This window comes from Cronobacter sp. 153480017-3, assembly GCF_053627815.1.
The window spans coordinates 115,343-343,752 of record NZ_JBSEYN010000003.1 but is presented as its reverse complement, the minus strand read 5'-3'; the positions used below and the strand labels follow the sequence as shown (position 1 = coordinate 343,752).

The 228,410-nt window shown below is 57.8% G+C and carries 209 protein-coding genes, 4 tRNA genes, 1 other RNA gene and 1 riboswitch (2 of these 215 running past the window's edge); of the genes, 129 read left to right on the top strand and 85 right to left on the bottom strand.

What is annotated here, in order from left to right:
* The 4 genes in view from citE to citG are tightly spaced (at most 10 nt apart) and all read left to right on the top strand, a layout consistent with a single transcriptional unit that may run on beyond the window.
* Positions 1-462: the 3' portion of a citrate (pro-3S)-lyase subunit beta gene (gene citE / locus ACUW6V_RS09465; RefSeq protein WP_014728057.1), read on the top strand. Its footprint begins 414 nt before the window's first position; only the last 462 of its 876 coding nucleotides appear in the window; the start codon falls outside the window, past its left edge; it ends in the stop codon at positions 460-462.
* A 10-nt stretch (positions 463-472) separates the two neighbouring features.
* Positions 473-1,990, top strand: coding sequence for a citrate lyase subunit alpha (citF, locus tag ACUW6V_RS09460; protein ID WP_454038281.1), 1,518 nt, complete (start codon positions 473-475; stop codon positions 1,988-1,990).
* A gap of 3 nt (positions 1,991-1,993) precedes the next feature.
* Positions 1,994-2,533: a citrate lyase holo-[acyl-carrier protein] synthase gene (gene citX, locus ACUW6V_RS09455; RefSeq protein WP_085045595.1), complete on the top strand. Its 540-nt coding sequence runs from the start codon at positions 1,994-1,996 to the stop codon at positions 2,531-2,533.
* Complete coding sequence (gene citG, locus ACUW6V_RS09450; protein WP_454038280.1) at positions 2,511-3,353, top strand: triphosphoribosyl-dephospho-CoA synthase CitG; 843 nt, start codon at positions 2,511-2,513, stop codon at positions 3,351-3,353. The genes citX and citG overlap by 23 nt, the downstream gene beginning before the upstream one ends.
* A 328-nt stretch (positions 3,354-3,681) precedes the next feature.
* Here the strand turns inward: citG and mltC are convergent, their stop codons facing one another.
* The 3 genes from mltC to mutY are packed head-to-tail and all read right to left on the bottom strand — an operon-like array spanning position 3,682 to position 6,172.
* Positions 3,682-4,764, bottom strand: coding sequence for a membrane-bound lytic murein transglycosylase MltC (gene mltC / locus ACUW6V_RS09445; protein ID WP_041460371.1), 1,083 nt, complete (start codon positions 4,762-4,764; stop codon positions 3,682-3,684).
* Positions 4,765-4,808: 44 nt separating this feature from the next.
* Positions 4,809-5,084 carry an oxidative damage protection protein gene (locus tag ACUW6V_RS09440; RefSeq protein ID WP_004388230.1) on the bottom strand — a complete coding sequence of 92 codons (276 nt, stop codon included), beginning with the start codon at positions 5,082-5,084 and terminating at the stop codon, positions 4,809-4,811.
* A 2-nt stretch (positions 5,085-5,086) separates the two neighbouring features.
* Positions 5,087-6,172: an A/G-specific adenine glycosylase gene (mutY, locus tag ACUW6V_RS09435; RefSeq protein WP_012123787.1), complete on the bottom strand. Its 1,086-nt coding sequence runs from the start codon at positions 6,170-6,172 to the stop codon at positions 5,087-5,089.
* A gap of 152 nt (positions 6,173-6,324) precedes the next feature.
* Between mutY and trmB the strand changes: the two genes are divergently transcribed.
* The 6 genes from trmB to ACUW6V_RS09405 all read left to right on the top strand — a co-directional run bounded on the left by trmB (position 6,325) and on the right by ACUW6V_RS09405 (position 9,234).
* Positions 6,325-7,044, top strand: a complete 720-nt coding sequence (trmB, locus tag ACUW6V_RS09430) for a tRNA (guanosine(46)-N7)-methyltransferase TrmB (RefSeq protein ID WP_012123788.1) — start codon at positions 6,325-6,327, stop codon at positions 7,042-7,044.
* Positions 7,044-7,370, top strand: a complete 327-nt coding sequence (locus ACUW6V_RS09425) for a YggL family protein (protein WP_004388233.1) — start codon at positions 7,044-7,046, stop codon at positions 7,368-7,370. Before trmB ends, ACUW6V_RS09425 begins: the two co-directional genes overlap by 1 nt.
* 50 nt (positions 7,371-7,420) lie before the next feature.
* Positions 7,421-8,137 (top strand): YggN family protein, encoded by a 717-nt coding sequence (locus ACUW6V_RS09420; RefSeq protein ID WP_007870927.1) that lies wholly within the window; start codon positions 7,421-7,423, stop codon positions 8,135-8,137.
* A gap of 152 nt (positions 8,138-8,289) precedes the next feature.
* Positions 8,290-8,640, top strand: coding sequence for a hypothetical protein (locus ACUW6V_RS09415; RefSeq protein ID WP_454038279.1), 351 nt, complete (start codon positions 8,290-8,292; stop codon positions 8,638-8,640).
* Positions 8,641-8,759: 119 nt separating this feature from the next.
* The gene (locus ACUW6V_RS09410) at positions 8,760-9,002 is read left to right on the top strand and encodes a DUF4160 domain-containing protein (protein ID WP_015386343.1); all 243 of its coding nucleotides are present in this window, start codon (positions 8,760-8,762) and stop codon (positions 9,000-9,002) included.
* The gene (locus ACUW6V_RS09405) at positions 8,986-9,234 is read left to right on the top strand and encodes a DUF2442 domain-containing protein (RefSeq protein ID WP_007778197.1); all 249 of its coding nucleotides are present in this window, start codon (positions 8,986-8,988) and stop codon (positions 9,232-9,234) included. Before ACUW6V_RS09410 ends, ACUW6V_RS09405 begins: the two co-directional genes overlap by 17 nt.
* 19 nt (positions 9,235-9,253) lie before the next feature.
* On the opposite strand, the gene yjiA is transcribed toward ACUW6V_RS09405, so the two are convergent.
* The 3 genes from yjiA to ACUW6V_RS09390 form a co-directional block, all read right to left on the bottom strand.
* Positions 9,254-10,219, bottom strand: a complete 966-nt coding sequence (yjiA, locus tag ACUW6V_RS09400) for a GTPase (protein ID WP_454038278.1) — start codon at positions 10,217-10,219, stop codon at positions 9,254-9,256.
* An 18-nt stretch (positions 10,220-10,237) separates the two neighbouring features.
* The gene (locus ACUW6V_RS09395; RefSeq protein ID WP_007764106.1) at positions 10,238-10,441 is read right to left on the bottom strand and encodes a YbdD/YjiX family protein; all 204 of its coding nucleotides are present in this window, start codon (positions 10,439-10,441) and stop codon (positions 10,238-10,240) included.
* A gap of 362 nt (positions 10,442-10,803) precedes the next feature.
* Positions 10,804-12,957 (bottom strand): carbon starvation CstA family protein, encoded by a 2,154-nt coding sequence (locus tag ACUW6V_RS09390; protein ID WP_105578143.1) that lies wholly within the window; start codon positions 12,955-12,957, stop codon positions 10,804-10,806.
* 948 nt (positions 12,958-13,905) lie between these two features.
* Between ACUW6V_RS09390 and ACUW6V_RS09385 the strand changes: the two genes are divergently transcribed.
* On the top strand, positions 13,906-15,846 hold the full coding sequence (locus ACUW6V_RS09385) for a methyl-accepting chemotaxis protein (protein ID WP_454038277.1): 1,941 nt from the start codon (positions 13,906-13,908) through the stop codon (positions 15,844-15,846).
* 175 nt (positions 15,847-16,021) lie between these two features.
* On the top strand, positions 16,022-16,564 hold the full coding sequence (locus ACUW6V_RS09380) for a sterol desaturase family protein (protein WP_041460374.1): 543 nt from the start codon (positions 16,022-16,024) through the stop codon (positions 16,562-16,564).
* Here ACUW6V_RS09380 and crtB read toward each other — a convergent pair.
* The 7 genes from crtB to ACUW6V_RS09345 form a co-directional block, all read right to left on the bottom strand.
* The gene (gene crtB / locus ACUW6V_RS09375) at positions 16,452-17,423 is read right to left on the bottom strand and encodes a 15-cis-phytoene synthase CrtB (RefSeq protein WP_454038276.1); all 972 of its coding nucleotides are present in this window, start codon (positions 17,421-17,423) and stop codon (positions 16,452-16,454) included. The two genes, ACUW6V_RS09380 and crtB, sit on opposite strands and share 113 nt — an antisense overlap.
* Positions 17,420-18,898 (bottom strand): phytoene desaturase, encoded by a 1,479-nt coding sequence (locus ACUW6V_RS09370; RefSeq protein WP_007870891.1) that lies wholly within the window; start codon positions 18,896-18,898, stop codon positions 17,420-17,422. The genes crtB and ACUW6V_RS09370 overlap by 4 nt, the downstream gene beginning before the upstream one ends.
* Positions 18,891-20,066: a lycopene beta-cyclase CrtY gene (gene crtY / locus ACUW6V_RS09365; protein ID WP_454038275.1), complete on the bottom strand. Its 1,176-nt coding sequence runs from the start codon at positions 20,064-20,066 to the stop codon at positions 18,891-18,893. Before crtY ends, ACUW6V_RS09370 begins: the two co-directional genes overlap by 8 nt.
* Complete coding sequence (locus ACUW6V_RS09360; RefSeq protein ID WP_087600118.1) at positions 20,063-21,337, bottom strand: glycosyltransferase; 1,275 nt, start codon at positions 21,335-21,337, stop codon at positions 20,063-20,065. The genes crtY and ACUW6V_RS09360 overlap by 4 nt, the downstream gene beginning before the upstream one ends.
* Positions 21,334-22,377 (bottom strand): type 2 isopentenyl-diphosphate Delta-isomerase, encoded by a 1,044-nt coding sequence (fni, locus tag ACUW6V_RS09355; RefSeq protein WP_454038274.1) that lies wholly within the window; start codon positions 22,375-22,377, stop codon positions 21,334-21,336. The genes ACUW6V_RS09360 and fni overlap by 4 nt, the downstream gene beginning before the upstream one ends.
* 42 nt (positions 22,378-22,419) lie before the next feature.
* The gene (locus ACUW6V_RS09350; protein WP_004388238.1) at positions 22,420-23,325 is read right to left on the bottom strand and encodes a polyprenyl synthetase family protein; all 906 of its coding nucleotides are present in this window, start codon (positions 23,323-23,325) and stop codon (positions 22,420-22,422) included.
* A gap of 261 nt (positions 23,326-23,586) precedes the next feature.
* Positions 23,587-24,135, bottom strand: a complete 549-nt coding sequence (locus ACUW6V_RS09345) for a YtfJ family protein (RefSeq protein WP_014728075.1) — start codon at positions 24,133-24,135, stop codon at positions 23,587-23,589.
* Positions 24,136-24,292: 157 nt separating this feature from the next.
* Between ACUW6V_RS09345 and ACUW6V_RS09340 the strand changes: the two genes are divergently transcribed.
* Positions 24,293-24,664 carry an STY0301 family protein gene (locus ACUW6V_RS09340; protein ID WP_454038273.1) on the top strand — a complete coding sequence of 124 codons (372 nt, stop codon included), beginning with the start codon at positions 24,293-24,295 and terminating at the stop codon, positions 24,662-24,664.
* A gap of 187 nt (positions 24,665-24,851) precedes the next feature.
* Here the strand turns inward: ACUW6V_RS09340 and ACUW6V_RS09335 are convergent.
* Positions 24,852-24,927: transfer RNA gene (locus ACUW6V_RS09335), tRNA-Ile, on the bottom strand.
* A gap of 125 nt (positions 24,928-25,052) precedes the next feature.
* Between ACUW6V_RS09335 and mug the strand changes: the two genes are divergently transcribed.
* Complete coding sequence (gene mug / locus ACUW6V_RS09330) at positions 25,053-25,559, top strand: G/U mismatch-specific DNA glycosylase (protein ID WP_105573899.1); 507 nt, start codon at positions 25,053-25,055, stop codon at positions 25,557-25,559.
* 52 nt (positions 25,560-25,611) lie between these two features.
* Here mug and ACUW6V_RS09325 read toward each other — a convergent pair whose 3' ends face one another.
* From ACUW6V_RS09325 to rpsU, 4 genes are all read right to left on the bottom strand, one after another.
* Positions 25,612-26,034 carry a hypothetical protein gene (locus ACUW6V_RS09325; protein WP_069681668.1) on the bottom strand — a complete coding sequence of 141 codons (423 nt, stop codon included), beginning with the start codon at positions 26,032-26,034 and terminating at the stop codon, positions 25,612-25,614.
* A 242-nt stretch (positions 26,035-26,276) separates the two neighbouring features.
* A complete protein-coding gene (gene rpoD, locus ACUW6V_RS09320) occupies positions 26,277-28,121 on the bottom strand; it encodes an RNA polymerase sigma factor RpoD (protein WP_004385591.1) in 1,845 nt (614 codons plus the stop codon).
* Positions 28,122-28,360: 239 nt separating this feature from the next.
* Complete coding sequence (gene dnaG / locus ACUW6V_RS09315; protein ID WP_004385592.1) at positions 28,361-30,106, bottom strand: DNA primase; 1,746 nt, start codon at positions 30,104-30,106, stop codon at positions 28,361-28,363.
* A gap of 112 nt (positions 30,107-30,218) precedes the next feature.
* On the bottom strand, positions 30,219-30,434 hold the full coding sequence (gene rpsU, locus ACUW6V_RS09310; protein ID WP_001144069.1) for a 30S ribosomal protein S21: 216 nt from the start codon (positions 30,432-30,434) through the stop codon (positions 30,219-30,221).
* Between the two features lie 248 nt (positions 30,435-30,682).
* On the opposite strand from rpsU, the gene tsaD reads away from it, so the two are divergent.
* Complete coding sequence (gene tsaD, locus ACUW6V_RS09305; RefSeq protein ID WP_007778149.1) at positions 30,683-31,696, top strand: tRNA (adenosine(37)-N6)-threonylcarbamoyltransferase complex transferase subunit TsaD; 1,014 nt, start codon at positions 30,683-30,685, stop codon at positions 31,694-31,696.
* Positions 31,697-31,732: 36 nt separating this feature from the next.
* Here the strand turns inward: tsaD and plsY are convergent, their stop codons facing one another.
* The gene (plsY, locus tag ACUW6V_RS09300; RefSeq protein WP_004385594.1) at positions 31,733-32,350 is read right to left on the bottom strand and encodes a glycerol-3-phosphate 1-O-acyltransferase PlsY; all 618 of its coding nucleotides are present in this window, start codon (positions 32,348-32,350) and stop codon (positions 31,733-31,735) included.
* Between the two features lie 107 nt (positions 32,351-32,457).
* Between plsY and folB the strand changes: the two genes are divergently transcribed.
* Positions 32,458-32,817, top strand: coding sequence for a bifunctional dihydroneopterin aldolase/7,8-dihydroneopterin epimerase (gene folB, locus ACUW6V_RS09295; protein WP_007707315.1), 360 nt, complete (start codon positions 32,458-32,460; stop codon positions 32,815-32,817).
* A 127-nt stretch (positions 32,818-32,944) separates the two neighbouring features.
* Complete coding sequence (bacA, locus tag ACUW6V_RS09290; protein WP_004385596.1) at positions 32,945-33,763, top strand: undecaprenyl-diphosphate phosphatase; 819 nt, start codon at positions 32,945-32,947, stop codon at positions 33,761-33,763.
* 5 nt (positions 33,764-33,768) lie between these two features.
* Here the strand turns inward: bacA and ACUW6V_RS09285 are convergent, their stop codons facing one another.
* Complete coding sequence (locus tag ACUW6V_RS09285; protein WP_014728077.1) at positions 33,769-35,016, bottom strand: multifunctional CCA addition/repair protein; 1,248 nt, start codon at positions 35,014-35,016, stop codon at positions 33,769-33,771.
* A 95-nt stretch (positions 35,017-35,111) separates the two neighbouring features.
* The gene (locus tag ACUW6V_RS09280) at positions 35,112-35,726 is read right to left on the bottom strand and encodes a TIGR04211 family SH3 domain-containing protein (protein WP_004385598.1); all 615 of its coding nucleotides are present in this window, start codon (positions 35,724-35,726) and stop codon (positions 35,112-35,114) included.
* A 250-nt stretch (positions 35,727-35,976) separates the two neighbouring features.
* On the opposite strand from ACUW6V_RS09280, the gene ACUW6V_RS09275 reads away from it, so the two are divergent.
* The 3 genes from ACUW6V_RS09275 (at position 35,977) to hldE (ending at position 41,630) form a co-directional block, all read left to right on the top strand.
* Positions 35,977-37,278, top strand: coding sequence for a CYTH domain-containing protein (locus ACUW6V_RS09275; RefSeq protein WP_063265308.1), 1,302 nt, complete (start codon positions 35,977-35,979; stop codon positions 37,276-37,278).
* Between the two features lie 19 nt (positions 37,279-37,297).
* Complete coding sequence (gene glnE, locus ACUW6V_RS09270) at positions 37,298-40,135, top strand: bifunctional [glutamate--ammonia ligase]-adenylyl-L-tyrosine phosphorylase/[glutamate--ammonia-ligase] adenylyltransferase (RefSeq protein WP_454038272.1); 2,838 nt, start codon at positions 37,298-37,300, stop codon at positions 40,133-40,135.
* 67 nt (positions 40,136-40,202) lie between these two features.
* Positions 40,203-41,630 (top strand): bifunctional D-glycero-beta-D-manno-heptose-7-phosphate kinase/D-glycero-beta-D-manno-heptose 1-phosphate adenylyltransferase HldE, encoded by a 1,428-nt coding sequence (gene hldE, locus ACUW6V_RS09265; protein WP_004385601.1) that lies wholly within the window; start codon positions 40,203-40,205, stop codon positions 41,628-41,630.
* Between the two features lie 50 nt (positions 41,631-41,680).
* Here hldE and ubiK read toward each other — a convergent pair whose 3' ends face one another.
* Positions 41,681-42,046 carry a ubiquinone biosynthesis accessory factor UbiK gene (ubiK, locus tag ACUW6V_RS09260; protein ID WP_063265310.1) on the bottom strand — a complete coding sequence of 122 codons (366 nt, stop codon included), beginning with the start codon at positions 42,044-42,046 and terminating at the stop codon, positions 41,681-41,683.
* Positions 42,047-42,169: 123 nt separating this feature from the next.
* Positions 42,170-42,353: riboswitch (FMN riboswitch) on the top strand.
* Positions 42,354-42,460: 107 nt separating this feature from the next.
* Between ubiK and ribB the strand changes: the two genes are divergently transcribed.
* Positions 42,461-43,114: a 3,4-dihydroxy-2-butanone-4-phosphate synthase gene (gene ribB, locus ACUW6V_RS09255; protein ID WP_012123813.1), complete on the top strand. Its 654-nt coding sequence runs from the start codon at positions 42,461-42,463 to the stop codon at positions 43,112-43,114.
* 64 nt (positions 43,115-43,178) lie between these two features.
* On the opposite strand, the gene zupT is transcribed toward ribB, so the two are convergent.
* Complete coding sequence (gene zupT / locus ACUW6V_RS09250; protein WP_007895215.1) at positions 43,179-43,955, bottom strand: zinc transporter ZupT; 777 nt, start codon at positions 43,953-43,955, stop codon at positions 43,179-43,181.
* 191 nt (positions 43,956-44,146) lie between these two features.
* Between zupT and ygiD the strand changes: the two genes are divergently transcribed.
* Positions 44,147-44,938 (top strand): 4,5-DOPA-extradiol-dioxygenase, encoded by a 792-nt coding sequence (gene ygiD / locus ACUW6V_RS09245; protein WP_454038271.1) that lies wholly within the window; start codon positions 44,147-44,149, stop codon positions 44,936-44,938.
* A 27-nt stretch (positions 44,939-44,965) separates the two neighbouring features.
* Here ygiD and ACUW6V_RS09240 read toward each other — a convergent pair whose 3' ends face one another.
* From ACUW6V_RS09240 to tolC, 3 genes are all read right to left on the bottom strand, one after another.
* Complete coding sequence (locus ACUW6V_RS09240) at positions 44,966-46,126, bottom strand: glutathionylspermidine synthase family protein (RefSeq protein ID WP_454038270.1); 1,161 nt, start codon at positions 46,124-46,126, stop codon at positions 44,966-44,968.
* A gap of 3 nt (positions 46,127-46,129) precedes the next feature.
* Positions 46,130-46,783, bottom strand: a complete 654-nt coding sequence (locus ACUW6V_RS09235) for a DUF1190 family protein (protein ID WP_454038269.1) — start codon at positions 46,781-46,783, stop codon at positions 46,130-46,132.
* Between the two features lie 150 nt (positions 46,784-46,933).
* Complete coding sequence (gene tolC / locus ACUW6V_RS09230) at positions 46,934-48,421, bottom strand: outer membrane channel protein TolC (RefSeq protein ID WP_007895224.1); 1,488 nt, start codon at positions 48,419-48,421, stop codon at positions 46,934-46,936.
* Positions 48,422-48,634: 213 nt separating this feature from the next.
* On the opposite strand from tolC, the gene nudF reads away from it, so the two are divergent.
* The 6 genes from nudF (at position 48,635) to katG (ending at position 55,558) form a co-directional block, all read left to right on the top strand.
* Complete coding sequence (nudF, locus tag ACUW6V_RS09225; protein WP_004385611.1) at positions 48,635-49,267, top strand: ADP-ribose diphosphatase; 633 nt, start codon at positions 48,635-48,637, stop codon at positions 49,265-49,267.
* A gap of 2 nt (positions 49,268-49,269) precedes the next feature.
* The gene (locus ACUW6V_RS09220; RefSeq protein ID WP_004385612.1) at positions 49,270-49,692 is read left to right on the top strand and encodes a DUF1249 family protein; all 423 of its coding nucleotides are present in this window, start codon (positions 49,270-49,272) and stop codon (positions 49,690-49,692) included.
* Positions 49,693-49,716: 24 nt separating this feature from the next.
* Positions 49,717-50,544 carry a 3',5'-cyclic-AMP phosphodiesterase gene (gene cpdA, locus ACUW6V_RS09215; protein WP_004385613.1) on the top strand — a complete coding sequence of 276 codons (828 nt, stop codon included), beginning with the start codon at positions 49,717-49,719 and terminating at the stop codon, positions 50,542-50,544.
* Entirely contained in the window at positions 50,544-51,119 is a 576-nt protein-coding gene (yqiA, locus tag ACUW6V_RS09210) for an esterase YqiA (RefSeq protein WP_004385614.1), read from the top strand. Before cpdA ends, yqiA begins: the two co-directional genes overlap by 1 nt.
* A 42-nt stretch (positions 51,120-51,161) precedes the next feature.
* Positions 51,162-53,054 carry a DNA topoisomerase IV subunit B gene (gene parE, locus ACUW6V_RS09205; RefSeq protein ID WP_004385615.1) on the top strand — a complete coding sequence of 631 codons (1,893 nt, stop codon included), beginning with the start codon at positions 51,162-51,164 and terminating at the stop codon, positions 53,052-53,054.
* Between the two features lie 323 nt (positions 53,055-53,377).
* The gene (gene katG, locus ACUW6V_RS09200; protein ID WP_454038268.1) at positions 53,378-55,558 is read left to right on the top strand and encodes a catalase/peroxidase HPI; all 2,181 of its coding nucleotides are present in this window, start codon (positions 53,378-53,380) and stop codon (positions 55,556-55,558) included.
* 63 nt (positions 55,559-55,621) lie between these two features.
* Here katG and ACUW6V_RS09195 read toward each other — a convergent pair whose 3' ends face one another.
* Positions 55,622-55,936 (bottom strand): putative quinol monooxygenase, encoded by a 315-nt coding sequence (locus tag ACUW6V_RS09195; protein ID WP_004385617.1) that lies wholly within the window; start codon positions 55,934-55,936, stop codon positions 55,622-55,624.
* Between the two features lie 31 nt (positions 55,937-55,967).
* Complete coding sequence (locus tag ACUW6V_RS09190; RefSeq protein ID WP_004385618.1) at positions 55,968-56,549, bottom strand: NAD(P)H-dependent oxidoreductase; 582 nt, start codon at positions 56,547-56,549, stop codon at positions 55,968-55,970.
* 199 nt (positions 56,550-56,748) lie between these two features.
* Here ACUW6V_RS09190 and parC point away from each other — a divergent pair, with 199 nt between their 5' ends.
* The 3 genes from parC to ftsP all read left to right on the top strand — a co-directional run bounded on the left by parC (position 56,749) and on the right by ftsP (position 61,456).
* Positions 56,749-59,019 (top strand): DNA topoisomerase IV subunit A, encoded by a 2,271-nt coding sequence (parC, locus tag ACUW6V_RS09185; RefSeq protein WP_004385619.1) that lies wholly within the window; start codon positions 56,749-56,751, stop codon positions 59,017-59,019.
* 239 nt (positions 59,020-59,258) lie between these two features.
* Positions 59,259-59,996, top strand: a complete 738-nt coding sequence (locus tag ACUW6V_RS09180; protein WP_004385620.1) for a 1-acylglycerol-3-phosphate O-acyltransferase — start codon at positions 59,259-59,261, stop codon at positions 59,994-59,996.
* A 47-nt stretch (positions 59,997-60,043) separates the two neighbouring features.
* Positions 60,044-61,456 (top strand): cell division protein FtsP, encoded by a 1,413-nt coding sequence (gene ftsP, locus ACUW6V_RS09175; RefSeq protein WP_454038267.1) that lies wholly within the window; start codon positions 60,044-60,046, stop codon positions 61,454-61,456.
* 332 nt (positions 61,457-61,788) lie between these two features.
* Here ftsP and hemW read toward each other — a convergent pair whose 3' ends face one another.
* From hemW to ACUW6V_RS09150, 5 genes are read right to left on the bottom strand one after another with little or no spacing between them, the layout of a single operon-like run.
* Complete coding sequence (gene hemW / locus ACUW6V_RS09170; protein ID WP_032987911.1) at positions 61,789-62,925, bottom strand: radical SAM family heme chaperone HemW; 1,137 nt, start codon at positions 62,923-62,925, stop codon at positions 61,789-61,791.
* Positions 62,918-63,511 carry an XTP/dITP diphosphatase gene (locus tag ACUW6V_RS09165; RefSeq protein ID WP_054624010.1) on the bottom strand — a complete coding sequence of 198 codons (594 nt, stop codon included), beginning with the start codon at positions 63,509-63,511 and terminating at the stop codon, positions 62,918-62,920. The genes hemW and ACUW6V_RS09165 overlap by 8 nt, the downstream gene beginning before the upstream one ends.
* 14 nt (positions 63,512-63,525) lie before the next feature.
* Positions 63,526-63,816 (bottom strand): DUF167 family protein YggU, encoded by a 291-nt coding sequence (yggU, locus tag ACUW6V_RS09160; protein WP_004385624.1) that lies wholly within the window; start codon positions 63,814-63,816, stop codon positions 63,526-63,528.
* Positions 63,813-64,367 carry a YggT family protein gene (locus ACUW6V_RS09155; RefSeq protein WP_004385625.1) on the bottom strand — a complete coding sequence of 185 codons (555 nt, stop codon included), beginning with the start codon at positions 64,365-64,367 and terminating at the stop codon, positions 63,813-63,815. The genes yggU and ACUW6V_RS09155 overlap by 4 nt, the downstream gene beginning before the upstream one ends.
* A 15-nt stretch (positions 64,368-64,382) precedes the next feature.
* A complete protein-coding gene (locus ACUW6V_RS09150; protein ID WP_004385626.1) occupies positions 64,383-65,096 on the bottom strand; it encodes a YggS family pyridoxal phosphate-dependent enzyme in 714 nt (237 codons plus the stop codon).
* 15 nt (positions 65,097-65,111) lie between these two features.
* Between ACUW6V_RS09150 and ACUW6V_RS09145 the strand changes: the two genes are divergently transcribed.
* Positions 65,112-66,128, top strand: coding sequence for a type IV pilus twitching motility protein PilT (locus ACUW6V_RS09145; RefSeq protein ID WP_012123827.1), 1,017 nt, complete (start codon positions 65,112-65,114; stop codon positions 66,126-66,128).
* Here ACUW6V_RS09145 and ACUW6V_RS09140 read toward each other — a convergent pair.
* Positions 66,125-68,383 carry an FAD-dependent oxidoreductase gene (locus tag ACUW6V_RS09140; protein ID WP_454038266.1) on the bottom strand — a complete coding sequence of 753 codons (2,259 nt, stop codon included), beginning with the start codon at positions 68,381-68,383 and terminating at the stop codon, positions 66,125-66,127. The genes ACUW6V_RS09145 and ACUW6V_RS09140 overlap by 4 nt on opposite strands.
* Before the next feature lie 62 nt (positions 68,384-68,445).
* On the opposite strand from ACUW6V_RS09140, the gene ACUW6V_RS09135 reads away from it, so the two are divergent.
* Positions 68,446-69,138: an IclR family transcriptional regulator domain-containing protein gene (locus ACUW6V_RS09135; protein ID WP_454038265.1), complete on the top strand. Its 693-nt coding sequence runs from the start codon at positions 68,446-68,448 to the stop codon at positions 69,136-69,138.
* 159 nt (positions 69,139-69,297) lie between these two features.
* Here ACUW6V_RS09135 and ruvX read toward each other — a convergent pair whose 3' ends face one another.
* From ruvX to metK, 8 genes are all read right to left on the bottom strand, one after another.
* A complete protein-coding gene (ruvX, locus tag ACUW6V_RS09130) occupies positions 69,298-69,714 on the bottom strand; it encodes a Holliday junction resolvase RuvX (RefSeq protein ID WP_007870755.1) in 417 nt (138 codons plus the stop codon).
* On the bottom strand, positions 69,714-70,277 hold the full coding sequence (locus ACUW6V_RS09125; protein WP_004385631.1) for a YqgE/AlgH family protein: 564 nt from the start codon (positions 70,275-70,277) through the stop codon (positions 69,714-69,716). The genes ruvX and ACUW6V_RS09125 overlap by 1 nt, the downstream gene beginning before the upstream one ends.
* A 113-nt stretch (positions 70,278-70,390) precedes the next feature.
* Positions 70,391-71,338, bottom strand: coding sequence for a glutathione synthase (gene gshB, locus ACUW6V_RS09120; protein ID WP_004385632.1), 948 nt, complete (start codon positions 71,336-71,338; stop codon positions 70,391-70,393).
* 12 nt (positions 71,339-71,350) lie between these two features.
* Positions 71,351-72,082 (bottom strand): 16S rRNA (uracil(1498)-N(3))-methyltransferase, encoded by a 732-nt coding sequence (gene rsmE / locus ACUW6V_RS09115; protein WP_004385633.1) that lies wholly within the window; start codon positions 72,080-72,082, stop codon positions 71,351-71,353.
* A 73-nt stretch (positions 72,083-72,155) separates the two neighbouring features.
* Positions 72,156-72,863 (bottom strand): deoxyribonuclease I, encoded by a 708-nt coding sequence (gene endA, locus ACUW6V_RS09110; protein WP_007849015.1) that lies wholly within the window; start codon positions 72,861-72,863, stop codon positions 72,156-72,158.
* 88 nt (positions 72,864-72,951) lie between these two features.
* The gene (locus ACUW6V_RS09105; protein ID WP_004385635.1) at positions 72,952-73,452 is read right to left on the bottom strand and encodes a SprT family zinc-dependent metalloprotease; all 501 of its coding nucleotides are present in this window, start codon (positions 73,450-73,452) and stop codon (positions 72,952-72,954) included.
* Positions 73,453-73,542: 90 nt separating this feature from the next.
* Positions 73,543-74,937 carry a sugar porter family MFS transporter gene (locus ACUW6V_RS09100; protein WP_007796137.1) on the bottom strand — a complete coding sequence of 465 codons (1,395 nt, stop codon included), beginning with the start codon at positions 74,935-74,937 and terminating at the stop codon, positions 73,543-73,545.
* A 413-nt stretch (positions 74,938-75,350) separates the two neighbouring features.
* The gene (metK, locus tag ACUW6V_RS09095; RefSeq protein ID WP_004385637.1) at positions 75,351-76,505 is read right to left on the bottom strand and encodes a methionine adenosyltransferase; all 1,155 of its coding nucleotides are present in this window, start codon (positions 76,503-76,505) and stop codon (positions 75,351-75,353) included.
* A 420-nt stretch (positions 76,506-76,925) separates the two neighbouring features.
* Here metK and ACUW6V_RS09090 point away from each other — a divergent pair, with 420 nt between their 5' ends.
* From ACUW6V_RS09090 to speB, 4 genes are all read left to right on the top strand, one after another.
* Positions 76,926-77,072, top strand: a complete 147-nt coding sequence (locus ACUW6V_RS09090; RefSeq protein ID WP_419715444.1) for a hypothetical protein — start codon at positions 76,926-76,928, stop codon at positions 77,070-77,072.
* 87 nt (positions 77,073-77,159) lie between these two features.
* Positions 77,160-77,306 carry an acid stress response protein YqgB gene (gene yqgB, locus ACUW6V_RS09085; protein ID WP_004385639.1) on the top strand — a complete coding sequence of 49 codons (147 nt, stop codon included), beginning with the start codon at positions 77,160-77,162 and terminating at the stop codon, positions 77,304-77,306.
* Positions 77,299-79,275 (top strand): biosynthetic arginine decarboxylase, encoded by a 1,977-nt coding sequence (gene speA / locus ACUW6V_RS09080; protein ID WP_004385640.1) that lies wholly within the window; start codon positions 77,299-77,301, stop codon positions 79,273-79,275. Before yqgB ends, speA begins: the two co-directional genes overlap by 8 nt.
* Positions 79,276-79,498: 223 nt before the next feature.
* Positions 79,499-80,419, top strand: a complete 921-nt coding sequence (speB, locus tag ACUW6V_RS09075; RefSeq protein ID WP_004385642.1) for an agmatinase — start codon at positions 79,499-79,501, stop codon at positions 80,417-80,419.
* 117 nt (positions 80,420-80,536) lie between these two features.
* On the opposite strand, the gene loiP is transcribed toward speB, so the two are convergent.
* Positions 80,537-81,295, bottom strand: a complete 759-nt coding sequence (gene loiP / locus ACUW6V_RS09070) for a metalloprotease LoiP (protein WP_004385643.1) — start codon at positions 81,293-81,295, stop codon at positions 80,537-80,539.
* A gap of 280 nt (positions 81,296-81,575) precedes the next feature.
* Between loiP and tkt the strand changes: the two genes are divergently transcribed.
* Positions 81,576-83,567: a transketolase gene (gene tkt / locus ACUW6V_RS09065; RefSeq protein WP_004385645.1), complete on the top strand. Its 1,992-nt coding sequence runs from the start codon at positions 81,576-81,578 to the stop codon at positions 83,565-83,567.
* Between the two features lie 56 nt (positions 83,568-83,623).
* On the opposite strand, the gene ACUW6V_RS09060 is transcribed toward tkt, so the two are convergent.
* Positions 83,624-84,760 (bottom strand): ADP-ribosylglycohydrolase family protein, encoded by a 1,137-nt coding sequence (locus tag ACUW6V_RS09060; RefSeq protein ID WP_454038264.1) that lies wholly within the window; start codon positions 84,758-84,760, stop codon positions 83,624-83,626.
* 353 nt (positions 84,761-85,113) lie between these two features.
* On the opposite strand from ACUW6V_RS09060, the gene epd reads away from it, so the two are divergent.
* The 6 genes from epd (at position 85,114) to ACUW6V_RS09030 (ending at position 91,358) form a co-directional block, all read left to right on the top strand.
* Entirely contained in the window at positions 85,114-86,133 is a 1,020-nt protein-coding gene (gene epd, locus ACUW6V_RS09055; RefSeq protein WP_014728100.1) for an erythrose-4-phosphate dehydrogenase, read from the top strand.
* A 76-nt stretch (positions 86,134-86,209) separates the two neighbouring features.
* The gene (pgk, locus tag ACUW6V_RS09050; RefSeq protein WP_004385648.1) at positions 86,210-87,373 is read left to right on the top strand and encodes a phosphoglycerate kinase; all 1,164 of its coding nucleotides are present in this window, start codon (positions 86,210-86,212) and stop codon (positions 87,371-87,373) included.
* Between the two features lie 96 nt (positions 87,374-87,469).
* Positions 87,470-88,546 carry a class II fructose-bisphosphate aldolase gene (fbaA, locus tag ACUW6V_RS09045; RefSeq protein ID WP_004385649.1) on the top strand — a complete coding sequence of 359 codons (1,077 nt, stop codon included), beginning with the start codon at positions 87,470-87,472 and terminating at the stop codon, positions 88,544-88,546.
* A 190-nt stretch (positions 88,547-88,736) separates the two neighbouring features.
* A complete protein-coding gene (locus tag ACUW6V_RS09040; protein ID WP_007870734.1) occupies positions 88,737-89,675 on the top strand; it encodes a small-conductance mechanosensitive channel MscS in 939 nt (312 codons plus the stop codon).
* A gap of 145 nt (positions 89,676-89,820) precedes the next feature.
* Positions 89,821-90,456, top strand: coding sequence for an arginine exporter ArgO (gene argO, locus ACUW6V_RS09035; protein ID WP_454038263.1), 636 nt, complete (start codon positions 89,821-89,823; stop codon positions 90,454-90,456).
* Positions 90,457-90,560: 104 nt separating this feature from the next.
* A complete protein-coding gene (locus tag ACUW6V_RS09030) occupies positions 90,561-91,358 on the top strand; it encodes an oxidative stress defense protein (protein WP_007870732.1) in 798 nt (265 codons plus the stop codon).
* Positions 91,359-91,386: 28 nt separating this feature from the next.
* Here ACUW6V_RS09030 and argP read toward each other — a convergent pair whose 3' ends face one another.
* A complete protein-coding gene (gene argP / locus ACUW6V_RS09025) occupies positions 91,387-92,280 on the bottom strand; it encodes a DNA-binding transcriptional regulator ArgP (protein WP_004385653.1) in 894 nt (297 codons plus the stop codon).
* 167 nt (positions 92,281-92,447) lie between these two features.
* On the opposite strand from argP, the gene rpiA reads away from it, so the two are divergent.
* Both rpiA and serA read left to right on the top strand, forming a co-directional pair.
* Entirely contained in the window at positions 92,448-93,107 is a 660-nt protein-coding gene (gene rpiA / locus ACUW6V_RS09020; RefSeq protein ID WP_004385654.1) for a ribose-5-phosphate isomerase RpiA, read from the top strand.
* 268 nt (positions 93,108-93,375) lie between these two features.
* A complete protein-coding gene (gene serA, locus ACUW6V_RS09015) occupies positions 93,376-94,614 on the top strand; it encodes a phosphoglycerate dehydrogenase (protein ID WP_104658885.1) in 1,239 nt (412 codons plus the stop codon).
* Positions 94,615-94,700: 86 nt separating this feature from the next.
* Here the strand turns inward: serA and ACUW6V_RS09010 are convergent, their stop codons facing one another.
* The 3 genes from ACUW6V_RS09010 to zapA form a co-directional block, all read right to left on the bottom strand.
* On the bottom strand, positions 94,701-95,297 hold the full coding sequence (locus ACUW6V_RS09010) for a 5-formyltetrahydrofolate cyclo-ligase (RefSeq protein ID WP_014728102.1): 597 nt from the start codon (positions 95,295-95,297) through the stop codon (positions 94,701-94,703).
* A gap of 15 nt (positions 95,298-95,312) precedes the next feature.
* A non-coding RNA gene (gene ssrS / locus ACUW6V_RS09005) (6S RNA) lies at positions 95,313-95,496 on the bottom strand.
* A 42-nt stretch (positions 95,497-95,538) separates the two neighbouring features.
* Positions 95,539-95,868, bottom strand: a complete 330-nt coding sequence (gene zapA, locus ACUW6V_RS09000; protein WP_004385658.1) for a cell division protein ZapA — start codon at positions 95,866-95,868, stop codon at positions 95,539-95,541.
* Positions 95,869-96,029: 161 nt separating this feature from the next.
* Between zapA and ACUW6V_RS08995 the strand changes: the two genes are divergently transcribed.
* From ACUW6V_RS08995 to ACUW6V_RS08960, 8 genes are all read left to right on the top strand, one after another.
* A complete protein-coding gene (locus ACUW6V_RS08995; protein WP_146204044.1) occupies positions 96,030-96,608 on the top strand; it encodes a YecA/YgfB family protein in 579 nt (192 codons plus the stop codon).
* A 23-nt stretch (positions 96,609-96,631) separates the two neighbouring features.
* Positions 96,632-97,948 carry a Xaa-Pro aminopeptidase gene (gene pepP, locus ACUW6V_RS08990; RefSeq protein WP_014728103.1) on the top strand — a complete coding sequence of 439 codons (1,317 nt, stop codon included), beginning with the start codon at positions 96,632-96,634 and terminating at the stop codon, positions 97,946-97,948.
* Positions 97,945-99,123 carry a 2-octaprenyl-6-methoxyphenyl hydroxylase gene (ubiH, locus tag ACUW6V_RS08985; RefSeq protein ID WP_007892622.1) on the top strand — a complete coding sequence of 393 codons (1,179 nt, stop codon included), beginning with the start codon at positions 97,945-97,947 and terminating at the stop codon, positions 99,121-99,123. Before pepP ends, ubiH begins: the two co-directional genes overlap by 4 nt.
* A 10-nt stretch (positions 99,124-99,133) precedes the next feature.
* The gene (gene ubiI, locus ACUW6V_RS08980) at positions 99,134-100,336 is read left to right on the top strand and encodes an FAD-dependent 2-octaprenylphenol hydroxylase (RefSeq protein ID WP_007892620.1); all 1,203 of its coding nucleotides are present in this window, start codon (positions 99,134-99,136) and stop codon (positions 100,334-100,336) included.
* A gap of 422 nt (positions 100,337-100,758) precedes the next feature.
* Positions 100,759-101,856, top strand: coding sequence for a glycine cleavage system aminomethyltransferase GcvT (gcvT, locus tag ACUW6V_RS08975; RefSeq protein ID WP_454038262.1), 1,098 nt, complete (start codon positions 100,759-100,761; stop codon positions 101,854-101,856).
* A 23-nt stretch (positions 101,857-101,879) separates the two neighbouring features.
* The gene (gene gcvH / locus ACUW6V_RS08970; protein WP_004385667.1) at positions 101,880-102,269 is read left to right on the top strand and encodes a glycine cleavage system protein GcvH; all 390 of its coding nucleotides are present in this window, start codon (positions 101,880-101,882) and stop codon (positions 102,267-102,269) included.
* Positions 102,270-102,392: 123 nt separating this feature from the next.
* Entirely contained in the window at positions 102,393-105,266 is a 2,874-nt protein-coding gene (gene gcvP, locus ACUW6V_RS08965; RefSeq protein ID WP_012123849.1) for an aminomethyl-transferring glycine dehydrogenase, read from the top strand.
* Between the two features lie 167 nt (positions 105,267-105,433).
* On the top strand, positions 105,434-106,177 hold the full coding sequence (locus ACUW6V_RS08960; RefSeq protein WP_454038261.1) for an SDR family oxidoreductase: 744 nt from the start codon (positions 105,434-105,436) through the stop codon (positions 106,175-106,177).
* Between the two features lie 287 nt (positions 106,178-106,464).
* On the opposite strand, the gene ACUW6V_RS08955 is transcribed toward ACUW6V_RS08960, so the two are convergent.
* Positions 106,465-107,898 carry a 6-phospho-beta-glucosidase gene (locus tag ACUW6V_RS08955; protein WP_454038260.1) on the bottom strand — a complete coding sequence of 478 codons (1,434 nt, stop codon included), beginning with the start codon at positions 107,896-107,898 and terminating at the stop codon, positions 106,465-106,467.
* A gap of 151 nt (positions 107,899-108,049) precedes the next feature.
* Positions 108,050-108,778 carry a MurR/RpiR family transcriptional regulator gene (locus ACUW6V_RS08950; protein WP_004385670.1) on the bottom strand — a complete coding sequence of 243 codons (729 nt, stop codon included), beginning with the start codon at positions 108,776-108,778 and terminating at the stop codon, positions 108,050-108,052.
* 176 nt (positions 108,779-108,954) lie between these two features.
* On the opposite strand from ACUW6V_RS08950, the gene yqfB reads away from it, so the two are divergent.
* Both yqfB and trhA read left to right on the top strand, forming a co-directional pair.
* Positions 108,955-109,269: a N(4)-acetylcytidine aminohydrolase gene (yqfB, locus tag ACUW6V_RS08945; protein ID WP_105578165.1), complete on the top strand. Its 315-nt coding sequence runs from the start codon at positions 108,955-108,957 to the stop codon at positions 109,267-109,269.
* 142 nt (positions 109,270-109,411) lie between these two features.
* On the top strand, positions 109,412-110,065 hold the full coding sequence (gene trhA / locus ACUW6V_RS08940) for a PAQR family membrane homeostasis protein TrhA (protein WP_007777939.1): 654 nt from the start codon (positions 109,412-109,414) through the stop codon (positions 110,063-110,065).
* A gap of 104 nt (positions 110,066-110,169) precedes the next feature.
* Here trhA and ygfZ read toward each other — a convergent pair whose 3' ends face one another.
* Positions 110,170-111,159 carry a tRNA-modifying protein YgfZ gene (gene ygfZ / locus ACUW6V_RS08935; protein ID WP_454038259.1) on the bottom strand — a complete coding sequence of 330 codons (990 nt, stop codon included), beginning with the start codon at positions 111,157-111,159 and terminating at the stop codon, positions 110,170-110,172.
* 277 nt (positions 111,160-111,436) lie between these two features.
* On the opposite strand from ygfZ, the gene sdhE reads away from it, so the two are divergent.
* Both sdhE and ACUW6V_RS08925 read left to right on the top strand, forming a co-directional pair.
* The gene (sdhE, locus tag ACUW6V_RS08930) at positions 111,437-111,703 is read left to right on the top strand and encodes an FAD assembly factor SdhE (protein WP_007870701.1); all 267 of its coding nucleotides are present in this window, start codon (positions 111,437-111,439) and stop codon (positions 111,701-111,703) included.
* A 34-nt stretch (positions 111,704-111,737) separates the two neighbouring features.
* Positions 111,738-112,100: a protein YgfX gene (locus ACUW6V_RS08925; protein ID WP_454038341.1), complete on the top strand. Its 363-nt coding sequence runs from the start codon at positions 111,738-111,740 to the stop codon at positions 112,098-112,100.
* A 13-nt stretch (positions 112,101-112,113) separates the two neighbouring features.
* Here the strand turns inward: ACUW6V_RS08925 and fldB are convergent, their stop codons facing one another.
* On the bottom strand, positions 112,114-112,635 hold the full coding sequence (gene fldB / locus ACUW6V_RS08920) for a flavodoxin FldB (protein WP_004385676.1): 522 nt from the start codon (positions 112,633-112,635) through the stop codon (positions 112,114-112,116).
* Between the two features lie 101 nt (positions 112,636-112,736).
* On the opposite strand from fldB, the gene xerD reads away from it, so the two are divergent.
* The 11 genes from xerD (at position 112,737) to ACUW6V_RS08865 (ending at position 124,235) form a co-directional block, all read left to right on the top strand.
* Positions 112,737-113,633, top strand: coding sequence for a site-specific tyrosine recombinase XerD (gene xerD / locus ACUW6V_RS08915; protein ID WP_087600150.1), 897 nt, complete (start codon positions 112,737-112,739; stop codon positions 113,631-113,633).
* Positions 113,634-113,655: 22 nt separating this feature from the next.
* On the top strand, positions 113,656-114,375 hold the full coding sequence (gene dsbC, locus ACUW6V_RS08910) for a bifunctional protein-disulfide isomerase/oxidoreductase DsbC (protein WP_004385678.1): 720 nt from the start codon (positions 113,656-113,658) through the stop codon (positions 114,373-114,375).
* 3 nt (positions 114,376-114,378) lie between these two features.
* Positions 114,379-116,112 carry a single-stranded-DNA-specific exonuclease RecJ gene (gene recJ / locus ACUW6V_RS08905; protein ID WP_007870697.1) on the top strand — a complete coding sequence of 578 codons (1,734 nt, stop codon included), beginning with the start codon at positions 114,379-114,381 and terminating at the stop codon, positions 116,110-116,112.
* A 96-nt stretch (positions 116,113-116,208) separates the two neighbouring features.
* Positions 116,209-117,307, top strand: a protein-coding gene (gene prfB / locus ACUW6V_RS08900; RefSeq protein ID WP_097564053.1) for a peptide chain release factor 2 whose coding sequence is annotated in 2 segments (ribosomal slippage) — positions 116,209-116,283 and positions 116,285-117,307 — 1,098 coding nt in all. Because the reading frame shifts where the segments join, the coding sequence is not laid out codon by codon here.
* Between the two features lie 9 nt (positions 117,308-117,316).
* Positions 117,317-118,834 (top strand): lysine--tRNA ligase, encoded by a 1,518-nt coding sequence (gene lysS, locus ACUW6V_RS08895; RefSeq protein WP_007870695.1) that lies wholly within the window; start codon positions 117,317-117,319, stop codon positions 118,832-118,834.
* Between the two features lie 141 nt (positions 118,835-118,975).
* Entirely contained in the window at positions 118,976-119,734 is a 759-nt protein-coding gene (actS, locus tag ACUW6V_RS08890) for an amidase activator ActS (protein WP_105578169.1), read from the top strand.
* Between the two features lie 107 nt (positions 119,735-119,841).
* A tRNA-Gly gene (locus tag ACUW6V_RS08885) sits at positions 119,842-119,915 on the top strand.
* 545 nt (positions 119,916-120,460) lie between these two features.
* Complete coding sequence (locus ACUW6V_RS08880) at positions 120,461-121,081, top strand: LysE family translocator (RefSeq protein ID WP_004385683.1); 621 nt, start codon at positions 120,461-120,463, stop codon at positions 121,079-121,081.
* Between the two features lie 121 nt (positions 121,082-121,202).
* Entirely contained in the window at positions 121,203-121,862 is a 660-nt protein-coding gene (locus tag ACUW6V_RS08875; protein ID WP_454038258.1) for a helix-turn-helix domain-containing protein, read from the top strand.
* A 151-nt stretch (positions 121,863-122,013) separates the two neighbouring features.
* Positions 122,014-123,192, top strand: a complete 1,179-nt coding sequence (locus ACUW6V_RS08870; protein ID WP_142969899.1) for an acetyl-CoA C-acetyltransferase — start codon at positions 122,014-122,016, stop codon at positions 123,190-123,192.
* Between the two features lie 362 nt (positions 123,193-123,554).
* Positions 123,555-124,235: an oligogalacturonate-specific porin KdgM family protein gene (locus ACUW6V_RS08865; RefSeq protein ID WP_014728118.1), complete on the top strand. Its 681-nt coding sequence runs from the start codon at positions 123,555-123,557 to the stop codon at positions 124,233-124,235.
* A gap of 238 nt (positions 124,236-124,473) precedes the next feature.
* On the opposite strand, the gene ACUW6V_RS08860 is transcribed toward ACUW6V_RS08865, so the two are convergent.
* Positions 124,474-125,652, bottom strand: a complete 1,179-nt coding sequence (locus ACUW6V_RS08860; protein WP_014728119.1) for an oligogalacturonate lyase family protein — start codon at positions 125,650-125,652, stop codon at positions 124,474-124,476.
* 610 nt (positions 125,653-126,262) lie between these two features.
* Between ACUW6V_RS08860 and kduD the strand changes: the two genes are divergently transcribed.
* Positions 126,263-127,024: a 2-dehydro-3-deoxy-D-gluconate 5-dehydrogenase KduD gene (kduD, locus tag ACUW6V_RS08855; protein WP_004385688.1), complete on the top strand. Its 762-nt coding sequence runs from the start codon at positions 126,263-126,265 to the stop codon at positions 127,022-127,024.
* A 324-nt stretch (positions 127,025-127,348) separates the two neighbouring features.
* Here kduD and ACUW6V_RS08850 read toward each other — a convergent pair whose 3' ends face one another.
* The 4 genes from ACUW6V_RS08850 to ACUW6V_RS08835 are packed head-to-tail and all read right to left on the bottom strand — an operon-like array spanning position 127,349 to position 131,589.
* Positions 127,349-128,638 (bottom strand): ABC transporter substrate-binding protein, encoded by a 1,290-nt coding sequence (locus tag ACUW6V_RS08850; RefSeq protein ID WP_014728121.1) that lies wholly within the window; start codon positions 128,636-128,638, stop codon positions 127,349-127,351.
* Positions 128,639-128,651: 13 nt separating this feature from the next.
* Positions 128,652-129,779, bottom strand: a complete 1,128-nt coding sequence (locus tag ACUW6V_RS08845) for an ABC transporter ATP-binding protein (protein ID WP_104672160.1) — start codon at positions 129,777-129,779, stop codon at positions 128,652-128,654.
* A gap of 12 nt (positions 129,780-129,791) precedes the next feature.
* The gene (locus ACUW6V_RS08840) at positions 129,792-130,706 is read right to left on the bottom strand and encodes a carbohydrate ABC transporter permease (RefSeq protein ID WP_104672159.1); all 915 of its coding nucleotides are present in this window, start codon (positions 130,704-130,706) and stop codon (positions 129,792-129,794) included.
* Positions 130,699-131,589 (bottom strand): carbohydrate ABC transporter permease, encoded by an 891-nt coding sequence (locus ACUW6V_RS08835; RefSeq protein WP_004385692.1) that lies wholly within the window; start codon positions 131,587-131,589, stop codon positions 130,699-130,701. The genes ACUW6V_RS08840 and ACUW6V_RS08835 overlap by 8 nt, the downstream gene beginning before the upstream one ends.
* A 608-nt stretch (positions 131,590-132,197) precedes the next feature.
* On the opposite strand from ACUW6V_RS08835, the gene wzz(fepE) reads away from it, so the two are divergent.
* The gene (gene wzz(fepE), locus ACUW6V_RS08830) at positions 132,198-133,340 is read left to right on the top strand and encodes an LPS O-antigen length regulator Wzz(fepE) (RefSeq protein ID WP_012123873.1); all 1,143 of its coding nucleotides are present in this window, start codon (positions 132,198-132,200) and stop codon (positions 133,338-133,340) included.
* A 56-nt stretch (positions 133,341-133,396) separates the two neighbouring features.
* Here the strand turns inward: wzz(fepE) and ACUW6V_RS08825 are convergent, their stop codons facing one another.
* Complete coding sequence (locus tag ACUW6V_RS08825; RefSeq protein WP_004385694.1) at positions 133,397-133,720, bottom strand: cupin domain-containing protein; 324 nt, start codon at positions 133,718-133,720, stop codon at positions 133,397-133,399.
* Between the two features lie 152 nt (positions 133,721-133,872).
* Between ACUW6V_RS08825 and ACUW6V_RS08820 the strand changes: the two genes are divergently transcribed.
* The gene (locus tag ACUW6V_RS08820) at positions 133,873-134,574 is read left to right on the top strand and encodes an aspartate/glutamate racemase (protein ID WP_097649993.1); all 702 of its coding nucleotides are present in this window, start codon (positions 133,873-133,875) and stop codon (positions 134,572-134,574) included.
* Here ACUW6V_RS08820 and ACUW6V_RS08815 read toward each other — a convergent pair.
* Entirely contained in the window at positions 134,552-135,490 is a 939-nt protein-coding gene (locus tag ACUW6V_RS08815; RefSeq protein ID WP_454038257.1) for a LysR family transcriptional regulator, read from the bottom strand. The two genes, ACUW6V_RS08820 and ACUW6V_RS08815, sit on opposite strands and share 23 nt — an antisense overlap.
* 303 nt (positions 135,491-135,793) lie before the next feature.
* Between ACUW6V_RS08815 and lysA the strand changes: the two genes are divergently transcribed.
* Positions 135,794-137,056, top strand: coding sequence for a diaminopimelate decarboxylase (gene lysA, locus ACUW6V_RS08810; protein ID WP_097649991.1), 1,263 nt, complete (start codon positions 135,794-135,796; stop codon positions 137,054-137,056).
* Here the strand turns inward: lysA and ACUW6V_RS08805 are convergent.
* On the bottom strand, positions 137,033-138,070 hold the full coding sequence (locus tag ACUW6V_RS08805) for a LacI family DNA-binding transcriptional regulator (protein WP_029463832.1): 1,038 nt from the start codon (positions 138,068-138,070) through the stop codon (positions 137,033-137,035). The two genes, lysA and ACUW6V_RS08805, sit on opposite strands and share 24 nt — an antisense overlap.
* Positions 138,071-138,345: 275 nt before the next feature.
* Here ACUW6V_RS08805 and ACUW6V_RS08800 point away from each other — a divergent pair, with 275 nt between their 5' ends.
* The 5 genes from ACUW6V_RS08800 to ACUW6V_RS08780 all read left to right on the top strand — a co-directional run bounded on the left by ACUW6V_RS08800 (position 138,346) and on the right by ACUW6V_RS08780 (position 142,753).
* Positions 138,346-139,683, top strand: a complete 1,338-nt coding sequence (locus tag ACUW6V_RS08800; protein WP_007700846.1) for a PTS sugar transporter subunit IIC — start codon at positions 138,346-138,348, stop codon at positions 139,681-139,683.
* A gap of 7 nt (positions 139,684-139,690) precedes the next feature.
* On the top strand, positions 139,691-141,118 hold the full coding sequence (locus ACUW6V_RS08795; protein ID WP_454038256.1) for a glycoside hydrolase family 1 protein: 1,428 nt from the start codon (positions 139,691-139,693) through the stop codon (positions 141,116-141,118).
* Positions 141,119-141,127: 9 nt separating this feature from the next.
* Positions 141,128-141,445 (top strand): PTS sugar transporter subunit IIB, encoded by a 318-nt coding sequence (locus tag ACUW6V_RS08790; RefSeq protein ID WP_076726183.1) that lies wholly within the window; start codon positions 141,128-141,130, stop codon positions 141,443-141,445.
* Between the two features lie 61 nt (positions 141,446-141,506).
* Positions 141,507-142,280 carry an FCD domain-containing protein gene (locus tag ACUW6V_RS08785; RefSeq protein WP_004385941.1) on the top strand — a complete coding sequence of 258 codons (774 nt, stop codon included), beginning with the start codon at positions 141,507-141,509 and terminating at the stop codon, positions 142,278-142,280.
* Positions 142,277-142,753, top strand: a complete 477-nt coding sequence (locus ACUW6V_RS08780) for a GNAT family N-acetyltransferase (RefSeq protein ID WP_104672154.1) — start codon at positions 142,277-142,279, stop codon at positions 142,751-142,753. Before ACUW6V_RS08785 ends, ACUW6V_RS08780 begins: the two co-directional genes overlap by 4 nt.
* On the opposite strand, the gene galR is transcribed toward ACUW6V_RS08780, so the two are convergent.
* Positions 142,714-143,730 carry an HTH-type transcriptional regulator GalR gene (galR, locus tag ACUW6V_RS08775; protein ID WP_007870557.1) on the bottom strand — a complete coding sequence of 339 codons (1,017 nt, stop codon included), beginning with the start codon at positions 143,728-143,730 and terminating at the stop codon, positions 142,714-142,716. The two genes, ACUW6V_RS08780 and galR, sit on opposite strands and share 40 nt — an antisense overlap.
* Positions 143,731-144,226: 496 nt before the next feature.
* Between galR and aas the strand changes: the two genes are divergently transcribed.
* The gene (aas, locus tag ACUW6V_RS08770; RefSeq protein ID WP_454038255.1) at positions 144,227-146,386 is read left to right on the top strand and encodes a bifunctional acyl-ACP--phospholipid O-acyltransferase/long-chain-fatty-acid--ACP ligase; all 2,160 of its coding nucleotides are present in this window, start codon (positions 144,227-144,229) and stop codon (positions 146,384-146,386) included.
* Entirely contained in the window at positions 146,379-147,572 is a 1,194-nt protein-coding gene (lplT, locus tag ACUW6V_RS08765; RefSeq protein WP_004385946.1) for a lysophospholipid transporter LplT, read from the top strand. The genes aas and lplT overlap by 8 nt, the downstream gene beginning before the upstream one ends.
* A gap of 56 nt (positions 147,573-147,628) precedes the next feature.
* On the opposite strand, the gene ACUW6V_RS08760 is transcribed toward lplT, so the two are convergent.
* The 4 genes from ACUW6V_RS08760 to mutH all read right to left on the bottom strand — a co-directional run bounded on the left by ACUW6V_RS08760 (position 147,629) and on the right by mutH (position 150,631).
* On the bottom strand, positions 147,629-148,669 hold the full coding sequence (locus tag ACUW6V_RS08760; RefSeq protein ID WP_032971157.1) for an NADP(H)-dependent aldo-keto reductase: 1,041 nt from the start codon (positions 148,667-148,669) through the stop codon (positions 147,629-147,631).
* A 136-nt stretch (positions 148,670-148,805) separates the two neighbouring features.
* Complete coding sequence (locus tag ACUW6V_RS08755; protein WP_004385948.1) at positions 148,806-149,024, bottom strand: YgdI/YgdR family lipoprotein; 219 nt, start codon at positions 149,022-149,024, stop codon at positions 148,806-148,808.
* A 128-nt stretch (positions 149,025-149,152) separates the two neighbouring features.
* Entirely contained in the window at positions 149,153-149,866 is a 714-nt protein-coding gene (locus ACUW6V_RS08750; RefSeq protein WP_007894426.1) for a TerC family protein, read from the bottom strand.
* 78 nt (positions 149,867-149,944) lie between these two features.
* On the bottom strand, positions 149,945-150,631 hold the full coding sequence (gene mutH / locus ACUW6V_RS08745; RefSeq protein WP_454038254.1) for a DNA mismatch repair endonuclease MutH: 687 nt from the start codon (positions 150,629-150,631) through the stop codon (positions 149,945-149,947).
* Between the two features lie 683 nt (positions 150,632-151,314).
* Here mutH and rppH point away from each other — a divergent pair.
* From rppH to recD, 12 genes are all read left to right on the top strand, one after another.
* The gene (rppH, locus tag ACUW6V_RS08740) at positions 151,315-151,848 is read left to right on the top strand and encodes an RNA pyrophosphohydrolase (protein WP_004385951.1); all 534 of its coding nucleotides are present in this window, start codon (positions 151,315-151,317) and stop codon (positions 151,846-151,848) included.
* A gap of 12 nt (positions 151,849-151,860) precedes the next feature.
* A complete protein-coding gene (ptsP, locus tag ACUW6V_RS08735; protein WP_097582912.1) occupies positions 151,861-154,107 on the top strand; it encodes a phosphoenolpyruvate--protein phosphotransferase in 2,247 nt (748 codons plus the stop codon).
* A gap of 164 nt (positions 154,108-154,271) precedes the next feature.
* Positions 154,272-155,147: a prolipoprotein diacylglyceryl transferase gene (gene lgt / locus ACUW6V_RS08730; RefSeq protein ID WP_054625595.1), complete on the top strand. Its 876-nt coding sequence runs from the start codon at positions 154,272-154,274 to the stop codon at positions 155,145-155,147.
* Between the two features lie 6 nt (positions 155,148-155,153).
* Positions 155,154-155,948 carry a thymidylate synthase gene (gene thyA, locus ACUW6V_RS08725; protein WP_104672151.1) on the top strand — a complete coding sequence of 265 codons (795 nt, stop codon included), beginning with the start codon at positions 155,154-155,156 and terminating at the stop codon, positions 155,946-155,948.
* A gap of 180 nt (positions 155,949-156,128) precedes the next feature.
* Positions 156,129-156,602, top strand: coding sequence for a prepilin peptidase-dependent protein (locus tag ACUW6V_RS08720; protein WP_104672150.1), 474 nt, complete (start codon positions 156,129-156,131; stop codon positions 156,600-156,602).
* Positions 156,593-157,156, top strand: coding sequence for a prepilin peptidase-dependent protein (locus tag ACUW6V_RS08715; protein WP_454038253.1), 564 nt, complete (start codon positions 156,593-156,595; stop codon positions 157,154-157,156). The genes ACUW6V_RS08720 and ACUW6V_RS08715 overlap by 10 nt, the downstream gene beginning before the upstream one ends.
* 17 nt (positions 157,157-157,173) lie before the next feature.
* The gene (locus tag ACUW6V_RS08710; RefSeq protein WP_054625598.1) at positions 157,174-157,575 is read left to right on the top strand and encodes a DUF2509 family protein; all 402 of its coding nucleotides are present in this window, start codon (positions 157,174-157,176) and stop codon (positions 157,573-157,575) included.
* Complete coding sequence (locus ACUW6V_RS08705) at positions 157,560-157,892, top strand: prepilin-type N-terminal cleavage/methylation domain-containing protein (RefSeq protein WP_104672147.1); 333 nt, start codon at positions 157,560-157,562, stop codon at positions 157,890-157,892. Before ACUW6V_RS08710 ends, ACUW6V_RS08705 begins: the two co-directional genes overlap by 16 nt.
* Positions 157,893-157,904: 12 nt before the next feature.
* Entirely contained in the window at positions 157,905-161,276 is a 3,372-nt protein-coding gene (gene recC, locus ACUW6V_RS08700; RefSeq protein WP_105504186.1) for an exodeoxyribonuclease V subunit gamma, read from the top strand.
* 105 nt (positions 161,277-161,381) lie between these two features.
* The gene (gene ptrA, locus ACUW6V_RS08695) at positions 161,382-164,270 is read left to right on the top strand and encodes a pitrilysin (RefSeq protein ID WP_454038252.1); all 2,889 of its coding nucleotides are present in this window, start codon (positions 161,382-161,384) and stop codon (positions 164,268-164,270) included.
* On the top strand, positions 164,267-167,809 hold the full coding sequence (gene recB / locus ACUW6V_RS08690; RefSeq protein ID WP_454038251.1) for an exodeoxyribonuclease V subunit beta: 3,543 nt from the start codon (positions 164,267-164,269) through the stop codon (positions 167,807-167,809). The genes ptrA and recB overlap by 4 nt, the downstream gene beginning before the upstream one ends.
* Complete coding sequence (gene recD / locus ACUW6V_RS08685; RefSeq protein ID WP_454038250.1) at positions 167,806-169,641, top strand: exodeoxyribonuclease V subunit alpha; 1,836 nt, start codon at positions 167,806-167,808, stop codon at positions 169,639-169,641. Before recB ends, recD begins: the two co-directional genes overlap by 4 nt.
* A gap of 36 nt (positions 169,642-169,677) precedes the next feature.
* On the opposite strand, the gene argA is transcribed toward recD, so the two are convergent.
* Positions 169,678-171,009, bottom strand: a complete 1,332-nt coding sequence (gene argA, locus ACUW6V_RS08680; RefSeq protein ID WP_007701355.1) for an amino-acid N-acetyltransferase — start codon at positions 171,007-171,009, stop codon at positions 169,678-169,680.
* Positions 171,010-171,236: 227 nt separating this feature from the next.
* Between argA and amiC the strand changes: the two genes are divergently transcribed.
* Positions 171,237-172,490: an N-acetylmuramoyl-L-alanine amidase AmiC gene (amiC, locus tag ACUW6V_RS08675; protein ID WP_012123899.1), complete on the top strand. Its 1,254-nt coding sequence runs from the start codon at positions 171,237-171,239 to the stop codon at positions 172,488-172,490.
* Positions 172,491-172,578: 88 nt separating this feature from the next.
* Here amiC and ACUW6V_RS08670 read toward each other — a convergent pair.
* Positions 172,579-172,655, bottom strand: a tRNA-Met gene (locus tag ACUW6V_RS08670).
* Positions 172,656-172,696: 41 nt separating this feature from the next.
* Positions 172,697-172,773 (bottom strand) — tRNA-Met (locus ACUW6V_RS08665).
* A gap of 203 nt (positions 172,774-172,976) precedes the next feature.
* Between ACUW6V_RS08665 and mltA the strand changes: the two genes are divergently transcribed.
* Complete coding sequence (gene mltA / locus ACUW6V_RS08660; protein ID WP_004385385.1) at positions 172,977-174,074, top strand: murein transglycosylase A; 1,098 nt, start codon at positions 172,977-172,979, stop codon at positions 174,072-174,074.
* 109 nt (positions 174,075-174,183) lie between these two features.
* Positions 174,184-174,993, top strand: coding sequence for a tRNA cyclic N6-threonylcarbamoyladenosine(37) synthase TcdA (gene tcdA / locus ACUW6V_RS08655; protein WP_004385386.1), 810 nt, complete (start codon positions 174,184-174,186; stop codon positions 174,991-174,993).
* Here the strand turns inward: tcdA and csdE are convergent, their stop codons facing one another.
* Both csdE and csdA read right to left on the bottom strand, forming a co-directional pair.
* Positions 174,994-175,437, bottom strand: coding sequence for a cysteine desulfurase sulfur acceptor subunit CsdE (csdE, locus tag ACUW6V_RS08650; RefSeq protein ID WP_012123901.1), 444 nt, complete (start codon positions 175,435-175,437; stop codon positions 174,994-174,996). It lies immediately after the preceding gene.
* Positions 175,438-176,643 carry a cysteine desulfurase CsdA gene (gene csdA, locus ACUW6V_RS08645; RefSeq protein WP_104672141.1) on the bottom strand — a complete coding sequence of 402 codons (1,206 nt, stop codon included), beginning with the start codon at positions 176,641-176,643 and terminating at the stop codon, positions 175,438-175,440.
* Between the two features lie 192 nt (positions 176,644-176,835).
* Here csdA and ACUW6V_RS08640 point away from each other — a divergent pair, with 192 nt between their 5' ends.
* The 4 genes from ACUW6V_RS08640 to rlmM all read left to right on the top strand — a co-directional run bounded on the left by ACUW6V_RS08640 (position 176,836) and on the right by rlmM (position 179,860).
* The gene (locus tag ACUW6V_RS08640; protein ID WP_004385389.1) at positions 176,836-177,063 is read left to right on the top strand and encodes a YgdI/YgdR family lipoprotein; all 228 of its coding nucleotides are present in this window, start codon (positions 176,836-176,838) and stop codon (positions 177,061-177,063) included.
* A gap of 345 nt (positions 177,064-177,408) precedes the next feature.
* Positions 177,409-178,326: a glycine cleavage system transcriptional regulator GcvA gene (gene gcvA, locus ACUW6V_RS08635; protein WP_054625604.1), complete on the top strand. Its 918-nt coding sequence runs from the start codon at positions 177,409-177,411 to the stop codon at positions 178,324-178,326.
* 45 nt (positions 178,327-178,371) lie between these two features.
* Positions 178,372-178,767, top strand: a complete 396-nt coding sequence (locus ACUW6V_RS08630; protein ID WP_007701398.1) for a DUF423 domain-containing protein — start codon at positions 178,372-178,374, stop codon at positions 178,765-178,767.
* Entirely contained in the window at positions 178,760-179,860 is a 1,101-nt protein-coding gene (gene rlmM / locus ACUW6V_RS08625) for a 23S rRNA (cytidine(2498)-2'-O)-methyltransferase RlmM (protein ID WP_054625605.1), read from the top strand. The genes ACUW6V_RS08630 and rlmM overlap by 8 nt, the downstream gene beginning before the upstream one ends.
* Before the next feature lie 137 nt (positions 179,861-179,997).
* Here the strand turns inward: rlmM and xni are convergent, their stop codons facing one another.
* From xni to queF, 5 genes are all read right to left on the bottom strand, one after another.
* Positions 179,998-180,753, bottom strand: coding sequence for a flap endonuclease Xni (gene xni / locus ACUW6V_RS08620; RefSeq protein WP_088276411.1), 756 nt, complete (start codon positions 180,751-180,753; stop codon positions 179,998-180,000).
* A 131-nt stretch (positions 180,754-180,884) separates the two neighbouring features.
* Complete coding sequence (locus tag ACUW6V_RS08615) at positions 180,885-182,252, bottom strand: L-serine ammonia-lyase (protein ID WP_454038249.1); 1,368 nt, start codon at positions 182,250-182,252, stop codon at positions 180,885-180,887.
* A 66-nt stretch (positions 182,253-182,318) separates the two neighbouring features.
* On the bottom strand, positions 182,319-183,605 hold the full coding sequence (locus tag ACUW6V_RS08610; protein ID WP_004388154.1) for an HAAAP family serine/threonine permease: 1,287 nt from the start codon (positions 183,603-183,605) through the stop codon (positions 182,319-182,321).
* A gap of 450 nt (positions 183,606-184,055) precedes the next feature.
* On the bottom strand, positions 184,056-185,420 hold the full coding sequence (ppnN, locus tag ACUW6V_RS08605) for a nucleotide 5'-monophosphate nucleosidase PpnN (protein WP_004388155.1): 1,365 nt from the start codon (positions 185,418-185,420) through the stop codon (positions 184,056-184,058).
* Positions 185,421-185,537: 117 nt separating this feature from the next.
* A complete protein-coding gene (queF, locus tag ACUW6V_RS08600) occupies positions 185,538-186,383 on the bottom strand; it encodes an NADPH-dependent 7-cyano-7-deazaguanine reductase QueF (protein ID WP_454038248.1) in 846 nt (281 codons plus the stop codon).
* Positions 186,384-186,452: 69 nt separating this feature from the next.
* Here queF and syd point away from each other — a divergent pair, with 69 nt between their 5' ends.
* The 4 genes from syd to ACUW6V_RS08580 all read left to right on the top strand — a co-directional run bounded on the left by syd (position 186,453) and on the right by ACUW6V_RS08580 (position 189,216).
* Positions 186,453-186,998: a SecY-interacting protein gene (gene syd / locus ACUW6V_RS08595; RefSeq protein WP_032987855.1), complete on the top strand. Its 546-nt coding sequence runs from the start codon at positions 186,453-186,455 to the stop codon at positions 186,996-186,998.
* 641 nt (positions 186,999-187,639) lie between these two features.
* Positions 187,640-187,969, top strand: coding sequence for a YqcC family protein (locus ACUW6V_RS08590; RefSeq protein ID WP_004388159.1), 330 nt, complete (start codon positions 187,640-187,642; stop codon positions 187,967-187,969).
* The gene (truC, locus tag ACUW6V_RS08585) at positions 187,966-188,763 is read left to right on the top strand and encodes a tRNA pseudouridine(65) synthase TruC (RefSeq protein WP_454038247.1); all 798 of its coding nucleotides are present in this window, start codon (positions 187,966-187,968) and stop codon (positions 188,761-188,763) included. The genes ACUW6V_RS08590 and truC overlap by 4 nt, the downstream gene beginning before the upstream one ends.
* Positions 188,764-188,766: 3 nt before the next feature.
* Positions 188,767-189,216, top strand: a complete 450-nt coding sequence (locus ACUW6V_RS08580) for a flavodoxin (protein WP_454038246.1) — start codon at positions 188,767-188,769, stop codon at positions 189,214-189,216.
* Between the two features lie 34 nt (positions 189,217-189,250).
* On the opposite strand, the gene barA is transcribed toward ACUW6V_RS08580, so the two are convergent.
* Positions 189,251-192,010, bottom strand: coding sequence for a two-component sensor histidine kinase BarA (gene barA, locus ACUW6V_RS08575; RefSeq protein ID WP_007851839.1), 2,760 nt, complete (start codon positions 192,008-192,010; stop codon positions 189,251-189,253).
* A gap of 57 nt (positions 192,011-192,067) precedes the next feature.
* Here barA and rlmD point away from each other — a divergent pair, with 57 nt between their 5' ends.
* From rlmD to eno, 5 genes are all read left to right on the top strand, one after another.
* Positions 192,068-193,366 carry a 23S rRNA (uracil(1939)-C(5))-methyltransferase RlmD gene (gene rlmD / locus ACUW6V_RS08570; protein ID WP_454038245.1) on the top strand — a complete coding sequence of 433 codons (1,299 nt, stop codon included), beginning with the start codon at positions 192,068-192,070 and terminating at the stop codon, positions 193,364-193,366.
* Positions 193,367-193,417: 51 nt separating this feature from the next.
* Positions 193,418-195,652 (top strand): GTP diphosphokinase, encoded by a 2,235-nt coding sequence (gene relA, locus ACUW6V_RS08565; RefSeq protein ID WP_004386865.1) that lies wholly within the window; start codon positions 193,418-193,420, stop codon positions 195,650-195,652.
* A 100-nt stretch (positions 195,653-195,752) separates the two neighbouring features.
* The gene (gene mazG / locus ACUW6V_RS08560) at positions 195,753-196,544 is read left to right on the top strand and encodes a nucleoside triphosphate pyrophosphohydrolase (RefSeq protein WP_454038244.1); all 792 of its coding nucleotides are present in this window, start codon (positions 195,753-195,755) and stop codon (positions 196,542-196,544) included.
* Between the two features lie 225 nt (positions 196,545-196,769).
* Positions 196,770-198,407, top strand: coding sequence for a glutamine hydrolyzing CTP synthase (gene pyrG / locus ACUW6V_RS08555; RefSeq protein ID WP_004386866.1), 1,638 nt, complete (start codon positions 196,770-196,772; stop codon positions 198,405-198,407).
* A gap of 82 nt (positions 198,408-198,489) precedes the next feature.
* Complete coding sequence (gene eno / locus ACUW6V_RS08550) at positions 198,490-199,788, top strand: phosphopyruvate hydratase (protein WP_004386867.1); 1,299 nt, start codon at positions 198,490-198,492, stop codon at positions 199,786-199,788.
* 50 nt (positions 199,789-199,838) lie between these two features.
* On the opposite strand, the gene ACUW6V_RS08545 is transcribed toward eno, so the two are convergent.
* Together ACUW6V_RS08545 and ACUW6V_RS08540 are read right to left on the bottom strand one after the other, a co-directional pair.
* Positions 199,839-200,948, bottom strand: a complete 1,110-nt coding sequence (locus tag ACUW6V_RS08545; protein ID WP_007894504.1) for an SDR family oxidoreductase — start codon at positions 200,946-200,948, stop codon at positions 199,839-199,841.
* Positions 200,949-201,270: 322 nt separating this feature from the next.
* Positions 201,271-202,098 carry a MurR/RpiR family transcriptional regulator gene (locus ACUW6V_RS08540; RefSeq protein ID WP_007870446.1) on the bottom strand — a complete coding sequence of 276 codons (828 nt, stop codon included), beginning with the start codon at positions 202,096-202,098 and terminating at the stop codon, positions 201,271-201,273.
* 170 nt (positions 202,099-202,268) lie between these two features.
* Between ACUW6V_RS08540 and ACUW6V_RS08535 the strand changes: the two genes are divergently transcribed.
* Together ACUW6V_RS08535 and ACUW6V_RS08530 are read left to right on the top strand one after the other, a co-directional pair.
* Positions 202,269-203,822 (top strand): PTS transporter subunit EIIC, encoded by a 1,554-nt coding sequence (locus ACUW6V_RS08535; protein WP_454038243.1) that lies wholly within the window; start codon positions 202,269-202,271, stop codon positions 203,820-203,822.
* An 8-nt stretch (positions 203,823-203,830) separates the two neighbouring features.
* The gene (locus tag ACUW6V_RS08530) at positions 203,831-204,520 is read left to right on the top strand and encodes an N-acetylmannosamine-6-phosphate 2-epimerase (RefSeq protein WP_104672846.1); all 690 of its coding nucleotides are present in this window, start codon (positions 203,831-203,833) and stop codon (positions 204,518-204,520) included.
* Here ACUW6V_RS08530 and ACUW6V_RS08525 read toward each other — a convergent pair.
* The gene (locus ACUW6V_RS08525; RefSeq protein ID WP_454038242.1) at positions 204,506-205,474 is read right to left on the bottom strand and encodes a TPM domain-containing protein; all 969 of its coding nucleotides are present in this window, start codon (positions 205,472-205,474) and stop codon (positions 204,506-204,508) included. The two genes, ACUW6V_RS08530 and ACUW6V_RS08525, sit on opposite strands and share 15 nt — an antisense overlap.
* Positions 205,475-205,672: 198 nt before the next feature.
* Between ACUW6V_RS08525 and queE the strand changes: the two genes are divergently transcribed.
* Positions 205,673-206,344 carry a 7-carboxy-7-deazaguanine synthase QueE gene (queE, locus tag ACUW6V_RS08520; protein ID WP_004386873.1) on the top strand — a complete coding sequence of 224 codons (672 nt, stop codon included), beginning with the start codon at positions 205,673-205,675 and terminating at the stop codon, positions 206,342-206,344.
* A 266-nt stretch (positions 206,345-206,610) separates the two neighbouring features.
* Here the strand turns inward: queE and queD are convergent, their stop codons facing one another.
* Both queD and ACUW6V_RS08510 read right to left on the bottom strand, forming a co-directional pair.
* Complete coding sequence (gene queD / locus ACUW6V_RS08515) at positions 206,611-206,973, bottom strand: 6-carboxytetrahydropterin synthase QueD (protein WP_004387911.1); 363 nt, start codon at positions 206,971-206,973, stop codon at positions 206,611-206,613.
* A gap of 180 nt (positions 206,974-207,153) precedes the next feature.
* Complete coding sequence (locus tag ACUW6V_RS08510) at positions 207,154-207,279, bottom strand: hypothetical protein (protein ID WP_007701306.1); 126 nt, start codon at positions 207,277-207,279, stop codon at positions 207,154-207,156.
* Here ACUW6V_RS08510 and cysJ point away from each other — a divergent pair.
* From cysJ to cysH, 3 genes are all read left to right on the top strand, one after another.
* On the top strand, positions 207,278-209,080 hold the full coding sequence (gene cysJ / locus ACUW6V_RS08505) for an NADPH-dependent assimilatory sulfite reductase flavoprotein subunit (protein ID WP_029039224.1): 1,803 nt from the start codon (positions 207,278-207,280) through the stop codon (positions 209,078-209,080). The genes ACUW6V_RS08510 and cysJ overlap by 2 nt on opposite strands.
* The gene (gene cysI / locus ACUW6V_RS08500; RefSeq protein ID WP_454038241.1) at positions 209,080-210,792 is read left to right on the top strand and encodes an assimilatory sulfite reductase (NADPH) hemoprotein subunit; all 1,713 of its coding nucleotides are present in this window, start codon (positions 209,080-209,082) and stop codon (positions 210,790-210,792) included. The genes cysJ and cysI overlap by 1 nt, the downstream gene beginning before the upstream one ends.
* Before the next feature lie 137 nt (positions 210,793-210,929).
* Positions 210,930-211,664 (top strand): phosphoadenosine phosphosulfate reductase, encoded by a 735-nt coding sequence (gene cysH, locus ACUW6V_RS08495; RefSeq protein WP_004387915.1) that lies wholly within the window; start codon positions 210,930-210,932, stop codon positions 211,662-211,664.
* A 30-nt stretch (positions 211,665-211,694) separates the two neighbouring features.
* Here the strand turns inward: cysH and ACUW6V_RS08490 are convergent, their stop codons facing one another.
* Positions 211,695-212,684, bottom strand: a complete 990-nt coding sequence (locus ACUW6V_RS08490) for an aminopeptidase (protein ID WP_151450808.1) — start codon at positions 212,682-212,684, stop codon at positions 211,695-211,697.
* Between the two features lie 244 nt (positions 212,685-212,928).
* Here ACUW6V_RS08490 and cysG point away from each other — a divergent pair, with 244 nt between their 5' ends.
* From cysG to rpoS, 13 genes are all read left to right on the top strand, one after another.
* Positions 212,929-214,344 carry a siroheme synthase CysG gene (gene cysG, locus ACUW6V_RS08485; RefSeq protein ID WP_105603235.1) on the top strand — a complete coding sequence of 472 codons (1,416 nt, stop codon included), beginning with the start codon at positions 212,929-212,931 and terminating at the stop codon, positions 214,342-214,344.
* 9 nt (positions 214,345-214,353) lie between these two features.
* Positions 214,354-215,262, top strand: coding sequence for a sulfate adenylyltransferase subunit CysD (gene cysD / locus ACUW6V_RS08480; RefSeq protein WP_004387918.1), 909 nt, complete (start codon positions 214,354-214,356; stop codon positions 215,260-215,262).
* Positions 215,263-215,271: 9 nt separating this feature from the next.
* Positions 215,272-216,699 carry a sulfate adenylyltransferase subunit CysN gene (cysN, locus tag ACUW6V_RS08475; protein ID WP_007777742.1) on the top strand — a complete coding sequence of 476 codons (1,428 nt, stop codon included), beginning with the start codon at positions 215,272-215,274 and terminating at the stop codon, positions 216,697-216,699.
* Positions 216,699-217,304, top strand: coding sequence for an adenylyl-sulfate kinase (gene cysC / locus ACUW6V_RS08470; protein ID WP_097641949.1), 606 nt, complete (start codon positions 216,699-216,701; stop codon positions 217,302-217,304). Before cysN ends, cysC begins: the two co-directional genes overlap by 1 nt.
* A gap of 49 nt (positions 217,305-217,353) precedes the next feature.
* Positions 217,354-217,677: a DUF3561 family protein gene (locus ACUW6V_RS08465; RefSeq protein WP_004387921.1), complete on the top strand. Its 324-nt coding sequence runs from the start codon at positions 217,354-217,356 to the stop codon at positions 217,675-217,677.
* Between the two features lie 162 nt (positions 217,678-217,839).
* Complete coding sequence (gene ftsB / locus ACUW6V_RS08460) at positions 217,840-218,151, top strand: cell division protein FtsB (protein ID WP_004387922.1); 312 nt, start codon at positions 217,840-217,842, stop codon at positions 218,149-218,151.
* Positions 218,152-218,170: 19 nt separating this feature from the next.
* Positions 218,171-218,881, top strand: coding sequence for a 2-C-methyl-D-erythritol 4-phosphate cytidylyltransferase (gene ispD / locus ACUW6V_RS08455; RefSeq protein ID WP_007894555.1), 711 nt, complete (start codon positions 218,171-218,173; stop codon positions 218,879-218,881).
* Positions 218,881-219,360: a 2-C-methyl-D-erythritol 2,4-cyclodiphosphate synthase gene (ispF, locus tag ACUW6V_RS08450; RefSeq protein ID WP_007851809.1), complete on the top strand. Its 480-nt coding sequence runs from the start codon at positions 218,881-218,883 to the stop codon at positions 219,358-219,360. Before ispD ends, ispF begins: the two co-directional genes overlap by 1 nt.
* Complete coding sequence (truD, locus tag ACUW6V_RS08445; RefSeq protein WP_454038240.1) at positions 219,357-220,406, top strand: tRNA pseudouridine(13) synthase TruD; 1,050 nt, start codon at positions 219,357-219,359, stop codon at positions 220,404-220,406. Before ispF ends, truD begins: the two co-directional genes overlap by 4 nt.
* 380 nt (positions 220,407-220,786) lie before the next feature.
* Positions 220,787-221,548, top strand: coding sequence for a 5'/3'-nucleotidase SurE (surE, locus tag ACUW6V_RS08440; protein ID WP_007777731.1), 762 nt, complete (start codon positions 220,787-220,789; stop codon positions 221,546-221,548).
* Positions 221,542-222,168 carry a protein-L-isoaspartate(D-aspartate) O-methyltransferase gene (locus tag ACUW6V_RS08435; protein WP_012123933.1) on the top strand — a complete coding sequence of 209 codons (627 nt, stop codon included), beginning with the start codon at positions 221,542-221,544 and terminating at the stop codon, positions 222,166-222,168. The genes surE and ACUW6V_RS08435 overlap by 7 nt, the downstream gene beginning before the upstream one ends.
* A 127-nt stretch (positions 222,169-222,295) precedes the next feature.
* Positions 222,296-223,435: a murein hydrolase activator NlpD gene (nlpD, locus tag ACUW6V_RS08430; RefSeq protein WP_007870409.1), complete on the top strand. Its 1,140-nt coding sequence runs from the start codon at positions 222,296-222,298 to the stop codon at positions 223,433-223,435.
* A 59-nt stretch (positions 223,436-223,494) separates the two neighbouring features.
* Positions 223,495-224,487 carry an RNA polymerase sigma factor RpoS gene (gene rpoS, locus ACUW6V_RS08425; protein WP_007663544.1) on the top strand — a complete coding sequence of 331 codons (993 nt, stop codon included), beginning with the start codon at positions 223,495-223,497 and terminating at the stop codon, positions 224,485-224,487.
* 54 nt (positions 224,488-224,541) lie between these two features.
* Here the strand turns inward: rpoS and ACUW6V_RS08420 are convergent, their stop codons facing one another.
* Together ACUW6V_RS08420 and ACUW6V_RS08415 are read right to left on the bottom strand one after the other, a co-directional pair.
* The gene (locus tag ACUW6V_RS08420; RefSeq protein WP_014728170.1) at positions 224,542-224,916 is read right to left on the bottom strand and encodes a hypothetical protein; all 375 of its coding nucleotides are present in this window, start codon (positions 224,914-224,916) and stop codon (positions 224,542-224,544) included.
* Positions 224,916-226,295, bottom strand: a complete 1,380-nt coding sequence (locus tag ACUW6V_RS08415) for an MFS transporter (RefSeq protein ID WP_087600198.1) — start codon at positions 226,293-226,295, stop codon at positions 224,916-224,918. The genes ACUW6V_RS08420 and ACUW6V_RS08415 overlap by 1 nt, the downstream gene beginning before the upstream one ends.
* A 108-nt stretch (positions 226,296-226,403) precedes the next feature.
* Between ACUW6V_RS08415 and ACUW6V_RS08410 the strand changes: the two genes are divergently transcribed.
* Entirely contained in the window at positions 226,404-227,309 is a 906-nt protein-coding gene (locus ACUW6V_RS08410) for a LysR family transcriptional regulator (RefSeq protein ID WP_105575084.1), read from the top strand.
* Between the two features lie 2 nt (positions 227,310-227,311).
* Here the strand turns inward: ACUW6V_RS08410 and ACUW6V_RS08405 are convergent, their stop codons facing one another.
* Positions 227,312-227,722 carry a MarR family winged helix-turn-helix transcriptional regulator gene (locus ACUW6V_RS08405; RefSeq protein ID WP_004388429.1) on the bottom strand — a complete coding sequence of 137 codons (411 nt, stop codon included), beginning with the start codon at positions 227,720-227,722 and terminating at the stop codon, positions 227,312-227,314.
* Positions 227,723-227,893: 171 nt separating this feature from the next.
* On the opposite strand from ACUW6V_RS08405, the gene ACUW6V_RS08400 reads away from it, so the two are divergent.
* On the top strand, positions 227,894-228,410 hold the 5' portion of the coding sequence (locus ACUW6V_RS08400; protein ID WP_454038239.1) for a non-oxidative hydroxyarylic acid decarboxylases subunit B. The gene runs 101 nt beyond the window's last position; the window shows 517 of its 618 coding nt (coding positions 1-517); the start codon lies at positions 227,894-227,896; its stop codon lies off the right edge, out of view.

Here is a 228,410-nt window from a genome sequence, read left to right as displayed (position 1 = left end):
GTGGCGATCGCCCGCAGTTCGCCGCGGCTTATCGGCATTGCGCTCGCGGCGTTCGATTACGTGATGGATATGCAGACCGAGCGCGGCGACGGCACCGAACTCTTCTACGCCCGCTGCGCGGTGCTGCACGCGGCGCGCGCCGCCGGCATCGACGCATTCGACGTGGTGTGGTCAGACGTCAACGACGAAGCGGGCTTTTTAAAAGAGGTCGACCTGATTCGCAAGATGGGCTTTAACGGCAAGTCGCTGATTAACCCGCGCCAGATAGACCTGCTGCACAACGCCTACGCGCCGACACAAGACGAAGTGGATTACGCCCGCCGCGTGATTGCCGCCGCCGAAGAGGGCGAGCGCAACGGGCTCGGCGTGGTGTCGCTCAACGGCAAGATGATTGACGCGCCGATTATCAACCATGCGCAGGTGGTGCTGGAACGCGCCGCCGCCTCCGGCGTGCGCCGTTAAGGAGATAGTGATGAATCAGACAGAACTTCTGCATGTGCAGTTTCCGCACCTGCGCGACCTGGCACCGTTCGATACCGCCCATACCGCCACGCCGTGGCTTGCGGATGACGAGTGCAAGCACAACCGCAAACTCTGCGCGTCGCTGGAAGAGGCGGTGCGCAAAAGCGGCCTGCGCGACGGCATGACGATTTCCTTTCACCACGCGTTTCGTGAAGGCGACCGGGTGATTAACCAGGTGGTGGCGACACTTGCGCAGATGGGCTTTAAAAACCTGACGCTGGCGTCAAGCTCGCTGATGACCTGCAACGAGCCGCTGATTGAGCATATCCAAAGCGGCGTTATCACGCAGATTTACACCTCCGGCATGCGCGGCAAACTCGCCGAGGCGGTGTCGCATGGGCTGATGGCGGAGCCGGTGCAGATCCACTCCCACGGCGGGCGCGTCAAACTGTTGCAGGATGGCGAGCTGAAGATTGACGTGGCGTTTCTCGGCGTGCCGTGCAGCGATGAATTTGGCAACGCCAACGGCAGCCACGGCAAATCCTGCTGCGGCTCGCTCGGCTACGCGATGGTGGATGCGCAGTTCGCCCGTAAAGTGGTGCTGCTGACCGAAACGCTTGTGCCGTACCCGAACATGCTTGCGAGTTTGTCGCAGGATCGCGTGGATTTTGTGGTGCCGGTGGAGAGCGTGGGCGACCCGGCGAAAATCAGCGTTGGCGCGGCGCGCGTCACCAGCAATCCGCGTGAGCTGATGATCGCCCGCTACGCCGCTGACGTGATTGAACACGCCGGCTATTTCAAAGACGGCTTCTCGATGCAGACCGGCTCCGGCGCGGCGTCCACCGCCTGTACGCGGTTTCTCGGCGAGAAAATGGCGCGCCGCGGCGTGAAGGCGCGCTTCGCGCTCGGCGGTATCACCGGCAGCCTGGTGGATTTGCATGAAAAAGGGCTGATAGACGTCCTGCTCGACACCCAGTGCTTTGACAGCCAGGCGGCGGCGTCGCTCGCCCGCAACCCGAAGCACATCGAAATCTCCACCAACGTTTACGCGAGCCCCGCCAGTAAAGCGGCCTGCTGCGACAAGCTCGACGTGGTGATCCTGAGCGCGCTGGAAATCGACGTCGGGTTTAACGTCAACGTGATAACCGGCTCCGACGGCGTGATGCGCGGCGCGTCCGGCGGGCACTGCGATGTGGCCGCGGCGGCGAATCTCACCATCGTGGTGGCCCCGCTGTTGCGCAGCCGCATTCCGACGGTGGTTAAACGCGTCACCACTCGCCTGACGCCGGGCGAGAGCATTGATGTGCTCGTTACCGACCACGGCATTGCGGTCAACCCGGCGCGGCCCGAGGTGCGCGAGCGGCTGCTCGCGGCGGGGCTGAATGTCGTCGATATTCATGCGCTGTGCGAACGCGCCGTGGCGATCGCCGGCGAGCCGAAACCCATTGAATTCACCGACCGCATCGTCGGCGTGGTGCGCTATCGCGACGGTAGCGTCATCGACGTGGTGCGTCAGGTTAAGGAGTAACGTATGGAAATTGATACGCCCGTGAATCCGGGCGTCACGCTTGATGAGCTACTGGCGGCGAAAGACGCGCGCGCGCGCCGTCAGCAGGCGTGGCTTACCCGCTACGGCCAGCCGGTGATTTCGCTCTCGCTGGTGACGCCCGGCCCGGTGAAAGACAGCGTGCGTTACCGCAACGCGTTCGCGGTGGCTGTGCAGGCCTGCGATCAGCTGCTGTGGCAGCACCGCTGGCCGTGGCTTGCGCGCGAGATCTTTCACGCGCATACCGGCCCGACGGCGCTCTGGAGCGTGGCGCACCCGGCGAGCGAAATCAAAGCGCTGTGCGTGGCGCTTGAGCAGACGCACCCGCTCGGCAGGTTGTGGGATTTCGACATTCATTGCCCGCAGGCGGGCCAGGTGGGGCGCGCGTCGCTTGACCGTCCAGGGCGGCGCTGTTTGCTGTGCGATGAGCCGGCGCACGCCTGCGCGCGTTCGCGCCGTCATCCGCTGGAAGAGGTGGTCGGGCGCGTGGAGAAGATGATCGATGACTGGTTTGCCCGCGACTGACCGGCGCTTTGCGCGCCAGCCCGATGTGCCGTCACTCGCGGTGGCGGCGCTGTACGCCGAACTGAACCTGACGCCCAAGCCGGGGCTGGTGGATCGCGCCAATAGCGGTGCGCACCGGGATATGGATCACGCGTTGTTTGTCGCGAGTATCAGGGCGATTGCGCCGTGGCTGCGGGTGTTTTATCAGCAGGGCGTGCAGGGTGCCGGGCTTGCCGAAAGCGAGATGCTGCGGCGGCTGCGCCCGGCAGGGCTTGCGTGTGAACAGGCGATGTTCAGCGCCACCGGCGGCGTGAATACGCATAAGGGAGGGATTTTCTCGCTTGGCCTGCTGTGCGCCGCCGCGGGGAGGCTGGCGGCGCTGGGGGAACCGTTGACGCCAACCGCGCTCTGCATGACGGTGAGCGCGATGACACGTGGCATCGTAGCGCGCGAGCTGGCGCACGGGCGGCGGGCGGCGACGGCGGGCGAGCGTTTGTATCGCCAGTTTGGTCTGACCGGCGCGCGTGGCGAGGTGGAGAGCGGCTTTGCGACGGTGCGCCGCCATGTTTTGCCGTTCTGGCAGTATGCGCAGGGCGAGAGAGGGTTGCAGCAGGCGCTGTTGCGGCTGATGGCGGTTAATCCGGATACCAATCTGGCGTCACGCGGCGGGCTGGAAGGGTTGCGTTATGTGCAGAAGTACGCGAGTGGCCTGCTGGCGCGCGGCTGGGACGACGAGGTGTTACGCGAGATGGACAGGGCGCTGATTACGCGCAACTTAAGCCCCGGCGGCAGCGCGGATTTGCTGGCGGTGAGCTGGCTGCTGGCGGCGCTGGCTTTGTGATTCGGCGTAAAAAAGGCGGGTGCGCTGCGCTTACCCGCCCTACGATTTAGCCACAAATCATTTGTAGGGTGGGTAAGCGAAGCGCACCCGCCAGATAACAGAGAACCTACCCGTGTAGGGTGGGTAAGCGCAGCGCACCCGCCAGATAACAGATTATCCGCCTTTTGTAGGGCGGGTAAGCGAAGCGCACCCACCGGATAACAGATTATCAGCCTTTTGTAGGGTGGGTAAGCGAAGCGCACCCACCGAATAACAGAGAACCTCCCCGCGTAGGGTGGGTAAGCGAAGCGCACCCACCAAACCAGCGCTACGCACCCACCTCTCACGCTTATTTACGGCGATACATCTTCTGCGCGGTATTGACCTTGTAGAGATAACGCCGCGATTCGGCAGACGGATGACGGTTGGTCAGCGTCTCGTACACATCGCCCGGCGATAACTGGTTGATAATATTCACCGCCTGGTCTTTATCGCTTGAGAACACCCGCAACACGCTGCCCGCGCCGCCGTTATAGGCGGTGATCACGGCGTAACGACGCGAGGTCGGGTTGGTAATGCCGCCCAGATACACATTATTAAGCATCGCCAGATACGCGGTGCCGGTATCAATGTTGCTTTGCGGATCAAACAGATAGCTGCGGCTCGGCGTGCCCCATTTGCCCTGCGAGCGGAAAACGTCCTTACCGGCGCTGTGCTGCACCACCTGCATTAGCCCGAGCGCATCGGCATGGCTCACCGCATACGGGTTAAACGACGACTCGGTCTGCATAATCGCGAGGATCAGCGATTCATCCACGCCATATTTGCGCGACGCCTGACGCACCATGCCTATGTACTTATGGGCACGCTTGTCGAGGTGGTTCGGCACCAGGTTAATGGTCACGCTGTAGATAATCCGCAGGCCGTTGCTGCGGCTCTTCAGGTGCGTTTGCAGCAGGTAGTCGGCGAATTTCGACGCGCGGCCTTCCCAGCGAATCGGCTGCCCGGTGTTGTCCACCACCTGACCATAAAGGAACGGCTCGCGGGAAATCTGAATGTCATTAACATCAGAATAGAGATCGATAGAGCCGGGGTCGTCGCCCATCAGCAGCGTGGTGATAATCGCCCGACGCAGGCGCGCCGCAGGCTCAGTACCGGCTATCGTCTCAACCGTAATGGTACCTTCGTCGAAGTTGATGTGGCTGCGCGTCTGGTACTGATCGGTGTATTTCACGTAGTCCTTCGGACCCGCGATTAAAACTTCGTTAAATCCCCAGATGTTTTCAATGTTATGGGCAAACTGGCCCATCAGAATGTCAAACCCGTTGGTGTCCTTAATCCAGGCCTCGTTATAGGCGTTTTCGGCGTTTTTTTTGCTGGAGCAGGAGATGAGCAACGGCGCAATCAAAGCGAGCGCAAATATTTTTTTCATCATTCCGGGCGTGCTGTTGGGTTAAGTGAAAGGGCCAGAGGCCCTTACTGTTGTTCCGGCGGCGTATAGCCTTCGATGTGCACCTCTTTGCCTTCAAACAGGAAATTCACCATCTCCTCTTCCAGCAGCTTGCGATGCTCAGGGTTCATCATGTTGAGCTTTTTCTCGTTGATAAGCATGGTCTGCTTCTTCTGCCACTGCGCCCAGGCTTCTTTCGAGATTTCGTTATAGATACGCTTACCCAGTTCGCCCGGATAGAGCTGGAAATCCTGGCCTTCGGCGTCACGCTGAAGAAAAGTACAAAAAATGGTTCTGCTCATCGTCAATCCTCATGAATGGCGCGAGCGGGGCGGGACGCCACCGGCTCTGCGCGCACTTGCTGTAACAGGCGCTCTACGGGGGCGGCGAGGCCCACCGCTGGCGGCTGCGCTAAGTTATACCAGAGACCCGACGCTTCATCCATGCAGGCGGCGGTCTGCTGCACGCCAAGCCACATCGGCACGATATCCAGATGGAAATGGCTGAAGGTGTGGCGAAAGGCGGTGAGCTGCGTCAGGCCGTCATCGTTAATGCCGCGCGCTGAAAGCCACTCGCGCAGCGCGGTTTCGCTCTCAAACTGCGGGAAACAGTACAGCCCGCCCCATAAACCCACCGGTGGGCGCTGCTGTAAAAAGAGTGCGCCTTCATGCTGAAGCAGTAGAAAATAGCCGGTTTTCTCCGGCAGGATTTGTTTGGGCTTCTTGCCAGGGTATTTCGCATAGCTCTGGTGGGCGAACGCCTCGCAGCCATTATTAAGCGGGCAAATCTCGCATTTGGGTTTCGAGCGGGTGCAGACCATCGCGCCGAGATCCATCATCGCCTGGTTAAAGCGCGCCACGCCCTCGGCGGGCGTTACCGTCTCGCTTATCTGCCACAGGCGGTTTTCCACTTCTTTTTTCCCCGGCCACCCTTCGACCGCGTAACAGCGCGCCAGCACGCGTTTCACGTTGCCATCAAGAATGGGGAAATGTTTGCCAAGCGATAGCGACAGCACCGCGCCTGCGGTGGAGCGCCCGACGCCCGGCAGCGCGGCCACTTCCTCGAACGTTTCAGGGAATTTTCCGCCGTGCAGCGTCGCCACCTGCTGCGCCGCCTTATGTAAATTGCGGGCGCGGGCGTAGTAGCCAAGACCGGTCCACAGATGCAGCACATCGTCGAGCGGTGCATTTGCCAGCGCCGTCACGTCAGGAAAGCGCGCCATAAACCGCTCAAAATAGGGGATAACGGTCGTTACCTGCGTTTGTTGCAGCATGACTTCCGAGAGCCATACTTTGTAAGGGGTTTTTTCCTGCTGCCAGGGAAGGGTTTTGCGACCATATTTGTCGTACCAGTCGAGCACCTGGCGGGAGAACTGCTGTGCCTGCATCATGAACGCGTGGCTTCCGGCTTGAAGAAATCAGGGGCTGTGATTCCAGCACAGGCCCTGTGGGCTGTAAACAGGAACTTTCCTGTGCTTGCATCGGGCAACTATCTTTGGATAATGCCCGTTTCCCGAACCACTACTCAAACAGACTAATCGCCATGAATAACGACGTCATTTCACCGGAATTTGATGAAAACGGTCGCCCGCTGCGCCGTATTCGCAGCTTCGTCCGCCGCCAGGGGCGCCTGACTAAAGGGCAGCAGCACGCGCTGGACCACTACTGGCCGGTGATGGGCGTTGAATATCGCGCAGAGCCGCTCGATCTCGTCGCGCTGTTTGGCCGCGACGCGCCGGTGACGCTGGAAATCGGCTTCGGCATGGGCTCGTCGCTGGTGGAGATGGCGAAAACCAATCCGCAGCAGAATTTTTTAGGCATTGAAGTGCATTCGCCGGGCGTGGGCGCGTGCCTGAGCGCCGCGCATGAAGAGGGCGTCGAAAACCTGCGCGTGATGTGTCATGACGCGGTGGAAGTGCTGGAGAAAATGATCCCGGACGGCTCGCTGCATATGGTGCAGCTGTTCTTCCCGGACCCGTGGCACAAAGCGCGCCATAACAAGCGCCGTATCGTACAGGTGCCGTTCGCGCAACTGGTGCTTCGCAAATTACAGCCAGGCGGCGTCTTCCATATGGCGACCGACTGGGAACCTTATGCCGAACATATGCTCGAAGTAATGTCTTCGGTGGAAGGATATGAGAACCTGTCCCCGACACAGGATTATGTACCGCGCCCGGCCTCGCGCCCGGTGACCAAATTTGAACAGCGTGGCCATCGTCTTGGTCACGGCGTATGGGACTTAATGTTCGGGAGAGTAAAATAATGGCGAAGAACCGTAGCCGTCGTCTGCGTAAAAAGATGCACATCGACGAATTCCAGGAACTGGGCTTTACGGTAACCTGGCGTTTCCCGCAGGGCGCCACGGATGAGCAGATCAACACCACGGTGGACGAGCTTATCAGCGAGGCTATCGAGCCAAACGGCCTCGCCTTTGGCGGCAGCGGCAACCAGGCCTGGGAAGGGCTGGTGTTCCGCCAGCAGATCGGCAAATGCACCGATGAAGATCGCGAAGTGGTCCGCAAATGGCTGGAAGCGCGCGGCATGACGGATGTCCAGGTGAGCGAACTGGTCGACATCTGGTGGGATTAAGTTAAACAACGGGTCGGTTTTGCCGGCCCGTTAGCATTTCAGGAGCGAGTATGATGCGTAAAGCGCTGCTGGGCGTGTTGCTGGTGACAGCGATGCAGGCCCAGGCGGAATACAAATGCAGCGTCACGCCGCGCGACGACGTGGTGCTCAAGCCCCAGCATGTGCAGGTGGTGGGCGAAAACGGCGATCTGGTGATTGGCCCTGACGGCGCGGTGCAGTTTAACGGCAAGCCGATGACGCTTTCCGCCGCCCAGCGTCAGCAGGCGCTCGATTATCAGAAAGCGTTGCGCGCCACGCTGCCGTGGGTCGATCAGGGCGCGCTGTCGCGCGTGGAGAAAGGCCGCGTCGCGCTGGATAAAATCATCGCCAAAGAGGTGGGTGAAAACAGCAGCATGCGCGGGCGTCTTACCAAACTCGACGCGCAGTTGAAAACTCAGATGAACCGAATCATCGAGCATCGTGACGACGGGCTGACGTTCCACTATAAAGCCATCGATCAGGTGCGCGCCGACGGTCAGCAGCTGGTGAATCAGGCGATGGGCGGCATTCTGCAGGACAGCATTAACGAAATGGGCGCCAAAGCGGTGCTGAAAGGCGGCGGCAACCCGCTGGAAGGCGTACTCGGGAGCCTCGGCGGCCTGCAAACGGCTATCCAGAACGAATGGAAAAACCAGGAAGCGGATTTCCAGCAGTTCGGCCATGAAGTCTGCACCCGTACCATTCAGCTTGAAGAGCAGCGTCAGGCGCTGGTGGGCAGCTTTAAATAACTGTGACGGGAGCATTGTCTCCCGTTCTTTACCGTTTCGCCTTACTCCGCCAGATACATCCCGTTACACAGAATCACAATCGCTTCCTCTTTGTCTTACTTTTTCGCACTACGCTCTACGGATGACTTCACACGACAAACGCGAGGATGCGGATGAAACGGGATATTTCCACAGGGAGCCTTATTTCTCTCTTTTTGCTCGCCATCATCACGCTAAACGTCGCCGTGCTCTGGGTGCAAAATTACCAGGCGGAGAGCGTGCCCGTTAGCGCCTCAGCAGACCGCTGTGTTAACGCTGCGCCGGAATATTGTGAAGACGAAATGCCGCCCGCAGGGCCGCTGCCCGGCGAGCCGCCGTTACAGGTGACTGAAGATATTTTGCCTCCCGTAAGCCCGCGCTTTTCTCCCGCACAACTCGCGCTCTACCGCAGCGACGATATCTATCTCCCGGACGACCTGCCCGATGATGACTTCTGGCTGGGCGAGGAGGCGGATTATCCGTAAAGAAACTCCCGGTCTGGTTTTTCTGGAAGGTGGGCTGTAAAAGCAGAGGGACTATATTGGTTGTGCAGGAGACTGATGGTACTGGTTGTTCAGGAAAACGGCCAGGAGGCACGATTCACATGCCAGTGATACTTCGTATAAAGGATTATCGGTTCTTTTTTTATTCGAATGAAGGCAACCCGCGCGAGCCTGCGCATATTCATGTTCGTCGTGGCGGAGCAGAGGCTAAATTCTGGTTAAACCCCTTCACATCCCTGGCACGAAATCATGGATTCACTCCGCGTGAAGTGGCAGAGTTATTACTTCTTGTCACCCAACATCAGCAACAGCTTACCGGAGCCTGGTATGACTATTTCAGCTAAACGCGTGAGCTTTGACGAGCAAACCTTGTGGGTTGAACTCTCCGACGCGCGGATTATTGGCGCGCCGCTCTCCTGGTTTCCACGGCTGCTCAATGCCAGCGATGAAGAACGCGCGAAATGGGAAATCAGCCCATATGGTATTCACTGGGAAACGCTGGATGAAGATATCTCCGTGGAAGGCTTACTGGCTGGAAGAGGGGATATCACTCGCCAGCCGCCGCGGGTAGGCTAATTTCCTCTGTTCACAAGGCTCAATCCTTCGGCGCAAGCGATGCAAAGGCGGCGCGGATCTCGTCTTCCGGCAGATGCGCGCCGATAAACACCAGCGTGCTGTGCGGCGTTTCGTCGCTCGCCCATTCGCGGTCCCAGTCGGCGCTGTAAAGCCGCTGGACGCCCTGGAACAACAAACGGCGCGGCTCGTCCTGAATATAGAGCATCCCTTTGTAGCGCATCAGGTTATCGGCGAACTCTAACAGCAGTCCTTCCATCACGCGGGAAACCGCATCCAGCGCCACCGGGTAATCAAAATTCACCACAATAGAGGCGATATCGGTCTGCGCGGGGGGCGCGAAGTGAAAGCGTGGTGCAGGCTGTACGATGCGCTCTTCGAGCATAAAGCCCTGGGTGTCGAAAATCAGGCCCAGATCTACCTCGCCATGTACTACTTTATGCACCGGCGCGCGGGCGTTAATGCGGCGCAGACGGGCCAGCAGCGCTTCGTCTTCGCCCACCACATCGGTTTTAGTCAGCAGAATGCGATCGGCGTAGCCGATTTGCGACTGCGCCAGCGCGTAGCGGTCCATCTGCTGACCGGCATGTACGGCGTCCACCAGCGTAATCACGCCATCCAGCAGATAGCGCTCGCACAGGGTGTCGTGCGAGAAAAACGTCTGGATGATAGGGCCGGGGTCTGCCATCCCGGTGCATTCGATGATCACCCGATCGAATGTGGTGACGCCGCCGTCCAGCAGTTCCAGCAAATCGAGCAGCGCCGATTCCAGCTCTTCCGAGCGGGTGCAGCAGATGCAGCCGTTGCTGAGCGTTTTCATTTGCGTGGCGCGGGTGCCGAGGATTTCGCTGTCGATGGGCGTTTCGCCGAATTCGTTTTCAATGACTGCGATTTTATAGCCGTGGTTGGCTTCGAGGATGTGACGCAGCAACGTGGTTTTTCCGGCGCCAAGAAAGCCGGTTAAGAGCGTGACCGCAACGGGTTGCATGTTTACCTCCGGTAAGTGTCAGCAGCAGCGCATGCCGCCTTCGCCGCTTCCGCCGTAACGCGCTTCCTGGCGCTCGCGGAAGAATTCGTCGTAGGTCATATACGGTTTATCCGGGTGATTGGTCTTCATATGCTCAACGTAGTTGTCATAGTCCGGAATACCAATCAGCATTTTTGCCGCCTGACCCAGGTATTTTTTCGCTTGTCCTAAGTTACCAAACATTGTGTTCCCCAGGCAGAAAAAGCCCGACGGTACGAGCCGGGGCTTGCGATTGTGTCGATGCAAGTTGGGTGCGCTCCGCTTACCCACCCTACGGATGAAACCTGCACGTATAACGGTGGGTGCGCTCCGCTTACCCACCCTACGGATGAAACCTGTATGTATGACGGTGGGTGCGCTTCGCTTACCCACCCTACGGATGAAATCTGCACGTGCGATGGTGGGTGCGCTTCGCTTACCCACCCTATGGATGAAATCTGCACGTACGATGGTGGGTGCGCTTCGCTTACCCACCCTGGACAACATATGAATCTGTTAAATGTAGGGCGGGTAAGCTTCGCGCACCCGCCGTTTCCGCCGTCACATTAATGGTGTGACGAGGTTTTCACGCCGCCTTCCGGCACAGGCACATACGGCGTTTCTTTCGCGCAAGGCTGTGCGGAACGACGCGCCTTCATCGCGGTACGCACACCGTAGAAAATAATGCTGTACACCACCACCAGGAACAGAATACTCAGGCCCGCGTTGGTGTAATTATTGATAACGATGTGGTGCATATTGGCTACCTGCTGCTCGGTCAGCTCCGCGCCGCCTGCGGCGATACGCGTTTTGTACTCGTTCGCCATATAGAAGAAGCCTTCCATCTGCGGGTTATCGCTAAAGAGCTTCATCCCGAGCGCCCAGGTGGTGCAGATAAGCAGCCACACCGCCGGCACCACGGTCACCCAGATATAACGGGTGCGCTTCATCTTCACCAGCACCACGGTCGCCAGCACCAGCGCCACGGCAGCCAGCATCTGGTTAGAGATACCGAACAGCGGCCACAGGCTCTTCACACCGCCGAGCGGGTCCACCACGCCCTGATAGAGCAGATAACCCCACAGGCCCACACAGCCCGCCGTCCCGACGACGCCCGCCACCAGCGAATCGGTTTTTTTCAGGAACGGCACAAAGTTGCCCACCAAATCCTGGAACATAAAGCGGCCAGAACGGGTGCCGGCGTCCAGCGCGGTCAGGATAAACAGCGCCTCGAACAGAATGCCGAAGTGATACCAGAAGCCCATATCCGCCGCCGGGATGATTTTGTGGAATACGTGGGCGATACCGACGGCCAGCGTCGGCGCGCCGCCCGCGCGGTTCAGTACAGACGGTTCGCCGATATCTTTGGCGGTCTGCATGATCTGCTCAGGCGTTATCACAAAACCCCAGGCGCTCACGGTCGCCGCCGCGTGGGCAGAAACATCCTTGAGCTGCGCCAGAATCAGCGGCGCGTTGTCGGTGCCCAGCTCATGCAGGTTCGGCATCGTGATGCCAAGCCCGGCGGGCGGGGTGTTCATCGCGAAATAGAGGCCCGGCTCGATGATAGAGGCCGCCACCAGCGCCATTACGGCGACGAAGGATTCCATCAGCATCGCGCCATAGCCGATAAAGCGCGCGTCGGTTTCGTTCGCCAGCAGCTTCGGCGTGGTGCCGGAGGCGATCAACGCATGGAAGCCGGAGACCGCGCCGCAGGCGATAGTAATAAACAGGAACGGGAACAGCGCGCCTTTCCACAGCGGCCCGGTGCCGTCGATATACTGCGTCACGGCAGGCATTTTCAGTTCCGGGTTCAGGATCAGAATGCCTACGGCCAGGCCGACAATCACGCCGATTTTCAAAAACGTCGCCAGGTAGTCGCGCGGTGCCAGAATCAGCCACACCGGCAGCAGGGCGGAGACAAACGCGTAGCCCACCAGCGCGTAAGTGATCGTGGTGTCTTTAAAGGTCAGCGCCGGGCCCCAGTACGGGTCGGCTGCGATCACGCCGCCGAACCAGATAGACGCCACCAGCAGCACCACGCCGATAACCGACACTTCACCCACGCGCCCCGGACGGATAAAGCGCATGTAGATGCCCATAAACAGCGCGATCGGCACCGTCGAGCAGACGGTAAAGACGCCCCACGGGCTCTCCGCCAGCGCTTTCACCACGATAAGTGCCAGCACCGCGAGGATAATGATCATGATTAAGAAGCAGCCGAACAGCGCGATGGTGCCCGGCACCGGGCCCATCTCCTCTTTGATCATCTCGCCAAGCGAGGCACCGTTCCGGCGCGAGGAGATAAACAGCACCATAAAATCCTGCACCGCGCCCGCCAGCACCACGCCTGCGAGCAGCCACAGCGTACCGGGCAGGTAGCCCATCTGTGCGGCCAGCACCGGGCCCACCAGCGGCCCCGCGCCTGCGATGGCGGCGAAATGGTGGCCGAACAGCACGTAGCGGTTGGTGGGCACATAGTTCAGCCCGTCGTTATTAATGACTGCTGGCGTCGCGCGCGTTGGGTCGAGCTGCATCACGCGGCTGGCGATATACAAGCTGTAGTAGCGGTAAGCCACCAGGTAGATGGAGACCGAGGCCACCACAATCCACAAGGCGCTGACGCTCTCGCCGCGGCGTAATGCCACTACGGCAAGACAAAAGGCCCCGATGACGCCAAGAAGCGCCCAGGGCAGATGTTTCATTACTGTTTTTTTGTCCATAGGAGACCTGCTTGTCAGACAGAGATAAAACCGGCTGTGACGTACATCCCTGGCGGCGCAGACGGCGGATAACCAAAAGATTTAAAACGCGCTTAATGATGACAAAACGCGCAGGCGGACTGGGCAGGGCTTCAACGAGCGGTTACATAGCGAGGCGAACGGTCATATAGCGCAGCGAGCGGTTCGCCAGCGCCCTGAGCGGCGCGGGTTCTGTGACGTCAGTCACGGGGGGGCTGAGTGAAAGAAACAGAACTGGCGCTATCAACGCGGGCAGGAAGGCACTGGCGTGACCATGTGTGAGCGCGTTATGTATCAGCAAAAAACGCGCTGGCACACGACCCTATTCTCTTTCCGACCGGCATTCACTTTCCCGCTGGGTAATAATGGTAAAAAGTAAAATAGTTTCTCGTTGGTAATAAGTTACCTTCTGAATTAATAATACATGATATATTTTTACTGTGATCGCGCGGGGAATGTGATACCCGTATCACTTTCAGTCAGGGTGAACTACTGCGTTATTTTATACGCGCCCCGGAGATAACTTTGATTGTTAAGTGGTAATAAACACGAATTAAGCACTGGTTAATGGAGAGGCGAAAGTCTGAAAATTTATTTGAAAATAAAATCTTCTGATAATCATTAACTTAAAAACATGTGAAAAAAGGAGAACAAATCTGCCCCAAAAATTTACGTTAAAAAGAAACGCATAATTGTTTATTTAATGAACGCCAGATTGCGCTTAAGTCTCTACTTTTGCACTTAATTACCTGCGTGATAATATTTTTTTAACATATATCTTGAGTTTTTCTTTCCCAATATATTTCTCTTTAGTGGAAATTATTGAATTTTTTTGAACCTTTTAAAATAACGCGTGCGCTAAAGGATCATTCTTTCACTGACGATAAACAGTTAAACAATTTTTATCATTTTAACGTGATGGTGAATGCAATGGCTTTAGTGACGTCGTTTGGCGAGAAAGTGAATAATCTGAGCGTCGGCAAAAAACTGACGTCGGGTTTTATTATTGTGCTGTGCATTATGTTGCTGATTGCTGGTGCCGGAATTTATGGCTTTCGCCAGGTGGATGAGAATGCCCGTAAGGAAACGCTGACCGTCAGTATCGTGACCGCCCTGAACGAAGCACGTATTAACCGCACGATCTTCCAGTTGACCGGCGAGGAAAAATACGCCGAGCTGAACGCCAGTGCGCTGCGTCAGGTGGGTGAGCAGCTCGCGTCGCTGTCGCAATTTAATATGGATACCGAAGGGCGCGCCCGGTTTGCGGCCATGCAAACCAATCTGCAAACTTATCTCGGCGTGCGCGATAAATATATTCAGACGCTGCGCCAGCGCAATACGCTCGCCGCCGATCTGCATGAACAGTGGCCGTCGCAGTTTATCGAGCAGGCATCGGCGTATAGCGAGCAGGCGGACGCCAGCCCGCAGGCGGCGATGCTGGCGGCCCGTCTTGCCGCGAAAGCGCAGCAGATACGGAGCGCCGTCGACGCGCTGATCACTCATGGCGACCGCGAGACGCTGAACAAACTCAACGAGCTGCTGGGCAGTATCGACACAACCGCCGCGCAGCTGGGAGCCAGTACGCGTGATACGCCGCTGCCGTGGCTCTCCGCATTAACCGATCAGACCCGTATGCTGCACAGCAGCGCCGCGCTGTTTGTGTCGGCTTCAGGCGATCAGCAGACACAATCGACCGCGCTCAGCAACGCCGCGACCGCGCTTAATGAAACGGTGGCCGACTTCCATGAGTTTCGTAAAATGCGCATGGCCAATTCCATCAGCCATGTTGAAACGCTGATGCTTGCCGGTACGCTGACAGGCGTATTGTTTGGGCTGATTGTCGCCGCGTTCATTACGCGCAATATCACCCGCCCGCTGCGTGAAACATTAGCAGTGGCGAACCGCATCGCGCAGGGCGATTTAACCGTTACCGTCTCGTCGCTGCGCCGCGATGAACCGGGCCTGCTGATGCAGGCGGTCGGCACCATGAACGACAGCCTGAAAAGCATCATTACCCGTGTGCGTCACGGCGTCGATAACGTATCGCGCGCGTCGTCTGAAATCGCCGCCGGGAATATCGATCTCTCATCGCGCACCGAAGAGCAGTCCGCCGCCGTGGTGCAGACGGCGGCCAGTATGGAAGAGCTGACCTCCACGGTGAAAGAAACCGCCGGTAACGCCCAGCAGGCGAGCCAGCTGGCCGCGCAGGCTTCCACCAACGCCGATCGCGGCGGGAAAGTGGTGAATGAAGTGGTCGAGACGATGCGTAATATCCAGGCGAGCTCCGGGAAAATCGCCGACATTATCAGTGTCATCAACGGTATTGCCTTCCAGACCAACATCCTGGCGCTGAACGCCGCCGTGGAAGCCGCGCGCGCCGGTGAGCAGGGCCGCGGGTTCGCCGTAGTGGCGGGGGAAGTTCGCACCCTGGCAAGCCGCAGCGCCACCGCCGCCAAAGAGATAGGCGCGCTGATTACGGAAGCGAACCAGCGTGTCGAAAACGGCGCGCAGCTGGTGGCGAGCGCCGGTGAAGCGATGGAAGATATCGTCGGCTCCGTCGCCAAAGTGCGTGAAATTATGGATGAGATCGCCCGCGCCTGTACCGAACAGAGCCGCGGCATCGCGCAGATTGGCCAGGCCATGTCGGAAATGGACACCACGACCCAGCAGAACGCCGCGCTGGTGGAGGAATCCTCCGCGGCCGCCTCGTCGCTCGAAGAGCAGGCGCGCGAGCTGGAGCAGATGGTCGCGATATTTAACGTCGGCACCAGCGCGCCTCGCCGTGCTGAGCCCGCCGCCGTGCCGGTCGCGGCGCCTGCGCCGAAAGCGCTCGCCGTGGCGGGTGCTCAGGGCGAATGGGAACATTTTTAAGCGTCAGCTCAGACACACATTAACCCCGGCCTGCCGGGGTTTTTTTTATTCGCAGGGGCAGGGCGACTCCCCCGACACTGACGCCTGGGTTGCTATACTCTCTGGGTTGCGGCGCGAACCGCGCTTACGTTTCCCGGCAACAGGACGTTCCGTTCAGGCGGGCCCAGGAGAAATTATGATTGTGCTGTATAACGTGGCGATTGTATTGCTGACGGTCGCGGCGATGGAAATCGTGGCGGCGCTGACGCACAAATATGTGATGCACGGCTGGGGATGGGGCTGGCATCTTTCCCACCATTCGCCGCGCAAAGGCTGGTTTGAAGTCAACGATCTCTACGCGGTGGTGTTTGCGGGCGTGGCGATTTTGCTTATTGCGCTTGGGGCAGGCGGACGCTGGCCGCTACAGTGGATTGGCGCGGGGATGACGCTCTACGGCGCGCTCTATTTTATCGTGCATGACGGGCTGGTTCACCAGCGCTGGCCGTTTCGCTATGTGCCGCGCCGGGGTTATCTGAAGCGGCTCTATCTGGCGCACCGGCTGCATCACGCGGTGCGCGGGCGCGAAGGCTGCGTCTCCTTTGGTTTTCTCTACGCGCCGCCGGTGGCTAAGCTGCAGGCGGTGCTGCGTGAGCGTAACGGTCGTCCTGCGCGCGCGGCCGCTGCCAGAGCGCCGAAGGGCGAGGCGACGACGACGCGCCGCGAGAACTCACAGCCATAACTGCGCCTTTCGCCAGCAGGGCCAGTTTCTCGGTCTTGCTGGTGCCCTGACGCGTTTCCCACGCGTTAACGCCCGCGCGCTTCACCTTTACGCCAATTTCCCGGTAGACCCCATGCGCGGTGGCGATAGCCCAGGCGCTGCGTAGCGGCAGACCGGCAAGCCCGGCGCGCGCCGAGGCGTAATACGGCTCCGCTTCATCCACCAGCCGCGCGGCGAGACGCGCCAGCGCCGGGCGGTGCGCGCGGTCTGTTAAGGTGTCAGCGCGAAGCCCTTCCTCCTGAAGCCACGCCTCAGGCAGATAGCAGCGCCCGATGGCGGCGTCTTCAACGATATCCCGCGCAATGTTAGTGAGCTGAAACGCGAGGCCCAGATCGCAGGCGCGATCCAGCACGGCCTCATCGCGCACGCCCATCACGCGCGCCATCATCAGCCCCACCACGCCCGCCACGTGGTAACAGTAGCGCAGCGTGTCATCAAAGGTGTGATAGCGCTCGTCGCGCACGTCCATCGCGAAACCTTCCAGATGATCGAGCGCCAGCGCAGGCGGGATCTGATGTGCCAGCGCTACCTCCTGAAACGCTGCGAAATTTGGCTCGCGCATCGGTTTGCCCGCGTAAGCCTCAAGCGTCAGCGCGCGCAGCAGGGCGATGCGCGCCTGCGGGGTGTCTGTCGGCGCGTCGGCCGTGCGAAAACCAAGCGTCTGGCCGTCAGTCACATCGTCGCAGTGGCGACACCAGGCGTAGAGCATCAGCGCGCTGCGTCGGGTTTTTGCGTCAAACAGTTTCGAGGCGGTGGCAAAGCTTTTCGAGCCCGCCTCGATGGTTTCTGTGGCATGCGTCAGCAGCGGTTTGTCACTCATGCATGCCCCTCCAGCATCAGCCCGGCGGTAGCCTTCGCCGAGCCGATAACCCCCGGAATACCCGCGCCGGGGTGCGTGCCCGCGCCGACTAAATAGAGGTTATCAATGCGGCTGTCGCGGTTATGTGGGCGGAACCAGGCGCTCTGGGTGAGGATAGGCTCCACCGAAAACGCCGAGCCATGATACGCGCCGAGCTGGTCGCGGAAATCGAACGGCGTGAACATACGGTGCGTCACCAGTTGTTCGCGAAGGCCCGGCATATAGTGCTGCTCAAGATATTCAAAAATCCGGTCGCGCAGACGCGGCCCTTCGACATCCCAGTTCAGGTTCGCGGTGCCGAGGTGCGGCACCGGGGCGAGCACGTAATAGCTGCCGCAGCCCGGCGGAGCCAGCGACGGATCGGTGACGCACGGCGCGTGCAGATAGAGCGAGAAGTCGTCCGCGAGCGAGTCGCGTTTAAAAATATCTTCAATCAGCCCTTTGTAGCGCGGCCCGAAGCAGACGGTGTGGTGTGCGAGCTGGCTGTGGTGGTGATTGAGCCCGAAATAGAGCACGAACAGCGAGTTGCTCATCCGCTTGCGGCGCAGTGAGGCCGCCTGCGAGACGCCGCGCGGGTGATGGCCCAGCAAATTGTTGTAGGTGTGCACCACATCGGCATTCGACGCCACGGCGCGCGCGGGAATGCGTCGGCCGTCGGCGAGCGTCACGCCGCTGATTTTGTCGCCCTGAGTATCGAGGCGCGTCACTTTGGCGTTGAGTTCAATCTCGCCGCCCAGATCGGTAAACAGCTTCACCAGCCCCTGCACCAGCGCGCCGGTGCCGCCACGGGCGAACCAGACGCCCCACTGGCGCTCCAGCGCGTGGATAAGCGTATAGATTGATGACGTCGCAAACGGGTTGCCGCCCACCAGCAGGGAATGAAAAGAGAACGCCTGGCGCAGATGATCGTCTTCGATAAATTTCGACACCATGCCATACACACTGCGCCACGCCTGAAGACGCGCGAGCTGCGGGCCTGCGCGCAACATATCGCGAAACGAGAGGAACGGCACCGCGCCAAGCTTCAGATAGCCTTCTTTAAACACCGCCTGCGAATACGCCAGGAACTGGCGATAGCCCTCGACATCGCGCGGGTTGAAGCGGGCGATTTGCGCCTCAAGGCTCGCCTGATCGTTATCGTAATTAAACACCTGGCCGTTCTCCCAGCACAGGCGGTAGAACGGCGTGACGGGCAAAAGATCGACATAATCGGCGATGTTTTTACCGGCCAGCGTGAACAGCTCCTCAATGGCTGAGGGATCGGTAATCACCGTCGGGCCGGCGTCAAAGGTAAACCCTTTATCTTCATAAACATACGCCCGCCCGCCGGGTTTATCGCGCTGTTCAAGCAGTAAGGTGGGAACGCCCGCCGCCTGTAAGCGGATAGCCAGAGCCAGGCCGCCAAAGCCGGACCCGATAACAACAGTTTTAGTCATGATGAAAAGCTCGCAGCCGGGGAGTTTGCTTTAGCACGGCCTGCATGGCTTCGCCCACCGGAACCGGGGGTTTGCCTGTCAGCAGTCGTGCCATATCCATTGGGGTCAGTCGTCCGGCGTAAAACCGGGCGATAAGCCCCGCATTCAGTCCATAAAAGCGCTGCATCACCTGCCAGCGTTGGTCCGGTTTTCCGGCCAGAAACAGCATCCGGTTCAGCAGCCGGAAAAAGCGCTGACGCCGCCACTGGCGCTGCGCGTAATCTGCCGTCAGCGCATACAGCGCTGCTGAAGACGCAGGCGGCTGCGCGGCGATAAGGTCGGCAAGCGTTGCCGCGTGCGGCAGCGAATAGCCGGTCGTCGCGTGAAACAGCCCGGCGCGCAGGCCTGCGCGCGCCACGCCCTGCGCTTCGCGCCAGAATGCCTGCGGCGCGCCGGTAAGCGTAATCGGCAGGTTGCCGCGCTCCTCGCGCTCAAGCGTCGCGAGCTGCCAGCCCTGCAAACGCGCGTAGCTGGCGATATTTTCCCGCGCGCGGTCGTGATCGAGTGTGGCGCTGTCGATGTAGTGCGTATCTTCTATCAGCAACGTGTCGGGCGTGAGCGGCAGCGTGTAGACAAACCGGTAGCCGCCCTGTTGCGCTACCGTGGCGTCCATCAGAACAGGACGCGTCAGGCCGTGGGGCGCGGCGAGCCGCCACTGCTGGCCGAGGAACGCCTGCTGGCCTGCGGTGAGGTGCGGGCTCGCCTGCCAGCCGCGGCCGTCAATCACCGCGCGGGCGTGCAGCGTGCGCCCGTCGGTGAGCGTCACGCTCTGCGGCGTCAGGCTTGCGACCGGCGCGTTGCGCCAGAGGCGTTCACCCACGGTTTCCTGCAAAACCTGGGCGAAACGCTCAGACGTAACGCTGTAGTAGCCGCCATCCAGCGTGCGCGTCAGCGCCGGAAAGCGCACCTCGTAGCCGTCCCAGCGGTGCGCCACCAGCGGTGTGAGCCAGGCGTGCTGTTCGGCCGTGAGATCCGCGCCGTGAAATGACCAGGTGTGATTGCCGCCAGGCGCGTCGCTTGCCTCCAGCAGCAGCACGTTAAGCCCCGGCTGTCGCGCGCGCAGGCGCAGGGCGATCAGCCCGTTCGCCAGACCGCCGCCAGCGAGAATCAGATCCCATTGCGTGTTCATAAGGGAGCCTGCGCGAATACAGGGCGGCGCTCATCCAGCGCCTGTTCAGCGATCTGCGCTGCGCGCACGACGCCACCCGCCTGCGCCAGCGCGCGCTGCATCGCGACGAGACGCGCGCGGCAGCGATCGTCGCCAAGCAGCGTTTTAAGCTTGCGGGCAAAGGTGCGACGCCCGGCGAAGCGCGAGACGCGCTGCCCGATGCCGCAGTGCTCCACCCGCGCCGCCACGCCGGGCTGATCGAACGCCAGCGGCACCACTAACAGCGGCGTGGCGCTGGCGATGGCGTCCATCACAGTGTTAAGCCCGCCGTGGGTAATGACGGCATCCGACTGGCTGAGCGCCAGCGGCTGGTCGGTAAATCCCGTGACCTGTGTGGCCCCGCTGGCTTTCAGCGCGCTGGCCTGCGCGTCATTCAGGCCGCCACAATGCGCGACAAGCAGCTCGACGTCGGCGTCGCGACAGGCGCGGGCGATGGTGCGAAACAGCCCGTAGCGATGCCCCTGTAACGTGCCGAGTGAGGCGAAGACGCGCGGGCGCGTCGCGTCTGGCACCGGTTCCGCCACTGGCGGCTGCGGCGGACGCAGCGGGCCGACCGCATGAAAGCAGGGCGGCAGTGCGTGGCGCGGGAAATCGAGCGCGCTGAGCGTCTGGCTGATTTGCGCCAGCGGCGAGAGACAATCGTGCAGGCCGTGGCGGGCCGACAGCCCGAAGCGCTGCGCGTGATGGGCTATCACCTTGCTCTGGCGGCCCATCAGCCAGTCGTGCACCTGCTGGCTGGTCTGATAAATCTTGCGGGCGCGCGGCGTCTGCGCATAGCGAAACGGCATGACCGGCAGCGGAAGCCCTGCCTCGCGATTGACCGGCAGGGCGCAGGCGACCGAAACAAACGGCAGATCCAGCGCGTCGGCGACGATACCGCCCGCGGGCTCCATCTGATCGACAATCAGGCCGTCCACGCCAAGGCGCGTCAGCGCCTCGGGCAACTCCCGGCACAGCATATCGGTGGTACGCGCCAGATCGTCAATCAGGCTCAGGATGGCCGGGCCACCCGGGTGCGCCGTCAGGCGTAAGGTGCGGGCGAGGCTGCCGGGCGGATGGCTCGCTTCGCCTACCGGATAAAAGCCGATGTTCGCATCGTCCAGCAGCGTGCGGGCCTCGGCCTGCTGGATAAAGGTGATGCGGTGCCCGCGCGCGATAAGCGCCTGCGCGAGCGCCTGCATGGCATGAACGTGACTGTAAAGCGGGGGCGTAATGACGGCGTAATGGCTCATTCCTCATCCCCGACGCGCACCAGCCGGGCCTCACGCAGCGCGCTGATACTGGCGCTGCCGGTGCAAAAACAGGCGACCCGCAACTGTTCAATCACGACCGCGAAATGGTCCAGCACGGCGCTGGTGGAGGTGGTCGCGCTGCCGAGCACCGCCGCGGCCTGCCCGACGAGACTTGCGCCCATCGCCAGGGCTTTGGCGGCGTCGATACCGTCGCGAATGCCGCCAGAGGCGATAAGCGGCATCGACGGGAACGCCTGATGTATCTGGCGCAGCGCCTGTGCGGTGGGTATGCCCCAGTCGGCGAAGGCCATCGCCACGCTACGGGCATGGTCGCTCGCCGCGCGTTCACCTTCCACGGCGGCCCAGCTGGTGCCGCCTGCGCCTGCCACATCCAGCATCGCGACGCCCGCCTCTTTAAGCTGGCGCGCCACCGGCACCGAGAGGCCAGCGCCGACTTCCTTTACCACCACCGGCACGGGAAGGGCGTTCACGACGCGTTCAATTGACGCCAGCACGCCGCGCCAGTCGCGATCGCCGCCGGTCTGCAGCGCCTCCTGCAACGGATTAAGATGAATAATGAGCGCGTCGGCTTCCACCATCTCGACGGCGCGCCGGGCGTAATCGAGCCCCTGAACGCTGCCGATTTGCGCGGCACCGAGATTCGCCAGCAGCGGGATATCCGGCGCGTACCGGCGCAGTTCGCCCGTCAGCCCCCAGTTGTCCTCGCTCTCCAGCGCCACACGCTGTGAGCCGACGCCCATCGCCAGCCCCAGCGTCTGCGCGGCTTCGGCGAGGTGACGGTTGATATCGCTCGCGCGCCGCGCACCGCCGGTCATGGAGCTAATCAGAATCGGCGCTTTCATCACGCGGCCAAACAGGCGGGTGCTGAGATCGATGTCGTCAAGCGCGAGTTCCGGCAGGGCGCAGTGCTCAAAACGCCATTGCTCAAAGCCGGTGCGAATCGTTTGTTTAGCCCGCTCCGGGTGCAGAACGATATCCAGATGATCGTTCTTGCGTTGGCTCAGTTCCTTGTCCTTCATTCATACTCCAGTAACAGTCACTGTCGGCGACACGGCGCGCGTTCAGCCAAACATAGCCAGCTGTTTATCAAACCAGGCGTACATAAAACGGCGGGTGGACGCGCCGCGCGAACAGGCACCGGTGAGATGCTCATCGGCGCGCAGCAGGTGATCGCGCAGGCGCTGATGCACCGCTTCCGGGCCAAGCATCGCCACCAGCGTTGATTTCCCGGCGTCTTTATTAATGTCTTTACCGGTATGGTTCAGGCCATCCGCCAGATCGTCAAGCAGCTGGAACGCCTGGCCGAGATGGCGCGAGAACTCGCGAAGCTTATGGCGCACCGACGCGGAAGCGCCGGCGGCGATGGCGGCGATTTGCAGCGTGGCGTCAAACAGCACGCTGGTTTTGAGATCGTTAGTGGCAAGTATCGCCTCGGCGCTGCGGGCCTGGTTGCCTTCGCTGAGATCGCGAAACTGCCCCTGCACCAGCCCCTGCAACCCGACGGCGCTGGAAAGCTCGCTCACCGCCTGAGTTTTGCAGCTATCGGAGAGCGGGTTTGCCTGCGCCACCACGCCGAATGCCCGGCTCAGCAGCGCCACCGCCGCGAGGATCGCCACGCTTTCGCCATACTGGCGGTGAATGGTGGGCTTGCCGCGGCGCAGCAGGGCGTTATCCATACACGGAATATCGTCGAGCATCAGCGACGCGGCGTGCACCATCTCCACGGCGCAGGCGAGATCCATCAGCGCAGGCTGGCTGGCGTCGCAGCCGAGATCGCGCGCGGCAAGAATGAGCAGCAGCGGGCGCACCCGCTTACCGGGCGTCAGCGCGCCTTCGCGCATCGCGGCGCAGACCAGATCGCGCTCCTGGCCCGGCGGCAGAAGCTCGTCAAGGCGGGTTTGCAGCGCATCGCGCAGCGCCTGCAATTCGATTTCCTGCCCTGAAGATTTCACGGCGTTAGCGTTCATGGTTAAGGCCTCTGATGGTGTCCGTTATCGCTGTGGAGTGGGAGAAAATGAAAGCGCAACTGCGCGCGAGTGCCGCCCTCAGGCGCGCGGCAGTCGTCGCATCAGGCGAAATGTGGGATTTTTGGTGTCTGAACAACTGATTATCTTCACGGTAATCTTTCCGGATACGTTCTTAAAAAGCGTAGCGTAATCCCGGAAAATTTCTTCAGCTAACCTCAGTGTGGCACAAAACTTTACAATTCTGTGAGCTGTTGTACAGGTTTATGCGAGCAGCGAGCGCAGCAGCGTCATCACCTGACGTACTTCATCCGGCGTGAGCGCGCCATCTTTGGCGAAGCGGATGCGGCCCTCTTTATCCACAACCACCACGGCGGAACCGCCCGGCTGAAGCCGCCAGGCGCGCTGCACCGCGCCCTGTCCGTCGAGCACAAAGACCGATGAGGGATACGCTTTTTTGGTGCTTTCCAGACTGCGGCGCACAAAGATGGCGCTGCCGGGAATGGCGTCGTCAGTATTGATTATCGTGGTGGCCTGAAATTTATCTGCCGGCAGCTGCGCCGCCGCGATGGCGTCGCTGATGCCTTTATTCAGATCTTTCGCCGACAGCCTGCCCGCCACATGCAGCACCAGGCCCACCTTGCCGCTAAGCCGCGCGCTGTTCCAGTCACGATAATCAATCTCGCCCTGATTCAGCGTCAGCTCGCCGCGCTCAGCCACGCCAACCGGTGCCACCCGTTCGCCTTCCGTAAAATTGTGCGCGCAGGCGAAAAAGGGCAGCAGAGTGCAGATGAGCAGTAACGAACGCAGCATGGGAAATCCTCAATATGGGGAGTTGGGAAAAGTGTAGTGGAGATTGCCCGGTTGGGTTGAGGGATGACAGATGAGCGTGTTCTGACGTTTTGATCGGGAGAAGAGTGAGGTTATTGATTTTGAGGTATAAAGGAAAATCAAAAACAGGGAGACGAGAATGATGGGATGGATCAAAGCCGCGTTGTGTAGTATCGGCGTGATGTTTTTCTCAGGCGCTGCATGGGCTGAAAAAATCCAGTGCCCGAATACTCTGACAGAGAAAAATCACGTCCACAGGCTGCATCTGGTCGATGTGTTTGAAGGCCCGCCGGAAGAGCTCGCGTCCTTATTACCAGATACGGACGATGAAATGATCTGGACATTAAGCGATTCGCAAAACTATGCGAAAGCGCATAACACCGCTGTTTTTCTGGTGTGCCAGTATCAGGGCACCGCTAAAAAAAACACGCTGACGGTGCCTGCCAGCGCCAAAAAATGTATGGCCTGGTTTGGAAATAATAAAAATGATTTCTATGCCGGGTGTGAGTAGTGGTTTTGGGGAATATTTGAAGATGATGACATCATTTCGGGCGTTGACCGGATACACATCACTAAGCGGCTCCTGCCAGCTCCTTTAATGGGCCATCTCGCCGCCATTTTGTTGCCAGTTGATTAACAGCCAACAAAAAAGCCACCCTTGCGAGGTGGCTTAATTATATGATTTTAATGCTAAAATTTGGTGGCCCCTGTTGGGTTTGAACCAACGACCAAGCGATTATGAGTCGCCTGCTCTAACCACTGAGCTAAGGGGCCGTGGCGCTGGATTATAAAGTAACTGGCGACGCCAATCCAGTCTCGGTGTCGCGGCTGCTGAATTTGTAAGCAGGCGCGGCGTAAGGTTTTATACTTTATAGATCCGAGAGTTAACAGGAGAGGACATGATTAACGATATTCTTGAGCCAGGTCTGCGGGTGGTCTTTTGCGGGATCAATCCGGGAAAGTCGTCGGCGCATACGGGCTTTCACTTTGCGCATCCGGGTAACCGCTTCTGGAAGGTTATTCATCTGGCCGGGTTTACGGATCGCCAGCTGAAGCCTGAAGAAGAGCGCCATTTGCTGGATACGCGCTGTGGCATCACGAAACTCGTAGAACGCCCGACGGTGCAGGCGAACGAAGTGGACGTGAAAGAATTGCATGAAGGCGGGCGCAATCTGATTAAAAAAATCGAATATTTTCAGCCAGATGCGCTCGCGGTGCTGGGCAAAAAAGCCTATGAGCAAGCATTCAGTCAGCGCGGTGTGAAGTGGGGTAAACAGAAGCTAAAAATCGGTAAGACGGAAATTTGGGTGCTGCCTAACCCGAGCGGGCTGAATCGCGCTTCGCTCGATAAGCTGGTGGAAGCCTACCGGGAGCTCGACGACGCGCTGGTGGCGCGCGGCAGATAACAGAACGGCGCAACTCTCGCTGCGCCGTTATGAGCAGAAAAAGGCAGGTGGTTTAGCCGCCAGCCTGTTCAATAATCAGCTTACCGAGCGACGACTGGATGCGGAAGCAGAGCGTCTTGATTTGCGACTGATACATCGTGATGACAATGTCGTTTAGCTCCGGCGTCATCCCGTCTTTCAGCGCCAGATATTTCCCCGTTTTCGCGGAAAGCGCGTCCATTTCAGCGGCGTAGCGGCTGTAGGTTTTCGGGCCGTAGTGCTTGAGCGCGTCGAGCTCTTTACGGCAGGTCGCCATGCTGTTAGCGCTTTCAGAGGCTGCCGAGAAAGGCTGGCTTTCAGGCTGCTGTGGAGCAGGCGGCGTTTGCGCGGCGACCGGAGCGGGCGCTGGCGTAAGAGGCGTTACCTGGCTTTTTGGCGGCTGGCTGGCGCATCCGGCCAGTAAAACGCATGTCATAAATAACAGCGACTTGTTCATCCCGGTTCCTTGCAATGTTATCAACGCGATGTTTCATTTTTATACGCAAAATCTCACAGCAAATTACTCAGAATCTATAATCCTGACAAATTCTTTTTGCTAATTAATCCACGCATATCACGATGATTTATCGTTGCAGGGCCGCCTGTTGAAAGGTAGCCCGTAAAAGTCGCTTCAGTCATTTCTGGTGCCAATAAAAAAGCCCTCCGAAGAGGGCTTTTTAAACGCGTTATCACAGACGATTAATCGTCCAGGAAGCTGCGCAGCACTTCAGAACGGCTTGGGTGACGCAGCTTACGCAGCGCCTTCGCTTCGATCTGACGGATACGTTCGCGGGTTACGTCGAACTGTTTACCCACTTCTTCCAGCGTGTGGTCGGTGTTCATGTCGATACCGAAACGCATACGCAGCACTTTCGCTTCACGCGCGGTGAGACCTGCCAGCACGTCGTGCGTCGCCGCACGCAGGCTTTCGGTGGTCGCGGAGTCCAGCGGCAGCTCGAGGGTGGTATCCTCGATGAAATCCCCCAGATGCGAATCTTCATCGTCGCCGATCGGCGTTTCCATGGAGATAGGCTCTTTGGCGATTTTCAGCACTTTGCGGATTTTGTCTTCCGGCATCAGCATGCGCTCGGCCAGCTCTTCCGGCGTCGGCTCGCGGCCCATCTCCTGCAGCATCTGGCGGGAGATACGATTGAGCTTGTTGATGGTCTCAATCATGTGCACCGGAATACGAATGGTGCGCGCCTGATCCGCGATAGAGCGGGTGATGGCCTGACGGATCCACCAGGTTGCATAGGTAGAGAATTTGTAGCCGCGGCGGTATTCGAACTTATCTACCGCTTTCATGAGACCGATGTTGCCTTCCTGAATCAGATCGAGGAACTGCAGACCGCGGTTGGTGTATTTCTTGGCAATAGAAATAACCAGACGCAGGTTCGCCTCAACCATCTCTTTCTTCGCACGACGCGCTTTCGCTTCGCCGATAGACATACGACGGTTGATGTCTTTCACCTGTTCAATGGTCAGGCCGGTTTCTTCTTCGATCTGCTGCAGTTTTTGCAGGCTGCGGTGCACATCTTCCGCCACGTCGTGGAGCTTTTCAGACCACGGTTTGTTCATGGCGATTGCCGCGTTGAACCAGGTTTCGCTGGTTTCGTTGCCGGTGAAGAGGGTGATGAAGTTCTTCTTCGGCATTTTGCACTGCTCAACGCACATCTTCATGATGATGCGTTCCTGGGTACGCACGCGGTCCATCATGGTGCGCATGCTGTTCACCAGATAGTCAAACTGCTTCGGCACCAGGCGGAACTGTTTGAACACTTCAGAAAGCTTCAGGATCTCTTCCTGAGACGCCGCGTTGCTGCGGCCTTTGGCTTTGATGGTGTCGCGGGTCACTTCGTACTGGGTACGCAGCTCACCGAATTTTTCACGGGCCAGTTCCGGATCGATGCTGTTGTCGTCGTCGCTGCTGTCGTCGTCAGACTCTTCGTCTTCATCTTCGTCATCATCCATCTCTTCCTGAGAGAGTTCTGAGCCGACATGCGTCGCGGTAGGCGCCAGATCTTCTTCGGCGTTCGGATCGACAAAGCCGGTGATCAGATCCGAAAGACGCGCTTCGCCCGCTTCAACGCGATCGTACTGCTCCAGCAGATAGGTGATCGCTTCCGGGTATTCGGCGACAGAGCACTGAACCTGATTGATGCCGTCTTCGATGCGTTTAGCGATGTCGATTTCGCCTTCACGGGTCAACAGCTCAACGGTACCCATTTCACGCATGTACATACGAACCGGGTCAGTGGTGCGCCCGATTTCAGATTCAACGCTTGAGAGCACCTGGGCCGCAGCTTCTTCCGCGTCTTCGTCGGTGCTGTTGGAGTTTTCAGCAAGCAACAGATCGTCGGCGTCCGGCGCTTCTTCCATCACCTGGATGCCCATGTCGTTAATCATTTGGATGATGTCTTCGATCTGATCGGAGTCGACGATATCTTCCGGCAGATGGTCATTGACCTCGGCATAGGTCAGATAGCCCTGCTCCTTACCACGGGTGACAAGAAGCTTAAGCTGTGACTGCGGGTTTTGCTCCATAAGACGGTATCCACACTTATTTCATGAGGTTGGTGTCGGTAGGCGTTGCCGCCAACAATAACGTGTGCCCCGGGGTTCATATCACAACATGTTGCAAGCGACGGCGTTTCAGTAGTGCCTGGACGCTTCGACAGCGATATAAAACCACAGGGCGGTGCGGGCTGTTTTATTATTGCCGCTGCCCGGCAGTGCGGCTCTCGGGTGCACCCGATCGTCAATCGGCAATTAAGCCGCGGAATTTATTTTCTGGCGCGCGCCTCGGTAATGATGCGCACTTCTTCGCGCTCCGCCGCGCTAAGTCCCTGGGTGCGCGAGCGGGCGATCAATTCTGTTAGTCTCAACTCGAGCACGGAATCAAACATATGGTCCAGCGCGTCGGTGAACGTTTTCTCTGCGATATCCTTATCTGCTATATCGTCCCACGTTGAGAGTTTTTCAAGGGTAGCGGCTTCTTTTGTACCGCGATAATGTTCGAGCAACTGCCCGGTGGTCAGACCAGGCTGCGAAAGACAAGTATTGACCAGCTCTGCAAAGAGCTCCAGTCCTGGCAGCTTTGTTTTGTCCAATGCGGCCAGTGAGGGCACCAGGGGCGCCAGCTCAGGATTCTGGACTAATAATCCTATCAGTATACGCATGGTTGTACGCTTTAGCGTCGGCGCAGGCCGCGTTTGCGAATTATCTGCCTGGCGCGTCATCAATCGCTCAAGCTGGCTGTCATCCAGAATACCGAGCTTGTTGCCTAACTCCTGACGCAGATAAATGCGCAGCGTCTCGCCCGGCACCTGGCTGATTAACGGCAGCGCCAGCGTGCTGAGCTGCGCGCGTCCGTCCGGCGTGCTCAAATCCACCTGCGGCAGCAGGCTGTTAAACAGGAACGTCGAGAGCGGCTGTGCCTGCTCCATACGCGCCTCGAATGCTGCTTTGCCTTCCTGACGAACCAGCGTATCCGGGTCTTCGCCATCGGGCAGAAACATAAAGCGTAGCTGACGTCCGTCCGTCATGTAAGGCAGCGCGGTTTCCAGCGCGCGCCACGCGGCGCTTCTGCCTGCTCTGTCGCCGTCGTAACAGCAAATCACGTTATTCGTGACACGAAAAAGCATCTGGATATGCTCTGCCGTGGTCGCGGTGCCGAGCGAGGCGACCGCATAGTTAATGTCATACTGCGACAGCGCCACGACATCCATATAACCTTCGACCACCAGAAGCCGCGGCGGGTTCGGATCGCTTTGCTGAACTTCATAAAGGCCATACAGCTGGCGGCCCTTATGGAAAATATCGGTTTCCGGGGAGTTTAAATATTTCGGCAGCGCATCGCCTAACACGCGGCCGCCAAAGCCTATCACTCGCCCGCGCTTATCGCGGATGGGGAACATCACCCGTTCGCGAAAGCGGTCGTAACTGCGGCCCTGATCGTTGGTCACCAGCATGCCCGCGTCGATAAGCGACTTGCGGTTTTCGCTGTTATTACCAAAACGCTTGAGCACGTTGTCCCAGCCCGGCGGCGCGTAGCCAATCGCGAAACGTTCAATAACCGATTCGCTCAGCCCGCGTTTTGCCAGATACTGGCGCGCTGGTTCGGCGCTTTGCGCCTGTAAGGCCTGACGATAAAAACCGTTCAGCCCGTCCAGCAGCTCATACAGCGTCTGGCGCTGGTGACGCTCTATTTGCGTCGGTCCGCTACCCGCTTCGAACGGCACTTCCAGATTATGCATCGCCGCCAGCTCTTCGACGGTCTCGACGAATTCGAGCTTGTCGTAATTCATCAGGAAGTCGATAGCGTTGCCGTGCGCGCCGCAACCGAAGCAGTGATAAAACTGTTTTTCGCCGTTTACGGTGAAAGAGGGGGTTTTTTCATTATGGAAGGGACAGCACGCGTGGTAGTTCTTGCCCTGCTTCTTGAGCTTTACCCGTGCGTCTATCAGGTCGACGATATCGGTGCGAGCCAGCAGATCATTGATAAAGACACGTGGGATTCGTCCAGCCATAAGCCCCGTTTTTATCAGCCCATAAACGAGAATAAGCCGCGCATTCCTTTCGGAAGCACGGCCTCTACAACTACTACTCTGTCTGTTTCAGGGGAGGATATCCCCTGAGGAATTAGTACAGACGAGTACGGCGTGCGTTTTCGCGAGCCAGTTTCTTCGCGTGACGTTTCACTGCGGAAGCTTTGGCGCGTTTACGTTCGGTAGTCGGTTTTTCATAGAATTCACGACGACGAACTTCCGCCAGAACACCCGCTTTCTCGCAGGAACGTTTGAAGCGACGCAGTGCTACGTCGAACGGCTCGTTTTCACGTACTTTAATTACCGGCATGTGCCTCTCACCTTTGATTAATTCGGTTCTGCTGGCATCAGATAGCCAGCTTATTTCAAAATGGTGCGGAATTTTACTGCAACTGCTGCTGCTTTGTAAAGCACCGCCAGGACCAGAAACGCGGTTTTTGTGCGGTCTATTCCAGGGGCACGTATTATACACTATCTGGCCGCCTGGGTTGAGCAAAGTTTTACATCGGCCACCGTTGGCCCTACACTGCGCGGCAGGCGAGAGAGGTAAGAAAAACCATGCGTGTACTGGGAATTGAGACATCCTGTGATGAAACCGGCATCGCGATTTATGACGATGAAAACGGGTTATTAGCCAACCAATTGTATAGTCAGGTAAAACTGCATGCCGATTACGGCGGCGTCGTGCCTGAACTGGCCTCGCGCGATCACGTGCGTAAAACTGTGCCCCTGATTCAGGCTGCCATAAAAGAAGCGGGCCTGACGGCGAAGGATATCGACGCGGTGGCGTATACCGCAGGGCCAGGACTTGTGGGCGCGCTGTTAGTCGGCGCGACGGTCGGCCGCGCGCTGGCGTTCGCCTGGGATGTGCCTGCGGTGCCGGTGCACCACATGGAAGGCCATCTGCTGGCACCGATGTTAGAAGACAATCCGCCCGAATTTCCTTTCGTGGCGCTACTGGTTTCTGGCGGCCATACGCAGCTTATCAGCGTGACGGGGATCGGCCAGTATGAATTGCTGGGCGAGTCTATTGACGACGCTGCGGGCGAAGCGTTCGATAAAACCGCCAAGCTGCTGGGTCTTGATTACCCGGGCGGCCCGATGCTGTCGAAAATGGCGGCGCAGGGCACAGCGGGGCGTTTTACCTTTCCGCGTCCGATGACCGACCGTCCGGGCCTGGATTTCAGCTTCTCCGGGCTGAAAACGTTCGCCGCGAATACCATCCGCGACAACGGTACCGACGATCAGACCCGCGCCGACATTGCGCGCGCGTTTGAAGATGCGGTGGTGGACACCCTGATGATCAAATGCCGCCGTGCGCTGGATCAGACCGGCTTTAAGCGTCTGGTGATGGCAGGCGGCGTGAGTGCTAACCGCACGCTGCGCGCGCGTCTCGCGGAAATGATGCAAAAACGCGGCGGCGAAGTGTTCTATGCGCGCCCGGAATTCTGTACCGATAACGGCGCGATGATCGCCTATGCGGGCATGGTGCGTCTGAAAGCGAAAGGCGAAGCGGGGCTTGGTGTGACCGTGCGTCCGCGCTGGCCGCTTTCGGAGCTGCCTGCCGCGTAACGCGTCAGCAAAGTCATAAAGAAAAGGAGTGAATCATCACTCCTTTTTTTGTGGCCGCTTTTTGCGAAACCGGCTCCAGATTTTGCTTTCCTGGCCGCGCCACAGGCGCTGAATATTATCGTGATGGCGCAGAAGAATAAGACACGAGAGCATCGCTACCGGGAATGTAAACTGCGGCTTAAACCACCAGACATAAAATGGCGCCACCAGCGCGCTGACGATCGCGCCAAGCGAGGAATATCCGCTCAGTAACACCGTCAGAAGCCAGGTGCCCGCCATCACGCCGGTGAGATCCCAGCCGATAGGCGCAATCGCGCCGAACGCCGTCGCCACGCCTTTACCGCCGCGAAAATGGAAAAAGACCGGCCAGATATGGCCCAGACAGGCGGCAATGGCGATAAGCCCCAGCCAGAATGGCGTTACGCCCAGCGCATACGCGCCCCAGACCGGCAGCATGCCTTTCAGCACATCGAATATCAGTACCGCCAGGGCTGCTCCCTTGCCGCCAATTCGCAGGACGTTGGTCGCTCCGGGGTTGCCGGAACCGCTGTCACGAGGATCGGGAAGACCCGCGATGCGGCAGACCAGAATGGCGCTGGAGATCGAGCCGCAAAGGTACGCGAGGAGGATCATTCCAGGCGCGATTGCACTCATAACGCTGTTCCGTTGTGAAAATGTCGTTGTATTCTCTGCATCTGTGGATAATACGCATATTTTGCCGGAAGTGGTATCCGGCGGGGCTAAAAACAGGCAGGGCCGTGATGGACATAGTATTTATAGAGCAACTTTCGGTAATCACCACTATTGGCGTTTACGACTGGGAACAGACCATCGAGCAGAAACTCGTGTTCGATATCGAAATCGGCTGGGACAACCGGGCGGCGGCGGCGAGTGACGACGTGCGCGACTGTCTGAGCTACGCGGACGTCACGCAGGCGGTGCTGGAACATGTCGGTAATGGTCGTTTCGCGCTGGTGGAACGGGTGGCGGAAGAAGTCGCGGAGATCATTCTGACGCGCTTTAACGCTCCCTGGGTGCGCATCAAATTAAGCAAGCCAGGCGCAGTGGCGCAGGCCGCGAATGTCGGCGTGATGATTGAGCGTAGCAATAATCCGAATTAAAACATTTAAATTCATAATGAGTAAACCAAACGCGGGTATACCGGTCATAATGCAGGAACTTACGCGGCCGTCGCGCTGACTGCCGCGTTTTTTAGCGCTTATTTTTTGGGGTACGAGGGTTTACTGAATGACTGATATGCACTCGCTGCTGGTGGCGGCGATCCTGGGCATTGTTGAAGGGCTCACCGAATTCCTGCCGGTCTCCAGTACCGGTCATATGATAATTGTGGGTCACCTGCTGGGGTTTGAAGGCGACACTGCGAAAACTTTCGAAGTGGTTATCCAGTTGGGTTCCATTCTGGCGGTCGTCGTGATGTTCTGGCGTCGCCTGTTCGGGCTCATTGGCATCCATTTCGGGCATCCGCCGCATGAAGGCGTCGGCAAAGGTCGCCTGTCGCTCATCCACATTTTGCTTGGTATGGTGCCGGCGGTCGTGCTGGGGCTGGTGTTCCACGATTTCATCAAGTCGCTGTTTAACCCGATCAACGTGATGTATGCGCTGGTGGTGGGCGGCGTGCTGCTGATTATCGCCGAAGTGCTGAAGCCGAAAGAGCCAAAAGCGCCGGGGCTGGACGACATGACGTACCGCCAGGCGTTTTTTATTGGCTGCTTCCAGTGTCTGGCGCTGTGGCCGGGCTTCTCGCGTTCCGGGGCGACCATTTCCGGCGGTATGCTGGTGGGCGTGAGCCGCTATGCGGCTTCTGAATTCTCGTTCCTGCTCGCCGTACCGATGATGATGGGGGCCACCGCGCTCGATCTCTATAAAAGCATGGGCTTCCTGACGATGGCGGATCTGCCGATGTTCGCGGTCGGTTTTGTCACCGCCTTCGTCGTGGCGCTGGTGGCGATCAAAACCTTCCTGCACATCATCAAACGTATCTCTTTTATTCCTTTCGCGATTTACCGTTTTATCGTGGCTGCCGCCGTTTTCGCGGTGTTCATGTAAACGTCTTAGCCCTCAGCCGCTGGCTGGGGGCATCGCTCTTCCTTCCAGGCCGCCACCGCGCGAATACGCCGTTTTGTCAGTTCCTCACGAATCGCCGGGCCGGTAAAGCCTGCTTCCACCACCTCTTTTGGCGACACCGCGCGCGCCACCTCCCACGCTTCGCGCAATAGCCGCGCCTGCGGATAATCTTTCGCTTCAAAGCCGGTGCGTCCGCGCACGTCCGCTTCGCTGGTGATGGCAATCTGCTCCACGCGCTGCGGCTTGCGCCAGGCGTCTATCGAATCAAACAGGCCCACAATGGTGCGCGGCTTGAGTATCGGGAAGGTGTGGATCAGGTCATGGAACTCGGCCACCAGTTTCGCGAGATCGCGAATGTCGTTTGGCACGCGCAGCCGCTCGCAAACCTGCGCCACCAGCCGCACGCCCGCCGGGCCGTGGCCGTGATGACGCGGCCAGAGGTGCGGCGGCGTCAGGCCTTTACCGAGATCGTGGCACAGCGCGGCAAAGCGCACGTCTACCGCCGGGCTTAACATCGCGGCCATGGCGAGCGTCATCAGCGTATGGATGCCGGTGTCGATTTCCGGGTGCCATTTGGCGGGCGCCGGAACGCCGAACAGTTTATCGACTTCCGGGAACAGCACTTTCAGCGCGCCGCACTCGCGCAGCATCAGGAAGTAGATTTGCGGGTTGCGAGTAGTGAGCGCGCTTTCGGTCTCTTTCCAGACGCGCTCCGCCGTCAGATGCTCCAGTTCACCGTTCTCCGCCATCTCGCGCATGAGCGAAAGGGTCTCCGGCGCGATGCGAAACCCGAGATGCGCATAACGCGCGGCGAAGCGGGCCACGCGCAGCACGCGCAGCGGATCTTCGTTAAAGGCGGGCGAGACATGGCGCAGCAGGCGCGCTTTTAAATCGTCGCGGCCGTGGTACGGGTCGATAAATTCGCCGGAATCATCCTGAGCGATGGCGTTAATGGTGAGATCGCGGCGCTGTAAATCCTGCTCCAGCGTTACGTCCGGCGCGGCATAGCAGGTAAAGCCAGTGTATCCCTGGCCGGATTTCCGCTCGGTGCGCGCCAGGGCGTACTCTTCGTGGGTTTGCGGATGCAAAAACACCGGGAAATCTTTCCCGACTTGCTGATACCCAAGCGCCAGCATTTCGGCGGGCGTGGCGCCCACGACCACCCAGTCTTTGTCTTTTACCGGCAGCCCTAACAGGGCATCGCGTACCGCACCACCAACCAGATAACTCTTCACGCATTCCACTCCGACATCAATTCAGCCGACAGATAATACGTTAAGTGTAGAGGAGATGGTGAGTGAAAAGGGCAGCGGGCGCTGCCCTGAGAGGATTAGTTCATCCAGCGGTCTTTGCGTTTGCGGCTTGGGATCATGTGCGGGAGCAGCAAACCGAGCAGCAAACCAACACCCAGCACGCCGCCGCCATACATAAACCACTGCATGATGATGGTGCGCTGTTTATCGTCGATCTGGATATTGGCGGCGTTCACTTTCTTCTGCGCCACGATAAGCTCGTTTTTGAGCTTCTGGTTCTCATTTTTCAGGCCGTTGATGATGCCATCGCTCGCCGCGACTTTCTTCTGCATCTCCGCCGTGCGCTGATTCCAGGTGGTGTCGATATTCGTCAGCTTATCGGTCAGGGTTTTGACCTGATTTTCCAGCTCCGGCACGCGGGTACGCAGGCTGGGCTCGCTTTTCAGCTGTTCCAGCGGGATCCACGACGTGCGGCCGCTGGCATCACGAATCTGTCCATATTTGCCGTTACTTTCGAGCAGTGCGACTTCTTCGCCGGCATTGACCGTGCCGACCAGGCGGTAATTGTCACCAGGGCCGCTACGCACCCAGGTGTTGAGTTCATCCGAGACATAGCGTTTTTCTTCGGCAACGGCCTGGAAAGTGACGCTAAGCGCAAGCAGGGAAAAGCAAATCAGACGTAATTTGTGCATCAGTTGGTCGTTATTGTCGTTGAAAGTGGAACGATAGTAGTGGCATCAGTCTGACGATGCAAAGCGTAAACCTGAATGGGAATCTTCCTGGTCAGCCTGTCGCCTGCCACCGCGGCAAATTTCATATTTTGATGGCGTCAAAAAGCCTCAAACATGGCAATTTTTCGCAAAATACTATCTACTGACAGATACCAGGCTATTAAGTTCGCTGGAGTTTTCTTCAGTGTGACCCAACGAGTAAAGCAGAGACATGGCTCAGGAAATCGAACTCAAATTTATCGTCGACCCGGAACAGATTGACGCGCTGCGCGCCACGCTGAACGCCCTTGAGGCTGAACACAGCGCCCCGCGCCAGTTGGTCAACATCTACTACGAAACCGCGGACAACCAGTTGCGCCGTCACGATATGGGGCTGCGTATCCGCGGCGATAATGGCCGTTATGAAATGACCATGAAAGTGGCGGGCCGCACGACCGGCGGGCTGCATCAGCGCCCGGAATATAATGTCGCGCTGGAATCCCCGGCGCTTGCGCTCACGCGCTTCCCGGCGGAAGTCTGGCCGGAAGGGCTGTCGCCCGAGACATTGCAGGCGGCGGTGAAACCGCTGTTCAGCACCGATTTCGCGCGTGAAAAGTGGGTGGTTACTTACGGCGAAAGCCGCATTGAGCTTGCGCTTGATCGTGGCGAAGTGAAAGCCGGCGAGCTGGCGGAACCGATCTGCGAGCTGGAGCTGGAACTGCTGCAGGGCGAGGCGGCCGATGTGCTGAAATTCGCCCGTCAGCTGGTGGCGAAACCGGGCCTGCGCCAGGGCAGCCTCAGCAAAGCGGCGCGCGGCTATCATCTGGCGCAGGGGAACCCTGAACGCCCGCTGCGTCCGCTGACGCTTCTTAAAGTGCCTGCGAAAATCACGGTCGAACAGGGGTTTGAAGCGTCGCTGGAGTGGGCGCTCGATCACTGGCTGTACCACGAAGAGCTATGGCTGCGCGGTAACGATAAAGCGAAGCAGCAGGTGCGTGAGGCCATTGCGCTGGTGCGCCATACGCTGGCGCTGTTCGGCGGCATTGTTCCGCGAAAAGCGAGCACTCGCTTACGCGATCTGCTGACCCAGTGCGAAGCGACGCTTGCGACCGACGCATCGGCCCAGACGGTGGCTTTCAGCGCCATTCAGGCCTCTGCGCGCCTGGCGCTCACCGAATGGCTGATTTTCCGTAGCTGGCAGCCTTTCCTTGATGAAAAGGGCCGTCAGAAAATGGCGGATTCCTGGAAACGCTTTGCCGATATCAACCTCTCGCGTCACGCCGCGGAACTGAAAGCCGCGTTTGGTCAGCCGCTCGGCGACCGCTACGTTGATCAGCTGCCGCGTCTTTCGCGCGAGCTGGACGCGCTGCGCCTGCTGGCGGGCGTCTATGACGACACCGTCGCGCTGTTCTGGCTCGATAACTGGCAGGGGCTGCGTCACGCCATCGAAACCGGCCAGCGTATTGAAATCGAGCATTTCCGCAATGAGGCTATCTCGCAGGCGCCGTTCTGGCGGCACAGCGGGAAAGTGTAAATAACCACAGGAAACCCGCATGACGCCGCTCTCCCTCCCTTTGCAACAACAGTGGCAAGCCGTGGTGGAGCGGCTGCCGTTTGATGCCGCCGCGCTCAGCGATGACGCGCGCGCGGTGCTCACCTTCAGCGATTTTGTCCGCGAGGCGCTCAGCGCGCACCCGCAATGGCTGAGCGAGCTGGAAGCCGCGCCGCCCGCGCCTGACGAATGGCGTCACTATCCCGCCTGGCTTCAGACCGCGCTCGCGGAGGTTAACGACGAGGCGGCGCTGATGCGCGCGCTGCGCCAGTTCCGCCGCCGGATGATGACGCGCATCGCCTGGTCGCAGGCGCTTAAGCAGGCCACCACGCAGGAAACGCTCACGCAGCTCAGCCAGCTTGCGGAAACCCTTATCGTCGCCGCGCGCGACTGGCTCTACGCCGCCTGCTGTCGCGAATGGGGCACGCCGTGCAACGCGCAGGGCGTCCCGCAGCCGCTGATGATCCTTGGCATGGGAAAACTCGGCGGCGGCGAACTCAACTTTTCTTCGGATATCGATCTTATCTTCGCCTGGCCGGAAGGCGGCTCGACCCAGGGCGGACGGCGCGAACTCGACAACGCGCAGTTTTTCACGCGCCTCGGCCAGCGGCTTATCAAAGCGCTCGACCAGCCCACGCAGGACGGTTTTGTCTACCGCGTGGACATGCGCCTGCGGCCGTTTGGCGACAGCGGCCCACTGGTGCTGAGCTTCGCGGCGCTTGAGGATTACTACCAGGAGCAGGGGCGCGACTGGGAGCGTTACGCGATGGTCAAAGCGCGCATCATGGGCGATAACGACGACGCCTGGAGCCAGGAGCTGCGCGCCATGCTGCGGCCGTTTATCTTCCGCCGCTATATCGATTTCAGCGTGATCCAGTCGCTGCGCAACATGAAAGGCATGATTGCCCGTGAAGTGCGCCGCCGGGGGCTGACCGATAACATCAAGCTCGGCGCGGGCGGCATCCGCGAAACCGAGTTTATCGTTCAGGTGTTCCAGCTGATCCGCGGCGGGCGCGAGCCGTCGTTACAGCAGCGCTCGCTGCTGCCGACGCTTGAGGCGATTGAGCAACTGCATCTGCTCTCGCCGGACGACGCCACCTGCCTGCGCGAGGCCTATCTCTTCCTGCGGCGTCTCGAAAACCTGCTGCAAAGCATTAACGATGAACAGACCCAGACGCTGCCTGGCGACGCGCTTAATCGCGCGCGTCTGGCCTGGGCAATGGACGAAGAGAGCTGGGACGCGCTCAGCGCGCGGCTGGAGCGCCATATGACGGGCGTGCGGCGCGTGTTTAACGAGCTTATCGGCGATGAAGAGCCGGGCACGGGCGAAGAGGCGCTGAACGAAGGCTGGCGCGAGCTGTGGCATGACGCGCTTGATGCCGACGACGACACGCCGGTGCTGAGCGAGCTGGGCGCGGAAAGCCGGATGCGGTTCCTCGCAACACTCGCGGATTTTCGTAAAGAGACTGAAAAGCGCACTATCGGCCCGCGCGGTCGTCAGGTGCTTGATAATTTGATGCCGCCTTTGCTGAACGCCGTCTGCGCAAGCCCGGACGACGCGGCGCTGGCGCTCTCCCGCGTCACGCCGCTGCTCACCGGCATTGTCACCCGTACCACGTATCTTGAGCTGCTAAGCGAATATCCTGGCGCGCTGAAGCACTTAATTCGCCTGTGCGCCGCCTCGCCGATGGTCGCAAGCCAGCTGGCGCGCTACCCGCTACTGCTTGATGAACTGCTCGACCCGAATACGCTCTATCAGCCGACGGCGATGGACGCCTATCGCGACGAGCTGCGCCAGTATCTGCTGCGCGTGCCGGATGACGACGAAGAACAACAGCTTGAGGCGCTGCGCCAGTTTAAACAGGCGCAACTGCTGCGCGTGGCGGCGGCGGATATCGCCGGTACGCTGCCGGTGATGAAAGTGAGCGATCACTTAACCTGGCTTGCCGAGGCGATTATTGACGCGGTAGTACTGCAGGCGTGGGGCCATATGGTGGCGCGCTACGGCCAGCCGACGCATCTGCGCGATCGCGACGGGCGCGGTTTCGCGGTGGTGGGCTATGGCAAGCTCGGCGGCTGGGAGCTCGGCTACAGCTCCGATCTCGATTTAGTCTTCCTGCATGACTGCCCGGCGGATGTCATGACCGACGGCGAGCGCGAAATCGATGGCCGCCAGTTCTATCTGCGCCTGGCGCAACGCATTATGCATCTCTTCAGCACCCGCACGTCGTCCGGCATTCTCTATGAAGTGGACGCCAGGCTGCGCCCGTCCGGCGCGGCAGGCATGCTGGTGACCACCGCGGAAGCGTTCGCCGATTACCAGAAAAACGAGGCCTGGACCTGGGAGCATCAGGCGCTGGTGCGCGCGCGTGTTGTGTACGGCGACAGGCCGCTGCAGGCGCAGTTTGACGCGATTCGCCGCGACGTCCTCGCCACCCCGCGCGACGGCGACAAGCTGCAAACCGACGTGCGCGAAATGCGCGAAAAAATGCGCGCGCATCTGGGCAATAAACACCGCGACCGGTTTGATATCAAAGCCGATGAAGGCGGCATTACGGATATCGAATTTATTACGCAGTATCTGGTGCTGCGCTACGCGCCGGAGCAGCCGAAGCTGACGCGCTGGTCCGATAACGTGCGTATTCTGGAGCTGCTGGCGCAGAATGACATTATGCGCGAGGACGAGGCGAAAGCGCTGACGCACGCCTATGTTACGCTGCGCGATGAACTGCACCATCTGGCGCTACAGGAACAGCCAGGTCATGTGGCGCAGACGGCGTTCGGGCCTGAGCGCGAACAGGTGCGCGAGAGCTGGCGGCGCTGGCTGGCCCCGGCGTAACCGTGCGATTGCGCGTAACTGTGCTATCATCGCGCGCAAATTTTGGTGTCTCTCAGGAGAGTCAGGAATGAAAGTAACGCTGCCCGATTTTGAACGCGCAGGCGTCATGGTAGTGGGTGATGTGATGCTGGACCGCTACTGGTATGGCCCGACGAGCCGCATTTCACCAGAAGCGCCGGTGCCGGTCGTCAAAGTGGAAACCATCGAAGAGCGCCCGGGCGGCGCGGCGAACGTGGCGATGAACATCGCGTCTCTGGGCGCCAGCTCGCGCCTGGTCGGCCTGACGGGTATTGACGACGCGGCGCGCGCGCTCAGCCAGTCTCTGGCACAGGTGAACGTGAAATGTGATTTTGTGTCAGTGCCGACGCACCCGACCATCACCAAGCTGCGCGTGCTGTCCCGCAATCAGCAGCTGATCCGCCTGGATTTTGAAGAAGGTTTCGATGGCGTGGATCCCGAGCCGCTGCACGAGCGCATTAACCAGGCTCTGGGGCAGATCGGCGCGCTGGTGCTTTCTGACTACGCCAAAGGCGCGCTCGCAAGCGTTCAGCAGATGATCCAGCTGGCGCGTAAAGCCGGCGTTCCGGTGCTTATCGATCCGAAAGGCACCGATTTTGAGCGCTATCGCGGCGCGACATTGCTGACGCCGAACCTGTCTGAGTTTGAAGCAGTGGCAGGCAAGTGCAAAACCGAGCAGGACATTGTCGAGCGCGGCATGAAAATCATCGCCGATTTCGATCTCAGCGCGCTGCTGGTGACCCGCTCAGAGCAGGGTATGACGCTGCTGCAACCGGGCAAAGCGCCGTTCCACCTGCCGACGCAGGCGCAGGAAGTCTATGACGTGACCGGCGCGGGCGACACCGTGATTGGCGTGCTGGCGGCGACGCTGGCCTCCGGCAATTCGCTGGAAGAAGCCTGCTTCTTCGCCAACGCGGCGGCGGGTGTGGTGGTCGGCAAACTCGGTACGTCAACCGTGTCGCCGGTCGAGCTGGAAAACGCGGTGCGCGGACGCGCGGAGACGGGCTTTGGCGTGATGAGCGAGGCGGCGCTGAAAGAAGCCGTACTGGCGGCGCGCAAGCGCGGCGAGAAAGTGGTGATGACCAACGGCGTGTTCGACATCCTCCACGCAGGCCACGTCTCGTATCTGGCGAATGCCCGCAAGCTTGGCGATCGCCTGATCGTGGCGGTCAACAGCGACGCCTCCACCCGACGCCTGAAAGGCGATACGCGCCCGGTAAACCCGCAGGAGCAGCGTATGATCGTGCTGGCCGCGCTGGAAGCGGTAGACTGGGTGGTGCCGTTTGAAGAAGACACGCCGCAGCGGCTGATTAGTGAAATCCTGCCGGATCTGCTGGTTAAAGGTGGCGACTACAAACCTGAAGATATCGCGGGCAGCAAAGAGGTGTGGGCGAATGGCGGGGACGTCATGGTGCTGAACTTCGAAGATGGCTGCTCGACCACCAATATCATCAAGAAGATCCAGAAGAACAGCTAACGCACGTTGCACGAACGCCCCTTGCCTGGCAGGGGGCGTTGTCGTTTCTGTCAGTCCTGTTTGTCGAGGCTATCGACCGGCGGGATGGCAGGCGGCGGCGTCACGGCGGTCACGGGCGCGCTGGCGCTGCCTGCGGTCGTGGTTGCTGAGGTGTCAGCCGGCGCGGAGGCCGCAGCACCACGCGATTCCAGCGCGGTCAGACGCTGCTCCAGCGCTGTCAGTTTCTCGCGAGTGCGCAGCAGTACCTGCGTCTGCACGTCAAACTCCTCACGACTCACCAGATCCAGGCGAGACAGCTGAGCCTGCAGTACCTGGCGGATTTTCTTCTCAACATCTTCCCCGATCTCACGGATCCCTTTTGGCATCGATTCATGGACCTGACGGGCGATCTGTTCAATTTTCTTCGGGTCAATCATAGCGGTTTCCCTGATCTGGTATGGTCTGAAGAGTAATTGTAATCGCTGATCGGAAGGGTATAAACCGGAAATGTTTGAATCTCATGCATTGCCGACGATTATCAATGGCGTTATAGTTATCCCGCTTATTCTCAGGGCGGGGTGAAATTCCCCACCGGCGGTAAATCAGGCTTGTTCTGCTCCAGCGCGAAAGCGAAGACGCAAGATAAACTGAAAGCCCGCGAGCGCTTCAGGTTGTTTCTGAAGGTCAGCAGATCCGGTGTAATTCCGGGGCCGACGGTTAAAGTCCGGATGGGAGAGGGTAACGATCTGCCTGGGCTTGCGCCCACTCACGTTATTTTGCTTGCCGCTTGCCGGCACTCCTAAGACCGCCCTGATTCTGGTAATCCATATAATTAATGAGGTTTCTTTACCATGAATCAGACGCTTCTTTCTGCTTTTGGCACCGCTTTTGAACGCGTGGAAAACGCGATCGCCGCACTGCGCGAAGGGCGCGGTGTGATGGTGCTTGATGACGAGAACCGTGAAAACGAAGGCGACATGATTTTCGCCGCCGAAACCATGACCGTTGAACAGATGGCGCTGACCATCCGTCACGGCAGCGGCATCGTCTGCCTGTGCCTGACCGAAGAACGCCGTAAACAGCTTGACCTGCCGATGATGGTGGAAAACAACACCAGCGCGTTCGGCACCGGTTTTACCGTCACCATCGAAGCGGCACACGGCGTGACCACTGGCGTTTCCGCCGCCGACCGCATCACGACCATTCGCGCGGCGATTGCCGACGACGCGAAACCGTCCGATCTGCACCGTCCTGGCCACGTTTTCCCGCTGCGCGCGCAGCCGGGCGGCGTACTGACCCGCGGCGGCCACACCGAAGCGACTATCGATTTAGTCTCGCTGGCGGGCTTTAAACCGGCAGGCGTGCTGTGCGAACTGACTAACGACGACGGCACCATGGCGCGCGCGCCGGAGTGCATCGCGTTTGCCCGCGAACACAATATGCCGGTCGTAACCATTGAAGATTTAGTGAGCTATCGCCAGGCGCAGGAGCGCAAAGCGAGCTGACAAAAAGCCCGGCGAGCGCCGGGCCTGAATGCTTCTGAAAGCCCGGTCAGACCGGGCTTTTTTATTAGCCGCTAAGGCCGCTCGTTTGCAGCAGCGTCAGGCTTAATCCCATCACTGACATGCCGCACAGCACGCCGTAGCTCGGGTTGTTATGCGGATCGATCTCTTTGGCAAGCGGCATCAGCTCATCCACCGACAGCGCCACCATGATCCCGGCGACTGCCGCCATAATCGCCGCCATGACCACCGGCGACACCATTGTGCCGAGAATAAGCCACGCCAGCACGCCGCCCAGAATTTCGGCCATCCCGGAGAGCCCCGCCCAGATAACCGCTTTACGGCGCGAGCCGGTGGCCGCGTAAACCGGGCCCGCCACCGCCAGTCCTTCCGGGATGTTGTGTAAGGCGACGGCGAGCGCAATTCCGAAGCCCAGCTCCAGGTTGGTGCTGGCCGTCACATAGGTGGCGATACCTTCCGGGAAGTTATGCAGGCTGATGCCAAGCGTCAGCAAAAGCGCGGTGCGGCGCAGATTGCGTGACGCATGGGCCGGCGGCGAGTCGATAAGATCCTGCGGGTGCGCGTGCGGCAATATACGATCGAGCGCGAAATAGCCGAGCAGGCCGACGATAAACATGCCATACCCCAGCACCGGTGACATGCCGTCTTCGCCGAGCGCGGCGGGCAACATTTCCATTAGCGAAATCAGCAGCATAATGCCTGCGGCAAAGCCCAGCGAGAAGGCCAGCAGCCGGTTGGAGGGCTTCTGCCCCAGCACACCGAGCAGCGCGCCGATAAACGTGGCGCCACCCGCCAGTAAGGTCAGGATCAGAGGCACTGACATCGAACACTCCTTTTTGATAATAATTATCATTAATTTATCGGGCGGAACGGAAAAGTCGAGGCCCGTCCGTGGCTTTTACAGATTACTTACATTCAAATTTTCTGACGGTCTTCATCACGGTTATCTCCGTTCTTTCTGTGTGCGATAAGCGTAAGGTAGCGTTATTGATTTTACCGTTTCAGGATATAAAAATGACTGCTTCCACTCGCATGCCCGCACTGTTTCTGGGCCACGGCAGCCCGATGAACGTGCTGGAAGATAACCGTTATACCCGCGCCTGGCGCACGCTTGGCGAAACGCTGCCGCGTCCGAAAGCCATTGTGATGGTCTCGGCACACTGGTTTACGCGCGGCACCGGCGTCACCGCGATGGAGCAGCCGCAAACCATTCACGATTTCGGCGGTTTCCCGCAGGCGCTGTACGATACACACTACCCTGCGCCCGGCTCGCCCACGCTGGCACAGCGCGTGGTCGATCTCCTGGCGCCGCTGCCAGTCACGCTTGATAAAGAAGCCTGGGGCTTTGACCACGGTGCCTGGGGCGTACTGATAAAAATGTATCCGCAGGCCGATATTCCGCTGGTGCAACTGAGTATAGACAGCACCAAACCCCCGGTCTGGCACTATCAGATGGGCCAGCGCCTTGCGGCATTACGTGACGAAGGCGTTATGCTGGTGGCGAGCGGCAATGTCGTTCATAACCTGCGTACCGCGCGCTGGCATGGCGAAGGCGAACCGTATGCGTGGGCGGAGTCGTTCAATAACTTTGTTAAAGATAATCTGACGTGGCGCGGCGAGGCGGCGGCACACCCGCTGGTCAACTATCTGGCGCACCCCGGCGGCAGCCTGTCGAACCCGACGGCAGAGCACTTCCTGCCGCTGCTGTACACGCTCGGCGCGTGGGACGGCAGCGAAAACATCAGCATCCCGGTCGATGGGCTGGAAATGGCGTCGTTGAGTATGTTATCGGTGCAGGTGGGTTAACCATGGCGCCCTGGGGCGCCATTTCGGTTATTCCACAAACAGGTGCGGATAGAAGCGGGAGAGATCCTGGGTTATCAGCGCTCTGTCTTCACGAATGCCGATCCCGGCTGGCTGATCGTTGATAAGCCAGCTGCCGATAAGCGTGTAGCTGTCACCGAATTTCGGCAGCGGATGGAACTGCTGCACGATGGTGCCTTCTTCGCCATACGGGCCTTCCACCTGCGCGATAGTCTGGCCGTTTTCAACGATCGACACGTTAGCGCCTTCGCGGGAGAAAATGGGCTTCACCACATATTTTTCCATCGGCGGCGGGTTATCTTCGCTGAAGTACGCCGGCAGCAGGTTAGGGTGATTTGGGTAGAGTTCCCACAGCAGCGGCAGCAGCGCTTTGTTGGAGATAATGCTCTTCCACGCCGGCTCCAGCCAGCGCACGCCCGCGTCCTCAAGCTTGGTGGAGAAGGTTTCGCGCAGCATGTACTCCCACGGATAGAGCTTAAACAGGTTACTGATGACCTGATCCTGGAGATCGGTAAACTGCCCCTTTTCGCCAAGGCCGATATCTTCGATAAACAGAAAATCGTTCTCGATCCCGGCTTCGCTGGCGCAATCCTGTAAATACTGCACCGTGCCGCGATCTTCCACCGTATCGCGACAGCAGGCGAGATGCAGACGGTTAAAGCCGTACTGCGCTTTCAGCTCGCCGAAACGCTCGATGATCTTCTCCTGGAGGCTATTGAACTGATCGCTGCCCTGCGGGAGATTCCCGGCGCGCAGCTGATCTTCGAGCCAGATCCACTGAAAGAATGCCGCTTCATATAAAGAGGTCGGCGTATCGGCGTTATTTTCGAGAAGTTTTGGCTCGCCGCGTCCGTCCCAGGCGAGATCGAGACGCGAATAGAGCGACGGCTGGCCGCTGCGCCAGGACTGACGTACAAACTCCCACGTGTGCTTCGGAATGCGGAATTTGGTCATCAGCGCGTCGCTCGCGACCACTTTCTCCACCACCTGTAAGCACATCTGGTGCAGCTCGGCCGTCACCTCTTCGAGCTTTTCGACCTGCGCCAGCGTCAGGCGGTAGTACGCGTCTTCGCACCAGTATGGCTCGCCGTACATGGTGTGAAAGTTAAAACCGTACTCCGTGGCCTTATCGCGCCAGTCCGGGCGCTCGCTGATAGCGATTCTTTCCATGTGTCAGCCGCCCATTGAACGAGAAGAAGAACCCGCCGCGCTGCGCTGCATCGTGGCCTGTTTCGCGACGGAATCACCAAAACCACCGCGGGTGATGGTTGAGGTGGTCGCTGGTTTCGGTGCCATCGCCGATTTCGGTACGGTCATGGTACGGCCCGGCTGCGCGGCGCCGTAATTACGGCCGCTGGCGTCGGTATATTTACCGTAAGCCGGGCTTGCCGGGTTGCGCGAGCTGAACAGCGGTTGTTGGGCGAATCCCATGCCGCCGCCCATCAGACGGCCCATCATGTAACCCGCCATCAGCGGCATCCACATGCTGCCGGTCTGCTGCGTGGCCTGGCTGGTATTGGTGTTATTGACTTGTTTGCACTGATCTTCGCCAAATTCCGCCACGCAGTCTTCACGAGTGGCGTATTTCGGCGCGGTGCGTTCCGCCTCTTTCAGGGCGTTGTTATACGCGGTGGTGCATTCAGCCCTTTTGCCGGGGTTGGCCGCCGAGCAGTCGTCTGCGTTTTGATAAAGCTGGACGGTTTCATCGCTCTTTTCGCAACCCGCCAGCATGAATGCTGCGGTGACCGCGAAGGCCACCGGCGTTAAATGACGCGCGTTCCAGCTTTTGCGAAACATCGCGCGGTTAATCTGTTTTGTCCGTTTCATGCCTGCATCCTGACCCAGTGGTATTGCACAGTTATGGTGCTCAGGATAGTGGATGAGTGGTTGAAATTAAAGCGGGAGGCCGGAGGGGGCGGGGATCTTTACGTTGACTTACGTTCAGGCGGGAGGCCGTTGCGCCTCCCGCCACAGCGATTACTGACGGAACGGGTTGCCGCTGTTGCTGTTGCTGCTACGGGTGGCCGCGGCAGGCTGCATGGCAGGCGCATTGCCGCCGCCGTTCGCCATGTTATTCACGGCGGCATCCTGCTCCGGGTTTTCCGGGGCGACGCTTTCAGGCGCGGTGGAGACCGGTTTGCCCAGCGAGTTATTCAGCGCGACCAGATCCTGCTCGTTGAGCGTACCCAGCGCAGATTTAATATTGAGCTGGTTGATCAGGTAGTTATAACGCGCGCTGGAGAGCTGCTGTTTGGCGTTGTACAGCGTGGTGGTGGCGTCCAGCACATCGACGATGGTACGCGTACCGACCGAGTAACCGGCTTCCATCGCATCCAGTGAGCTTTGCGCGGACACGACCGCCTGCTCATAGGCTTTGATGCTGCTGATGGAGGCGTTAACGTTGTTATAAGACGAACGCACGGTCTGCACGACGTTGCGGTGCGCGCTTTCCAGTTTTTCGCTGGCGCCAACGAAGCTGTACTGCGCTTGTTTAACTTGTGATGTCACCGAGCCGCCGCTGTAGAGCGGCAGGTTGAAGCTCAGGCCGATGGAGTTCTGGCCGATTTTGCTGTCAGCGTAACGGCTTGCCGCCGCGCCGCTGGTTTTGCTGCCGCTGTAGTCGGTGTCCGACACGCTGCTGGACGCCGTTAAGCCGAGCGTCGGCATATGGCCGGTTTCAGCGTAGCGGATCTGCTCACGCGCCAGATCCTGGCTCAGACGCGCCTGCAGCAGCGTCAGGTTACGCTGTTCTGCCTCTTTCAGCAGCGCGTTAACGGCGGCCGGTTTGGTAGTTTTGAAATTATCGACGTTCAGCGACGCGAGCTGCGGGTAGTAGTTGCCCGTCACCTGGCGCAGCTGTTCCAGCGCGTTATCGAGGTTGTTACGCGCGGTCACTTCGTTCGCCAGCACGTTATCGTACTGCGCGCGGGCGTTCTGCACGTCGGTAATCGCCACCAGGCCCACGTTAAAACGCTGGGTGGTTTGATCGAGCTGGCGGTAGATCGCCTGTTTCTGCGCTTCGGTGTAGGAGAGCGCGTCAATCGCGCTCAGCACCTGGAAATAAGCTGTCGCGGTGTTCAGCATCAGCGTCTGCTGATCGGTCTGGTAGGTCACATCCTGAATGCCTGCGGTTTTTTCCTGCAGGGTCAGGGCGCGCCATTTGGACATATCGAAAATGGTCTGGGTTAATTGCAGCGACGCGCTCTTGGCGGTGCTGTCTACGCCGTCGTTATCGCGAAAACCGCTGTTATAGGTGTAATCTGCACCCAGGCCGAGCTGCGGAAGTAAAGGACTGCGGGCTTCGTTAATTTTTTCGAATGCGGCGTCGCGGTCAGCAGCGGAGCTGCGCAGGTCCGGGTTACTTAAACGTGCCTGCTGGTAAACCTGCAACAGGTTTTCTGCCTGGCTCATGGCGCTGAAGCCCGTCAGGCTCAGGCCGATAAGGATGGGGAGCAGTTTCTTCATTTGCATTCCTTGTTGTGAAGCATAAAGAATTTATTAGCGCTGTCAGAAGCCGAAAAATTGATCGCCGATTCTACCAGAGTCAACCCGCCGTGAGGCTTGGCGTAACGTGCCTTCTGCCGCTAAATTTCCACAATCTATCACATGGGCAATGAAACGGCAGGTAAACTGGCTTGAAATGCCCAGATTCGGCACCATCTCGAACCGGAAACCATCATGAGCAAATCAACCCCACGCCCCGTTACTTTCACCAAAAACGATGTAGAAATTATTGCACGGGAAAAGCTATATCGCGGCTTTTTTTCGCTCGATCTTTACCGCTTTCGCCACCGCCTTTTCAATGGCGAAATGAGCGGGGAAGTGCGGCGCGAAATTTTTGAGCGCGGCCATGCCGCAGTCCTGCTACCCTTTGACCCTGTGCGTGATGAGGTGGTACTGATCGAGCAGATTCGTATCGCCGCTTTCGATACCAGCGACACCCCGTGGCTGCTGGAACTGGTCGCCGGTATGATTGAGCCTGGCGAAACGGTGGAAGAGGTCGCGCGCCGCGAGGCGATGGAAGAGGCAGGCCTTTCCGTCGGGCGAGTAAAAAAATTCATGAGCTATCTGGCAAGCCCTGGCGGCACCAGTGAGCGCCTGTCATTAATGGTTGGCGAAGTGGACGCCACGACCGCGCAAGGCATACACGGTCTGGCTGATGAAAACGAAGATATTCGGGTTCATGTGGTAAGCCGGGAACAGGCATACCAGTGGGTAGAAGAGGGGAGAATCGACAACGCAGCCTCCGTCATCGCATTGCAATGGCTGCAATTACATTATCAAGCATTGAGAAACGAGTGGAACACCTGAATATGAAGCGTTATACACCTGATTTTCCAGAAATGATGCGCCTGTGCGAGACTAACTTCGCGCAGCTGCGCCGCCTGTTGCCGCGCAATGACGCGCCGGGCGAAGCCGTAAGTTATCAGGTGGCGGGCGCGCAATACCGTTTAACTATCCTCGAATCAACCCGGTACACCACGCTTGTACAGATAGAGCAAACCGCGCCGAAAGTGAGCTACTGGAGTTTGCCGTCAATGAGCGTAAGGCTTTACCATGACGCCATGGTCGCGGAAGTGTGTTCAAGCCAGCAGATCTTTCGCTTCAAAGCGCGTTATGATTACCCAAATAAAAAGTTGCATCAGCGCGACGAAAAACATCAAATTAACCAGTTTCTTGCCGACTGGCTACGCTACTGTTTAGCGCATGGAGCAATGGCGGTTCCGGTTTGTTAGCGTCGTGAAACCTAAGGACACCATTTGGAAAGCCTGTTAAATCTTCCTGTTGCTGGTGGGGCCAGCGTCAGGATTCTACAAATTACCGATACTCACCTGTTTGCCGGAAAGAACGATACCCTGCTCGGCGTCAACACCTGGGAGAGCTACCAGGCGGTGCTGGCAGAGCTTCACGCCGAACAGCGCGAGTGCGATCTGATTGTCGCGACAGGCGACCTGGCGCAGGATCATACGCCTGAGGCTTATGAACACTTTGCAACAGGTATCGCCTCCTTGCCCGCACCCTGCGTCTGGCTGCCGGGCAACCACGATTTCCAGCCCGCGATGTACAGCACACTCCAGGACGCCGGCATTTCGCCCGCCAAGCGCGTGTTCGCAGGAGATAACTGGCAGGTGCTGCTGCTCGACAGCCAGGTTTTCGGCGTGCCGCACGGCGAGCTGAGCGACTACCAGCTCGAGTGGCTTGAGCGCATGCTTCAGGCGGCGCCGGAGCGCCATACGCTGCTGCTTTTGCACCATCACCCGCTGCCGTCCGGCTGCGGCTGGCTCGATCAACACAGCCTGCGCAACGCGCAGGCGCTTGACGATGTGCTGAACCATTACCCGCAAGTGAAGCATCTGCTTTGCGGGCATATTCATCAGGAGCTGGATCTCGACTGGAACGGCCGCCGCCTGATGGCGACGCCGTCTACCTGCGTTCAGTTCAAACCTCACTGCGCGGGCTTTACGCTTGATACGGTCGCACCCGGCTGGCGCTGGCTGAATCTGCACCCTGACGGCTCGCTCACTACGGAAGTGTGCCGCCTTGAAGGCGCGCAGTTCCGCCCTGATACCGCATCAGAAGGATACTGATGTCTACGCTCCTCTACCTCCACGGTTTTAACAGTTCTCCTCGCTCGGCGAAGGCCACCAGCTTGCAACGCTGGCTGGCGCAGCAGCATCCAGAAATTAATATGGTCGTTCCGCAACTGCCGCCGTATCCGTCTGATGCCGCGGAGCTGCTGGAGTCGTTAGTGCTTGAGCACGGCGGCGAGCCGCTCGGCGTCGTGGGCTCCTCGCTTGGCGGTTATTACGCAACCTGGCTTTCGCAATGTTTTATGCTGCCAGCGGTGGTGGTGAACCCGGCGGTGCGCCCCTTTGAGCTGCTGACCGATTTTCTCGGCGCGAACGAGAACCCCTACACCGGGCAGCAATATGTGCTAGAGTCTCGCCATATTTACGATCTGAAAGTGATGCAAATTGAGCCGCTCGAAGCCCCGGATCTTATCTGGCTGTTACAGCAGACAGGCGACGAGGTGCTGGATTACCGCCAGGCGGTGGCGTACTACGCGCCGTGCCGTCAGACGGTGGAAACCGGCGGCAACCACGCTTTTGCAGGCTTTGAAGATTATTTCACGCAGATTGTCGATTTCCTTAGCCTGCGTTAACGCTAAGGCAACGATCCCGTTTTGTGACCTGACGATAAAATCATGACCCAATCCTATAATGCCGATGCCATTGAGGTGCTCACCGGGCTTGAGCCGGTGCGCCGCCGTCCGGGGATGTATACCGACACCTCCCGTCCCAACCATCTGGGCCAGGAAGTTATTGATAACAGCGTCGATGAAGCGCTGGCGGGGCATGCCAGACGCGTCGACGTGATCCTTCACGCCGACCAGTCGCTGGAAGTTATCGACGACGGGCGCGGCATGCCGGTGGATATTCACCCGGAAGAGGGCGTTCCCGCCGTGGAGCTGATCCTCTGCCGCCTGCACGCGGGCGGTAAATTCTCGAACAAAAACTACCAGTTCTCCGGCGGCCTGCATGGTGTTGGGATCTCGGTCGTTAACGCCCTGTCAAAACGTGTCGAAGTGAACGTGAAACGCGACGGGCAGATCTACAACATCGCCTTTGAAAATGGCGAAAAGGTCAAAGAGCTGAGCGTGGTCGGCACCTGCCCGAAACGCCAGACGGGCACCAGCGTCCACTTCTGGCCGGATGAGAAATTCTTCGACAGCCCGCGTTTTTCCGTCTCCCGCCTGACGCACCTGCTGAAAGCGAAAGCGGTGCTGTGTCCGGGCGTTGAAATCAACTTTAAAGATCAGGTGAACAACACCGAGCAGCGCTGGTGCTATCAGGATGGTCTTAACGATTACCTCTCCGAGGCGGTAAACGGGCTGATTACGCTGCCGGAAAAACCGTTTATCGGTAACTTCTCCGGTGAGACGGAAGCGGTGGACTGGGCGCTGTTATGGCTGCCGGAAGGCGGCGAGCTGCTGACCGAAAGCTACGTCAACCTGATCCCGACCATGCAGGGCGGCACCCATGTCAACGGCCTGCGTCAGGGTCTGCTGGACGCCATGCGTGAGTTTTGCGAATACCGCAATATTCTGCCGCGCGGCGTGAAGCTCTCGGCGGAAGATATCTGGGAGCGTTGCGCTTATGTTCTGTCGGTGAAAATGCAGGACCCGCAATTCGCCGGACAGACCAAAGAGCGTCTCTCCTCGCGCCAGTGCGCGGCGTTTGTCTCCGGCGTGGTGAAAGACGCCTTCAGCCTGTGGCTGAACCAGAACGTTCAGGCGGCGGAACAGCTCGCCGAGCTCGCCATCGCCAGCGCCCAGCGCCGTCTGCGCGCCGCCAAAAAAGTGGTGCGTAAAAAACTGACCAGCGGCCCTGCGCTGCCCGGCAAGCTTGCCGACTGCACCGCGCAGGATCTCAACCGTACGGAGCTCTTCCTGGTGGAAGGGGATTCCGCAGGCGGCTCCGCCAAACAGGCGCGCGATCGCGAATACCAGGCGATCATGCCGCTTAAAGGTAAGATCCTGAACACCTGGGAGGTGTCGTCGGATGAAGTGCTGGCCTCGCAGGAGGTGCATGATATCTCGGTTGCGATCGGCATCGATCCGGATAGCGACGATCTCAGCCAGCTGCGTTACGGCAAGATCTGTATCCTCGCGGATGCGGACTCTGACGGTCTGCACATCGCCACGCTGCTGTGTGCCCTGTTTGTGAAACACTTCCGCGCGCTGGTGAAAGGCGGCCATGTCTACGTCGCCATGCCGCCGCTTTATCGTATCGATCTCGGTAAAGAGGTTTACTACGCGCTGGACGAAGAAGAAAAAGCGGGCGTGCTGGAACAGCTCAAGCGTAAAAAGGGCAAGCCGAACGTCCAGCGCTTTAAAGGCCTCGGCGAGATGAACCCGATGCAGCTGCGCGAAACGACGCTCGACCCGAATACCCGCCGCCTGGTGCAGCTCACCATCAGCGATGACGACGACGCGCGCACGCTGGCGGTGATGGATATGCTGCTCGCCAAAAAACGCTCTGAAGACAGACGTAACTGGCTTCAGGAGAAAGGCGATATGGCGGATATCGAAGTCTGATAACGCCCGTTCTGTAACAACACATCCTTTCAGCGGCGCCTTTGGCGCCGCTGCTGTTTCCCTGATGTAACTCCTTACTTTTATGGCGGATTACGTTTTACCGCTTCGTTTGCGATCCCGATCAAACACGGCAGCTTCCATCCGTCGTACTCAACAGGACATGATTCGCCGGCATCTCTTGTTGACGCTTTTGGCTGAAAAACACTGCACCGATTATCCGTCGCATTAGCAAGGCACAGGCTATCGAATCCGTAGATTAATTCAGGTAGGACTTATCAAAAAGCGGGGCTATCGTAGCCTGAAAATGGAAAACGGAGCGAGACATGAGCACGCCATCTGATCAACACAATACGTTATCTGCCGGGAAATGCCCTTTCCATCAGGGCAACAGCAACCAGACCGCGGGCGGTGGCACGTCCAGCCGCGACTGGTGGCCGAATCAACTGCGCGTAGAGCTGCTGGCCCAGCACTCAAACCGCACCAACCCTTTGGGGGAAGATTTCAACTACCGTAAAGCGTTCAGCGAGCTGGATTACGCGGCGCTGAAAGCCGATCTGAAAGCCCTGTTAACCGATTCCCAACCGTGGTGGCCTGCCGACTGGGGCAGCTACACCGGCCTTTTCATCCGCATGGCGTGGCACAGCGCGGGAACCTATCGCTCCGCTGACGGGCGCGGCGGCGCGGGCCGCGGGCAGCAGCGTTTTGCGCCGCTCAACTCCTGGCCAGACAACGTGAGCCTTGATAAAGCGCGCCGTCTGCTGTGGCCAGTGAAACAGAAATATGGCCAGAAAATCTCCTGGGCCGACCTGTTTATCCTCGCCGGTAACGTGGCGCTGGAAAACTCCGGGTTCCGTACCTTTGGTTTCGGTGCCGGGCGTGAAGACGTCTGGGAGCCGGATATGGACGTGAACTGGGGCGATGAGAAAAACTGGCTTGAGCATCGTCACCCGGAATCGCTGGCGCAGGCGCCGCTCGGCGCGACCGAAATGGGCCTTATCTATGTTAACCCGGAAGGGCCGAACCACAGCGGCGACCCGGCCTCCGCGGCCCCCGCCATCCGTGCGACCTTCGGCAACATGGGCATGAACGATGAAGAGACCGTGGCGCTGATCGCAGGCGGTCATACGCTCGGTAAAACTCACGGTGCGGCAGCAGCGAGCCACGTCGGCGTCGATCCGGAAGCCGCGCCTATTGAAGCGCAGGGGCTCGGCTGGCACAGCAGCTTTGGCAGCGGCGTGGGCGCAGATGCCATCACCTCCGGGCTGGAAGTGACCTGGACCCAGACCCCAACCCAGTGGAGCAACTACTTCTTCGAGAACCTGTTCAAATATGAATGGGTGCAGACCCGCAGCCCGGCAGGGGCTATCCAGTTTGAAGCGGTCGACGCGCCGGAGATCATTCCTGACCCGTTCGATCCGTCGAAAAAACGTAAGCCGACGATGCTGGTGACTGACCTGACGCTGCGTTTCGACCCGGAATTCGAGAAGATCTCGCGTCGTTTCCTTAACGATCCGCAAGCGTTCAACGAAGCCTTCGCCCGCGCCTGGTACAAACTGACGCACCGCGATATGGGGCCGAAAGCGCGCTATATCGGCCCGGAAGTGCCGAAAGAAGATCTGATCTGGCAGGACCCGTTACCGGCGGCGATTTATCAGCCGACGCAGGCGGATATCGACAGCCTGAAAGCGGAGATTGCCAGCGCCGGTTTATCGGTAAGCGAACTGGTCTCCGTCGCCTGGGCGTCGGCTTCGACCTTCCGCGGCGGTGATAAACGCGGCGGCGCTAACGGCGCGCGTCTGGCGCTTGCCCCACAGCGCGACTGGGAAGTAAACGCCTCTGCCGCCCGTGCGCTGGCGACGCTTGAAGCTATCCAGCGTACCGCGAATAAAGCGTCGCTCGCAGATATCATCGTGCTGGCAGGCGTAGTGGGCGTTGAGCAGGCCGCGAAAGCCGCGGGCGTTGAGATTACCGTGCCGTTCGCGCCAGGCCGCGTCGATGCACGCCAGGATCAGACCGATGTGGCGCTGTTTGAATTCCTGAAACCGAAAGCTGACGGCTTCCGTAACTATCGCGGCGTGCGCAGCAGCACCCCGACCGAGTCGCTGCTTATTGATAAAGCGCAGCAGCTGACGCTGACCGCGCCGGAACTGACCGTACTGGTGGGCGGGATGCGTGCCCTTGGCGCAAACTACGACGCCAGCGCGCACGGCGTGTTCACGGACCGCGTGGGCGTGCTCAGCACCGATTTCTTCGTCAATCTGCTGGATATGCGTTACGAGTGGAAAGCGACTGACGCGACCGCTGAAGTGTTTGAAGGGCGCGACCGCGAGAGCGGCGAAGTGAAATACACGGCGACCCGCGCGGATCTGGTATTTGGCTCGAACTCGGTTCTGCGTTCTTTCGCGGAGGTCTATGCGAGCCAGGATGCGCACGAGAAGTTCGTGAAGGATTTCGTGGCGGCCTGGACCAAAGTGATGAACCTGGACCGCTTCGATATCCAATAAGCGTGACGCGATAAACAAAAAAGGCGATGAATATTCATCGCCTTTTTTATTCGCATTTAAGCGTCAGACGCCGCTTTCCAGAATGCGAATGGTGGTATCCAGCACATCGCCTTTCACCGCGTCACGAAAGCCCAGCATATGCGGTGTTTCCAGGTGCGCTTTTAAGTGTTCTGCGCTTGCCCACTGTTCCACCATCACGATGGAATCCGGCGCGCTGGTCTGAAAATCAAGACCGGTGGCGCTGTCCACCATCGGCGCGTAGCCGTGGCAGCCCGCTTCTGCGAGCACAACGGGAATGATCTTCTTGAACTCTTCCAGCACCGCCTGACGGTGGTGCGCGCCAGGGCGGGTACGAATTTCTGCTATCACTGTCAGCATGGTTAACTCCTTTTGTAAAACCGTCAGTCAGTTAAGCAAAAATTTTCGCCAGATGCTCGCGATATTCTGCAATGTAGCGCGGCACGTCCGGCATTTTAATCACGTCGTTGGCGATGAACGTCGGCAGCGCGGTCAGGCCAATAAACTCATTCGCCTTGTGGAACGGCAGGTACACGCCATCCACGCCCACGCCGTGGAAGAACTGATCTTTCTCGGTGAACGCTTCCAGCGGCGCGTTCCAGGTGAGCGACAGCATATATTTTTTGCCCTGCAGCAGGCCGCCTGAGCCATACTTTTTCGAGGCGTCAGAGCGGGTGCGGCCATCGCTGGCGTACAGCGAGCCGTGGCCTTCGGTAAAGACATCGTCGATATACTTTTTCACGGTCCAGGGCGCGCCCATCCACCAGCCCGGCATCTGGTAAATAATGACGTCAGCCCAGAGGTAATTCTGCACCTCTTCTTTGACGTCATACTCGCTGTCTGCGCGGGTGACTTTAACATCATGTCCAACGTCGCGCAGGTAGCTCTCCGCGACCTCAGTCAGGGTGTCGTTAAGCTGGCCACTGGAATGCGCGAACTGTTTCGCGCCGTTAATGATAAGTACATTGCTCATTATTTGTCCTCTAATTATCGCGTTTGTCATTAATTTTACCCCATCGGGCGAGACGGTAATATTGGCAAAACGCGCAAAGACATTTGCGAAATGAGCAATAATGAACCCTGCTGTGACTCGGCGTCGCAGATAAGGTACTATCGCGGCAATATTGCCGTTTCCCCCGTGTACGGCTGGCTTGTCTGAGGAATAACGAGTAATGAGTGATTTGACTCATGATGGTGCAGAGCGCCTGGCGCTGCATGAATTCACTGAAAACGCCTATCTCAACTATTCCATGTACGTCATCATGGACCGCGCGCTGCCGTTTATCGGTGACGGGCTTAAGCCTGTTCAGCGCCGCATCGTCTATGCCATGTCGGAACTGGGGTTGAATGCCAGCGCCAAATTCAAAAAATCCGCCCGTACCGTGGGCGACGTGCTGGGTAAATATCACCCGCACGGCGACAGCGCCTGCTATGAAGCGATGGTGCTGATGGCGCAGCCGTTCTCGTACCGCTACCCGCTGGTGGACGGGCAGGGGAACTGGGGCGCGCCGGACGATCCGAAATCTTTCGCCGCGATGCGTTATACCGAATCGCGCCTGTCTAAATACGCCGAAGTGCTGCTGGGCGAGCTGGGCCAGGGCACCGTGGATTATGTGCCGAACTTCGACGGGACGCTGAACGAGCCGAAAATGCTGCCGGCGCGTCTGCCGAACATTCTGCTGAACGGCACCACGGGCATCGCGGTGGGCATGGCGACGGATATTCCGCCGCACAACCTGCGCGAAGTCGCCAAAGCGGCGGTGAGCCTTATCGACAGCCCGAAAACCACGCTCGATGAGCTGCTGGATATCGTGCAGGGGCCGGATTACCCGACCGAAGCGGAAATCATCACTTCCCGCGCTGAAATCCGCAAAATCTATCAAAGCGGCCGCGGCTCGGTGCGTATGCGCGCGGTGTGGAAGAAAGAAGACGGCGCGGTGGTGATCTCCGCGCTGCCGCATCAGGTCTCCGGTGCCCGCGTGCTGGAGCAGATCGCAAGCCAGATGCGCGCCAAAAAGCTGCCAATGGTCGACGATTTGCGTGATGAATCGGATCATGAAAACCCGACGCGTCTGGTTATCGTGCCGCGCTCCAACCGCGTGGATATGGATCAGGTGATGAACCACCTGTTCGCCACTACCGATCTGGAAAAAAGCTACCGCATCAACCTCAATATGATTGGTCTCGATGGCCGCCCGGCGGTGAAAAACCTGCTGGAGATCCTCACCGAATGGCTGGCGTTCCGCCGCGATACGGTGCGCCGTCGTCTGAACTATCGTCTGGAGAAAGTGCTCAAGCGCCTGCATATCCTTGAAGGTTTGCTGGTGGCGTTTCTCAATATCGACGAAGTGATTGAAATTATCCGCAGCGAAGATGAGCCGAAGCCGGTGCTGATGAGCCGTTTCGGCATCAGCGAGACGCAGGCGGAAGCGATCCTCGAGCTGAAACTGCGCCATCTCGCCAAACTGGAAGAGATGAAGATCCGCGGCGAGCAGAGCGATCTGGAGAAAGAGCGCGATCAGATCCAGGGTATTCTCGCCTCCGAGCGCAAAATGAATACCCTGCTGAAAAAAGAGATCCAGGCGGATGCCGACGCGTACGGCGACGATCGCCGTTCGCCGCTGCATGAGCGCGAAGAAGCGAAAGCGATGAGCGAGCACGACATGCTGCCGTCCGAGCCGGTCACTATCGTGCTTTCCCAGATGGGCTGGGTGCGCAGCGCCAAAGGCCACGACATCGACGCCAAAGCCCTGAGCTACAAAGCGGGCGACGGCTGGCTCTCGTCAGTCAAAGGCAAGAGCAACCAGCCGGTGGTGTTTATCGACTCCACGGGCCGCAGTTACGCGCTGGATCCGGTATCGCTGCCGTCGGCGCGCGGCCAGGGCGAGCCGATTACCGGCAAACTGACGCTGCCGCCGGGCGCGGTGGTGGAACATATGCTGATGACCGGCGAGGAGCAAAAACTCCTGATGGCGTCCGACGCTGGTTACGGTTTTGTCTGCACCTTCAACGACCTGATTGCGCGCAACCGCGCCGGTAAGGCGCTGATTACGCTGCCGGAAAACGCGCATGTGCTGAAGCCGCTGGAAATTGAGCATGACGACGACATGCTGCTCGCCATCACGGCGGCAGGACGTATGCTGATGTTCCCGGTGGCGGATCTGCCGCAGCTTTCCAAAGGCAAGGGCAACAAAATTATCTCCATTCCTTCCGCCGACGCGGCGAAGGGCGACGATAAGCTGGCGTATCTCACCATCCTGCCGCCGCAGAGCACCGTGACGCTGCATGTCGGCAAGCGCAAAATCAAGCTGCGCCCGGAAGAGCTGCAAAAAGTGCATGGCGAACGCGGTCGTCGCGGTACGCTGATGCGCGGCCTACAACGCATCGACAGCGTCGAAGTGGATTCACCGTCGCGCCCGAAAGCCGACGACAGCGAGGCGTAACCCCCCGAAATAGTGGCAAACGCATCGCCGCCACGCTTTCTGTGATTACTGGCAGGAAGCGCGGCGGCCTCGCTTGCGTAATTTTCCCGCCCACGCCATTGTTTGTTAGCGCGTGACGCATAAAAATAAGTGTTTGAGTCTGCTCAACATCATGAGCCGCCAGGGATGCCTGACCGTGAGCGGTGTGTTTTCCGTTAAAGCCGTTATACTGGTCCGCGGCTGCGGCTTCAGAGGTAGTTATGTTATCGATCGTTCGAATAATTATTGTGGTTCTCTACAGCATTGTGGTCTGTATTCTGGGTAGCATCTGGTGTCTGTTCAGCCCGCGCAATCCGCGCCATGTGGCGACCTTCGGCCATATGTTCGGACGCCTTTCCAGGGTGTTCGGTCTGAAGGTGGAACTGCGCAAACCGCAGGGCGCTGAAAACTACGGCAACGCGATTTACATCGCCAACCACCAGAACAACTACGACATGGTGACGGCGTCGAATATCGTTCAGCCGCCGACCGTGACCGTCGGCAAAAAAAGCCTGGTCTGGATCCCTTTCTTCGGCCAGCTCTACTGGCTGACCGGCAACCTGTTAATCGACCGTAACAACCGCAGCAAGGCGCACGGCACCATCGCTGAAGTGGTGAACCAGTTCCGCAAGCGCGATATTTCCATCTGGATGTTCCCGGAAGGCACCCGCAGTCGCGGGCGCGGCCTGATGCCGTTTAAAACCGGCGCGTTTCATGCCGCCATTGCCGCAGGCGTGCCGATTATTCCGGTCTGCGTTTCCAATACCCATGGTAAAATCAAGCTCAACCGTTGGAACAACGGTCTGGTCATCGTCGAAATGTTACCGCCTGTCGACACCCAGGGTTGGGGAAAAGAACAGGTACGGGAACTTGCCGCCCACTGCCGCCAGCTGATGGAAGAGAAAATCGCCCAGCTGGATAACGAAGTGGCCGAGCGCGAAGCCGCTGGCAAGATCTGAAACTGACGGGCAGACCGTCATTCATTACCCGTTTTCATGGAGCAATTATGTCACTCAGTCGGCGTCAGTTTATTCAGGCATCGGGCGCGGCGCTCTGCGCGGGCGCGGTGCCGCTGAGGGCACATGCCGCAGGTCAGCAGCAGGTGCTGCCGGTGCCGCCGCTGCTGGAATCACGCCGCGGCCAGCCTCTGTTTCTGACGCTCTCCCGCGCGCACTGGTCTTTTGTGCCAGGCACCCGCGCGCAGGTCTGGGGCTTCAACGGCCGTTATATGGGGCCGACTATTCGCGTCTGGAGCGGCGACGACGTCAAGCTTATCTACAGCAACCGCCTGCAGGAAAATGTCGCCATGACGGTGAGCGGGCTACAGGTGCCAGGGCCGCTGATGGGCGGCGCGCCGCGCATGATGTCGCCCGGTGCCGACTGGGCACCCGTGCTGCCGGTACGCCAGGCGGCCGCAACGCTCTGGTACCACGCCAATACGCCCAACCGCACTGGTCAGCAGGTCTATAACGGCCTTGCGGGCATGTGGCTGGTGGAAGACGCCGTGAGCAAAGCGCTGCCGGTGCCGAACCACTACGGCGTGGATGATTTCCCGGTCATTATTCAGGACAAACGCCTCGACAACTTTGGCACGCCAGAATACAGCGAGCCAGGCAGCGGCGGTTTTGTCGGCGACACGCTGCTGGTGAACGGCGCGCAAAGCCCGTATGTGGAGGTGTCGCGCGGCTGGGTACGCCTGCGCTTGCTGAACGCTTCTAACGCGCGTCGCTATCAGTTACAGATGAGTGATGGCCGCCCGCTGCACGTGATCGCAGGCGATCAGGGGTTTCTGCCCGCGCCGGTGGCGGTGAAACAGCTGGCGCTGGCAGCCGGCGAGCGCCGTGAAGTACTCATCGATATGACCAACGGCGATGAAGTTTCCATTACCTGCGGTGAGGCGGCGTCGATTATGGACCGCATTCGCGGCATTTTTGAGCCGTCCAGCATTCTTATCTCCACGCTGGTGCTGACGCTGCGGCCCACCGGTCTGCTGCCACTGGTGACGGATACGCTGCCGATGCGCCTGCTGCCAGATGAAATTATCAACGGCGCGCCGGTGCGTAGCCGCGATATCACGCTGAGTGACGATCCGGGTATTAACGGCCAGCTGTGGGATATGAAGCGTACCGACGTGCAGACCCAGCAGGGGGCGTGGGAGCGCTGGACGGTACGTTCCGATATGCCGCAGGCGTTCCATATGGAAGGCGTGAGTTTTCTGATCCGCAGCGTGAATGGCGCAGCGCCGTTCCCGGAAGATCGCGGCTGGAAGGATACGGTGTGGGTGGATGGCCAGGTGGAACTGCTGGTGTATTTCAGCCAGCCGTCGTGGGAGCATTTCCCGTTCCTCTATTCGAGCCAGACGCTGGAGATGGCCGACCGCGGCTCGGTGGGGCAGATGGTCGTAAACCCGGCCCCGTAAGCCGTTCGATAAATATGGAAAAAGCCGCTGAGAAGCGGCTTTTTTTTGTATCAGTTGCATGACGCCCGTTGATGGTAAACGGTGGATGCGCTGCGCTTATCCACCCTACAACGCCCTCTTCCAGCTCGTAGGGCGGGTAAGCGCCGCGCACCCGCCGTTAGCAGCGTGAAACAGGAGAGTAGGGCGGGTAAGCGCCGCGCACCCGCCGTTAGCAGTGCGAAACAGGAGAGGTAGGGCGGGTAAGCGCAGCGCACCCGCCATTAGCGGCGCGAAACAGGAGAGTAGGGCGGGTAAGCGCAGCGCACCCGCCATATGCCGCAGCGCCAGACCCGCTACTCCGCCAGAAACAGCTCCAGCAGCGAGTTAAGAAACAGCTTACCGTGCTCGGTTATCTGCCAGCTCTCCGGCGTCTCCACCAGATAATTCAGCGCAATCGCCTCGTCAATCTGCGTGCGGATCGCGGCTTCGCTAAGCCCTGTATAACGGGCAAACTCGGCGCGCGGCGCGGGCTCCAGCAGGCGAAAGCGGTTCATGAAAAACTCGAACGGCTTATCCTGCGCCTCGACCTCATGCTGCTTATCGAGGTAATTACCGGTCATATAGCCGCGCGGATGGCGGGTTTTCGCGGTACGCAAAATACGCCCGTCGGCGAGCGTCACTTTACCGTGCGCACCGCAACCGATACCCAGATAATCCCCGAAGCGCCAGTAATTCAGGTTGTGCTGGCACTGATAGCCCGGTTTCGCGTAGGCCGAGGTTTCGTACTGCGCATACCCGGCGGCGGTCAGCAACCGATGCCCCTGCTCGAAAATATCCCACAGCGCGTCGTCGTCAGGCAGCACCGGCGGGCGCGAGCCAAACAGCGTATTCGGCTCAATGGTCAACTGATACCACGACAGATGCGGCGGGTTCAGCGCAATCGCCTCTCGCAAATCATCGAGCGCTTCTTCCAGCGACTGATCCGGCAGGCCATGCATCAAATCGAGGTTAAAGCTGCGAAGCCCAAGACCGCTCGCAAGACGCGCGGCGCGCTTCGCCTCTTCCGGCCCGTGAATACGGCCAAGACGCGCGAGTTTCGGCTCGCTGAAGCTCTGCACGCCGATGGAAATGCGGTTTACGCCCGCGCGCTGATACTCCACAAAGCGGTCAGCTTCCACGGTGCCAGGGTTGGCTTCCATCGTGATCTCGGCATCCGGCGCGAGCGTAAGCCGCGCCCGCACGCCGTCCAGCAGCGTCTGCATCGCAGGTCCTGAGAGCAGGCTCGGCGTGCCGCCGCCGATGAAAATCGTCTTCACCTCGCGGCCCTGCGCCCAGGGCGCGTCGTTATCTAGATCGCGTAACAGATGCTGGACATAATCGTCATGCGGCACTTCACCCTTCAGCGCGTGGGAGTTGAAGTCACAGTAAGGGCACTTCTGCACGCACCAGGGGATGTGGATATACAGACTCAAGGGTGGCAAATCAGCCATTACGCATTGCTTCCAGTAATAATTTCAGCGCCTGCCCGCGGTGGGAAACCGCGCTTTTCTCTTCACGCGTCAGTTCGGCGGCGGTTTTGCCAAGAGAAGGAACAAAGAAAATCGGGTCGTAGCCAAAGCCGCCCTGGCCCGCGGGCGCGCGGGTAATCACGCCAGGCCAGGCGCCGTGAAAGACCAGCGGTGTCGGATCGTCGGCATGACGCATATAGACCAGCACGCAGTGGAACTGCGCCTGACGCTGCTCGTCCGGCACGTCTTTTAACGCCTCAAGCAGCTTTTCCAGGTTTTCCTGATCGGTGGCGTCGTTGCCTGCGTAGCGCGCGGAGTAAATCCCCGGCGCGCCGCCCAGCGCATCAACCGCGAGACCTGAATCGTCAGCGATAGCCGCAAAGCCAGTGACCTGAGCCGCGTGACGCGCCTTCAGAATCGCGTTTTCGATAAACGTCAGGCCGGTTTCTTCGGCGGAGTCGACGCCAAGCTCGGTCTGCGCCACGATATCCAGCCCAAACTCCTGCAGCAATGAGGCGAGTTCGCGCACTTTACCGGCGTTGCCGGTCGCGAGGACAACTTTCTGCATAGCGTAATCCTGTATTAATCGGTGACAGCCGCAACTTCCGTTGGGATCTGTTGGGGTTCGATAATTTTGACTTGTTTATGACGGCCCAGTTCGCCTTTTTCAATCACCACCTGGCTTTTAGCCACACGAAACTGTTTCGCGAGATATTTCACCAGATGGGCGTTGGCCTGGCCGTCAACCGGCGGGGCGGTAATGGCGACTTTCAGCTCGTCGCCATGTAAACCGATAATGCTGTCGCGGCTGGCTTTCGGCTGGATATAGAGCCGTAACACCAGCCCGTCGACGGTTTTACTGACGGCACTCACAGCAAATACCACAGCCCCGGGAAGAGATCCATGGCGAGGTAATTCAGCAGATAGAGCACGATAATGACGCCCATGGCGGAAAAATCGATGCCGCCCATGGCCGGGAGAATGCGGCGGATCGGGGCCATCAGCGGTTCAGTCAGCTGAATCAGCACAAACTCAATCGGGCTGCGGCCCTGGCTTACCCAGCTCATCAGCGAGCGGATAATAATCACCCAGAAGACTAACTGGCCTGCGGATTTCAGCAGCGACAGCAGGCCCACCACCAGGTTAAACGGATCGAGCGACAGCGCGCCTGACTGAATCAATAACAGCAGCGGGAATTTCAGCGTTGAGAGAATAAACGCCACCAGCAGCGATGAGGTGTCGATAGGCCCTATCGACGGAATAATACGGCGCAGCGGGCCTATCACCGGCTGGGTAAATTTCACCACCGTCTGGGCGAGCGGGTTATAAAAATCGCAGCGCGACCACTGCATCCAGATGCGCAGCAGCAGCACCATCACATACAGGTCGATCAGCGTTTTGACCAGGAAAGTCAACGTCAGCATGGCGTTCCTCAGAAGTTATTGTTGGGTGGCGCGGGCGTAATCGCGCGCGCCGAAAATCGCGGTACCAATGCGCACCATCGTGCTGCCAGCGGCGATGGCGGCTTCCATATCATCGCTCATGCCGAGCGAAAGCGTGTCTACCGTCGGGTAGCGCGCTTTAAGAGCCGTGAAGGCCGCCGCCATTTCACAGGCGACGGCAAACTGGCGCGCATACTCTTTTTCCGGCGCCGGAATGGCCATCAGCCCGCGCAGCCGCAGACGCGGCAGCGCCGCTATCTGCTCTGCCAGCGCGTCCAGCTCGCTTAAGGCAATGCCGGATTTGCTCTGTTCGTCGCTGATATTAACCTGAATCAGCACGTTAAGCGGCGTCATTTCATCCGGGCGCTGTTCATTCAGGCGAGTGGCGATGCGCAGTCGGTCGACCGTATGGCACCAGTCGAAATGCTCCGCCACCAGACGGCTTTTGTTGGACTGCAACGGACCGATAAAGTGCCAGGTCAGCCCGTCAACGCCCGCGTCGCGGAAGTGAAGGATCTTTTCCACGCCCTCCTGCACATAATTTTCACCAAATTCACGCTGCCCGGCAGCGATCGCTTCTGCTATCGCGCTCGCAGGTTTTGTTTTACTCACTGCAAGCAGCGTAACTTCTTCTGGAGCCCGGCCGCAGCGTTGTGCAGCCGCTGAGATCTTTTGCCGGACCTGCGTTAAGTTGCGTTCTGTCTCACTCATGATCAGGGAAGCTGTATGGAAATGGATGAATTAGTGGCGCTTAGTGTAAAGCATAACGTTTCGGATCTACACCTGTGTAGCGAACTGCCGGCGCGCTGGCGCAGACAGGGGCGGCTGGAGACGCTGCAGGAGCCTGTCCCGAAGCCGGAAAACCTGCTGGCGCGCTGGCTTGACGACGCCCATCAGCGCGAGCTTGCCGAGCGCGGGCAGACCGATTTTGCGGTCAGTCTGGCAGGCGGCGTGCGGCTGCGCGGCAACGCGTTTCGCCAGATGCAGGGCATTTCGCTGGTGCTGCGCCTGCTGCCGCGCGGCTGCCCAAAGCTTGAGGCGCTCGGCGTGCCCGCCGCCGTGCCGGGGTTATTGACGATGCCGGATGGCCTGCTGCTGGTCACAGGCGCTACCGGGAGCGGTAAATCGACGACGCTTGCGGCGATGGTCGGCCATCTGAACGAAACGCTCGACGGCCATATTCTGACGCTTGAAGATCCGGTCGAATTTTGTCATCAGCCGGCGCGCTGTCTTATCCAGCAGCGAGAAATTGGCACGCACTGCCAGAGCTTCAGCGACGGCCTGCGCGGCGCGCTGCGTGAGGATCCCGATGTCATTTTGCTGGGGGAACTCCGCGACAGCGAAACGATCCGGCTCGCGCTTACGGCGGCGGAAACCGGCCATCTGGTGCTGGCGACGCTGCACACCCGCGGCGCGGCGCAGGCCGTCGAGCGGCTGGTGGATGTGTTTCCCGCTGATGAGCAAAACAAAGTGCGCAGCCAGCTGGCGGGCAGCCTGAAGGCAGTGTTAGCGCAAAAGCTGGTGGCAGATGCGCAGGGTGGCAGAACGGCGCTGCATGAGCTGCTTATCAATACGCCCGCCGTGGCAAATCTCATCCGCGAAGGGAAAACGCACCAGTTGCCGGGCCTGATGGAAACCGGCCAGCAGCAGGGGATGCAAACCTTCGCGCAAAGCGTGGCGATGCGCCTGAACGAAGGCAGGCTGGCGCTGCAAAAAGACGCCAGCGCCGGGCACTGGGGCTAACGCACGTGGAGCGCGTAAAGGGCGGGCAGCGCGCCTGCGGTGTTGAGGATTTCAAGGCGTATGACGCTCGCGGTGCGTGGCGCATCGACGCGGTATTCGCAGACGGCGTGATGGTTATCCGTCACGTCCGCCAGCAGCGTCTCATCGGCCCACAGGCGGTAATGCGTGACGCAGTGGGGCGTCACGGCGCAGTCATGGCCCATCTGGACGGTTTCCATCGCATTATCGAAATCGTTATCGAAAATCAGCGTCAGGGTGTCGAACGTTTGCGGCTGCGCCCAGCGCCATTCGACGGTGGGTTGCGGATCGTCCGCGGCGGGTGCCCAGGCGTTGGTTTGCTGTTCGGGCCGCAGGCGGCCGTTAAGCAGGTTTTCGGGCGGATAACAGCGCAGCGGCGCGTCGAGGCGCAGCGCGGGCATAATCTGGTGCGGGCGGCGGCGCGGCAGCCAGAAGTCAAATTCGTCCACGCCGTAATCGCCATCGGCCACCTGGCGCGAGCGTTTGGCGACCCGCGCGTTAAGGCTGTTAAACACCATCATGATGCCAGGCAAGTGCTGCGCGCTGAGCGCCATTTCAATGGCGTCGCACCGCTCGAAAACAATAAAGACGTAACAGTCCTGTTCAGCGGTATGGTGCAGCGCCACCCGGTAGGGTGCGGCATCGTGAACCTCCAGCTCGCACTCGTCCAGCCAGCGCTCCGGCGTATAGTTGCCCGGTTTATGGCTGGTGAGCAACTGAACGCGCAGGCGCTGTGGGGTCTCGGCCCGCAATGTAAAGTGCAGGGTCGGCAGCGACTGCCCGGCACGCAGGGGCAGCAGCAGCGCCGTGCGCGCCGAAAGCGTTGCCCATTCGCCGTTCGGCGTGAGTTCAGTGAGCTGATATTCACTGCTGACGCGAAGCCGCGCGCCGCGCGCCGGGTTGTCCAGCCGCTGGCGGGGAATATAACAGCCGGTCGCCTGCAGGTGCTGTTGCAACGCAGTGATGCGCTCGCGCGCCGCCAGCTGGCGCGGCGTGATGCCCTGCTGATGGCAGAGCGCGGCCGCCCGGCCAACCACTTCGCCCAGCAGCCCACAGGTACACATTACGCGGGCACTGCCGAAAGCCACATGCGAGGCGGAGATAAGCCGCCCGGTCAGAAACAGATTATCCAGCGAGCGGCTGTAGAGGCTGCGCCAGGGAATGGTGTATGTGCCTTTGCTGTGAAACTGGCGGCAGCCGTCATGCGTGCTGTAGACGCCGTCCGCCGGGTGCAAATCGATAGACCAGCCGCCGTAGGCGACAGCGTCGTAATGGTCGCGCTGCTCGATAATATCCTGCTGGCAGAGCAGGTGATCGCCCATAAATCGGCGGCTCTCGCGCTTGCCGGGAATGGTGCCGACCCATTCGATCGTAAGATTTTCCGCATCCGGGAACTGGCCAGAGTTTTTAATGTGATCCCACACACCCCAGACTATTTTCCACAGCTCCCATTTGATCTCTTCGCTCTGATGAACGGTATCCAGACGGCCGCCCCATTCGAGCCACCAGAGATCGCAGCCGTTGAGCGTGGAGGTAAGCCGCTGATAGCGCGGAATATCGGTTATCTCTTTCAGCGCAAACGACGGCGGAACAAAGCGCACCGGGCCGCTGGTCTGTTTGGTGTAAAAGTAAATCGAATGCCCGAGCTTGTGACCGAAGCTATCGCCCGGTGCCATTTTTTCGCCAGGCTCGTCCGCCTCTTCCGCGCCGACGCGAAACTCAGCGCCCGCAAGATAGCCCAGCACGCCATCGCCGGTGGCGTCGCAAAACTGGGCAGCGGTAATGCTATAAAAAGTTTCGTTAATGGCGTTAAAGCCACGGACACGTGTAATCCGCTGGCCATTATTGACGACGTCAAAAAGCGCGGTGTTCAGCAGCAGCGTCAACCCCGGCTGCGAGCGGGCGAGATCCAGCAGCACCAGATCGAACATCACCGGATTACCCTCTTTGTTGCGCCAGAGGTTTTCTTCGAGGATTTCGCCCATAATGCCGCCTTCGCGCGCCCAGCGGTTGTTGTTGCCCATGTGCGAGGTTGCGCCGTTGGCCCACAGCCGCACTTCGCTGGAGGCATTGCCGCCCAGCACCGGCCTGTCCTGGACCAGAATCACCTGCAATCCGTCGCGGGCGGCCGCCAGCGCGGCGCACAAACCAGCAAGGCCGCCGCCTGCCACCAGCAGATCGGCATGGAGTTGTTCTTCAGGAAAGATCCGGTCGGCGCTGCGGGGAAAGACGTTCATAAACTTGTATCCTTCTTAACTGGCATTACACTCATGACATTGTCATGCAACGGGACTTCGCTATGTCTTCACAACCCAACCAGAGCCTGATCGATGGGATCCGCTGCCTGCAATACCTGGTCTCCAGCGATCGGGCCATCGGGTGTCGGGAGCTTGCCCGGCTGATGGGCATCAACACCACACGCGTCAACCGCCTGCTGATGACAATGGCCTCTATTGGCCTCACCATGCAGGATGAGCAGCGCCGTTATCTGCCCGGCCCTGGCATTCACGCCCTGGCGGCACAGTCGATTCGTGGTTCTGCGCTTTTCTCCCATGCCCTGCCACTGCTTGAGCGCTACGCCCCTAAAGATGTGGTGGTGGCGCTGGGCGTGCTCTGGGAAGATCAAATCATCTACATCTATCACTCCACACCCGGCACTCAAATGAGCCAGGCGCTGGCCGGTTTTCGTATGCTGCCAGCCTGGCAGTCGGTCATCGGCATGTCGCTGCTGGCGGCGGATAGCGACGAGGCGCTGGAAGCGCGCTTCACGCCTGAGCAGTGGGAACAGCTCGCGCCTCATGTGACGCAGCAGCGTGAAAAGGGCCTGGTGGTCTGGCGCCACGACGACGGTGAAGTCTCGATGGCGAAACCGCTTGGCATTCATAACGCCGCGGTAGCGCTGGCTGGCATGTGGAACATCAGCAATCCTGAAATCCACACGCGTCTTGAGCAGCTTGATGCGCTTGCCGCGCGGCTGATGAAACCGGTCTGACGTAAACTGGCTATGTTTCTTTTATAGAAACGATCGGCGAGCCGGGCAAAGGCCACACCAGAGAAGTGTGATCCGGGGCGGATTCATGAGTGGAAATAAAGAATTCGGGCGGATAAGAGAAACACGAACGCAGCGCCTGGCAGCACTGCGTAAATTGCGTTAGCCGTGTTGCTCGAAGTAGCTTTCCAGGATGACGACCGCCGAGGCGGAATCCACGCTGCCTTTGTTCAGCGCGCGGAAACCGCCGCGCTCGAAGAGCCCGGCGCGGGCTTCCACGGTGCTTAAGCGTTCATCGTGCAGCGTCACTTTAATGCCGAATCGGCCATGCAGCCGGTTGGCGAATGTGCGCGCGCGCGCCGTCAGCGGCTGTTCGGTGCCGTCCATATTCAGCGGAAGGCCAACAATCACGTCGTCCGGCTGCCACTCTTTCAGGAGCTTTTCGATGAGCGTCCAGTCCGGGTTGCCGTTTTGCGCTTTGATGGCGGTAAGTGGGCGGGCTGTGGCCGTCACGCGCTGCCCAATCGCCACGCCGATACTTTTCGTGCCAAAATCGAAGGCCAGCAGGGTGCCGCTCATTACGCGTGCCCCGCTTCGCCAGGCATAGTATGGATGTCGATGCCGATAAGCTTCGCGGCCTCGCGCCAGCGGTCGGCGATAGGCGTGCGAAAGAGAATGTTCAGATCCGCCGGTGCCGTAAGCCAGGCGTTCTCCAGGATCTCTTCTTCAAGCTGGCCTTTCTCCCAGGAGGAGTAGCCGAGCGCCACCAGTACGTCATCGGGCTGTTCGGCCGTGCCGAGCGTTTCGAGCACGTCGCGCGATGTCGTGATCACGGTGTTATCGGAAATACGGATGCTGGAGGAGAACGCATCCGGCGGCGTGTGCAGAATAAAACCGCGATCTTCGGCCAGCGGGCCGCCAAGAAACACGGGCTTATCGAGGCGAATTGCCGGGTCGCGCGGCTCCGGCGTGATTTTCAGTTTCTGAAGAACACCTTCAACCTGCAGATTTTCCAGAGGTTTGTTAATGATAAGGCCCATCGCGCCTTCATTATTGTATTCGCAGATATACACCACGGAACGGCGGAACAGCGGGTCCTGAAGGGCCGGCATGGCAATGAGGAAATGATGCTGTAAATTCATCGTCAAAAGTTCTGTAGTCCTGGTTGGAAAATCGGCAGATTCAGTATGCGGGGAAAGTCGCGAGCTGTCACCCCCGGTGGGGTAACGGGCGGGAGAGTTCCCGCCCGAAAGGCTTACTTAGCGAGGCGTTTTTCGATAGCGTCCATCAGCATGCCGGTAATGGAAACCGGGTACTGCGCTTCGATTTCACGCACGCAGGTAGGGCTGGTGACGTTAATTTCCGTTAGCTTGTCGCCGATGATATCGAGGCCGACAAAAATCAGACCTTTCGCTTTCAGCGTCGGTCCGACGCGACGGGCGATTTCCCAGTCGCTGTCCGTCAGCGGACGCGGTTCGCCACGACCGCCAGCCGCCAGATTGCCGCGGGTTTCGCCGCCCTGCGGAATGCGTGCGAGGCAGTACGGCACCGGCTCGCCGTCGACAACCAGCACGCGCTTGTCGCCGTCTTTAATCGCCGGCAGGTAGTTCTGCGCCATGCAGTAGCGGCTGCCGAGCACCGTCAGGGTTTCCGCAATAACGGAAAGGTTCGGATCGCCTTCTTTAACGCGGAAAATCGACGCGCCGCCCATGCCGTCCAGCGGTTTTAAAATGATATCGCCATGCTTTTCCCAGAAGGCTTTCAGCTGCGCTTTGTTGCGCGTCACCAGCGTATGCGGAGTGAGGTCGGCAAACCACGCGGTGAAGAGTTTCTCGTTGCAGTCGCGCAGGCTCTGGGGCTTGTTGACGATAAGCGTGCCTTTCTCTTCGGCGCGCTCAAGGATGTAAGTGGCGTAGATAAATTCGGTGTCGAACGGCGGATCTTTTCGCATCAGCACCACGTCGAGATCGGCCAGCGCAATATCCTGCTCGGTGCCGAACTCGTACCATTTGTCATAGTTCTGCTCGACGCTCACCAGACGCGTGCGGGCGCGGCCTTCGCCGTTATCAAGGTACAGATCCGCCATCTCCATATAGTGGAGTTCATAGCCGCGGCGCTGGGCTTCCAGCAGCATAGCGAAGCTGGAATCTTTCTTGATGTTGATGTTTGCGATGGGGTCCATCACGATGCCGAGCTTGATCATTATTTTTCTCCTTTAGCCCAGATCGCCAAAGCGCACCTGCAGTGCGGTGATGGCGGTGAGCGCAGTGGTCTCTGTGCGCAAAACGCGTGGTCCTAACAGGATATCAGTAAACTGGTAACGTGCGGTCATGGCAATTTCGTCAGCGGAAAGGCCGCCTTCCGGGCCAATCAGCAGACGCACGCGCTCAACGGGCTGCGGCAGCGTGTTGATGCTGTGCGCGGCGCGCGGGTGAAGATTGAGCTTAAGGCCGCTGTCCGGCTCGGCGCACCAGGCTTCGAGATCCATCGCCGGGCGGATTTCCGGCACCACGTTGCGACCGCACTGCTCGCAGGCGGCAATCGCGATTTTCTGCCACTGTTGCAGCTTTTTATTGAGGCGCTCTTCATCAAGCTTAACGCCGCAGCGCTCGGAGAAGAGCGGGGTAATGACGCTGACGCCAAGCTCAATCGATTTCTGGATGGTGAATTCCATTTTCTCGCCGCGCGACATCACCTGGCCGAGATGTAAAAAGAGCGGCGATTCGCGGTTCGCCTCTTCACGGCTCACCACATTCACCAGCACGCTTTTTTTGCTCGCCTGCGTGATTTCAGCGGCAAAGACGTGATTGCTGCCGTCGAACAGTTGCAGCGCCTGGCCTGCGCTCATGCGCAGCACGCGGCCAACGTGGTTCGCGGCGTCTTCATCAAGAGCGATTTCACGCCCGACGACCAGCGGCTCGGGGTGATAGATGCGGGGAATTCGCATGGGCATTTTCCGGTAAACGGGCTTGCGGCATCGCGCGGCAAGCCCTGCGTTAACAATTGCCCGGTAGTGTAGGTTAGCGGTTTTGCCCCTGGCAAGCCTGCTGTACGTAGGGGTTATGGTTGCCCTGCACCTTCGCGATGCGTTCGTCGCGGGTACACTCCCACGGCGTCACCGGGTAGAGCTTGTTCCAGGCCTCGAAAAGCTGCGTCTGGGCGCGCGACAGGTTGAGCTGATATTTATCGCGCATATAGAAATAGGTACGCGCGATAGCGCCGCGGGCGCGGGCAGGCGGCTCGGCCTGTTTATTTTTAAAGTCGACTTTCATTTCGCACTGGCCGTACTGGCCTTCACCGCCGCGCCACTGGCTGTAAAGGAAATTGCCGCGATCGCCGTTCACCTCGCCAACGGCGGGTTGCAGGTTATGAAGATCGGTTTCCATTTCGCGATAGACCGGGTCTTTATCGCAGTTTTTCCGTCCGCCATCCTGCCAGCACTGGCGCTGGTGGCCGAACTGCCACGCGGGCACCACGTGCTCCCATTCGATGCGCGAGGCGCGGTTTTCGTTTTTCCGCACCTGATAGCCGCAGGCCTTGAGATCGGGGATCCCTTTTTTGCCCTGCCAGGTAATCGGGCATCCACAGTAGAAATCGCCAGGCGCGTCGGCGTTGATTTTCACGCCAGCGGCTTTGGCCTGGCTGAAACTATGAATACCGGACGCCAGCGCGGCGGGTGCGGCAAAGGCGACGCACAGCGCCGCCGCCAGTGTAATTTTGCGAGACATCTTCCAGCTCCTTGTCCGAAGGTGTTCGCAACGTAACGAAGGCGGGCGCCGGAAGCAATCGGTTATTGCCAGAAATTTCCTGAAGGCGTCAGTTTTCTGCAACCAGCGTATCGCCGCAGCGCACGCAGCGGTACTGGGTTTCGCCGCGCACGACGCGGTTATGACGGCGCACGGTGAGCTGATGCTGCTGGCAGCGACAGCGGTAGGGGAAGGTATTGGCTCGCACCGAATCGAGCTCAAACTGATGCGTACGGCGCGCCGGAACGCCAAGCACGCTTTCCATCATCCATTTCCACTCTTTTCCATGCGGCGGCACGCGGCCAAAATGCTTCCAGACCAGCAGGTGCGCCAGCTCGTGCGGCACCACTTCATCAATAAACGCCTGCTGGTTTTCCATCAGCAGTACCGGATTTAAGCGAATTTCATAGCTTTCGAGCCAGGCGGTGCCCGCCGCTGTGCCGCGCTGCTGATAGACCAGTTTTGGCTCCGGGTAGTTGCGGCCAAGTTTGAGGTTAGCGCGTGCGAGCGCGTCGCGCAGGCTGCGCATTACGGCCTGTTGAATGGCGATGGGAAGACGTGGGGTTTTCATAGCGAGAGGATAGAACTGAGGAGGGGATGGGCGCAAGAGGCGGCAGCCCCTTGCGCATGCCGCCCGCATGAACGGGCGGCAAGGTCAGGCTTAGTCGTTCGAACCGATGTCGCGCAGTTTACGGCCCTGCATCAGGTTACGCTCGATATGCTCCAGCGACACGTGCTTGGTTTCCGGTACCAGCAGTACGGTCAGCACGATGAAGAACAGGTTGAGACCGGCGTAGACCCAGAAGGTCGGCGCGTTGCCCAGCGTGTTGAGCATGGTGAGGAAGGTCGCACCGACAATCATGTTCGCAATCCAGTTGGTCGTGGTGGAGAGCGTGATGCCGAAATCGCGGCCTTTTAGCGGCTGAATTTCAGAGCACAGCACCCAAATCAGCGGACCGGCGCTCATGGCGAAACCGATGATAAACATCAGCAGCATCGCGACGGCGAAGTACTGGCCAGCCGGGCTGTCGATGCCCATATGCAGCATAGTGCCGAGAATGCCCATACCGGCGGCCATGACGATAAAGCCCAGAATCAGCGTCGGCTTACGGCCCCAGCGGTCAACCAGGCCGATGGCGATAAAGGTCGCCAGGACGTTGGTCAGGCCGACAATCACGGTGCCCCACATCTGCTCGGTGGTGTTGGAGTAACCCGCCAGTTCAAAGATTTTCGGCGCGTAATACATGATGACGTTCATGCCGGTGAACTGCTGCATCACCTGCAACAGAATGCCGAGGAAGACCGCGCGGCGGAAGTTGCTGTTGTCTTTAAACAGCGCCCAGCCGCCCTGTTTTACCTTCAGGCTTTCGCGAATCTCTTCCAGCTCGCGTTTGGCTTCAGCGCTGGAGTCACGCAGGCGCAGCAGGACGCGCTCGGCGTCGTGGAAGCGGCGTTTCGCAGCGAACCAGCGCGGGCTGTCCGGCAGGAAGAAAACGCCAATCAGCAGCAGGATGGCCGGGATAGTGATAACACCCAGCATCCAGCGCCAGGCGCCGCTGTAGCTGAACGCGGTGTCAGAGAGATACGCGCCCAGAATCCCGATGGTGATCATCAACTGATACATAGAAATCATACTGCCGCGGATTTTCTCCGGCGCAATTTCAGAGAGGTACAGCGGCGCGGTGTAAGAGGCGATACCGACCGCGAGGCCCAGCAGCACGCGGGAGATAATCAGCACTTCCACATTCGGCGCGAACGCCGAGCAGAGGGAGCCGATAACGAACAGCACGGAGCCAATCATCAGGCTGTATTTACGCCCGAGACGCGAAGAGAGCCAGCCGCTGCCGACCGCGCCGACGGCGGCACCAAACATCATGGAGCTGACCACCCACTCCTGTTGATGTGGCGTGATATTAAAATCTTTGGCGATAAAGGGCAGTGCGCCCGCAATGACGCCGATGTCGAGGCCGAAAAGAAGTCCTGCCAGGGCCGCCAGAAAGCAGACGAAGAACGTCATGGCCTTGTGTGAACGCCCCTGTTTTTTATTGTCAGGCATACTGCCCTCCAGTTGGGTTATTGGTTTTATCGTCGTAAAGGGTAAGTTAGCGTAACGTAAAAATATGTGATATCAGTCACGTGCGTGTAATCGGTTACACTACTGTCAGCTTGTGTAAAGCGCTTATCCCTTTTTTAATCAGTTAATTAGTGTAGCCAGAAACGAAGCGGCGGAGAGGAATTCAGACTAAACCGAAGCGGGATGTAACAGAATGCAGAAAGGGCATTTGCCTATAGACAATTCTGAAAAAACGCCGCTTTTCCTGCTCATGTAATCGGTTTCAGTGAGATCATGTCCGTCGCGATGGCAGAAAGTATAGCTGCTGGCAGAAAAGAAGAAGGGGCAGGGGGCTATCACCACCCAAAAAGCAAAAGGCCAGCACAAGGCTGGCCTTTAAGAGAACCACGCAGGGATTATTTCAGACCGGCAGCGTCGCGCAGCAGCTGCGCTTTGTCGGTTTTTTCCCACGGGAAGTGTTCGCGACCAAAGTGACCGTAAGCGGCGGTCTCTTTGTAGATCGGGTGCAGCAGATCCAGCATCTGGATCAGGCCGTACGGACGCAGGTCGAAGAACTCACGCACCAGCAGGGTGAGCTGCTCGGTCGCAATTTTCTCGGTACCGAACGTTTCAACCATGATGGAGGTCGGCTCCGCGACGCCGATGGCGTAGGAAACCTGAATTTCACAACGGTCAGCCAGGCCTGCGGCCACGATGTTTTTCGCCACGTAACGCGCCGCATACGCTGCGGAACGGTCAACTTTAGACGGGTCCTTACCGGAGAACGCGCCGCCACCGTGACGCGCCATGCCGCCGTAGGTATCAACGATGATCTTACGACCGGTCAGACCGCAGTCGCCCATCGGCCCGCCGATAACGAAACGGCCCGTCGGGTTGATGAAATATTTGGTGGATTCATTCAGCCATTCCGCAGGCAGAACCGGCTTGATGATCTCTTCCATGACCGCGTCGTGCAGAACGTTCTGCTCGATGTCTTCCGCGTGCTGGGTGGAAAGCACAACGGCGTCGATACCCACGATTTTGCCGCCATCATACTGGAACGTGACCTGGCTTTTCGCATCCGGGCGCAGCCACGGCAGCGTGCCGTTTTTACGCACTTCCGCCTGACGCTGTACCAGACGGTGCGCGTAGGTGACCGGTGCCGGCATCAGCACGTCGGTTTCGTTGGTGGCGTAGCCGAACATCAGGCCCTGGTCGCCCGCGCCCTGCTCAAGCGGATCGGTGCGGTCAACGCCCTGGTTTATGTCCGGAGACTGTTTGCCGATAGCGCTCAGTACGGCGCAGGAGTTGGCGTCAAAGCCCATATCGGAATGGACGTAGCCGATTTCGCGTACCGTGTTGCGGGTAATCTCTTCGATATCGACCCACGCGCTGGTGGTGATTTCACCACCCACCAGCACCATGCCGGTTTTTACGTACGTTTCGCAGGCCACGCGTGCTTTCGGATCCTGCTCAAGAATGGCGTCCAGCACTGCATCGGAGATCTGGTCCGCAATTTTATCGGGATGTCCTTCTGAGACAGATTCAGAAGTAAAAAGGTGTTTTGCCATGTTTTGTATCACCCTGGATAAATCAATTAGCTCAGCATACCGTGTGTCGGTGCCATCTAAGAAGAAAATTCTGCGGCCATGCAGGTAAACACACAGGAAGGCTAAGTGTTAATCAGTATAGATGGATTAACATCTGGACGGCTATTCTAGGTTAAATCTTAAGCCGATTTCCAGCAGTTTTTGCGGCATTGAACAATGCCTTTAACGCCGCGCTGGCAAGAATTCCTGACAAGGACGGCAAACGGCGCTTTTTTGTTTTGCTTTTTACCTGTGTTCCCGGTATAAAACGGCGCGCGCGGCTCCTGCAAAAAAGCGCACGGAAACAGTCTCCGTGTCGCCACTTCCAGCCGGGCTGAGAGTGATTTTTAGCTTTGGCTTATCGCCGGTCTACAAGGGCTGGCGTGGAGGTGATACCAGATAATGAACCGCCGTTATTCGCTTAATCTGCCATGCCGTTCTGGCGTGCGCTTTTCCCCCGCAACCTGCATCTCTTTTTTGCAAACCTGCCGATGTTCTACCCATCTCGGCGCTTCTCAGGATTCCCGGGCCGGTCACGGCTTGCGATAACTGAACAAGGGCTCTCCTGACGTCAGGAGTTTTCTCGTGGTTTCGCCGACCCGTCACACGGAGTTCGGTTACGTGTTTTACAATGATATGAATAAGAAACCGGTCGCGCGGCAGGGTGGTCAGCACTATGTGCTGGATAACTCTGCTGTTTATGGGTTGTTATCACAGTGTAACGCTGCGATAGTAGTTAACTGTTTTACACTTTCGACAAAATTTGAGGTTCGCTATGTCTGACGACATCTTTTCATCTTCGCCTTCGTCAGCGGGCGAACAGGGTGTACTACGTTCCATGCAGGAGGTTGCAATGAGCTCCCAGGAAGCCAGCAAGATGCTGCGTACTTACAATATTGCCTGGTGGGGCAATAACTACTACGACGTTAACGAACTGGGCCATATCAGCGTTTGCCCGGATCCTGACGTCCCCGAAGCGCGCGTCGATCTCGCGAAGCTGGTAAAGGAGCGTGAAGCTCAGGGCCAGCGCCTGCCTGCGCTGTTCTGCTTCCCGCAGATCCTGCAACATCGCCTGCGTTCCATTAACGCGGCGTTTAAACGCGCCCGTGAATCCTACGGCTATAACGGCGACTACTTTCTGGTCTACCCGATTAAGGTAAACCAGCATCGTCGCGTGATTGAATCGCTGATCCACTCCGGCGAGCCGCTGGGCCTGGAAGCGGGCTCCAAAGCGGAGCTGATGGCGGTACTGGCGCACGCGGGCATGACCCGCAGCGTTATCGTCTGCAACGGCTATAAAGACCGTGAATACATTCGTCTGGCGCTGATCGGCGAGAAGATGGGCCACAAGGTCTATCTGGTCATCGAGAAGATGTCAGAAATCAAAATCGTGCTGGAAGAAGCCGAACGCCTGAACGTTATCCCGCGTCTTGGCGTGCGTGCGCGTCTCGCCTCGCAGGGCTCCGGCAAATGGCAGTCTTCCGGCGGCGAAAAATCGAAATTCGGCCTGGCGGCGACGCAGGTGCTGCAACTGGTTGAGATGCTGCGCGAGGCCAATCGTCTCGACAGCCTGCAATTGCTGCACTTCCACCTGGGTTCCCAGATGGCGAATATCCGCGATATCGCCACCGGCGTGCGCGAATCCGCCCGCTTTTATGTGGAACTGCACAAGCTTGGCGTGAATATTCAGTGCTTCGACGTGGGCGGCGGCCTGGGCGTGGACTATGAAGGGACGCGCTCGCAGTCGGACTGCTCGGTCAACTATGGCCTGAACGAATACGCGAACAACATTATCTGGGCTATCGGCGACGCGTGTGAAGAAAACGGCCTGCCGCACCCGACGGTCATTACCGAATCCGGCCGTGCGGTAACCGCGCACCACACCGTGCTGGTCTCCAATATCATCGGCGTTGAGCGTAACGAATATACCGAGCCGACCGCGCCGTCTGAAGACGCGCCGCGCCCGCTGCAAAGCATGTGGGAAACCTGGCAGGAGATGCACGAGCCGGGCACGCGCCGTTCGCTGCGCGAGTGGCTGCACGACAGCCAGATGGATCTGCACGATATTCATATCGGCTACTCTTCGGGCTCATATTCGCTCCAGGATCGCGCCTGGGCGGAACAGCTCTATCTGAGCCTGTGCCAGGAAGTGCAGAAACAGCTCGATCCGCAAAACCGCGCGCATCGCCCGATTATCGACGAACTGCAGGAGCGCATGGCGGATAAGATTTACGTCAACTTCTCGCTGTTCCAGTCGATGCCGGATGCCTGGGGTATCGATCAGCTCTTCCCGGTATTGCCGCTGGAAGGTCTGAACCACGCGCCGACGCGCCGTGGCGTGCTGCTCGACATTACCTGCGATTCCGACGGCACCATCGATCACTACGTCGATGGCGACGGCATCGCGACCACCATGCCGCTGCCGGAATACGATCCGGAAAACCCGCCGCCGCTGGGCTTCTTTATGGTGGGGGCGTATCAGGAGATCCTGGGCAACATGCATAACCTCTTCGGCGATACCGAAGCGGTGGATGTGTTTGTGTTCCCGGATGGCAGCGTGGAAGTGGAGCTTTCCGATGAAGGCGACACCGTGGCGGATATGCTGCGTTACGTCCAGCTCGACCCGGATACGCTGCTGACGCACTTCCGCGATCAGGTCAAACAGACTGGTCTTGATGCCGCGCTGCAACAGCAGTTTCTGGAAGAGTTCGAGAGCGGCCTGTACGGCTACACCTATCTCGAAGACGAGTAATCAGGTTTTAGCCTCCTGCCGGTCAGGAGGCTAAAAAACGCGCGGCGAAATTTCCTGTTCTATACTGACGAGCATGAGCCGCGCGCTATTGAACCTGAACGAAAATCTGGCGATAATCCGCGCCAACACGCTGTACACGAATCCATCCCTTCCTCGTCGGGTTTAACGACGCGGAGGGGATTTTTTTTATCCCACGTCTCAACCTTAAAAAGAGGTCAGATTCATGAACACCTTAGGCCATCAGTACGACAACTCCCTGGTTTCCAACGCCTTTGGTTTTTTACGCCTGCCATTGAATTTCATGCCGTATGACAGCGACGCCGAGTGGGTGATCACCGGTATTCCGTTTGATATGGCCACCTCTGGCCGTTCGGGCAGCCGCTTCGGACCTGCCGCTATTCGTCAGGTGTCCACCAACCTCGCGTGGGAAGGCAACCGCTTCCCGTGGAATTTCGATATGCGTAAGCGCCTGAAGGTCGTGGATTGCGGCGATCTGGTCTATGCGTTCGGCGATGCGCGCGAGATGAGCGAGAAACTCCAGGCGCATGCGGAAAAACTGCTGGCGGCCGGTAAGCGTATGCTCTCTTTCGGTGGCGACCACTTCGTGACGCTGCCGCTGTTGCGCGCCCACGCGAAGCACTTCGGCAAAATGGCGCTGGTGCATTTCGACGCGCATACCGACACCTACGCCAACGGCTGTGAATTTGACCACGGCACCATGTTCTACACCGCGCCGAACGAAGGCCTGATCGATCCGACCCGCTCCGTGCAGATTGGCATTCGTACCGAGTTCGACAAAGACAACGGCTTTACCGTGCTGGACGCGCCGCAGGTGAACGACCGCACCGTTGACGATGTGGTGGCACAGGTGAAACAGATTGTCGGCGACATGCCGGTATACCTGACGTTCGACATCGACTGCCTGGATCCGGCGTTCGCACCGGGCACCGGCACGCCGGTGATTGGCGGCCTGACCTCCGATCGCGCGCTGAAACTGCTGCGCGGCATTCAGGATCTGAACATCGTCGGTATGGATATTGTGGAAGTGGCACCGGCATACGACCAGTCTGATATCACCGCACTGGCCGCGGCGACGCTGGCGCTGGAAATGCTCTACATCCAGGCGGCGAAAAAAGGCGAGTAATCTTTGCCTGGCCCGGCAGCGTAACGTAATGCTTGCCGGGCTGACAGTATTCATTCGCAAAAACGCCGGACAAGGCGAAACCTTGTCCGGCGTTTTCTTTTATATAGCTAAAGCCGCTTATTTCAGCCCGTCTGCCTTCATGCGATCGCGAATGTGCTGCGCGCGCGCTTCCGAGGCCGGGTGATCGTCAAACATGGAGCTCTGACGGCCTTTTTCCAGCTTCGCGAGTTTCTCAAAACTGGTGGCAAGCCCTGACGGATTAATACCGCGTTTACGCAGCAGATCGTAAGAGTAGTCATCCGCTTCAGATTCCTGACGCTGCGAGAACTGCGCGTTCACCAGCTGTTCGCCAAGCTCGCCCAGCTGCGACTGCGACAGGCTGCCCACGATGCCGCCCGCAGAAGCCGCCGCACCACGCAATGCGTTGGTGCCAAGCGCCACCTGCATGCCGCGCTTCACGTGGCCCAGCGCGACGTGGCCCATTTCATGGCCAATCACCGCTTCTACTTCGTTATCGTTCATCATGTCCATCAGACCGCTGTAAACGCGGATGCAGCCGTTCGCCATCGCGAAGGCGTTGACGTCTTTTTCCTCGTAAACCTTGTAGTTCACCGGCTGGCCGTTGATGTTATCGCCAAGCGCCGCGGCGATTTTGTTCAGGCGCTGCGTATACTGGCTGTTCGCTGGCGCGATTTTCGCTTTGCTGTCCTGCGATTTACAGGCTTCGTCACTCAGCGCTTTTACCTGCGCGTCGCTTAAGGTATAGGCCTGGAATGCCTCGGCGCCTGAGCTCAGCAGGCCGTTGGAATTCATGTTTTGGCAGCCGCTCAGCAGCGCTGCTGCGGTCATGCTCAGTACTATCGCGCGCATTTTCATCGTTATGCTTCCACGCTCCATTGAGGTTTTCATTATCGTCGCCGCGAAACGGCTTCGCTGGCTTGCGGCTTAGTATAAAGAGGTTTGCGCACCTGCGGCGAGTGGGTTGCGCAAACTGCGAGCGGCTTCCAGAGATTTCTTATCGGACAAAAGGATGCTCCATGTACATGCCCAGCCGCTTGGGTTACATTGTGGGACACTTTTTCGGGCGTAGCCCATAACGCGTAGTAGTCAAGCCGTTAACAAGGCGTGGCCTTCAACTATCCGATCTGGAGTCAAAATGTCCTCTCGTAAAGAGCTTGCCAATGCTATTCGTGCGCTCAGCATGGACGCAGTACAAAAAGCCAAATCCGGCCATCCGGGTGCCCCGATGGGCATGGCTGACATTGCCGAAGTCCTGTGGCGTGATTTCCTGAACCATAACCCGCAGAACCCGTCCTGGGCCGACCGCGACCGCTTCGTGCTGTCCAACGGTCACGGCTCCATGCTGATTTACAGCCTGCTGCACCTCACCGGTTACGATCTGCCGATCGAAGAGCTGAAGAACTTCCGTCAGTTGCATTCCAAAACGCCGGGCCACCCGGAAGTCGGCTATACGCCGGGCGTGGAAACCACCACCGGTCCGCTGGGGCAGGGGATTGCGAACGCGGTCGGTATGGCTATCGCCGAGCGTACGCTGGCGGCGCAGTTCAACCGTCCTGGGCATGACATTGTCGACCACTACACCTACGCCTTCCTGGGCGACGGCTGCATGATGGAAGGCATCTCCCACGAAGTCTGCTCGCTGGCCGGTACGCTGGGCCTCGGCAAACTGGTGGCGTTCTACGATGACAACGGCATCTCCATCGACGGCCACATTGAAGGCTGGTTCACCGACGATACCGCTAAACGCTTTGAAGCCTACGGCTGGCACGTGGTGCGCGGCGTGGACGGCCACGACGCCGATTCCATCAAGCGCGCCATCGAAGAAGCGCGTTCTGTTACCGACAAACCGTCTCTGCTGATGTGCAAAACCGTTATCGGTTTCGGCTCGCCGAACAAAGCAGGCACCCATGATTCCCACGGCGCGCCGCTGGGCGACGCCGAAGTGGCCGCGACCCGCGAACAGCTGGGCTGGAAATATGAGCCGTTTGTGATCCCGCAGGAAATCTACGCGCAGTGGGATGCCAAAGAGATGGGCCAGGCCAAAGAAAGCGCCTGGAACGAAAAATTCGCGGCCTACGCGAAAGCGTTCCCGCAGGAAGCCGCTGAATTTACCCGCCGTATGAAAGGCGAAATGCCGGCTGATTTCGCCGCGAAAGCGCAGGAGTTCATCGCGAACCTGCAGGCGAACCCGGCGAAAATCGCCAGTCGTAAAGCCTCTCAGAACGCTATCGAAGCCTTCGGCAAACTGCTGCCGGAATTCCTGGGCGGCTCTGCCGACCTCGCGCCGAGCAACCTGACCATCTGGTCTGGCTCTAAGGCTATCAATGAAGATGCCGCAGGCAACTACATTCACTACGGCGTGCGCGAATTCGGCATGACCGCCATCGCGAACGGTATCGCGCTGCACGGCGGTTTCCTGCCGTACACCTCGACCTTCCTGATGTTTGTGGAATATGCCCGTAACGCGGTGCGTATGGCTGCGCTGATGAAGCAGCGTCAGGTGATGGTCTACACCCACGACTCCATCGGTCTTGGCGAAGATGGCCCGACCCACCAGCCGGTTGAACAGCTGGCGGCGCTGCGTGTGACCCCGAACATGAGCACATGGCGTCCGTGCGACCAGGTGGAATCTGCGGTAGCGTGGAAATACGCGGTTGAGCGTCACGATGGCCCGACGGCGCTGATCTTCTCCCGTCAGAACCTGGCGCAGCAGGAACGTAGCGAGCAGCAGCTGGCGGATATCGCCCGCGGTGCCTACATCCTGAAAGACTGCGACGGCCAGCCGCAAATCATCTTCATCGCCACCGGCTCTGAAGTTGAACTGGCGGTTGCCGCTGCCGATAAACTGGCTGCAGAAGGCGTGAAAGCGCGCGTGGTTTCCATGCCGTCTACCGATGTTTTCGACAAGCAGGATGCCGCTTACCGCGAAGCCGTGCTGCCGAAAGCGGTCAGCGCGCGCGTGGCTATCGAAGCGGGCATCGCCGACTACTGGTTCAAATACGTTGGCCTGAACGGCGCTATCGTCGGTATGACGACCTTCGGTGAATCCGCACCGGCTGAGCAGCTGTTTGAAGAGTTCGGCTTTACCGTGGATAACGTGGTAAGCAAAGCGAAAGCGCTGCTGTAATCGCGCATAGCGTTATAAAAACGAACGGGAGGCCAGCGCCTCCCGTTTTTTTGGGCTCAGTCGCCCGGATATTTTTCCCGCAACGCGATGGCAAACGGTGCGTTATCGTAGTCAGAGACCGACCAGTCGCGGTAGTCCAGCAAATCATCCGCCATTTCCTGAATCACCGCGTTAAGCTCAAGCCGCGCCAGCCATGTTTCCGGCAGGGCCGTGATGCCATACATTGCGCCGAGTAAGTTTCCGGCTATCGCGCCGGTGGAGTCAGAATCGCCGTCGTGGTTTACCGCCATCAGTACGCCCTCTTCAAACGAGTGGGCGCGCAGCGCGCAAAACAGCGCGATGGCGAGCGCCTCTTCGGCCACCCATCCCTCACCCAGTGTTTTGATAGCCTCCGGCGGGGTTAGCGGCGCGGCGGCGAGTGAACGCGCATGCTCCAGTGCGCGCCATGTTTCTTCATGCTGCGGCGTGGTTTTCAGTAAATCCAGCGAGCGCGTCAGCGCAGCGTCAAGGAATTCTCCCTGAACGAGCTGCAAAATCAGTGCCGCCAGCACACCGCCGGTGAGATAGCCGGTCGGATGACCGTGCGTGAGCGCGGCGAGCTGGCAGCCGGTGTCAAACGCCGCTTTCAGTAAATCGCTGCCCGGGTAACGCACGTAAAAAAGCCCCACCGGCGCCACGCGCATAACGCCGCCGCAGCCCTTGCTGTCGTTACGGGCCGGTTCGCCGAAGGCGCGCATTTCGCGCAGTGCGCTGAGGCACGTATTGCCCGGCGCGCGGGCATGGAAAAGCGCGTTATGCCCGGCAAGCCAGCCGGACATCTGCGTTTTATCCAGTAGATTGTGGCGGTTGCGCTCGCCCTGCGTCAGCAGCCAGCGTAAATACGCGTGAGCGGTCACACCGGTGAACGACGGGCCGATGCCGCGCATCGCCGCACGCATCCAGGCCCGCAGCAACCCTTCAGCGGTAAAGAACGTCATCTGCGTGTCGTCCGTGATTTTCCCGATGCCGCCCCATGCATATTCATAATCCGTGACGCCCTGCGCCCCGAAGCGCGCGGTGATTTCCGCAAGCCGTAAAAATTCCACCGGGCCGCCGAGCGCATCGCCCACGGCGCCGCCAAGCAAGCAGCCGCGAAAGCGCGCGCGCAGGGCGGCGAGACTTCCTGCGTTTTTGTACTCTTCTGGATACGCCATCACCATCCCTTTGTTAATGTGGAGCTGTGACCATTGTAGGATGCGGCGGCGGGCGCGTAACGTCGATATTGACTGCCGTTATGGTTTATTTCTGTCCGTCATTCACCCCGGCAGGTGTAATGGTGGAATTTATTCCAGAAAAAATGTGATGCAGGTCAGAAGTTAGTGTCATTTCGCTGCGTTATCATTCCTTTTATTCCACGTTTCGCTTATTCTTGCTGAAGCGTTTCAGTCGACTGATTGTTCGACAATCCATCAAACGGTTGTAGTTTGTGACGGGCGAGGATTCCCCTTCAAAGGTGGCTGCATTACTCTGTCAGCTCCTTCACATCCGGGATTCTGGCAGGAGAGATATGACCTTACGCGTAGCGATTAATGGCTTCGGTCGCATCGGGCGCAACGTAGTTCGTGCGTTGTATGAGTCCGGCCGTCGCGCGGAAATCAGTGTGGTCGCCATTAATGAGCTGGCCGACGCTGCGGGCATGGCGCATTTGCTGAAATATGACACCAGCCACGGCCGCTTCGCGTGGGATGTCCGTCAGGAAGGCGAGCAGCTCTGGATTGGTAACGATGTCATTCGTCTGCTGCATGAGCGCGACATCAACGCGCTGCCCTGGAAAGCGCTGGATGTGGACGTGGTGCTCGATTGTACCGGCGTTTACGGCAGCCGCGCCGATGGCATTGCCCATCTCGAAGCGGGCGCGCGCAAAGTGCTGTTCTCACACCCGGGCGGCAACGATCTCGATGCCACCGTCGTTTATGGCGTTAATGAAGAGGAACTGCGCGCTGAGCATCGCATTGTTTCTAACGCCTCCTGCACCACCAACTGCATTATTCCGATTATCAAGCTGATGGACGACGCGTTCGGTATTGAATCCGGCACCGTGACGACCATCCATTCCGCCATGCACGATCAACAGGTTATCGACGCTTATCATCCGGATCTGCGCCGCACTCGCGCGGCCAGCCAGTCTATCATTCCGGTCGATACCAGGCTTGCCGCCGGTATAACACGTATTTTTCCTAAATTTCATGACCGCTTTGAGGCAATTGCGGTGCGCGTGCCTACCATTAACGTGACGGCCATTGATTTAAGCGTGACGGTGCAAAAACCGGTAAAAGCCCATGAAGTCAACCTGTTGCTGCAAAAAGCGGCACAGGGTGCATTTCATGGTATAGTTGACTATACGGAATTACCGTTGGTCTCAACAGATTTTAACCACGATCCGCACAGCGCCATTGTGGACGGCACCCAGACACGGGTGAGTGGAGCGCACCTGATTAAAACACTGGTCTGGTGCGATAACGAATGGGGCTTCGCTAACCGGATGCTCGACACCACGTTAGCGATGGCAGCTATTGGTTTCAGGTAAGATTTCATGCGTTACGGCCCTGTGGCTTGTGCGTATGGTGTCTGCAAAACTTTAAGAATCAACGAGAGGATTCACCATGTCTGTAATTAAGATGACCGATCTGGATCTGGCAGGTAAACGCGTTCTGATCCGCGCCGATCTCAACGTTCCGGTAAAAGAGGGCAAAGTTACCTCTGACGCGCGTATCCGCGCCTCCCTGCCGACCATCGAACTGGCTCTGAAACAGGGCGCTAAAGTGATGGTGACGTCCCACCTGGGCCGCCCGACCGAAGGCGAATACAACGAAGAATTCTCTCTGCTGCCGGTAGTTAACTACCTGAAAGACAAACTGAACTCCCCGGTTCGCCTGGCGAAAGACTACCTCGACGGTGTTGAAGTGGCTGAAGGCGAGCTGGTCGTTTTAGAAAACGTTCGCTTTAACAAAGGCGAGAAGAAAGACGACGAGACGCTCGCGAAAAAATACGCGTCCCTGTGTGACGTATTCGTAATGGATGCGTTTGGTACCGCGCACCGCGCGCAGGCTTCCACCCATGGTGTTGCGAAATTCGCTGACGTCGCGTGCGCAGGCCCGCTGCTGGCAGAAGAACTGGACGCGCTGGGTAAAGCGCTGAAAGAGCCGGCTCGCCCGATGGTTGCTATCGTGGGTGGTTCTAAAGTTTCTACCAAACTGACCGTACTGGACTCCCTGTCTAAAATCGCTGACCAGCTGATCGTGGGCGGCGGCATCGCCAACACCTTCGTGGCAGCTCAGGGCCACAACGTTGGTAAATCCCTGTACGAAGCGGATCTGGTTGACGAAGCGAAACGCCTGCTGGGCACCTGCGACATTCCGGTTCCGACAGACGTTCGCGTAGCGACCGAGTTCTCTGAAACCGCACCGGCTACCCTGAAATCTGTTACTGAAATCAAAGATGAAGAGCAGATCCTGGATATGGGCGACGTTTCCGCTGAGAAACTGGCTGAAATCCTGAAAAACGCCAAAACTATTCTGTGGAACGGTCCGGTGGGCGTGTTCGAGTTCCCGAACTTCCGTAAAGGCACCGAAATTGTGGCTCGCGCTATCGCTGAAAGCGACGCATTCTCCATCGCCGGCGGCGGCGACACCCTGGCGGCTATCGACATGTTCGGCATCGCCGACAAAATCTCCTACATCTCCACTGGCGGCGGCGCATTCCTCGAATTCGTGGAAGGCAAAGTCCTGCCGGCAGTTGCGATGCTCGAAGAGCGCGCGAAGAAATAATCTAAGCAGGCGGGGCATCCCGCCTGTTTTTCAGCGCGCCTGACAGCTCGCTTACCCTTTTCAACGGTCGAAGATACACATACAGGACAACGCAATATGTCTAAAATTTTTGATTTCGTAAAACCGGGCGTCATCACTGGCGACGACGTACAGAAAGTATTCCAGGTAGCTAAAGAGAACAACTTTGCGCTGCCGGCAGTTAACTGCGTGGGTACCGATTCCATCAACGCCGTTCTGGAAACCGCTGCGAAAGTTAAAGCGCCGGTTATCGTTCAGTTCTCTAACGGCGGTGCCGCGTTTATCGCAGGCAAAGGCTTCAAAGGCGAAGGCCAGCAGGCAGCGATTCTGGGCGCTATCTCCGGTGCGCATCACGTTCACCAGATGGCTGAACACTACGGTGTGCCGGTTATCCTGCACACCGACCACTGCGCGAAGAAACTGCTGCCGTGGATCGACGGCCTGCTGGACGCGGGTGAAAAACACTTTGCCGCTACCGGCAAACCGCTGTTCTCTTCTCACATGATCGACCTTTCTGAAGAGTCTCTGGAAGAGAACATCGAAATCTGCTCCAAATACCTGGAGCGCATGTCCAAAATGGGCATGACCCTGGAAATCGAACTGGGCTGCACCGGCGGTGAAGAAGATGGCGTGGACAACAGCCATATGGACGCTTCCGCACTCTACACCCAGCCGGAAGACGTTGACTACGCGTACACCAAACTGAACGCGATCAGCCACCGTTTCACCATCGCGGCGTCCTTCGGTAACGTACACGGCGTTTACAAGCCGGGTAACGTAAAACTGACCCCGACCATCCTGCGCGACTCTCAGGAATATGTTTCTAAGAAACACAACCTGCCGCACAACAGCCTGAACTTCGTGTTCCACGGCGGTTCCGGTTCTTCCGCTCAGGAAATCAAAGATTCCGTCAGCTACGGCGTAATCAAAATGAACATCGATACCGACACCCAGTGGGCAACCTGGGAAGGTATTCTGAAGTACTACAAAGAAAACGAAGCTTACCTGCAGGGTCAGCTGGGCAACCCGAAAGGCGAAGACCAGCCGAACAAGAAATACTACGATCCGCGCGTATGGCTGCGCGCTGCGCAGACCAGCATGGTGACTCGTCTGGAGCAGGCGTTCAAAGAACTGAACGCGGTAGACGTACTGTAATTTCGCTTAGAGCGTCATCTGAAAAAGCCCACCTCTGGTGGGCTTTTCTTTTTGGCAATAGCAACATACCGGAATCTGATTCACGGGTGGCCGACTGGCAGAGCGGCGGGGTTTTGTTTACCCTTTAACGACTGGCGCTGCCGCAATCCGGGCAGTTTATCAATCACCCGACCAGGGGAAAGGATGTCGAATGGATGATTTACACGTAATAGACAGCATTAATAACGCCGGCGGCTGGCTGGTGCGCAACCAGGCGCTGCTTATCAGCTACGCCGTGAATATCGTGGCGGCTATCGCCATTATTATTGTCGGGATGATTGTGGCGCGCGCCATTTCCAATACGCTTAACCGCGTTATGGTTGCCCGTCATATCGACGCCACCGTGGCGGATTTCCTCTCAGCCCTGGTGCGCTACGGGATCATCGCCTTTACGCTGATTGCCGCGCTGGGCCGAGTGGGTGTGCAGACGGCGTCCGTCATCGCCGTACTCGGTGCCGCCGGTCTGGCCGTGGGTCTGGCTTTACAAGGCTCACTCTCAAACCTCGCGGCAGGCGTTCTGCTGGTCACGTTCCGTCCGTTCCGTGCGGGTGAATATGTCGATCTCGGCGGCGTCGCGGGCTCCGTGCTGCATGTGCAGATCTTCTCCACTACGCTTCGCACGCCGGATGGGCGTATCGTCGTGGTACCGAACGGAAAAATCATCGCAGGCAACATCATTAACTTCTCCCGCGAGCCGGTACGCCGTAATGAATTTATCATTGGTGTGTCTTACGACGCGGATATCGATAAAGTGCGCGCGCTGCTGACTGAGATTATTCAGTCTGAAGACCGCATCCTGAAAGATCGTGAAATGACGGTGCGCATGAACGAACTGGGCGCGTCGTCTGTGAACTTTGTCATTCGCGTGTGGAGCAAGAGCAGCGATCTGCAGGAGGTTTACTGGGACGTGCTGGAGCGCATCAAGAAAACGCTGGATGCCAACGGTATCGGCATTCCTTACCCGCAGATGGATGTGCATTACAAGCCGGTAAAAATCGAGGCTGAAGAAAAAGCGCAGCCGCAAGCGCCGCAGTCAGCGATTATTACGCAGCCTGACGCGCCGAAAGAAAAACCGGCCGACGGCCAGTAAACTCAGGACGGTCTGCCATGCGCAGGCCGTTTTTTTACACCTCACTATTAGCGTTGCTTATTGGTGATTAAAACTATTCGTTTTTGCTAATAAAAAGCAGCCCGTACACTGAGCGCCTGACATCACCACTCTTCGGGAACACAACGTGCTAAGTTTTTATTTTCAGGGGCTTGCGCTGGGGGCAGCGATGATTTTGCCGCTCGGCCCGCAAAACGCTTTTGTGCTCAATCAGGGTATCCGCCGCCAGTATCATCTGATGATCGCCTCACTGTGCGCGCTCAGCGATGTCGTCCTGATTTGCGCCGGAATTTTTGGCGGCAGCACCATCCTGATGCAGTCGCCGTGGCTGCTGGCGCTGGTCACGTGGGGCGGTGTGGCGTTTTTGCTATGGTACGGCTTCGGGGCGCTGAAAACTGCGCTGGCGGGCAACCCGGAACTGGCGTCGGCGGAAATTCTCAAACAGGGCAGGCTGCGTATTATCACCACGATGCTTGCGGTAACCTGGCTTAATCCGCACGTTTATCTCGACACCTTTGTGGTGCTCGGCAGCCTTGGCGGGCAGCTTGACGCCATACCGAAACGCGCCTTTGCGCTCGGCACCATCAACGCGTCTGTCGTCTGGTTCTTCAGCCTTGCGCTACTTGCCGCCTGGCTTGCGCCGCGGCTTCGTACCGCACGCGCGCAACGGATGATTAATCTGTTAGTTGGTCTGGTAATGTGGGTTATCGCCTTCCAGCTGGCGCGCGAAGGGATAGAAAATCTGTCTGCGCTCGGCCTCTAAGCCTTCTCTGATGGACATTCGGCACTGAACCGCTAAGCTTGCAGGCAGATGCCCGACACTCTCTGGCGGGCGGTTTTACTTGCACGCAGCATGGAGGAAGAACAGTGAAGTTTAAAGTGATGGCCCTTGCGGCAATGATTGGTTTCGGCGCGGCGTCTGTGCAGGCGAATGAACTGCCCAACGGCCCGCATATCGTCACCTCCGGCACGGCGAGCGTGGATGCGATACCGGATATCGCGACGCTGGCTATTGAGGTCAATGTTTCCGCGAAAGACGCGGCGGCGGCAAAAAAACAGGCGGACGAGCGAGTAGGGCAGTACCTGACTTTCCTGCAAAATAACGGCGTTGAGAAAAAAGACGTTAATGCCGCTAACCTGCGTACCCAGCCGGAATATGAGTACCTCAAGGATGGTAAAACCCAGCTGAAAGGCTATCGTGCGGTACGTACCGTCGACGTGACGTTGCGCAAGCTCGATAAACTGAACGAGCTGCTGGATGGCGCGCTGAAAGCGGGCCTGAATGAAATCCGCTCCGTCTCTTTAGGCGTGGCGCACCCGGATGAATATAAAGATAAAGCCCGCAAGGCGGCTATCGATGACGCGGTGCGTCAGGCGCAGCAGCTGGCGAGCGGCTTTAACAGTAAACTTGGCCCGGTTTACAGCGTGCGTTATCACGTCTCTAACTACCAGCCGACGCCTGTGATGCGCATGATGAAAGCCGAAGCGGCAGCGCCGGCTTCAGCGCAGGACACCTACGATCAGCAGACTATCCAGTTTGACGATCAGGTGGATGTGGTGTTTGAACTTGAGCCTTCTCAGGCGCAGAGCGGTACGGCGAATCAGAATGGTTCGGGAAGCCAGGGCACTGCGCCTGCGGCGACCAACGCGCCATCACAGCAGTAAACGAAAAACCCGCCATCCGGCGGGTTTTTTAATCCTGACGCAACACTTTGTGGCCGTATTCCAGCAGCGCATCGGTAACCTTGCGCATCATTCTGCTTTCCGGCGCAAATCGGTGCCAGAAGAGCATCCGGCGCTGGTACAGCCCCGGCGTGAGATCGATAAGCTCACCGCTTTGCAGCTCTTTTTCAATTTGCAGGTGCGGGATCATACAGCACGTAGTGCCCTGACGGGCCAGCTGTACGAAGGCTTCTGACGAGTTAACGATGTGGCAGGGCACGCTGCCTGGCGGCAGATCGAAATTCTGCTGTAAAAACGCCTGATGCATATCATCCAGATGGTCGAACGCGACGGCGGGCGCTTTCAGAAGCGACGCGCGCGTCACGCCGTTTGGAAAGTAGCGATCGGCAAAAGGTTTCGAGGCGACAAAGAGATAGTCCAGCGCGCCCAGTTGATCGACAAGGCAGCTTGGCAACGCCTGCGGCTGAATACTTACCGCGCCGACCACTTCACCGCGGCGCAGCCGCTCCTGGGTGCGGGTTTCATCTTCCACCTGCAAATTAAGACGCACTGGCGAATCCGCCAGCACGGGGGCCAGCGCGGGCAAAAGCCAGGTCGCGAGACTGTCGGCGTTGACCGCGAGCGATAGCAGCAGCGGCGTTGAACCGGTCTGTTCATCGCCCAGCCACTCTTCTTCCAGCAGCTCAACCTGGCGCAGCAGAGCCAGCAGCTTTTGCCCTTGCTCGGTCGGGCGCGGTGGCACGGTGCGCACCAGCAGCGGCTGGCCGAAGGTGTTTTCCAGCTGTTTAATACGTTGTGACACGGCGGACTGCGTAATACACAGCTTTTGTGCGGCGCGCTCAAACCCGCGCTCTCTGATTACCGCATCCAGCGCCTGTAGTGTTCTGTAGTCCGGGCGTTTCATCTCTCTGGTGTGCTCCCTGTCTCGTTATGTTCCGCACTATGACATAAATTTGCACCGGATACAGACCCAAACGCAAACATCGGAGCTGTGCCGCAGAATGACTCCCCCATTGCCCGGCGGGTTGTTTTATAATGCGGCACAGTTTTTACACCACAGGCAAAACTCTCATGACGCAGGATGAACTTAAAAAAGCCGTCGGCTGGGCCGCACTGAAGTACGTCGAGCCGGGCACGATTGTCGGCGTAGGCACAGGCTCCACCGCCGCGCATTTTATCGACGCGCTGGGCACCATGAAAAACGAGATTGAAGGCGCGGTTTCCAGCTCTGACGCCTCCACCGCAAAGCTCAAAAGCCTAGGCATTACTGTTTTCGATCTTAACGAGGTGGATTCTCTGGGCATCTATGTCGATGGCGCAGATGAAATCAACGGCCAGATGCAGATGATCAAAGGTGGCGGCGCGGCGCTGACGCGCGAGAAAATCATCGCGTCGGTGGCACAAAAGTTCATCTGTATCGCGGATGCGTCCAAACAGGTGGATGTGCTCGGCACTTTCCCGCTGCCGGTGGAAGTGATCCCGATGGCCCGCAGCGCGGTCGCGCGTCAGCTGGTGAAGCTCGGTGGTCGCCCGGAGTATCGCCAGGGTGTGGTGACGGATAACGGCAACGTGATTCTGGACGTTTACGGTTTAACCATTCTCGACCCGATCGCACTGGAGAACGCCATCAACGGCATTCCGGGCGTCGTAACCGTTGGTCTGTTTGCGAATCGCGGCGCGGACGTGGCGCTCATCGGCACTGCCGATGGCGTGAAAACCATCATAAAATGATCTGACGGGGCGCTCCGGCGCCCCTGCGGTTAAAAAAATTCCCCTGCGTTAAATTTGGTGACATCTCTCACATTTTTGTTTCCATCCTGTTAATCCTTCCGTCATATTTCTGCCATGCGACATTTTCTTCTGCCTTTTATCTCTGCGTGATGTTTCTTCAACGTCGCGACGCAAACGTTCATATTGCCGGGAACGCAAATTTTGATATGTTGGCAGAAGGCTGGCTTATTTCAGCTTCATAACAGTTCAGACAAGACAGGGTCGGGAAATGGCAAAAGTATCGCTGGAGAAAGACAAAATTAAATTCTTGCTGGTGGAAGGGGTTCACCAGAAAGCCATCGATAGCCTGCGTGCCGCAGGTTATACCAATATCGAATACCACAAGGGCGCGCTCGACAGCGAACAGCTGAAAGCGTCCATCCGCGATGCGCACTTTATCGGCCTGCGATCCCGTACTCATCTGACTGAAGAGATTTTTGCCGCGGCGGAAAAACTGGTGGCGGTCGGCTGCTTCTGCATTGGCACCAATCAGGTGGATCTGGACGCGGCGGCGAAGCGCGGCATTCCGGTCTTTAACGCGCCGTTCTCCAACACTCGTTCGGTGGCCGAGCTGGTCATTGGCGAGCTGTTGTTGCTGCTGCGCGGTATTCCGGAGGCGAACGCTAAAGCGCACCGCGGTATCTGGAATAAAGTCGCGACGGGTTCGTTTGAAGCGCGTGGTAAAAAACTCGGCATTATCGGCTACGGCCATATCGGCACTCAACTCGGTATCCTCGCGGAATCGCTGGGGATGAACGTGTTTTTCTATGATATCGAAAGCAAGCTGCCGCTCGGTAACGCCACCCAGGTGCAGCATCTCTCCGATCTGCTCAATATGAGCGACGTGGTGAGCCTGCACGTGCCGGAAAACGCGTCCACCAAAAATATGATTGGTGCTGAAGAGCTGGCGCTGATGAAACCCGGCGCGCTGCTGATTAACGCCGCGCGTGGTACGGTGGTCGATATCCCGGCGCTGTGCGAGGCGCTTTCCAGCAAACATCTGGCCGGTGCCGCGATTGACGTTTTCCCGGTTGAGCCTGCGACCAACAGCGATCCGTTTAACTCGCCGCTGTGCGAGTTCGACAACGTGATCCTGACGCCGCACATCGGTGGTTCAACCCAGGAAGCGCAGGAAAACATCGGTCTGGAAGTGGCGGGCAAACTCGCGAAATACTCCGACAACGGCTCTACGCTCTCGGCGGTGAATTTCCCGGAAGTTTCTCTGCCGCTGCACGGCGGAAGCGTCAGCCGTCTGCTGCATATTCATGAAAACCGCCCGGGCGTGCTGACCGCCATCAACCAGATCTTCGCCGAGCAGGGCATTAACATCGCGGCGCAGTATCTGCAAACTACGCCGCAGATGGGTTATGTGGTGATTGATATTGATGCGCCGGAGGACATCGCGTACAACGCACTGCAAAGCATGAAGGCGATTCAGGGCACGATCCGCGCGCGTCTGCTGTATTGATGTTGATGTTATAAAGCCGGGCATTTTACCCGGCCTGCTGAAACAGATGTTGAGCCGGGTTAGCGTAAGCGACCCGGCTTTTTATTTCACCAGCGCCAGATTTTCGTCGGCGTCACTACCACTGGCAGTGGAATGTCCCACTCCTGCACAGGCAGGCTTTCTACCTGCTGGCAGTCGTGCGCGTAGCCGACCGGCAAGAATCCGTGCGCGCGCCAGTTTTGCAGCGTGCGGTCGTAAAAACCGCCGCCCATGCCGAGGCGCTGCCCTGTGCGGTCAAACGCCACCAGTGGCGTGATAAGCACGTCGAGACGGTCTAACGGCAGCACATGGCGCACATCAAGCGCAGGCTCAAGAATTTTCAGACGATTCGTGGCGAGCAGGCTGTCCGGCAGGTAACGCAAAAACAGCAAATTGCCGGGGCTGAAAGGGTGAAGTACAGGCAGGTATACCTGTTTTCCGGCGCGCCACAGGCCTTCGATCAGCGGTCGGGTATCGAGTTCGCCATCAAATGAGAGAAACACCGCCACGCTTTTGGCTTCCACCACCGGCGCGAAGCCCAGCATACGGGCAGCGGCCTGTTCAGCGAAATGCGCCTGCTGGTGAGCCGTCAACGCGCGACGCTTCTGGCGGATTTCTTTACGGATGTGCTGACGAAGGTCTGAAGTAACGGGAAGTTCTGTCATGGTAGTAGAAGAAGGGGAATCTCCGAGATGCCGCCGCAGGCTGTAACCCTTGAACCCGCGGTTCAAGGTGAATGCGTCGTCACGGTTTTCAGGCTTCTCGGACGAACCGAGCATGCTCACCAACCGTGGAGCGTCACATTCTGTTTTTTTGAAATATCGGCTCAGGGGACTGGCCCGCTTGCGAACATCTCAGAGAAATTTTTTGCTTCACGGTCACTCTACCATAGTAGACCCAGAAGCGTTATTCAAACTTAGGCTCCGCTCTTTCGCTTATGCGACCTTGCTCAAGTAATGCTTGTTCAATGGTCTGCTGGAGCATCCGGATACGCTGTTCCATGTTGGCCGCGTAGTCACGGGTTTTCACTTTTTCCTGAGCGAGCTCATAACAGATGTTTAATGCTGCGATGAAAACTAACTGCTCAGTATTGGTGACTCTAGTGCGAACTTTCAGATCTTGCAACCGTTGATTCAGCTCGTCCGCAGCCTGATTCAGTGCATCTCGCTGTTCAGGCGGGCAATTCACCCGCAGTGAACGCCCAAAAATTTGGATATCGACTGGTTGTGCAGACATTCCACTTTCCTGCTGTTGACTCGCCAACCATTCGCGCCGGGGCTGCGAAGGGGCGACACTATAGCTACCCTGATATGAAGACACAAGCCCTTTTCTGGTATCACCAGGGCACGAAGTGGTAGCATAACACGAACTCATCCTCCCAACGACGACGAATGCGCATGTCTATACAGAACGAAATGCCTGGTTACGACGAGGTCGGCCAGTTGCTTAATCAGCAAGGCGTGGGCCTGACCCCCGCAGAAATGCACGGCCTTATCAGCGGAATCCTGTGCGGCGGCAATCATGACAGCAGCTGGCAACCGCTACTGCACGACCTGACCAACGAGGGGCTGGCGTTCGGCCAGCAGCTCGCTCAGGTGCTGCGTCAGCTGCACGCCGCCACCAGCGATACGCTGGAGGATGACGGTTTTCTGTTCCAGCTCTGGCTGCCGGACGGCGACGATGTCTCGGTCTTTGATCGCGCCGACGCGCTGGCAGGCTGGGTAAACCATTTCCTGTTGGGCCTCGGCGTCACCCAGCCGAAGCTCGACAAAATCACCGGCGAAACCGGCGAAGCCATCGACGATCTGCGCAACATCGCTCAGCTCGGCTATGACGAAGGCGAGGATCAGGAAGAGCTGGAGATGTCGCTTGAGGAGATCATCGAGTATGTGCGCGTCGCGGCGCTGCTCTGCCACGACACCTTTACGCGCCAGTCACCGACCGCGCCGGAAGTGAAAAAGCCCACGCTTCACTAACATTCGTTTACTCAGGAGGTGCAATGACACAGCAAGAGTTTCTGCGACGCCGTCAGGCGTTGCTGGCGAAAATGGCTCCGGCCAGCGCGGCGCTGATTTTCGCCGCGCCGGAAGCGACGCGCAGCGCCGACAGCGAATACCCGTACCGTCAGAACAGCGATTTCTGGTACTTCACCGGCTTCAATGAACCCGAAGCGGTGCTGGTGTTGATCAAAAGCGATGAAACGCACAGCCACAGCGTGATTTTCAACCGCCTGCGCGATAAAACCGCGGAAATCTGGTTTGGCCGTCGTCTCGGCCAGGAGGCTGCACCGGCGAAGCTTGGCGTCGACCGCGCGCTGGCGTTTAACGAAATCGACGAGCAACTGTATCAACTGCTGAACGGGCTGGATGTGGTCTACCACGCGCAGGGCGAATATGCCTACGCCGACACCATCGTGTTCACCGCGCTGGATAAACTGCGCCGCGGCGCGCGTCAGAATCTCTCCGCGCCCGCCACCCTCACCGACTGGCGGCCCTGGGTACACGAAATGCGCCTGTTTAAATCGCCGGAAGAGCTGGCCGTTATGCGCCGCGCCGGCGAAATCAGCGCGCTGGCTCATACCCGCGCGATGCAGAAGTGCCGTCCGGGCATGTATGAATACCAGCTCGAAGGCGAAATTCTGCATGAGTTCACCCGCCACGGCGCGCGCTTTCCGTCTTACAACACCATTGTGGGCGGCGGCGAAAACGGCTGCATCCTGCATTACACCGAAAACGAAAGCCAGCTGCGTGACGGCGATTTAGTGCTTATCGATGCGGGCTGTGAATACAAAGGCTACGCGGGCGATATCACTCGTACCTTCCCGGTGAACGGCAAATTCACACCCGCTCAGCGCGCAGTTTATGACATCGTGCTGGAATCGCTCGAAACCGCCCTGCGTCTTTTCCGTCCAGGCACCTCGATTCAGGATGTGACCGGCGATGTGGTGCGCGTGATGGTGAAAGGGCTTATCGGGCTTGGCATTCTGAAAGGCGACGTGGAACAGCTGGTCGCCGAGAACGCGCACCGTCCGTACTTTATGCACGGGCTCAGCCACTGGCTGGGGCTGGATGTGCATGATGTCGGCTTCTATGGCCCGGATCGCTCGCGCATCCTGGCGCCAGGCATGGTCATCACCGTTGAGCCGGGACTTTATATCGCACCGGACGCCGACGTGCCTGAAGAGTACCGCGGCATTGGCATCCGTATCGAAGACGATATCGTCATTACCGAAACCGGCAATGAGAACCTGACCGCCAGCGTGGTGAAATCGGCGGACGATATCGAAGCGCTGATGGCGGCGGCGCGTCGCTCATGAGCGTGATTATCGCCGGCGGCGGCATGGCTGGCGCGACACTGGCGCTGGCGCTCTCTCGTTTTACTCATGGCGCATTGCCGGTGCATCTGGTGGAAGCCAGCGCGCCGGAATCCGCCGCGCATCCGGGCTTTGACGCCCGCGCCATCGCGCTTGCCGACGGCACCTGTCGTGAGCTGGCGCGCGTTGGCGTCTGGCAGGCGCTCGCGCCCTGCGCCACGCCTATCACCACCGTTCACGTCAGCGACCGCGGCCATGCCGGTTTTGTGACGCTGAACGCGCGCGATTACCAGACGCAGGCGCTGGGGAACGTGGTGGAGCTGCACGACGCCGGGCAGCGGCTCTTCAGCCTGCTGCGTAAAGCGCCAGGTGTTCATCTGCACTGCCCGGCGCGCGTGACGGCTATTACACGTCGTGACGAGACAGTCAGCGTACAGCTTGATAACGGCGAGACGCTGGAAGGGCAATTGCTGGTCGCGGCTGATGGTTCGCGCTCGTCTATTGGCGCGCAGTGCGGCATCGAGTGGCGTCAGCAGCCTTATCATCAGGCGGCAATCATCGCGAATGTCGCGACCGCGCTGCCGCATCAGGGCCGCGCGTTCGAGCGTTTTACCGAACACGGCCCGCTGGCGCTGTTGCCGATGTCGGGCGGTCGCAGTTCGCTCGTCTGGTGCCATCCTCTCGATAAACAGGCCGAGGTGCTTGGCTGGAGCGATGAGCGTTTCTGCCGCGAACTCCAGACCGCCTTTGGCTGGCGGCTGGGGCGCATTACACACGCGGGCGCGCGCAGCGGTTATCCGCTCGCGTTAAGTCTCGCCTCGCGGGTGATTTCTCACCGCACGGCGCTGGTCGGCAACGCCGCCCAGACGCTGCACCCGATCGCAGGACAGGGGTTTAACCTCGGGCTTCGCGATGTCATGACGCTCGCCGAGACGCTGGCACAGGCTTTCGTGCGCGGCGAAGATATCGGCGCGTATCCGGTGCTTGGCGCGTATCAACAGCGCCGCGAGCAGGATAAAGCCGCAACCATCGGCGTGACCGACGGACTGGTACAGCTTTTCGCCAACCGCTGGTCGCCGCTGGTCGTTGGGCGCAACCTTGGCCTGATGGCAATGGATCTATTTACCCCGGCGCGTGACGCGCTGGCCAGACGCACCCTCGGTTGGGTGCCGCGCTAAGGAGTCGAATGTGCAAAGTGTAGATGTAGCGATTGTTGGCGGCGGCATGGTCGGGCTGGCGGTGGCCTGCGGGCTGGAAGGCAGCGGGCTTCGTGTCGCGGTGCTGGAGCAGCGCGCGCCGGAACCGCTGGAGGCGAGCGCACCGCCCGCGCTGCGGGTATCAGCGATTAACGCCGCCAGCGAAGCGTTGCTCAAAAAGCTTGATGTCTGGGACGCCATTCTTCGCCAGCGCGCCGCCGCCTATCACGGCATGGAAGTCTGGGAGAAAGACAGTTTCGGGCGCATCGCGTTTGATGACGCGTCGTTTGGCTTCAGCCATCTTGGGCACATTATTGAAAACCAGGCGATCCACTACGCGCTGTGGCAAAAAGCGCAGCAGTGTAAATCGGTGACGCTGATGGCACCCGCGACGCTGCAGCAGGTCGCGTGGGGAGAAAACGAAGCCTTCCTTACGCTTGAAGACGGCAACATGCTGACGGCGCGTCTGGTTATCGGCGCAGATGGCGCGAACTCCTGGCTGCGCACGAAAGCGGAAATTCCGCTGACGTCCTGGGATTATCAGCATCATGCGCTGGTCGCCACGATCCGCACCGATGAGCCGCATGGCGGCGTGGCGCGCCAGGTGTTCCACGGCGACGGTATTCTGGCGTTTTTGCCGCTAAGCGACCCGCATCTGTGTTCCATCGTCTGGTCGCTTTCGCCTCAGGAAGCCGACCGGATGCAGCAGGCACCGGTGTCGACATTTAATCAGGCGCTCTGCGTGGCGTTCGATAATCGTCTCGGCTTATGCTCACTTGAAAGCGAGCGTCAGGTCTTTCCGCTCACCGGGCGTTACGCGCGCCAGTTCGCCGCGCACCGTCTGGCGCTGGTCGGTGACGCGGCGCACACCATCCATCCGCTGGCCGGGCAGGGCGTTAACCTCGGCTTTATGGATGCCGCCGAACTGATAAGCGAACTGCGCCGTCTGCATCAGCAGGGTAAAGATATCGGTCAGCACCTTTATCTGCGCCGCTACGAGCGCAGCCGTAAACATGCCGCCGCGATGATGCTGGCGGGCATGCAGGGTTTCCGCGAACTTTTCTCTGGTGCTAACCCGGCGAAAAAGCTGCTGCGCGATCTGGGCTTAACGCTTGCCGATAAATTGCCGGGCGTTAAACCGCAGCTGATTCGTCAGGCGATGGGGCTTAATGACCTGCCGGAGTGGTTGCGTTAACTGCGTCACACTTCTCTTTCCGGCCCCCGGAAAGAGAAGTCTCTCCCCGTTTGAAATATTCTAATTTCACTCTCTTTTTCGGATTAGTTTTTTTAATCTCTGGATTTTTCTCTTTCCATTATTTTCCCTTAAAAACAGCGTTTTCTGCCCGGTTATTTTGAAAAGGCGGTAAAGCGTTAGCTTTTTGGCATCACCTGAAACCTTTCAGGCAGTGTTTCATGCTACAGGGTGAAAAAGGATTTTGCGCCATAAGCTAATCTGATGACACAGCCTGGCTTATGGTTTACGCCCTCGTTCGGTGATAAGTTCAGACGCAAGATAACGTTTGCGTCGCCGCCGGGATCGGCGTCGGCGCCGGGTTTCATTCAGCGCGTTACGCCGTCTGAAACCCACACCAACCCGGCTGACAGGATGAGGAAAAGATGGCTCAACAAACCCCGTTGTATGAACAGCACAACCTCTGCGGCGCGCGCATGGTGGATTTCCACGGCTGGATGATGCCGCTGCATTACGGCTCGCAGATTGATGAGCACCATGCGGTGCGTAACGACGCGGGGATGTTTGATGTCTCCCATATGACCATTGTCGACCTGCGCGGCGCGCGTACCCGCGAATTCCTCCGCTACCTGCTGGCAAACGATGTGGCAAAACTCACCCAGCCGGGCAAAGCGCTCTACACCGCCATGCTTAACGCCTCCGGCGGCGTGATTGACGACCTGATTGTCTACTTCATGACCGAAGACTATTTCCGCCTGGTCGTGAACTCCGCCACCCGTGAAAAAGACCTCGCCTGGATTAACGAGCACGCCGAGCCGTATAGCGTGTCCGTCACGGTCCGCGACGATCTCTCCCTTATCGCCGTCCAGGGGCCGAACGCGAAGGCGAAAGCCGCCACGCTCTTTACCGACGCGCAGCGTAAGGCCACAGAAGGCATGAAGCCGTTTTTCGGCGTGCAGGCGGATGACCTGTTTATCGCCACCACCGGCTACACCGGCGAGGCGGGCTATGAAATCGCGATGCCGAATGAAAAAGCGGCCGGCTTCTGGAGCCAGCTTGTGGAAGCGGGCGTCAAACCGTGCGGGCTTGGCGCGCGCGATACGCTGCGCCTTGAGGCGGGCATGAACCTTTACGGCCAGGAGATGGACGAAGGCGTTTCGCCGCTCACCGCCAATATGGGCTGGACGATCGCCTGGCAGCCGGAAGACCGCGCGTTTATTGGTCGCGACGCGCTGGAAGCCCAGCGTGAGAACGGCACGGAACAGCTGGTTGGTCTGGTGATGACAGAAAAAGGCGTGCTGCGCGGCGAGCTGCCGGTGCGTTTTACCGATGATCAGGGCAACGCCCGCGAAGGCATCATTACCAGCGGCACCTTCTCGCCAACGCTTGGCTACAGCATTGCGCTGGCTCGCGTTCCTGCGGGTATCGGCGATACTGCCATTGTGCAGATCCGCAACCGCGAAATGCCCGTGAAAGTCACTAAACCCATTTTCGTGCGCGCCGGTAAGCCGGTCACGCAGTAAGTTTTGTTATCAGGAGAGAAGCAATGAGCAATGTGCCAAACGAACTGAAATACAGCAAAGAACACGAATGGCTGCGTAAAGAAGCTGACGGCACTTACACCGTCGGGATCACCGAGCACGCGCAGGAACTGCTGGGCGACATGGTGTTTGTCGATCTGCCGGACGTCGGCACGACCGTTAACGCGGGCGATGACTGCGCCGTTGCGGAATCCGTAAAAGCCGCCTCCGACATCTACGCGCCGGTCAGCGGCGAGATCGTGGCCGTCAACGACGCGCTGAGCGATTCACCGGAACTGGTTAACAGCGAGCCTTACGGCCAGGGCTGGATCTTCAAAATCAAAGCCAGCGACGAGGCCGAAGTGGCTGCGCTGCTGGATGCCAGCGCGTATGAAGCGCTGTTAGAAGACGAGTAATTCACGGACCTCGCCCCTGCGTAACATCAGGGGCGGGCGCGCTTCGCCTGCGCCGCTCCCGACGGGAGCACAACTGACCATCGCATTTATTTGCCTCACTGCACGTTTCAGGAAATATCGCCCATGACCCAGACCCTGAGCCACCTGGAAAATCGCGACGCTTTTATCGAGCGCCATATCGGACCGGGTGTTGACCAGCAGCAGGAGATGCTGCGCACCGTTGGCGCGGACTCGCTGGATGCGCTGATTTCGCAAATCGTTCCTGCGGATATCCAGCTTGCGACGCCGCCTGATGTCGGCGATGCCGCCACCGAATTCGCCGCGCTGGCGGAGCTCAAAGCCATCGCCGGGCGCAACAAGCGCTTTAAAAACTATATCGGCATGGGCTACACCGCAGTCCACACGCCGCCGGTTATTCTGCGCAATATGCTGGAGAATCCGGGCTGGTACACGGCCTATACGCCGTATCAGCCGGAGGTGTCGCAGGGGCGTCTGGAAGCGCTTTTGAACTTCCAGCAGGTGACGCTGGATCTGACGGGGCTTGATATCGCCTCCGCCTCGCTGCTCGATGAAGCCACCGCGGCGGCGGAAGCCATGGCGATGGCCAAACGCGTCAGCAAACTGAAAAACGCCAACCGTTTCTTCGTGGCGGCGGATGTGCATCCGCAGACGCTGGATGTGGTTCGCACCCGCGCCGAAACGTTCGGCTTTGAAGTGATCGTCGATGACGCGCCAAAAGCGCTCGATCATCAGGATCTCTTCGGCGTGCTGTTGCAGCAGGTCGGCACCACCGGTGAAGTGCATGACTACCGCGAACTGATTAGCGAGCTGAAATCCCGCAAAGTGATTGTGAGCGTGGCGGCCGATTTTATGGCGCTGGTGCTCCTGACCGCGCCTGGCAAACAGGGTGCGGATATCGTTTTCGGCTCCGCCCAGCGTTTTGGCGTGCCGATGGGCTACGGCGGCCCACACGCCGCGTTCTTTGCCGCCAGCGATGAATTTAAACGCTCTATGCCGGGGCGCATTATCGGCGTGTCAAAAGACGCCGCCGGGCGCACCGCGCTGCGTATGGCGATGCAGACTCGCGAGCAACACATTCGCCGCGAGAAAGCGAACTCCAATATTTGTACCTCTCAGGTGCTGCTGGCCAATATCGCAAGCCTCTACGCCGTGTTCCACGGCCCGGCAGGGCTGAAGCGCATCGCCAGCCGCATTCACCGCTTCGCCGATATTCTGGCGGCGGGCCTGCAACACAAAGGGCTGAAACTGCGTCACGCGACCTGGTTCGATACGCTGTGCGTCGAGGTGGCGGATAAAGCCACTGTTCTGGCGCGCGCCGAGGCCAGTGAAATCAACCTGCGCAGCGATATTCCGGGCGCAGTGGGCATTACGCTTGATGAAACCACGACCCGCGCCGATGTGCAGGCGCTGCTGCGCGTGGTCACGGGCGAGGACGCGACGTTTGATATCGACGCGCTGGATAAAGAGGTGGCGCATGACAGCCGCTCCATTCCGGCCGCAATGCTGCGCGATGACGCTATCCTGACGCATCCGGTCTTTAATCGCTATCACAGCGAAACCGAGATGATGCGCTATATGCACAGCCTCGAGCGTAAAGATCTGGCGCTGAACCAGGCAATGATCCCGCTTGGCTCCTGCACCATGAAACTCAACGCGGCGGCGGAAATGATCCCGATCACCTGGCCGGAATTCGCCGAGCTGCATCCGTTCTGTCCGGCGGATCAGGCGGAAGGGTATCTGCAGATGATTAGCCAGCTCTCCGACTGGCTGGTGAAACTCACTGGTTATGACGCGCTCTGCATGCAGCCGAACTCCGGCGCGCAGGGGGAATACGCAGGACTGCTGGCGATTCGCCATTATCACGAGAGCCGCAACGAAGGCCATCGCGATATCTGCCTTATCCCGAGCTCCGCCCACGGCACCAACCCGGCTTCTGCACAGATGGCGGGGATGCAGGTGGTAGTGGTGGCCTGTGATAAACAGGGCAATATCGATCTTGCCGATCTGCGCGCCAAAGCCGAAACGGCGGGCGATAAGCTCTCCTGCATTATGGTGACGTACCCGTCTACCCACGGCGTGTATGAAGAAACCATCCGCGAGGTGTGCGACATCGTGCATCAGTACGGCGGCCAGGTTTACCTCGACGGTGCCAACATGAACGCCCAGGTAGGCATCACTTCGCCGGGTTACATCGGCGCGGATGTGTCGCACCTTAACCTGCACAAAACGTTCTGCATTCCGCACGGCGGCGGCGGCCCGGGCATGGGCCCGATTGGCGTGAAAGCGCATCTGGCACCGTTTGTACCGGGCCACAGCGTGGTACAGATTGAAGGCATGCTGACCTCGCAGGGCGCGGTTTCCGCCGCGCCTTTCGGCAGCGCGTCGATTCTGCCGATTAGCTGGATGTATATCCGCATGATGGGATCGCAGGGGCTGAAAAAAGCGAGCCAGACGGCCATCCTCAACGCGAATTACATCGCAAGCCGCCTGAAAGACGCCTATCCGGTGCTCTACACCGGCCGTGATGGCCGCGTGGCGCACGAATGTATTCTGGATATTCGTCCGCTGAAAGAGGCGACCGGCATTAGCGAGCTGGATATCGCCAAGCGTCTTATCGACTACGGTTTCCACGCGCCGACCATGTCCTTCCCTGTCGCGGGCACGCTGATGGTTGAACCGACCGAATCGGAAAGCAAAGTTGAGCTGGACCGCTTTATCGACGCGATGCTGGCTATTCGTGGCGAAATTGACCGCGTGGCGCAGGGCGAATGGCCGCAGGACGACAACCCGCTGGTGAACGCGCCGCACGTGCAGCGCGAACTGGCGCAGGAGTGGGAACACGCCTATAGCCGCGAGCTGGCGGCTTTCCCGGCAGGTTTTGAGAATAAATACTGGCCGACCGTGAAGCGTCTCGATGACGTCTACGGCGACCGTAATCTGTTCTGCTCCTGCGTGCCGATGAGCGAGTATCAGTAACGTCAGGCTTTAAATACAGACCACAGAGGGCGCTCCGGCGCCCTTTTTTATTCTGTAGCACCTGTTTTTATAGCCACACTACCTGATTGGTAGAGTGTTCCTGTGGCGCGCGGATGGGTAAGGTACCGCAAGCTTTCTGTATCCCACACCATGAAAAGGAGAGAAGTATGTCCGTTGCACTTATCACCGGCGCGAGCCGCGGCATTGGCAGAGCGACGGCGCTTCTGCTGGGTGCGCAGGGCTACACCGTGGCGGTCAATTATCTGCATAACGCCGCGGCAGCACAGGAGGTAGTTGAGCGCATCGTGGCGAGCGGCGGACGTGCGTTTGCCATTCAGGCCGACATCAGCGACGAGCCGCAGGTGATGGCCATGTTTAGAACGATCGATGAGCAGGACGAGCCGCTGGGTGCCCTGGTCAATAACGCGGGCGTGCTGTTTACCCAGTGTATGACGGAGAACCTGACGGCGGAGCGTATCAACAGAGTGCTGGCGACCAACGTAACGGGCTACTTTCTTTGCTGTCGTGAGGCCGTGAAGCGTATGGCGCATCATCACGGCGGGCAGGGCGGCGCGATTGTGAATGTGTCGTCCGCCGCCTCGCGGCTTGGTGCCCCCGGCGAATATGTCGATTACGCGGCATCAAAAGGGGCGGTGGATTCGCTGACCATTGGGTTGTCGCTGGAGGTGGCGGCGCAGGGTATCCGCGTCAACGGCGTGCGGCCGGGCCTTATTTATACCGATATTCATGCCAGCGGCGGCGAGCCGGGACGCGTTGACCGTGTGAAATCCGCCCTGCCAATGCAGCGTGGTGGACAGCCGGAAGAGGTGGCGGAAGCGATCGCCTGGTTGTTGAGTGATAAAGCCTCGTACGTGACGGGGAGTTTTCTCGATCTCGCTGGCGGGAAATAGGGGCGTTTAAGGCGGGTGCGCTGCGCTTACCCGCCCTACGTTCGGCCAAACGCTATTGTAGGGTGGGTAAGCGCAGCGCACCCACCGTATCGTCAAACCACGCCAGCAAATCCGGCCGGTTTTCAGCATCGTAGTGTAGGTAAGCGCAGCGCACCCACCGTATCGTCAAACCACGGCGGCAAATCTGGCCGGTTTTCAGCATCGTAGGGTGGGTAAGCGTAGCGCACCCACCGGGATAGCCGCGCCACGACTGCAAACCCGGCGCAACTCTCCGCGGTAACATTACATCAAAGCGTCTCGCCGTTGCTCGCAATCACCGCTTTATACCAGGCAAAACTCTTCTTGCGAGAGCGCGACATATCGCCCGTACCGTCGTCGTGCTTATTCACATAAATAAAGCCGTAGCGTTTGCTGTACTGCCCGGTGGTAAACGACACGCAGTCGATGCAGCCCCACGGCGTATAGCCCAGCAGCTCGACGCCATCATACGTCACCGCTTTTATCATCTGCTCAATGTGGGCGCGCAGATAATCGATGCGGTAATCGTCATTAATGCTGCCGTCCGCTTCCACTTTGTCATACGCGCCGAAGCCGTTCTCCACAATGAACAGCGGCTTCTGATAACGTTCGTAAAGCTCGCACAGCGCGTAGCGCAGGCCCACAGGGTCAATCTGCCAGCCCCAGTCGGAGGCTTTCACATGCGGGTTCGGCACGCTGCCCTGGAAACCGCTCAGCGCATCGCCGCTGCCGCCGTCGGCTTTCACTGCGTTGGTCATGTAATAGCTGAAACCCAGGTAATCGCAGCAGCCTTCACGCAGGACTTGTTCGTCGCCTTCTTCCATTTTGATATTGAAACCACGGCGCTCCCACTCGTTCAGCACGTAAGAGGGGTAGTAACCGCGCAACTGAACGTCGGTAAACACATAACGCTCGCGCATCGATTCCTGCGCATACATCACGTCTTCCGGTTTGCAGGAGAACGGATAGAGCGGCACCATCGCCAGCATGCAGCCGATTTTCATCTCCGGGTTAATGCGATGGCCGATTTTCACCGCCATAGCGCTCGCCACGAACTGATGATGCAGCACCTGGTACATCGTCTCTTCCGGGTTGTCGTGCTCGGTGTAAACGACGCCGGAACAGCAGTAGCCAAACAGCGGGGCGCGCCAGTTGCGCTGGTTGTTGATCTCGTTAAAGGTCATCCAGTATTTGACCTTATTCTTGTAACGCTCAAACACCACTTCGGCGAAGCGGACAAAGAAATCCACCACTTTGCGGTTGGTCCAGCCGCCATACTGCTTCACCAGATGCAGCGGCATTTCAAAGTGAGAAAGCGTAATCACCGGTTCGATATTGTATTTCAACAGCTCATCGAACATGTCGTCGTAGAACTGAAGGCCTGCTTCGTTAGGCTGCGTCTCGTCGCCGTTGGGGAAAATGCGCGTCCAGGCGATCGATGTGCGGAAACACTTAAAACCCATTTCGGCAAAGAGTTTAATGTCTTCTTTGTAATGACCGTAAAAGTCGATGGCTTCATGGTTCGGATAATATTTGCCCGGCTCGACTTCCTGCGTAATTTCACGCGGTACGCCATGCGCGCCGCCGGTCAGGACGTCACAGATACTCGGTCCTTTGCCGCCCTGATCCCAGCCGCCTTCTACCTGATGCGCCGCGACCGCGCCGCCCCATAAAAAGTCTTTCGGTAATTTAAGTTGTTTCATCGTGTCATCTCATTAACAGAAATAATAAAAGGGAATAATAACGATAAAGTTATTGAGGCTGATTGCGAGTCTAACAAAGGAAAGAGAAATGTCACGCTATAACAAATAGCGCATGGCGTGACTTGTTACAAATGAAAAACAGGATGTTTTTTTATGCGAGTTTTTTCGCCAGCTTGCGACCGAGTGTTTCGAGAATATAAATAACGGGGATTTGCGTCGTAATATCATACACGCCGGCGATACGCGTTTGCGGAATATGCCAGGAGAGATTAAAGTCCGCGAGTTTCGCCAGCGATGAGTTCTCGTGGCTGGTAACAGAGAGCACTTTGCAGTGATGCAGGCTAAACTGGCTGGCAAAACGCAGGATCTCTTCTGTCTCGCCAGACACCGAAAGCACAATCGCCAGCGCATTTTTCGCCATGTCACTGGTGACCGGAAAATAGGGGTCATCGATATGGTTACTGAATTTACCGACGTTTGAGAAGAATCGTGCACCATATTTAGCAAGCGCGCCGGAGGTTCCTGCACCAACGAAAATAATACGCTCAGACTGTAAAATAATGTCGGTCGCCCGATCCAGTAGCGCGTCAAATTCATCATTATTTACGCTTCGGAAAAAACTAATTATTTCGCTGGCACCAAAATTGGCCTGCTGCGGTTCATTTTGTTCCAGATATAATTTAAAGCGTACGCGGAATTCAGAATATCCTTCACAATGCATTTTGCGACAAAAACGCAGTACGGTGGTGGTGGAGACGCCTGCCGCATCTGCCAGCTCACGAATGGTCATGTACATGACCTTATCACGGTTTTTGACCACAAAATTGTAAACCATCATCTCAAGATTATTGAGGCTGGCGACAGCGGAATGGGTAAACATCGTCACGGCGCAACATCCTTTGGTCAAAGCGTTCGGGCTCCGGCACGGGCACTCTCAGCCGCATCGGTTCGCTTATGCTGCCATAATTTACGCAGGCGCGCGTCACTCTTTGCGCCGCGAATAGCGCCTGCGCGCCATCAGACTTATCATAGGCCGTTACTTTTGAGAGAGAGACAATGAAAAACGACATCACGTTTTATACCCGTTTCCAGCAGGACATCCTGGCGGGCACGAAGACCATTACCATCCGTGACGGGAGCGAAGCGCACTTCACGCCAGGCCAGCGGCTGCGCACCGGCCGTTATGAAGATAATGGCTACTTCTGTACGCTTGAGGTTCTGAGCGTGACGCCGGTCACGTTAGCACAGTTGGATGAGGAACACGCGCGGCAGGAGAACATGACGCTGGCTGAACTCAAAAAAGTTATCGCTGACATTTATCCGGGAATAAATGAGCTGTATGTGATTGCTTTTAAAAAGGTTGAAGGGTAACGCCCGGCGTTGCGGCGAACGTTGAACAAAACGGTAACGGACTGTCACAGATTTATTTTAGCGAACAGGTGTTCACTGGAATCATTCTCAGTTAGGCTATGTGGGCTGCGTTTTTTTTATTCAGTTTTACCGGAGTCGCCACATGGTTCGTAAACCATTACTTGCGCAGGGATATTCACTGGCTGAGGAGATAGCCAACAGCATCAGTCACGGGATTGGACTGGTGTTCGGGATAGTCGGACTTGTTCTGTTACTTGTTCAGGCCGTGGACAGCAATGCCAGCGCCACCGCCATTACCAGTTACAGCCTCTATGGCGGCAGCATGATTTTGCTGTTTCTCGCCTCGACGCTGTACCACGCCATACCGCATGCGCGCGCCAAAACCTGGCTTAAAAAGTTTGACCACTGCGCGATTTATCTATTGATTGCAGGCACTTATACGCCGTTTTTGCTGGTAGGGCTGAAATCCTCACTGGCACACGGCCTGATGATTGTCATCTGGAGCCTGGCGCTGCTTGGCATCCTGTTTAAGCTCACAATCGCACATCGCTTCAAAGTGCTGTCGCTGGTCACTTATCTGACGATGGGCTGGCTGTCGCTGGTGGTGATTTATCAGATGGTGATGAAACTCGCGCCTGGCAGCGTCACGCTGCTCGCGGCAGGGGGCATTATCTATTCGCTGGGCGTCATTTTTTATGTCTGTAAGCGGATCCCGTACAATCACGCCATCTGGCACGGTTTCGTGCTGGGCGGCAGCGTTTGCCATTTTCTGGCCATTTACCTCTACATTCGCTGAGGATTGCGCGCTGCGCAAATCGCTTCACTCATTCCCTCGAAGACCCACCGCCAGGCGGCAGATGCCCCTGGCGGCGTGACTGCTTTTATAAAGCCATCAGACGGTTACGCTTCTTCAAGCGAGTAGGGCAGCGGTTCGATGTGCAACGTATGCGCACCGCTCTCTTCGCGAACGCGGAACAGCGTACCGGTTTCCAGATCGTTATTCATCACTACCTGCGCCAGCAGACGCCCGTCATCCAGCTGTACAGCGGCAAGCACGGTGCCGGTGCGACGCCAGTTCTCACCCATCTGCATTTCGATATCTTCGCCAGGCTGAGGCACACGGCTGCTGTGGCCTGCCAGATACCAGAGCGCGCGTTTATTCGCACCGCGGAATTTTGCGCGCGCCACCATCTCCTGGCCTGCATAACAGCCTTTTTTGAAGCTGATGCCGCCCAGCGCCTGAATGTTGGTTGCCTGTGGAATAAACTGATTGCTGTTCGGCGCGTCAATCACCGGGAAACCGGCTTCGATATCAAGCGCCAGCCACTGCACGCTGGCGTTGAGTTGCGCTTCGCCATGGAGTTTGTCACTAAGCTGGCTTGCGGTTTCAGCGTCGGTAATCACCATAAAACGCTCTGCCGGCAGGCCGAACCACAAAAGGGTGGTGGTACCGTCCACGACACGCGGATTCTGCTCATCCGGTAGCGAGGCAAACTGGTTCGCCAGCGCCGCACGCGCCTGGAAACCGGCTACACCCAGCAGCACGGCGTCGTCGTTCGGCGCGATGGTGACTTTTGAGAACACCGCATATTTTTTCATTTCCGCGAGCTGCGTGTCACGCACGCTGCGGCGTTCAATCCAGGCGAAACCGTCGCCATGACGGAACAGGCGCAGGTTGCTCCACATTTTGCCTTTGGCATCGCAGTGCGCCACCAGCAGATGCTGATTCTCGCCAAGCTCGGTAACGTCCGCCGTCACCTGGCCCTGCAAATATTTTTCGCTGTCCGGGCCCGTTATCGTCGCCAGCGCCCAGTCTTCCAGCGAAATAAGCGTCAGCGGCAGGCGCGCGCTGGCGGCTGGCTGACGGGGAGGAAATGGAGTAAATGCCATAAATAAAGTCCCAGTGTGCTATCGCAATAGTGCTCCACATGAGTGGAGAGATAGCTTCATATTGTTAAAGAGCGGGCGAAGTTTGCAAGCCTTTTAGCATTCCCTTTTGTGCCGTTAACGCATTCTTCGAGACGGCTCGAAAGAAAAAATGTCGATTGCATCAGAGACGTCATATTCAGGATAACGCCTCGCAAATACGCACATTCGGCTGAAGGATGGATGAAAAACGGGTTACACTAGCAGCCGTCATCCAATGGTGGTTTAGCAGGTAAAAGACATGGATATTAATAATAAAGCCCGTATTCACTGGGCCTGTCGCAGAGGTATGCGCGAGCTGGATATTTCCATCATGCCTTTCTTTGAATATGACTATGACTCCCTGAGCGACGAAGACAAACGCGTTTTTGTCCGCCTGCTGGAGTGTGACGATCCTGATTTATTCAACTGGCTGATGAATCACGGCAAGCCAGCTGATGCGGAGCTGGCGCGAATGGTGGAATTAATCCAGCAGCGGAATCAGGCACGTGGTCCTGTAGCACTCTGATCTTCGCGTTTCATGGCGCTCGCAGTGGCTATCGCTGCTGCTGCACGGCGCCGTGGCCGTTATTATTTTGCTGCTCCCCTGGCCGCTGCGGTATCTGCCCGTGTGGATGCTGTTGCTGTCTCTGGTGGTGTTTGACTGCGTACGTAGCCAGCGGCGTATCAATGCGTTCCAGGGCGAGGTCAGCCTGACGGCTGATTATTACCTTCGCTGGCAGGGCGTTGACTGGCAGATTTGCGCCACGCCCTGGATGCTGCGCAGCGGAATGATGCTGCGGCTGCGTCATCCTAAAACGACACGCCGCCATCATGTCTGGCTGGCGGCGGATAGCATGACGGAAGCGGAGTGGCGCGATTTGCGTCGCCTTCTGTTGCAACAGCCCGTAGGCGACAAACGCTAATGAAGCCCTGAAATCAGGAGAAGTGCGCCGCCATTTCGCCGAGGATTTGCTCGCACCAGCTTTCGATACGGGCGTCGCTCAGGTCATACTGGTTGGTTTCATCCAGCGCGAGGCCGACGAACAGCTCACCATCGGCGATAACGGGTTTGGCGCTCGTGAACTCATAGCCTTCTGTAGGCCAGTAGCCGACAAACTTCACGCCCTTAGGGCTCAGTTTGTCATGTAGCATGCCGAGCGCGTCGAGGAACCATTCGCCATAGCCTAACTGATCGCCCATGCCGTACAGCGCCACGATTTTTCCGTCGAGGTTGAGTGCGTCCAGCTGTTCCCAGATGGCTTCCCAGTCTTCCTGGAGTTCGCCGAAATCCCAGGTAGGAATGCCGAGGATCAGCACATCATACTGTTCCATGAGCGTCGGCGAGTCGTCTTTAAGGTTATGCAGCGTGACCAGTTCGGGACCAATAATATCGCGGATTTTCTCAGCCGCCATTTCGGTGTAACAGGTACTGGAACCATAAAAAAGACCAATGTTCATAACGATAACGTCTCATTTCCTATTCTGCAGAAGCGTCAGTGTATCAGATCCCGCTTCCAGTCAGGCATAATGCAGCGACCAAGAGCGTAAGAGAGGTGGCAGTGGAACAGGATTTAGCCCGTATCGAACAATTTCTCGATGCGCTCTGGCTTGAGCGCAACCTGGCCGAGAACAGCCTGAGCGCGTACCGGCGGGATCTCAGCATGGTCGTGGAGTGGTTGCACCATCGCGGGTTATCTCTGGCAACGGCACAGAGCGGCGATCTCCAGACGTTGCTGGCAGAGCGCGTTGAAGGCGGTTATAAGGCGACCAGCACTGCGCGTATGCTCAGTGCCGTACGTCGGTTGTTTCAGCATCTCTACCGTGAAAAAATTCGCGACGACGATCCGAGCGCGTTGCTGGCGTCGCCTAAGCTGCCGCAGCGTCTGCCAAAAGATTTAAGCGAAGCGCAGGTGGAAAGACTCCTTCAGGCGCCGACGGTCGAAGAGCCGATTGAGCTGCGTGATAAAGCCATGCTGGAAGTGCTTTATGCCACCGGTTTGCGCGTCTCTGAACTGGTCGGGTTGACCATGAGCGATGTGAGCCTGCGCCAGGGCGTGGTACGCGTTATCGGTAAAGGCAATAAAGAGCGGCTGGTGCCGCTTGGCGAAGAGGCCGTTTACTGGCTTGAACAGTATCTCACGCACGGCCGCCCGTGGCTGCTTAACGGGCAATCGCTGGATATCCTCTTTCCAAGCAACCGCGCCCGGCAGATGACCCGTCAGACCTTCTGGCATCGCATCAAACATTATGCTCAACTGGCGGGCATTGATAGTGAAAAGCTTTCGCCGCACGTTCTACGCCATGCGTTCGCCACGCATCTGTTAAACCATGGCGCCGATTTGCGCGTGGTACAGATGCTTTTAGGCCATAGCGATCTTTCCACCACGCAGATATATACGCATGTGGCGACGGAACGGTTGCGGCAACTTCATCAACAGCACCACCCCAGAGCGTGAGTGCCGAAATTAAGGACATGCTATGAAAAAAACTATTGCGCTGCTCTCCGTTACGCTGGCGGCTTTTTCAGGATTTGCCCAGGCGGATGACGCAGCCATTAAGCAGTCGCTCACCAAACTCGGTGTAGCGAACGCTGAAATTCAGCCGTCTCCGCTGGCTGGCATGAAAACCGTACTGACCGAAAGCGGCGTTATCTATGTGACTGAAGACGGTAAACATATCATTCAGGGCCCGCTGTATGACGTCAGCGGCGGCCAGCCGGTCAACGTGACCAATCAGATGCTGATGACCAAACTCAACGCGCTCGAAAAAGAGATGATTGTTTATAAAGCGCCGCAGGAAAAACATGTCATCACCGTCTTTACCGATATCACCTGTGGCTATTGCCATAAGCTGCACGAAGAGATGAAAGACTATAACGCGCTGGGCATCACCGTGCGCTACCTGGCTTTCCCGCGTCAGGGGCCGCGCAGCGAAACAGCGAAAGATATGCAGGCTATCTGGTGCGCGAAAGATCGTAATAAAGCCTTCGATAACGCGATGAGCGGCGGCAAAGTTGAAGCGGCAAGCTGCGACGTTGACACCGCGAAACATTACGAGCTCGGCGTGCAGTTTGGCGTCCAGGGCACACCGGCGATCGTGCTGAGCAACGGCGCGATGGTGCCGGGCTATCAGGGGCCAAAAGAGATGAAAGCGTTTCTTGATGAGCATCAGAAACAGCTTCAGGCGAGCGGAAAGTAACGGGTGAGCAGACAGACACAACTTCGCAGGCGTTCTCCGGATGAGTCTATTACGCTGCCGGATACCCTGCCGCCGCTGCTGCGCAGGCTCTATGCCAGCCGCGGTGTGCGCGGCGCGCAGGAGCTTGAGCGCAGCGTAAAAGGCATGCTCCCCTGGCAGCAGCTCTGCGGTATCGATAAAGCCGTTGCGATGTTGCATGACGCGCTGCGCGAAGGGCTGCGCATTATTGTTGTCGGCGATTTCGATGCGGACGGTGCCACCAGTACCGCGCTCAGTGTGCTGGCGCTTCGCGCGCTTGGCGGTAGCAACGTGGCGTATCTGGTGCCTAACCGGTTCGATGACGGCTACGGCCTGAGCCCGGAAGTGGTCGATCAGGCCCACGCGCGCGGCGCGCAGATGATCCTGACCGTGGATAACGGCATTTCATCTCATGCGGGTGTCGCGCGCGCGCATGAACTGGGCATTCCGGTGCTGGTTACCGATCACCACTTACCCGGCGATACGCTTCCGGCGGCGGGCGCTATCATCAATCCTAACCTCGCGGAGTGTACCTTTCCGTCGAAATCACTCGCAGGCGTCGGCGTCGCGTTTTACCTGATGCTGGCGCTGCGCGCGCATTTGCGAACCGTCGGCTGGTTTACGGAAAAGGGTATTCCGGAGCCGAATCTCGCGGAGTTTCTTGATCTGGTGTCGCTTGGCACCGTCGCAGACGTGGTGCCGCTGGATGCCAACAACCGCATTCTTATCTGGCAGGGGCTGAGCCGCATCCGGGCAGGCAAATGCCGCCCTGGCATTCGCGCGCTGCTGGAAATAGCCAATCGCGAGGCGCACCGACTGACCGCAAGCGATCTCGGTTTTGCGCTGGGCCCGCGTCTTAACGCGGCAGGCAGGCTGGATGATATGTCTGTCGGCGTCGCGCTGCTTCTGTGCGACAACATCGGCGAAGCGCGCATGCTGGCAAACGAGCTGGACGCGCTGAACCAGACCCGCAAAGAGATTGAGCAGGGAATGCAGGCGGAGGCGTTAACGCTCTGCCAGCAGCTTGAGCGCAGCGGGGAAACGCTGCCGAGCGGAATTGCGATTTTCCATCCCGAATGGCATCAGGGCGTGGTCGGCATTCTCGCCTCGCGTATCAAAGAGCGTTTTCACCGCCCGGTTATCGCGTTCGCGCCCGCAGGCGAGGGGATACTCAAAGGCTCAGGCCGTTCGGTGCAGGGGCTACATATGCGCGACGCGCTGGAGCGTCTCGACACGCTTTATCCCGGTATGATGCTCAAATTCGGCGGCCATGCGATGGCGGCAGGACTTTCGCTTGAAGAGGCGCGTTTCCCGGAGTTTCAGGCGCGCTTCGCACAGCTGGTTAACGACTGGTTAGATCCGGCGATGTTGCAGGGCGAAATCTGGTCTGACGGCGCGCTCGCGCCACAGGAGATGACGCTGGAAGTGGCTGAGATGCTGCGCGACGCGGGCCCGTGGGGGCAGATGTTCCCGGAGCCGCTGTTTGACGGGCGTTTTCGCATTCTGCAGCAGCGTCTGGTGGGCGAGCGTCATCTCAAGCTGATGCTGGAGCCGGTCGGTGGTGGGCCATTGCTTGACGGCATCGCGTTTAACGTCGATACCACCTGCTGGCCCGACCCCGGCGTGCGTGAAGTCGAGCTTGCCTACAAGCTTGATGTGAATGAGTTTCGCGGCAACCGCAGCCTGCAATTAATTATCGACCATCTCTGGCCCGTTTAGCGCCAGGATAAACTATAAAAGGCGGCGTAAATCCGGTAAACTTTCCGTTTTACGACCGCATTTTGCCCATCTTCATCACTAAAAGATTCTACAGCCATGTTTGAAATTAACCCGGTAAAGAACCGCATTCAGGACCTCACGGAGCGCTCAGACGTTCTTAGGGGGTATCTTTGACTACGATGCTAAGAAAGAGCGTCTTGAAGAAGTAAACGCCGAGCTGGAACAGCCGGACGTCTGGAACGAGCCCGAGCGCGCGCAGGCGCTGGGTAAAGAGCGTTCATCCCTTGAAGCTATCGTCGAGACGCTGGATCAAATGTCCCAGGGGCTCGATGACGTCGCGGGCCTGCTTGAGCTTGCCGTTGAAGCGGACGATGAAGAAACCTTCAATGAAGCGGTAGCCGAGCTGGATCAGCTTGAAGCAAAACTCGCGCAGCTGGAATTCCGCCGCATGTTCTCCGGCGAATATGACAGCGCCGACTGCTACCTGGACATCCAGGCGGGCTCCGGCGGCACCGAAGCGCAGGACTGGGCCAGCATGCTGCTGCGCATGTATCTGCGCTGGGCCGAAGCGCGCGGCTTTAAAACAGAAATCATTGAAGAGTCTGAAGGTGAAGTGGCTGGCCTTAAATCCGCCACCATTAAAATCTCCGGCGATTACGCGTTCGGCTGGCTGCGCACGGAAACCGGCGTACACCGTCTGGTGCGTAAGAGCCCGTTTGACTCCGGCGGCCGTCGACACACCTCTTTCAGCTCCGCGTTTGTCTACCCGGAAGTGGAAGACGATATCGATATCGAAATCAACCCGGCGGATCTGCGTATCGACGTGTACCGCGCGTCAGGCGCGGGTGGTCAGCACGTTAACCGTACGGAATCCGCGGTGCGTATTACCCACATTCCGACCGGTACGGTCACGCAGTGTCAGAACGATCGTTCTCAGCACAAAAACAAAGACCAGGCCATGAAGCAGATGAAGGCGAAGCTGTACGAGCTGGAAATGCAGAAGAAAAATGCTGAGAAGCAGGCGCTGGAAGATAACAAGTCCGACATCGGCTGGGGCAGCCAGATCCGCTCCTACGTGCTGGACGATTCCCGTATCAAAGATCTGCGCACCGGCGTTGAAACCCGCAATACACAGGCGGTGCTGGATGGCGATCTGGATAAATTCATCGAAGCAAGTCTGAAAGCAGGGTTATGAGGAACCAACATGTCTGAACAACAAGCACAAGGCGCAGAAGCGGCGGTCGATCTTAATAACGAACTGAAAACGCGCCGCGAGAAGCTGGCTGCGCTTCGCGAACATGGCGTCGCGTTTCCGAACGATTTTCGTCGCGACCATACCTCAGACCAACTGCACGCTGACTTCGATGGCAAAGAAAACGAAGAGCTGGAAGCGCTGAACATCGAGGTCTGCGTGGCAGGCCGCATGATGACCCGTCGTATTATGGGTAAAGCGTCTTTCGTTACGCTGCAGGATGTTGGCGGCCGTATTCAGCTGTATGTGGCGCGCGACGATCTGCCGGAAGGCGTTTACAACGAGCAGTTCAAAAAATGGGATCTCGGCGATATCCTGGGCGCGCGCGGTAAGCTGTTTAAAACCAAAACCGGCGAGCTTTCCATTCACTGCACCGAGCTGCGTCTGCTCACCAAAGCGCTGCGCCCGCTGCCGGATAAATTCCACGGTCTGCAGGATCAGGAAGCGCGCTACCGCCAGCGTTACCTCGATCTCATCGCGAACGATGAATCCCGCAAAACCTTTAAAGTGCGCTCGCAGATCCTGGCGGGTATCCGTCAGTTCATGGTTGGCCGCGGCTTTATGGAAGTGGAAACCCCGATGATGCAGGTGATCCCGGGTGGCGCGTCCGCGCGTCCGTTCGTGACGCACCACAACGCGCTGGATCTCGACATGTATCTGCGTATCGCGCCGGAGCTGTACCTCAAGCGTCTGGTGGTCGGTGGTTTCGAGCGTGTGTTTGAGATCAACCGTAACTTCCGTAACGAAGGCATCTCTGTGCGCCATAACCCTGAGTTCACTATGATGGAACTCTATATGGCGTATGCGGATTACAAAGATCTGATCGAGCTGACTGAATCCCTGTTCCGTACTCTGGCGCAGGATGTGCTCGGCACCACGCAGGTGCCTTACGGCGAAGAGACGTTTGATTTCGGCAAGCCGTTTGAAAAACTGACCATGCGCGAAGCGATCAAGAAGTACCGCCCGGAAACCGATTTAGCGGATCTGGATGATTTCGAGAAGGCCAAAGGCATTGCGCAGGCAGTCGGCATTAAAGTTGAGAAAAGCTGGGGTCTCGGCCGCGTTGTGACCGAAATCTTCGAGGAAGTGGCCGAAGCGCACCTGATTCAGCCGACCTTCATCACCGAATACCCGGCAGAAGTCTCTCCGCTGGCGCGTCGTAATGATGAAAACCCGGAAATCACCGACCGCTTTGAATTTTTCATCGGCGGCCGCGAAATCGGCAACGGCTTTAGCGAGCTGAACGACGCGGAAGACCAGGCGCAACGCTTCCAGGATCAGGTTGCCGCGAAAGACGCGGGCGATGACGAAGCGATGTTCTACGACGAAGACTACGTCACCGCGCTGGAGCACGGCTTGCCGCCGACGGCGGGTCTCGGTATCGGGATTGACCGTATGGTGATGCTGTTTACTAACAGCCACACCATCCGCGACGTTATCCTGTTCCCGGCGATGCGTCCGGTGAAATAAGCCATCCGGCTTCATCGTGAAAGCCGCGCGCTCCTTCGGGACGCGCGGCTTTTCTTTTAGGGTTACGGGTTTGGGTCATCCGGGCGTAGCTGCTAAGATAACCGCCGTTATTTCAAGGTGTCACTGAATTAAGGAGCCGTTTTGAACACGGACTGGCCGCCCGCCCGCACAATACTGAAAACGCTGTGTTTATTGTTTTGCCTGTTTCTGACTGCCTGTTCCAGCAACAAAGCGGGCGTCTCAGATGCGACAAAAGGCGGCTATAGCGGCTCTGTCTATACGGTCAAACGAGGCGACACTCTCTATCGCATTTCCCGCATTACCGGATCCAGCGTCAGCGAACTGGCGCGCCTGAACGGCCTCTCTGCGCCTTATACGATTGAAGTCGGGCAGCGGCTGCGCGTGAGCAGCGCTTCTGGTTCAGCCTCTTCACGGAAGACCGCCTCCCGCCAGACAACGGCTGCACGCAAAACCGCCTCATTACCGAAAGTGGATGCGCCACCGCCGGGTCAACGCTGCTGGCGCTGGCCGACCAGCGGTAAAGTAGTCATGGGGTATTCAACCGCCGATGGCGGCAATAAAGGCATTGATATCGCCGGTCGCCGCGGACAGCCGATTTACGCCTCGGCAGCGGGCAGGGTGGTCTATGTCGGCAATCAGCTGCGCGGTTACGGGAATCTCATCATGATTAAACATAATGAAGATTACATCACCGCCTACGCGCACAACGACACAATGCTGGTGAATAATGGCCAGCAGGTAAAAGCAGGGCAGAAAATCGCGACGATGGGCAGCACCGGCTCCGATTCCGTCGGCCTGCACTTCCAGTTGCGCTACCGCGCGACGGCCATCGACCCGCTGCGCTACCTGCCGCCGCAGGGCAAAGCGCCTTCCTGTTAACGTTATACCGCCCGCCTGCGCGGGCGGTTGCTTATAAATCCGTCAGTTAACGTGCCGGGGGCTTGTCAGCCATGGGTGAAGGCCTATAATGCTTATCGCACCTCATCGCGGGCGTAGTTCAATGGTAGAACGAGAGCTTCCCAAGCTCTATACGAGGGTTCGATTCCCTTCGCCCGCTCCAGAATCCTTCCTGGCGCTCCCTGATTTCTGTGTAATAACCCATACACATTTATGTTATGACACTGCACAGGTGCTTAAGACAGGCTGAACATGCCCTGTTCTCACAAATCCTGTTAAGTAATTCATTATGTATGGTGTCCTGACCTTTCAGAATAATGGCTCTGCTGCCTGGCGTTGTTCCATTTTCATTGCGCCAATCCTCTCTGACAAAAATTTAAGCCCTGCAACTGTCTGTCATCACGCTATTCAGTGAGCCAGCAAACAAAAAAGCGCCTGATAATATTTTTCTGTGAAGCGGTGGGGAGCCACATGAATCATGCTGACGCATTAATAAGTCATCACAGATCTCAGGTAAAACTTTAAATGCGGTGAACCTGCCGATGACTTTTATCATGGTGCTAATCTTTCTGGAGCGTTAAACATCAAGTCTGCTTTCTGGTCACAGCATCCGATTTGCCCATACTGTTAATATCCCCCTGCGTAACTAACTCCCTGATTGCCGGGTCTGTTTTTGTTCTATAAGATTTTTCTTTTCGGAGGATAAACATGTCGGTTACTGATGCTCTGCTTGCGTATACCCTTGCGGCTACGCTGTTAACGTTGACGCCGGGGCTGGATACGGCGCTCATATTGCGAACCGCGGCGGCGGACGGGGGTAAGAAAGCCGTTCAGGCGGCGCTTGGCATCGATGTTGGCTGTTTTATCTGGGGCGCGCTGGTGGCGTTTGGCCTGGGGGCGCTGTTCGCTGTGTCTGAAATGGCGTACTCCATTCTGAAATGGTGCGGTGCGGGTTACCTCTGCTGGCTCGGCATCCAGATGCTGCTGCGCCCGCGCGCCACGTTTGATACCCGCGTGGGAAATGAAGCGCGCGCCAGCAACAGTTTTCTGCGCGGTATGCTGGGCAACGTGCTGAACCCGAAAATGGGCGTGTTCTATGTCTCCTTTCTGCCGCAGTTTATCCCGGCCGGGCATTCGCCGATGGTCTGGACATTCCTGCTGGTGGCCATCCATGCGCTGATAGGCACCCTCTGGTCGCTAACGTTGATTGTCGCAACCCGCTACGCGTCAGGCGTACTAAAAAAACCAGGCGTGGTGAAATGGATGGATCGCGTCACAGGTGGCGTGTTCCTGCTGTTTGCCGTAAAGCTGGCCTTAAGTAAACGCTAATGCGGTACTGGCGCCTGCGCGTTTAAGAATATTAAACGTAAATAAGCTCTTTCTTTAGTGGTTTTATTAATGCGCCGTCTCATTGTGAAAAAATAAGGCGGCGCGCAATCAAGTTTTTACTATGCTGATCGTAACGTTATCTCTGGTGCGTGTTATCAGCATGGAAACATATCCGCTTCCTGAAAGGCCCGAAGAGGCCATCAATCAGCTTATCGACGCCCTGAAAATTAGCGGTGAACTGCGTCGTTTCGCCAGTGGTGCGCATATTCCTGCGCAGCCTGATCATATTATTGTGATAGAGCAGGGCGCACTCTCGATGCACCGCATGATGGATGGCCTGATGATGATTGAGTCGACGCGGCCTCAGTTGCTCGGCATCACCTACAATAATCAGTTCAGCCACCATTTCACGATTAAAGCCGAATCAGTCTGTGAGGCGCGTCTGGTGCCGCGTAGCGATTTTGAAGCCATTATTGAGACGCGCCAGCTATGGCGCGAACTGCTGCTGGTCGTCTCCTGGTACTACGATGTGCTGTACTGGAAGAGTTACCACTATCTTGGGCGGCAATCCTATACGCTTATTCGCAACTGCTTAATAGAGCTGGCAGCCAAAAACGAGCAGGAGCGAGAGGAGATTAACGCCTATGATTTTATTCGTGGTAAAACCAATCTTTCTCAAAGTTATATTCTCAAAGTCTTTAGCGATTTAAGAAAAGGCGACTACATCGATATTTCACGCGGACGCCTTAAATCCATTAATAAACTGCCTGACCGGTATTAACTGCCTCTCGCCTGCATAGCTGTCTTTGCGCCGACGCCCGATGGGGTGCGGCGCAGATTCCTTGTGATACCCCTCACCAATTTTTAAACATTTACGAAATGATTTTATAACAAGCGGCTACTATGTCCCGGTTCACTTCCCGGAGATAACAATGAAAGATGTGGTAATTGTCGGGGCCGCTCGCACGCCCATTGGCTGCTTTCAGGGCCAGCTTGCGCGTCGCTCGGCGGTCGAGCTCGGCGCGGTGGTCATTGAGGCACTGCTGACGCGCACCGGTCTTAACCCTCAGGATGTCGATGAAGTTATCCTGGGCCAGGTGCTGACGGCAGGCGCAGGCCAGAATCCGGCGCGGCAGACTGCGCTCAACAGCGGTCTGCCGTGGTCGGTTTCGGCGATTACCATCAATGATGTGTGCGGCTCTGGCCTGAAGGCGCTGCATCTGGCGACGCAGGCGATTCAGTGCGGTGAGGCGGATGTGGTGATTGCTGGTGGTCAGGAAAATATGAGCCGCGCGCCGCATGTGCTGACCGAAGGGCGCAGCGGCGAGCCCGGCGACAGCCATATTATCGACAGCCTGGTGCATGACGGGTTGTGGGATGCGTTTAACGATTACCATATGGGCGTCACCGCGGAAAATCTGGCGCGCGAATATAACATCAGCCGTGAACATCAGGATGCTTACGCGCTTGCATCACAGCATAAAGCGCGGGTCGCTATCGACAGCGGGCGCTTTCGTGACGAAATCGTGCCCGTCGTGATCGAACAGATGCAGGGCGCGCCGCTGGTGGTCGATACCGACGAGCAGCCACGCGCCGATACCAGCGCGGAAGGGCTGGCGCGCCTGTCGCCCGCCTTTGACCGGCTGGGAAGCGTTACTGCGGGCAACGCCTCGTCAATGAATGATGGCGCGGCGGCGGTGCTGATGATGAGCGCCAGCAAGGCGCAGGAAATGGGGCTGCCGGTGCTCGCGCGCATACGCGCTTTCGCAAGCGTGGGCGTCGATCCGGCTCTGATGGGCATCGCGCCGGTCTACGCTACGCGGCGCTGTCTGGAGCGCGCGGGCTGGCAGCTCAATGATGTCGATCTTATCGAGGCCAATGAGGCATTCGCGGCACAGACGTTGTCGGTCGGTAAGCTACTGGAGTGGGACGAGCGCAAGGTGAACGTTAACGGCGGTGCGATTGCCCTGGGACATCCGATTGGCGCGTCCGGCTGCCGCATTCTGGTTTCTCTGGTCCATGAGATGGTGAAACGTCAGGCTCGCAAAGGGCTCGCCACGCTTTGCATTGGTGGCGGCCAGGGCGTGGCGCTGGCGATTGAACGCGATTAATCCTTTCCTTTCTTATTAAGAAATGTGCCGTCACTTCACGGCGCACTTTCTTTGTCAGCTAATAGTATTGAAAGAGCAATTATATTCCTGATATCAGTTGCTCTGTTTACTATTTCCTTCATTTAAGTTAATTCGCAGATTGCAGTCACTATCGCCGCTTTTCATGGGTGAATTTAAAAACAAACTGTGACTCAAAACATCATTTTATGGTCGTTTGTTGATTTTTTATTGAGCGCAATCACGTGCTTTCTTTTCGTTATTTTTGAAACAAAGTATTGCGATCCGGATCGCTAAAATAACCAATATTAAAAAATAAAATGAAGTTTCATAAAAAAGAAACGATATTTCATTGAGGGTATTTTATGTTTAAGAAAGCTCTGGTACTGACTGTCCTCTGTGGTTCATCATTCGCGGCGCAAGCCGTAACCGTTGATTTACGTCACGAGTACATTGATAGCGGAATCAATGCCGATCGCGTTGCGGTTTCACATCGTTTTGATAATGGATTTGGTTTTTCCGTGGAGGCGAAATGGAAAACTGGCGGAGACGATCAGTCGCGTCCATTTAATGAAGTCGTGGGTAACGGTCATGAAGATCAGATAAGCTGGCGCTGGAAAGCAACCGACGCTATCGCTATCACGCCAGCATTTACTATTGAAAGTGTTGATAGTAAAACCATTTATAAGCCAAACATCCATGTGCAGTACAGCTTTGAGAATGGCTTCTATGTCGCGGCCCGTTATCGTTATGAGTATACCCGCGTCCCGGACGGTAAAGATGATGACGATAAAGTTAACCGTGGTGATGCCTGGGTAGGATTTGCGCTCGGCGACTGGCGCACTGAGCTGAACTATGTGTATGCCCAGAGCGAAGAAGGCTTTACCCGTAATAACGGGAAAAACTATTCCAACGAATATAACGCCAAAGTGGCTTATAAAATTGATAAAAACTGGGCACCTTATTTTGAAGTGGGGAATATTGGCGTAAAAGAGTCTGACGAGCGCCAGACGCGTTTACGTGTCGGCGTGGCATACAGCTTCTGATGAAATTAGCCTCCGTCAGTGCAGGGGCGTTAAATTTTTTTGCTGTTTCCTGATAGCGTGCTCCTGAGAATAAGCACACCGCCCATGCAGGGGCGGTTTTTTTATGCCCGCTGTAAATTATTTTTTTCGCATGCGCTCATTTTTATTAAGCTGCCGAGTTTACCTTAAACATGAAAAAATAAAAAAGCCCTCCAGGAGAGGAGGGCAAAGATCAGTAATGGAAACAGGACGCTTATTATTATGACACGCTCAGCATTTCACGCTGTTCGGGTAATTTTGCAAGATAGACCGCCGGTTTGCCGTCTTTATCGGTACTGAAAAGAATGGCGTTGCCGTCCGGCGTGAAAGAAGGGTGTGGATGCGTCACCTGACGGCTGCCGGCAAACGTCTCCCAGGACGTATCGTGACGCGCCACACGGTAATAGGATTTATTATTTACATCAAACACATAGAGATAAGGATCGTTGTCAATGGTATAGCCGCCGGTGTCTTTCACATCGACCGGCGTGCCAGAGCCGTCGCCCACCAGCAGCGTGCCGTCGAAGTTGCTCATCAGGTGGGAGCATGCCGGGATCGGCATGATTTTTTCATTAACGCCGCGCTCCGGCAGGTAGCGGTAAACCGTGCGGCCCTGCTGGCCCTTGAGATAAGAGACATAGACCAGCGCTGAGCCGTCCGGCACCCAGAATTCGTGGGTGCAGCTTTCACCCTCGGCGTGTTCCTTCACTTTGCGCACATTGCTGCCGTCTTCATTCACCATCCACATACGGGCATCGATCAGATCGTGCGGGCCTTCATGACAAAACGCGACGGTATTGTCGTCGAACGGGCGATAAATCGGGTGCCCCAGCCAGATTTTCTCTTCGTGGATCGTCTGGCTGGCGCCGGTTTGCAGGTCAATTCGCAGCAGGCGGCAGTGCGGCCCTTTGTGGAAGAAGTCATGAAAGATTTTCCAGTCGCTCAACGGCACATAGTCGCTTTTTGCGATTTCGATCCCGACCAGTTTGGTGCAGTCGCTGTTCGCCACCCAGGTGCCGTAGCCGACCCACGCTTCCGGCACGCGATAGACGTCGCGCTCGGCAAGTGTGGTGAGGTTAACTTCGCGCAGGACGCGATCGTTTTTCACATAGTAAAGATAGTTGTCGTCCGGTGAGAGAAAACCGCCAAAGGTATTGTCGCCCGCGCCTTCGGTGAGCTGTACCGCTTCGGCGTTTTCCAGATCCAGCAGATAGTAGTTCCAGTGCCCGTCGAATTCGCCGGCAAACAGCAGGTGGCTGCCATCGTTAAAAAAGCATTTCTGGTAGAAATAATTGCGGTGACACGTCACTTCCGGTGGGGTTAAACGCGTGACTTCCGCCCCGGTATCCGGGTCAATGCTTACCTGATACTGAAGTTTCACCCGCATGCCTTTGGCCATACTCTGCTCCTTACGTTACCGGCTGGCGTTCGCTGATTAAATTTCGAAAACAGTAATATAAATTATCAAAACAGTGTTTCAATGTGTGTGACTGTGGGCGCATTTCTGCTCAACTGTTCTAATGGAAAGAGTATTTTTGGACAAAATTAGCGCGAAAGCGGTATCGAGGGATGCCGGGCGACGGGCGGTAGACTTTTCATTAAAACCGCGCCGTAAAATTTTATTTAACTGATTTTAAAAAGAAAATTTGCAGCTTGTGTAAAGGCTGTCTGTCGGGCCAACGCGATAAACGTGACCGCATCATCAAATTCGGTAAGATGTAACCATAAAAATGAAACAATGTTTTATTTATAATTGAAAACACGTTTCGCTACGTTTAAGATGGATGTCATCCCAAAAAACGAAACGCTGTTTCGCTGTTTTATTTCCTTCTGCGGTCTCTCTTTTAATGCGCGGTGAGTGGCAGATGTCATAACGCGATACGTGCCGGGCTGCCTGTTACCTGGCGTTTTATGGCATCGATATCCGTGATGAAGAGAGGGCGTAAGCGGCGGACAGCCTTATTACGGTCACGCCTGTCACAGACAGGCCCGATAACAAGGAAACACACATGATTCTCGATGCATTCTCTCTTCAGGGTAAAGTCGCGATCGTTACTGGTTGTGATACCGGTCTTGGTCAGGGTATGGCGCTGGGCCTCGCAGAAGCAGGCTGCGATATCGTGGGCATTAATATTGTCGAACCGGCGGAAACCATCGAACGTGTGACTGCGCTGGGCCGCCGTTTTCTGAGCCTGACGGCTGACCTGCGTAAAATCGACGCGATCCCGGCGCTTATCGGACGCGCGGTGGCCGAGTTCGGGCATATCGATGTGCTGGTCAATAACGCAGGGCTTATCCGCCGCGAAGACGCAATTAACTTCAGCGAGCAGGACTGGGACGACGTGATGAACCTGAATATTAAGAGCGTGTTTTTTATGTCTCAGGCCGTGGCGAAGCAGTTCATCGCTCAGGGCAACGGCGGCAAAATTATTAATATCGCATCGATGCTCTCCTTCCAGGGCGGCATTCGCGTGCCGTCTTACACGGCGTCTAAAAGCGGCGTGATGGGCATTACGCGCCTGATGGCGAACGAGTGGGCGAAGCACAATATCAACGTCAACGCCATCGCGCCCGGGTATATGGCGACCAACAACACCCAGCAGTTGCGCGCCGATGAGCAGCGCAGCGCCGAGATCCTTGACCGCATTCCGGCAGGCCGCTGGGGTCTGCCGAGCGATCTGATGGGGCCGGTGGTGTTCCTGGCGTCCAGCGCGTCAGATTACATTAACGGTTATACCGTTGCGGTCGATGGCGGCTGGCTGGCGCGGTAAGCGTGATGTGAAGTTAAAAAACCTCCCGCGTGGAGGTTTTTTTATTGGGAACGTTTAGCGGTGCGGGATGCGGTGGGTGCGCTTCGCTTACCCACCCTACGGAGAGATGGTGCCGGATGTGGTGGGTGCGCTTTGCTTACCCACCCTACAAAACGCACAACCCTTTTCGCTCGTAAGGTGGGTGCGCTTCGCTTACCCACCCTACAAAGTAGGTAATCCTGATGTTAGCGTAGGGCGGGTAAGCGAAGCGCACCCGCCGGACAACATCTTTACCACGTTTACCTGATCCCGCCCACACCGGCGGGGTTGCAACAGAAACCCCTCTTAGCGCATCGCGCGTTTCAGAATACGCTCTGCCTGGCGCTGGAATTCCGCCGCGGCGTCTTCAACGGATTTCTGGCCGTAATCGATATACTGCAGCGCGGTGCCGAACTGTGACACGATCTGCGGATCGTCAAAATAGGGCGAAACGGCAAGCGAGGTCGGCAGCGACTGCGCCAGCTTCAGGCCAGACACCGACGGATCGTCATCTTTAATCACGCCCGCTTCGGTAAGCTGCGCCACCGCGGCTTTGCTGAGCGGCACGCCGCGTTCAAGCCCCAGCGCCGCCACACCCTCTTTGCTATTCAGCAGGAAGTTAATCAACTGCGCAGCCTCTTTCGGGTGTTTAGTCGATTTACCGATGGACAGCATCTGCGCCGGTTTAAAGAAGAGGCCCGCATCTTTCGCGCCCGGCAGCATCGGATAGGCGCCCAGCTCCAGCTTTGCGGGCGGCTTTAAGTTGTCGGAGTATTTGGTAATGGTGGAGTTCCACATATAGGTGCCCGCCCATTCGCCCTGGATCCACGGCTTCATCTCATACATGTTGCTCTTGCCGAACGAGGCATAATATTTGGTGTCCGGCATCACGTGGCTGTCGATGAGCTTTTTATACATGCCGAAAAACTCGACCCACTGCGCTTTGCTGTAGGCGAATTTTTTGGTTTTCTCATCCACCGCCGGAATATTGTATTTCTGCACCATGTAGGAGTTGAGCAGGGCCAGCACATCCTGATGCTCCAGCACGACCGGGTAATACTGTTTGCCGAGTTTCGACTCGAACGTTTTACCGGCGGCCATCAGCTCATCCCAGGTTTTCGGGTAGTCGACGCCCGCTTTCTTCCAGGTTTCGTTGTTGTAGTAGAACACGCGCGCGGTGACGGAGATCGGAATACCGTTGAGCTTGCCGTTGACAGTAGTGGACTTCAGCTCTTTCGGGTCGAACTGGCTCAGGTCGATGACATCTTTTACCTGATTTAAATCGTAAAACCCGTCGCCGTTTTTGGAGAAGATCGGCAGCCAGTTCCAGTTGGTTTGCATCACGTCCGGCTCGGTGCCGCCCGCGATTTGCGTGGTAAGACGCGAAAGATGGCCGTCCCAGCCGGTGTATTCCGGCTTAACGCTAATTTCCGGGTGCTGTTTGTGAAATTCCTCCAGCGCTTTCAGCGTGACCTGGTGACGGCCATTGCCGCCCCACCAGGACATACGCAGCTCGACGTTTTCCGCTGAGTGCGACGGCAGCGCGCAAAGGGTGAGGGTAGACGCTAATGCTGTGCTAACGAGGGCTTTTTTCATTATAAGACTCCTGTCAGAGAGTGAGGTTTTGTTCTGTTTTGGCGTCAAAAAGATGACACTTATTCATGTCGAACTTAAAAAACACCTTGCGGTGAAGGCCCTTTTCAATCATTGGCTTAGCTTCATCGGAAGGGATGCGGCAGGTCATTTCGAAATCCGCGACCTTGAGATAGACGAAAAACTCGTGACCCATATTCTCCACGCGCACCAGTTCACCGGTGCCACAGGGTTCGGCACAGGGCGTGTCGGAAATTGAGACATATTCCGGGCGAATGCCGAAGAAAACCTGTTGCCCGGCGTATGCGGTCACTTTCTCCTGCTGGCGTGGCGTCAGCGCCAGGCGGTCATCGCCGATGCAAATCCGCAGCTCGCCTGCTTCTTCCACCAGTTTGCCGGGTTTAATATTCATCTCCGGCGCGCCAATAAAGCCCGCCACAAACATGTTTTTCGGGTAGTGATAGAGGTTATCCGGCGTGTCCACCTGCATAATATGACCAAGCTTCATCACGCAGATGCGGTCGCCCATGGTCATCGCTTCGGTCTGATCGTGCGTGACGTAGACCGTGGTGGCCGGTTTGCCGCTCTTTTTCAGCTGCTTATGCAAATCGGAAATACGGATACGCATTGAGGCGCGCAGTTTGGCGTCGAGGTTAGAAAGCGGCTCATCGAAGAGAAAGACATCCGGCTTTTTCACAATCGCGCGGCCCACCGCCACGCGCTGCGCCTGGCCGCCGGAGAGCTGGCGCGGCAGACGGTCAAGTAGCTCTTCCAGTTCGAGGATTTTCGCGGCTTCATCCACCTGGCGGTTAATCTGATCTTTCGGCAGTTTGCTGAGCTTCAGGCCGAACGCCAGATTTTCGCGCACCGTCATATGCGGATAGAGCGCGTAGTTCTGGAACACCATCGCGATGCCGCGCTCCTTCGGCGCCAGGTTATTTACCAGCTTCTCGCCGATGCGCACTTCGCCGCCGCTGATCGTTTCAAGGCCCGCGAGCATACGCAGCGTGGTGGATTTGGCGCAGCCGGAAGGACCGACAATCACCATAAATTCACCGTCGGCGATTTTCAGGTCGATACCATGAACCGCTTTAAAGCCGTTGGAATAGACTTTTTCTAACTTATTGAAAATAACTTCAGCCATGATATTCCCCTGTTAACCTTTGATTCCGCTGCTGGCCACGCCCTGTACGAAGTAACGCTGAGCCAGGAAAAAGACGATGATGGACGGCAGAATGGAAATACTCGCCATTGCCAGAATTTCGTTCCACGGCGCGCCTTCGGTCACGTCGATGGACATCTTGAGCGCCAGCGCTATCGGGTACTTATCAACGCTATAGACGTAAATCAGCGGGCCGATAAAGTCGTTCATCGACCACATAAACTGGAACAGCGCGACCGAGATCATGGCGGGCTTGAGAATAGGCACCACCACATACCACAGCACCTGGAAGGAGTTGCAGCCGTCGATTTGCGCCGCTTCTTCCATGTCGCGCGGCACGCCGCGCAGGAACTGAATCAGCATAAAGACGAAGAACCCCTGGGTGGCGAAGGCCATCGGCAGCCAGAGCGGCAGATAGCTGTTGAGCATCCCCATTTCGCGGAACATCAGGTATTGCGGGATAAGCAACACGGTGCTCGGCAGCAGCATGGTGGCGATAAGCGTGGCGAACCAGAATTTCTTCCACGGGATCTCAAAGCGCGCGAAACCGTACGCCACGATGGTGGAGGAGATAACCGTCAGCACGACTTTTGGGATCACATACTTAAACGTGTTCATCATGTAGTGGCCGAAATTATATTCGGTGCCGGTTTTCCAGCCGTTAATAAAGCCATCCCAGGTCGCGTGCGTCGGCCACAGGCCGAGCGTGGTGAAAATCTCGTGGTTGGGCTTAAACGACGCTGAGAACATCCACGCCAGCGGGTAGAGCATCAGCAGGCCGACGAACAGCAAAATCACGTAACGGATGGCGCGGCTTGCTTTTTCGCGCCGTAGCGTGCGCGTCACTTCGCGATCGCCCGCGCTCATGGCCGGGCGGCGAGCCAGTGGTTCCTGTTGGATATCAGCCATTTTTGCCTCCCTTATCGGCGGAGTAGAAGACCCAGTATTTCGAGGATTTGAAGGCAATGGAGGCGAAGAGCGCCACCACCAGGAACAGCACCCACGCGAGCGCCGCGCCGTAGCCCATGTCGAAATATTTAAAGGCGGTGTCGTAGATATAGAGCGAGAAGAGATAGGTGTAATAGGTCGGGCCGCCGCCGGTAATCACATACGGGCCGGTAAATTCCTGGAACGCCTGAGTGGTCTGCATAATGAAGTTAAAGAAAATGACCGGTGTGATCAGCGGGACTGTCACTTTCATAAACATCTGCCACTTCGAGGCACCGTCAATCATCGCCGCCTCATACTGCGACTGCGGCACGTTTTGCAGCGCGGCCAGGAAAATCACCATCGCGGAGCCAAACTGCCAGACGCGCAGCAGCGTGACGGACATCAGCGCCAGCGAGGGTTCGCCAAGCCAGTTCACCGGATCGAGCCCGAACACGCCGATAAAACTGTTCAGCAGGCCATCAATGGCAAACAGCGCGCGCCACAGCACGGCGATGGCAACAGAGCTGCCGAGGATCGACGGGATGTAATAGGCCGTGCGGAAAAAGCCGATGCCGCGCAGTTTAAAATTGAGCACAAACGCAATGCCAAGCGCGAAGGCGAGCTTCAGAGGGATAGTCAGGAATACATAAGCGAACGTCACGCCCATCGATTTCCAGAACAGATCGTCATCCATCAGCATATAACGGTAGTTTTCGATGCCGTTAAACACCGGCGGATTCATCAGGTCGTACTCGGTAAAGCTGAGCGCGAAAGAGGAAACAAACGGGAAGGCCGTAAAGACTATCAACCCGATGATATAGGGCGATATCCAGGCCAGACCCAGGAGCTTGTTTTCATTCATACATACCTACCTGGCATTCAAGGGTTCGTTAATCGGATGTGAGATGGTGTTTAAAGCGTGACAGCGAATGCGCCAGGCTCGTAAGGGCGTGGCTGGACTGCCATGCCATCGCGATGCCAGCAACGTCTCGCCATGGAAACCGGCGGGCGTAATGTAATGAATATCGCGATTTTTATAATTTATTGAACCGTTGTTTCTTGTTTCTAAAACAGCGTTTTAATTTATTTTATTGCTATTTGTTTCGCCGTCATTCGATAAATAGTGGAAATGTGATCGTGGTCGAAACGCTGTTCTGGTTTTTTGAAGCAGCGCCGTTTTCGGGGCAAGGGCGGTGATACAACTTTTGGTAGGCACGTAAATTAGTGTTTGCTCTCAATTAGGATTATTCGTAATAATGATGATTACGGACGTAATACCTCTCCTCACAACAAGGATATGTTTCTTTGTTTTGCATAGTTTTTCCTTTTTTGTCAAAGAGATAGTTGTGTGCGCCCGTTCACTTTCTCAAAACAATACATTTGACCGGTGAAACAATTCGCACGCATATTGTTTTTGGCGGAAATAATTTCGACTTCATCAGCAGCTTAATTAAACGTAACGCACTCACTATGTCATCGATAGATATCAAAAATAATCCGCTCACTTCGTCTGCGGATTATCCGCTCCTGGGGCAGCCGCGCGCCGAGTTAGATCTGTTTGCGCTGGTCGACGTGCTTTTCAAATCCCGTAAGGTGATCCTCTCCATTACGGCATTGTTTATCGTGATGGGTCTGGCGCTGGCCTTTTTGCTCCCGCAAAAATGGACCAGTGACGCCGTGGTGTCCATTCCTGAAACGCCGCAACTTATTGAATTAAAGCGCGTGCTGGTTGATCTCCAGGTGCTGGATGTGGATGCCGCTATCGATGCCGCGTCGCTTGAAAATATGTTCCTGAAAAAATTCGATTCGCGCGCGCTTCAGGAAAAATTTCTGCGCACCTCGCCTTGGGTGCAGGCGCAGGTGAAGGAAGCGCAGGGAGATACTGAAAGCCTGCAGCGCGCGATTACGCTTGTGGCGCAGCGGATAAAAATGGTTTCTAACGACAACCCGAAAGCGGCGTCAGCCTCGCCTTACAGCTCCTGGACGCTGAGCTTCACTGCGCCGAAAGCGCAAGATGCGCAGCGCGTGCTGAAGGAATACATCAATTATGCGGCGCTGGCGGTACAGCGAGAGGTGCTTGAGAACCTGCGCTCGACCATTGAGCTTAAAGTGAAATCGGAAGAGAGCCGTCTGATTCTTGACCGTAACACGCTGGCTAACGAGCATAAAATCGCGATTCAGCGACTGAACTATTCATTGCAGGTTGCCAATGCCGCGGGCATTAAAAAGCCGGTGTACAGCAATGGACAGGCGGTGAAAGACGACCCGGATTACTCCATTGCGCTTGGTGCGGATGGGCTTGCGCAGAAGCTGGCTATTGAGCGCTCCATTACCGACGTGACGGCGCTGAATGCGGCCATCCAGAACCGCGAATATCGTCTGGCAGAGCTGAAAAAGCTCAACCTGGCGGACGTGGATTTCCAGCCCTTCCACTATCAGATGGCACCTTCGCTGCCGATGAAAAGCGACGGGCCGGGAAAAGCGCTGGTACTTATCCTTGCCGCGATGCTGGGCTTTATCATTGCCTGCGCGACGGTGCTGGTGCGTGATGTCTTCACGAAGCGTCAGGTTATGACGCAGCACGCAAGCGACGTTGACGCGCTGCTCTCCTGATACCGTTCGTATGACAAAAAAGCCGCCTGATGAGGCGGCTTTTTTATGGGCGCGATTTACTTCAGAAAATCTTCCCGTACCGGCGTAAAGGTATCAAGCAGCGTGCCGGGTGTAATACAGACGCAGCCATGCATAATATTCGGCTGTTTATAAAGCGTATCGCCTGCGCTCACGCGGCGGGTTTCTTCGCCGATGGTGAATTCAAATTCACCAGAGAGCACATACGTCAGTTGCTCATGCGGGTGGCAGTGCATCGGGCCGACCGCACCAGCGTCAAAATTCACTTCCACCGCCATCATTTTGCCGCCATGGGCCAGAATGCGGCGCGTGACGCCATTGCCTAAATCTTCAAGCGTCGTCTCTTTGTGATAGATAAACATGCCGTGCCTCTGATTTGTGAAACGTTGTTTCAATTAATCTATCCTGGCAGGAAAAAGATGAGAACGCGCCGGCGTGTGAAATGGCGGGCAGATCACATTTGTTCCGCTCTCTGAGCATGTTATAACCGGGGAAGCGCAAACAGGAGGCAACGATGAAAACAGTAGGCTTGCTCGGCGGCATGAGCTGGGAATCGACCATTCCTTATTACCGGTTAATTAATGAAGGCGTGCGCGACCGGCTCGGCGGGCTGCATTCCGCACAGTTACTGCTGCACAGCGTCGATTTTCACGATATCGAAGCCTGCCAGGCGAGCGGCGAATGGGATAAAGCGGGCGAGATGCTGGCGCAGGCGGCGCTCGGTTTAGAACGCGCCGGTGCGCAGGCCATCGTGCTCTGTACCAACACGATGCATAAAGTAGCGCACCAGATTGAAGCGCGCTGTGCGCTGCCGTTTTTGCATATCGCCGACGCGACGGGCCGCGCCATCGAACAGGCGGGGCTGCGCCAGGTTGCGCTGCTCGGCACCCGGTACACCATGGAGCAGGATTTCTATCGCGCGCGGCTGGAAGAGGGGTTTGGCGTCACCTCGCTTATCCCGGATGCGCCCGCCCGTTTGCGCATCAATCAGATTATTTTCGATGAGCTGTGTCTCGGGAAAATCACCGCAGAATCAAAACGCTACTATCAGCAGCAGGTAGAAATTCTGGCAGAGCAGGGCGCGCAGGGCGTGATTTTCGGCTGTACCGAAATCGGTCTGTTGCTCGGTGCGCAGGATTGCCCGCTGCCGGTGTTCGACACCGCCGCGCTGCACGCCGCCGATGCGGTGAACTTTATGCTGGGCGACCAGAACTGACCAGCATCGCCTCCAGCGTATCGCTAAGTCCTCTCATCTGCTGTTGTAAGTGCTGGCTGAACGCCTCAACCAGCGCAGAAGCGGGGCGGTGCAGAGGGCGGATGAGGCTCACCGTGAAGGGCACCGCCACGCTGAAGCGACGCACCACAATGCCCGTCGCCGCGTAATCCAGCGCGGTGAGCGGGTTTACTATCGATACCCCGACGCCTGCACGTACCATCGCGCAGACCGACGCGGCGCTGTGCGTTTCCAGTACCATGCGGCGCTGCACGTTATGCTCCTGAAAGAGCGAATCAAGCAGTTGCCGGTAGCTGTCGGTACGCGACAGGCTGATGTAGTTCTCCCCTGCGAAATCCTGCGGCGTCAGCTGCGGTTTATCGGCCAGCGTATGGCCTGCGGGCAATACGCACACCTCATTTAACGTCAACAGTGTTAGCCGCTCGGTGCCGGCGGGCGTGGCGGTATTTTCCGTAATGCCTAAGTCGTGACGCTGGGCGGAGAGCCACTCTTCGAGCAGCGGCGACTCCTGGGGCACGATGTTCAGGCTCACGTCCGGGTAGCTATCCAGAAAGGGTTTTAACATCAGTGGCAACAGCGACTGCGAGAAAACCGGCAGGCAGGCGATGGAAAGCTCGCCCTGGCGGAACTGGCGCAGGCTTTCGGCGGCACTGATGATGCGGTCAAGCCCGTACCAGGAGCGCTGGACTTCTTCAAACAGGCGCAGCCCCTGGACGGTGGTATGCAGCCGCCCGCGGCTACGGGTAAAGAGCGACAGGCCAATGAGTTTTTCAAAGCGCGCCAGCTCGCGGCTGACGGTGGGCTGCGAGGTGCGCAGCAATGCCGCGGCTTCCGTGAGATTGCCCGCCGTCATGACCGCGTGAAAGATTTCAATATGGCGAAGCGTGACGCCAGGCATAAGTGAACCCTTGTTTGTGTGAACAGACACCGCTGGCGATCCGGCGGCGGGTGCACTTTGCTTACCCGCCCTACAATAACAGTTACGCCGCCTCTGGCGGTTGCGCTGCGCTTATCCGCCCTACAACAACAGATACGCCACCACTGGCGGGTGCGCTCTGCTTACCCGTCCTACAACAACTACGGGTTAATCTGCGGCCTCCAAAAAACCATATCATTTTTGCATAGACTCACGAGAAAACGATATTTTTTCTTCGCTAACGGCTGTGGCGTAATAAAGGCATCAGCTTAAAGGAGTCTCGCCATGCCACGTTCGCTTTATCACACCGACAGCGCCCTTAACGCCGACACGCTGCTGCCGCTGCCCGCGCAGTACGGCGGCCCGGTCTGGGTTTATGACGCGCAGATCATCCGCGCGCAAATCGACCGTCTGCGCCAGTTCGACGTCATTCGTTTCGCCCAGAAAGCCTGCTCGAATATTCATATTTTGCGTCTGATGCGCGAGGCGGGCGTGAAAGTGGATTCCGTGTCGCTCGGCGAGATCGAACGCGCTATCGCCGCAGGCTACGATCCGCGCCAGAACCCGGATGACATCGTATTTACGGCGGATGTGCTGGACGACGCCACTATCGCCCGCGTGCATGAACTGGGCGTGCCGGTCAACGCAGGCTCAGTGGATATGCTGGCGCAGCTCGGCGCGGTATCGCCGGGCCATCGCGTCTGGCTGCGCATTAATCCGGGCTTTGGCCACGGCCACAGCCAGAAAACCAACACCGGCGGCGAGAACAGCAAGCACGGTATCTGGTACAGCGATCTCCCGGCGGCGCTGGCGGTGATGCAGCGCTATCAGCTGAAGCTGGTTGGCATGCACATGCATATCGGCTCTGGCGTCGATTACGGGCATCTGGAGCGGGTATGCGGCGCGATGGTAAGCCAGGTGATCGAGTTCGGTCAGGATCTGGAGGCGATTTCCGCTGGCGGCGGGCTCTCGATTCCTTACCGCGAAGGCGACGAAACCATTGATACCGACCACTATTTCGGCCTGTGGAACCGCGCCCGCGAGCAGATCGCCGCGCACTTTGGCCACCCGATCAAGCTTGAGATTGAGCCTGGGCGTTTTCTGGTGGCGGAAGCGGGCGTGCTGGTGGCGCAGGTGCGCAGCGTGAAAGAGATGGGATCGCGCCACTTTGTGCTGATCGACGCGGGCTTCAACGATCTGATGCGCCCGTCGATGTACGGCAGCTATCACCATATTTCCGCGCTGGCGGCGGATGGGCGCGATCTGCGCGCCGCGCCGCTGCTGGAAACGGTGGTTGCCGGGCCGCTGTGTGAGTCAGGCGATGTATTTACGCAGCAGGAGGGCGGCAAAGTGGAAACCCGCGCGCTGCCGGCGGTGCATCCGGGCGATTATCTGGTGCTGCACGATACCGGCGCGTATGGCGCGTCGATGTCGTCTAACTACAACAGCCGCCCGCTCCTGCCGGAAGTGCTGCTGGAAAACGGCGAGGCGCGCACCATTCGTCGCCGTCAGACGATCGACGAATTACTGGCGCTTGAGCGCTTTTAACGGCGCGACGGCGTAAGGGCCCGGTGCGACGGAATCCCGCAGCACCAGGGTGCCGGTAAATGGCGGGATCGCGGCGAGCGGTTCGTCGCGCGCCAGCCGCACCGCGCTCTCAATCGCGGTGGTTATCATATCTTCGATCGGCAGACAGACCGTCGAGAGCCCCGGCTCCAGCCAGGCGGCGCTCGGCGCGTCGTCGAAGCCGAACAGCGACACATCTTCAGGAATACGCAGGCCCGCCTGGTAGAGTGCCTTTGACGCCCCGAGCGCCATATCGTCGTTACAGGCGAACAGCGCGGTGAAGCGCACGCCGCGCTCCAGCAGCTCTTTACAGCGCGCGTGGCCGCCGCTCATGCTTGAATCGCCGTTTTTAATCAGCGCCTCGTTCCCGGCGATGCCGTGCTTTTCCAGCGCGCGACGATAGCCGAGCAGACGCGCCTGGCCTGTGGGCGTGGCGAGCGACACCGTGATGCAGGCGATTTCCCGGTGCCCCTGTTCAATCAGATATTCCACCGCCTGAAAAGCCGCGTCCTGCTGTTCGAAAAAGACGCAGCGCTCGCGCGCCTGGCTGACGTCGCGGTTGATAATCACCAGCGGCACGGCGGTGTTATCGATAAGTTCCATAATCGCGGTTTCGCTCATATGGCGGGTATAGAGGACGATGGCGTCGCACTGTCTGTCCGCCAGCATCTGCACGGCTTCCAGCTCGCGCGCGGGCGTGTCGTGGCCGTCGGTGACGATGAGCTGTTTGCCGTGCGCCTCGGTCTGGCGCGACGCCTGCTGCAACAGACGCCCGAAGTAAAAGCCGTTAAAGCTCGACACCACGAGGCCAATGCTGTTACTGGTGCGGTGTGCCAGCGAACGAGCCAGCAGGTTAGGGCGGTATCCCAGTTCTTCCATCGCCCGGAACACCTGCGCGCGGGTGCTCTCTTTCACCTGGCCTGTGTTGTTCAGCACGCGTGAAACGGTCGCTTTGGAAACGCCTGCCCGAACTGAAACATCCCGCATTGTCACCATTCCCTTCGCTCCCGTTGTCGTCGTGATTCGATGGAGTTTAACACACAAGCCGGACCGCGACGGAGCCGCCCACGCACGCTGTCGGCGCGTTCACACCGGCTCCGTTTCTGGTATACCAAATTTCATAAATTGCATTTTTTGGAATACCAATGGCCGGTTGTGGGAGAAGCGTCACAGATAATTGTGCCAGTCGATCCTATTTTTTGGCATACCAAAAAAGGTGTTCAGCGGTAACCTTTCCATTAAAAAAGCCACATTCAAAGAGGGCACACCCTATGGCGTTCCAGGAAAAGTTGATCGATTCTCTGGGCAGTTTCGCGACTAAATTCAACAGTTACCGCTATATCATGGCGATCAAAGCGTCGTTTATTACGCTGATGCCGGTGATTATCGTCGGCGCGTTTTCGGTGCTGATTTCCAATATGGTACTGGATCCGAAAAACGGGCTGGCGAGCTTTCAGGCGCTGTCGTTCCTGGCGGCGCTCAAGCCCATCACCAGCGCCATTAACTACGCGACGCTGAACTTCTTAAACATCGGCGCGGTGTTTTTGATTGGCATTGAGCTTGGGCGCATCAACGGCATCAAGACGCTTTTCCCCGGCCTGCTGGCGGTGATCTGTTTTATCTGCGTGACGCCAACCACGGTTGAAATGCTGGTGGATGGCGAAATGCATGTGGTTAAAGATGTGCTGCTGCGCCAGTTCTCTGACACCCGCAGTCTGTTCCTCGGGATGTTTATCGCCATTCTCTCCGTTGAGATCTACACCTGGCTTGAGCACCGCGACGGGCTGAAAATCAAAATGCCTGATACCGTGCCGCCAAACGTTTCGGCGTCGTTTTCGGCGCTGATCCCGGCGATCATTACCACTACCGCAATCGCCACATTCGGTTTTGTGTTCCATCAGGTGACCGGCATGTATCTCTACGACGCGGTCTATCAGGTGGTGCAGCAGCCGCTGGAGCGCGTGGTGCAAAGCCTGCCGGGTATTCTGCTGCTGATGTTCGTCGCCCAGCTTTTCTGGGTTATCGGCATTCACGGTAACCAGATGATTAAGCCGATTCGCGAACCGCTGCTGCTCGGCGCGATTACCGTCAACATGAGCGCGTTCGAACAGGGCAAAGAGGTGCCGAACATCATCACGATGCCGTTCTGGGATGTCTATATGAGCATCGGCGGCTCCGGGCTGACCATCGGCCTGCTGATTGCGGTGATGATCGCCACCAAACGCAAAGAGATGAAAGAGATAGCCAAGCTTTCGTTTGGCCCCGGCATTTTCAATATCAACGAACCGGTTATCTTCGGGATGCCGATTATGCTCAACCCGATCCTCGCGGTGCCGTTTATCATCACGCCGCTGGTGACCGGCACGATAGGCTATTTCGCAACGGTCATGGGCTTTGCCGGGAAAGCCGTGGTGATGGTGCCCTGGACCACGCCGCCGCTGATTAACGCCTGGCTCTCCACCGCTGGCTCCATGGGCGCGGTCGTCACGCAGCTGGTCTGCATTCTGGTCTCCATTCTTATCTATCTGCCGTTTGTGAAGATTGCGTCGCGCCGCGCCGAGCAGGCGCAGGCAGAAGCCACCCGCGTTGAAACCGCGAAAAATGTATGAGGACCGCATGAGCGAAAAAACTCTCGCCATCCCGCAGGATTTCATTCTCGGCGCGGCGTCGTCCGCCTGGCAGACCGAAGGGTGGAGCGGCAAAAAACCGGGCCAGGATTCGTGGCTCGATCTCTGGTATCAAAACGATCGCCACGTCTGGCACGAGGGCTACGGCCCGGCGGGCGCGACGGATCTTATCAATCGCTACGAAGAAGACGTGGCGCTGATGAAACAGGCGGGGCTGACGCACTATCGCACGTCGATCAACTGGTCGCGCTTTTTCACCGACTATGAAAACGGTGTTGTCGATGAAGAGTACGCGGCGTATTACGATCGCTTTCTGGATGCGATCAGGGCGGCGGGCGTCGAACCGATGATCTGTCTGGAGCATTACGAGCTGCCGGGCTATCTCTTTGACACTTACGGCGGCTGGTCGTCCAAAAAGGTGGTCGAGCTGTATGTGCGCTACGCCGAAAAAGTCTTTGAGCGCTACCACCATAAAGTCTCGCGCTGGTTCACCTTCAACGAACCGATTGTGGTGCAGACGCGCGTCTATCTCGATGCGCTGCGCTGGCCGTATGAGCAGAACACCGCGACCTGGATGCAGTGGAACCACCATAAAACGCTCGCCACTGCGAAAGTGGTGCGATTGTTTCGCGAGAAGGGCTACGCGGGCAGCGTGGGGGTGATTCTGAACCCGGAAGTGACCTATCCGCGATCGCGCGCGCCGCACGATGTCAGCGCCGCCGAACGCTACGATCTCTTCTATAACCGTGTGTTTCTCGACCCGTTAGTCAAGGGCGTCTACCCACCTGAACTTATGGAACTGCTGGAGAAACATGGCGTCATGTGGGAATACAGCGAAGAGGAGCTTGCCATTATTCGCGACAACACCGTGGATGAGCTTGGCATCAATCTTTATTACCCGCATCGCGTCAAAGCGCCGTCGCGCGCCTGGCACCCGGAGACGCCGTTCCATCCGGCGTATTACTACGAGCCGTTTGAACTGCCGGGGCGGCGAATGAACAAATCGCGCGGCTGGGAGATCTACCCACGCATTATTTACGACATGGCGATGCGGCTCAAAAACGATTACGGCAACATCCCGTGGTTTGTTGCAGAGAGCGGGATGGGTGTCGAAAACGAAGCGCAGTTTCGCAACGCCGACGGCGTTATTGAAGATGACTACCGCATCGGATTTATCGGCGAGCACCTGTACCAGACGCTGCTGGCCCGCGAGGCGGGGGCCAATTGCCAGGGTTATATGCTGTGGGCGTTTACCGATAACGTCTCGCCAATGAACGCCTTTAAAAATCGTTATGGTCTGGTCGAAATTGACTTAGCAAACCAGCGCGCGCGGCGGCCGAAAAAATCCCTGCACTGGTACAGACGGCTGCGCGAGTCGCGCACGCTCACGCTCACGATTGATGATGAATGGAAATAAGGACCGCTGATGAAACGTATCGTACTGTGTTGTTCCGCCGGCATGTCCACGTCGCTTGTTGTCACGAAAATGGAAAAAACCGCCGCCGAACGCGGGCTTGAACTGAACATCTACGCTATTCCCGAGCAGAATCTGCGCGATGAACTGGAACTCCACGGCGGCGATATTCAGGCGGTGCTGCTGGGGCCGCAGGTACGCTTTAAGCTTGCCGAAAATAAAAAACTCACCGACGAGTATCAGATCCCGATCGCGGTCATTGATTCTGTCGCTTATGGCACGCTTAACGGCGCGAAAGTTCTCGATCAGGCGTTATCTCTGGTAATCTAACGCGCCGCGAAGCCCACTTGCGGCACGCGAAATTGGGTCCATTCAGAGCACAGGTGATCACGTGGAGAAGGCAGTCGTTCCGCCGGAGAAAAAGCAGTATCAGGAGATTGGTGAGGATCTGCGCGCGCAAATTATCCAGGGCCACTACCCGGTCGGCTCCCGTCTTCCGCCGGAGCGCAATATCGCCGAGAAATATGGCGTCAGCCGCACCATCGTGCGCGAGGCGCTGCTGATGCTGGAGCTACAGGGCACCGTGGATATTCGCCAGGGGTCCGGCGTCTATGTGATGCGTATTCCGGCGGAGCACGAAGCCGAAGAGGAGCGCTTTTTCTCAAGCGATATCGGCCCGTTTGAAATGCTGCAGGCGCGGCAATTGCTGGAGAGCAATATCGCGGCGTTCGCGGCGAAAATGGCCACCAAAGCGGATATCGACAACCTGCGGCGCATTCTGGAGCAGGAACAGCGCGCCATCGCCATGAATGACACCACGCAGGATAACAACAAGCTGTTTCATCTGGTGCTGGCGGGCGCGTCGCAAAACCAGATGCTGCTGGCGACGGTGGAAAGCATCTGGCACCACATGGACAGCAGCCCGCTCTGGCAGCAGCTGCGCGCCCATATCGAAACCCGCGCGCATCGCCTGAAATGGCTTGGCGATTACCAGACCATTCTCGCGGCGCTGCGTCGTCGCGACGTCATGGGGGCCTGGCAGGCGATGTGGCAACATCTGGAAAATGTGAAAAACAGCCTGATGGAGCTCTCCGATGCCGACGCGCCCGATTTTGACGGCTACTTGTTTGAATCGGTGCCGATTTTCCAGGGAAAACTGCAATGAACATAGTGCCGCTCTATGAAGCGCCGCAACATGCGGAGCAGGTGACCGACTGGCTGTGGCAGGCGTTCGGCACATCGCTGCCGCGCGCGTTTTTTGCAAGTATCGTCACGCACAGCCAGCGGCCGGGTCAGTTGCCACTTACTTTTGTGGCGATTGATGGCGAACGAGTGCTCGGCACCGTGGGGCTGTGGCGCTGCGATTTGATCAGTCGTCAGGATCTCTTTCCGTGGCTGGCAGCGCTTTACATCGATGAGGCGCAGCGCGGCAGAGGGCTTGGCGGGGCGTTACAGCGCGCGGTTATGGACTACGCGCGCGAGCAGGGGTTTTCGGAGCTTTTTCTCTATTCCGCCTGCCGGGATTATTACGAGCGGTTTGGCTGGGCGTATATCGGCGACGGTCTGGACTATCCGGACCAGACCGTGCATCTGTATCGTTACGATTTATCCGGCTCGGCGGGTGCTACCACCGAGTGACGACGCACCAGCGTCGGGGTAAAGATATTGGTGATTTCCGGCGCCGGGCGGTTATCCGCGAGCGCTAACGCGAGTTCCGCCGCCTGGGTCGCCATCGTGACGATCGGGTAGCGGATCGTGGTCAGGCGCGGGCGCACGTAGCGCGACACCAGCACGTCATCAAACCCTATCAGTGAAATCTCCTGCGGCACCGCGATGCCGTTATCGTTCAGCACGCCCATCGCGCCCGCCGCCATCGAGTCGTTATAACAGGCCACGGCGGTAAACTGTTTTCCCTGCCCGAGCAGCTCGGTCATCGCCTGCTCGCCGCCGCTCTCATCCGGTTCCGCCCAGGCGACCAGACGGTCGTTACACGGCAGACTGTGCTCGCGCAGCGCGTCGTAATAACCCTGCAAACGGTCCTCGGCGTCTGAAATCGCATGGTTTGAACAGAGATATCCGATGCGCGTATGGCCCTGCTGAATCAAATGGCGAGTGGCAAGCCAGGCGCCGTAACGGTCGTCGAGCGCCACGCAGCGTGATTCAAAACCCGGCAAAATGCGGTTAATCAGCACCATGCCTGGGATCTGTTTCATGAGCGGGATAAGGTCTTCGTCGGGAATGGTTTTGGCATGTACCACCAGCGCCGCGCAGCGGTGACGAATCAGTTGTTCAATCGCCTGACGCTCTTTTTGCTCGCTATGGTAGCCGTTACCGATAAGCAGAAAATTCCCGGTGTGGTAGGCCACCTGTTCCACCGCTTTGACCATTGCCCCGAAGAACGGGTCCGAGACATCGCCCACGACCAGACCAATAGTTTCTGTGGTCTGCTGGGCCAGCGCCCGGGCATTGGCGTTAGGGTGGTAATTGAGCTGTTCCATGGCGCTCAGCACCGCCTGGCGGGAGGCGTCACTGGCTTTGGGGGAGTCGTTAATAACGCGGGAGACTGTCGCAACAGAGACTCCCGCAAGCCGCGCAACATCCTTAATAGTCGGCATTCAGTACCTTCAGGGGTAAGCGTTTACACTGCGGTAAGTGTTACGGAAAAGCGCAGTCACTTCAAGCCGAATGCCGGTCGGGCGGGCGCTTGCTCACAAAAGATCGGGAGAAAAATAAGAAGAAGACCCTACGGATGTAACCAGAAAAAGCCAAATAATTTCAGGTAAAACCTTTAGTTACACTTTGCGATGGGCTGTTGCGATTGCTGGCTGGCGGGGAGTGTGGGCGGGTTGCTACATTTGAGATCCCAGAGGTATTGATAGGTGAAGTCAGCGACTTAGCTGATCACAACACTTACACCAACCTGCGCGGATGCGCAGGTTTTTTTTTTTGCCTGCTTTCCGCCTCGCTATAGCCTTCCCGCTGCCTGAATCCCTCATCACATTATTTATCGCGCTGGGCGTGACAATTTCTCCTGTCGCCCCTGTTCGCCGAGTCGTGTAATCTGCGATAACTATACTTAACCCTCGCTAAAGGAAAACAAAGGGCGTTGATATGGTTTTAAAATTTTTTCGTTGGCTGTTCCGTTTGCTCTTTCGCATTCAGGTATACGGAGATACCGGGCCGCTGACTCAGCAGCGCGTGCTCATCACGCCAAACCACGTATCGTTTCTGGACGGCGCGCTGATGGCGCTGTTCCTGCCTGTCCGCCCGGTGTTCGCGGTCTACACCTCTATCAGCCAGCAGTGGTATATGCGCGCGCTGAAGCCGCTGATTGATTTCGTCCCGCTCGACCCGACCAAACCGATGTCGGTCAAACAGCTGGTGCGTCTGGTGGGCGAGGGGCGTCCGGTGGTGATTTTCCCGGAAGGGCGCATCTCTATCAGCGGCTCTCTGATGAAAATCTACGAAGGCGCGGGCTTTGTGGCGGCGAAATCGCAGGCCACGGTGATCCCGGTGCGTATCGAAGGCGCGGAGCTGACCTTCTTTAGCCGCCTGAAAGGCCTGGTGAAACGCCGTCTCTTCCCGCGTATTTCCATTCACATCCTGCCGCCGACCAGTATCCCGATGCCTGACGCGCCGAAAGCGCGCGACCGCCGCAAAATGGCGGGCGAAATGCTGCATCAGGTGATGATGGAAGCGCGCATGGCGGCGCGCCCGCGCGAGACGCTGTTTGAGGCGCTCATTAATGCGCAAAAGCGCTATGGCGAGAGCAAAAACTGCCTGGAAGATATCAACTTCACGCCGGACACCTATCGCAGCCTGATGATGAAAACGCTGTTTGTGGGGCGCATTCTCGATAAATACAGCGCGCCGCGCGAGGCCATCGGCCTGATGCTGCCGAACGCCAGCATCAGCGCCGCGGTGATTTTCGGCGCGGTGATGCGCGGGCGAATTCCGGCGATGATGAACTACACGGCGGGCGTGCAGGGGCTGACCAGCGCCATTACGGCGGCGCAGATCAAAACGATTTTTACCTCGCGCCAGTTCCTGGATAAAGGCAAGCTCTGGCATCTGCCTGAGCAAATCACCTCTGTGCGCTGGGTCTTCCTGGAAGATTTGAAAGGCGAAGTGACGGCGAAAGACAAAGCGTGGATCTTCGCGCATCTGTTAATGCCGCGCCTCGCGCAGGTGGAGCAGCAGCCGGAAGACGCGGCGCTGATCCTCTTTACCTCAGGGTCAGAAGGCAACCCGAAAGGCGTTGTGCACAGCCACAAGAGCCTGCTCGCCAACGTGGAGCAGATCCGCACCATCGCGGATTTCACTGCCGACGATAAATTTATGTCGGCGCTGCCGCTGTTCCACTCTTTTGGTCTGACGGTCGGGCTGTTTACGCCGCTGCTGACCGGCGCGGAAGTCTTCCTCTACCCAAGCCCGCTGCATTACCGCGTGGTGCCGGAGCTGGTGTATGACCGCAACTGTACGGTGATTTTCGGCACATCCACTTTCCTTGGCCACTACGCACGCTTCGCGCATCCGTACGATTTCCATCTGGTGCGCTATGTCGTGGCCGGTGCCGAGAAGCTGCAAGAGAGCACCAAACAGATCTGGCAGGATAAATTCGGCCTGCGCATTCTGGAAGGCTACGGCGTGACCGAATGCGCGCCGGTGGTGTCCATTAACGTGCCGATGGCGGCGAAGCCGGGCACCGTCGGGCGTATTCTGCCGACGATGGATGCGCGTCTCGTTGAAGTGCCGGGCATTGAGCAGGGCGGACGTTTGCAGTTAAAAGGCCCGAACATCATGAAAGGCTATCTGCGCGTGGAAAACCCTGGCGTGCTGGAAGTGCCGGCGGCGGAAAATCCGCAGGGCGTCAGCGAGCCGGGCTGGTATGACACCGGCGATATCGTCGCTTTTGACGAGCAGGGATTTGTGCAGATCCAGGGGCGCGCCAAACGCTTTGCCAAAATTGCGGGTGAAATGGTGTCGCTTGAGATGGTGGAAAGCCTGGCGCTCGCCGTCTCGCCGGAGAAAATGCACGCCACGGCGATTAAACACGATGCCGCGAAAGGCGAGGCGCTGGTGCTGTTCACCACCGACCCGGAACTGACCCGCGAAAAACTGGCGCAGCAGGCCCGCAGTAAAGGCGTGCCGGAACTCGCGGTGCCGCGTGATATCCGCTTCCTCAAGCAACTGCCGTTACTTGGCAGCGGCAAGCCGGATTTCGTGTCGCTGAAAAAACTCGTCGACCAGGAAGAGACGCATCATGCCTGATTCGCAAAGCCCGAACGGCTCGCTGTTTTCGCGGGGAATGATGGCGGTTATCGTCGCGCAGTTTCTCTCGGCGTTTGGCGATAACGCGCTGCTGTTTGCCACCCTCGCGCTGCTTAAACAGCAGTTCTACCCGGAATGGAGCCAGCCGGTGCTGCAGATGGTGTTCGTCTGCGCTTACATTCTGCTGGCGCCATTTGTAGGCCAGGTGGCGGACAGCTTCTCCAAAGGCCGGGTGATGATGGTCGCCAACGGTCTGAAGCTGCTCGGCGCGGTGGTCATCGTCTTTGGCGGCAACCCGTTTGTCGGGTATACGCTGGTGGGCGTCGGCGCGGCGGCGTATTCGCCCGCCAAGTACGGCATTCTCGGCGAAATCACCACCGGCGATCGTCTGGTGAAAGCGAACGGGCTGATGGAATCGTCGACGATCGCGGCGATCCTGATTGGCTCTATGGCAGGCGGCATGCTGGCGGACTGGCATGTGGGCGCAGCACTTGGCGTCTGTGCGCTGGCCTATGCGGGCGCAGTTGGCGCGAACCTGTTGATCCCGAAACTGGGCGCAGCGCGCCCTGGCCAGTCGTGGCGCTTTGGCCCGATGACGCGCAGTTTCTTCACGGCCTGCCGCACGCTGTGGCATAACGACGAAACCCGCTTCTCGCTGGTCGGCACCAGTATGTTCTGGGGCGCGGGCGTGACGCTGCGTTTCTTGCTGGTGCTGTGGGTGCCGGTGGCGCTTGGCATTACCGATAACGCCACGCCGACCTACCTGAACGCGATGGTGGCGGTCGGCATTGTGGCGGGCGCGGGGGCTGCGGCGAAGCTGGTGACGCTGGAGCGTGTGTCGCGCTGTATGCCGGCGGGCATTCTGATTGGCGTTGCGGTTATCTTCTTCTCCCTGCAGCAGGCGGCGCTGCCCGCTTATCTGTTGCTGCTGCTGATAGGTTTTTTCGGCGGGTTCTTCGTGGTGCCGCTCAATGCGCTGTTACAGGAGCGCGGCAAGCGCTCCGTTGGCGCGGGCAACGCGATTGCGGTGCAAAACCTCGGCGAAAATACCGCGATGCTGCTGATGCTCGGGCTCTATTCGCTGGCGGTGAAACTCTCGCTGCCGGTGGTAGGGATTGGCGTCGGTTTCGGCGCGATTTTCGCGCTGGCCATCGCCGGGCTCTGGCTGTGGCGACGTAAACAGTAAAAAAAGACCCGCTCCGGCGGGTCTTTTTGTATCACCAGCAAAGCACGTTGCCGCGCTTACGGCGCCGGGTAGGTATAGACCTGATGCACTGCTTCCAGCTCCGCCAGCACATCTTCACTGAGCGTCAGATGCAGGCTTTCAACGTTGGTTTTCAGCTGTTCCATCGTCGTGGCACCGAGCAGCGTACTCGCCACAAACGGCTGCTGGCGCACGAACGCCAGCGCCATCTGCGCCGGATCCAGCCCGTGGCGCTTCGCCACCTCAACATACGCCGCCACCGCTTTTTGCGACTGCTCGCTGCTGTAGCGCGTAAAGCGGCTGAAAAGCGTATTGCGTGCGCCTGCGGGTTTCGCGCCGTTCAGGTATTTGCCGGTCAGTGTGCCGAACGCCAGCGCGGAATAGGCCAGTAGCTCCACGCCTTCAAACTGGCTCACTTCGGCAAGCCCCACTTCAAAGCTGCGGTTCAGCAGGCTGTACGGGTTCTGAATGGTGACGATGCGCGGCAGATCGTGTTTATCCGCCAGATGCAGATAGCGCATTACGCCAAAAGCCGTTTCATTCGAGACGCCGATATAACGGATTTTCCCCGCGCGCTGGAATTCCGCGAGCGCTTCCAGGGTTTCCAGCAGCGTGACGACCGGCGCGCTGTCGGTCCAGGTGTAGCCGAGCTTGCCAAAGCAGTTGGTCGGGCGCTGCGGCCAGTGCACCTGGTAGAGATCGAGATAATCGGTCTGTAAACGCTTCAGGCTGGCGTCGAGCGCGTCGCGGATATTTTTGCGATCCAGCGCCTGATTGGGGCGAATGCCGCTGTCGTTGTTGCGGCTCGGTCCGCTGACTTTGGAGGCGATCACCAGCTTTTCGCGATTGGCGCGTTTTTTCAGCCAGTTGCCAACATAGGTTTCCGTCAGGCCCTGCGTTTCCGGGCGCGGAGGCACGGGATACATTTCGGCGACATCAATCAGGTTTATGCCCTGGCTTACGGCGTAATCGAGCTGTTCGTGGGCGTCGGCCTCGCTGTTTTGTTCACCAAAGGTCATGGTTCCCAGCCCCAGCGTGCTGACTTCAAGTGAGCTATGAGGAATACGGTGATAATGCATAGCCGGCCTACCTTCTGTTGTTCAGTCCGCGTCAGGCCATTCCTGACAAAGGAATATAAACATGGCAGAGGGGAGACAAAAGGAAAAGAGGCAAGGGAGAAAAAACCAAAAGGTCAGCGCGATGCTGACCTTTTATTTAACGCTCAATGATTTGCGAAACCTGATCGCGGTTAATCTGCATTTCGTTACCCTGTGGGTCGCGATAACTGACCAGACCGGTTTCGTCATCAACCTGCGGTTTGCCTTCAGTCAGGATCATCCGGCCATCTTTGGTCGCCATGACGTAATCACTGCTACAGCCTGAAACCGCGAAGGCCAATCCGACGGCAGAAATTGCTACAGCCCATTTATTCATTGTTTTTCGCCTCATCAGGAAGGGGTCCACGTAGAGTCTAGTAAAAAGCAGCGAGGCGGCGCGAAAAAGCAGCAAATTCTTAAAAGTTCAGGGGAATAAACAAAAACGCTCCCGAAGGAGCGTTCTGATTACAGCGGTCTTTTCTTGTTGCGCAGCAGATTGAGGCTTTCCACGGCGATGGAGAAAAACATCGCGAAGTAAATGTAGCCTTTCGGCACATGAATATCGAAGCTCTCCAGCATCAGCGTAAAACCCACCAGGATCAGGAAAGAAAGCGCCAGCATCTTCACGGACGGATGGCGTTCAACAAACTCGCCGATAGGGCGCGCGGCGAACATCATTACGCCCACTGCGATCACCACCGCCGCCATCATAATAAACAGATGATCGGAGAGACCCACCGCGGTGATAACCGAATCCAGACTGAAGATAATATCCAGCAGCATGATCTGAATGATGGCGCCGAAGAAAGAGTGCACGTTGGTTTTCAGGCCTTCCTCTTCGCCTTCGATAGTCTCGTGGATCTCTTTACTGGCTTTCCAGATAAGGAACAGACCACCCAGTAGCAGGATCAGATCCCGCATCGAGATCGCCTGATCGAAAACGGTAAACAGCGGATTAGTGAGCTTCACGACCCAGGCGATCGACGCCAGAAGCGCGAGGCGCATAATCATCGCCGCGCCGAGGCCCATTTTGCGCGCCAGCGCCTGCTGAGATTTCGGCAGTTTCGCCACGACCAGAGAGAGAAAAATAATATTGTCGATCCCAAGCACAATCTCCAGCAGCGTCAGCGTACCGAGTGCCAGCCAGGCGTTGGGATCCGTTATCCATGCAAACCACATTCAAAAAAGTCCTGCTCAAAGAAACAAAACGCTAATTATATGCGTCGGGGGAGGGCTGTTGACAAAATTTTAAGGGATTCATAACAAAAAATGGCGCGCCAGCAGGGCGGCGGTGAAGTTTTTCTTCAAATAAAAGCCGCGCGGCAGCGTCATTATCGGCTCGCCATGTGCGCCGAACGCGGGCGTCAGCGCTTTGCTGTTGGCGGCTTTTGGACGCAGCTGCAATACCTCGCCGTGACGCGCGGTGATGCGCTCTACCTGACCTAACACAATCAAGTCCATTAACTCTTCCCAGTCATGACGCAGCTGATCGTCTTCCTGCGGCGATGGGCTCCAGAGCAACGGCGCGCCAACGCGGCGCTCTGCCAGCGGGATTTCGCGCTCGCCTTCTACCGGTACCCACAGTACGCGTTTGAGCTTGTGGCGCACGTGACTGGTTTCCCACGTCACGCCGGTATTGCCGGTAAGCGGAGCGACGCACACAAACGTCGTCTCAAGCGGGCGGCCCTGGCTGTCGATGGGGATCGTTTTCAGTTCCACGCCAAGCGCTGCGAAATCCTGCTCAGGTTTACTGCCTGCGCTCGCGCCAAGCCAGCGCTCCAGCAGCACGCCGATCCAGCCCTTATCACGACGCAAATCGGCGGGCGTTTCGAGGCCTGCCAGCGCCGCCAGTTCGCCAAGCGTCAGCCCCGCCAACTGCTGCGCCTGATGCAGCAGCTGCGCTTCATCGACGGGCGGTTGAACAAGAGGAGCAAGGGAAGTCATAACGATTACCTTCTGTTTAAAAAATGAACAGCAAAATGCCTGCTTGTGGAAAGAGTTTACCTGCTTGTGAGCAAGCAATTCAATTACATGATTTTAAATGATTTTTATGAAAAAGAAGGATTTCTCAGACGTCAGAAATAAAGGTTGTTCAAATCTGGTCACCGACAATAAACAGGATCTTACACCACTTTATCCACAGAAAAATGGGATAACTGTGTAAATCCCTCACTACTGTTTCGATTTACAGCCTTGACGGACGGGGAAAAACGCCTTTTTCAACAAATTGTGACTAAGTTATTGGCATAATCTGTGGATAAAAACGACGCTGGTCGATCTTTCGTCAGAGTAAGGATCGTGAGTGTGACGATCGTCACACTGAGCGGTGAATATCACGTTTTTTGTATTTTAATTGTTTGAATAGCAATGCAATTTTCTCTATAAGAATAATCCCTGGTTTTGGGTTGCTTTGGGTTTTCCCTGGGAAATAAGACACTTCTTCACAAAGATATCCACAGAAAAAGTGAATAAAAGCGGGTCTTAACCGCTTCCCCTGTTTATAACCCCGCATATTTTTGTGAGTTATTCAAATGTTATTCCTGTTCACAGCGGCTAACAGAGTGGTTTACCGTCAATGAGGAGTATGAAACAATCGTTACTATCCAGGTTTATTTTGAGGTAGTCCGGTGATCGATGATGATGGCTACCGCCCGAATGTTGGTATCGTGATCTGTAATCGTCAGGGACAGGTAATGTGGGCCAGGCGTTTTGGTCAGCACTCCTGGCAATTTCCGCAAGGGGGTATTAATCCTGGCGAGTCGGCGGAGCAGGCGATGTACCGCGAGCTTTTCGAAGAGGTCGGTTTACAACGAAAAGATGTGCGCATCCTTGCGACTACCCGAAACTGGTTACGTTACAAATTACCAAAACGTTTGGTGCGTTGGGACACAAAGCCGGTATGTATCGGCCAGAAACAAAAGTGGTTTCTTCTGCAGTTAATGAGCAACGACGCCGATATCAACATGCAAACCAGCAGTACGCCAGAATTTGACGGCTGGCGGTGGGTAAGCTTCTGGTATCCGGTGCGCCAGGTGGTCTCTTTCAAGCGCGATGTCTATCGTCGGGTGATGAAAGAGTTCGCAAGCGTTGTGATGCCATTGCAGGAGAGCGCGCCACCGCAGCGTAATCCTTCGCCTGCCTGGCGACGTAAAAGAGGTTAAGCCACGCAAATTATGCTCACCCGGTTGCGAGAAATAGTCGAGAAAGTGGCCAGCGCCCCGCGCCTCAACGAGGCGCTGGATATTCTCGTTACGGATATCTGTCTTGCGATGGATACCGATGTTTGTTCGGTTTATCTCGCCGATCACGACCGGCGTTGCTATTACCTGATGGCGACGCGTGGGCTGAAAAAACCGCGCGGGCGCACCGTAACGCTGGCCTTTGATGAAGGTATCGTTGGCCTGGTCGGGCGCCTCGCCGAGCCGATTAACCTCGCCGATGCGCAAAAACACCCCAGCTTTAAATACATTCCCTCTGTGCGTGAAGAACGTTTTCGCGCTTTTCTCGGCGTGCCGATTATTCAGCGCCGCCAGCTGCTTGGCGTTTTAGTCGTCCAGCAGCGCGAGCTGCGCCAGTATGATGAGAGCGAAGAATCCTTCCTGGTGACGCTCGCCACCCAGATGGCGGCGATTTTGTCGCAGTCTCAGCTGACCGCGCTGTTTGGCCAGTATCGCCAGACGCGTATCCGCGCGCTGCCGGCCTCGCCGGGCGTGGCGATCGCGCCGGGCTGGATGGACGCCACACTGCCGTTGATGGAGCAGGTCTACGAAGCCTCGACGCTCGATACCGGGCTTGAGCGCGAACGCCTGACCACCGCGCTTGAAGAAGCCGCTGGCGAATTCCGCCGCTACAGCAAACGCTTTGCCGCAGGCGCGCAAAAAGAGACGGCGGCGATTTTCGATCTCTACTCGCACCTGTTGTCGGATGCGCGGCTGCGTCGCGAACTCTATGAGGAAGTGGATAAAGGCTCGGTCGCCGAGTGGGCGGTCAAAAAGGTTATCGAGAAATTCGCTGAACAATTTGCCGCGCTGACCGATGGTTATCTGAAAGAGCGCGCGGGCGATCTGCGCACGCTCGGCCAGCGGCTGCTGTTCCATCTCGACGATAATATTCAGAGCCCGAACACCTGGCCTGAGCGTTTTGTGCTGGTGGCGGATGAGCTTTCCGCCACAACGCTCGCCGAGCTGCCGCAGGACAGGCTGATGGGCGTCGTCGTGCGCGACGGGGCCGCCAACTCCCATGCCGCTATTATGGTGCGTGCGATGGGTATTCCAACCGTGATGGGCGCGGATATTCAGCCTTCTGTGCTGCATCATCGTATGCTGGTGGTCGATGGTTATCGCGGCGAACTGCTGGTCGACCCGAGCCCGGTGCTGCTTCATGAATATCAGCGGCTCCTCAGCGAAGAAAATGAACTTAGCCGGATTGCCGAAGATTATGTCGAACAGCCCGCCTGCCTGAAGAGCGGCGAGCGGGTGCAGGTCATGCTCAATGCGGGTTTGAGCCCGGAGCATGAAGAAAAACTCGGCAGTCGTATCGACGGCATTGGTCTTTATCGCACCGAAATCCCGTTTATGCTGCAAAGCGGTTTTCCGTCCGAAGAAGAGCAGGTAGCGCAGTACCAGGGCATGTTGCAGATGTTTAACGACAAGCCAGTGACGCTGCGCACGCTTGATGTCGGCGCGGATAAACAGCTGCCCTATATGCCCATCAGCGAGGAAAACCCTTGCCTTGGCTGGCGCGGGATACGCATCACACTCGATCAGCCGGAGATCTTTTTGATCCAGGTGCGCGCCATGTTGCGTGCCAATGCTGCAACGGGCAATCTCAGCATCCTCTTACCGATGATCACGAGCATCGACGAAGTGGACGAAGCGCGTCGGCTTATCGACAGAGCTGGCCGCGAAATGGAAGAGATGCTCGGCTATGAAATCCCTAAACCGCGGCTGGGCATTATGGTGGAAGTCCCGTCGATGCTGTTTATGCTGCCTCACCTGGCAAGCCGCGTTGACTTTATTTCCGTCGGCACCAATGACCTCACCCAATATCTGCTGGCGGTAGACCGCAATAACACGCGCGTCGCCAGTCTCTATGACAGCCTGCATCCGGCGATGCTGCGCGCGCTGAAAATGATCGCCCTTGAGGCGCAACGCCTCGGCATCGATCTCTGCCTGTGCGGCGAAATGGCGGGCGACCCGATGTGCGTCGCGCTGCTGGTTGGCATGGGCTATTACCATCTCTCGATGAACGGCCGCTCGGTCGCGCGCGTGAAGTATCTGCTTAGACATATCACGCTGGAAGAGGCCGAGACGCTCAGCGCGCGCAGCCTCGAATCGCAATCAGCCACAGAAGTGCGTCATCAGGTGGCGGCGTTTATGGAGCGTCGCGGCATGGGCGGTCTCATTCGCGGCGGCCTGTAACACTGCTATAACCGGTTGTGCTCTTACATATCTTTTACAACTTCCTGTCCTCGCCCACGCCAGCCTTTATGCTATGATCCGCAGCCTCAGGAGCGTCCGGAAAAGGGCGCAGCATCTCACCCGCTGTCCACTTTCAGCGGGATAACAACAGGTTTTGGTGACAGATGAATAGTGGCTATCTGCATTTTCCCGATTTTGATCCGGTAATCTTCTCCCTTGGGCCGGTTTCGCTTCACTGGTACGGGCTGATGTATCTTGTGGGCTTTGTGTTCGCCATGTGGCTTGCCGTTCGTCGCGCTAATCGTCCTGGCAGCGGCTGGACAAAAAACGAAGTGGAAAACCTGCTGTATGCGGGCTTTCTCGGCGTCTTCCTTGGCGGGCGTATCGGTTATGTGCTGTTTTACAATCTGCCGCTCTTCCTCGAAAACCCGCTTTATCTGTTCCGCGTCTGGGATGGCGGGATGTCCTTCCATGGCGGACTCATCGGCGTAATCTGCGTGATGATCTGGTTTGCGAAGCGCACCAAACGTAACTTCTTCCAGGTCTCCGATTTTATCGCGCCGCTGATCCCCTTCGGGCTTGGCGCGGGCCGTCTGGGTAACTTTATTAATGGCGAGCTGTGGGGCCGTGTCGATCCGGGCTTCCCGTATGCCATGCTTTTCCCCGGTTCGCGCAGCGAAGATATCGGCCTGCTGGCCTCGCATCCGGAATGGCAATCGCTGTTTAACACTTACGGTGTACTGCCTCGCCATCCGTCGCAGCTTTATGAGTTGTTCCTTGAAGGCATCGTGCTGTTTATCATTCTGAATCTGTTTATCCGTAAACCGCGTCCGATGGGGGCGGTCTCCGGCCTGTTCCTGATTGGTTACGGCGCATTCCGTATTATTGTTGAATTTTTCCGTCAGCCGGACGCGCAGTTTACCGGCGAGTGGGTGCAGTACATTAGCATGGGGCAAATCCTCTCCATTCCGATGATCATCGCAGGCGCAGCCATGATGATCTGGGCTTATCGCCGCCGCCCACAGCAGCAACTTTCGTGAGACGCCATGAAACAGTATCTTGAACTGATGAACAAAGTGCTCCATGAGGGAGCACAAAAAGATGATCGTACCGGCACCGGGACGCTTTCGATTTTTGGCCACCAGATGCGTTTTAACCTGCAGGAAGGTTTTCCGCTGGTTACGACTAAACGTTGTCATTTGCGCTCCATCATCCATGAGCTGCTCTGGTTTCTGAAAGGCGACACTAATGTCGCTTATTTACATGAAAATAACGTCACCATCTGGGACGAGTGGGCAGATGAAAACGGCGATCTGGGCCCGGTATACGGCAAACAGTGGCGCTCCTGGGCGACGCCCGATGGCCGCCATATCGACCAGCTGGAAACCGTCCTGAACCAGCTGAAAAACGATCCAGACTCGCGCCGTATCATTGTTTCTGCCTGGAACGTCGGTGAGCTGGATAAAATGGCGCTGGCGCCTTGCCACGCGTTTTTCCAGTTCTACGTAGCGAACGGCAAGCTCTCTTGTCAGCTCTACCAGCGCTCCTGCGATGTGTTCCTTGGCCTGCCATTTAACATCGCCAGCTACGCGCTGCTGGTGCATATGATGGCGCAGCAGTGTGACCTTGAGCCCGGCGATTTCGTCTGGACGGGCGGCGATACGCACCTCTACAGTAATCACCTGCAGCAGGCGCGTTTGCAGCTCACACGCGAGCCGCGCCCGCTGCCGAAGCTGGTTATCAAGCGTAAGCCGGAATCGCTCTTTGATTACCGGTTCGAAGACTTCGAAATCGAAGGCTACGATCCTCACCCGACCATCAAAGCGCCCGTCGCGATTTAATGCTTACCCTGCCATAACCGACGCACTTCCGCGTCGGTTTTTTTATTCCTGTTATTCATTCTTCGGCACATCTTCCAGCGCTTATGCAAGCACATGCAAACGAGAAGATTTCTTTCGAGAAGTCTTCCGGTTTCGTGGATTACCGCTGGTCACGTTTACTGGCAGTGGCACACTTGCGCCATGAACCGAAAACAGCAGGGCTATAGCCTGATTGAAGTGATGGTGGTGCTGGTGATTATTATCAGCATGAGCGCGGCGGGCGTGTATGGCTGGCAGCGCTGGCAAAACCAGCAACGTTTATGGCAGACCGCGCAGCAAACGCGTGATTTTCTTGAGGCACTCAGGGAGGAGGCGAACTGGAGTAATGTTGACTACAAACTCTGGGTAAATCGTGGTTCGCAGGGATGGTGCCTGGGCACACAGGCGAGTAGCGAGCAGACGTGTCGTAAAGGAGCAAAGGATGAGTTTTCACCGCCGTGGCCCGAAGTGGAGATCGCAGAAATGACGCCCGGGCTGGCCTTCTTTGGATTACGCAATACGGCCTGGCCAGGACACATCATTTTACGTAGCCCCGTTGGGGAGTGGCGCATCATTATTTCGGTCTGGGGGCGGATCCGGCTGTGCGAGCCAGGAGAAGGGACATCATGCGTGTAAAAGAGAAAGGATTCTCTCTGCTTGAGGTGCTGATTGCGCTTGGCATAAGCAGCGTATTGTTAACCGGAGCCGCAAGGCTGCTTCCCGCGTTGCAGCTCGGCATACTGCGTCAGGCGCAACAAACGCTCTTGCAAGAAGAGCTCTGGCAGCTGGCATTTACGGTGGGCAAACAGATACAGCGAGCCGGTTACTGCTATGGCGGTTGTGATAGCCGCGCACTGCAACTCAATAGCGACGGCAGCTGTTTGCTGGTGCAGTGGGATGCGAACAGCAATGGCCGTTTCGAGAGCGCGCCTTCATCCGAAGCTGAGCAAACGGGGTATCGCCTGCGCGACGGCAGCGTTGAGACGCTAAGGGGCGCTACATCCTGCGAGGGGAAAGGGTGGGAGAAAATGACTAACCCCGCCATGGTGCGCATCGACAAGTTTCAGGTGCACGAAAAACGGCGGCCCGGCTTCCCTCCGCTATTTACCGTGGCATTGCGCGCAATAATGCTCCGCTACCACGGCGATCCGGTGGCTGTGGAGCATAGCGTCAGTGGGTTTAACTTATGAACGCCAGAGAGAAGGGCATGTCGACCATTGCTATGGTTCTGGCTTTGTTGCTGCTGGGCAGTCTGATGTTAGGTGGGCTTCAGCAGCAACTGGACAGCCGTTTTGGCCGCGCGGCAAACGAAAGTGCGGCGATTAAAGCGTTTAACGCGGCGCTTTCAGCGCTGGCATTGTCGCAAAGCCAACGCTGGGTGTTTACACCACAGTGGCAATGCCAGACGTTGCCTGAAGTCAAAGGACGGGCCTGCGTCAGGCAGATGCAAACGTATCTGCTGGTCGCAGCAGAGGGCGCGGAAGAGAATGCCGTGCCCCTCACGCTCTGGCGCTGGGCGCAGCCTGACGGTGATCGCCTGCGTTTTATGCCGCATGGCTGGAGCGACTTCTGCCCGCTCACGGAGGCGAAGCAATGCCAGTTACCTTAGCTCGCCAGCGTCAGGCCGGGTTTAGCTTGCCCGAAGTGTTGGTGTCTCTGGTTTTGTTCATCGTCATCATCGGGGCGTTAACGGGGTATTACCAGGTACTGGCGCAAGGGTTTCTTAATCAGTGGCACTATCGGCAGCTCTCGCGTTTTGCGAGCCAGCAGGCAGAAATCAACCCGCCACCTTTGCCTGAAGGCTGGAAAGCGACGCGGGTGGAGACTTCCGTAGCGGGATGTGTCAGCATTTCGGTTATTGTGTCGAGCCCTGGGGGCAGGCAAGGGCAGTTAAGACGTTTACATTGCCCCTCTGAAAAGCAGTAGTCAGGAGTCACTATGTTACGGGTTTATCACTCCAACCGGCTTGATGTGCTGGAAGCGATTATGGAGTTCATTGTTGAACAACAGCCGCTTCCCGATCCCTTCGAGCCTGAGATCGTCCTGGTGCAAAGCACCGGTATGGCGCAGTGGTTGCAGATGAGCCTGGCACAGAAATTTGGCATCGCCGCGAATATCGAGTTTCCACTTCCGGCAAGCTTCATCTGGGACATGTTCGTGCGCGTGCTGCGCGATATTCCGCAGGAGAGCGCCTTTACCAAACAGAACATGAGCTGGAAACTCATGAAGCTTTTGCCAGGTATGCTCACTTCGCCTGACTTCGACATGCTGCGGCACTACCTGCACGATGACGAAGATAAACGCAAGCTGTTCCAGCTCGCCTCACGCGTGGCGGATCTCTACGATCAGTATCTGGTGTATCGCCCCGAATGGTTAACCCGCTGGGAGGCAGGAGATGTTGTCGATGGTCTGGGCGAGCCACAGCGCTGGCAGGCGCCGCTCTGGCGGGCGCTGGTTGAACACACCGCAGCGCTCGGGCAGCCGCAGTGGCACCGCGCCAACCTTTATCAGCGTTTTATTCGTACGCTTGAGACGGCGGAAAGCCGCCCGGAAGGGCTGCCCGCCCGCGTGTTTATTTGTGGCATTTCGGCGCTGCCCCCTGTCTATCTACAGGCTTTACAGGCGCTGGGTAAACACATTGATGTGCATCTACTTTTTACTAACCCGTGCCGTTATTACTGGGGCGATATACAAGATCCGGCTTTCCTCGCGCGCCTGTTAAGCCGCAAGCGTAAACTGCATGCGAAAGAGGGAACGGCACCGCTTTTTAAAGACAGCGAAACGGCCCCCGCTTTGTTCAATGAAGAAGGCGAGCAGGAAGTGGGAAACCCGCTGCTTGCTTCCTGGGGCAAATTAGGTCGTGACTACACGTACCTGCTTTCAGGCCTTGAGCGTTTTGAGGAGATGGATGTATTTGTCGATCTCGAACCCGATAACCTGTTGCATAGTCTGCAGTTCGATCTGCTGGAACTGCGTAATCAGGCGCAGGCGGGCGTGACGCTTGAGGAGTTTGAGCGCAGCGATGGAAAACGCCTGCTGGATCCTGACGATCGCAGTATCAGTGTGCATGTCTGTCATAGCCCCCAGCGCGAAGTGGAAATTCTCCATGACCAGCTTCTGCAAATGCTGGAGGCCGATCCACAGCTGACGCCGCGCGATATCATCGTGATGGTGGCGGATATCGACAGCTACAGTCCGTTTATTCAGGCTGTCTTTGGCAGCGCGAGCCAGGAGCGATACCTGCCGTTCGCCATCTCTGACCGGCGCGCGCGTCAGGCGCACCCTGCGCTTCAGGCATTCATTACTTTACTCTCGCTGCCGGACAGCCGTTTTGTCTCTGAAGATGTCCTGGCACTGCTGGAAGTCCCGTCGCTTGCCGCCCGTTTCAATATCAGCGAAGAGGGGCTGCGCTTCCTGCGACAGTGGGTGAATGAGTCCGGCGTACGCTGGGGCATTGATGATGACAACGTGCGTGAACTGGCGCTGCCAGCGACCGGTCAGCACACCTGGCAGTTTGGTCTTACCCGTATGCTGCTGGGCTACGCCATGGAAAGCCATCTTGGCGAATGGCAGTCGGTGTTGCCGTATGATGAATCCAGCGGGTTAATTGCTGAACTGGTCGGCCATCTTGCTGAACTCTTAATGCAGCTTAACCTGTGGCGCAAAGGGCTTTCGCAGGCGCGGCCGCTGGCGGAATGGCTGCCGGTCTGTCGGGAAATGCTCGATAGCTTCTTTGCCCCTGATGCTGAGACCGAAGCCGCGCTGGCGCTCATCGAACAGCAGTGGCAGGCGATTATCGAGCAAGGCATTAGCGCACATTATGAAGATGAAGTGCCGCTCACGTTGCTGCGTGATGAGCTGGCGAAAATGCTCGACCAGGAGCGCATCAGCCAGCGTTTTCTCGCCGGACCGGTAAATTTCTGTACGTTAATGCCGATGCGCTCGATTCCTTTTAAGGTTGTATGTTTGCTGGGCATGAACGATGGCGTTTATCCGCGGACGCTCGCGCCATTGGGGTTTGATCTGATGAGCCAGAAGCCGCAGCGTGGGGATCGCAGCCGTCGCGACGACGATCGTTACCTCTTCCTGGAGGCGCTGATTTCCGCCCAGCAGCAACTTTACATCAGCTACATTGGCCGCTCGGTACAGGATAACAGCGAAAAGTATCCATCAGTGCTGGTGCAGGAGCTGGTGGATTATCTCGCCCAGAGCCATTATCTGCCGGGCGACGAGGCGCTTAACTGTGATGAAAGCGCGAAAAAGGTCAAAGCCCACCTGATGCGGCTCTACCCTAGAACACCTTTTGATGCGGAAAACTTTCAGCCTGCCAGAGAGACTCAGAGCTACGCCCGCGAATGGCTGCCTGCGGCCAGCGAGCAGGGTGAGGCGCATCCGGAATTTATCAAACCGCTGACGCCAGTCACGCTTGAGGAGCTGCCATTTGAACAGTTCCAGCGCTTCTGGCGCCATCCGGTGCGGGCCTTTTTCCAGTTGCGGCTGAAAGTTAACTTCCGCACGGAAGAGAGCGAACTGCCGGATGCCGAGCCTTTCACGCTGGATAGCCTCGGTCGCTACCACATGAATCAGCAGCTACTGAATACGCTGGTGGAGCAACAAGATCCTGAAGCACTCTATCGTCGATACCGTGCGGCAGGTGAGCTCCCTTACGGCGCGTTCGGCGAGCTGTTCTGGGAAAGCCAGCTACAGGAAATGCAGGCTCTGGCCGAGCGAGTGCTTGCCGAGCGCGATGGCGGCGAAAGCCAGGAAATTGCGCTTGAGCTTGGTAATGTCGAAATGACGGGCTGGTTGCAGCATGTGCAGCAGGACGGGCTGTTACGGTGGCGGCCTTCCATACTGCGTGTTGAACATGGAATGCAACTTTGGCTTGAGCATCTGGTCTACTGTGCCTGTGGCGGTGAAGGAACCAGCCGCCTTTATGGTCGTAAAGATAGCTGCTGGCGCTTTCCGCCCGTACCGCGTGAGCAAGCGGAGCACTATTTGCGCGAGCTTACCGAGGGGTATCAGCAGGGAATGCGCGAACCGCTGATTTTGTTGCCACAGAGTGGCGGTGAGTGGCTAAAAGCCTGTTATGACGTGAAAAACGATGCCATTTTGTGGGATGAAGAAACCCAGTTGAAAGCACGTAATAAGCTGATTCAGGCCTGGACGGGTAACCAGATGGTAGAAGGCGAGGGGATGGATATCTGGTATCAGCGTCTGTGGCGTAACCTGGAGCCGGAGTATTACGAGGCCATCATCCGCGAGGCGCAGCGTTATCTGCTGCCGCTGTTCCGCCATCACCAACCCTGACCATTAAGCGCAGACGGCGACGTTGACGCCCTCATAAGAAGGACGTAGCCGTATGCGCCGCATGTTAATGATGAATAGCAGAAGCAGTAAATGAGAGGTTTATTGATGCCTGGATGTCGTAACTGGTACAAAGCGCTGTTGTTATGCATGGCCTTCTGGGCTCCCTTGTCTCAGGCCGATACAGGCTGGCAACCACTGAAAGAAACGATCCGTAAAAGCGATCGTGATAACCGTCAATACCAGGCTATCCGGCTCGATAACGGAATGGTGGTTTTACTGGTCTGCGATCCGCAGGCCGTAAAATCGCTCTCCGCGCTGGTGCTGCCGGTAGGTTCGCTGGAAGACCCTGACGATCATCTGGGGCTTGCGCATTATCTTGAGCACATGACGCTCATGGGCTCCAAAAAATACCCTGAGCCTGACAGTCTGGCGGAATACCTGAAGCTGCACGGCGGAAGCCATAACGCCAGCACGGCACCTTACCGCACCGCCTGGTATCTGGAAGTAGAAAATGACGCTCTCGATGGCGCGATGGACAGGCTTGCGGACGCGATCGCTGCGCCGAATCTCGATAAAACTTATGCCGATCGTGAACGCAACGCGGTAAATGCGGAATTAACCATGGCGCGTGCGCGCGACGGGATGCGTATGGCGCAAATCAGCGCCGAAACGTTAAACCCGGCGCATCCGGGCTCGCGTTTTTCCGGCGGCAACCTGGAGACGCTGCGTGATAAGCCTGGCAGTCCGCTCCATCAGGCACTGGTGGGCTTTCGGGATAAATACTACTCCGCGAACCTCATGAAAGCCGTGGTCTACAGTAACCGCCCGTTGCCGGAGCTTGCCCGCATGGCCGCGCAAACCTGGGGACGCGTGCCGAATAAAAACCTGACGGCGCCTGAAATCACTACCCCTGTCGTAACACCCGCACAGCAAGGCATTTTTATTCACTATGTCCCTGTGCAGCCGCTTAAGGCGTTGCGCGTTGAATTTCGCATCGATAACAACAGCGACAAATTCCGCAGTAAAACCGATGAACTCATCGGCTACATGATAGGCAGCCGCAGTCCTGGCACATTATCTGACTGGCTGCAAAAAGAGGGGCTTGCCGAAAGCGTCAGAGCGGACTCCGATCCGGTTGTCGCCGGAAACAGCGGCGTGATGGTCATTTCCGTCTCGCTGACGGATAAAGGACTCGCGCAGCGCGACAACGTCGTAGCAGCCATCTTCCGTTACCTTCAGACGCTTCGTGATAAAGGCATTGATAAACGCTATTTCACCGAGCTTTCTCATGTGCTGGATCTCGATTTCCGCTATCCCTCCATCACCCGGGATATGAATTATGTTGAGTGGCTGGCTGACAGCATGCTGCGCGTGCCCGTTGAGCATACGCTGGATGTGGTAAATATTGCGGATCAGTTCGATCCCCAAGCGGTGAACGCGCGCCTTGCGATGATGACGCCGGAAAACGCCCGTATCTGGTATATCAGCCCTGACGAACCGCACAACAAAACGGCCTATTTTGTCGGCGCGCCGTATCAGGTGGATAAAATCCCGGCGGCAACGCTAAAACAGTGGCAAACGCTCGGGCAGCAGATTTCGCTTACTTTGCCGGAGCCAAACCCTTATATCCCGAGCGATTTCAGCCTGATTAAACCCCAGAAGCCGTATGCGCATCCTAAACTGCTGGTTCAGGAGCCGGAACTGCGCGTGCTCTATATGCCAAGCCGCTATTTTGCCAGCGAGCCGAGAGCGGATATCACGCTGGTGCTGCGCAATGAGCAGGCGATGAACAGTGCGAAAAACCAGGTGTTGTTCGCGCTGAATGATTATCTGGCCGGGATTGCCCTTGATCAGCTGAGCAACCAGGCCTCCGTGGGCGGCATCAGTTTCTCCAGCAGCGCCAACAGCGGGCTGATGATTAGCGCGAATGGCTACACCCAGCACTTACGTAAGCTGTTCCTGACGTTGCTGGACGGCTATTTCAGCTACGAGCCTACCGAGGATCAGCTGGCGCAGGCGAAATCCTGGTATAAGCAGATGCTGGCATCGGCGGAGCAGGGCAAAGCCTACGATCAGGCTATTATGCCGGTACAGATGGTCTCTCAGGTGCCGTATTTCCAGCGTGAAGCGCGCCGCGCGCTGTTGCCGGAAATCACACTAAAGGACATCCTCGCTTATCGCGAGAGCCTGAAAACCCATGCCCGCGCGGAATTCCTTGTGGTCGGCAACCTCGCCCCTGAGCAGGTGAAAAATTTCACACAGGAGGCCGTTCGTCAGTTGGGCCTGAAAGGGAAAAGCTGGACGCGCACCCGGGACGTCAGCGTAGATAAAGCGCAGCAGGCTATCTTTAACAAAGTGGGCAGCAGCACGGATTCCGCCCTGGCCGCGTTGTTTGTGCCTGTCGGGTATAACGAATCGACCAGCTCTGCCTGCAGCGCCATGCTTGGGCAGATTATTTCGCCCTGGTTCTACAACCAGCTGCGTACGCAGGAGCAATTAGGTTATGCCGTCTTCGCCTTCCCGATGCCTGTTGGCCGCCAGTGGGGGATCGGTTTCTTGCTGCAAAGCAGCGAAAAGCAGCCCGATTATCTCTGGAAGCGCTATCAGGCTTTCTTCCCGCAAGTGGAGTCGCGGCTTCGCACGCTGAACGCGCAGGATTTTGCGCATATTCAGCAAAGTATCATCAACGACATGCAGCAGGCACCACAGACGCTTGGCGAAGAAGCCTCGCAGGTGAGTAAAGACTTTGATCGGGATAATTTAAACTTCGATTCTCGTGATAAAGTTGTGGCCGAAATCAGACAGCTGACGCCGCAAAAACTGGCCGACTTTTTCCATCAGGCCGTACTGGCCCGACAGGGTATGACTATCCTCTCACAGGTCTCCGGCAGCCAGAGCCCGCAGGCGCGTTATGCAGCGCCTGAAGGATGGCCGGTGTATCAGAGCGTCAGCGACTTGCAACAATCTTTACCGCTTCTGAGTGATACGCAATGACCGATGAGCCCGCAGCCTCCCTTGATCCCCTCCGCCTGCCCTTAACGGGCGAGCGGTTGATAGAAGCCTCTGCTGGCACCGGGAAAACCTATACCATCGCAGCGCTGTATCTGCGTCTGCTGTTAGGCCTGGGCGGCGAGGCGGCTCACCCACGCCCGTTAACCGTAGAAGAATTGCTGGTCGTAACGTTTACCGAAGCCGCGACGGAAGAGCTGCGCGGGCGTATTCGCAGCAATATTCACGAACTGCGTGTGGCCTGTCTGCGCGAGCGCACCGACGATCCGCTCTACCAGCGGCTGCTGGATGAGATTCCGGATAAACCACTGGCGGCCCGCACCCTGCTGCTGGCGGAACGGCAGATAGACGAGGCGGCCATCTTTACCATTCACGGCTTCTGCCAGCGCATGCTGAGCCTGAATGCCTTTGAATCGGGGATGCCATTCGAGCAGCAGTTAATTGAAGATGAATCGCTGCTGCGTTATCAGGCCTGCGCCGATTTCTGGCGTCGCCACTGTTACCCGCTCGCCAAACCCCTGGCGCGCGTGGTCTGCGAACAGTGGGACGGGCCGGAATCGCTGCTGCGCGATGTAAACAGCTTTCTGCATGGCGAAGCGCCTAAGCTCAAAACGCCACCGCCGGATGACGAAACGATTGAATCGCGCTATGAAAACGCGATAGCGCGTATTGACGAGGTGAAAGCCCTGTGGCGTGAAAACGCTGAAGAGCTGGCGGCGCTGATTCAGAATTCGGGCGTCGATAAGCGCAGCTACAGCAGCCGTTATTTGCCCGCATGGCTTGACCAGATGGCCGCCTGGGCGCAGGAAGAGACCACTTCCTGGCAACTGCCGGGCGCGCTTGAGAAATTTGCCCAGAGCACGCTACTTGAGAAGACCAAAAAAGGCGATGCGCCGCGCCATGCGGTGTTTGATGCAATCGATGCGCTGCTGGCCGAGCCTTTCACCATCCGCGATCTGCTCATTGCCAGAGCGATGGCGGAAATCCGCTACACCGTCGCGCAGGAGAAGCGCCGCCGCGGCGAGCTGGGCTTTGACGACATGCTGAGCCGTCTTGACGAGGCGCTGAATCAGCCGGGCGGCGAGGCGCTGGCGGCGGCGATTCGCACCCGTTACCCGGCGGCGATGATCGATGAGTTTCAGGATACCGATCCGCAGCAATACCGTATTTTCCGTCGCATCTGGCTGGGCCAGCAAGAGACCACGTTGCTGCTCATCGGCGATCCAAAACAGGCGATTTATGCGTTTCGCGGCGCGGATATCTTTACTTACATGCGTGCTCGCGGGGAAGTAAACGCTCACTATACACTTGATACGAACTGGCGTTCGGCACCAGGCATGGTGGAGAGCGTCAATAAAATATTCAGCCAGATGGATAACGCGTTTATGTTTCGCGATATCCCTTTTCTGGCGGTGAAGCCTGCCGCACGCAACCAGTCGCTGCGTTTTACTTTTGCCGGGAAGACTCAACCTGCCATGAAGCTTTGGCTTATGGAAGGCGACGGCGCAGGAGTAAGTGATTACCAACAAACAATGGCGCGCGTCTGTGCGCAGCAGATCCGCGACTGGTTAAGCGCGGGTATGAAGGGTGAAGCGCTGTTGTGGCGCGAAGAGCGTGCGAGACCGGTACAGGCGTCAGATATCACGGTGCTGGTGCGTAACCGCATTGAAGCGAATCTGGTACGCGAGGCGTTGAATGCGCTAAACATTCCCTCTGTTTATCTTTCTAACCGCGACAGCGTCTTCGCAACCCAGGAGGCGCTGGAGATGCTCTGGTTGCTACAGGCCGTGCTGGCACCGGAAGTGGAGACGCGGCTTCGCAGCGCGCTGGCGGCAAGCATGCTCGGGCTGGATGCGCCAGCCATTGAGGCGCTCAATGAAAATGAAAACGCCTGGGATGCGCTGGTAGAGGAGTTTGACGGCTACCGTCAGATCTGGCTGCGCCGCGGCGTCATGCCGATGCTGCGCGCGCTCATGACACACCGTCAGGTGGCGGAAAATCTGCTCGCCACACCGGGCGGCGAACGCAGGCTGACGGATATTCTTCACCTGAGCGAATTACTCCAGGAGGCTTCCGCGCAGGCCGACAGCGAATATGCGCTGGTGCGCTGGTTAGCCCAGCATATCGCCGAGCCGGACGCGAGCGCCTCCAGCCAGCAACTGCGTCTGGAAAGTGATAAACATCTGGTTCAGGTCGTCACTATTCATAAATCGAAAGGGCTTGAATATCCGCTGGTCTGGCTGCCCTTTATTGCCGATTTTCGCGAACAGAAACAGGCCTTTTACCACGATCGCGAGACGTTTACGCCGATGCTCGATCTGAGCAACGCTGAAGAGAGCCTTGAACTGGCGGAGATGGAGCGGTTGGCGGAGGATTTACGTCTGCTTTATGTGGCGCTGACGCGCTCCATCTGGCATTGCAGCCTGGGCGTGGCGCCGCTCTTTCGCCGCCGTGGCGCAAAAGAAGGGGAAACCGATCTCCACCGCAGCGCGCTTGGCAGGCTGATTCAACAAGGCGAAGCGCTGGATGCGAACGGCCTGCGTCGCTGTATTGAAGCCTTATGCGATGAAAATCTGGCGCTGGAGATCCCGGGCGAGCCGGATAACACGCCCTGGATGCCACCGGAGTCAGCGCCGCCGACGCTTGCTGCACGTGAGCTGCAACGACGCATCATTGATGAATGGCGCGTCACCAGTTATTCAGGTTTACAACAGCATGGTGCAGGGCGCGCGCTGGATCTGCTGCCGAAGCTGGATCTGGACGGCGCGGGCGCGCGTGACGTGCCTGATGAACCGGTAATGTCGCCGCATACGTTTCCACGCGGCGCGTCGCCAGGCACTTTCCTGCACAGCCTCTTTGAGGAGATCGATTTTACCCAGCCGGTATCAGCGGAGTGGGTAACGCAGCAGTTGCAGCTGGGCGGTTTCGATGAGGCCTGGCAGCCGGTTTTGAGCCGCTGGATAGATGACGTACTGAGCGCGCCACTGAACGAGACCGGCGTGTCGCTGAATCAGCTTGGCGCGAAAGATAAACAGGTGGAGCTGGAGTTTTACGTGCCGATTGACGCCGCGCTGCGCCCTGAGGCGCTTGACGCGCTGATTCGCGAGCACGACCCGCTTTCGGCGCAGTGTCCGCCGCTCGATTTCCGCCAGGTGCGCGGCATGCTGAAAGGCTTTATCGATCTGGTTTTCCGCTGGCAGGGGCGTTATTACCTGCTGGATTATAAATCGAACTGGCTTGGGGACAGCCCGGAAGCGTATACGGTGGAAGCGATGTCGCAGGCGATGCAGACGCACCGATACGATCTGCAATATCAGCTATACACGCTGGCGCTGCACCGTTATTTGCGTCATCGCCTGCCGGACTATGATTACGAGCGCCACTTCGGTGGCGTGATTTACCTGTTTTTGCGCGGCGTAACGAAAGAAGATATGCGCCAGGGCATCTTTACGACTCGCCCGGCGCAGGCGCTGGTCACGGCGATGGACGCGCTGTTTGCCGGTGCAGAGGAGAAAGTGTCATGAAAATGCATCAACTGATCCAGCAGGCCGTGGTGCAAAAGCTTCTGCGCCCGCTGGATGCCCAGTTCGCGATGATGGTGGCAAGCGATGATGAACCGGCGGTGATGCTCGCCGCCGCGCTGGTGAGCCGCGACGCCGGTGAAGGCCACGTCTGTCTGCCGCTCTCCCGGCTGTGTGCGACGCACTGCTTCGCCGGGCGCCACGATGAAATGGCGCAAACGCTGTTTGAGGCGGCGGGCAATCCGAACGACTGGCGTTCGCTGTTATTAGCGTCGCCTGCGGTGAGCGAGGACGAGGCGCCGACGCCGCTGAAGCTGATTGGCGAGCGCCTGTACCTCAACCGCATGTGGCGTCATGAACTGGCGGTCGCGGCGTTCTTTCGCGAGCGTAACCATCGTATTGAACTGGAAGAAGCACGCCTGAGCGCGGTACTGGAGGCACTTTTTGGGCCACCAGGCGATGAAGTGGACTGGCAGAAAGTGGCGGCAGCGGTCGCGCTCACCCGGCGCATCTCGGTGATTTCCGGCGGGCCGGGCACCGGCAAAACGACCACGGTAGCAAAACTGCTGGCGGCCATGGTGCAGCTCTCAGAAGAGAAACTGCCGCGTATCCGCCTTGCCGCGCCGACCGGTAAAGCCGCGGCGCGCCTGACGGAATCGCTCGGCGCTGCGCTGCGTCGTTTGCCACTGAGCGACGCGCAGAAAAACGCGCTGCCGGAAGAGGCCAGCACATTGCACCGCCTGCTGGGCGCGCAGCCAGGCAGCCAGCGTCTGCGCTACCACGAAGGTAACCCGCTGCATCTGGATGTTCTGGTGGTGGATGAGGCTTCGATGATAGACCTGCCGATGATGGCGCGGCTTATCGCGGCGCTGCCGGACCATGCGCGGGTGATTTTTTTAGGCGATCGCGATCAGCTGGCGTCCGTAGAAGCGGGCGCGGTGCTCGGTGATATCTGCCACTACGTGAACCACGGTTTTACCACTGAACGCGCCACCGAGCTTGCCCGCATCACGGGGTGTCACATTAACGGCGGTGAGCCGCATCCGGCAGGCGCGCTGCGCGACTGCCTGTGCCTGCTGCAGAAAAGCTATCGCTTTGGCAGTGATTCCGGCATTGGGCAGCTCGCGTTTGCCGTTAATCGCAGCGATCATCGCGCCGCCAGAGCGACGTTTAGCCGGGGCTTTGACGATATCGCCTGCAAGACGCTAGTGGGTAACGATGACTACGCGCAGATGATTGACGAGACGCTGATGGGCTACGAGCGGTTCTTAACGCTGGTCCGCGAACGTGCCGAGCCGGAGGCGATTCTTGCGGCCTTCAGCGAATTCCAGATGCTTTGCGCGCTGCGTGAAGGGCCGTTCGGCGTCGCCGGGCTTAACGAGCGTGTGGAGCATGCGCTGGCGCAGCGGCGTCTGATTCGTCGCACGCCCCTGTCGCGCTGGTATGAAGGGCGGCCGGTGATGATTTCGCGCAACGACAGCGCGCTGGGGCTGTTTAACGGCGATATCGGCGTGGCGCTGGATCGTGGCGACGGTTTGCGCGTCTGGTTCCCGATGCCCGGCGGCAAGCTGAAACCCGTCGTGCCAAGCCGCTTGCCGGATAATGACACCGCGTGGGCGATGACGGTGCATAAGTCGCAGGGGTCAGAGTTCGATCATGCGGCGCTGCTCCTGCCGGGGCAGTTCGCGCCGGTGGTCACGCGAGAACTGGTCTATACGGCGATTACGCGCGCGCGGCGGCGGTTGTCGCTGTATGCGGATGAGCGGGTGCTGGAGATGGCCATCGCGACCAGAACAGAAAGGCGCAGCGGCCTGATGGCCTGCTTTGAACAATAAGCGCGGCCCGGCGATGGCCAGGCCGCAGCGGGGCTGTCAGGTTAAATCCGCCATCAGCACCTTCGAGCGGCGCTGGTAGTTGTACATCTGCTTTTTGCTTTCGGGCAGCAGGTCGATATCCACCGGCGCGAACCCGCGCTCCTGGAACCAGTGAATGCTGCGGGTAGTAAGCACAAACAGTTTGGATAAACCCATCTGTTTGGCCTGGGTGGCGATGCGCTGCAACAGGACTTCGCCGCGCGCTGAACTGCGGTAATCCGGATGCACGGCCACGCACGCCATCTCGCCGATTTTCTCTTCCGGGAAGGGGTAGAGCGCGGCGCAGGCGATGGTCAGATTATCGCGCTGGATAATCGTGAATTTGTCTATTTCCATCTCCAGCTGTTCGCGCGAGCGGCGCACCAGAATGCCCTGTTGCTCAAGCGGCCGGATAAGCTCCAGAATGCCGCCGATGTCATTAATGGTGGCGCGGCGGATCTGCTCGGCGCTCTCCATCACAATCTGCGTGCCGATGCCGTCGCGGGAGAACAGCTCCTGCAACAGCGCGCCATCTTCCTGATAGCTAATGAGGTGGCAGCGACGCACGCCGCTGCGGCAGGCTTTAACCGCGCCACGCAAAAAGCGCACGGTACCGGAGTGATAGTCGCCTGCCGCTTCCAGCGTGTCGAGCCGCGCCTGCGCCTCGTTCGGGAACAGCTCGGAAATAATGTCGCCGTCGTCGCTCATCACGCCTTGCGACGAGCAGAACCCGATCATCTTCTCAGCCTTGAGCTTGATGGCAAGCTGGGTGGCGACTTCTTCAGACGTCAGGTTGAAGCTCTCGCCCGTCACCGACACCGCCACCGGCCCGAGCAGCACAATCGCGCCGCTGTCGAGCTGGCGGTGAATAGCGTCTTCATCGATACGGCGAATGCGCCCGCTGTGGCAGTAATCGACGCCGTCATCCACGCCGAGCGGCTGTGCGATGATAAAGTTGCCGCTCACCACATTAATATGCGCGCCCTGCAGCGGCGTGTTGCCGAGGCTCATTGAGAGACGGGCGGTGATATCGAGCTGCAACAGCCCGGCGGCCTGCTTTACCAGCTCCAGCGTTTTGGCGTCGGTGACGCGGGTGTGTTTGTGATAAACCGGTTCATGATGGTGTTCGGCAAGGTTCGCGTCGATTTGCGGACGCGCGCCATACACCACCACCAGACGGATGCCGAGGCTGTGAAGCAAACCTATATCGTTGACGATACTGGAAAAGTTTTCATGCTCAATGGCCTCGCCGCCAAGCATGATGACAAACGTTTTGCCCCGATGGGCATTAATATAGGGAACAGAATGGCGGAATCCCTGGACCAGTTCAGTTCGACGCTCCTTCACCACGGCAAAACCTCTCAGTGAATGGTTATTCGTAATTTGTGTATTTTTATTCTTTTATTATCCCATGCGCAAGTGGCAATTTTATGGCGGCGGCGCGTCATTACCGCGAACTTAGACGTTCAAAGGCATTTGTTTACCCTTTTATAGATGACAGTTTCGCTACCATTCGCTAAAGTTTTTGGCCATTTTGGTCGTAAGTTGAGTTAATCGCATTAGTGCTCGGGAGTGGCATGTCAGGTTCCAGTCATCTTTTTAGTCGCCGCCAGCTGTTACAGGGCGCGGGGGCGATGTGGTTATTGAGCGTCAGCCAGGCAGGCCTGGCTGCGTCGGGCCAGGTTATTGCGGTGCGCGTCTGGCCTGCTTCCGCCTATACCCGCGTGACGCTGGAATCTAACCGTGTGCTGAAATATCGCCAGTTCGCGCTAAGTAACCCGGAACGCATCGTGGTTGATCTCGAAGGCGTTAACCTGAACGCGGTGCTAAAAGGCGTGGGCAGCCAGATCCGTGTCGACGATCCGTTTATAAAATCCGCGCGCGTCGGGCAGTTTGACCCGAAAACCGTGCGCATGGTGTTTGAGCTTAAGAAAAACGTGACGCCGCATCTTTTTGCGCTGGCACCGGTCGCCGAGTTCCGCGAACGTCTGGTTATCGATCTCTACCCGGCTAACGGCACTAACGAGCAGGATCCGCTGCTGGCGCTGCTTGAGGATTACAACAAGGGCGAGCTCGATAAACAGGTGCCGCCTGCCACCAGCGGCCCGCAGCCGGGCAAAGCAGGGCGCGATCGCCCGATAGTCATTATGATCGACCCCGGCCACGGCGGCGAAGACCCCGGTGCGATTGGCAAGAATAAGACGCGTGAGAAAGATGTGGTGCTGCAAATCGCCCGCCGCCTGCGCGCGCTGATTGAACGCGAAGCGAACATGAAAGCGTTCATGACCCGCAACGAAGATATTTTTATTCCGCTAAAAGTGCGCGTGGCGAAGGCCCAGAAGCAGCGCGCCGACCTGTTCGTCTCTATTCACGCCGACGCCTTTACCAGCCGCGCCGCGCGCGGTTCGTCCGTTTTTGCGCTCTCAACTAAAGGCGCGACCAGTACGGCGGCGAAATACCTGGCGCAAACGCAAAACGCCGCGGACCTGGTGGGCGGCGTGAGTAAAAGCGGGGACGTTTATCTCGATCACACCATGTTCGATATGGTGCAGTCGCTGACGATTTCCGACAGCCTGAAATTTGGCAAAGAGGTGTTAGGGCGTCTCGGGCGGGTGAACAAACTGCATAAGAATAAAGTGGATCAGGCGGGCTTCGCCGTGCTGAAAGCGCCGGATATTCCGTCGATTCTGGTCGAAACCGCGTTTATCAGTAATGAGGAAGAGGAGCGTAAGCTTCGCACCGCGACATTCCAGCAGGAAGTGGCGGAGTCGATTCTGGCAGGGATAAAAGCGTATTTCGCCGATGGCGGGACGCTGGCAAGGCGCGGATAACGCGCCTTTTTGACTGGCCGTAAAAGGCAGACAAAGGGAATGCTGAATTGCAGGCATAAAAAAACACCCGTCAGGGTGTTCATTTTATTGGTTGCGGGGGCCGGATTTGAACCGACGACCTTCGGGTTATGAGCCCGACGAGCTACCAGGCTGCTCCACCCCGCGTCCGTCTTACTGCTTCACATTGTCGCGCCGTGCGCGTTAATTGGTTGCGGGGGCCGGATTTGAACCGACGACCTTCGGGTTATGAGCCCGACGAGCTACCAGGCTGCTCCACCCCGCGTCCGTGGATGCGCACTATACTCCGCTGAGCTTTCGTTGCAACCTTTTTTTAAAACAATAAGCTGAATCGGCGTCAGCTTGCCGAAATATTATCCGTGTTGATGATTCTTTAATCCCGATGCCTGTCTGAAAGGGCTTATGCGTTTCCTTGCGAGCGCCGGTTTGCTATCTTCGCCTGCGGACAGCGCAATAGCGGAGAGAGTCATGAAAGGACGTTGGGCAAAATATCTGGCGGCAGGGGCGATGATCGCGCTGCTTTCCGCCTGTTCCTCCAAACCGACCGATCGCGGTCAGCAATATAAAGACGGCAAATTTACGCAGCCGTTTTCGCTGGTAAACCAGCCGGACGCCGTTGGCGCGCCCATTAACGCCGGAGATTTCTCCGAGCAGGTCGCGGCTATTCGCAGCGCCTCGCCGCGTCTTTTTGGCTCTCAAAGCAGCGTCTATAACGCCGTGCAGGAGTGGCTGCGCGCCGGTGGCGATACCCGCTCGCTGCGCCAGTTCGGCATCGACGCCTGGCAGATGGAAGGGGCGGATAATTACGGTAACGTCCAGTTCACTGGCTATTACACGCCGGTGGTGCAGGCGCGCTATACCCGTCAGGGCGAATTCCAGTACCCGATTTACCGTATGCCGCCGAAACGCGGACGCCTGCCGTCGCGCGCCGAGATTTACGCTGGCGCGCTCAGCGATAACTACGTGCTGGCATACAGCAACTCGCTGATGGATAACTTCATTATGGATGTGCAGGGCAGCGGCTATATCGATTTCGGCGACGGTCGTCCGCTGAACTTCTTCGCCTATGCCGGGAAAAACGGCCATCCGTACCGCAGCATCGGTAAAGTGCTTATCGATCGCGGTGAAGTGAAGCGTGAAGATATGTCGATGCAGGCGATTCGCCACTGGGGCGAAACCCACAGCGAGCAGGAAGTACGCGCGCTGCTGGAAGAAAACCCGTCTTTCGTTTTCTTTAAACCGCAAAATTACGCGCCGGTGAAAGGCGCAAGCGGCGTACCGCTGATTGGCCGCGCGTCGGTGGCCTCTGACCGCTCGATTATTCCGGCAGGCACCACGCTGCTGGCAGAGGTGCCGCTGCTGGACAATAACGGCAAGTTCAACGGACAATATGAGCTCAGGCTGATGGTGGCGCTGGATGTCGGCGGCGCGATTAAAGGCCAGCATTTCGATATTTATCAGGGCATCGGCCCGGACGCCGGGCACCGCGCAGGCTGGTATAATCACTACGGCCGCGTCTGGGTGCTGAAAACCGCGCCGGGTGCCGGCAACGTGTTCAGCGGCTGATTATGCTATTCTGAGCATCCTGTCGCCCGGCGGCGTAACGTCTGCCGGGCCTGCGGATTTCTGAGCAAGGGTGAGGGAGAACTCTCACCCTTTTTATATCTGAGGTTTTATGGCTGTAGTTATCACAGACGCCTGGCGCAGCCGCTTTGGCGGCACGGCCCGTTTATATGGCGAAGCGGCGTTGCAGCTCTTTGCCGACGCGCATGTCTGCGTGGTGGGTATCGGCGGTGTCGGCTCATGGGCGGCGGAAGCGCTGGCGCGCACCGGTATCGGCGCGATTACGCTTATCGACATGGATGACGTGTGCGTCACCAATACCAATCGTCAGATCCATGCGCTGCGCGACACGGTCGGGCAGGCGAAATCCGAAGTGATGGCCGAGCGTATTCGCCAGATCAACCCGGAGTGCCGCATCACCGTGGTAGATGATTTCGTCACTGTCGATAATGTGGCGCAATACATGAACGCCGGGTTTAGCTATGTCATCGACGCTATCGACAGCGTGCGGCCAAAGGCGGCGCTGATTGCGTACTGCCGTCGTAATAAAATTCCACTGGTCACCACCGGCGGCGCGGGCGGGCAGACCGATCCGACGCAGATCCAGGTGGTCGATCTCGCCAAAACCATTCAGGACCCGCTGGCCGCGAAACTGCGCGAGCGGCTGAAGAGCGATTTCGGCGTGGTGAAAAACAGCAAAGGGAAACTTGGCGTGGACTGCGTTTTCTCCACCGAAGCGCTGGTCTATCCGCAGGCCGACGGCTCGGTGTGCGCGATGAAAAGCACGGCGGAAGGGCCGAAGCGTATGGACTGCGCTTCAGGTTTCGGCGCGGCTACGATGGTGACCGCCACGTTTGGTTTTGTGGCGGTGTCGCACGCGCTGAAGAAGATGATGGCGAAAGCGGCGCGCAGCGCCGTGTGATCAGGCGTTGCGGGCGGCGTTCTGTACCGCCTGCGCCAGCGCCGCCAGGCCCTGGCCGCGAGACGCGCTGAGCTGGGCGCGCAGCCCTAACTCGTCAAATAACGCCAGCGGAGAGTGTTCCTGTAGCTCCTGCGGCGTTTTGCCTTCCACGGCGGTGAGCAACACCGCCAGCAATCCGCGCACGATGCGCCCCTCGCTGTCGCCATAAAAGTGCAGGCCGCCGTCGGGGCGTTTTTCATAGCCGAGCCAGACCCGGTTTTCACAGCCGGGGATCTCCTGTGCCTCTTGTTTTAATTCCTCCGGCAGCGCCGGAAGCTGTTTGCCGAGCAGGATCAGCTGGCGATATTTATCTTCCCACTGGGTGAGCGGGCCAAACGTCTCACGCAGCGTGTCAGGGGTAATGGAAGCGCCGAACGGGTGCCCGGCAAGGTAAGCAGTCGTCATTTAATCCACCAGTATGTCCAGCGCGCGGTCGATGGCGGCGATCAGCGCCTCGACGTCGCCTTGCGTGTTATAGGGCGCGAAAGAGGCGCGCAGCGTGCCACTGACGCCAAGCGCCGCCAGCAGCGGCTGGGCGCAGTGCTGGCCGGCGCGCAGCGCGATGCCGGATTCCGCGAGCAGCGTCACCAGATCGCTGTGGTGCACGCCTGCGAAATCAAACGCCAGCAGGCTGGAATCCTGACAGCGAAACGAGCGAAAGCCCGGGCGTTTCGCCAGTTCCGCCTCGGCAAGCGTCGCAAGCCCCCGGCTGTAGCTTTCAGCTTTCACCAGATCGATATCCTCAAGCCAGGCGAGCGCGGCGCTAAGACCGATAACGCCCGCGACATTCGGCGTGCCCGCCTCAAAGCGGTACGGCACCGGCTGGGTTTTAAAGCCATCGAACGTCACTTCAGTTACCATTTTTCCGCCGCCCAGCCACGGCGACATCTGCGCCAGCAGGTCAGTTTTGCCATACAGCACGCCGATGCCGGTCGGGCCATAGAGTTTGTGGCCGGAGAAAGCGTAAAAATCGATATCCAGATGCTGAACGTCAGGCGGGCAGTGAACCACGCCCTGCGCGCCATCCACCACCACCACCGCGTCTGCAGCATGGGCACTGGCAATCGCCCGCGCGAGATCCGGGCAGCCGCCGGTGACGTTGGACATCTGGCCGAGCGCCAGCAGGAATGTGCGTTCATTGATGAGCGTGGGGAGAGTTGAGAGATCCGGCAGACGGTCGGCACCCAGCGGCAGTTTCACGACCTTCGCGCCGGTCTGTTCCGCCACCATCAGCCACGGCACCAGGTTGGCGTGATGCTCTGCTTCGCTGACAATAATCTCATCGCCCGGCTTCAGGCGCGGACGCGCGTAGCTCTGGGCGATGAGATTGATGGATTCGGTGGTGCCGCGCGTCCAGACGATATCGCGGCTGTCGGGCGCGTTAATTAATCGTGCGACGCAGTCACGCGCGGCTTCATAGCGCTCAGTAAGGCGCTGCGCCTCGGCAAACTGGCTACGATGCACATTGCCTGCGCTCAGCGAATAGAACTGCTGGCTGGCGTCGATAACCGGCTGTGGCTTTAACGCCGTGGCGGCGCTGTCGAGATAGACGCCCGCGTCACGAAGCGAGGGAAATTGCGCGCGAAATTGGGCGGGACTGAATGCTTTCATGATACTCCTCTTTCCAGTCCTTCGATCGTGGCCCATTTGACGTCATTAAACAAGGTCATTGATAACCATCGGATAAGTCTGTTTATTCTGGCAAACGGCAGAAAGCAGGTTATGCTGAATAGTGTTAGGTGAATATTTCAGCCTGTTAGCAGACGAAGTTTACATAGCATTAAACTCTAAAGGAGAAGAACCATGAATAAACTTGCCGCTGTAGTATCAGCATGCATGATGACTTTTGCTCTGAGCGCTTGTTCCGGTCCTAACTACGTAATGCATACCAATGATGGCCGTTCTATCGTGACCGACGGGAAACCGAAAACCGATGACGATACCGGTATGATCAAATATAAAGACGCCAACGGTAATCAGCAGCAGATCAACCGTACTGACGTGAAAGAGATGGTTGCGCTGGAGAAATAATCGACTCGCGCAGGCAAAAAAAAGCACCGCAAAGTGCGGTGCTACATTAATCACTATGGACAGACAGGGTAAATGTACAGGAAGTGAAAGAGTAGCTTAGCTACGATGGTCTGAATCGCAGACCAAATGCAAACACAACAACACAACATCACAACCGTAAGCCAAAAGCCCTCCAGAACTCTCATTCCTAAAGACTTTTCGTTCCGGCTCAGGAAGTGCCGCCACTATAGGTATTTGCTGGTGTAACCTCAACGGACAAATTATAATGGCTCAGATAAAAAAAACTAATGGGTGACGACTTGTTTCTCGTTTGTTAATACGCATTTACACATAAGCCAAATCATCATGTCCAAGCGATTACCGCCGTTAAACGCATTACGTGTTTTTGATGCCGCCGCACGCCATTTAAGCTTCACCAAAGCCGCCGAAGAGCTGTTTGTCACCCAGGCTGCCGTCAGCCATCAGATAAAATCATTAGAAGATTTTCTCGGGCTTAAATTATTCCGCCGACGCAACCGTTCTCTTCTTTTAACGGAAGAAGGGCAAAGCTATTTCCAGGACATTAAAGAGATTTTTTCACAGCTGACGGAGGCGACGCGCAAACTTCAGGCGCGCAGCGCGAAAGGCGCGTTGACGGTAAGCCTGCTGCCGAGTTTCGCGATCCACTGGCTGGTGCCGCGGCTCTCCAGTTTTAACAGCAACTGGCCTGGGATCGACGTGCGTATTCAGGCGGTGGACCGGCAGGAAGATAAGCTTGCCGATGACGTGGACGTGGCGATTTTTTATGGGCGAGGCAACTGGCCGGGTCTGCGCGTAGAAAAACTCTACGCCGAGTATCTGCTGCCGGTCTGCTCGCCGCTGCTGCTCACGGGCGACAAGCCGTTAAAAGCGCCGGAGGATTTAGCCCGCCACACGCTTTTGCATGACGCTTCGCGCCGCGACTGGCAAACTTATACGCGCCAGCTTGGTCTCAATCATATTAATGTCCAGCAGGGGCCCATTTTCAGCCACAGCGCGATGGTGCTGCAGGCGGCCATTCACGGCCAGGGCGTGGCGCTCGCCAACAATGTGATGGCGCAGTCGGAGATCGAAGCGGGCCGTCTGGTCTGCCCGTTCAACGATGTCCTGGTCAGTAAAAACGCTTTTTACCTCGTTTGTCATGACAGCCAGGCAGAACTGGGTAAAATAGCGGCCTTTCGACAATGGATACTGGCGAAGGCGGCGAGTGAACAAGAAAAATTCCGTTTTCGCTATGAACAATAACGACGATTCGCGCGATGTAATCGCGCTTTACTGTAGGGTTACATCATGACCAGCCGTTTTATGCTGATTTTCGCCTCAATCAGTGGCTTTGTTTTTGTGGCGCTGGGTGCCTTCGGCGCGCACGTTTTACGTAAAACGCTCGGCGTTGCGGAGATGGGCTGGATCCAGACCGGCCTTGAATATCAGGCGTTTCATACGCTCGCGATTTTAGGGCTGGCGGTCGCGATGCAGCGTCGCATCAGCATCTGGTTTTACTGGAGCAGCGTTTTCCTGGCGCTCGGCACGGTACTTTTTAGCGGCAGCTTATATTGTCTGGCGCTCTCTCATCTGCATTTATGGGCCTTCGTTACGCCGGTTGGCGGCGTAAGTTTTCTGGCCGGTTGGATATTAATGTTAATTGGCGCGGTGCGTCTGAAGCGTAAAGGTTCGGTTCATGAATAAGGTCATTTTGTACTGCCGTCAGGGTTTTGAGAAAGAGTGCGCGGCAGAGATAACCGACAAAGCCGCGCAGCAGGGCGTATTTGGTTTCGCCCGCGTCAAAGAAAACAGCGCCTATGTGATTTTCGAATGTTATCAGCCGGAAGAGGCCGATAAGCTCGCGCGCGAGCTGCCATTCAGCTCGCTGATTTTTGCCCGCCAGATGTTTGTGGCAGGCGAGCTGTTGCAGGATCTGCCGCCGGAAGATCGCGTCACGCCGGTCGTCGGAATGTTGCAGGGCGTGGTAGAGAAGGGCGGTGAGCTGCGTGTTGAAGTGGCGGACACCAACGAAAGCAAAGAGCTGATGAAGTTCTGCCGCAAATTCACCGTGCCGCTGCGTGCCGCGCTTCGCGACGCGAAGATTCTGGCAAATTTCGAAACGCCGAAGCGCCCGGTGGTGCATGTCTTTTTCATCGCGCCGGGCTGCTGCTACACCGGATATTCGTATACCAATAACAACTCGCCGTTTTATATGGGCATTCCGCGCCTCAAATTCCCGGCAGACGCGCCAAGCCGTTCAACGCTGAAGCTGGAAGAGGCGTTCCATGTGTTTATCCCGGCGGATGAGTGGGATGAGCGTCTGGCAAACGGCATGTACGCGGTGGATCTGGGTGCCTGCCCTGGCGGCTGGACCTATCAGTTGGTGAAACGAAACATGTGGGTCGCGTCGGTGGATAACGGCCCGATGGCGCAGAGCCTGATGGATACCGGGCAGGTGACGTGGCTGCGTGAAGACGGCTTTAAATATCGCCCGACCCGCACCAACATTACCTGGATGGTGTGCGACATGGTGGAAAAACCGGCCAAAGTCGCGGCGCTGATGGCGCAGTGGCTGGTGAACGGCTGGTGCCGCGAAACCATTTTCAACCTCAAGCTGCCGATGAAAAAGCGTTACGAAGAGGTGTCGCAGAATATCGCCTCGATTCAGGCGCAGCTGGATGAGCACGGTATTAACGCGCAGATCCAGGCGCGTCAGCTTTATCACGACCGTGAAGAAGTGACCGTTCACGTGCGCCGCTGGTGGGCCGCCGTCGGCGGGCGTCGCGACGAGCGATAAGCGTCGTAGTGGTGCATAAATAAACGGCGGGTGCGCTGCGCTTACCCGCCCTACGGAATATACGGTTGAATAACTAATGTAGGGCGGGTAAGCGTGAGCGCACCCGCCTTTTTTATGGGGCGCGTAGCGCCCTGAAATCATCCATGCAACCGCAACTGCTGCAAATTCCCGTCGAGCTGTAAATCGGTTTTCAGCGTCGCCACCGCGCGGCAAACAAAAGCGCTCTCACGGTGCGCTTCGAGCTTTTTACGCCACTTCTCCGGCACCTCGTCGAGCCGTTCGTAGAGCGCCTCCAGCGTGACGAAATCGTTAATCAACTGCGTGGCGCTTTTCGGGCCAATCCCCGCAACCCCCGGTATTTTCGAGCTACTGATCCCCGCAAGCCCCCAGAAATCTGCCAGTTGGCCTGGTGACACGCCAAATTCACTCTCGATAAACGGCGCGTCCAGCCAGCGTTTCTGGAAATAGTCGCGGATGCGAATTTCCGGACGTAAGAGCTGGCAATAGCCTTTATCGGTCGACACGATGGTCGCCTCATGGCCCGCTGCCGCCACTTTCACTGCGAGCGTCGCGGCGAGATCGTCAGCCTCGTTGCCTTCCACATGCCAGCAGGGCACGCCGCGGCGGGTAAAAGCGTCGCGAAGCGCGGGCATCTCCTGATGCAAATCGTCCGGCATTGGCGGGCGTCCGGCTTTGTAATCGGGCAGAAGCTGGTGACGCCAGCCCTGCGCGCGGGCTTCATCGTCAAACACCGCGACGGCGTGTGTCGGCTGACTGTTACCAATCAGTTGCTCCAGCGCGTGCAGACAGGTATCCACGCACGGCGTGCCCTGTACCGCATGGATCCGACGGATCAGGTTTAGCGCATCGACAATCAGCAAATGAACGGGCATGGCGGCATCCCTTACGAAAATGACAGGCCGTTACCGTAACATTTTTGCCGGATGCTCACCATTAAGCCGTGTGGATTCAGGAAGATAACGCGCAAAAAAAACGCTCTGCGAACAGGGCGGTGAGGAGGGGGTTAATCGCAGGCGACCACTTTAACTGCCAGTCCGCCGCGTGAGGTTTCACGGTAGCGGGCGTTCATATCCTTGCCAGTCTCGAACATGGTTTCGATGACTTTATCGAGGCAGACGCGCGGCTCGCTGGTGCGGCGCAGCGCCATGCGCGCGGCATTGACGGCCTTCACCGAGGCGATGGCGTTACGCTCGATGCATGGCACCTGTACCTGTCCTGCCACCGGGTCGCAGGTCAGCCCCAGGTTGTGCTCCATGGCGATTTCCGCTGCGATGCAGACCTGCGCCGGGCTGCCGCCGAGCAGTTCCGCAAGGCCTGCCGCCGCCATCGAACAGGCGACGCCCACTTCGCCCTGACAGCCAACTTCGGCACCCGAGATAGACGCATTCATCTTGTAGAGTGAGCCAATCGCGCTCGCCACCAGCAGGTAGCGCGCCAGTGAGTTAGCGTTTACTTCACGGATAAATTTGTCGTAGTACGCCAGTACCGCCGGAACGATACCGCACGCGCCGTTGGTTGGCGCGGTGACCACGCGACCGCCTGCGGCATTTTCTTCATTGACTGCCAGCGCGAACATGTTGATCCAGTCCACGACGTTCATCGGATCGGCGTCGTTCTTGTCGTGGCTGACAAGCATACGACGCAGCGCGGCGGCGCGACGCGGGACGCGCAGTTTGCCGGGCAGAACGCCTTCGGTGGTGGTGCCGCGCTCAATGCCCGCGCGCATCACGTCCCACACCTGCGAGAAATGGGCTTCGAGTTCTTCTTTACTGTGCAGCGCCAGCTCGTTTTTCATCATCAGGCCGGAGAGTGACAGGCCGGTTTCACGGCAGTGGCGCTGAAGATCTGCGGCAGTGTTATACGGATACGGTACATCGATTGCGGACGATTGCGTCTGGCCGAAGTGGGCTTCGTCAACAATAAAGCCGCCGCCAATCGAGTAATACGTCTGGCTGTAGAGCACATCGTCGCCCGCAAGCGCGGTAATACGCATGCCGTTTTCATGCAGCGGCAGGTTATCGGCATGAAAATTCATGCACTGATCTACCGGGAACGCCACTTCGTGCACGCCGTTCGCCAGCATCAGACGGCTGTGGGTATTCACGTCCTGAATGAAACCGGGAATAGCGTCGATGTCTACGGTGTCCGGCAGGTTGCCGGCAAGGCCCATAATAATGGCGATATCGGTATGGTGGCCTTTGCCGGTCAACGACAGGGAGCCATACACATCCACCACCACTTTCGTCGTCTTATGCAGCAGATTCTGCGCGACAAGGTCGTCGGTGAACTGTTTGCCCGCTTTCATTGGCCCTACGGTATGGGAGCTGGAAGGACCAATACCGATTTTGAAAATATCAAAAACGCTGATCATGATGTGTACCATCGAATAAATAACGGGGGAGGGCTCGCGCCGCCGGGCGGCGGCGCGGACAAAACATTAGCTGAAGAGTGAGTAGAAAATCGCGGAGATGGCGATAAGACCCATGATGGTCACAAATACGTTGCTGATGTGGCCGCTGTATTTGCGCATCGCCGGGACTCTTGCAATGGCGTACATCGGCATCAGGAACAGGATCATCGCGATAATCGGACCGCCCAGCGTTTCGATCATGCCGAGAATGCTCGGGTTCAGGGTCGCTACGATCCAGGTGGTGATCAGCATGAACAGCGCGGTGATGCGGTTCAGTTTGTTTACTTCGATGGTTTTGCCACGGCTGCGCAGCGATTTAATCACCATGCCGTTGAAGCCTTCACGTGCGCCCAGATAGTGGCCGAGGAACGATTTGGTGATGGCGATGATTGCGATAACCGGACCTACCCAGGCGATAACCGGCACATTGAAGTGGTTAGCCAGGTAAGACAGGATGGTGATGTTCTGTGCTTTCGCTTCCGCCAGGTTTTCCGGGGAGAGGCTCAGTACACAGCTGAATACGAAGAACATCACGGTAACGACCATCATGATGTGCGCGTACGCCAGAATGCGGGAGCATTTTTTCTCCGCTTCAGCGCCGTACTCTTCACGTTTCGCCACGGCGAAAGCGGAGATGATCGGCGAGTGGTTAAAGGAGAACACCATGACCGGGATAGCCAGCCACAGGGTCATCAGCAGGCCATTACCGGTGGAAGCATGGCTGAAAGAGAGAGTTTCCAGCGCTGCACCACTCCAGTTCGGGATCAGGAAGCAGGCCATCAGCATCAGGACAGCAACGAACGGGAACACCAGTACGCTCATCGCTTTCACGATCATCTGCTCGCCGAAACGCACGATAGTCATCATGCCGACAATCAGAATCAGAGAAAGGATCGCGCGCGGCGGAGACGCCAGCCCCAGCTGGTGCGTAATGAAGCTATCAACCGTGTTAGTGATCGCTACGCTGTACATCAGCAGGATGGGGTAAATCGCGAAGAAATAGAGAAGAGTGATGACTTTACCTGCGCCAACGCCGAAATGTTCTTCGACCACTTCGGTGATGTCTTCACCCGGGTTTTTACCGGACAGCACGAAGCGGGTCAGCGCGCGGTGTGCGAAGAAGGTCATCGGGAATGCAAGAATTGCCATGATAATCAGGGGAATCAGGCCACCAACACCGGCGTTGATCGGCAGGAAAAGCACCCCTGCGCCAATCGCGGTGCCATACAGGCCAAGCATCCACATGGTATCAGTTTTTCGCCACGCGCTGCTTTTGGCTGCTGTAGCAACATTGACGGTTTGAGTCGTTTCCATCTGTGTATCTCCTGGAGGAAGCAAAAACGAACTTTAAAGTGACATTCAATAAATTTGCGACGAACGGTAAAACGAAATCCTGTAGAGCGGGATTTTTTTGTAATTTTTCCCCAAATCTCTGGCGGTGCGAAAGATACATTCACGCACTGAATCTATCAGTGATCCCGATCCCAATTGCAATAATCCACTTTTTTATTACGCGTTTTTTAGATCATATCACTGGCTTTGGGCGCGACACCGTTATTAATGCGCGCAGAGCCTGACACTGACGGCAGATGAGGTAAATAGAGCGGAAGAAAATGATGATTAATTTTCTGTAAAAACCTGCAAAAACAGCACGTCCGGATTCTTTCGCAGAAATTTCCGGGATTATGCGCGGTGTTTTTTAGAGCGCAAACGTTTTAGTTAAGTGACAGATGATAAAAAAGGCGGCCTCGCGGCCGCCTGATTTCAGGTACAGATTTCGTAGCAGGGAATATAGGCAGAACCAGGCAGTTTCATGCGGTGCTGGGCAACGAACCCTTGCAGGAGATCGTCCATGCGCTTCATCATCTGCGCATCCCCATGAATTTTATAGCGTCCGTACTTCTCAATGGCTCGGATGCCTACCTCTTTCACGTTACCCGCGACGATACCTGAGAAGGCGCGGCGCAGGTCGGCCGCCAGAATTTCCGTCGGCTGATCGGGGTAGAGCTTCAGGTTAGCCATGTTTTCGTGGGTCGGCTCGAACGGCACCTGGAGATCCGGCGAAATGCGAATCGCCCAGTTAAAGCTGTACGCATCACCCGTTTCGCGGCGGCACTCTTTCACCAGCGGCATCGCTTTTTTCATTTCGCGCGCCACTTCCGCCGGGTCGTCGATGATGACGCGATAGTGGCGGCGGGCCTTCTCGCCGAGCGTGTTGACGATAAAGTCGTCCAGCACGCGGAAGTAATCGGCGCTCTCTTTCGGGCCGGTCAGGATCAATGGCAGGACTTGATCCGCATTGTGTGGGTTCATCAGAATACCGAGCAGATAAAGCAGCTCTTCCGCCGTACCAACGCCGCCCGGGAAGATGATGATCCCGTGGGCGATACGCACGAACGCTTCGAGGCGTTTTTCGATATCCGGCATGATGATAAGTTCGTTCACCAGCGGGTTAGGCGGCTCGGCGGCGATGATGGAAGGCTCGGTCATGCCGATAAAACGCCCTTCTTTATAACGCTGCTGGGCATGGCCGACCGCCGCGCCTTTCATCGGCGCTTCCATCGCGCCCGGCCCGCAGCCGGTGCAGATGTTCAACTCGCGCAGCCCCAGCTGGTTGCCGACGCGTCGGGCGTAGAGATATTCGGTTTCGTTAATGGAGTGGCCGCCCCAGCAGACCACCATATTCGGCGCCTCGCCCACGTGCAGCGCTTTCGCGTTTCGCAGGATAGAAAACACCAGGTTGGTGATATGAATGGAGTCAGTCAGATTCAGATGCTGAAAGCGCCCGGCGTTATGGATTTGCCCGTTGACGAACAGAATGTCGCGCAGCACCGCGAAGAGGTTGGCCTGCAACGAACGAATAATCTGCCCGTCGACGAACGCCTCTTCTGGCGGATTAATCAGCTCAAGCTTTACGCCGCGTTCGCGGCGCAGCACGTTGATGTCGAAATTTTCAAAGCGCGACAGCAGCGCTTTGCTGTTATCGGTCTGGCTACCGGAATTGAGAACCGCAAGCGAACAATTGCGAAACAGTTGATACAGGTCGCTGCTGGCGGTGCGCTTAAGCATGTCCACTTCCAGCTGCGACAGCAGATCCATCGAGCCCAGCGGGCTAATATGTGTAATCAAGTAAGCTCCTTACGGGGCGATAAACGCCGCTCCCTCTGATTACAATAGCCCCGCCATGTGACATTTAACAACCCACCCCGCACCGCCTTCATGACGGATTTGCGGGATGTTTAGCAATTACTGACGCGCCAGACGCCCGGTGGCTGGCGTAAAGTCGCCGTTGCTGCGCCACGGGTTGATATCCAGACCGCCGCGGCGGGTGTAGCGCGCATACACACTGAGCTGTTCCGGCTGGCAGAATCGCGTGATGTCGTTAAAGATGCGCTCAACACACTGCTCGTGAAATTCGTTGTGATGGCGGAAAGAGACCAGATAGCGCAGCAGTTTTTCCCGGCAGATTTTCGGCCCGCGATAGTGAATTTGTACGGAGCCCCAGTCCGGCTGGTGCGTGATAAGACAGTTGGATTTGAGCAGGTGGCTCACCAGCGTCTCTTCCACCGTCTCTTCACCTGCGGCTCCGGAAAGCAGCGCGGCGTCGAATTCATAATCGGTGATGTTAATATCCTGATTATCGATGCAGTCGCCGCTAAGACGGGCGACCGGCTCGCCTTCCACTTCATCAAGTCGGCGAAGCGTGACAGTGACATCGCCCTGCGCGCAGGCGCGTAAATCGCGCTCCAGCGTCTCGCGTACCGCGTCCAGGCTTTCAAACTGCGTCTGGTTAAAGCTGTTGAGATAGAGCTTAAAGCTTTTCGATTCCACCAGGTTGACGCTGGTGGCGTTAATCTCAACCTGACCTATCGCCACCTGCGGCAGGCCGTTGCGGTTAAGCCAGGATAGCTCGTACATCGTCCAGATATCCGCGCCGTGGAAGGGCAGGGCATCGGCGCGCAGGCCCAGCGGATCGCGGTTTAAACTGCGCGGAACTGGCTGGAGCAGCGAGGCGTCGTAAACGTCGCGGTAATCAGTGGATTTGCCGAGCGTCAGGCCGTGAAGCGCCTGATGATTTTCATAAGAAGTCATGTGTCACCGTGATAATACAGGTACAATACAGGGTTCAGTGTATCTTACCTGACCTGAAGAGAGAATCTGGTGCAAAACGAAGTCCAACAGGCGCTGGCGGCATTCAGCGCGCGCTACTGCGAAGCGTGGCGGCAACAGCGGGGCAGCCTGCCCGTCAGTGAAGAATATATCGGTATTTCCTCCCCGTGCATTGTATCCACCCACCCGGACGCGGTAGAGTGGGAACCTCAGCCGTTTACGCCTGAAGATTCGCTCGGCGCGGTTGAGAAGGCGCTCGACATTGTGATTCAGCCGGACGCCCATGCCTTTTACGCAAGCCAGTACGCTGGCGATATGACCGCGCGGTATGATGACGTAGCATTAACGCTGTTACAGGCATGGAGCCAGGACGATTTCCGCCGTGTGCAGGAAAACCTGATAGGCCACCTGGTGACGCAAAAACGCCTGAAGCTGTCGCCGACCATTTTTATTGCTACGCTTGATAGCGAGCTGGATGTGATTTCGCTGTGTAACCTGACCGGTGAAGTCGTCCAGGAGACGCTCGGCACCCGCAAGCGCCGCGTGTTGGCACCGTCGCTCAGCACATTTCTGAGCCAGCTTACCCCCCTCGTGTAATCCTTTTTTGCCTGCACCCGTGTAAGAGATCTCTCACAAACCCTGTGAGAGATCGCCGTCAGAGTAAGGGTTTTCTTACGTCAGCTAAAAATGAATAGTCTTATAATTCAAAGGCCTTTGTGCTCACGCTTCGCTTGCGAATGAAACTTATCTTAAATTGAACCTGTAAGCCGCCTTGTAAGTGCAGGCGGATTGCGAGATTCTATCCCTGCCGACACGGAGTGGCGCTGAAGCGAACATCAGGATGATGGCGCTTCAAAAAGGACACGCCGGAGGGCGATTCAGGGAAGGCTTCAGGATGAAGCGAAAGGACGGCGCAGGAGCGCTGAGGGACACCTCCAGGAAGGAGAATGTGAGCCGGTCAGGATTACCGGTGGGTCAGGAAGACCAGGGACACGCATCAGGATGATGCACCAGTGACATCAGGACGATGTAGGCAGGACGCGTAAACGGACGTAAGGTCGAAAGGCCGCAGGAAAAGTTGTCACGGACGAGCAGGGAGCACCGAAAAGTAGCCGGACTGCTGCGAAACGAACCGGGAGCACTGTGTTATCACAGTGCTCCCTTTTTTTATGCTTTTTTTTCTGCCGCCGGGAAATGGTATGCTGCGCGCCCGGTTTTTTTGATTCACAGAGGTTGTTATGGAACGCCATCAACGGGTTCGCCAGCAGTTGCAGCGCGTCGAGCAGGTGTTGCGTCATCATCAGCAGTGGCAAAGCGCCGCGCCGCATTCCTCCGCGTTTGAAAGCACGCAGCCTTTTTGCATGGACACGCTTGAGCCTTACGAATGGCTGCAATGGGTGTTGATCCCACGCCTGCACGCGTTGCTGGACGCTGGCGCGCCGCTGCCGCAGGCGTTTGCCGTTGCCCCTTATTATGAAGTTGCGCTTGAAGCGAGCCATCCGGCGCGCGACGCTGTACTGGTGACGCTGGTTGAGCTGGACGCGCTGTTCGCCGGTGACGACGCGTGAGCCTCGAAATCCTTTATCAGGATGAATGGCTGGTGGCGGTCAATAAGCCGTCCGGCTGGCTGGTCCACCGCAGCTGGCTCGATCGCGATGAAAAGGTCGTCGTCATGCAGACGGTTCGCGATCAGATAGGCCAGCACGTTTTTACCGCTCACCGTCTCGACAGGCCCACATCCGGCGTGTTGTTGATGGGCCTTTCCAGCGAGGCGGGAAGGCGGTTAGCGCAGGAGTTTGAACAGCATCAGATCCAGAAACGCTACCACGCTATCGTGCGCGGCTGGCTCACCGACAGCGCCGTGCTGGATTATCCGCTGGTGGAAGAGCTTGATAAAATCGCCGATAAATTCTCACGGCAGGATAAAGAACCGCAGCCAGCCGTAACGCACTATCGCGGCCTTGCGACCACCTCGCAGCCGGTCGCCGTCGGGCGTTATGATTCAGTGCGCTACAGCCTGGTGGAGATGCTGCCGCAGACCGGCCGTAAACATCAGCTGCGCCGCCATATGGCGCATCTGCGCCACCCGATTATCGGTGACTCAAAGCATGGCGATTTGCGCCAGAACCGCGCGGCGGCCGAGCATTTCGGCTGTAACCGCTTGATGCTTCACGCCAGCGAGCTGACGCTGACGCACCCGTTTACCGGCGCGCCGCTCACCATCCGCGCAGGTCTGGATGATGTCTGGCGTCTGGCGCTGGCGCTTTTTGGCTGGCAGACGCATCTCCCCGCTGCCGATGGGGTTGAGTTTCCCGCTGTGAACCCTCACGATGAAGACAGTCTGAATCCAGAAGGAGAGTAAGCGATGGCAAGCGTAGGGATTTTTGTCGGCACGATGTACGGGAATTCACTGCTGGTGGCAGAAGAAGCACAGGCGATCCTCAAAAAGCAGGGTCATGACGCGACGGTATATGAAGATCCTGATATCACCGACTGGGAGCGTTATAGCGATGGGTACGCGCTCATTGTCACTTCCACGACCGGTCAGGGCGATCTGCCGGACAGCATCGTGCCGCTCTATCAGGCTATCAAAGATCAGCACGGTCATCAGCCGACGCGGCGTTACGGCCTGATTGCGCTCGGCGACAGCAGTTACAGCCATTTTTGCGGCGGCGGCAAGAAATTTGACGCGCTGTTGCAGGAGCATGCGGCGCAGCGCGTCGGCGAGGTGTTATACATTGACGCCGCGGAATATCCGGAGCCGGAAACGCTCTCCAGCCCCTGGGTCGAGCAGTGGAGCGCGCTGCTTAAGTAAACCACGCGGTCGGCGCTTTGTGCGCCGACGCGGTTTATATCCCGGAGATCCGCTGCGCTTCACGCGCCACGTTATCCATTTCATCGAGTAATTCCAGCAACTCCGGCTCCAGGTCGCTTGCGGGAACGCCGCTGCGCAACTGCTGTTCAATCAACTGACAGAGGTTTTTCAGACGCGGCACGCCGCTGTAGCCGCAGCTCCCGTGCAGTTTATGGATAAGATCGGTCAGCCCTTCCGGGTTTTCACCGACCAGCTGTTCTTCCACGCGGTTGCGAACTTCCGGTAAAAACGCCAGCAGCATGTGCAGCATATCGCGCGCCAGATCGGGTTTATTGGCGGCCTGTCGCAGGGCCAGACTCCAGTCGAGCGTGGCGTCAGCCTTCACCGCGGGGGGCGCTATCGCGGGTACACTTGCCACAACCGGCACGGCGTAGCCGGGCTGATAACGCAGCAGCATGGCGCGTAGTTTCTCTTCTTCAATGGGCTTCGCCAGATAATCGTTCATCCCGGCGCTGAGCAGCTTTTCCTTCTGCCCCGACATGGCATGCGCCGTGACCGCGATAATCGGCGTATGCTGCTGTTGCGGCAGTTTACGGATAAGCTCGCAGGCGTGAATGCCGTCCATATCCGGCATCTGGATATCCATCAGAATAATGTCGAACGGCTGCAGCATGGCGCGCTCCACCGCCTGATGCCCGCTTTCGCACAGCACCACATGCTGAACCATATCTTCAAGCAGCGCGCCGATAAGCTTCAGGTTGGCCGGGTTATCGTCCACGGCCATCACCGTCATCGGCATCCGGCTTTGATCGCCTTCCGGCAGCTCACGGGCGTGAATGAGCCGGCAGTGCTCCAGCAACAGCGGCATTAATCGCGTGGCGGTCACTGGTTTCAGCAGGCAGGCGCTGGCCCCCTCTTTTTTCAGCATTTCGGCGTTTATCTGCGCGTGGCACGGCAGGGCGAGGATCAGGCAATCGGTGAACGTCGCCGCGCGGGCCAGCTGATCGTGGCGCATCGACAGCGGCTCGCGATCCGTGACGGGCGCGGCGTACAGCAAAATGTCGTAATGTGCCTGCGGCAGTGACGCCAGATCGGGGCTGTAGACGACCGTGAGCGGCGTATTGGCCAGCAGATCGCGCGTGCTTTTCGCTGCGGCTTCGTTTTTCTCAACATACGCCAGACGCATTCCCGCCAGCATATCGGTGGCGTGGCGGTCCACCAGCGCGTTCGGGTTGAGATCAAGGCTGATATGGAACCAGAACGTCGAGCCGCGATGCGGTTGGCTGTGGAAGGAGATATCGCCGCCCATTTCGTTCACCAGCTTCTGGGTTATCACCAGCCCAAGCCCGGTACCGCCGTGGCGGCGTGAAATGCTGGCGTCAGCCTGGCGAAACGCCTGGAACAGACGCGACTGATCGCGCTCCGGAATGCCGATGCCGGTATCGCGGATTTGCACCTCGATCTGCACCTTGTTGTTACTGATGGCGCGCTTCTCAACCACGATGTCAATATTGCCGTGGTCGGTAAATTTAATCGCGTTGCCCACCAGATTCGTAATCACCTGCTGGAGACGCAGCGGGTCGCCAATGACATTGTCCGGTACGTCGTGGCGCACGCTGATGGTCAGTTCCAGCCCTTTATCATGCGCGGAGTGCGCGAGCAGCGTGACCACTTCATCCAGCGTACTGCGCAGCGGGAACGGAATGCTCTCCAGCAGCAGTTTCCCTGCCTCAAGCTTCGAGAAATCCAGCACGTCATTGATAATGCTGAGCAGGTTATTCGCCGAGCGCTCGATGGTATTAAGATGATCGCGTTGGGTGGGCGTGAGGTCAGTTTTCAGCGTCAGGCGGGTAAAGCCAATCACGCCGTTCAGCGGCGTGCGCAGCTCGTGAGACATATTGGCAAGGAATTCAGACTTGATGCGCGCCGCTTCCTGGGCGCGTTTTTTCGCCAGATCCAGCTCGACGTTCTGAATTTCCATCTGCTCCAGCGTTTCACGAAGATCAGACGTTGCCTGGTCGATATTGTGCTGCATCTCTTCATGATAAGCGGCAAGCGACATCGCCATCGAGTTGATGCCGTTTTTCAGCATATCCAGCTCGCCCAGCATAAAGCCTTCCACGCGGCTGTCGAGCTGGCCGCGGCGAATGCGGTCGACGGTATTAACCATATTGCGGATAGGCGCGGTGACGTCGCGCATCAGACGCCAGGCGAACAGCACCGCGCAGGCCATGCAAATCAGCATCATCAGCAGCGAAATCGCAATCTCCTGGTACTGCTGCAGCCGTACTGATTTCAAATCAAGCTCCAGCGCGACATAGCCCAGCGGATTAGTGCTGAGCTTGGCCTCAGAGATTTCAGACTCATCAGGTGAATAGCGCTCGGAAACCACGGGCGTGCGCAAAATCAGCATGTCGTCGCGGCGCGTCACGCTAAGCCCGGTCGGCATGGATGCGCCGTCAGGAAGCTGCAGTTCTGAAGGGTCAAGCTGATAATTGGAGGTGACAAACAGCTTATTGTGCCGATCGTAAACCGAAATGGCGCGTACAATTTCTGAATGCCGACGATGCAGTACGCTGACCAGCTGGCGCACCGACTCCTTATTTTGCAGGCTCATGCCATATTCGCTGGCGACCGCCAGCGGCTCGATAATACTGGCACCGGCGTCTTCCAGCTGACGCTGCAAATCATGATAGCGGTGCACAACGAAGAAAACGCTGAGCAGCAGGCCGATGATAAAGGTGGGCGCCAGGATAAGAATCATCATCCGCGCCCGCAGGCTGTAGTTGGTCATGGGGTTCCGTTATGGGACAATCAGCGACATTCAGTTTATGTGAGAAATTTCCTGGCGATGGCGCAATTCTACTCTGCAAAGCGACGCGTGACGACGCGTGAAATCATAACCGTGACGGCCGACGGCCTCGATGCCTTCGGGCAGGGCGTGGCGCGACATCACGGTAAGGCGTTGTTCATCGCCGGTCTACTGCCAGGCGAGCGCGCGGAAGTGGTGATCAGCGAAGACAAAAAACAGTTCGCATGCGGCGATGTTAAAAAGCGGCTTTCAGAAAGCCCCGAGCGCGAGACGCCGCGGTGTCCGCATTTTGGCGTATGCGGCGGCTGCCAGCAACAGCACGCCAGCGTGGCGCTACAGCAGCGCAGCAAGGCGCAGGCGCTGAGCCGCATGATGAAGCGCGAGGTCGATGAGGTCATCAGCGGGCCTGCGTGGGGCTATCGCCGCCGGGCGCGTCTGAGCTTGAATTTCACGCCGCGCAAACCAGGCTTACAGATGGGGTTTCGCAAGGCGGGCTCAAACGATCTGGTGGATGTGCATCGCTGCCCTGTGCTTGTGCCCCGTCTTGAGGCGTTGCTGGCGAAACTTCGCGACTGCCTGAGCAGCCTTGATGGCGTTCGTCACCTTGGCCATGTCGAACTGGTGGATGTTACCAGCGGTCCGCTGATGGTATTGCGTCATCTCAAGCCGCTAAGCGCCGCCGATCGCGAAAAACTGGAATGCTTTTCGCATTCCGAAGGCGTGGCGCTGTACCTTGCGCCACAGAGCGATACCCTTGAGCACCTTAATGGCGAGATGCCGTGGTATGAATCCGACGGCCTGCGGCTTACCTTCAGCCCGCGCGATTTTATTCAGGTCAACGATGCTGTAAATCAGCAGATGGTGGCCCGCGCGCTGGAATGGCTGGAGATTCAGCCCGGCGAGCGGGTGCTGGATCTCTTCTGCGGCATGGGTAACTTTACGCTGCCGCTGGCCCGGCGCGCGGAAAGCGTGGTGGGCGTTGAGGGCGTTGCGGCGCTGGTGGAGAAAGGCGACTATAATGCCGGTCTTAACGCGTTGAAAAATGTCACTTTCTTTCAGCATAACCTGGAAGAAGACGTCACCCGCCAGCCGTGGGCGCAGCAAGGGTTCGACAAAGTGCTGCTCGATCCCGCGCGTGCGGGCGCGGCGGGCGTGATGCAACATATTGTGAAATTAAAACCGCGTCGGGTGGTCTATGTCTCCTGTAACCCTGCCACGCTGATGCGTGACAGTGAGACGCTGCTCGCGGCGGGCTATCGCACGGTACGGCTGGCGATGCTGGATATGTTTCCACACACTGGTCATCTGGAATCGATGGCGTTATTTGAAAGAGATTAAGTAGTCAGGCCACCGCGCGGTGCGGGCAGGCTGTCCCGAAAGGAGAGGACGATGGTTGCGGTAAGAAGTGCACATCTTAATAAAGCTGGCGAATTTGACCATGAAAAATGGGTGGCGAGCCTCGGCATCGCCAGTCAGCCATCGTGTGAACGCTTAACCGAAACCTGGCGCTATTGCGAGCAGCAGACTCAGGGCCATCCTCAGGCGGATCTTCTGCTCTGGCGCGGTGTGGAGATGGTCGAAATCCTCACCACGCTCAGTATGGATATCGACACGCTGCGCGCCGCGCTGCTCTTCCCGCTGGTGGATGGCGGCGTGGTTAGCGAAGAGGTGCTCAAAGAGAGCGTGGGTAAATCTGTCGTCGGGTTAATCCACGGCGTGCGCGATATGGCCGCCATTCGTCAGCTTAAAGCCACGCATCACGACTCTGTCTCTTCTGAACAGGTCGATAACGTGCGCCGCATGCTGCTGGCAATGGTCGATGATTTCCGCTGCGTGGTGATAAAACTTGCGGAGCGCATCGCGCACCTGCGCGAAGTGAAAGACGCGCCGGAAGATGAACGCGTACTGGCGGCGAAAGAGTGCACCAACATCTATGCGCCGCTGGCGAACCGTCTTGGCATCGGCCAGCTCAAGTGGGAGCTGGAGGATTTCTGCTTCCGCTATCTGCACCCCGAAGAATACAAGCGCATCGCAAAGCTGCTGCATGAGCGGCGCATCGACCGCGAGCACTATATTGACGAGTTTGTGACGCATCTGCGCACCGCCATGAAAGAAGAGGGCGTTAAGGCAGAGGTTTACGGGCGTCCGAAACATATCTACAGCATCTGGCGCAAGATGCAGAAAAAGCATCTGGCGTTTGATGAACTCTTCGACGTGCGCGCCGTGCGCATTGTCGCGGAACGCCTTCAGGACTGCTACGCCGCGCTCGGGATAGTTCACACGCACTATCGCCATCTGCCGGATGAGTTCGATGATTATGTCGCCAACCCGAAACCCAACGGCTACCAGTCCATTCATACCGTGGTGCTAGGCCCTGGCGGCAAAACCGTGGAAATTCAGATCCGCACCAAACAGATGCACGAAGACGCTGAACTCGGCGTGGCGGCGCACTGGAAGTACAAAGAAGGCGCGGCAAGCGGCGTGCGTAACGGTCACGAAGACCGTATCGCCTGGCTGCGTAAACTCATCGCCTGGCAGGAAGAGATGGCTGATTCCGGCGAGATGCTCGACGAACTGCGAAGCCAGGTGTTTGACGACCGCGTTTACGTGTTTACCCCGAAAGGCGATGTCGTCGATCTGCCCGCAGGCTCCACGCCGCTTGATTTTGCCTATCACATACACAGCGATGTCGGGCACCGGTGCATCGGCGCGAAAATCGGCGGCAGGATCGTGCCGTTTACTTACCAGCTGCAAATGGGCGATCAGATTGAAATCATCACCCAGAAGCAGCCAAACCCAAGCCGCGACTGGCTGAACCCGAACCTCGGCTATGTCGGCACCAGCCGGGCGCGCGCGAAAATTCACGCCTGGTTCCGCAAACAGGATCGCGATAAAAACATCATCGCCGGTCGCCAGATCCTCGACGACGAGCTGGCGCATCTTGGCATCAGCCTGAAAGAGGCCGAAAAACACCTGTTGCCGCGCTACAACTTCAATGAAGTCGATGAGCTGCTGGCGGCGATTGGCGGCGGCGATATTCGCCTTAACCAGATGGTGAATTTCCTCCAGGCGCAGTTCAACAAGCCCAGCGCGGAAGAGCAGGACGCCGCGGCGCTGCGTCAGTTGCAGCAAAAAACCTATACGCCGCAGGGGAGAAACACACGAGATAATGGCCGCGTTGTCGTCGAAGGCGTGGGTAATCTGATGCACCATATCGCCCGCTGCTGCCAGCCGATCCCTGGCGACGATATTGTCGGCTTTATCACCCAGGGGCGCGGGATTTCCATCCACCGCGCCGACTGCGATCAGCTGGCGGAGCTTCAGTCGCATGCGCCGGAGCGTATCGTTGACGCCGTCTGGGGCGAAAGCTATTCAGCAGGCTATTCGCTCATTGTGCGCGTAACGGCGAACGACCGCAGCGGCCTTTTGCGCGATATCACGACGATCCTCGCTAACGAAAAGGTCAATGTGCTTGGCGTCACCAGCCGCAGCGATACCCGTCAGCAGCTGGCGACCATCGATATGGAAATCGAAATCTATAACCTCCAGGTTCTCGGGCGCGTGCTGGGTAAGCTCAACCAGGTGCCTGATGTCATTGATGCGCGCCGCCTGCATGGCGGCTGACGCGCGGCGGCGCAGTCGGTAACGGCGTCGCCGCCTTTTATTTTTCCTCCAGCGTGAGGCGTGTGGCGATATCGCCATGCCTGTTTTATAAGGATTTTCCATGACTCAAATCGACCGCCTGCTCGGCATTATGAAGCGTCTGCGCGACCCGCAAACCGGCTGCCTGTGGGATAAAGAGCAAACCTTCGCGACCATCGCTCCATATACCCTTGAAGAAACCTACGAAGTGCTTGATGCCATTGCGCGTGAGGATTTCGACGACCTGCGCGGCGAACTGGGTGACCTGCTGTTCCAGGTGGTGTTTTACGCCCAGATGGCGCAGGAAGAGGGGCGTTTTAATTTCGACGACATTTGCGCCGCCATCAGCGATAAGCTTGAGCGCCGCCATCCGCATATCTTTGGCGACGCGGATTTCGGCAACAGCGCCGAGGTGCTGGCCAACTGGGAGAAAACCAAGAGCGCCGAGCGCGCTGAAAAAGCGCAGCACTCGGCGCTGGACGATATTCCGGAAAGCCTGCCTGCGCTAATGCGCGCGCAGAAAATCCAGAAGCGCTGTTCAGCGGTTGGCTTTGACTGGACGTCGCTTGGGCCGGTGGTCGACAAAGTGCATGAAGAGATAGACGAAGTGATGCACGAAGCGCAGCAGGCGGTTATCGACGAGGCGAAACTTGAAGAAGAGATCGGCGATTTGCTGTTCGCGACCGTCAATCTTTCCCGCCATCTGGGGGCGAAAGCGGAGACTGCGCTGCAAAAAGCGAACCGCAAGTTTGAGCGTCGGTTCCGTCAGGTCGAGGCGATTATTCGCGCACAGGGCGTGGAAATGGAGCAGGCGAGCCTGGAACAAATGGAAGCGGCCTGGCAACATGTTAAACGCCAGGAAATTGATAGTTAACGTTTTTTCGCATCAAGCGCCTGTTGTTAACACTTATTTCCAACAAGCGCTTGATTTGCGTCAAAAACATTTCTGAGAAAAGGGCTATTTTCTTCCGGCTTGGGTCTGGCGAGGCCGGCGGGTATTCGTGCAGAATGAAAGTTTGTGAGCCCCGTCCTGTTCGGGTATACTACTTTCCCGTCCTGGTTATTCCATCGTCTTTAAACCTAACTTCTCAGGTTCAGCATGACAACGAACTATATTTTTGTGACCGGCGGGGTCGTTTCCTCTCTGGGTAAAGGCATTGCCGCAGCCTCCCTCGCAGCCATTCTTGAAGCCCGTGGCCTTAACGTGACCATCATGAAACTGGATCCGTATATCAACGTCGATCCTGGCACCATGAGTCCAATCCAGCACGGGGAAGTGTTCGTTACTGAAGACGGCGCTGAAACCGATCTGGACCTGGGGCACTACGAGCGTTTTATCCGCACCCGCATGACGCGCCGCAACAACTTCACGACAGGCCGTATCTATTCTGAAGTTCTGCGCAAAGAGCGCCGTGGCGACTATCTGGGCGCGACCGTTCAGGTTATTCCGCACATCACCAACGCTATCAAAGAACGCATTCTGGCGGGTGGCGAAGGCCATGACGTGGTACTGGTCGAAATCGGCGGCACCGTAGGTGATATCGAATCCCTGCCGTTCCTTGAAGCCATTCGTCAGATGGCGGTTGAAGTGGGTCGCGAACACACGATGTTCATGCACCTGACGCTGGTGCCATACATGGCGGCGGCAGGTGAGGTGAAAACCAAACCGACCCAGCACTCCGTTAAAGAACTGCTGTCTATCGGTATTCAGCCGGATGTGCTGATTTGCCGTTCCGATCGCGCGGTTCCGGCTAACGAACGCGCCAAAATCGCTTTGTTCTGTAACGTTCCGGAAAAAGCGGTCATTTCTCTGAAAGACGTCGATTCCATTTATAAAATTCCGGGCCTGTTGAAATCGCAGGGGCTGGACGATTATATTTGTAAACGATTCAGCCTGAACTGCCCGGAAGCTAACCTGTCTGAATGGGAACAGGTTATTTATGAAGAGGCGAATCCGGCGGGCGAAGTCACTATCGGTATGGTCGGCAAATACATTGAACTGCCGGACGCCTATAAATCGGTTATCGAGGCGCTGAAACACGGTGGCCTGAAGAACCGCGTGACCGTCAATATCAAGCTTATCGATTCGCAGGACGTAGAAACCCGCGGCGAAGAACTGCTGAAAGGTCTGGATGCGATCCTTATCCCTGGCGGCTTCGGTTATCGCGGCGTGGAAGGCAAAATCGCCACCGCGCGCTACGCCCGTGAAAACAACATTCCTTACCTCGGCATCTGCCTCGGTATGCAGGTTGCGATGATTGAATATGCACGCAATGTTGCGGGCATGGAGAACGCCAACTCCACGGAATTTGTGCCAGACTGTAAATACCCTGTCGTGGCGCTCATCACCGAGTGGCGTGATGAAAACGGTAATGTCGAGACGCGTAGTGAGAAGAGCGATCTCGGCGGGACGATGCGTCTGGGCGCGCAGCAGTGCCAGTTGTCCGATGACAGCCTGGTGCGCAAGCTGTACGGCGAGCCAGTGATTACAGAACGTCACCGTCACCGTTATGAAGTCAACAACATGTTGTTGAAACCGATTGAAGCAGCTGGCCTGCGCGTTGCGGGCCGTTCCGGAGATGATCAGTTGGTCGAGATCATCGAAGTGCCGAATCATCCGTGGTTTGTCGCTTGTCAGTTCCACCCGGAATTTACTTCCACACCGCGCGACGGGCATCCGCTGTTTGCAGGCTTCGTAAAAGCTGCCAGCGAGTACCAGAAACGCCAGGCGAAGTAAGCAGAGTTAAAACGGCAACGCGCGACGATTTCGCGCGTTGTTTGTCTGGAGTTTTAGTTTAACTTGTACTGAGGAAAATCTAATGTCCAAAATCGTTAAAGTCATCGGTCGTGAAATCATCGACTCCCGTGGTAACCCGACTGTTGAAGCCGAAGTTCACCTGGAAGGCGGTTTCGTAGGTATGGCTGCTGCCCCGTCAGGTGCTTCCACTGGTTCCCGCGAAGCGCTGGAACTGCGCGATGGCGACAAATCCCGTTTCCTGGGCAAAGGCGTAACCAAAGCGGTTGGCGCGGTTAACGGCCCGATCGCTCAGGCTATCGTTGGCAAAGATGCTAAAGATCAGGCTGGTATCGACAAGATCATGATCGATCTGGACGGTACTGAAAACAAATCTAACTTCGGTGCAAACGCCATTCTGGCCGTTTCTCTGGCTAACGCTAAAGCTGCTGCTGCTTCCAAAGGCATGCCGCTGTACGAGCACATCGCTGAACTGAACGGCACTCCGGGCAAATTCTCTATGCCGGTTCCGATGATGAACATCATCAACGGCGGCGAGCACGCTGACAACAACGTTGATATCCAGGAATTCATGATCCAGCCGGTTGGCGCTTCCAGCGTTAAAGAAGCCATCCGCATGGGTTCTGAAGTTTTCCATCACCTGGCGAAAGTGCTGAAAGGCAAAGGCATGAACACCGCAGTGGGTGACGAAGGCGGCTACGCGCCGAACCTGGGTTCTAACGCCGAAGCTCTGGCTGTTATCGCTGAAGCGGTAAAAGCAGCGGGTTACGAACTGGGCAAAGACATCACCCTGGCGATGGACTGCGCAGCGTCTGAATTCTACAAAGACGGTAAATACGTTCTGGCGGGCGAAGGCAACAAAGCGTTCACCTCTGAAGAGTTCACCCACTTCCTGGAAGACCTGACCAAACAGTACCCGATCGTTTCCATCGAAGACGGTCTGGACGAGTCTGACTGGGATGGTTTTGCATACCAGACCAAAGTGCTGGGCGACAAAATCCAGCTGGTGGGCGACGACCTGTTCGTTACCAACACCAAAATCCTGAAAGAAGGCATCGAGAAAGGCATCGCTAACTCCATCCTGATCAAATTCAACCAGATCGGTTCTCTGACCGAAACTCTGGCTGCGATCAAAATGGCGAAAGACGCTGGCTACACCGCTGTCATCTCTCACCGTTCTGGCGAAACCGAAGACGCAACCATCGCTGACCTGGCGGTAGGTACTGCGGCAGGCCAGATCAAAACCGGTTCCATGAGCCGTTCTGACCGCGTTGCTAAATACAACCAGCTGATTCGTATCGAAGAAGCGCTGGGCGAAAAAGCACCGTACAACGGCCGTAAAGAGATCAAAGGCCAGGCATAATCGCCCGACCTTTCTCTGTGAAAATGCCAGTCGATTGACTGGCATTTTTTTTACTTAAAATCGACTTCCATCTGCTGCGGAATGGTCAACCCGTTCGTGGTCTGCACACAGCGCGCAATATAGTCGGTAAAGCGCGGCGGTTTCGGCATACCGAGCTTCAGCAGTTTATCATTAGAGAAACGCACGTTCAGCGTGGCGAACGCGCCATATAAACGCATCGCTTTCAGCATCAGACGCTCATTACACGGCCCGAAAATTGTTTTCAGCTCACGGCGCATTTTCACTAACGTTTCATAACTCACCTGCGCATAGTTATCCGCGATAGGCGCTTTTTCCTGGGCCTTCGCCATGGCGATATCAATGTCAGCGAAACGCACGCTGTTCTCTTCGCCGGCAGAAATATGCACCACTTCGCCTTGCGCAATATCTTTATCAAGCAACAGCAGCAACGCCGCGGCGCAATAATCTACCGGGATCACATCCACGCGGTCTTCCAGCGAGCACATAAATTTCTGAAGCATCAGCCCCATGCTGAAAACCCAGAAAATACTGGTGGAAGGCTGGCAGCCGTGATGGGTATGGCCAACCACGATAGAAGGGCGGGCGATCACCAGCGGCAGTTGCGGACAGTGCTGGCGCATCAGCTGTTCAATCGTCGATTTCGAATGCGTATAGGTCACCAGGTGCTCGGCGTTTTCACGAAACTCGGTGCTTTCAGGCACCAGTGAATGCGGCTCAGGCGTACAGGACATCGCCGTGCCCACATGCAGAAAGCGCTGCAAACCTGCCACCTCAGCCATACGGCGGGCGAACGCCAGGGTTCCTTCAACATTCACCTTCCAGATTAGCGGATTGTTGCCAAACGACGCCACGGCCGCGCAGTTAATGACATGCGTGACGCTATCAAGGCGGGTATCGTGCAGGAAACTCTCCGGCTCGCCTAAATCACCGCATAAAACTTGCGTGGTGTTCAGCATCGCAAGCTGTGCCTCGCTGAGGTTGAACTTACGCATATTGCTGAGCACGCGCGCCAGTCCGGCTTCGCTGTTCTGCGCACGCACCAGCAGCAATAAATTGATCTTTTCGGTGCGCTGAAGAATTTTTTCTAATACTGCACCGCCCAGAAAACCCGTTACGCCCGTTATTAATAAAGTCTTCATTTCTGTTATTCCACCTGGGTTAATTGGGCGGATTGTAGGAGCAGAAAAGTAAACGGCGTTTAAATAACAATGAGGCGGAAAAAGAGGAAAATTAAGGTTATTTTAAGGAAAGTCGCGTGAGGCATTTTTCTATGACATCGTAATGCTAGAAAAAATCCTTTCACTATAATAAAAATATTTATCTTATTGAATTTATGGGATTTTATTAGGCTAATAGAAAATACTATTTAACCGAAAAATCCCACGAAAATTACGTCTGGTTACATTGTTGTAGATTTAAAAAAGCCGTTGCAGATTATTCGCACCTTGCAACGGCTTTTTATTACAGCAATAACGGCAACGTGGCGCTGGCGGTTTGTTGGCTGATTTCACGGTAACGGCTGTCAGACGCGATCAGCGACGCTGTTAATAATTCCACCAGCAGCATCGCACCCACTTTCGCGTTCAGCGCACCCGCATTCAGCGGGCCTTCCGGTTTGGCCGCGACAAGCAGCATATTGCTTAGTGATGCCAGCGGGCTGCGCGGCGTATTACTGAGCGTAAGCACCGGCGCGCCCGCCTTACGCGCGAGCGTCACGGCATGCAGCAGGTCGCGCGTGGAGCCTGAGCTGGAAATGGCGACCACCAGATCGGTTTCGCCAAGCGTAGTTGCGTTCATCGATGCGCGGTGCATATCGCTAAACAGATGCGCCGCTTTGCCAAGGCGCAGCAGCTTGTAATGCAAATATTCGCCAATAATGGCGCTCGCCGCGACGCCGTAAATCTGCACCGACCGCGCCTGATGCAGCGCCTGCGCGGCCTGTTCCAGCACGGCGCGATCCAGCAGTTGCGCGGTATCACGCAGCGCCTGCACCGATTCCTCCACCAGCGCGTCCAGCGCATCGCCGCTCTGCGCGCGCGGTGCCTGCCCGCGCTGAACATCCAGCGCCAGCGCCATTTTAAATTCGGTATAGCCTTTGCACCCGAGCGCGCGGCAGAGCCGCGTCACGCTGGCTTCACTGGTGTCACTCTCGCGGGCGAGTTCGGTGATAGTGAGATAAAGCACGCGCGCCGGGTCGCTCAGCACATAGTCCCCGAGTTTGCGCTGTGTGGGGCTAAACCCTGACAGCGCCTGGCGCAGCTTAAGCAGTAAATTTTCATGGTCAGACATAACAGGATCCTGAAGCACCGACGACTGCCGATGAGTGTGCGGGAAAGCCCGCCAACAATGCCAGCCATTTTAAAAAAGTATGATCGGCTTCGCTATTATTGGTGATAATTTTCACAATATATTTTTATTGTGATAAATATTTTCATCAAAATTACGGCGGGGGATTCACCATGGCATTTTTCAGCGGAACATCGTCAGGGCGCTGGTTTGAAAAGGCGCAGCGTTTTGGTAAATCGTTTATGTTGCCGATTGCCGTGTTACCGGCGGCGGGCCTGTTGCTTGGCGTGGGTGGCGCGCTCTCCAATCCCAACACGCTCACGGCGTATCCTTTTCTCGATGTCGGCTGGCTGCAGGCGATTTTCACGATCATGAGCAGCGCCGGGGCGATCGTCTTTGCGAATCTTTCGGTGCTGTTTGCCGTTGGCGTGGCGGTGGGGCTCGCGCGTACCGATAAAGGCACGGCCGGTCTTGCCGCGTTACTGGCGTTTCTGGTGATGAACGCCACCATCAATGCGCTGCTGACTTTGACCGGCCAGCTCGCGCAGAGCATTCCTGGCGCGGTCGGCCAGGGAATGGTGCTCGGCATTCAGACGCTGGAAACCGGCGTTTTCGGCGGCGTGGTGATTGGCCTTGTGACCTGCGCGCTGCATCAGCGGTTTAATAAAATCGCGCTGCCGCAGTTTCTGGGCTTTTTTGGCGGCTCGCGGTTTGTGCCCATCATCAGCGCGCTGGCGGCGATTGTGGTCGGCGCGGCGATGACCGTCATCTGGCCGCATTTTCAGAAGCTGATTTTCGGGCTTGGCGGGCTGGTTGAGGCGACTGGTTATGTCGGCACGCTGCTGTATGGTTTTATCCTGCGTATGCTTGGCCCGTTCGGCCTGCATCATATCTTCTATCTGCCTTTCTGGACGACGGCGCTCGGCGGCAGCGAAATTGTCAACGGCCAGTTGGTGGAAGGCACGCAGCGTATTTTCTTCGCGCAGCTCGCAGACCCGACCACGCAGCAGTTTTATATCGGCACATCGCGGTTTATGTCCGGGCGCTTCATTACCATGATGTTTGGCCTGATCGGCGCGTGCCTTGCGATGTACCACACCGCGAAGCCAGAGAATAAAAAGCGCGTCGCCGGTCTGCTGCTTTCTGCGGCGCTGACCTCATTCCTCACCGGCATCACCGAGCCGATTGAGTTCTCCTTCCTGTTTGTCGCGCCCGTGCTTTATGTCATCCACGCCTTCTTCGACGGGCTGGCTTTTATGCTGGCGCACATTCTGCACATCACTATCGGCCAGACATTCTCAGGCGGTTTTATCGATTTCATTCTCTTTGGGGTGTTGCAGGGCGAAGCAAAAACGCACTGGCTGATGGTGCCGCTGGTCGGCGTGCCGTGGTTTTTCCTCTATTACTTCACGTTCCGCTTCCTCATCACACGTTTCGATTTCGCCACACCCGGCCGGGAGAAAGAAACTCAGGACAGCGTGGCGATGAAAGACAGCGAGCGGGCGCAGGCCGTCGTGGCCGGGCTCGGCGGGCGGGAGAACCTTCAGGAGGTGGACTGCTGCGCCACGCGGTTGCGCGTCACTGTGAGCGACGGAAACAAAGTCGATGAGGCCGCGCTGAAGGCGACCGGCGCGCGCGGCGTGATCCTGCGCGGCAACGGCGTGCAGGTCATCTACGGCCCGCATGTCACGATTATTAAGAATGAAGTCGAAGAGTTATTAAGCTGAGGTCAACGATGTTAGAGCAGATTAAAGGAAAGCTGGTGGTCTCCTGCCAGGCGCTGGAAAACGAACCGCTGCACAGCCCGTTTATTATGGGAAGGATGGCGCTGGCCGCCGCACAGGGCGGGGCGGCGGGGATCCGCGCCAACAGCGTGGCCGATATCATCGCGATAAAAGAACAGGTCGCGCTGCCGGTCATTGGCATCATTAAACGGGATTATCCCGCAAGCGACGTGTTTATCACCGCGACGATGCGCGAAGTCAGCGAGCTGATGGAAGCGGCGCCTGAGATGATCGCCCTGGATGCCACCGCACGTCCGCGCCCTGGCGGCGAAACGCTCGAACAGTTCGTCGGGAAGATCCGCCATACCTGGCCTGATGTACTGCTGATGGCGGATGTCTCAAGCGTTGAAGAGGCCGTGACGGCTGAAGCGCTCGGTTTCGACTGCGTGGGTACCACGCTTTATGGTTACACGGCGAACACCCAGGGGCATCGTCTGCCAGAAGACGATTTCGCGCAGCTAAAAGCCGTGCTGGCGGCGGTGACGGTCCCGGTTATTGCCGAAGGGAATGTGGACACCCCGGAGGGCGCGGCGCGCTGTCTGGCGCTGGGCGCGCACGCGGTGGTGGTGGGCGGCGCGATTACGCGCCCGCAGCAAATCACTCGCCGCTTCGCCGACGCGCTGCGCTCACCAGTTGTCTGACGAGCCGCCGCCGTCACTTGAGCCGCCATCGCCCGAGCTGACGCTGTGGTGGCTGCTGTGATGGCTGGCGCTGTCGCTGCCTGAGGACGAGTGAAGGTGGCTGGTCGCAAGCCAGGCGGCGGAGGTATCGCCGGACGATGAGCCGTTACCCGCCGCGCTGAGCCGATAATTCGGGAAGGCAAACACCACGATCAGCGCCAGGATCATCAGCAAAAAGGGCACGGAAAAGCTCAGCCAGAGAAAGGGCTCCACCCACGGGAAAAAGTTGCTGGTGATGGCAAGCGCGGGCGTCAGCAGGCAGGAGGTGCCGAAAAAGAGTGTCACCAGCGTTTTCTTTTTGCGCAGCATGATTAAGGCAAACAATACGATGGCGAGAACAGGCAGCGCCAGCCAGTAAGAGAAATTCAGCAGCAACGGCTTAAGCCACGACTGTACCCACGAAGGCGATGTCGCAGGCGGCAGCGGCTGATGGCTGAGCAGCGCGTCGATACCGGTCAGCCCATGACGCAGGCCCGCGGTGAGATCGCCTGCCCTGAACCAGGGCAGCATCTGTTCTTTGATTACCCGGCTCGCCAGTGCATCCGGAATCGTCTTCTGCAGCCCGCGCCCCGTTTCGATACGCACCAGGCGATCGTGCCAGGCGACCAGAATCAGCACGCCATCGTTGCGCTGCGCATTGCCGAGCCGCCAGGTATTAAAAGTGCGCGTCGCAACACTCTCCAGGTTGTCGCCTTTTAATTCCGGTAACACCAGAATTGCCGTTTGCGCGTGGGTGCGGGTATTGATAGCCGATACATCGTCAAGCAAGGCCACGTATTCCTGCCCGCTCAGCAGATCGGCGGGATCGTTAATAACGCCACGCATCGGCGGCACGTCGAGGGGCTGCGCCAGCGCGCTCCCGCTCACTAACGTCAGCGCTATTGTTAAAATGAATGACGTTAATATGCGTACCATAACTTTCGCCTTGTCCTTGTTATCCGGCTGGCCATCCCGCGCCATAGTAACTGCCGATTTACAGGCCTGCCAATGCCCTGGAATTCGGGGGGAATGCTTATCGGGCCTGGCTGCGGTGGCCCGGATAGCGCAAATGGCACATGCCAGTCCGACGGTTATCTGTAATAATTACCGTTTTAGTCATCAACTGAGTGAATCATGCAGTACCCGATTAATGAGATGTTTCAGACCCTGCAGGGCGAGGGTTATTTTACCGGCGTGCCCGCCATTTTTATTCGTCTGCAGGGATGCCCCGTAGGTTGTGCCTGGTGCGACACCAAACACACCTGGGAGACGCTCGCCGATCGGGAAGTGTCGCTTTTCAGCATTATCGCGAAAACCAAAGAGAGCGATAAATGGGGCGCGGCGAGCCCGGAAGATTTGCTGGCGGCCATTGAGCGCCAGGCTTATACCGCGCGCCATGTGGTGATCACTGGCGGTGAGCCGTGTATTCACGACCTGCTGCCCTTAACGGAGCTTCTGGAAGCACACGGTTATAGCTGCCAGATTGAAACCAGCGGCACCCATGAAGTGCGCTGTACCACGGGCACCTGGGTGACGGTTTCGCCGAAAGTGAATATGCGCGGCGGTTACGAGGTACTGGATCAGGCGCTGATGCGCGCCGATGAGATCAAGCACCCGGTGGGGCGTATGCGTGATATCGAGGCGCTGGATGAGCTGCTGGCGCGTCTGCATGACGAAAGACAGCGGGTGATCGCGCTGCAGCCGATTAGCCAGAAAGAAGATGCGACCCGCTTGTGCATTGAAACCTGTATCGCCCGCAACTGGCGGCTGTCGATGCAGACGCATAAGTATCTGAATATCGCATAAACAAAAAAGAGGAGCATGGAGCCCCTCTTTTTTGTGTGTGGCATGTGAACGGTGAGCGGTGGGTGCGCTGCGCTTACCCACCCTACGAGAATGCCATGGCGTTTGTCTTGTAGGGCGGGTAAGCGCAGCGCACCCGCAGCAGAACTTCGCTTACCCACCCACCCTACATACATCTAAAGATGTCCTGTGAGTAGGGCGGGTAAGCACAGCGCACCCGCCATCAGAACGCGCACCCGCCATCAAAATCCACTCACACCGAAAGAACCTTATTCGCCGCGATAGACGCAACCGGCGGTGCAGGTCTCTTTAATCATCACCGCGCTCAGCAGCGGCAGACGGGGTTTCATCTGATCCCAGATCCAGCGCGCCAGCACTTCGCTGGTCGGGTTTTCAAGGCCCGGAATATCGTTCAGATAATAGTGATCCAGGCTATCGTAAATCGGTTTAAACGCCGCTTTCAGCTCGGCGAAATCGATAATCCAGCCGGTATGAGGGTCCACCTCGCCCGTTATCTCCAGGCGCACCATAAAAGAGTGTCCGTGCAGACGACCGCACTTGTGGCCTTCGGGGACATGGGGGAGTCGGTGAGCGGCTTCGAAGATAAAATCTTTAAACAGGGTGGTAGGCATAACGCAGTCTCAGTCTTGCTAAAAAACCGCCGCATAGTACCGGAATTGACCGTTTTTAGCATTAACTAAAACCCTCATAAACGATAAGCGCACAAAACGCGTCGCTATTTAAAAAAATAATCATTGATTTCAACTGGTTGGTTAACCCGTTTTTACGCTTATGCTTATTGGTAAAACTGGTTAGTCCATTTGGTTATTTATTATTTCCATCCCTTCTTTAATTGTTATTCTTGCCGCCGTTACCCTTACTTTCTCTTCTGTTTTTGCGATAAAAAACAGCTTTGCTACTGGAACATAACGACGCATGACGACTCAGGCCCCACCGAACGCTTTGCTCCCGCTCAGCCCGGAGCAGCTGGCTCGCCTTCAGACGGCGACTCATGATTTCACCCCCACGCAGCTCGCCTGGCTTTCGGGCTATTTCTGGGGAATGGTAAACCAACAGCCAGGTGCAGCGGTGATGCAAAAGCCCGCGGCGCCGGCGTCGGTGATTACGCTGATTTCTGCTTCCCAGACCGGCAACGCGCGCCGCGTGGCGGAAGCGCTGCGCGACGATCTGCTGGCGGCGCAGCTCAATGTGAATCTGGTAAACGCGGGCGACTATAAATTCAAACAAATTGCCCAGGAAAAACTGCTTATCGTCGTGGCCTCAACCCAGGGCGAAGGCGATCCGCCGGAAGAAGCCGTCGCGCTGCACAAATTCCTGCTGTCGAAAAAAGCGCCGAAGCTTGATGGCACGGCTTTCGCCGTCTTTGGCCTTGGCGACACCTCTTATGAACACTTCTGCCAGGCCGGTAAAGATTTCGATACCCGTCTTGCGGAACTCGGCGCCGAGCGCCTGCTGGACCGCGTGGATGCCGATGTCGAATACCAGGCGGCCGCCCAGGCGTGGCGTCAGCGCGTGGTGGATGTCCTGAAAGCGCGCGTGCCGAAAGAAGCGCCGTCCCAGGCGGCGATCACCGCCAGCGGCGCGGTCAATCTGGTTGACTCGACCCCCTATACCAAAGAATCGCCGCTTACCGCGACGCTCTCGGTGAATCAGAAAATCACCGGTCGTCATTCAGAAAAAGACGTGCGCCATATCGAAATCGATCTCGGCGATGCGGGCCTGCGCTATCAGCCGGGCGACGCGCTCGGCGTCTGGTATCAGAACGATCCGGCGCTGGTGCAGGAACTTCTTGAGCTGCTGTGGCTGAAAGGCGACGAGCCGGTGACGGTGGGCGAGAAAACGCTGCCGCTCAGCGAAGCGCTGCAGTGGCATTTCGAGCTGACGGTGAACACCGCCGCTATCGTTGAAAATTACGCGACGCTGACCCGCAGTGAAGCGCTGCTGCCGCTGGTGGGTGATAAAGCGAAGCTGCAGGACTATGCCGCCAGGACGCCCATCGTCGATATGGTGCGCTTCGCACCGGCCCAGCTTGAGGCCGACCAACTGCTCGGCCTGCTGCGACCGCTCACGCCGCGCCTCTATTCCATCGCTTCGTCACAGGCGGAAGTCGAAAACGAAGTGCACATTACCGTCGGCGTGGTGCGTTTCGACATCGAAGGCCGCGCGCGTGCGGGCGGGGCGTCGAGCTACCTTGCCGACCGTCTGGAAGAAGATGGCGAAGTGCGCGTGTTCATTGAGCACAACGACAACTTCCGCCTGCCGACAACGCCTGAAACGCCCGTCATTATGATTGGCCCCGGCACCGGCATCGCGCCGTTCCGCGCCTTTATGCAGCAGCGCGAAGCCGATGGCGCGACCGGTAAAAACTGGCTTTTCTTCGGCAACCCGCACTTTACAGAGGATTTCCTCTACCAGGTCGAATGGCAGCGCTATGTCAAAGAAGGGCTGTTGACCCGCATCGACCTTGCCTGGTCGCGCGATCAGGACCATAAAATTTACGTACAAGATAAAATCCGCGAGCAGGGCGCGGAGCTGTGGCGCTGGATCCAGGAAGGCGCACACCTTTATGTCTGCGGCGACGCTAATCGCATGGCGAAAGATGTCGAGCAGGCGTTACTGGAAGTGATTGCGGCTTACGGCGGGATGGATGCCGAAGCGGCGGATGAATATTTAAGTGAGCTGCGCGTTGAGCGCCGTTACCAGCGAGACGTCTACTGATGAGCGAAAAATACCCAGGACCTTTGGTGGTCGAAGGAAAACTTTCCGATGCGGAACGCATGAAGCGTGAAAGTAACTTCCTGCGCGGCACCATTGCCGAAGATTTACATGACGGGCTGACCGGCGGGTTTAATGGCGACAACTTTCTGCTGATCCGCTTTCACGGCATGTATCAGCAGGATGACCGCGATATCCGCGCCGAGCGTGCTGCCCAGAAGCTGGAGCCGCGTCACGCGATGATGCTGCGCTGCCGTCTGCCGGGCGGCATCATGACGCCGCAGCAGTGGCTGGCTATCGACAAGTTCGCTGAAGAAAACACCATTTACGGCAGCATTCGTCTGACCAACCGCCAGACGTTCCAGTATCACGGCCTGCTGAAGAAAAACGTCAAGCCGGCGCATCAGATGCTGCATTCCATCGGGCTTGACGCGCTGGCGACTGCCAACGACATGAACCGTAACGTGCTCTGCACGTCAAACCCGGTCGAGTCGCAATTGCATGCCGAAGCTTACGAGTGGGCGAAGAAGCTCTCTGAGCATCTGCTGCCGCGCACCCGCGCGTATGCGGAGATCTGGCTCGATCAGGAGAAAGTGGCGACCACCGACGAAGAACCGATCCTCGGCGCGACCTATCTGCCGCGTAAGTTCAAAACTACCGTTGTGGTGCCGCCGCAGAACGATGTCGACCTACACGCGAACGACATGAACTTCGTCGCCATTGCGGAAAACGGCAAGCTGGTAGGCTTTAACCTGCTGGTGGGCGGCGGGCTCTCTATTGAGCACGGCAACAAGAAAACCTACGCGCGCACCGCGACCGAGTTTGGCTACATTCCGCTGGAGCATACCCTGGCGGTGGCCGAAGCGGTGGTGACGACCCAGCGCGACTGGGGCAACCGTACCGATCGTAAAAACGCCAAAACCAAATATACGCTGGAGCGCGTCGGGCCTGACGTCTTTAAAGCGGAAGTGGAACGTCGCGCAGGCGTGACGTTTGAGCCGGTGCGTCCGTATGAATTTACCGGCCGCGGCGATCGCATCGGCTGGGTGAAAGGCATCGATGATAAATGGCACCTGACGCTGTTTATCGAAAACGGTCGTATTCTCGATTTCCCGGACAAGCCGCTGAAAACCGGCCTGAAGGAAATCGCCAGAATCCATAAAGGCGATTTCCGCCTGACCGCCAACCAGAACCTGATCGTGGCGGGCGTGCCGGAAGGCGACAAAGCGAAGATTGAACAGATTGCCCGCGCCCACGGTCTGATGGCGGGCGTGACGCCGCAGCGCGAAAACTCGATGGCGTGCGTCTCCTTCCCGACCTGCCCGCTGGCGATGGCCGAAGCGGAGCGTTTCCTGCCGCAGTTTATCGATAAAGTCGACGGGATCATGGCGAAGCATGGCCTGGCGGAAGAGCACATTGTGTTGCGCGTGACCGGCTGCCCGAACGGCTGTGGCCGCGCGATGCTGGCGGAGCTGGGCCTGGTGGGTAAAGCGCCGGGGCGCTACAACCTGCATCTTGGCGGCAACCGCATCGGTACGCGTATTCCGCGGATGTATCGTGAGAACATTACCGAATCGGAGATCCTCGATAATATCGACGAGCTGGTCGGCCGCTGGGCGCAGGAGCGCGAGCCGGGCGAAGGGTTTGGCGATTTCACGGTGCGCGCCGGGATTATCCGTCCGGTGCTCGATCCGGCGCGGGATTTCTGGGAATAAACGGTTAGCGCAATGGGCGGTAACGGTGGATGCGCAAAGGTTCGCCTCTCCGTAGGGCGGGTAAGCGCAGCGCACCCGCCAGCGCGCCTGGCGCGTCACCGTCGCACCGGTATCACATTTATGCAAGCGAGGTTCACATGTCCGTACTCGATCTACATGCGCTGAACGCACTGGAAAAAGACGCCCGCGCCGGGGCGCTGGCCGACACCAACGCGCAGCTTGAGGCGTTAAGCGCCGAGGCGCGCGTCAGCTGGGCGCTGGAAAACCTGCCGGGCGAGTTTGTGCTCTCCTCAAGCTTCGGCATCCAGGCGGCGGTCTGCCTGCATCTGGTCACGCAGCAGCGCCCGGATATTCCGGTGATCCTCACCGATACCGGCTATCTCTTCCCGGAAACCTATCGCTTTATCGACGAGCTGACCGAAAAGCTCAACCTGAACCTGAAAATCTATCGCGCCGAACAAAGCCCGGCCTGGCAGGAAGCGCGCTACGGCAAGCTGTGGGAGCAGGGCGTTGAAGGGATTGAGAAATACAACGACATCAATAAAGTCGAGCCGATGAACCGCGCGCTAAAAGAACTTAACGCGCAGACCTGGTTTGCGGGCCTGCGCCGCGATCAGTCCGGTAGCCGCGCGAATCTGCCGGTGCTGGGCGTGCAGCGCGGCGTCTTTAAAATTCTACCGATCATCGACTGGGACAACCGCACTGTTTATCAGTACCTCCAGAAGCACGGGCTGAAATACCACCCGCTGTGGGACGAAGGCTATCTCTCGGTGGGCGATACCCATACCACCCGTAAATGGGAGCCCGGCATGGCGGAAGAAGAGACCCGCTTCTTTGGCCTGAAACGCGAATGCGGCCTGCACGAAGGCTAATAAAAAAAGCGCGCCCTGAGGCGCGCTTTTTTACTTCTCCGCTTTCGCCAGCGTTTTCACCAGCGGTAGCAGTACGCGCATCACGTCGCGACAGCGTTTGTCGATACGCCCCGGCAGCGTCTGATCCAGATATTGCAGGCTATCCTTGCGGGCGTTGTGCGCCACCGGCGCGAGCGCATGACGCCCGCGATGGCGGGTGGCGTCATTGACGGCGGCAATCGCCAGCACCGGGATACCCGCGTTATCAAACGCGGCGGCATCGTTATCCTCAGGCAGCACGCTGTTTGCCGCGACCGGAATGCCAAAACGGCGCGCAAGCTTCACCGCGCTGTCGCGCGTTAGCTGGCGCACTGCGGCAGGCGTACGCTTACCGCTGGTAAACGCGAGTTTATCGCCCGCCACCAGATGGCTGAGGTTAATCACCAGCAGCGTCTGTTTTTTCTCAATGTCGCTCATCCGTTTAAGCAGGTTCTCCGCGCCCATGCCGCCTTCTTCTTCGCCGCTGGTGGCGATAAAGCGCACGCCGTAGCGCGTCGGCACATCTTTCAGGCGCTCCGCCAGCTCCAGCATCACGCCGACGCCCGCCGCGTTGTCATCCACGCCCTGTAGCGTCAGCCCGCCAAGATTGTTATCGACATCCGCGTCGCTCTGCGGCGCATAGGTATCGAAATGCGCCATCACGATAATCTGTTGCGGCGATGTGCCTTCGTGGGCGGCAATGACAGTGCTGCCGGTCACGTTCTGCCAGTTGGTGCGATGGTTTCCGGCGGTATAGATATAGCGGCTGTGAAACGCGCGAATATCGCTCTGGTAACCGAGACGCACAAATTGCTGGCGCAGATAGTCTGCGGCGAGCATCTCGGCGGGCGATCCGGTCATGCGGCCTGGAAATAACGTCGCGATATGACGGGTTTGCTCACTGGCGATATCGCCGGGATGAAGGGGTTGCGAAAACGCGGGCAGGGTGAAGCATACGCTCAGCGCCAGGCTCAGGGTGCAGCGGCGCACTGCGGAAAACATAGAACGTCCTTACTCAAAAAAGCGCGACCAGTTAATGGCGCTTAGTATGAAACTGTGACGTCGGTTACACAATTTGATTTACCGTTAAACGCCAGAAATTTCACGGCTTAAGCACTTTTTGATATTTGCATTTCTGCGGCCTTATTCCTTTGTGGAACTATAAATGCCAATTCGTAATTTCATCTGCGATCGGCCTCCCCCTATAGTCCCCTCTGGTCCCCTGTTGTTAGCGAGTTGTATCGCCGTGGAATATCTCCCGTTATTTGCTCAACTGAAACAACGCCCGGTGCTGGTGGTCGGCGGCGGCGAAGTGGCGCTGCGTAAAATCGCGCTGCTGCGGCGCGCGGGCGCCTGTGTCTCTGTCGTGGCGAAAAAGCTGCACCCGGAACTCGCAGCGCTTGAGCAGGAAGGCGCGCTGCGCTGGCTGGCGCAGACATTTGAGCCTGCGCAGCTCGACGCGGTGTTTCTGGTTATCGCGGCGACCAGTGACGCGGCGCTCAACCGCCGGGTTTTTGATGAGGCTAACGCCCGTCAGCGCCTGGTCAACGTGGTGGACGATCAGCCGCTGTGCTCGTTTATTTTCCCCTCAATCGTTGACCGCTCGCCGCTTATTGTCGCTATCTCCTCCAGCGGCAACGCGCCGGTGCTGGCGCGGCTGCTGCGCGAGAAAATCGAATCTCTGCTGCCGGCAAGCCTAGGACGGATGGCCGAAGTGGCGGGCGGCTTTCGCGATCGGATTAAAGCGCGCATTCCCACGACCGACGGACGCCGCCGCTTTTGGGAAAAAGCCTTTCGCGGACGCTTTGCGAGCCTGATGGCCGCAGGCGACACCCGCGCCGCCGAAGCGGTGCTGGAAGCCGAGCTCGACGCGCCGCAAGGCCCGCAGGGGGAAATCATTCTGGTGGGCGCAGGTCCTGGCGACGCCGGGCTGTTGACGCTGCGCGGTTTGCAGGTGATGCAGCAGGCGGACGTCGTGCTTTACGACCATCTGGTGAGCGACGGCGTGCTGGATCTGGTACGCCGCGACGCCGACCGCATCTGTGTGGGCAAACGCGCGGGCGCGCACGCGGTGGCGCAGCATGAAACCAACCAGATGCTGATTGATTTCGCCCGTGAGGGCAAAACCGTTGTGCGCCTGAAAGGCGGCGACCCGTTTATTTTCGGGCGCGGCGGTGAAGAGCTGGAAGCGGCGAAAGCCGCAGGCGTGCCGTTTCAGGTCGTGCCCGGCGTCACGGCGGCCAGCGGCGCCACGGCCTATGCCGGTATTCCGCTGACCCATCGTGATTACGCCCAGAGCGCGGTGTTCGTCACCGGCCATTACAAACCGGACAGCGAGCCGTTCGACTGGGCGCTGCTCGCGAAAAGCCGTCAGACGCTCGCCATCTATATGGGCACCATGAAAGCGGCGGAGATAAGCCAGCAGCTTATCGCGCACGGCCGCGACGCCAAAACGCCGGTCGCGGTGATAAGCCGCGGCACGCGCGAGGATCAGCGCGTTCTGACCGGCACGCTCGACACACTCAATATTCTTGCGAAAGACGCCCCCATGCCCGCGCTGCTCGTTGTGGGCGAAGTGGTGCAGCTCCACCAGCAGCTCGCCTGGTTTCAACATTCAACCGACGCGGAAAACCCTCGTTCTTCCGTGGTGAATCTGGCTTAAGGAAAGGTTATGGATCAAAAACGACTCACTCACCTGCGGCAACTGGAGGCGGAAAGCATCCATATCATTCGTGAAGTGGCTGCGGAATTCGCCAACCCGGTGATGATGTACTCCATCGGCAAAGACTCCAGCGTCATGCTGCATCTGGCGCGCAAGGCGTTTTACCCCGGCACGCTGCCGTTCCCGCTGCTGCATGTGGATACCGGCTGGAAGTTTCGTGAAATGTACGAATTTCGCGACCGCACCGCCAAAGCCTACGGTTGCGAGCTGCTGGTGCACAAAAACCCGGAAGGCGTGGCGATGGGCATTAACCCGTTCGTTCACGGCAGCGCCAAGCACACCGACATCATGAAAACCGAAGGGCTGAAGCAGGCGCTGAACAAATACGGTTTCGACGCGGCCTTCGGCGGCGCGCGCCGCGATGAAGAGAAATCGCGCGCGAAAGAGCGTATCTACTCCTTCCGCGACCGCTTCCACCGCTGGGACCCGAAAAACCAGCGCCCGGAGCTGTGGCACAACTACAACGGCCAGATCAACAAAGGCGAAAGCATTCGCGTCTTCCCGCTCTCCAACTGGACCGAGCTGGATATCTGGCAGTACATCTATCTGGAAAATATCGAGATTGTACCGCTGTACCTGGCCGCCGAGCGTCCGGTGCTGGAGCGCGACGGCATGCTGATGATGATCGACGACGATCGTATCGATTTGCAGCCGGGCGAAGAGATCAAACCGCGCATGGTGCGCTTCCGTACTCTGGGCTGCTGGCCGCTGACCGGCGCGGTGGAATCGAACGCGCAGACGCTGCCGGAGATCATCGAAGAGATGCTGGTCTCCACCACCAGCGAGCGCCAGGGACGCGTTATCGACCGCGACCAGGCAGGCTCAATGGAGCTTAAAAAACGTCAGGGTTATTTCTAAGGAGCCGCCATGAACACCACTATCGCACAACAGATCGCCAAAGAAGGCGGCGTGGAAGCTTATCTGCACGCTCAGCAGCACAAAAGCCTGCTGCGCTTTCTGACCTGCGGCAGCGTGGATGACGGGAAAAGCACCCTGATTGGCCGCCTGCTGCACGATACCCGCCAGATTTATGAAGATCAGCTCTCGTCGCTGCACAATGACAGCAAGCGCCACGGCACCCAGGGCGAGAAACTGGATCTCGCGCTGCTGGTGGACGGCCTTCAGGCCGAGCGCGAGCAGGGCATCACGATTGACGTGGCGTACCGCTATTTCTCCACCGAAAAACGCAAATTTATCATCGCCGACACCCCCGGGCATGAGCAGTACACCCGTAACATGGCGACCGGGGCTTCGACCTGCGATCTGGCTATTCTGCTGATGGACGCCCGTAAAGGCGTGCTGGATCAGACCCGCCGCCACAGCTTTATCTCCACGCTGCTCGGCATCAAGCATCTGGTGGTGGCGGTGAACAAAATGGATCTGGTGGATTTCAGCGAAGAGACGTTTGAGCGCATTCGCCAGGATTATCTGACGTTCGCGGGCCAGCTGCCGGGCAACCTGGACATTCGCTTTGTGCCGCTGTCGGCGCTGGAAGGCGACAACGTGGCGGTGCAGAGCCAGAATATGCCGTGGTATACCGGCCCGACGCTGCTGGAAGTGCTGGAAAATATCGAGATCCAGCGCGTGGTCGATGAGCAGCCGCTGCGCTTCCCGGTGCAGTACGTTAACCGCCCGAACCTCGATTTCCGTGGTTACGCGGGCACCGTCGCGGGCGGCGTGGTGAAAGTGGGCCAGCGCGTGAAGGCGCTGCCGTCCGGCGTGGAGTCGAGCGTGGCGCGCATCGTCACCTTTGACGGCGATTTAGAGGAAGCGGGCGCGGGCGAAGCCGTCACGCTGGTGCTGAAAGATGAAATCGACATCAGCCGCGGCGACCTGCTGGTGGACGCCTCCCAGACGCTGGCCGCGGTGCAAAGCGCGGCGGTGGATGTGGTCTGGATGGCCGAGCAGCCGCTGGTGCCTGGCCAGAGCTACGACATCAAAATCGCCGGGAAGAAAACCCGCGCGCGCGTGGATAACATCCACTATCAGGTCGATATCAACAATCTGACCCAGCGCGTGGTGGAAAACCTGCCGCTCAACGGCATCGGCCTTGTGGATCTGACCTTCGACGAGCCGCTGAACCTCGATAAATACCAGGAGAACCCGGTGACCGGCGGGCTTATCTTTATCGACCGCCTCTCTAACGTGACGGTCGGCGCGGGTATGGTGCGCGAGCCGCAACAGAATGTGTATCAGGAGCCTTCCGCGTTCAGCGCGTTTGAGCTGGAGCTGAATCAGCTGATTCGCCGTCACTTCCCGCACTGGGGCGCGCGCGATCTGCTGGGAGGCAAATAATGGCGCAGCATGACGAAAATGTCGTCTGGCACGCCCACCCGGTGACCGCGGCGCAGCGCGAGCAGCTCCACGGCCACCGCGGCGTAGTGCTGTGGTTTACGGGGCTTTCGGGCTCCGGAAAATCCACCGTCGCGGGGGCGCTGGAAGAGGCGCTGCATCAGCTTGGCGTCAGCACCTATCTGCTGGATGGCGACAACGTGCGCCACGGCCTGTGCAGCGATCTGGGCTTTAGCGACGACGATCGTAAAGAGAACATTCGCCGCGTCGGTGAAGTGGCGAAACTCATGGTGGACGCCGGTCTTGTTGTATTGACCGCGTTTATCTCGCCGCACCGCGCCGAGCGTCAGATGGTGCGCGATCAGCTGGGCGAAGGGCGCTTCATCGAAGTGTTTGTGGACACGCCGCTTTCGGTGTGCGAAGCGCGCGATCCGAAGGGGCTCTATAAAAAAGCCCGCGCCGGAGAACTGCGTAACTTTACCGGTATTGATGCCGTGTATGAGGCACCCGAGAGGCCGGAAATTCATCTCGACGGTCAACAATTGGTAACAAATTTGATGGCGCAATTGTTAGACCTGCTGCGTCGCGAAGATATCATCAAATCCTGAGACCGCGCCGGGAGTCCTTTTCCCGGCCCGTCACGTCACAGGATAAGCGATGCGGAATACCACGAATATGATTGTCACCCAGGCGGATAGCGCGCCTGCCGTCGAAGAACCCACCTGGGCCTGGCCTGGCGCCGTGGTGGGCTTTATTTCGTGGCTACTGGCGCTTGGCGCGCCGTTTCTGCTCTACGGCTCCAATACGCTCTTTTTCATGCTCTATACCTGGCCGTTTTTTCTGGCCTTGATGCCGGTGGCCGTGGTGGTCGGCGTGGCGGTCTTTTCGCTGCTGGAGCGCCGTCTGGTCTACAGCACGCTTGCCACGCTCATCAGCGTCGGGCTGATGTTCGGTCTGCTCTTTCTCTGGCTGGTGAGCTAACCTTTCGCGATTTTCACACTCTCTCTACCGGCGCATGCGCATCGGCGCGCTTTCTGTGGTACATTCTGCCGCTGTTTAATTTCTTAACCTGCACGTCGTAGCAAGCCGGGTAGAGTCCGGCGGGAAGTTATGGGATGATGAGGCCGTTTTTCAGGGGGCAGAATGGGTAAACTAACGCTGCTATTGCTGGCTTTGCTGGTCTGGCTACAGTATTCGCTGTGGTTTGGAAAAAACGGCATCCACGACTATTCCCGCGTAGCCGACGACGTGGCGGTACAGCAGGCCACGAACGCCAAACTCAAAGCGCGTAACGATCAGCTTTTCGCCGAGATAGACGATCTCAACGGCGGTCAGGAAGCTATCGAAGAGCGCGCGCGCAACGAATTAAGCATGACCAAACCGGGCGAAACCTTCTATCGTCTGGTGCCGGACGCCACGAAACGCGCCGGTGGGCCTGCGCAAAATAATCGATAACCAGAAGCGGGTTTTACACATGGCGCCTTCCTTTGCGGACGTGATTGCCGTGGTGCCGGCGGCCGGAATCGGCAGCCGTATGCAGACGGAATGTCCCAAACAATACCTCACCATCGGGAACCAGACGATTCTCGAACACGCGGTCGCCCCGCTGTTGCAGCATCCGCGCATCAGCCGGGTGATCATCGCGATAAGCCCTGCTGACACCGCCTTCGCCCGGCTGCCGCTCGCGGCGCATCCGGATATCCAGGTGGTGCGCGGCGGCGCGCAGCGGGCTGATTCCGTGCTGGCCGGGCTTCAGGCCGCGGGCGACGCGCGCTGGGCGCTGGTGCATGACGCCGCGCGCCCGTGCCTTGCTGTCCAGGATCTCGAACGGCTGCTGGCCTTAACAGAAACCAGCCAGGTCGGCGGCATTCTCGCCGCGCCCGCCTGCGACACCATGAAGCGCGCGGAGCCGGGCAAACCTGCTATCGCGCATACCGTCGATCGCGAAAACCTCTGGCATGCGCTCACCCCGCAGCTTTTCCCGCTGGAACTGCTGCGCGACTGCCTGACGCGCGCGCTCGCGGAAGGCGCGACCATTACCGACGAAGCCTCGGCGCTGGAGCACTGCGGTTTCCACCCGGAGCTGGTCGCCGGTCGCGCGGACAATATTAAAGTGACCCGCCCTGAGGATCTTGCTCTGGCGGCGTTCTATCTTACCCGCTTAACCCCTATGGAGACGGCATAATGCGTATCGGACATGGTTTTGACGTACACGCCTTTGGTGGCACTGGCCCGATTATTCTTGGCGGCGTCCGTATTCCTTATGAGCAAGGGCTGCTGGCGCACTCTGACGGCGATGTGGCGCTTCACGCGCTGACTGACGCGCTGCTTGGCGCGGCGGCGCTGGGCGATATCGGCAAACTCTTTCCGGATACCGATCCGGCCTTTAAAGGCGCTGACAGCCGCGAATTGCTGCGTGAAGCCTGGCGTCGTATCCAGGCGAAGGGCTACACGCTTGGCAACGTCGATGTCACCATCATCGCTCAGGCACCGAAAATGGCTCCGCACATCCCGCAGATGCGTGTGTTTATCGCCGAAGATCTGGGCTGCCATATGGATCAGGTGAACGTGAAAGCGACCACCACGGAAAAACTCGGCTTTACCGGCCGCGGCGAAGGCATCGCCTGCGAAGCCGTGGCGCTGCTGATGAAGGCTGGCGCATGAGTGATTTCAACACGCTGCGCTGGCTGCACGGCCAGCCGCAGGGGCAGGGGCGTCTGAAGGTCAGCCCGACCGATTTTCAGGTGGTCGAGGATTTAGGCTTCGCGCCGGACGGCGACGGTGAGCACCTGCTGGTGCGCATCCGTAAAACCGGCTGCAACACCCGCGCGGTGGCGGACGCGCTGGCGAAGTTTCTCGGCATTGCGGCGCGTGAAGTCAGCTTCGCGGGGCAAAAAGATAAATACGCGGTCACGGAGCAGTGGCTGTGCGCGCGACTGCCGGGCAAAGAGATGCCCGCGATGCGCGCGTTTACGCTCGAAGGCTGTGAAGTGCTGGAATTCGCCCGTCACCGCCGCAAGCTGCGTTTAGGCGCGCTGAAAGGCAACCGCTTCTCGCTGGTGCTGCGCGATATTACGCACCGCGATGAAATCGAACAGCGCCTGAGCCTGATTAACGAAAAGGGCGTACCGAACTATTTCGGTCCGCAGCGTTTCGGGCGGGGCGGCAGCAATATCTACCAGGCGAAGCGCTGGGCGCAAACCGGCCAGCCGCCGCGCGAGCGCAATAAGCGCGGTTTCGCGCTCTCTGCCGCGCGCAGCCTGATGTTTAACACGCTGGTCAGCGAACGTCTGCAACGCTTCGGGGTTAACCAGGTGATGGACGGCGATGCGCTGCAACTCGCCGGGCGCGGCAGCTGGTTTGTCGCCACCCCTGAGGAGCTTACTGATTTACAGGCCCGTGTGGATAACGGCGAGCTGCTTATCACCGCCGCGCTGCCCGGCACCGGCGACTGGGGCACCCAGCGCGCGGCGCTGGCGTTTGAGCAGACGACGCTTGCAGATGAAACCGAGCTGCTCACGCTGTTGACCCGTGAAAAGGTCGAGGCCGCCCGACGCGCCATGTTACTGTTCCCGCGCGAGCTGCGCTGGCAGTGGCAGGACGATGCGACGCTTGAGGTGAGCTTCTGGCTGCCCGCCGGCAGCTTCGCCACCAGCGTTATCCGGGAGCTGTTCAATACCGCTGACGATGTCTCGGATATCAGCGAGTAACACCCCATTGCGTTTTCTTCTTCGCGACGCATTCAAAAACCGCCTCCGGGCGGTTTTTTTGTCTTTACGCTCAGTCAAACAGCCAGCGCCCGGCTTTCGCGGATTGCGCTTTTCCTGAACACCACTGTTTGGCTTTCCTGGCAAAAATGAACTAATAACTGATGACGCGAAGCGCGGGACGTTATTCCCCCTGCTCATGTAACGACATGATATTGCGAAAATCGACCCTACCGGACAGCGGCATCGCGCGTTAGAATGCCAGCGAGCGGCTATCCGGCCTTCTGCCTGAATCAGCTTCAGCGCAGGCAAACAGAAAAAGCAGAATGAGATTTAAGGAATCACGCTTGCATGTTTAACACCAGGAAAGGATTACGCGCGTTATGCGGATATTGTTAAGTAATGATGACGGGATCCACGCGCCGGGCATTCAGGCGCTGGCGAAAGCGCTGCGTGAATTCGCTGAGGTTCAGGTGGTGGCTCCCGACCGCAACCGTAGCGGCGCGTCTAACTCCTTAACGCTCGAATCTTCGCTTCGCACGTTCACCTACCCCAACGGCGACATCGCGGTGCAGATGGGCACGCCCACCGACTGCGTCTTCCTCGGCGTTAACGCGCTGATGCGCCCGCGCCCTGATGTGGTCGTCTCCGGCATCAATGCCGGGCCGAATCTTGGCGATGACGTGATTTACTCCGGCACCGTGGCCGCGGCGATGGAAGGCCGTCATCTGGGCCTGCCGGCGCTGGCGGTGTCTCTTAACGGCCACGAGCACTACGAGACCGCCGCTGCCGTGACCTGCACGCTGTTACGGGCGCTGGCCCGCGAGCCGCTGCGCACCGGGCGCATCCTTAATATCAACGTGCCCGATCTGCCGCTTGAGGAGATCAAAGGCATTCGCGTCACCCGCTGCGGCAGCCGTCATCCGGCGGATAAAGTCATTCCGCAGGACGATCCGCGCGGCAACACGCTCTACTGGATTGGCCCGCCGGGCGAGAAGCTCGACGCCGGCCCGGATACCGATTTTGCCGCGGTGGACGAAGGCTACGTCTCCGTCACGCCGTTGCATGTCGATTTAACCGCGCACAGCGCGCAGGATGTGGTAACCCGCTGGTTATCCAGCGCCGGAGTGAACGGGCAATGGTAAACAATCGTGTTCAGACCCTTCTGAATCAACTGCGTGCTCAGGGCATTAAAGATGAACGCGTGCTTGAGGCGATTTCGCGCGTGCCGCGTGAAAAATTTGTCGATGAAGCGTTTGAGCACAAGGCCTGGGAAAACGTTGCGCTGCCTATTGGTTCAGGGCAAACCATTTCTCAGCCTTATATGGTGGCGCGGATGACCGAGCTTCTGACACTTACGCCCGCCTCCCGGGTGCTGGAAATCGGCACCGGCTCCGGCTACCAGACGGCGATTCTGGCCCATCTGGTGCATCATGTCTGTTCTGTCGAGCGCATTAAAAGCCTGCAATGGCATGCCAGACGGCGTTTAAAGCAGCTCGATCTGCACAATATCTCCACCCGCCACGGCGATGGCTGGCAGGGCTGGCAGGCGCGCGCGCCATTTGACGCTATTATTGTGACTGCCGCTCCGCCTGAAATCCCGACAGCCTTGCTGTCGCAACTGGACGAGGGCGGCATTCTGGTTCTTCCCGTGGGCGACGAACAGCAGGTGTTAAAGCGCGTTCGTCGGCGGGGGAGCGAATTTATTATCGACACCGTAGAAGCCGTACGCTTTGTGCCTCTGGTAAAAGGGGAGCTGGCGTAAACCAGGAATTTTTCCTGAGTTTTTAGCGCGTTTTTGGCGTATGGTGGGCGAAAATCGCGCCGGCCAGACGCCGGGCAGAGCGGTTGTCATCGTATTTATAGAGAAGTAAACCATTCCAGGGGGATAAATGAGCGCGGGAAGCCCAACCTTCACAGCACGCCGTGTCGCGGCGCTGTCACTGATTTCGCTTTGTCTGGCGGCATGTAATTCAAATAACTCCTCCGCACCGGCGCCTGTCAGTTCCGTTGGCGGCAGCGCGAGCAGCAGCGCAGAAGCCAGTTCCGGCGCAGGCGGCGGGATGATTATGCCGCCATCGAATATCTCCACGCAGGCAAGCCAGCCGCAGATTCAGCCAGCGCCGGTTCAGCCGCAGATAAGCCAGCCGCGTCAGGCGCAGGCGATCCCTGATGAGCCGGTTCAGACCCAGAACGGCCGTATTGTTTACAATCGCAAGTATGGGAATATTCCGAAAGGCAGCTATGCGGGCGGTAGCACCTATACCGTAAAACGCGGGGATACGCTGTTTTATATCGCCTGGATTACCGGGAACGATTTCCGTGACCTCGCGCAGCGTAACCATATTGAAGCCCCGTACAGCCTTAATGTCGGTCAGACGTTGCAGGTAGGTAACGCATCTGGTACGCCGATCACAGGTGGCAATGCAATTACACAAGCTGATGCAAGCGCACAAGGAATAGTCTCAAAACCTGCGCAAAATACCAGCACAGTAGTTGCGTCCAAACCGACAATTATTTACTCTGAGGATTCAGGTGAACAGAGTGCTAACAAAATGTTGCCTGGGAATGTGAGCTCTGGGGCAGTCGTGGCTCCTTCCACAGCACCTGTTGTTAGCACGCAAGAACCGACCGTAAGCAGCACGACCAATAGCGCACCTGTCGCTACCTGGCGCTGGCCGACTGAAGGCAACGTTATCGAGAACTTCTCCGCCGCTGAAGGGGGGAACAAAGGGATCGATATCGCAGGCAGCAAAGGACAGGCAATCATCGCGACCGCAGATGGTCGTGTTGTGTACGCCGGTAATGCGCTTCGCGGTTACGGTAATCTTATTATCATCAAACACAACGATGATTACCTGAGTGCCTACGCCCATAACGACACAATGCTGGTCCGGGAACAACAAGAAGTTAAGGCGGGGCAGAAAATCGCTACCATGGGTAGCTCCGGAACCAGTTCAACACGCTTACATTTTGAAATTCGTTACAAGGGGAAATCCGTAAACCCGCTGCGCTATTTGCCGCAGCGATAAATTGGCAGAGTGCGCTTCTTCAGGCGCTTTGCTCAGGGATCACGGGTAGGAGCCACCTTATGAATCAGAATACGCTGAAAGTTCATGACTTAAATGAAGACGCGGAATTTGATGAGAACGGAGTAGAGGCTTTTGACGAAAAAGCCTTGGTAGAAGAGGAACCCAGTGATAACGACCTGGCTGAAGAAGAGCTGCTGTCGCAGGGTTCAACACAGCGTGTATTAGATGCAACTCAGCTGTATCTTGGTGAGATTGGTTATTCGCCTCTGCTAACCGCTGAAGAAGAAGTTTATTTCGCACGCCGCGCTCTGCGTGGTGATGTAGCCTCCCGCCGTCGCATGATCGAAAGTAACCTGCGTCTGGTGGTGAAGATTGCCCGCCGTTACAGCAATCGTGGTCTGGCGCTGCTGGATCTGATTGAAGAGGGCAACCTGGGGCTTATCCGCGCTGTTGAGAAATTTGACCCGGAACGCGGGTTCCGTTTCTCTACTTACGCAACCTGGTGGATTCGTCAGACCATCGAACGGGCAATCATGAACCAAACCCGTACGATTCGCCTGCCGATTCACATCGTAAAAGAGCTTAACGTCTATCTGCGTACCGCTCGTGAACTGTCGCATAAACTGGACCACGAACCGAGTGCAGAAGAGATTGCAGAACAGCTGGATAAACCAGTTGATGACGTTAGCCGTATGCTGCGCCTGAACGAGCGTATTACCTCTGTTGACACCCCGCTGGGTGGCGATTCAGAGAAAGCGCTGCTGGATATCCTGGCCGATGAGAAAGACAACGGCCCGGAAGACACCACGCAAGACGATGATATGAAACAGAGCATCGTCAAATGGCTGTTCGAACTGAACGCCAAACAGCGTGAAGTTCTGGCCCGTCGTTTCGGTCTGCTCGGTTACGAAGCGGCAACGCTTGAAGATGTCGGTCGTGAAATTGGCCTGACTCGTGAACGCGTTCGCCAGATTCAGGTTGAAGGCCTGCGCCGTCTGCGTGAAATTCTGCAGGGCCAGGGGCTGAACATCGAAGCGCTGTTCCGCGAATAATCACCATTCCTGTCAAAAGGGCCAGTCATCCGACTGGCCTTTTTCTTTTGCGCCTTACGCCTGCCGCGTTTCATGCAGGTGACGCCAGCGCGGCTCTCCTTCATGAAGTTCAAACACGACGGTTGACCAGCGCACCGTGCTCTCCTGCGCTATCCGCTGCGTTTCGCGATACCCTACAACCGCGCCTTCGGGCCATTCGGCGATCACCGAAAGCGCGTCCACCTGAATCTCAAGCCCGGGTTTACTGCCGCCCGCAGCGGTAAAGAACGCGTTAAGCGCGTGCATATCGAGCGGCACGCCGTTCAGCGGGATCATGGAATAGTCCGGGCTAAAACGGCCCAGCAGCGCCTGGACATCGCCCTCGCCCCGGCCGAGCCAGCGTTCAATCGCCACATGGGCGTCGAGAACTTCTTTAAACCAGCGATTCATCACTTCTCCTTCTTTTCGACAAATGACAGCGTGACAGCCTGACGGGGCAGACGCCACGCGAAAATCAGCGGCACCAGCGTCAGCGCCGCCGCGAGGGTAAACGTCGCCTGCCAGGCGATAAGTGGCGAAAGCCACATCAGCAGCGCATTCAGCGCGAGGCTCACCAGCGTGACGCCAAAGCAGAAGCTGAGCTGGCGGTTGATATTCCACAGCGCGCTGGCGTCCGGCATATCGGTATTGGCGGTATGCAAAAACGCGCTGCTCTGCGCCGTACTGCTGCACAGGCTGCCGCCTGCGCCCATCAGAAAGAACGCCGTCACCAGCAGCGCCCACGGGCTCTGCGCATCGGTTTGCGTCAGCAGCAATATTCCGCCCGCCTGCAACAGGCAGCCGAGGGAAATTAACGGCCGTGGGCCGAAGCGGTTAAACAGGCGGGCGGTCGCAGAAATCGCCATAAACGACGCCACCGACCACGGCACCATCAGCGCGCCGCTGGCGGCAGGTGAAAGCCCCGCGACGGTTTGTAGCCAGAACATGCCAACCACGTTAACGCCAATAAACATGCCGGGCACGCACTGATAAACCAGCATCGAAAAACGCATCAGCGGCTCGCCCAGCAGATGCACTCTCAGCAGCGGCGCGGGATGATGACGACAGCGGCGCAGCATCAGCGCCATAAGCACCATGCCCGACGCCAGACCTGCCGCGGCAAGCCACGGCGCCGTTTTTTCGCTAAGCCCGTTCAGCCCGAACAGCACTAGGAGCAGGCCGCCTGCGCCGGTAATAACGCTTATCGTATCGAGCGGGCGTTTATCGGGCGCTGGCGCATCGGGTTTGAGCCAGCAGAACGCCATCACAAGCGCCAGCAGCGAGAGCGGCAGGCTCGCCAGAAAAACCCACTGCCAGCCCGCCGTCTGAACAATAACCCCGCCTGCGACCGGCGAAAGCGCCGGTGCCAGCAGGCCCGTCAGCATCACGGCGGAAGAGAGCCCGGCACGCTCGTGTTTTGCATATAACTGCCAGACCAGCGCCTGCCCGACCGGGATCAACACGCCGCCGCCCGCGCCCTGGATGATGCGCCAGAAGATGAGCGACTCCAGTGAAGTCGCCATACCGCAGGCCGCTGTCGCCACGGTGAACAGCGCCAGCGACAGTAAAAACAGACGCCGCGCGCCGAGGCGCTGCGTGAGCCAGGCGCTGAGCGGGATAACCACCGTCAGCCCGGCTATGTAGGCGTTGCTAATCCATGAAAGCTGCGTCACTGACGCATGCAGCGCATCGCCAATGGCCGGAAAGGCCACCGCCGCGATAAACATATTGATGAGATCGAGAAAAAAGCCCAGCAGGTAAATCAGGGTAACTCTGTTTCGGTAGGTCATGGCACGCCCTCTGTGGAAGAGGGGCACTCTAACCGCTCGCCATGAAAGGAAAAACGGCGTCCGGGTTGATATACTGTCAAACCCTTTTTGACAATCGGCGCAAAGACAATGCTGAATTTATCGCGGCTGGCCATGTTTGTCGCCGTTGTGGACGCGAAAAGTTTTACCGGTGCCGCCGCAGCGCTCGGGCAGACCAAAGCCGTAGTCAGCTTTAATATCCGCCAGCTTGAAAGCGAACTCGGCGTGACGCTGCTGCTGCGCTCGACGCGCCGCCTGACGCTGACCGACGCGGGCGAGCGTTTATACCAGCGCAGCCTGGTATTGCTGAAAGATGCTGATGCGTTGCTGGACGATGTGCAGGCAAGCCATGACGGGTTTAGCGGCGAGCTGCGTGTGACCACCACGCCGGAATATGCAACGCATGTGGTCGGCCCGGCGCTCGCCGCCTTCAGCCGCGCGCATCCGGCGCTGCGCATCCGCCATTTCTCGTCGTCGCAGCACGCCGATTTAATCTCAGAGCGGGTGGATGTCGCTATCCGGCTCGGCACGTTGCAGGATTCCGCCTACCGCGCGGCGCTGATTTCCCGTTTCGATATTTTCCCCGTCGCGTCGCCCGCATGGCTTGAGCGCCACCCGATCTCAACGCCCGGGGCGCTCAGCGACGCGGACTGGCTGGTGCACACCCGGCTGGCGTCGCCACTGCGCTGGGAACTCACTGGCCCCCATAACGAGACGCTGTGGTTTGAGATAACGCGCCCGCCCGTGATTGCGGCCGACGGCGCAGGCGCGCTGATGACGTTCGCGCTGGAGGGCTGCGGCGTGGCGCTGCTGCCCGCGTGGCTGGTTAAAACCGCGCTGGAAGAGGGCAGGCTGGTGCGGCTACTGCCTGCGTATCGCTTTCCCGCGCAGGGCGTTTATGCGGTTTACCCCGACGCGCGCCACGTTTCCGGCAAAGTGCGGGGGTTTATCGATTTTCTGCGCGCCCGCGAAGCGCAGGCGGCAGCCGGAAAATAGCGTTACGGTTTGTCTATCATCCGCGTGATGAGTGCTGCGAACAGCGTCCGCTCTTCGGCGTTCAGCTTGCCTAAAAACGCCTCATCCACGGCGTCGCCCTTCGGAATACTGGCGTGCAACAGCGCCTCGCCTTCTGGTGTGAGGTAAATAAACCGGCGGCGCTTATCCTCCGGCGCGCTTTCACGGCGCACCAGCCCGCGGCTCTCCATCCGGCTCAGCATTTCGGCAAGTGTCGCTTTGGTGCTGACGGCGGCTTCGGTCAGCGCCACCTGTTCGATACCAGGGTTTTCGGCTATCGAGCGCAGCACCGCGTATTGCGGCTTGGTCAGCTCAGGCAGCGCCAGCTGCCACTGCGCCGTATGCTGCTGAAAAAGCTGGCGTAACAGATGAAAGGCTTGTTGTTTTACGGCCATACACTCTCCGGGATCAGGATCTTCTCACCATCATAACCGCTGCGATGCGGAAAGCTAACGCGGCGCTTTTTAGCAAAAAGTGTGACTGTACACGAACGATCTTGCCAGATTCCCCTGCCGGGCGTACTTTTAATTTATATGTTCGTACACGAACAATAATTGAGGTAACACATGAGGCTAATTGTCGGAATGACGGGCGCAACCGGCGCGCCGCTTGGGGTCGCGCTGTTGCAGGCGCTGAAAGCGATGCCCGAGGTGGAAACCCATCTGGTGATGTCAAAGTGGGCGAAAACCACGATTGAACTGGAAACGCCGTTCTCCTGGCAGGATGTCGCGGGGCTGGCGGATGTGGTGCACAGCCCGGCAGATCAGGCCGCGACGATCTCCTCAGGATCGTTTCGTACCGACGGCATGGTGATTATTCCGTGCAGCATGAAAACCCTGGCGGGCATCCGCGCGGGCTACGCCGACGGGCTGGTGGGCCGCGCCGCTGATGTGGTGCTGAAAGAAAACCGTAAACTGGTGCTGGTGCCACGCGAAACACCGCTTAGCACCATTCATCTGGAAAACCTGCTGGCGCTCTCGAAGATGGGCGTGGCCATCGTGCCGCCCATGCCCGCCTGGTACAACCATCCCGCGACGATCAACGACATCATCAACCATATCGTCGCCCGCGTACTCGATCAGT

Bases quoted from the DNA above. Each gene is read 5' to 3' on its own strand.
- gshB (WP_004385632.1), bottom strand. From the start codon at position 71,338: ATGATCAAGCTCGGCATCGTGATGGACCCCATCGCAAACATCAACATC.
- hldE (WP_004385601.1), top strand. From the start codon at position 40,203: ATGAAAGTAACGCTGCCCGATTTTGAACGCGCAGGCGTCATGGTAGTG.
- ACUW6V_RS08800 (WP_007700846.1), top strand. From the start codon at position 138,346: ATGGCGTTCCAGGAAAAGTTGATCGATTCTCTGGGCAGTTTCGCGACT.
- ACUW6V_RS08760 (WP_032971157.1), bottom strand. From the start codon at position 148,669: ATGCATTATCACCGTATTCCTCATAGCTCACTTGAAGTCAGCACGCTG.
- cysJ (WP_029039224.1), top strand. From the start codon at position 207,278: ATGACGACTCAGGCCCCACCGAACGCTTTGCTCCCGCTCAGCCCGGAG.
- cysD (WP_004387918.1), top strand. From the start codon at position 214,354: ATGGATCAAAAACGACTCACTCACCTGCGGCAACTGGAGGCGGAAAGC.
- metK (WP_004385637.1), bottom strand. From the start codon at position 76,505: ATGGCAAAACACCTTTTTACTTCTGAATCTGTCTCAGAAGGACATCCC.
- dsbC (WP_004385678.1), top strand. From the start codon at position 113,656: ATGAAAAAAACTATTGCGCTGCTCTCCGTTACGCTGGCGGCTTTTTCA.
- lplT (WP_004385946.1), top strand. From the start codon at position 146,379: ATGCCTGATTCGCAAAGCCCGAACGGCTCGCTGTTTTCGCGGGGAATG.
- fbaA (WP_004385649.1), top strand. From the start codon at position 87,470: ATGTCTAAAATTTTTGATTTCGTAAAACCGGGCGTCATCACTGGCGAC.
- ACUW6V_RS08540 (WP_007870446.1), bottom strand. From the start codon at position 202,098: ATGTCTGACCATGAAAATTTACTGCTTAAGCTGCGCCAGGCGCTGTCA.
- ACUW6V_RS09370 (WP_007870891.1), bottom strand. From the start codon at position 18,898: ATGACTAAAACTGTTGTTATCGGGTCCGGCTTTGGCGGCCTGGCTCTG.
- loiP (WP_004385643.1), bottom strand. From the start codon at position 81,295: ATGAAAATGCGCGCGATAGTACTGAGCATGACCGCAGCAGCGCTGCTG.
- ACUW6V_RS09100 (WP_007796137.1), bottom strand. From the start codon at position 74,937: ATGCCTGACAATAAAAAACAGGGGCGTTCACACAAGGCCATGACGTTC.
- truD (WP_454038240.1), top strand. From the start codon at position 219,357: ATGAGTGATTTCAACACGCTGCGCTGGCTGCACGGCCAGCCGCAGGGG.
- ACUW6V_RS08815 (WP_454038257.1), bottom strand. From the start codon at position 135,490: ATGCCTGGCGTCACGCTTCGCCATATTGAAATCTTTCACGCGGTCATG.
- rlmD (WP_454038245.1), top strand. From the start codon at position 192,068: ATGGCGCAATTCTACTCTGCAAAGCGACGCGTGACGACGCGTGAAATC.
- ubiH (WP_007892622.1), top strand. From the start codon at position 97,945: ATGAGCGTGATTATCGCCGGCGGCGGCATGGCTGGCGCGACACTGGCG.
- gcvA (WP_054625604.1), top strand. From the start codon at position 177,409: ATGTCCAAGCGATTACCGCCGTTAAACGCATTACGTGTTTTTGATGCC.
- ACUW6V_RS08750 (WP_007894426.1), bottom strand. From the start codon at position 149,866: ATGTGGTTTGCATGGATAACGGATCCCAACGCCTGGCTGGCACTCGGT.
- rsmE (WP_004385633.1), bottom strand. From the start codon at position 72,082: ATGCGAATTCCCCGCATCTATCACCCCGAGCCGCTGGTCGTCGGGCGT.
- ispD (WP_007894555.1), top strand. From the start codon at position 218,171: ATGGCGCCTTCCTTTGCGGACGTGATTGCCGTGGTGCCGGCGGCCGGA.
- ACUW6V_RS09425 (WP_004388233.1), top strand. From the start codon at position 7,044: ATGGCGAAGAACCGTAGCCGTCGTCTGCGTAAAAAGATGCACATCGAC.
- ACUW6V_RS09340 (WP_454038273.1), top strand. From the start codon at position 24,293: ATGATGGGATGGATCAAAGCCGCGTTGTGTAGTATCGGCGTGATGTTT.
- ACUW6V_RS09280 (WP_004385598.1), bottom strand. From the start codon at position 35,726: ATGCACAAATTACGTCTGATTTGCTTTTCCCTGCTTGCGCTTAGCGTC.
- citF (WP_454038281.1), top strand. From the start codon at position 473: ATGAATCAGACAGAACTTCTGCATGTGCAGTTTCCGCACCTGCGCGAC.
- queF (WP_454038248.1), bottom strand. From the start codon at position 186,383: ATGACTTCTTATGAAAATCATCAGGCGCTTCACGGCCTGACGCTCGGC.
- ACUW6V_RS08790 (WP_076726183.1), top strand. From the start codon at position 141,128: ATGAAACGTATCGTACTGTGTTGTTCCGCCGGCATGTCCACGTCGCTT.
- ACUW6V_RS09060 (WP_454038264.1), bottom strand. From the start codon at position 84,760: ATGGCGTATCCAGAAGAGTACAAAAACGCAGGAAGTCTCGCCGCCCTG.
- surE (WP_007777731.1), top strand. From the start codon at position 220,787: ATGCGGATATTGTTAAGTAATGATGACGGGATCCACGCGCCGGGCATT.
- barA (WP_007851839.1), bottom strand. From the start codon at position 192,010: ATGACCAACTACAGCCTGCGGGCGCGGATGATGATTCTTATCCTGGCG.
- eno (WP_004386867.1), top strand. From the start codon at position 198,490: ATGTCCAAAATCGTTAAAGTCATCGGTCGTGAAATCATCGACTCCCGT.
- cysN (WP_007777742.1), top strand. From the start codon at position 215,272: ATGAACACCACTATCGCACAACAGATCGCCAAAGAAGGCGGCGTGGAA.
- ACUW6V_RS09125 (WP_004385631.1), bottom strand. From the start codon at position 70,277: ATGAATTTACAGCATCATTTCCTCATTGCCATGCCGGCCCTTCAGGAC.
- ACUW6V_RS08780 (WP_104672154.1), top strand. From the start codon at position 142,277: ATGAACATAGTGCCGCTCTATGAAGCGCCGCAACATGCGGAGCAGGTG.
- rpiA (WP_004385654.1), top strand. From the start codon at position 92,448: ATGACGCAGGATGAACTTAAAAAAGCCGTCGGCTGGGCCGCACTGAAG.
- thyA (WP_104672151.1), top strand. From the start codon at position 155,154: ATGAAACAGTATCTTGAACTGATGAACAAAGTGCTCCATGAGGGAGCA.
- ACUW6V_RS09405 (WP_007778197.1), top strand. From the start codon at position 8,986: ATGACTATTTCAGCTAAACGCGTGAGCTTTGACGAGCAAACCTTGTGG.
- recC (WP_105504186.1), top strand. From the start codon at position 157,905: ATGTTACGGGTTTATCACTCCAACCGGCTTGATGTGCTGGAAGCGATT.
- mug (WP_105573899.1), top strand. From the start codon at position 25,053: ATGATTAACGATATTCTTGAGCCAGGTCTGCGGGTGGTCTTTTGCGGG.
- ACUW6V_RS09440 (WP_004388230.1), bottom strand. From the start codon at position 5,084: ATGAGCAGAACCATTTTTTGTACTTTTCTTCAGCGTGACGCCGAAGGC.
- ACUW6V_RS08860 (WP_014728119.1), bottom strand. From the start codon at position 125,652: ATGGCCAAAGGCATGCGGGTGAAACTTCAGTATCAGGTAAGCATTGAC.
- ACUW6V_RS08405 (WP_004388429.1), bottom strand. From the start codon at position 227,722: ATGGCCGTAAAACAACAAGCCTTTCATCTGTTACGCCAGCTTTTTCAG.
- yjiA (WP_454038278.1), bottom strand. From the start codon at position 10,219: ATGCAACCCGTTGCGGTCACGCTCTTAACCGGCTTTCTTGGCGCCGGA.
- ACUW6V_RS09220 (WP_004385612.1), top strand. From the start codon at position 49,270: ATGAAGCGTTATACACCTGATTTTCCAGAAATGATGCGCCTGTGCGAG.
- lgt (WP_054625595.1), top strand. From the start codon at position 154,272: ATGAATAGTGGCTATCTGCATTTTCCCGATTTTGATCCGGTAATCTTC.
- queE (WP_004386873.1), top strand. From the start codon at position 205,673: ATGCAGTACCCGATTAATGAGATGTTTCAGACCCTGCAGGGCGAGGGT.
- ACUW6V_RS08795 (WP_454038256.1), top strand. From the start codon at position 139,691: ATGAGCGAAAAAACTCTCGCCATCCCGCAGGATTTCATTCTCGGCGCG.
- fldB (WP_004385676.1), bottom strand. From the start codon at position 112,635: ATGAACATTGGTCTTTTTTATGGTTCCAGTACCTGTTACACCGAAATG.
- ftsP (WP_454038267.1), top strand. From the start codon at position 60,044: ATGTCACTCAGTCGGCGTCAGTTTATTCAGGCATCGGGCGCGGCGCTC.
- ACUW6V_RS08870 (WP_142969899.1), top strand. From the start codon at position 122,014: ATGAAAGATGTGGTAATTGTCGGGGCCGCTCGCACGCCCATTGGCTGC.
- gcvH (WP_004385667.1), top strand. From the start codon at position 101,880: ATGAGCAATGTGCCAAACGAACTGAAATACAGCAAAGAACACGAATGG.
- ACUW6V_RS09090 (WP_419715444.1), top strand. From the start codon at position 76,926: ATGAACCGCCGTTATTCGCTTAATCTGCCATGCCGTTCTGGCGTGCGC.
- kduD (WP_004385688.1), top strand. From the start codon at position 126,263: ATGATTCTCGATGCATTCTCTCTTCAGGGTAAAGTCGCGATCGTTACT.
- csdE (WP_012123901.1), bottom strand. From the start codon at position 175,437: ATGACGACTGCTTACCTTGCCGGGCACCCGTTCGGCGCTTCCATTACC.
- nlpD (WP_007870409.1), top strand. From the start codon at position 222,296: ATGAGCGCGGGAAGCCCAACCTTCACAGCACGCCGTGTCGCGGCGCTG.
- ispF (WP_007851809.1), top strand. From the start codon at position 218,881: ATGCGTATCGGACATGGTTTTGACGTACACGCCTTTGGTGGCACTGGC.
- ACUW6V_RS08580 (WP_454038246.1), top strand. From the start codon at position 188,767: ATGGCAAGCGTAGGGATTTTTGTCGGCACGATGTACGGGAATTCACTG.
- ygfZ (WP_454038259.1), bottom strand. From the start codon at position 111,159: ATGGCATTTACTCCATTTCCTCCCCGTCAGCCAGCCGCCAGCGCGCGC.
- epd (WP_014728100.1), top strand. From the start codon at position 85,114: ATGACCTTACGCGTAGCGATTAATGGCTTCGGTCGCATCGGGCGCAAC.
- ftsB (WP_004387922.1), top strand. From the start codon at position 217,840: ATGGGTAAACTAACGCTGCTATTGCTGGCTTTGCTGGTCTGGCTACAG.
- ACUW6V_RS09360 (WP_087600118.1), bottom strand. From the start codon at position 21,337: ATGAGCCATTACGCCGTCATTACGCCCCCGCTTTACAGTCACGTTCAT.
- ACUW6V_RS08415 (WP_087600198.1), bottom strand. From the start codon at position 226,295: ATGACCTACCGAAACAGAGTTACCCTGATTTACCTGCTGGGCTTTTTT.
- ACUW6V_RS09195 (WP_004385617.1), bottom strand. From the start codon at position 55,936: ATGCTGACAGTGATAGCAGAAATTCGTACCCGCCCTGGCGCGCACCAC.
- ACUW6V_RS08525 (WP_454038242.1), bottom strand. From the start codon at position 205,474: ATGGTACGCATATTAACGTCATTCATTTTAACAATAGCGCTGACGTTA.
- relA (WP_004386865.1), top strand. From the start codon at position 193,418: ATGGTTGCGGTAAGAAGTGCACATCTTAATAAAGCTGGCGAATTTGAC.
- lysA (WP_097649991.1), top strand. From the start codon at position 135,794: ATGCCACGTTCGCTTTATCACACCGACAGCGCCCTTAACGCCGACACG.
- ACUW6V_RS09155 (WP_004385625.1), bottom strand. From the start codon at position 64,367: ATGCTGACGTTGACTTTCCTGGTCAAAACGCTGATCGACCTGTATGTG.
- ACUW6V_RS08820 (WP_097649993.1), top strand. From the start codon at position 133,873: ATGAAAACAGTAGGCTTGCTCGGCGGCATGAGCTGGGAATCGACCATT.
- fni (WP_454038274.1), bottom strand. From the start codon at position 22,377: ATGAAGGACAAGGAACTGAGCCAACGCAAGAACGATCATCTGGATATC.
- recB (WP_454038251.1), top strand. From the start codon at position 164,267: ATGACCGATGAGCCCGCAGCCTCCCTTGATCCCCTCCGCCTGCCCTTA.
- ACUW6V_RS09145 (WP_012123827.1), top strand. From the start codon at position 65,112: ATGGAAATGGATGAATTAGTGGCGCTTAGTGTAAAGCATAACGTTTCG.
- crtY (WP_454038275.1), bottom strand. From the start codon at position 20,066: ATGAACACGCAATGGGATCTGATTCTCGCTGGCGGCGGTCTGGCGAAC.
- ACUW6V_RS08615 (WP_454038249.1), bottom strand. From the start codon at position 182,252: ATGATCAGCGTTTTTGATATTTTCAAAATCGGTATTGGTCCTTCCAGC.
- ACUW6V_RS09180 (WP_004385620.1), top strand. From the start codon at position 59,259: ATGTTATCGATCGTTCGAATAATTATTGTGGTTCTCTACAGCATTGTG.
- ACUW6V_RS08835 (WP_004385692.1), bottom strand. From the start codon at position 131,589: ATGAATGAAAACAAGCTCCTGGGTCTGGCCTGGATATCGCCCTATATC.
- ACUW6V_RS08510 (WP_007701306.1), bottom strand. From the start codon at position 207,279: ATGCGTCGTTATGTTCCAGTAGCAAAGCTGTTTTTTATCGCAAAAACA.
- ACUW6V_RS08465 (WP_004387921.1), top strand. From the start codon at position 217,354: ATGCGGAATACCACGAATATGATTGTCACCCAGGCGGATAGCGCGCCT.
- ACUW6V_RS08590 (WP_004388159.1), top strand. From the start codon at position 187,640: ATGGAACGCCATCAACGGGTTCGCCAGCAGTTGCAGCGCGTCGAGCAG.
- pyrG (WP_004386866.1), top strand. From the start codon at position 196,770: ATGACAACGAACTATATTTTTGTGACCGGCGGGGTCGTTTCCTCTCTG.
- ACUW6V_RS08955 (WP_454038260.1), bottom strand. From the start codon at position 107,898: ATGAAACAACTTAAATTACCGAAAGACTTTTTATGGGGCGGCGCGGTC.
- ACUW6V_RS08840 (WP_104672159.1), bottom strand. From the start codon at position 130,706: ATGGCTGATATCCAACAGGAACCACTGGCTCGCCGCCCGGCCATGAGC.
- ACUW6V_RS09420 (WP_007870927.1), top strand. From the start codon at position 7,421: ATGATGCGTAAAGCGCTGCTGGGCGTGTTGCTGGTGACAGCGATGCAG.
- argP (WP_004385653.1), bottom strand. From the start codon at position 92,280: ATGAAACGCCCGGACTACAGAACACTACAGGCGCTGGATGCGGTAATC.
- mltC (WP_041460371.1), bottom strand. From the start codon at position 4,764: ATGAAAAAAATATTTGCGCTCGCTTTGATTGCGCCGTTGCTCATCTCC.
- nudF (WP_004385611.1), top strand. From the start codon at position 48,635: ATGAGCAAATCAACCCCACGCCCCGTTACTTTCACCAAAAACGATGTA.
- ACUW6V_RS09150 (WP_004385626.1), bottom strand. From the start codon at position 65,096: ATGAGTGAGACAGAACGCAACTTAACGCAGGTCCGGCAAAAGATCTCA.
- ACUW6V_RS08805 (WP_029463832.1), bottom strand. From the start codon at position 138,070: ATGGTGACAATGCGGGATGTTTCAGTTCGGGCAGGCGTTTCCAAAGCG.
- ruvX (WP_007870755.1), bottom strand. From the start codon at position 69,714: ATGAGCGGCACCCTGCTGGCCTTCGATTTTGGCACGAAAAGTATCGGC.
- ACUW6V_RS09165 (WP_054624010.1), bottom strand. From the start codon at position 63,511: ATGCAGAAAGTTGTCCTCGCGACCGGCAACGCCGGTAAAGTGCGCGAA.
- folB (WP_007707315.1), top strand. From the start codon at position 32,458: ATGGACATAGTATTTATAGAGCAACTTTCGGTAATCACCACTATTGGC.
- glnE (WP_454038272.1), top strand. From the start codon at position 37,298: ATGACGCCGCTCTCCCTCCCTTTGCAACAACAGTGGCAAGCCGTGGTG.
- ACUW6V_RS09410 (WP_015386343.1), top strand. From the start codon at position 8,760: ATGCCAGTGATACTTCGTATAAAGGATTATCGGTTCTTTTTTTATTCG.
- ACUW6V_RS08535 (WP_454038243.1), top strand. From the start codon at position 202,269: ATGGCATTTTTCAGCGGAACATCGTCAGGGCGCTGGTTTGAAAAGGCG.
- ubiK (WP_063265310.1), bottom strand. From the start codon at position 42,046: ATGATTGACCCGAAGAAAATTGAACAGATCGCCCGTCAGGTCCATGAA.
- mutY (WP_012123787.1), bottom strand. From the start codon at position 6,172: ATGATGCAGGCACAGCAGTTCTCCCGCCAGGTGCTCGACTGGTACGAC.
- ACUW6V_RS08435 (WP_012123933.1), top strand. From the start codon at position 221,542: ATGGTAAACAATCGTGTTCAGACCCTTCTGAATCAACTGCGTGCTCAG.
- ACUW6V_RS08610 (WP_004388154.1), bottom strand. From the start codon at position 183,605: ATGGAAACGACTCAAACCGTCAATGTTGCTACAGCAGCCAAAAGCAGC.
- ptrA (WP_454038252.1), top strand. From the start codon at position 161,382: ATGCCTGGATGTCGTAACTGGTACAAAGCGCTGTTGTTATGCATGGCC.
- ACUW6V_RS09275 (WP_063265308.1), top strand. From the start codon at position 35,977: ATGGCTCAGGAAATCGAACTCAAATTTATCGTCGACCCGGAACAGATT.
- trhA (WP_007777939.1), top strand. From the start codon at position 109,412: ATGGTTCGTAAACCATTACTTGCGCAGGGATATTCACTGGCTGAGGAG.
- ACUW6V_RS09240 (WP_454038270.1), bottom strand. From the start codon at position 46,126: ATGGAAAGAATCGCTATCAGCGAGCGCCCGGACTGGCGCGATAAGGCC.
- ACUW6V_RS09040 (WP_007870734.1), top strand. From the start codon at position 88,737: ATGGATGATTTACACGTAATAGACAGCATTAATAACGCCGGCGGCTGG.
- yqgB (WP_004385639.1), top strand. From the start codon at position 77,160: ATGAATAAGAAACCGGTCGCGCGGCAGGGTGGTCAGCACTATGTGCTG.
- zapA (WP_004385658.1), bottom strand. From the start codon at position 95,868: ATGTCTGCACAACCAGTCGATATCCAAATTTTTGGGCGTTCACTGCGG.
- ACUW6V_RS08720 (WP_104672150.1), top strand. From the start codon at position 156,129: ATGAACCGAAAACAGCAGGGCTATAGCCTGATTGAAGTGATGGTGGTG.
- ACUW6V_RS08755 (WP_004385948.1), bottom strand. From the start codon at position 149,024: ATGAATAAATGGGCTGTAGCAATTTCTGCCGTCGGATTGGCCTTCGCG.
- galR (WP_007870557.1), bottom strand. From the start codon at position 143,730: ATGCCGACTATTAAGGATGTTGCGCGGCTTGCGGGAGTCTCTGTTGCG.
- hemW (WP_032987911.1), bottom strand. From the start codon at position 62,925: ATGGCTGATTTGCCACCCTTGAGTCTGTATATCCACATCCCCTGGTGC.
- speA (WP_004385640.1), top strand. From the start codon at position 77,299: ATGTCTGACGACATCTTTTCATCTTCGCCTTCGTCAGCGGGCGAACAG.
- sdhE (WP_007870701.1), top strand. From the start codon at position 111,437: ATGGATATTAATAATAAAGCCCGTATTCACTGGGCCTGTCGCAGAGGT.
- ACUW6V_RS08410 (WP_105575084.1), top strand. From the start codon at position 226,404: ATGCTGAATTTATCGCGGCTGGCCATGTTTGTCGCCGTTGTGGACGCG.
- ACUW6V_RS09325 (WP_069681668.1), bottom strand. From the start codon at position 26,034: ATGAACAAGTCGCTGTTATTTATGACATGCGTTTTACTGGCCGGATGC.
- tolC (WP_007895224.1), bottom strand. From the start codon at position 48,421: ATGAAGAAACTGCTCCCCATCCTTATCGGCCTGAGCCTGACGGGCTTC.
- ACUW6V_RS08490 (WP_151450808.1), bottom strand. From the start codon at position 212,684: ATGTTTTCCGCAGTGCGCCGCTGCACCCTGAGCCTGGCGCTGAGCGTA.
- ACUW6V_RS09010 (WP_014728102.1), bottom strand. From the start codon at position 95,297: ATGACAGAACTTCCCGTTACTTCAGACCTTCGTCAGCACATCCGTAAA.
- ACUW6V_RS08630 (WP_007701398.1), top strand. From the start codon at position 178,372: ATGACCAGCCGTTTTATGCTGATTTTCGCCTCAATCAGTGGCTTTGTT.
- ACUW6V_RS09190 (WP_004385618.1), bottom strand. From the start codon at position 56,549: ATGAGCAATGTACTTATCATTAACGGCGCGAAACAGTTCGCGCATTCC.
- rpoD (WP_004385591.1), bottom strand. From the start codon at position 28,121: ATGGAGCAAAACCCGCAGTCACAGCTTAAGCTTCTTGTCACCCGTGGT.
- pgk (WP_004385648.1), top strand. From the start codon at position 86,210: ATGTCTGTAATTAAGATGACCGATCTGGATCTGGCAGGTAAACGCGTT.
- mutH (WP_454038254.1), bottom strand. From the start codon at position 150,631: ATGACTTCCCTTGCTCCTCTTGTTCAACCGCCCGTCGATGAAGCGCAG.
- ACUW6V_RS09135 (WP_454038265.1), top strand. From the start codon at position 68,446: ATGTCTTCACAACCCAACCAGAGCCTGATCGATGGGATCCGCTGCCTG.
- ACUW6V_RS08960 (WP_454038261.1), top strand. From the start codon at position 105,434: ATGTCCGTTGCACTTATCACCGGCGCGAGCCGCGGCATTGGCAGAGCG.
- cysC (WP_097641949.1), top strand. From the start codon at position 216,699: ATGGCGCAGCATGACGAAAATGTCGTCTGGCACGCCCACCCGGTGACC.
- tcdA (WP_004385386.1), top strand. From the start codon at position 174,184: ATGGCTGTAGTTATCACAGACGCCTGGCGCAGCCGCTTTGGCGGCACG.
- plsY (WP_004385594.1), bottom strand. From the start codon at position 32,350: ATGAGTGCAATCGCGCCTGGAATGATCCTCCTCGCGTACCTTTGCGGC.
- ACUW6V_RS09415 (WP_454038279.1), top strand. From the start codon at position 8,290: ATGAAACGGGATATTTCCACAGGGAGCCTTATTTCTCTCTTTTTGCTC.
- citX (WP_085045595.1), top strand. From the start codon at position 1,994: ATGGAAATTGATACGCCCGTGAATCCGGGCGTCACGCTTGATGAGCTA.
- ACUW6V_RS09390 (WP_105578143.1), bottom strand. From the start codon at position 12,957: ATGGACAAAAAAACAGTAATGAAACATCTGCCCTGGGCGCTTCTTGGC.
- aas (WP_454038255.1), top strand. From the start codon at position 144,227: ATGGTTTTAAAATTTTTTCGTTGGCTGTTCCGTTTGCTCTTTCGCATT.
- dnaG (WP_004385592.1), bottom strand. From the start codon at position 30,106: ATGGCTGGACGAATCCCACGTGTCTTTATCAATGATCTGCTGGCTCGC.
- gcvT (WP_454038262.1), top strand. From the start codon at position 100,759: ATGGCTCAACAAACCCCGTTGTATGAACAGCACAACCTCTGCGGCGCG.
- ACUW6V_RS09380 (WP_041460374.1), top strand. From the start codon at position 16,022: ATGATTGTGCTGTATAACGTGGCGATTGTATTGCTGACGGTCGCGGCG.
- zupT (WP_007895215.1), bottom strand. From the start codon at position 43,955: ATGTCAGTGCCTCTGATCCTGACCTTACTGGCGGGTGGCGCCACGTTT.
- yqfB (WP_105578165.1), top strand. From the start codon at position 108,955: ATGAAAAACGACATCACGTTTTATACCCGTTTCCAGCAGGACATCCTG.
- mltA (WP_004385385.1), top strand. From the start codon at position 172,977: ATGAAAGGACGTTGGGCAAAATATCTGGCGGCAGGGGCGATGATCGCG.
- ACUW6V_RS08950 (WP_004385670.1), bottom strand. From the start codon at position 108,778: ATGTTTACCCATTCCGCTGTCGCCAGCCTCAATAATCTTGAGATGATG.
- pepP (WP_014728103.1), top strand. From the start codon at position 96,632: ATGACACAGCAAGAGTTTCTGCGACGCCGTCAGGCGTTGCTGGCGAAA.
- trmB (WP_012123788.1), top strand. From the start codon at position 6,325: ATGAATAACGACGTCATTTCACCGGAATTTGATGAAAACGGTCGCCCG.
- ACUW6V_RS09140 (WP_454038266.1), bottom strand. From the start codon at position 68,383: ATGAACGTCTTTCCCCGCAGCGCCGACCGGATCTTTCCTGAAGAACAA.
- katG (WP_454038268.1), top strand. From the start codon at position 53,378: ATGAGCACGCCATCTGATCAACACAATACGTTATCTGCCGGGAAATGC.
- ACUW6V_RS08825 (WP_004385694.1), bottom strand. From the start codon at position 133,720: ATGTTTATCTATCACAAAGAGACGACGCTTGAAGATTTAGGCAATGGC.
- ACUW6V_RS08715 (WP_454038253.1), top strand. From the start codon at position 156,593: ATGCGTGTAAAAGAGAAAGGATTCTCTCTGCTTGAGGTGCTGATTGCG.
- parE (WP_004385615.1), top strand. From the start codon at position 51,162: ATGACCCAATCCTATAATGCCGATGCCATTGAGGTGCTCACCGGGCTT.
- ACUW6V_RS08865 (WP_014728118.1), top strand. From the start codon at position 123,555: ATGTTTAAGAAAGCTCTGGTACTGACTGTCCTCTGTGGTTCATCATTC.
- queD (WP_004387911.1), bottom strand. From the start codon at position 206,973: ATGCCTACCACCCTGTTTAAAGATTTTATCTTCGAAGCCGCTCACCGA.
- tkt (WP_004385645.1), top strand. From the start codon at position 81,576: ATGTCCTCTCGTAAAGAGCTTGCCAATGCTATTCGTGCGCTCAGCATG.
- rlmM (WP_054625605.1), top strand. From the start codon at position 178,760: ATGAATAAGGTCATTTTGTACTGCCGTCAGGGTTTTGAGAAAGAGTGC.
- crtB (WP_454038276.1), bottom strand. From the start codon at position 17,423: ATGAGTGACAAACCGCTGCTGACGCATGCCACAGAAACCATCGAGGCG.
- ACUW6V_RS09395 (WP_007764106.1), bottom strand. From the start codon at position 10,441: ATGTTTGGTAACTTAGGACAAGCGAAAAAATACCTGGGTCAGGCGGCA.
- gcvP (WP_012123849.1), top strand. From the start codon at position 102,393: ATGACCCAGACCCTGAGCCACCTGGAAAATCGCGACGCTTTTATCGAG.
- citG (WP_454038280.1), top strand. From the start codon at position 2,511: ATGACTGGTTTGCCCGCGACTGACCGGCGCTTTGCGCGCCAGCCCGAT.
- yqiA (WP_004385614.1), top strand. From the start codon at position 50,544: ATGTCTACGCTCCTCTACCTCCACGGTTTTAACAGTTCTCCTCGCTCG.
- ACUW6V_RS08545 (WP_007894504.1), bottom strand. From the start codon at position 200,948: ATGAAGACTTTATTAATAACGGGCGTAACGGGTTTTCTGGGCGGTGCA.
- ACUW6V_RS09105 (WP_004385635.1), bottom strand. From the start codon at position 73,452: ATGAAAACCCCACGTCTTCCCATCGCCATTCAACAGGCCGTAATGCGC.
- ACUW6V_RS09235 (WP_454038269.1), bottom strand. From the start codon at position 46,783: ATGAAACGGACAAAACAGATTAACCGCGCGATGTTTCGCAAAAGCTGG.
- ACUW6V_RS08710 (WP_054625598.1), top strand. From the start codon at position 157,174: ATGTCGACCATTGCTATGGTTCTGGCTTTGTTGCTGCTGGGCAGTCTG.
- rpoS (WP_007663544.1), top strand. From the start codon at position 223,495: ATGAATCAGAATACGCTGAAAGTTCATGACTTAAATGAAGACGCGGAA.
- endA (WP_007849015.1), bottom strand. From the start codon at position 72,863: ATGTCTCGCAAAATTACACTGGCGGCGGCGCTGTGCGTCGCCTTTGCC.
- ptsP (WP_097582912.1), top strand. From the start codon at position 151,861: ATGCTCACCCGGTTGCGAGAAATAGTCGAGAAAGTGGCCAGCGCCCCG.
- serA (WP_104658885.1), top strand. From the start codon at position 93,376: ATGGCAAAAGTATCGCTGGAGAAAGACAAAATTAAATTCTTGCTGGTG.
- ygiD (WP_454038271.1), top strand. From the start codon at position 44,147: ATGACTGCTTCCACTCGCATGCCCGCACTGTTTCTGGGCCACGGCAGC.
- ACUW6V_RS08705 (WP_104672147.1), top strand. From the start codon at position 157,560: ATGCCAGTTACCTTAGCTCGCCAGCGTCAGGCCGGGTTTAGCTTGCCC.
- bacA (WP_004385596.1), top strand. From the start codon at position 32,945: ATGACTGATATGCACTCGCTGCTGGTGGCGGCGATCCTGGGCATTGTT.
- parC (WP_004385619.1), top strand. From the start codon at position 56,749: ATGAGTGATTTGACTCATGATGGTGCAGAGCGCCTGGCGCTGCATGAA.
- ACUW6V_RS09345 (WP_014728075.1), bottom strand. From the start codon at position 24,135: ATGCTGCGTTCGTTACTGCTCATCTGCACTCTGCTGCCCTTTTTCGCC.
- ACUW6V_RS08845 (WP_104672160.1), bottom strand. From the start codon at position 129,779: ATGGCTGAAGTTATTTTCAATAAGTTAGAAAAAGTCTATTCCAACGGC.
- ACUW6V_RS08420 (WP_014728170.1), bottom strand. From the start codon at position 224,916: ATGAATCGCTGGTTTAAAGAAGTTCTCGACGCCCATGTGGCGATTGAA.
- cysI (WP_454038241.1), top strand. From the start codon at position 209,080: ATGAGCGAAAAATACCCAGGACCTTTGGTGGTCGAAGGAAAACTTTCC.
- ACUW6V_RS09385 (WP_454038277.1), top strand. From the start codon at position 13,906: ATGGCTTTAGTGACGTCGTTTGGCGAGAAAGTGAATAATCTGAGCGTC.
- rpsU (WP_001144069.1), bottom strand. From the start codon at position 30,434: ATGCCGGTAATTAAAGTACGTGAAAACGAGCCGTTCGACGTAGCACTG.
- ACUW6V_RS09350 (WP_004388238.1), bottom strand. From the start codon at position 23,325: ATGAACGCTAACGCCGTGAAATCTTCAGGGCAGGAAATCGAATTGCAG.
- cysH (WP_004387915.1), top strand. From the start codon at position 210,930: ATGTCCGTACTCGATCTACATGCGCTGAACGCACTGGAAAAAGACGCC.
- ACUW6V_RS08640 (WP_004385389.1), top strand. From the start codon at position 176,836: ATGAATAAACTTGCCGCTGTAGTATCAGCATGCATGATGACTTTTGCT.
- amiC (WP_012123899.1), top strand. From the start codon at position 171,237: ATGTCAGGTTCCAGTCATCTTTTTAGTCGCCGCCAGCTGTTACAGGGC.
- xni (WP_088276411.1), bottom strand. From the start codon at position 180,753: ATGCCCGTTCATTTGCTGATTGTCGATGCGCTAAACCTGATCCGTCGG.
- ACUW6V_RS08530 (WP_104672846.1), top strand. From the start codon at position 203,831: ATGTTAGAGCAGATTAAAGGAAAGCTGGTGGTCTCCTGCCAGGCGCTG.
- ribB (WP_012123813.1), top strand. From the start codon at position 42,461: ATGAATCAGACGCTTCTTTCTGCTTTTGGCACCGCTTTTGAACGCGTG.
- lysS (WP_007870695.1), top strand. From the start codon at position 117,317: ATGTCTGAACAACAAGCACAAGGCGCAGAAGCGGCGGTCGATCTTAAT.
- ACUW6V_RS08995 (WP_146204044.1), top strand. From the start codon at position 96,030: ATGTCTATACAGAACGAAATGCCTGGTTACGACGAGGTCGGCCAGTTG.
- ACUW6V_RS08850 (WP_014728121.1), bottom strand. From the start codon at position 128,638: ATGAAAAAAGCCCTCGTTAGCACAGCATTAGCGTCTACCCTCACCCTT.
- mazG (WP_454038244.1), top strand. From the start codon at position 195,753: ATGACTCAAATCGACCGCCTGCTCGGCATTATGAAGCGTCTGCGCGAC.
- tsaD (WP_007778149.1), top strand. From the start codon at position 30,683: ATGCGTGTACTGGGAATTGAGACATCCTGTGATGAAACCGGCATCGCG.
- ACUW6V_RS08880 (WP_004385683.1), top strand. From the start codon at position 120,461: ATGTCGGTTACTGATGCTCTGCTTGCGTATACCCTTGCGGCTACGCTG.
- ACUW6V_RS08875 (WP_454038258.1), top strand. From the start codon at position 121,203: ATGCTGATCGTAACGTTATCTCTGGTGCGTGTTATCAGCATGGAAACA.
- csdA (WP_104672141.1), bottom strand. From the start codon at position 176,643: ATGAAAGCATTCAGTCCCGCCCAATTTCGCGCGCAATTTCCCTCGCTT.
- speB (WP_004385642.1), top strand. From the start codon at position 79,499: ATGAACACCTTAGGCCATCAGTACGACAACTCCCTGGTTTCCAACGCC.
- recD (WP_454038250.1), top strand. From the start codon at position 167,806: ATGAAAATGCATCAACTGATCCAGCAGGCCGTGGTGCAAAAGCTTCTG.